Here is a 226076-nt window from a genome sequence, read left to right as displayed (position 1 = left end):
CCCCGTACTATCCGCAGCCCTTAACAATGACCGGGGCAAAGCCGCACGCGGGAGTTGGCACCGGGATTGCGTTGGAGTAGAAGCGCCCCACATCAGGATCGGGGCTAAGTCCACCTCCTGCTTCACCTTCTTGACGCCGGCCTGGCTCGGTTTGACCGAGTAGGCCAATTCGGAACCTGACGGTTTAATTCACCTCGGAAACCTTCCATGCCGATTACCGATCTGGTCGCACCCGAGGCGATTCTCCCGGCATTGAAGGTCAACAGCAAGAAGCAGGCGCTCCAGGAGCTCGCGGCCAAGGCCGCCGAGCTGACCGGCCAGAACGAGCGCGCGGTCTTCGAGGTGCTGCTGCAACGGGAAAAGCTCGGCACCACCGCGGTCGGTTACGGCGTCGCCATTCCCCACGGCAAGCTGCCCAAGCTGGAAAAGATTTTTGGTCTGTTTGCTCGTCTCGATCGCCCGATCGATTTCGAGGCGATGGACGGCCAGCCGGTCGATCTCGTGTTCTTGCTGCTGGCGCCGGAAGGCGCCGGCGCCGACCACCTCAAGGCCTTGGCGCGCATCGCCCGCCTGCTGCGCGACCAGGACATCGCCAAGAAGCTCCGCGCCTCGCGCGACGCCCAGGCGATCTATTCGGTGCTGGCGCTGCCGCCCGCGACCGCGGCCTGATCGTCATTGCTTCGCTACGCTCGCAATGCGACTTTGAGCGTGCATCTCCCCTCTCTCGCTCCGGACGCAGCGCAGCGCTTTTTCAGCGGCGCGCTGCTGAGCCGGGGCCTATGCCGCGTGTGGCACTGGGTCCCGGCTCTACGCTCCAACGTTTGCGCGTTGCAGCTTGTCCGGGACACCAGACTCGCTGTTGCCCTACGCTCGCAATGACGACGCGGAAACTTCATCTCTCAGAATAAAAACGGGCACGCCCTCGCACAAAGGCATGCCCGCTTGAAAGTCTATTCGTACGACGCGCGCGTGGTCAGTGCACGCTCACCGCTTGCAACTCGTTGCTCCAGGCGTTGGCGACCGCGTCTTCGCGGCTGTCGGTCAGCATGATCGGCGTCCCGTCGGCGGCGTGGAGCGGCACTGCCGCCCGCGACCGCGGCGCAAAGCGACCGTTTCCGCTATAGTTTAGAGATTGCTTCGAGCGTCACGGGCGGCCGCATGAGCGTCTCGTTGCCGTGACGGTAGAACTTGCGCGTCCACGGATCAAAGACCGGCACGCGTGCTTCGACGAATTCGTCGATATCGCGTGTAACAACGATCAGATCCTGTAGGGAGGCGATGGCCGCGATGAACAAGTCTGGCTGCCCGAACGTGTGGCGGCGCTTGCGGCCCTCGACGATCATCGTTTTCCACCGCACGACGACATCTTCGGTGATGGCAAGAGCCCTACCCGCGAACAGCGGTCGAAGCATGTTGTCCAGCCACGATTGAAGATCTGCGCGCCTGGCAGGGTCGGACAGTTGTTCGATACCATAGACGATTTCAGCGAACGTGATCTCCGTGACATAGAGGTCGTCGCCGCTTTGGCCGGCAACAAAATTTACAACATCGTGGTTAGGTTTAGGCCTGCGCAGCTCCGAGACCACATTGGTATCGAGCAGCCATCCCCTCAAAGCTCGACGTCCCGAACCTTGGACTTGATCGTCAGGCGTTCAAACTCCACGTCGCCCAACGGGGATTTGGCAAGGACTGTAACGATGTCGCGACCGCTCACGGGCCGCTGGAGGCGGTCGAACTCCTCTGCGGCGATAATAACCGCAGCGTCTTTCCCATGCAGAGTGACCCGCTGCGGTCCGATGCGTTGGGCCTCTCTGACAATCTGGCTCAGGTGAGTCTTCGCATCCTGAAGGCTCCATCGCCCGGACTGGGAGCCCTTCTTCGAAGAGGGACGCTTGGCCGTCATGTTGCTCTTTCTAGTCGGATCAACCAGAATTTAGAGTATCCGAATTCGACTGCAAAAGCAAAACGGGCACGCCTTCGTGCGAAGGCATGCCCGCTTGAAACTCCATTCGTGCGACGCGCGCGTGCTCAGTGCACGCTGACGGCTTGCAGCTCGTTGCTCCAAGCGTTGGCGACCGCGGCTTCGCGGCTGTCGGTCAGCATGATCGGCGTGCCGTCGGCGGCGTGGAGCGCGAAAAGCTTGAGGCCCGGCGCAATTGTCGGCGCTTCGGGAAACAGGCCCGGCACATCCTCGGAGCGGATCTGCTTCACATAGGCGATATGACCTTCGCCGAGGGTTGCCAGCGTCTCGGGTGAGACGTTCTTGGCTTCGTATTCGAACGCAACGTGACCTTCACTCATGGTCTCGACTCCTCTCTCGAAACTAAGCGGTCGAGTCCGCTACTCGTTCCATTATTCGTGCTCATTGATAGCGATTGTCTTAACGATCCTCTCCGGTTCTGGCCGGGCAAGATCGATCGCCAGCAATCCGTTCTTCAGATCCGCACCCAGCACCAGCATCCCCTCCGCCAGCACGAAGGTGCGCTGGAAGTGGCGCGCGGCGATGCCGCGATGAATATATTGCCGGGTCTTGTCGTCCTGCTGCCGCCCGCGGATCACGAGCTGGTTTTCCTCAATGGTTACATCGAGTTGGTCGCGGGTGAATCCGGCGACCGCCAGCGTGATGCGTAGGCGCTCGGGCTGGCCGTCCGATCGGTCGCACCTCTCGATATTGTAAGGAGGGTAACCGTCGGCGCCTTTGACGACGCGATCGAGCACGCGCTCAATCTCGTCGAAGCCCAGAAGGAACGGGCTGGAAAGCGTGGGAACACGAGACATAGTTTACAAAGTCCTCTCGAAGCGACTTTGGCATTTCAGGGCCCAGAACGGCGCCCCTTGGTCAGTAATATGGTCATATCCCCGTGTGGGTTCAAGGACGTAGCCGGGGGGGGGCTGTGGATGGCCATTCCGGCCGCCCCACCCACTCTACAGTCGCACAAATGCTTGCAGATCGTCATGGCCGGGCTTCTCCCGGCCATCCACGACCTTTCTCGCGGCCTTAAGACGTGGATGCCCGGGGCAAGCCCGGGCATGACGAATTGCGGGCGATTTATCCCAATGAAAACAGATCCCCGGCTACTGTGCATGGGGTTGTTTTCGCGTTTTTTGTCGAACCGGCCCTGGAACCTCAGGCCTCGATCCGCGTCCGCCCGTCGCCGCTGAACAGATGCAGCTTGTTACGTACCGCTGCGACGCGGATCTTCTCACCGATGGCCGGGGCCTCGGTTCCCGGGATGCGGACGATGACCTCACCCGGCGCCAACTCACCGGGATTGGCGGCGATGCGCTGCTCGTCCTGCTTGCGAGCGCCGTAGATGAAGGTCTCGGCGCCGACGCGCTCGATCGCTTCCACGGTGAGCGGCAATGCGACACCGCCGGCCGGGGTCTGGTCGGTGATCACAAAATCCTCCGGGCGGATGCCGAGGATGCCGGCGTCAGTCGTGCCGCCGCCGAGCTGCGATTTGATTTCATCGGCGCGTGTCGACATCAGATTCATCGGCGGCGCGCCGATGAAGGAGGCGACAAAGGTCGTTGCCGGCTTTTCGTAGATCGCGAGGGGATTGCCGACCTGCTCGACCTGGCCGCCGTTCATCACCACGAGAATGTCGGCGAGCGTCATCGCCTCAAGCTGGTCGTGCGTGACGTAGATCGATGTCGTGTTCAGCCGGCGCTGCAGTTTGCGGATCTCGACCCGCATCGCGATGCGCAGTTTTGCATCGAGATTGGAGAGCGGCTCGTCGAACAAAAATACCTTTGGCTGGCGCACGATGGCGCGGCCCATGGCGACGCGCTGGCGCTGGCCGCCGGAGAGCTGGCGCGGCTTGCGCTCCAGCATCGGCGTGAGCTCGAGCACGCGCGCGGCTTCGTCGACGCGGGTCTTGACCTCGGCCTCCGCCATGCCGCGGTTGCGCAGGCCGTAGGCCATGTTGTTGAAGACGCTCATATGCGGATAGAGCGCGTAGTTCTGGAACACCATCGCGATGTCGCGATCGGCGGGCTCGACCTGGTTGACGACACGGCCGCCGATGTCGATCTCGCCGCCGGAGACGGTCTCCAGGCCTGCGACCATGCGGAGCAGCGTCGACTTGCCGCAGCCGGAGGGGCCGACCAGCACGCAGAACTGTCCGTCGGCGACATCGACGTTGACGCCCTTGATGGCTTCGAAGCCGCCGGGATAGGTCTTGCGGACGTTGCGCAGGGTGACGTTAGCCATGAAAACTCACTTCCAAAAACCTACTTCTCGGTCTCGACCAGGCCGCGCACGAACAATTTCTGCATGGCGATGACCACGAACACCGGCGGCAGCATCGCCAGCACGGCGGTCGCCATCACGACCGGCCATTCGGTCAGCGCGTCGGTGGTGGTGATCATCTTGCGGATGCCGACCTGGATCGTCTGCATGTCGTCGCGGGTGGTGATGAGCAGCGGCCACAGATATTGATTCCAGCCGAGGATGAAGAGGATCACGAACAGCGCCGCCATGTTGGTGCGCGACAGCGGCAGCAGCGTATCCCAGAAGAAGCGCAAGGGACCGGCGCCGTCGATGCGCGAGGCTTCCAGCAGCTCATCCGGCACGGTCATGAAGAACTGCCGGAACAGCAGCGTCGCGGTGGCCGAGGCGATCAGCGGCAGCGACAAGCCGGCATAGCTGTCGAGCATGTGCAGATCGGCGACGATCTTGTAGGTCGGATAGATGCGGACCTCGACCGGCAGCATCAAGGTGATGAAGATGATCCAGAAGATCGGCATCCGGAACGGAAAGCGGAAATAGACGATCCCATAGGCCGAGATGATCGAGATCGCGATCTTGCCGACGGCGATCAACAGCGCCATCACCAGCGAGTTCAACATCATGTTGCCGACGGGCTCGCGGGTCGAGCCGCTCGTGCCGACGAAGATGGTCTGGTAGTAGACCTCGAAGAAATGACCGCCCGGCAACAGCGACATCTGTCCGTTGGCGATCAGCGCGTTGTCCTGGGTCGAGGCGACGATCGCGATGTAGACGGGAAACGCCACGATCGCGATCCCGATCCAGAGGATGAAGTGGGCGACGTAGCGTCGAAAGCCCTCGTCTTCGACCATCAGTAGGTCACCTTGCGTTCGACGAAGCGGAACTGGATTCCCGTCAGCACGATGACCATGACCATCAGGATCACCGATTGCGCCGCGGAGCTGCCGAGATTGCCGCCGAGCAGGCCGTCGGAATAGACCTTGTAGACCAGGGTCACCGTCGACGTGCCGGGCCCGCCGCGGGTCATGGTGTCGATAATGCCGAAGGTGTCGAAGAAGGCGTAGACGATGTTGACGACCAGCAGGAAAAAGATGGTCGGCGACAACAGCGGGAAGGTCACGGTCCAGAACCGCCGCATCGGGCGCGCACCGTCGATCGCGGCGGCCTCGAACACGCTTCTGGGGATGGCTTGCAGGCCGGCGAGGAAGAACAGGAAATTATAGGATATCTGCTTCCAGGCGGCGGCGAGGATGATCAGCGCAGCCGCCTGGTTGCCGTCGAGCAGCGGATTCCAGTCGATGCCGGCGGCGCGCAAGTAACGCGCGAGCACACCGAGCGAGGGATGCAGCATGAAGATCCAGAGCACGCCGACGACAGGCGGTGCGACCGCATAGGGCCAGATCAAGAGCGTGCGGTAGAGCATCGAGCCGCGCAGCGGCTTGTCGGCCATCACGGCGAGCAGCAGCGCGAAAGACAGCGACGAGACGGCGATCGCGAACGAGAAGAAGAAGGTCCGGACGATCGCTTCGAAATAGGCAGGGTCTTTGAACAGATCGATGTAATTATCGAACCAGACGAAGCTCGTTGAGAGACCGAAGGCGTCCTGGAGCAGGAACGATTGGATCACCGCCTGCAAGGCCGGCCAATAAAAGAAAATCAGGACGATCGCGAGCTGCGGCGCAACCAGCGCATAGGGCAATAGTCTGGATTGGAAAATGGCTTGCTTTTGCATGATGTCGGGTGAGCGGCAGGCCGGATCGCGGCCTGCCGCTCATCGCCTCACTTCACAGCGGTCTTTTCGAACTGACGCAGCATCGTGTTGCCGCGCTCGACAGCCGTATCCAGCGCCTGCTTGGCGGTCTTCTTGCCGGCCAGCGCCTGCTCGATCTCTTCCGACCAGACGTCGCGGAGCTGAACCATGTTGCCGAGGCGCAGACCGCGCGAATTGTCGGTCGGCTCCTTGTTGGTCAGCTCGATCAGCGGGGTCTCGAGATAGGGCTGATCCTTGTAGAAACCCTCTTCCTTCGCCTTGGCGTAGGCCGCCTTGGTGATCGGCAGATAGCCGGACGCCTTGTGGATATAGACCTGGCGATCGGTGTCCGAGAGGAAGGTCAGGAATTTCGCGACGCCCTTGTATTCGTCGGCCGACTTGCCGCCCATGACCCAGAGCGAGGCGCCGCCGATGATCGAGTTCTGCGGCGCGCCCTTGACGTCGGAATAATAGGGCATCGGCGCGGCGGTGAAGTTGAACTTGGCCTGCGCCTTGACGTTGCCGAAGAAGGCCGACGACGTCAGGTAGATCGCGCACTCGCCCGAGGTGAAGCGGCCTTCGCCGGTGTTGGTGCGGCCGGCATAATCGTAGGTCTTGTCCTTCTGGAGCTCGACCAGGTTTTCGAGGTGCTTGACCTGCAGCGGTCCGTTGAACTCCAGCTTGGTGTCGAAGCCGTCGAGACCGTTGGCCTTGCTGGCGAGCGGCACGTTGTGCCAGGCGGACAGCTGCTCGAGATTGACCCAGGTCACCCAGGAGCCCGAGAAGCCGCAGGTGGGGTGTCCGTTGGCGTGGAGCTTCTTGGCGGCCTCGAACGTTTCGGGCCAGGTCTTCGGGATCTCGACATTGGCCTTCTTGAGCTCGTCGAGGTTCACCCACATCACGGTCGACGACGAGTTGAAGGGGAAGGACAGCATCTCGCCCTTCGAGGTCGAGTAGTAGCCGGTGATCGCGGGCAGATAGGCCTTCGGGTCGAACTTCTCGCCGGTCTCGGCCATCAGCTTGTAGACCGGTTTGACGGCGCCGGTCGCGGCCATCATCGTCGCGGTGCCGACTTCGAACACCTGCATGATGTGCGGGGCGTTGCCGGCGCGGAACGCGGCGATGCCGGCATTCATCGTGTCGGCGTAATTGCCCTTGTAGGTCGGGATGACTTTGTAGTCGCTCTGCGCCGCGTTGAAGTCGTTGGCGAGCTTGACGATGACGTCGTTGTTGGCGCCGGTCATCGCGTGCCACCACTGGATCTCAGTCACGGCCATGGCCGGCGAGACGCCCATGCCGATCGTGACTGCAAATGCGGCAGCCGCTCCAAAGTGTCGAAGAGCCATCAAGTAAACCTCCCTTGGCCGTCAAAAAGATCGCTTGCGCTAGCAGCGCCATATGACGTTCACATGACTGTGTAAGCGGCCGAAACGAAAGCGGCAAGCGCTGGCAAAGGGAAGCCATCAAATAGGCGAACGCGAAGCGGGGCAGCCTCATCCGTTCGCGGTGCACACTCGCGCCCGCGCCGCAGTGCGGCATCGCGGATTGCGTGGGGCTGACGATCAGGCCGCGGGTTCGAAAACCTCTCCCGCTTGCGGGGAGAGGCATAGGCCGCCTTCGGCGGCCGTATCCTAAGAGACGCCGAGGCGAAGCCTCGGCGATGGCGTAGCGCCGGGTGAGGGTTCTATCCTCCTGGGGAGTCTCACTGCGGAGACACCCTCTCCCCACCCCTCTCCCGCAGGCGGGAGAGGGAGCGCACCGCCGTGAAGCTCTAGCGCTTGCGCTCGGGCCCGCAGACCGTGCCCTTCTCGACCATCGCGTCGATCTCAGCCTGGGAGTAGCCGAACTCGCCCAGCACCTCGGCAGAGTGCTGGCTGAATTTCGGCGGCAGGCGGCGCAGGCTCGGCTTGCTGCGATCGAGCCGGATCGGCGACGCCACGCCCTTGTACCAATCCTTCTCGATGACATCGCCGCGCGCGATGGTGTGCGGATTGGTCAGGGCCTGGTCGATCTTCTGCACGGGGCCTGCGGGCAGGCCCGCGGCGAGCAGGCGATCGCACAGCGGCTCGGCCTCGTGCTGGCTGAACACCGCGGCAAGCTCTGTCCGCAACGCGTCGCGGTTGGCGATGCGGTCCTTGTTGCGGGCAAAGCGCGGGTCGGTGCCGAGCTCGGGCTTGCCGATCTCTTTCGCAAGCTTGCGGAAGGTGCCGTCATTGCCGACGCCGATGAAGATGTTGTCGGTCTTGGTCGGGAAGATCGCATACGGCACGAGATTGGGGTGCTCGTTGCCGGTCAGCCCCGGCGGCTTGCCATGCATGAAATAATTCGCGGTGTGCGGATGCATAATGGCGAGGCCGGTCTCGTACAGCGTGGTCTCCAGGAACTGGCCCTGGCCGGAGCGCTGCCGCTCCGACAACGCCATCAAAATGCCGATCGCCGCATAGAGGCCGGTGGTGATGTCGACGAGCGGCACGCCGATCCGCATCGGCCCGCTCTCGGGCGAGCCGGTCGCCGCGATCATGCCGGTCATGGCCTGGATGATGGCGTCGTAGCCGGGATTGCCGCCACGCGGACCGTCGGCGCCGAAGCCGCAGATCCGGCAATGTACGAGGCGCGGGAATTTCTTGCTCAGCACGTCGTTGCCGATGCCCCACTTCTCCAGCGTGCCCGGCTTGAAATTCTCGATCAGGACGTCGGCGGTCTCCAGCATCTTGAGCAGCACGACACGGCCGCCCTCGGAGGCGAGGTCGAGACCGATCGAGCGCTTGTTGCGATTGATGCCGACGAAATAGGCCGCGTCTTCCTCGTGGAAGGGAGGACCCCAGTCGCGCACCTCGTCGCCGGCTGGCGGCTCGACCTTGATCACGTCGGCGCCATGGTCGGCGAGAATCTGCGTGCAATAGGGACCGCCGAGCACGCGCGTGAGATCGATGACGCGCAGTCCGCTCATTGCGCCTGTTGCAGCTCCAGAATCGGCGGCTTCAGTCATGCCTTCGCTTCCCCTGTGTCGATGTTGATCACAGGCCTAGCGAGGTTCGTTTGAGCCAGCAATGGCTTCCTGCGTAGAGCGTCATGCAGGCCGGTTGCCGCAATCCCGCGGCGTGGCAAATCAACGGAAGTGGCCGGCCCGAGGGGGATCTCGGACCAGCCAATCCGCATCTACGATCAGACGACCGTCAGGCGGACGTCGACATTGCCGCGGGTGGCGTTGGAATAGGGGCACACCTGGTGAGCCTTCTCGACCAGCGCCTCGGCTTCCGCGCGGGGAAGGCCCGGCAGCGAGACGGCGAGATCGATGTCGAGGCCGAACCCGCCGGCCGAGCGCGGGCCGATGCCGACGGTCGAGGTGACCGAGGCGTCAGCCGGGACCTTGGGGCCGCCCTGCGACGCCACGAACTTCATCGCGCCGATGAAGCAGGCGGCATAGCCGGCCGCAAACAGCTGTTCGGGATTGTTGCCGGCGCCGCCTCCGCCGCCGAGCTCCTTCGGCGTGGTGAGCTTGACGTCGAGCGCGCCGTCGAGGGTTGCGGCATGGCCGTCACGGCCGCCGGTGGCTTTTGCACTGGTCTTGTAGAGGACGTTCACGGACATTTTCGTCTCCTCGGGTTCTCGGTTGGGGTGCGCTTATATCGCAGACAATTAGATTGCGCGCAATTGAAATTCGCATGCCTCACATTTAATTGTTCGCAATTGAATAGGCGGCTGCCAGGGCCCAGAATGACAAGACGAATCTCACGGGATCGAACATGGCTCGAAAACAATCCGCGCTGGATCCGCAGCGGCTCGACAATCAAATCTGCTTTGCGGTCTATTCCGCCGCGCACGCCTTCAACCGCGTCTACAAGCCGCTGCTCGACCGGCTCGGCCTGACCTATCCGCAATATCTGGTGATGCTGGTGTTGTGGGAGCGCGACGACGTGCCGCTCAAGGACATCGGCGAAAAGCTGTTTCTGGATTCGGGCACGCTGACGCCGCTGCTCAAGCGGCTCGAGGCCGCCCATTTGGTCAGGCGCACGCGCTCGAGCGAGGACGAACGGCAGGTGCTGATCGCGCTGACGTCCCAGGGCCACGCGCTGAAAGAAAAGGCGCGCGCCGTGCCGCAGTCGATCCTGGCGGCGTCGGACTGCTCGGTGTCGGAGCTGGTGGCGATGAAGGACGAGATCGTCGCGCTGCGCGACCGGCTCAATGCGGTAATCGGGGAGTAGGGGAGTTCGCCAAAGCCCGCCTTCGCCCTGCGGGCTTCGGCGCACCAGCCTTCGCTTCGCGAAGGCTGGTGGAGCCAGGCGGGATCGAACCGCCGACCTCTTGCATGCCATGCAAGCGCTCTCCCAGCTGAGCTATGGCCCCGTAGTCCTTAAATGGGATGATCCTGTGGATCACTCCCGACCGGCGAGCCTGGTGACTCGCGCGGTGCACCCTTTTTCACAGATCAGGGCTGATCTCAAGTCTCTTCATCACCACCGACATCACCAATGATGTCCGTGACGTCCTCATCGCCCTCTTCTTCGTCGGCAATGAAGGTCGAATCATCGTCATCGTCGTCATCGAGGGTCTCGTCGACCTCGATGTCGTCCTCGGATTCGGGCACGACGGCCTTGACCTTGCCGGTGTTCTCCTCGGCGTCGGCCTCCTCGAGCGAGACCTCCTCGACCTCCGCCGGCTCCGGCGCGGCGTCGGCCACAGGTGCGTGCCGAGGTTCCGCGCCGCGGGTCGCGCGCGCGGGTGCCACAGGTGCAATCGGCACCACCTCGCCGGTATACGGCGAGATCACCGGATTCTTGTTGAGGTCGTAGAACTTCTTGCCCGTAGTTGGGCAAATGCGTTTGGTTCCGAGTTCGGACTTGGCCACGGCAGAGGAATCCTGGGAATGTCTGAAAAGCGGTGCTTCACTTGGCTAGTTGGCGGCCCGCTGTCAATAGCGCATTACGGGAGAAAGACATGCCCGTGACGACGGGGAGGCCATGTGGTACCTGCCCCGCGAGCCCCGCAGGGATGGCCGGGGAGCATCCAAGGACACGATCTTGACCCATTCCGACCAACCGAGGCCGCTCCAGTCTCGTGCCAGCGGCCCCCTGACCGGGAAAGTACGGGTGCCCGGGGACAAGTCGATCTCCCACCGCGCCCTCATCCTGGGCGCGCTTGCTGTCGGCGAGACCCGGATTTCGGGCCTGCTCGAGGGCGAGGACGTCCTCAACACCGCCAAATCCATGCAGGCGCTGGGCGCAACCGTGGAGCGCACCGGGGATTTCGCCTGGTCCGTGCGCGGTGTCGGGGTGGGCGGGTTTGCGGAGCCCAAGGCGCCGCTGGATTTCGGCAATTCCGGGACCGGGTGCCGGCTGGTCATGGGAGCCGTCGCCGGCTGTCCGATTTCGGCGGTGTTCGACGGCGATGCCTCGCTGCGTACCCGTCCGATGCGCCGGATCCTGGATCCGCTCGAAAAGATGGGTGCCAAGGTCGTTTCCGGCGGGGAGGGCGGCCGTCTGCCGCTGACCGTCCAGGGCGCGCGCGATCCGCTGCCGATCACCTACAAGACCCCGGTCGCCTCGGCCCAGATCAAATCGGCGGTGCTGCTGGCGGGCCTCGCCGCGCCGGGCAGCACGACGGTCATCGAGAGCGAGGCCAGCCGTGACCATACGGAATTGATGCTGAAGCATTTTGGCGCCGACATCATCTCGGCGGTCGAAGGTGCGCATGGCCGTCGCATCACGCTCGTCGGCCAACCGGAATTGCACGGGGCCACCGTCGTTGTGCCCGCCGATCCCTCTTCGGCGGCATTTCCGGTTGTCGCGGCCCTGATCGTCGAAGGTTCCGATGTCGTCCTGTCCGACGTCATGACCAATCCGCTGCGGACCGGCTTGTTCACGACACTCCGTGAAATGGGCGCTTCGATCGAGGAGCGCGAAGCCCGCGGCGATGCCGGCGAGCCGATGGCGCAGCTGCGCGTGCGCGCGTCAAAACTGCGCGGTGTCGAGGTGCCGCCGGAGCGCGCGCCCTCGATGATCGATGAATATCTGGTACTGGCGGTCGCGGCCGCCTTCGCCGAAGGCACGACCATCATGCGCGGCCTGCAGGAGCTGCGCGTCAAGGAATCCGACCGCTTAGAAGCCACCGCGGACATGCTGCGCGTCAACGGCGTGAAGGTCGAGGTCTCCGGCGACGATCTGATCGTCGAGGGCCGTGGCCATGTCCCCGGCGGCGGCCTCGTCGCCACCCACATGGACCATCGCATCGCGATGTCCGCCCTGGTCATGGGCTGTGCGTCCGACCAGCCCGTGACCGTCGACGACACCGCCTTCATCGCCACCAGCTTTCCGGACTTCATTCCGATGATGCGTTCGCTCGGGGCCGAGTTTTCATGATTATCGCCATCGATGGACCTGCGGCCTCGGGCAAGGGGACGCTCGGCAAGCGCCTCGCCCATCATTACGGCTACCGTCACCTCGATACCGGCGTGATCTATCGCGCGGTGGCCTACGCCTTGATGCAGTCCGGCCATGATCTCCGTGACGAAGCGGCGGCGGTGGCGGCGGCGCTGGAACTCGATCCCGAAAAGTTCGGCAATTCCGCCCTGAAGACGCAGAAGGTCGGCGAGGGTGCCTCGATCGTCTCGGCGATCCCCAGGGTTCGCGAGGCCCTGGTCAATTTCCAGCGGCAATTCGCCGCCGATCCGCCAGGGGCGGTGCTGGACGGCCGGGACATTGGAACCGTGATCTGTCCCCATGCCGACGTGAAGATTTTTGTCGTGGCCGATCCCAAGGTCCGAGCCCGCCGCCGCACCATGGAGGCCAAGGCGCGGGGCGAGGAGGCGGACGAGGCGGCCGTGCTCGCCGACATCATCCAGCGCGACGAACGGGACAAAAACCGCCCGATTGCGCCCCTGAAACCGGCCCCGGATGCTTACTTGCTAGATAACTCCCAACTGGATATAGAAGGCGGCGTCCGGGCCGCCATCGACATTATCGAGGCCGTCCGAGCGGGCCGTCCGCGGGGTTAAGCCGCGGCCGTCATTGGAGGAAGCGCCCGCTCCCGCTCTTTGAGGTCGATACCCTCGGTCCTTCGTTTTGGGACCGGTGCGATCAAGGCTCCGGACAAAGATTTCCACGTATCGAACGCGCGGGCCTCAGCCGGCCCGCTTCCGCTGTTCTGGTGCCAAGCCGGAGCAACGAGCGGTCGCTCGAAGGTTTTGTGGACCTTCCGACACTGCGCGCCCGATACGCCCATGAACCCAACGGCCGGCAAGACATCCGCAACTGGAGAACAAATGGCTTCGATTTCCGCTGATACCTATAGCCCCTCGCGCGATGATTTCGCCGCGATGCTCGACGAGTCCTTCGCAGGTGGCAACCTGCAGGAGAGCTCCGTCGTCAAGGGCAAGGTGGTTGCAATTGAAAAGGACATGGCCGTCATCGACGTCGGCCTGAAGACCGAGGGCCGCGTCGCCCTGCGCGAATTTTCCGGCCCCGGCCGCGAGAGCGAGATCAAGGTCGGCGACGAGGTGGAAGTATTCCTCGATCGCATCGAAAACGCCCTCGGCGAGGCCGTGCTGTCGCGCGACAAGGCGCGCCGCGAAGAGAGCTGGGGCAAGCTCGAGAAGGCGTTCCAGAACAACGAGAAGGTTACTGGCGTCATCTTCAACCAGGTCAAGGGCGGCTTCACCGTCGACCTCGACGGCGCCGTGGCCTTCCTGCCGCGCTCGCAGGTCGACATCCGTCCGATCCGCGACGTCGCGCCGCTGATGAACAACGCGCAGCCGTTCCAGATCCTCAAGATGGACCGCCGCCGCGGCAACATCGTCGTCTCCCGCCGCACGGTTCTGGAAGAGACCCGCGCCGAGCAGCGTCAGGAGCTGGTGCAGAACCTCGAAGAGGGTCAGGTCATCGACGGCGTGGTCAAGAACATCACCGATTACGGTGCGTTCGTTGACCTCGGCGGCATCGATGGCCTGCTGCACGTCACCGACATCGCGTGGCGCCGCGTCAACCACCCGACCGAGGTGCTCTCGATCGGCCAGACCGTGAAGGTCAAGATCATCAAGATCAACCACGAGACGCACCGCATCTCGCTGGGCATGAAGCAGCTGCTGGATGATCCGTGGCAGGGCATCGAAGCCAAGTACCCGCTGGGTGCGCGCTTCACCGGCCGTGTCACCAACATCACCGACTACGGCGCGTTCGTCGAGCTCGAGCCGGGCATCGAAGGTCTGATCCACGTCTCCGAGATGTCGTGGACCAAGAAGAACATGCACCCCGGCAAGATCGTGTCGACCTCGCAGGAAGTCGAAGTGCAGGTGCTGGAAGTCGATTCCGTCAAGCGCCGCATCTCGCTCGGCCTCAAGCAGACCATGCGCAACCCCTGGGAGGTCTTCGTCGAAGGTCATCCGACCGGTTCGGTGGTCGAGGGCGAGGTCAAGAACAAGACCGAGTTCGGTCTGTTCCTGGGCCTCGAGGGCGACGTCGACGGCATGGTCCATCTCTCCGACCTCGACTGGAAGCTTCCGGGCGAGCAGGTGATCGACAACTACAAGAAGGGCGACGTGGTGAAAGCCGTGGTGCTCGATGTGGACGTCGAGAAGGAGCGTATCTCGCTCGGCATCAAGCAGCTCGAAGGCGACCCCTTCGCCGAGCCGGGCGATGTCAAGAAGGGTGCGGTCGTGACCTGCGAAGTGCTCGAAGTGAAGGAGAGCGGCATCGAGGTGAAGATCGCCGGTACCGACTTCTCGACCTTCATCAAGCGCTCGGAGCTCGCGCGTGACCGCAACGACCAGCGCGCCGAACGCTTCGCTGTCGGCGAGAAGGTCGATGCCCGCGTGATCCAGTTCGACAAGAAGGCCCGCAAGGTCCAGGTGTCGATCAAGGCGCTCGAAGTCGCCGAAGAGAAGGAAGCCATCGCGCAGTACGGCTCCTCCGATTCGGGGGCGACGCTCGGCGACATCCTCGGCACCGCGCTCAAGAACCGCGGCGACAACAAGTAAGCGAAACACTCGTTTCGCAAGCATCAAAGCCCCGGCGCGAGCCGGGGCTTTTTTGTTGCTATCGTCGTCCCGGACAAGCGCAGCGAAGCGGAGCGCAGATCCGGGACCCATAACCACAGGATTGTGTTCGGCGAAGACTTGGAGTTACCACTTCACCAAACGACGACGCCCTTTGGTTATAGGTCCCGGCCTTCGCCGGGACGACACGTGCGTGCGTGGCGACCCCTTGCCTTACGCCGCGACAGGTCTTGTTTTCTTCTAATTGCGCCGCAATTGATGTATCCAGACAAGCCAATGGTCACATTGTGACGGCACAACGCGCTTGGCCTCTCACCTGGAGATATTCCGATGTCGCTCGATTCGGACATCATCGTCGATCGCCGCAGGATCCGCCGCAAGCTGACTTTCTGGCGCGTCATGGCCGCGCTGATCGCAATTGCTGCGATTGCGGGCTTTGCGCTGATCGCAACGCCCGGCGCGCGCGGCTCCTTCGTCTCCGCCAGCTCGATCGCCCGCGTGCAGATCGACGGCCTGATCCGCAGCGATTCCGAGCGTACGCAGGCGCTGGAGCGGCTCGAGAATTCGCAGGCGGCCGCCGTCATCATCCACATCAACTCGCCGGGCGGCACCACCGCCGGCTCCGAGCAGCTCTACGACTCGCTGACGCGCCTGAAGGCGAAGAAGCCGGTCGTCGTCGTGGTCGAGGGTCTTGCCGCTTCCGGCGGCTACATCACCGCGATCGCGAGCGATCACATCATCGCCCAGCAGAGTTCGCTGGTCGGCTCGATCGGCGTGCTGTTCCAGTTTCCCAACGTCACCGAGCTGTTGAAGACCGTCGGCGTCAAAGTCGAGGAGGTGAAGTCCTCGCCGCTGAAGGCTGCGCCCAACGGTTTTGAGCCGACCAGCCCCGAAGCGCGCGCCGCGCTCGATGCGCTGGTGAAGGATTCCTATGCCTGGTTCAAGGATCTGGTGAAGCAGCGCCGTGGCATGGATGACACGCAGCTCGAAAAAGTTGCCGATGGCCGCGTCTTCACCGGGCGCCAGGCGATCGACCTCAAGCTGATCGACCAGCTCGGCGACGAGAAGACGGCCGTGACCTGGCTCGAGGAGCAGAAGGGCGTCAAGAAGGGCCTCACCGTGCGCGATTACAAGCTCGAGCCCCGCTTTGGCGACCTGCCGTTCCTCAAGACCGCCGCCGCCGTCACGCTGGAAGCGCTTGGTTTAGGCTCGATTGCGCATCAGATCGGGCAAACCGGCGTCGCGCAGGCGGTCGATCGCTTCGGGATGGATGGAATGCTGGCGTTGTGGCAGCCGGCTGCGTCGAATTGACCGAAACTGACCGGAACCAAGCGAGTTTCGGAGTTTTTTCCCGTCTGGCGGGTGGCGGGGCAGCCCGCTTTTTCGGCATTTGTCACGCATTTTCACGACGCTCAACCTTCATTTAGCGTCTTGACAGATCAAGGCATTTTCACGGAAATGGTCATCCGCACGCTCCCGGGTCCTATCTCTCGATGATCAAATCCGAACTTGTTCAGCGTATCGCCGAGCACAACCCGCATCTTTACCAGCGGGATGTCGAGAACATTGTGAATGCGATTCTCGAGGAGATCGTAGCGGCACTCGCGCGCGGAGACCGCGTCGAGCTGCGCGGCTTCGGCGCTTTCTCGGTAAAGCACCGCCCCGCGCGCGCCGGTCGCAATCCGCGCACCGGCGCTCATGTCCCTGTCGATCAGAAGAGCGTTCCGTTCTTCAAGACCGGCAAGGAAATGCGTGAGCGGCTGAATCGCGACCATCCGGATCCTGGCGCGCCCGACTAAGGCCATCGTTCGGGCTTAACCGAGCGGCCGTGTGACGCGGCCGCAGGCTTGATTCAAGGCGAGCGAAGCGAGATGCGAAAGTTCCTGACCGCGCTGGTCGTGATTCCGCTAGGCCTGCTCCTGGTCATCTTTGCCGTCGCCAACCGTCATTTCGTCACGGTCTCCTTCGATCCCTTCATGGCGAACGATCCGTCGTTGTCGGTCACGTTGCCGCTGTTCCTGCTGCTGATCCTGGTGGCCGCGCTGGGTGTCGTGGCGGGCGGTTGCGCCGTGTGGTTCGGCCAACGGCGCTGGCGGCGCGCAGCGCGCCGGCATGAAGCGGACGTCCGTGCGGCGCGGGCCGAATTGGCCGATCTGCGGGCTTCTGTGGCCGCCTCGCGGCCCGATCCGCAGCGCCTCCCAGCCCCCTCCGGGGTAGGCCTTTACGGCCCCGTCGGGCGAGACAAGCAGCGCGCGACGTTGTAGAAGCGGCCGCAACCGAAAACCCTGTTTTCCGGCCGTGGAGTTGCGGCCATTACCTGCTTTGAGACCATGTCCCTGCTCGTCAAAATCTGCGGCCTGTCCACGCGCGAGACGCTCGACGTCGCGCTCGATGCCGGTGCTGACTTGGTGGGGTTCGTGTTCTTTCCGCCGTCGCCCCGGCATCTCTCGCTGGAGGCGGGGCGCGATCTCGGCCGCCAGGTGAAACGGCGTGCTTTGAAGGTCGCTCTCACGGTCGATGCCGATGACGCAACGCTCGATAACATCATGGATGCGCTGTCGCCCGACGTGTTTCAGCTCCACGGCAAGGAGAGCGTTGCGCGGCTGCGCGACATCAAGCAGAAGTTCGGCCGCCCGGTCATGAAGGCGCTGCCGGTCGAGATCGCCGCCGATCTCGCCGTGCTGCCCGGCTACGCCGTGGTCGCCGACCGTATCCTGTTCGATGCGAGGCCGCCGAAGGACGCCACACGGCCGGGCGGGCTCGGCGCGCCGTTCGATTGGCATCTGCTCGAAAACCTCGAGCTAAAAGTACCGTACATGGTTTCCGGCGGCCTGCATGCAGGGAACGTCGCCGAAGCCGTTCGCCTCACCCGCGCCGGCGGCGTCGACGTCTCCTCCGGGGTCGAGAGCGCCCCCGGCGTGAAGGATCCCGAGATGATCAAGGCCTTCATTCGCGCCGCGCGCGCAAGCCAAGATGCAAGTCAAGAGTTGAGCGTCCGATGAACATCGCCAAACCAAATTCCTATCGCAGCGGTCCCGACGAGCGCGGCCATTTCGGCATCTTTGGCGGACGCTTCGTCGCCGAAACGCTGATGCCGCTGATCCTCGATCTGGAAAAGGCGTACACCGCGGCCAAGGCCGACCCGGCCTTCCAGGCCGAGATGAACGGCTATCTCAAGCACTATGTCGGCCGGCCCTCGCCGCTCTATTTCGCAGAGCGCCTGACCGAGCACCTCGGCGGCGCCAAGATCTACCTCAAGCGCGAAGAGCTCAATCACACCGGTTCGCACAAGGTGAACAATGTGCTCGGCCAGATCATGCTGGCGCGCCGCATGGGCAAGAAGCGCATCATCGCCGAGACCGGCGCCGGCCAGCACGGTGTCGCCACCGCGACGCTGTGCGCGCGCTTCGGTCTCGAATGCGTGGTCTATATGGGCGCCGTCGACGTCGAGCGGCAGCAGCCCAACGTCATCCGCATGGAGATGCTGGGTGCAACGGTGGTCCCGGTGCAGTCGGGCACGCGCACGCTGAAGGATGCGATGAACGAGGCGCTGCGCGACTGGGTCACCAACGTGCACAACACCTTCTACTGCATCGGCACGGTGGCGGGCCCGCATCCCTATCCGACGCTGGTGCGCGACTTCCAGTCGATCATTGGAAACGAGACCAAGGCGCAGATGCAGGAAATCGAAGGCCGCTTGCCGGATTCGCTGGTCGCCTGCATCGGCGGCGGATCGAACGCGATGGGCCTGTTCCATCCGTTCCTCGATGATTCGACTGTTGAAATCTTCGGCGTTGAGGCCGCAGGCCACGGACTGACGCAACTGCACGCGGCGTCGATCGCGGGCGGACGTCCCGGCGTGCTCCATGGCAACCGTACCTATCTGTTGATGGACGCGGACGGCCAGATCCAGGACGCGCATTCGATCTCGGCCGGCCTCGATTATCCCGGCATCGGCCCCGAGCACTCCTGGCTGCACGAGATCGGCCGCGTGAACTATCTCTCCGCGACCGATGACGAGGCGCTCGCGGCGTTCCAGCTGTTGTCGCGCCTCGAAGGCATCATCCCCGCGCTCGAGCCTGCGCACGCCATCGCCAAGGTGATGGAGCTCGCGCCGAAACGGCCCAAGGATCACCTGATGGTCGTCAATCTCTCTGGCCGCGGCGACAAGGACGTCCCGCAGGTCGGCGACATCCTGAAGGGCAAGAGCAAGTGAGGCGGGGGTCGCTCTCTCCTTACCTCTCCCCGCCGGGGAGAGGTCGGCTGCGAAGCAGCCGGGTGAGGGGTCTTTCCGCTCACTCGAACCTTAGTGATGTCTCGATGAGCTCGAGGACACCTTCAAGATTTTCGTACACATCCGTGTTCGAGACGCGAAGGACCAGGAAACCGCAGGCCTCAAGCACTTTGGTCCTGGCTTCATCGCGCTCGATCTCGTCCGGGCTCGAATGCGTTACGCCGTCAACTTCAATGATGAGCTTTCCGTCGATCGTCACGAAGTCGACGACGTACCGGTCGATCGGGTGCTGGCGGCGAAACTTCCAACGGGCCAGCTGCCTGTTGCGCAACGCCTGCCAAAGTTTTGCTTCGGCGCTCGTCTGCGACTCGCGAAGCCTTCGCGCTCTTGATTTGAACCTCTCCATCCCCCTCACCCGGCTGCTTCGCAGCCGACCTCTCCCCGGAGGGGAGAGGTATAGCACGGCGACCGCAAAAACATGACCACGCGTATCGACACACGTTTTGCCGAGCTCGCGAAGCAGGGCCGCTCGGCCTTCGTCACCTTCGTGATGGCCGGCGATCCCGATCCGGCGACATCGCTCGAGATCATCAAGGCGCTGCCGAAGGCGGGCGCCGACGTGATCGAACTCGGCATGCCCTTCACCGATCCGATGGCCGACGGTCCGTCGATCCAGGCGGCCGGGCTCCGCGCGCTTAAGGTCGGCATGACGCTGAAGAAGACGCTTGAGCTCGTGCGCGGCTTCCGCAAGGACGACGACGCGACGCCGATCGTGCTGATGGGCTACTACAATCCGATCTACATCTACGGCGTCGACAAGTTCCTGGTCGATGCAAAGAGCGCCGGCGTCGACGGCCTCATCATCGTCGACCTGCCGCCGGAAGAGGACGACGAGCTCTGCCTGCCCGCGATGAAGGCGGGCCTCAACTTCATTCGCCTGGCGACGCCGACGACCGACGACAAGCGCCTGCCGGCCGTGCTCGCCAACACCTCGGGCTTCGTCTACTACGTCGCCATCACCGGCATCACCGGGGCTGCCGCCGCGGACGCCACGGCCGTGAGCGAGGCGGTGACCCGCATCAAGCGTCACACCAAACTGCCGGTTTGCGTCGGCTTCGGCATCCGCACGCCGGAGGCTGCCCGCGCCATCGCGTCCCATGCCAATGGCGCCGTAGTCGGCACCGCGCTGGTCGATGCCCTCAAGAACAGCCTCGATGCGGAAGGGCAGGCGACGAGCAAAACCGTTAACGCCGTTGCCGAGCTGACGGCGTCTCTGGCCCAGGGCGTCAAGGGGGCGCGCGCGGCGGCGGAATAGGCCATAATTCCGCTCTCAGGGCGGGCGACACGGCGGCTTGCCGGGGCAAGGTCCGGCGGCCATATATCCTTCAAGCGGCCCGTGAGCAGGATCGCTAATCGGAGCAAACCATGAACTGGCTTACCAATGTGGTCCGGCCGAAGATCCGCAACATGCTGCGGCGGGAGACGCCGGAGAATCTGTGGATCAAGTGCCCGGATTCCGGGCAGCTCGTGTTCTACAAGGACGTCGAGGCCAACCAGTTCGTCATCCCCGGCTCGAACTACCACATGCGCATGGGCGCGGTGGCGCGCTTGAAGTCGGTCTTCGACAACGAGACCTGGTTCGACGTCGCGGTGCCCGACGTCACGCCCGATCCGCTCAAGTTCCGCGACGAGAAGAAATACGTCGACCGCATCAAGGATGCGCGCGCGCGCACCAATCTGAACGACGCGGTCAAGGTCGGCTACGGCAAGCTCGAAGGCGCCGGCGTCGTCATCGCCGTGCAGGATTTCGATTTCATGGGCGGCTCGCTCGGCATGGCCGCGGGCGAAGCCCTCGTCCGCGGGCTCGAGCTCGCCGTCGAGAAGAAATCGCCGTTCATCGTGTTCGCCGCCTCAGGTGGTGCACGCATGCAGGAAGGCATCTTGTCCCTGATGCAGATGCCCCGCACGACGGTCGGCGTGCAAATGCTGCGCGAGGCCAAGCAGCCCTATATCGTCGTGCTGACCAACCCGACCACCGGCGGCGTCACCGCGTCCTATGCGATGCTCGGTGACGTGCAGATCGCCGAGCCCGGCGCGCTGATCGGCTTTGCCGGCGCGCGCGTGATCGAGCAGACCATCCGCGAAAAGCTGCCTGAAGGTTTCCAGCGCGCCGAGTACCTGAAAGAACACGGCATGGTCGACATGGTCGTGCATCGCCATGATTTGCGTCCGACGCTGGCGCGACTCTGCCGTCTGCTGACCAAAGCGCCGGCGCTGGAGACTGCGTCGAAATCGGCGCAGCCGGTGACGAGCCCGGCGCAGATCGTATCGGCTCCCGAAGTGGCGCCGGCCGCGCCACACGCGTGAACGCTTCCGCCGACAATGCAAAGCCGTCGCTCGGTGAACTGATCGGGCGGCTGTCGGCCCTGCATCAGAAGCGCATCGATCTCGGGCTTGAGCGGATGCACCGCCTGCTCGAACGGCTCGGCCATCCCGAGCGCAAGCTGCCGCCGGTGATCCACATCGCCGGCACCAATGGCAAGGGCTCGACGCTGGCCTATCTGCGCGCGACGCTGGAGGCCGCGGGCCTGCGCGTCCACGCCTACACCTCGCCCTATCTGGTCCGCATCAACGAATGTTTTCGGCTCGGCCGCGTCGGCGGCGGGGTGTTGGTCGGCGATGACGAGTTGCGCGCGGTCCTGGAAGAGGTCGAGCGCGTCAATGCTGGCGAGGCCGCGACCATTTTCGAGTTGAAGACCGCCGCAGCCTTCCATCTGTTCGCGCAGAATCCGGCCGATGCGGTGTTACTCGAGGTTGGCCTTGGCGGCCGGCTCGATTCGACCAACGTGGTCGAGACGCCGGCGGCCTGCGTGATCACGCCGGTCAGCATGGATCATATGGATTTCCTGGGCGACACCTTGACGTCGATCGCCGCCGAGAAGGCCACGATCATCAAGCGCGGCGTGCCCGCGATTTCCGCCGAGCAGACGCCGGAAGTGATGGCGGTGATCGAGGCGCAGGCCAAGCGCATGCGCGCGCCGTTGTTTGCGGCGGGTGAGAGCTGGCATGTGAATGTCGAGCATGGGCGACTGGTCTATTCCGACGATCGCGGCCTGATGGATCTCACGGCGCCGCGCCTGTTCGGCCGTCACCAGTTCGACAATGCGGGGCTCGCGATCGCAACGCTGCGGGCCATCGACGCTTTCAAGGTCAATCAAGCAGCATTCGAGGCCGGCATCGTCGGTGCCGAATGGCCGGCGCGGATGCAGCGCATCACCTCGGGCGAGCTGCTCGGCTGGGGGCCGCAGGGGTCGGAAATCTGGCTCGACGGCGGCCACAATGCCGAAGGCGGCCGTGTCGCGGCCGCTGCGCTTGGCGATCTCGAAGAGCGGGTGTCGCGGCCGCTGGTCGTGATCGCCGGCATGATGGCCAACAAGGACGCGCAAGCATTTCTCGCCAATTTCGCCGGCCTCACCCGTCACATCATCGCGGTGCCGATTCCGGACACCGAGAACGCGATGCCGGTCGACCGCCTCGCTGACGCCGTGCGCAGCCTCGGCATGCGCGTCGAGATCGCCCCCGGAATCGAGGCCGCGCTGCGCGCCTTGTCGTTGCTTGCTTATGAAGTGCCGCCGCGGATCCTGATCACCGGCTCGCTCTATCTCGCCGGCCATGTGCTTGGCATCAACGGCACGCCTCCTGCATAGGCCTCTCGTGTCCCGGACAAAGCGCGGCACGAAGTGACGCGGCGCAGAGCCGGGACCCAGTAGGCCACATGGGCCCCGGCTCTGCAGCGCACCGCTGAAGAAGCGCTGCACCGCGTCCGGAGCACGGGAGAGACTGACGATGCGTTTTGCCGCGATTGCCGACGTTCATGGAAACCATCTCGCGCTGGAAGCGGTGCTTGCCGATATCCGCGCGCAGGGCATTGCCGACATCGTCAATCTCGGTGACATGCTGAGTGGCCCGCTCGACGCGCGCCGCACCATCGAGATCCTGATGAGGCTCGATGCCGTGCACGTGCTCGGCAATCACGACCGCTATCTCCTCGACCGCCCCCCGGAGAAGATGGGCTCATGGGACCGTCCCGCGCATGCGCAGATCGATGCCGCGCAGCTCGACTGGCTGCGTGCGCAACCGATGACGCGGGTGTTTCGTGACGAGGTCTTTCTCTGCCACGCGACGCCCGATAACGACGAAGTCTATTGGCTCGACACGGTGCATCCTGACGGCACGGTTGCGATGTCCCCGCTCGACCGCATCGAGCAACTCGGGCAAGGCATCACGCAGTCGCTGATGCTCTGCGCCCATACCCATCTCGCCCGTGCCGTGCGCTTGCGTGACGGCCGGTTGATCGTCAATCCCGGCAGCGTCGGCAGCCCCGGCTATCGCGACAAGCATCCGTTTCCACATGTCGTCGAAGCCGGAACCCCCCACGCGCGCTATGCGATCATCGAGCTTGCCGAGGGCGCTTGGCAGGTGACGTTCCGCCAGATCGGTTATGACCACGAGGCGATGGCGGAGCTGGCGCGCCGCAATGGCCAGCCGGAGCTGGCGAACGCATTGGCGACGGGGTGGATCGGATAGGGGCGTCCCGGTTGCGCGGGAGTCCGGATCGGGTGTGCAAAACATGCGCGCTTATTTATAAGTGTAAATATTAAGGGGGAGAGCGTGCCATGGGCGAGGAAAACGTCTGGCGGAGCGAATACGCGATCGAGACATCTGCAACCGCGGAGACGATCTGGACCATTTTTCGTGACGTGCCAGGGTGGAAAACCTGGAACGCCGGCATTGAGCAGATCAATATTGATGGGCCGTTCGCGGCCGGCACCTGGTTCACAATGAAGCCTCCCGGCGAGGAGGCCCTGCGCTCGCAACTGATCGAGGTTCGCGAGAACGCGTGTTTTGTCGACGTAACGCGGGTCGGCGATCTCGTCATCGAGGTCGCCCATCGCATCGAGTCCCTTGGAGCTGCGCGCACGCGCATCGTTTATGCCGTCGACGCCCGAGGGCCGCAAGCGTCCGAGATCGGTCCAGCTGTTGCGTCAGATTTTCCCGAGGTCCTTGCAAGCCTCGCCAAACTCGCTGAGTCCGACAATAAATAAAACGGCCGGCGAAGCGCCGGCCGTTTCGAAAATCATGGTGTCGCGAAACGGATCAGACCGCGGACGTGATCCACTGCTGGAGCTTCGCCTTCGGCGCCGCGCCGACCTGGCGGGAGGCCATTTCGCCGCCCTTGAAGATCATCAGCGTCGGGATCGACATCACGCCATATTTCGATGCGGTCTTCGGGCTCTCGTCGACGTTGAGCTTGACGATCTTGACCTTGTCGCCCATCGCGCCGGCGATCTCATCGAGCGCGGGTGCGATCATGCGGCAGGGGCCGCACCACTCGGCCCAGAAATCGACGACCACCGGACCGTTCGCCTTGAGCACTTCGGCTTCGAAATCGGTATCGGAAACCTTGCCAACGGCCATTGGAGTACCTCACTCGGTTGAAAGAGAATCGGCGCGACGTGGAATCGCGCCCGGGATCATGCCGTCAACCTATGAACGGCCCCTTGCCGGGTCAAGGACGCTCACGTCGACATGAAGGGATGCCAGCGCCGCGTCCAGCGCGGGGGCTGAAATCTCCATATATTCAAGGACCTCGGTCCAGAGCAGGACGGCCCGGATCGGCGTCTGGGGATAAAGGCGGGCAAGCACCGCCCGGTACAGCGCGAGCTGCCTGACGTAAGCCGCAGGCGCGTCGGCGGCACTCTTGGGCGGGGTCTGGTTGGTCTTGAAATCGACGATCAGGACCTCGTTCGGCGTCACCACCAGCCGGTCGATCTGCCCCGACACCAGCGCCGGCGGCCCGCTTGGCCGCTCCAGCCGGCCGACGATGGCAACCTCCGCCCGGCTGCCGGCGGCAAAGACCGGCGCGAATCGGGGTTCGGCGATCAGCGCGAGCACCTTGTCGGCCAGTGCGGAGCGGTCGGCCTCCGTCCAGTCCGCGGCATTGCGCGCCATGAAGCCGAACGCGGCCTCGCGCCGGCGCTCAGTGGCGACGTCGGGCAAGGATTGCAGCAGCCGGTGCACCAGCGTGCCGCGCTGCAGCGCAAGCGCCCGCGACTGGACTGATTCGCCGGTCCGGACTGCACGGCCTTCCTCGGCGGCGGCTTGTCCGGAAGGGCGCACCGGATCCTCGTCGAGCATTTCGCGCGGCGCCGGCGTCCGCAGCCAGGCTGGCAGCGCGATCATCTGGTCCACCGAAGTTGCGGGCGTACCCTGCGCCGCGACATCCTCCGGCCGGGCGAAGCGGGTCACCTTGCCGAGCGGCGTCTCGGTTGTCTGCTTCTCCAGGCCCGAGCCGGTGAGCCCGGTGTCGATCAAGTCGTACCAGCTCAGCTTGCGGACTGTCCTCATGTTGCCCGGCAGGCAGCCGCCGACGATCAGCCGATCAGCAGCGCGCGTCATCGCGACGTAGAGCAGGCGGCGGTATTCGTCCTCGGTCTCTTCGAGCATGGCCTTGCGTGCCTCGACGACGGGCTTTGGATCGTCCGCCTTGCGGCCGGCCCAGACCACGACCTCGCCGCCATTGCCGTGCGGCACGTGGATCAACCGCAGCCGCTGCGAGTCCGAGGGAGATGATGTGGTGTCGACCATGAACACGACCGAGGCCTCCAGGCCCTTGGCGCCGTGCACCGTCATCACCCGGACCTCGTCGCGCGAGATCTCCATGTCGCGCTTCACCTCGGTATCGGCCGAGCGCAGCCAGGCCATGAAGCCTTGCAGCGAGGCCGGCGCCTTGCGCTCGTAGTTCAGCGCGAGCTCCAAAAATTCGTCGAGCGCATCATTGGCCTCGTGGCCGAGCCGGCGCAGGATGCGCGCACGTCCACCATCGCCGCCCAGCAGCCAGGCGTAAAAGGCGAACGGTGTCTCGTCGCGCGAGCGTATCTCACAAGCTTCCAGGCGCCGCAGCACTGCGGCAAATTTCTCGCTTGTGGCGGCATGCTCGCCGAGTGCGCGGCGCAGCGACCCCTTGCGGCCCCAGGCAAGCGCGAACAAATCGTCGTCGTCGAGCCCGAACAGCGGGCTCTTCAGCGCCACCGCGAGCGCGAGATTGTCCTGCGGCAGCAGCAGCGCATCGGCGAGGTTCATCAAATCGATGATCGCGATGTGCTCGGTGAGCTTCAGCCGGTCGGCGCCGGCGACCGGGATGTTGGCGTGCTTCAACGCCTGGATCACAGCATCGAACGCATTGCCGCGCCGGCGCACCAGGATCAGCATGTCGCCATAGCGCAGCGACCGGCGTTCGCCGTCATGCCCCGTCAGCGTGCCGCTCTCGACCAGCCGCTTGATCTCGGCCTGGATGCGGCGGGAAAGTTTGACTTCGGGGCTGGTGACGGCGACGCCGTCGAACGGCGCGCGCCAGCCCTCGATGTCCTGCCTGTCGTCGGCTTCGGCAAGGTCCCATAGCTCGATCACGCTCGGACCGGCATCGCCGAGCGCATTGTGCAGGGGATGGCCGATCTCGACCGAATGGATGCTCTTGTAGATCGCGGGCTCGCGAAACACGTGGTCGACCGAGTGCAGGATCGCAGCGCCCGAGCGGAACGAGTAGGTGAAGGCAACTGGATCGAACTTCAACCCCGCCGAAGTAAACCGGCGGTGCAGCTCGCGCCGTCGCGCGTCGAATTCCCGGGGCTCAGCGCCCTGGAACGAGAAGATCGACTGCTTCTCGTCGCCGACGGCGAAGATCGTGCGGTTCAGCCCCTCGCGCGCGCCCTCGCCAGCGGTGAATTCCGAGATGATGTGCGCGACGATATCCCATTGCCGCGGGCTGGTGTCCTGCGCCTCGTCGATCAGGACATGATCGACGCCGCGGTCGAGCTTGTAATGCACCCAGCCCGAGGAGACGCGATTGAGCATCGCCAGCGTCTTGTCGATGAGGTCGTCGTAGTCGAGCAGCCCGCGCTCCTGCTTCTCGCGCCGGTAGTTCGCGGCGGCAGCGGTCGCGATATGCAGGAGGGCCGCGGTGCGGTCGCGCACGGTGACGGCCCGGCGCTTTTCGATCAGTCCGCCAAGGCGCTCTGCTTCGTTCTCGAACAGGCGGGCGACGGACGGGTTGTGATCGCCAAACTTCTTGGTCAGCACCGCCTTGCGCGGCAGTTTTTCGTCGGTGAGGAAGACGCTGAGATAGGCATCGACTTGATCAGCGCCGGAAAACGCTTTCGCCGCGCGGAGGCGTTCCGCCTGGGTCTTGTCGGAGGCGGTGCCATCCTCCAGCGCGAAAGCGATGTCGTCCCAGCGCGATCGCGGCAGGAACGAACCATCGAGAATCTCGGTCTCGATATCCTCGATGCGGTCGTTCGCATCCACGTCCAGCACCGCTGCCATCTGCGCGGCAGCGGCTTCGGCGCTGCCGGCTTCATCGGTCCAGGCCATGAAATGATCGCGGCTGAGGCAAGCCTCGCGCACGACCTCCTTGAAGGTGACGTCGGCGGCGTTCGCCATCGCGGTCAGTAGCGCGCGGCCGGTGACGCTTTCGGGGTCACGCGCGGCCTCCAGCAGCACTTTTAGATTGGCGCGCTCCATCATGTCGGTCTGGTCGCGCTCGTCGATGACGGCGAAGCGCGCCGGCACGTTGGCCTCGAACGGAAACTGCTGGAGCAGGCGGGTGCACAGCGCGTGGATGGTCTGCACCTTCAAGCCGCCCGGCGTCTCCAGGGCACAAGCAAACAGTTTTCGCGCCGCGCGCCGAAGCTTCGTATTGGGGTGCGGGATGCCAACCGCGCGGATCGCCGCATCGAGCGCGGTATCGTCCAGCGTTACCCAATGGCCGAGCGTGATGAACACGCGCTCGGCCATGTTGGCGGCGGCGGCCTTGGTGAAGGTGATGCAGAGGATCTTTTCCGGCGGCACGCCCGACAGCAGCAGGCGAATCACCCGCTGCACCAGCACATGGGTCTTGCCCGAACCGGCATTGGCCGACACGAAAGCGGATGCGGTCGGATCCGAGGCGCGTGCCTGCCTGGCGCGCACCTCATCGGGAATGGGACGCGGTGCCTTCACCATTCTTCGATCCCCAGTCCACCGGCCGCCGACCATTCCTTGATCCGGGCAAGGTCGTCATAGCTGCCGTAGTGGTTGGTCCACATCGGCAGGTTCAGAGACGTGTAGGCCTGTTGCTCGTCGTCGAAGGCGCGGATCAATGCTTCGAGCTTGGCCCTGGCCTCGGCGGCTGCGGTGTCCGGCGGCTGCGGCTCGTCGCCTTGCTTGATCTTGAGCTCGAGGATGCGTTCCTCGCCCGGCGGATTGTTGCCGCTGAGCCGGACATAGACGAGCTGGCTCACCGAGGAGCCGGCGTCGATGTCGGGAAACCCGCCCTCGCGCAGGATCGCCGCCTCCAGCGTCAGCTGCGGCGACAGACCCATGCGGACCTGTTTGCCGGTCGGCGGCTGTCCGGTCTTGTAGTCGAGGATCGCGTAGCCACCACCCTGGCGCCGCTCGATGCGGTCGGCGCGCGCGGAGAGGCGGAAGCTGCGCTCAGGATCGAGCGGGATCGAGATCTCGCCACGGGTCTCCGCGGTGATCGCCTCGACTGCATCGCGGCGCGCGATCTCCCATTCGCCGAACCAGCGCGCGATACGCTGGAAGCGCGGCCACCACAGCGCCCGCGCCTCGGGGCGCTCCATCAGCGGCGCGAAATACTTCTCGCCGATCGCGCGCAGCACGCGTGCGGGATCGTCGGGCAGGCGCGTCGCGTAGCTTTCGGTGAACTCGCCGAGCGCATCGTGGATCGCCGAGCCGCGATCAGCAGCCGAGAGCGGCATGTCGACGGGATCGAGCGCATCGAGCCGCAGGATGTGCTTTGCGTAGATCGTATAGGGATCGCGCAGCCAGTCCTCGATCGCGGTCACCGACATCTTGAGCGGGCGCGTCGCACGGGGTGGCCGCGGCTCGGGCTGCTTGATCGGCTTGACCTCGTCTGGCTGGTCCAGCGCGCCCGCGAACTGAACGTATTTCTCGCCGGCGCGTATTGCCGCGGTCCAGTGATCATCGCCTGCGACGGCTTCGAGCCGGTGCAGGAAGCGCGAGGCCACCGCCGGTGCACCGCCGGCCTTGGCGGAATGGGTGAGGATCACCTCATCGGCGCCGAGCAGCTGCGCGAAGTCATGTGCGGAGAGGCCGATGCGGCGCTCCGGCAGATCGAGGCCGAGTTCGTGCCGCATCGGCCGGCTCAGCCAGGGGTCGATGCGCGGCGCCGGCGGCCAGACGCCCTCGATCAGGCCGCCGACGATGATGCGGTCGGCCTGCATCAGGCGCGATTCCAACGGGCCATAGATATGAAGCCGCGCGCCCGGCCTGTCGCGCCGTCGCACCGCGCGATCGCCGAACGCGGTCTGGAAGACGTCCGGATATTCGGGCAGCGGAACCATCAATCCGCTGGTCGTGCCGCCGCGCAGGAGATCATCGAAGGCGCTGGCGAGCGCGAGGCCTTCCCGGTCCTCGAAGGCCAGCGGGATGCCCTGCTCGTCGCGCGACAGCTCGATCAGGCTCTCGCGATGCCGATGCGCGAGCTCGGCGAAGTCGTAGGGTTTTGATGATGTCAGGCTCTCGATCGGCGCCAGCGCCGTCTGCAATGCCGCGATCAGTGCCTGGATGCGATCGAGGTCTTCCGCTTTGAGGTGCGCCCGCGGTTCGGCCGGGTGCAGCGCGGAGGCCTCATTGCGCCATAGCTTCGCCAATTCTTCGCGAAACCGGTTGAACTCGCGCAACAGGCCGGCCGTACCCGCGGGCGGACGCGTGCCGCGCAACACCGCAAGCTCCAGACCCTCGATCGCCGTCTTCCACGCGCCAGGCAGCCGGCCGAGCCGGCACAGCGGATGTTTCAGCATCGCCAGCAGCGTTGGCGGCTCCAATCCCTTTGTCGCCGCCTCCGCCGCGAGACGCGCGAAGATGCCGGCCGAAGTCTCCATCAGTACGTCGCCGCCGGAATCGTCGAAGGCGAGATCCCAGCGGGTGAGCGCGGCCATCACCCGCCGTGCCAGCGCGCGGTCGGGGGTCACCAGTGCGGCCGACTTGTCGAGATGCCGCGCCTCACGCATCGCGATCGCGATCGCGAGCGCTTCCATCTCGGGATTGGGTGCCTCGACCACCGCTAGGTCTTTCATGCCGGCGGCGATTTTTGCAGCGACGTCCGGCTGCTTCAGCCGGTCGTGCCAGACCTCCGTCTTGGCGGAGGGTCGCATCGACTCGGACGCCAGCAGATCGCGTCCGCCTTCCGCGGGCGGTTGGAGAATATCGACATCGCCGCGCTTGATGCCAAAACGCTGCAACAGCGCGTGCAGGGCATATTGCGGATGGTTCGATGCCGGATGCTCCGCGAATTTGCCGAGCGCATCGCGCACGCCGCCGATGGTCCGCCAGGCGTCCTCGTCAAGATCGGTGTCGAGCCCCGGCAGCACGACCGCGCCATGTGGGAGCGAAGCGACCGCGTGCAGGAATTTTGCGGTCGCCGGCATCGAGCCGGTCGAACCGGCCGCGATCACCGGCCCATGGGGATGCGTCGTCAGCCGTTTGGCTTCTGCGGCGATCAAAAGATCGCGGCGTGCTGCGGGCTCGATCCGGTTGATCTCGGCGAGATGTCCTGGCCAGGCGATGCGTGCGATCCGCAAGAATTGGAGTGAGTGCTGCCAGTATTGGTCGAGCTGGTCCGGCACGAGGCCATCGAGCGCGCTCCAGTCGACACCGCGCGTGACCATGTCGTCGATCAGGCGCGCAAGATCTGCGGCCAATGCAAGTGTCGAGGCCGGGCCGCCGACCACCAGCGGCGCCAGCACAGGGCCCTTGGCCCAGGCGGCGACGAGTTGTGCCAGCGTCAACCGCCGTTCGAGCTCGCCCAGTCGCGGCGGAATCTCAAGCGGGGCGGCGTTCGAAAACTGTTCGGCTTCGTCGGCGAAAGCGAGCTCGTCCTCATCGATGTCGCCGAGCGCGACGATGCGCGGCAGCACCACGGCGTCCGCCTTCATCTCGTCGAGAAAGATCTCACGGACGACGCGCATGGCACGCCGGGTCGGCAGGTACAGCGTAACGTCAGCGAGCCGTGCCGGCTCCTTCCGCGCCTCGAAGCCGTCGACCAGCCGGCCGTCGAGCAGGCTTGATACGACCGTGCGCTGGAACGGAACTGAGACTGGGACGCTGAAAACGCGCATGGGCTGCCTGATTCGGGGATCAGGCGCCAATATAGGGAGATGGACTCAAATGGACATGGGTGGAGGGGAGATCTTCCCCGCTGTTTGTGGCCTCGCGGGTCTCGCACCCCGGACGCAACGCGGCATGAAATGACGCGTTGCTGAGCCGGGGCCCATTCTTGTTCATCACGATTGGGGATTGTGGGTCCCGGCTCAGCAGCGCACGGCTACGCGCTGCACCGCGTCCGGGACACGAGAGCCGCTTAAGCCACGCTCTCCAGAAACGCCTCTTCCGCGGCGTGTACGGCGTCAGGCGTGCCGACATGCATCCAGACGCCGTCGAGGCGGAGGCCGAACAGGCGTTCCTCTTCGTTGGCGCGGTCGAACATCTTGGTCAGCGAGAACTCGCCTTTCGGCGCGTCGGCGAAGATCGACGGCGACATGATCGCCGCGCCCGCATAAACGAACGGGACGATCTCTTTTTCCTTGCGCTTGCGGAGCGCGCCGTCGGGCAGCATGCCGTAGTCACCGCGGCCGCCATAGCCGATGCTGGTGGCGGTCGGTGCCATCAGCAGCAGGATGTCCATGCGCGCAGGATCGAAGTTCTCCGCAAGCCGGGCCAGATTGGAGCGCACCCCGTCGATCCACAGCGTGTCGGAATTGATGTGGTAGAACGGCGCATCGCCGAGCAGCGGCAGCGCCTTGACCACGCCGCCGCCGGTGCCGAGCACCTGGTCGCGCTCGTCCGAGATGGTCACGCGCGGATGCTGGCGGGATGCGACGTGGTTGATGATCTGGTCCGGGAGGTAATGCACATTGACGACCGCCTCGGTGACGCCGGCCTGGCCGAGCTTGTCGAGCACGTGGTCGAGCAGCGGTTGGCCGGCCACCGGCACCAGTGGCTTGGGCATCTTATCCGTCAACGGACGCATGCGCAGGCCAAACCCTGCAGCGAGCACCATGGCTTTGGTCGGTTTGACGGACATCCTTCGCTTTCTCGACCTCTGAATTTCGTGTTCGCAGCAATCCTAGCACGGGACTCGGTCAACCGCACCGCACCTCAACCGCCTTAACCAGCCGGCGTGACGGTTGTGCGACGGGTGTTGCCGTCACGCTCCAACAGATGTGGAGCGTGCCTTTTTCTTCCTGTCGCCGGGTTTGAGAAAACTGACGCCGATCTGGTCGCCATTGACCCAGGCGAGCTCGCAGCGCCGGTACGCAAGTCCGGTCGACGACAGCAACAGAAAAAATTCCTTCAGGTGCAGGCCCTCGACCGAGCCGTCGATGGTCAGCTTGGCGCCGATCTCGGAGACATCTTCCATGGTGCATTCGCGCCGCCAGGTGCCGTCGATCCCCATCATCTGGGCCGAAATCCCGCGTTCGAAAACAACCCGGCTGTTGCCACGCTGGTCCGTCTTCACCGCCATCTGCCCTTGCTCCAGCCCCGTATTTGTCCGGCTGCCTGCGGTTGATGATACCGGTGCGATGGCTAACAGCCGGTAAATCGGTTCCGGATCAGGATCGGGGCGGCGGGACGTTGGCAAGATACCAATCGCGCAAGTGAGCCAGCGCCGGATGGGCCAGCGAGCGCTGGAGATAGGTCCAGATTCGCGGCTGGTGGCGCAGATAATGCGGCTTGCCGTCGCGGCGGTTGAGGCGGGCGAAGGTGCCGAGCAGGCGCGTGTTGCGCTGTGCCGACATGATCGCATAGAGCTCGGCGAAGCCGGCCGGATCGAAGCTCGCATCGCCGGCGCGCCGCGCCTTGATGTAGCGCGACAACAGCGCGAGTTCGATATTCTCGGGCACATCGATGCGGGCGTCCTGGAGCAGCGACACCACGTCATAGGATTGCGGTCCGAGCACGGTGTCCTGGAAGTCGATCACGCCGACCCGTTCGATGCCGCTGCGCTCCGCAAGCCAGATCAGATTCGGCGAGTGATAGTCGCGAATGATCCACGTCTTCGGCGCCGCCAGCGGCTTCTGCAACAGCTCACGCCACATCGCGAAGAATTCCGCGCGAGCCTCGTCGCTCAGCGGCGCGTCACGATCGGGCAGATACCATTCCGGCATCAGCCCGATTTCGATCAGCAGCGCCTCGGCGTCGAAGACCGGAATGGCGTAGGTCTGCCCATCGAGCGGCAGCGTTTCCGGCAACGTCTTGCCGTGCAGCGTGGCCAGCACGTCGGTCGCAACTTCGTAGCGCTCCGCGATCGGGCGCGGCGGATCACCCTCGATCACGCCTTCGCCGCCAAAGTCCTCCGAGATCAGAAAGCCGTGGTCGAGATCGGAATGGTGGATCGCGGGCGCGGAGATGCCCTGCGCGCGCAGGCCTTCGTCGATGGCGACGAAGGGTTTGACGTTATCGGCAAGATGCACTGCAGCGCTGTAGGGCTTTCCGTTGTAGATGGCCGCGCCATCCGGCCGCTGCGGAAAATTCATGAGGATGACGATACCGTCGTCGCGGATCAGCCGGGCATAGGAACGGGTCGAGGCGTCGCCGGCCATGCGCTTGCGTGCTGCGTCGATGTAGCCAGACGCATCGAGGAATTCCCGCAGCGCCTTCAGCCGGGCGACCTGGGCTGCGCCCTTGCCGTAACCGGTGATGTCGGCGGCGCGCGCGGTCGAGCCCAGCGCCGGGCGATGCGTCAGCGCGATGTCGATGCGGTCTTCGGGCATCGCGGACGGCGCGCGCTCCGGCCATTCGAGCAGCACCAGCGTGGCATCCGGCAGCGGCGACAGCCCGATCTCCTCGAGCTCGCTTTCGTCTTCCACCCGGTACAGATCGGCATGCATCACCGGAAACGGCGGCAGCTCATAGCCCTGCACCAGCGTGAAAGTCGGACTCGGCACCTCCAGCGCCTCGTCGCCGGCGAGATAGCGGATCATCGCGCGCGCGGCCGCGGTCTTGCCGGCACCGAGATCGCCGGTGAGCGTGATGACGTCGCCAGGTCCGACCAGCAGCGCGAGGTCGGCCATCAGTTGCGACGTGGCCGTCTCGTTGACAAGCGCAACGGAGAATGTTGTCGGCGCGGTCATTCGGCGGCGTCGCGATGCGCCGCCTGGTCGGTCGGGAAATCGCAGATCACGACCGTGCCCTTGCCGACGATCGAATCCACCTGCACCTTGCCGCCATGCAACTCGACGAAAGAGCGCACCAGCGACAGGCCGAGCCCGGCGCCGCGGTGACGCGAGCCCTGCGAGCGGCTTTCGAACCAGTTGAACACCTTGTCCTTCATGTCGGCGGGTATTCCAGGTCCGGAATCTGTCACAATGAAGACCACGCTGCGCTCGGTGCGGCGCGCGCTGATCCCGACCGTGGAATCCTGCGGTGAGAAGCCGACGGCGTTGGCAAGCAGGTTATAGAGCACCTGCACCACGCGCTTCTCGTCGCCGACGAAGCTGCCGACATCGGGCGCGATCTCGACCTTGAGACGGATGCGGTCGGTGGCGAGCCGGTCCTGGAGGCCCTCGGCGGCAAGTTCGATGGTCTTGCTGACGTCGACCGGACCGAGTTCCAGCTTCATGGCGCCGGCGTCGATGGTGGCGAGATCGAGGATGTTGTTGGTGAGCGCCAGCAGCGCGTTGGTCGACTTGGTGACGTAGTCGAGATACTCGGCCTGTTTCGGCGTCAGCGGACCGGTCGAGGGGTCGCTGAGGAAATGCGCGAAGCCGATGATCGTTGTCAGCGGGGAGCGCAGCTCGTAGGAGACGTGGTGGACGAAATCCACCTTCATCTGGTCGGCGGCCTCCAGCGCCTCGTTGCGCTCGCGCAGCGCGCGCTCGACGTTCTCGGTGTCGGTGATGTCCAGGAAGGTCAGCATGGTCGCGCCGTCGGGCAGCGGACGGATCATGCCGTCCAGCACGCTGCCGTCCTTGCGCTCCAGCTTCAGCGGCACATCGGCGCGGTTCTCGATCGAGGTGATGGCCTCGCGGATCTGCCGCCAGACCGTCTGTTCGTCGAACAGCTGCTGGCACCAGCCTTCGACGGTCTGGATATGCGGCTCCTCGCGCATGGCATCGTTCGAGAGCTTCCACATCCGGACGAAGGCCGGATTGAACAGCTGGGCCTTGCCGTTGCTGCCGAACACCGCGACGCCCTCGGCGAGGCTGTCCAGCGTCTCGCGCTGGACCCGGATCATGCCGTCGAAGCGGCGGGCGAGCTCGAGGCTCTCGGTGACGTCGTCGAACAGGTAGGTGACGCCGCCTTCCGGATTCGGCGTGGTGACGACGGAGAGTGCGCGGCCGTCGGGCAGATACCAGGTGTCTTTCGCGGCCTCGACCGCGCGATAGGCCTCGTGCAGTTTTACTTTCCAGGCGCGGAAGTCCGGCTGCTCCGGCAATTTGCGCGCGGCGCGGAGTTGGTCGAGCACGCTGGAATCGTCGGGATTGGCATCGAGGAAGGTGCGGTCGAGGTCCCACAGCCGCCGGTAGGAATCGTTGTAGAAGGCGAGCCGGCGATGGCCGTCGAACACGGCAACGCCGGAGGAGAGCTGGTCGAGCGTGCGCCGATGCGCCTCCGCCATCCGCACCAGCGCCGCGCTCAGCGCATCCGCTTCGCTGGCATCGATCGCAACGCCAACGCTGCCGCTGCCGACATTGACCGCGCGCACGTCGTAGATGCGCCGCTCGCCGCTGATCACGATCGGCAGCCGCTGGGTGAAGTCGGCGGCCTCCTTCAGGCCGCGCTCCATGGCGGTACGGTCGGCGCTGTCGAGCAGCTCGAGCTTGCGTTCCTGCGCATCAATGATGCTCATGGCCTCGGTTGCACGGACATAGGCCGGATTGGCGTAGGTCAGCGCGCCGTTCTCGCCCTTGGCCCAGATCGGCCATGGCGCCGCGGCGGCGAAGCCGCGCAACATCTCGGTCTCGTCGGAGAGCGCCTTGTGGCGCAGATTAGTCTCGGCCAGTTCGCGGCGCAGGCCAGAGAGTTCGCGAATCCTGACAATGGCCTGGCCGCCGATGGCGCGGCCGATCGCTTCCAGCGTATGGCCGTTGGCGGTGGTCAGCGTCAGTTGGAACCCGTCACCGCGTTCGCGCAGTGCGTCGACGGCGTGATCCATCTGGAGTGCGGGTTCCGGCGGCAGCCAGGTTCCGAATGCGAGCACTCGCTGCGGCGACGAACCGCGCTGCAGCACCATGGAGACGTCGCCCGAGATCTGCGCGCGATTGTCGCCCGCCGGCCAGGAGATCAGCACCTGCGGCTCGGCGAACAGCAGCGCGCCGAAGCGGTCGGCCTGGAGCTGGAGTTCCCCGATTCGCGCGCGCAGCCGGGCCTCGTTCTTGGCCGTGCGCACGCGCGTGCGCATCAACAGGATGGCGGCCATGACCGAAAAGCCGAGCAGCGCGAGCGCTGTGGCCAACACCGCGAGTTCCTGCCGGTTGAAGTCCAGCAATATCGAGAGTGTGTCGACGAGGTCGGCGGCCTGGGCCGGCGCAGCCGGCAGCAGCGCTGCGAGAGCGCTTCCTATCAGGCCGTTGCGCGCCAACGAAGTGCACGACAACAGCGTCCGACGCATCGACACGATCACGCCTGACATAGTTGCCCCAAGACCGCACGAATTTACGCGCGGCGACCCCCGCCGCGCGCGAATCAAAAGACAATACCCTCACCGTGACTCCAGCGGTAAGAGTCCAGATCGTGAACGCAAAGGCGGTCCCAAAAAAATGCAGGCCGCGCGGTTCCAACCCACGTCGTTGTTCGGGTGATTCGGCTGGAGCTGCCGCGCGTTAGCGGCCGGTCGAACCGAAGCCGCCGGCACCGCGATCGGTCGAGGATAATGTCGCTACGGGAACCAGTGCGGCCTGCACGACTGGGGCGATCACCATCTGCGCGATGCGTTCGCCGCGCTTGATCACGAAGGGCGTGGTGCCGTGATTGATCAGGATCACCTTGATCTCACCGCGATAGTCGGCGTCGATCGTGCCCGGCGAGTTCAGCACTGTGACGCCGTGCTTGGCGGCGAGTCCTGAGCGCGGCCGCACCTGCGCCTCGTGTCCGGCCGGCAATGCGATCGCAAGGCCCGTCGGCACCAGCGCATATTGCCCGGGGGTGAGCGTTACGGGTTCGCCATCGGGAACGGCGGCCATCAGGTCGAGGCCGGCGGCTTCGGTGGTTTGATAGGCCGGCAGCGGCAGGCCTTCGGCATGGCTCAAGCGTTGCAGTTCGACCGTGACTTTCGTGCTCAAGATGCGGGCTCCAGGGATTTGTCGGCCACGCTTTTCGCAATATGTGCGATCAGCTCGGTGGCGACCTGTTCCTTGGTCATCACGGGCCAGGAATCAACCGCGATCTCGCCGTTCTTCTCACTGTTCTTGCGGCTGATGAGATGCACGGTGTTGCGGTCGCCGCCCATCACGCCGGTTGCCGGCGAGACGTCGTTGGCGACGATCCAGTCGCAGCCCTTGCGCGCGAGTTTTGTCTTGGCGTTGTCGATGAGGTGCTCGGTCTCGGCCGCAAAACCGATCACCAGCGGCGGGCGCTGGTCGGTCAGCTTCGCGATCGTGGCGAGGATGTCCGGGTTCTCGACCAGCTGGAGCGGCGGCATGCCGGCCGAGGTCTTCTTCAGCTTCTGCTCGCCCTCATTGGCGACACGCCAGTCGGCGACGGCGGCGGCGAAGATGGCGATGTCGGCGGGAAGTGCTACCTGCACCTGCTCCAGCATCTGCCGCGCCGACTCCACATGCTTGACCGTGACGCCATCGGGGTCGTCGAGATCGACCGGGCCGCTCACCAGGATCACTTCGGCGCCCGCGGCCTGCGCGGCGGCGGCAATGGCAAAGCCCTGCTTGCCGGAGGAGCGGTTGGCGATGTAGCGGACCGGATCAATCGGCTCGTGTGTGGGACCTGCCGTGATCAGCACCCGCTTGCCGGCGAGCGGTCGCGGCACCGGCGGCCGCAGCAGGCGCTCGGCCGCGGTTGCGATTTCGACAGCCTCCGACATGCGGCCGATTCCGGCTTCGCCCGCTTCGGCCATCTCGCCGGAATTCGGTCCGATCAGCACCACGCCGTCGCGTTGAAGCTGGGCCACATTGCGTCGCGTGGCCGCGTTGTTCCACATCAGCGGGTTCATCGCCGGCGCCAGCAGGATTTTTCGGTTGGTGGCGAGCAGGATCGCGCTGGCGAGATCGTCGGCGTGGCCGTTCGCCATCTTCGCCAAGAGGTCGGCGGTCGCCGGCGCCACCACGATCAGGTCGCACTCGCGTGCCAGCCGGATATGGCCGGCGTCGAACTCGCTCTGGGGATCGAACAGGTCGGTGTAGACGCGCTCATGCGAGAGCGCGCTGACGGCCAGCGGCGTGACGAATTGCTGCGCTGCCTTGGTCAGCACGCAGCGGACCTCGATGCGGCGCTCCTTGAGCCGGCGGATCAAGTCGAGCGATTTATAGGCCGCGATCCCGCCGCCGATAATCAGGGTGACGCTGGCCTCGGGAAGGGCGCCGATGCGCTGGGGCGTGGGGGCGGTAGATGCCGCCGGCGGCACCGCAAACGGCGTCAGCGGCTCCTCGCGGCCCTCGATCAGCTCCCGCAGGATGACCCGGACCTCTTCCTCGACCGACCTGCGGTTCTTGGCCGAACGCAGTCGCAGATAGGTTTTGACGTTCTCGTCGAGCTTGCGGATGGTCAGGCTCGCCATGACGCCCTCCAACACAGGATGATAGCGATGCTATCAAATCTGTGATTGCAGTGCAATCACAGATTCCGAACGGCGATCAGGATTCCGATGAAGGTCATGGCGATGATCCAGAGCGCCACGGTGCGCCAGCGGCTCTTGCGGCCCTCGCTGCGGCCCATCGCAGCGATGCTCTCCGGCGACAGCCGGAGGCCCTCCCGCGTCATGGTCTCCAGCTGCTCGAGCACCGCGACCGAGCGCTGCGCAATGTCGGGCAGGCGCATCAGCACGCGCGCGAGGTCGCCGGTGCCGGACAGCGCGCCCTGCACCCGGCCGATCGGTCCGAGATTGCGCTCGATCCATTCGCGCACCACGGGGTCGGCGACCTTCCAGATGTCGAGCCTGGGATCGAAGGCGCGCGCCACGCCCTCGACCACGACCATGGTCTTTTGCAGCAGGATCAGCTCGGGACGCGTGGTCATGTCGAACAGGCCGGTGACTTCGAGCAGCAGCGTCAGCAGCCGCGCCATCGAGATTTCTTCGGCGGTGCGGTTGTGGATCGGCTCGCCGATGGCGCGGATGGCTTGCGCGAAATTCTCGACCGAATGATGCGCCGGCACATAGCCTGCCTCGAAATGCACCTCGGCGACGCGGCGATAGTCGCGGGTGATGAAGCCGAGCAGGATTTCCGCGAGGAAGCGCCGCTCCTTCATGCCGAGCCGGCCCATGATGCCGAAATCGACCGCGACGAGGCGGCCGGCGTCATCCAGGAACAGATTGCCCGGATGCATGTCGGCGTGGAAGAATCCGTCGCGCAATGCGTGCCGCAGAAAACTCTGGATCACCTTGCGGCCGAGATCGGGCAGGTCGACCTGCGCATCTTCCAGGCGCTTGTGATCGTTCAGCGCGATGCCGTCGATCCACTCCATGGTCAGCACGTTGTGCGTGGTGCGGTCCCAGTCGACGGTCGGCACGCGGAAATCGGGGTCGTCGCGCGTGTTCTCGGCCATCTCCGACAGCGCCGCGGCCTCGAGCCGCAGATCCATCTCCATCGCGACCGAGCGCGACATGGTGTTGATGACTTCGATCAGGCGCAGTCGCCGCGCCTCGGCTGAATAGGCCTCGGCCCTGTGTGCGACGAAGAAGAAATCGGAGAGGTCGCGCCGGAAGCGCGAGGCCACGTGCGGCCGCAGCACCTTGACCGCGACCGCCTTGTGGACGCCGTCGCGCAAAACCTCGCCGCGATGGACCTGTGCAATCGAGGCGGCCGCGACCGCCGGGCCGAAGCTTACGAACACATCTTTCAGCGGACGTTCCAGCGACGTCGCAATCGCGGCCTCAGCTTCTTCCTGCGGAAACGGCGGCAGGCGATCCTGGAGGCTTTCGAGGTCGCGCGCCATGATGAAGCCGACGACGTCCGGCCGTGTCGCCAGGAATTGTCCGAGCTTGAGATAGGCCGGGCCCATCCGCGTCAGTGCGCGCGATAGCCGTGGTCCCTGCTTGGGGCCGCGTCGCTCGATGAGGCGCGCGAGCTTCAGCGCGAGCTGCCCCGGCGGCGGGACGAGGGTCGGATCGACCGAGCCGAACACGCCCTCACGCGCGAACACGAACGCGGCGCGGATCAGGCGCGAAATGTGGGTGATGGCAGAGATCACAAACGCCAGCCCGAATGCAGTGCGACGATGCCGCCGGTGAGTGTCTGAAAGCTGACGCGGGCGAAGCCGGCATCGCGGATCATGTCGGCGAAGGCGTTGGGCTTTGGAAACTTGCGGATCGATTCGACCAGATATTGGTAGGACTCGGCGTCGCCGGTCACCATGCGGCCGAGCGGCGGGATCACCTTGAACGAGAACAGATCGTAGAGCTTGTCGAGGCCGGGCATCTCGACGGTGGAGAATTCCAGGCACAGGAAGCGGCTGCCGGGCTTCAGCACGCGATAGGCCTCGCGCAGCGCCAGGTCGATCTGCGGCACGTTGCGAATGCCGAAAGCGATCGTATATGCGTCGAAGCTGCGGTCGGCGAAGGCGAGCGCTTCGGCATTGCCCTCGACGAAATCGACCTGGGTATCGAGATGCCGTTTCGCGGCGCGCTCGCGGCCTACCGCCAGCATGTCGGAATTGATGTCGCAGACGGTGGCGTGGAAGCGGGGGCCCGCCGCCTTGGCAGCCCGGAACGAAATGTCGCCGGTGCCGCCGGCGACATCGAGCAGCGCGAACGGCCGGTCGCGTCTCGGCGGGTCGAGCGCGCTGATCATGATGTCCTTCCAGACCCGGTGCAGGCCACCGGACATCAGGTCGTTCATCAAATCATAGCGCGACGCCACGCTGCGAAACACATCGTTCACCAGCGTCTGCTTGTCCCCCAGGGGAACGTCCTTGAAGCCAAAATGCGTGGTTTCGCCCGGCCGATCCATTACTCTACTCCACGAGGCGGACCATAGCGCGCCCGCCGCAATGGCGCTATCACACCGCCCTCATAAGGTGAATGCCTGACCATGCCCGAATTGCCCGAAGTCGAGACCGTCCGCCGCGGCCTTCAGCCCGTCATGGAGGGTGCAAAAATCCTCACTGCGGAGGCTCGCAGGCCCGATCTGCGCTTTCCCTTTCAGCCGGATTTCGTGGCCCGGCTCCAGGGACAGATCGTCACGGGTCTCGGTCGCCGTGCAAAATATCTCATGGCCGATCTCGCCTCCGGCGACGTGCTGCTGATGCATCTGGGCATGTCGGGCTCGTTCCGTATCATCAAGCCGGACAACGACGAGGAGCCGGGTGAGTTTCATCATCCGCGGGCTAAGGACTCGACGCATGACCACGTGCTGTTTCGGATGTCCTCCGGCGCCGACATCGTCTTCAATGATCCGCGCCGCTTCGGTTACATGAAAGTGATCGCCCGCAGCGCGCTCGATGAGGAGCCGTTGTTGCGCGACCTCGGCCCCGAGCCGCTCGGCAACGAATTCGATGCCGCGATGCTCGCAAACTCATGCGAAGGCAAGACCACGAGCCTGAAGGCGGCGCTGCTCGACCAGCGCGTGGTGGCCGGGCTCGGCAATATCTATGTCTGCGAAGCCTTGCACCGCTCGCATCTGTCGCCGCGCCGGATTGCGGCGACGCTGTCGACCAAGGCCGGACAACGCAAGGGCGTTGCCGGGGGCGAGCCGACCGATCACGCGAAGCGACTGGTCGGCGCGATCCATACCGTGCTGAACGATGCCATCAAGGCCGGCGGATCGTCACTGCGCGACCATCGCCAGACCTCTGGCGAGCTCGGCTACTTCCAGCATTCCTTCAAGGTCTATGATCGCGAAGGCGAGACCTGCAAGACGCCCCGTTGCGGCGGCATCGTGAAGCGCTTCACCCAGAACGGCCGGTCGACCTTCTGGTGCCCGAAATGTCAGAAGTGAGCGCGAGTATCTGCGCCTGAAAAACGCGAAGCGAAGCAATCCGGCCGGGCTGGTGGCCGGATTGCTTCGTCGCTGAGGCTCTTCGACCGGATGGTGGCGAAGAGCCCGTCTGTCGTCTGAGCAATCGCCCCGCTCAGGACGCCAGGGTTGTGGTCTCGTTCGACACGAGCTCGGCTGTGACGTGCAACATGTCGTCGGCGGCCGAGATGACCTGGTCGATCAGCACATTGGCCGCCGAGATGTTGAGCCGGGTCTCGATCCACTGCCAGAGGCCGCGGACTTCCTCGGTCGATTTGCCGTTCGGTGCGAATTCGCTGACGGCGAGGCCGCTGGCAAGCGAGTCCTGGTGGTCGTTGCGCATCACGATCAGCGGACGCGCGAGCACCTCAGTGAGATCGAGCGCCGCTTCCTCGGCAAGCGTGTTGGCCGCATTGTCGATGCGCGGGCCGCGGATCGGCGCCTGGTTCAGCACGAAGCTGTAGGGTCGCTTCCAGGCGCGCGCGACGCTGAGGGTGGAGGCGGTGGCCTCGATGTCGGCGACGCTCGGGCGGGCCGGGATCAGGCAGAGGTCGGAATGACGGATCGCGGCGGTGGTGGCGGCGCTGAGGCCGGCTGCGGTGTCGACGATCGCGAGCTGGAGGCCGCTCTCGGCCAGCATCTTCAGCCGCGGCTCGATGTCGGCGGCATGATAGATCGGCTCGACGACGAGATCCTCGGTGGTGCGGCGGCGCTGCCAGTTGGACAGGGTGCCCTGCGGGTCGGTCTCGATCAGGCGGACGGTGAAGCCGGCCTGCTTGGCTGCCAGCGCGAGGCCGATGGCGAGCGTGCTCTTGCCGCTGCCACCCTTTTGGGTGGCCAGTACGATCGTGTGCATGGAAGATAGATCCTCTGGAGTGCTTGGGTCTGGATACGCCACGCGAACGTGCATCAATGGGGATGCTGAGCTCTTCTCGCTCAGGACGTGCCGGCCCGATCCAAAGGGGGATCGCGGATGTCCGAATCAGCAGTAACGATGATGGCAGAATCGGGAATGCCAGCTAATCCGTACCATTACTGGACCCGTAATCGTGCGTGTGATGTGCTCGCCGCCGTGAATAAAGAGGGACAAGCGGCATGAGCGGAAACTGGCGCGACCGGACGGCAACGACCTTTGACTGCCAGAAGATGCCGGCGGTCTCGAGCCGCGGCATGGTGGTCAGCAACCATCCGCTGGCCTCCAGCGCCGGCGCCGAGATGCTGGCGGCCGGCGGCAACGCCATCGATGCCGCGATCGCGACCTTGTTCACATTGACCGTGGTCGAGCCAATGATGGTCGGCATCATCGGCGGCGGCATGGCGCATATCCGACTCGCAGACGGCAGCAACCGCTTCATCGACGGCCAGAGCACGGTGCCCTCGGCGGTGCGCGACACCACCTACACGTCCAGGCCGGGCTCCGCGCACGACGTGTTCGACACCGTCGGCAATGAGAACCTCAACGGCGCGAAGGCGGTTGCGGTGCCAGGATCGCTAAAGGCGTGGTGCGAGACGCTGCGCCGGTTCGGCACCATGAGCCTCGCCGATGTCATGCAGCCCGCGATCAAGCATGCCGCGCGTGGCTATGCGGCGACGCCGTACCTGCACGAATGCATCAGCGAGAGCGCCGCTGAGATGCGCAAGGACAAGCCGATCGCGGCGATCTATCTGCCGAACGGCGAGCCGCTGAAAATCGGCGAGCGCGTGGTGCAGGCCGAATACGCCGAAACGCTCCGGTATATTGCGGATCACGGCGAAAAGGCGCTCTACGAGGGACCGCTCGGCGACATCCTTGTTGACTACATGGAGAAGACCGGCGGCTTCATCCGCCGCAACGATCTGACCAATTACAAGACCGTCGAGCGGCAGCCGATCCGCGCCGACTATCGCGGCTGGACCATCCTTGGCCCGCCGCCGCCCGCGGCCTCCGGCGTGCACATCGCGCAGATGCTGAACATCCTGGAAGGCTATGACATCGGTAGCCTCGGCTTCGGTACGCCCGAGACCATTCACTACCTCGCCGAAGTCCTGAAGATCGCCTTTGCCGATCGCGCCGCGGCCAGCGGCGATCCCGATTATGTCCGTGTGCCCGTGGAGCGGCTGACGTCGAAGGCTTACGCCGAGGAGCGCCGTCGCGCGATCGATCCGGCGCGTGCGCAGGCCTGGGGCGCCGGCGTGACGCAGCTCGAAAGCGCACACACCACGCACATGACGGCGGCGGACGCCTTCGGCAATGTGGTCGCGACCACGCAGACCATCAACAATCTGTTCGGCGCGAAGATCATGATCCCGGGTCTCGGCGCTATCGCCAACAACTACATGAACCTGTTCGATCCACGTCCCGGTCACGCGCTTTCGGTCGCGCCGGGCAAGCGCGTCACCACGTCGATGTCGCCGATGATGGCGCTGTTCGACGGCAAGCTGCGCTATGCACTCGGCCTGCCCGGCGGCAAGCGTATCTTTCCGAGCGCGATGCAGGCGCTGGTCAATCTGATCGACCACGGCATGAACTTGCAGGAGGCGGTCGAGGCGCCGCGCGTCTGGACCGAGGGCAACGCGCTCGAGGTCGAGCAAGCAGTGCCGGAGAGCGTGCGCGCAAAACTCGCGAGCCTGGGCCACAGGGTCCAGCCGGTTGCGACGGTCGCCGGCGGCATGAATGCGATCGCGTTCCATGACGACGGAAGTATGACCGGTGCCGCCTGCTGGCGCGCGGACGGCACGCCGGTCGGGATCTCCGGCGGCCTCGCGCGCAGCGGCGTACGCTTCAGGTTGAGCTAGGTCTCATGCCCCGGACACAGCGCAGCACGCAGTAATGCGCTGCCGAGCCGGGGCCCAGAGAGACATTTGCGCAGAATTTGCGGATGCATGGGTTCCGGCTCAGCGGCGCGGCATGGATGCCGCGCCTTGTCCGGGACACGAGAGGATAGTCGCCCGACCTACTTCCGCACGCAGATCACGCGCACGACGGCGGCCTTTGCATCCGTCGAACTGCCGTTCGCCGCGACACCGTTTGCCTTCAGGAAATCGCGGACCGTCTCCGCGGAGACCATCACGGCCTGAGATGCCGGCACCGCTGTCGCGGGCCCTGCAACCATCGCCGGCTTCAACAGTGCAACGCCGGCGAGTTTTCCGTCGCCGTCGATCGCCGGGCTGCCGGAAAATCCAACTGCCGGCGGTGGTGACAGGGCGGAATCGCCGCCACCGACGGACGCCAGCGCAGCCTTGAGGCTCGACACATTGGCCGCGCCACCCTGGCTCTGCGGATCGGCGATGCCGATCACATCGACATCCGTCTTCGCCGCGCCGCTCGCGATGTTGAGCGGCTTGAGGCCGCGCGCGCCATAGATGTGCAGCAGCGCGAGATCGTGCTCCTTGTCCTCGGCGAGGCGGTCGGCATTGCCGTAGCCGCCGATCGCGACGGCAAGGCAGCTGTCGGTGACGAGGCGGTCGGTGATGATCGCGCCATCGTCGCTGACGACGATGCCGGTGCCGTATTCGACGGTCTTGCGCGGCGCCGGTCCGGCTTGCGGTCCCGCCGGGAATGCATCGAACGCGCTCGACATCGCGATCACGACCGGCTCGACCGTGTTCTCGGTGGCCTGGTCGTAGAGGATCGTCATGATGCGAACCTCGTCTCCCTTGAAGGTGCCGCGCACGTAAAACTTCTTCAGGCCCTGGAGTCCCGACAGCACGAAGAAGTCGGGCTTCACCACGGTATAGTCGATCTTGCGTCCGGCCGGCTCCTTCTTCTCGGCTTCTGCGAGCTTTGCCGTGGTCGGGCTCGCCTCCTTGCGGCGGCTGAGCAGCACCTGCACCGTTCCGGTCGGTGAGGTCCATTTCGAGCCGTTGGCGTCGGTCACCTGCTGCGGCACCAGCTTGCCGGGGATGCCGAGCCGCGCGCTGCTGGTCGGCTCCATCACGATTTTCCAGCCGACGCTGTCCTGCTTCCGCCGCGCGGTCTCGGCGAGCGCGGCACGTTCCTGCGGATTGAGCACGCCGGTCGGCTTGCCGCCCTTGTTCTTCTGGTACTCCTTGATCGCGTCGACCATGCGTGCGCTGATGTCGCCGGTGATGGCACCGTTATATTCACCGACCCAGGCGAGGTCGGACTGGAGTGACAGCCGCTCGGCCTGCGCCATCGCGTCGGCGGTGTCGGATGGTGTCTGCAAGGCGGGCGGGCGGATCGGAACGGTCTGGACCACCTTCGGCCGGTTGCCGGGGGTCTGCGGCGTCGTCATCTGGGCGTTGGCGCCTGCGGCAGCCGCGAACATCAGTGTTGCCGCAAGCATCGATCTCATGACAAATCCAGCCAGCCCATTGAACGTGGTGCCACTGAAGCACATCTCGTTGGTCGCGAACAATCTCGGGGTGGTTCAGGCCTGCGAGAGCGGCCGGAAAGCAAGGTCCTCATCCTGAGGAGCGGCCATGAGGCCGCGTCTCGAAGGATGGACCCGGGTGACATCGGGGCCTTCATGGTTCGAGACGGCGCTTCGCGCCTCCTCACCATGAGGGGTGAGAAAACGAAGGACGACGATGCTGAGCCCGGACGAACTCGAACGCTATGCCCGCCATATCGTGCTGCGCGATGTCGGCGGACCGGGCCAGGCTGCGCTGAAAAGGGCGGCTGTGCTGGTGATCGGCGCCGGCGGCCTTGGCGCGCCCGCCTTGATGTATCTGGCGGCCGCCGGTGTCGGCACGCTCGGCGTGGTCGATGACGACGTTGTCTCGCTGTCAAATCTTCAGCGCCAGGTCATCCATACGACGCCCGACATCGGCCGGCACAAGGTCGAGAGTGCCGCCGAGCGGATCGCGGCGCTCAATCCGCATGTGCGTTTCGTCGGGCACGCGACCTGGCTCAACGCCGACAACGCGCTCTCGCTGATCGGCGACTACGACCTCGTGCTCGACGGCTCCGACAATTTCTCGACGCGCTATCTGGTCTCGGATGCCTGCTTCTTCGCCAAGAGGGCACTGATCACCGCGGCGCTCGGCACCTTTGACGGCTCGCTCACCACCATCCGCGCGCATGAAAAGAATGCCGACGGCGCGTTCAATCCGACCTATCGCTGCCTGTTTCCGGAGGCGCCTCCGCCCGGCACGGTGCCGGCCTGCGCCGAGGCCGGCGTCATGGGCGCGCTGGCGGGCGTGATGGGTTCGATGATGGCGCTGGAGGCGATCCGCGAGGTCGTCGGGTTCGGCGACGGCTTGGTCGGCCGCCTGCTGATGATCGATGCGCGCGCGATGCGTTTCGAGACGCTGCGTTACGCGCGCGATCCCGCCAACCCGCTCAATGGCGATGGGCCGGTCATGACTGACCTGAGCGCCCATCGCACCTGACTGTCGCCGTTACGCCGTAGCCGGCTTCTCGCTGTCGAGATGCGCCATCTGCTCGGCCGCGTAACGCGTGCCGGAGGCGATGTTGGGCGGGAAGGCTTTGGCCAGCGCTGCAAGCTGAGCCGGCGTCAGCGTCACCCTGGTCGCGCCCAGTGCTTCGGTGAGACGATTGCGGGTGCGGGCGCCGATCAGCGGCACGATCTCCTTGCCCTGCGCCGCCACCCAGGCGATTGCAACCTGTGCCGGCGTTGCGCCGATCTCGGCGGCGATCGCGCGCAGCTGCTCCGCCAGCGCCAGATTGGCATCAAGGTTTGCGCCCTGGAAGCGCGGGCTCATCAGCCGGTAGTCCTTGCCGGTCTTGTCGCTGTTCTTGCCGCTGTCCTTCGACCAATGGCCGCTGATCAGGCCGCGCGCCAGCACGCCATAGGCGGTGATCGCGATGCCGAGCTCACGGCAGGTCTTCAGAATGTCGCGTTCGATGCCACGCTCGATCAACGAATACTCGATCTGGAGATCGACGATCGGATGCACCGCATGCGCGCGGCGAATGGTGTCGGAGCCGACCTCGGACAGGCCGATATGCCTGATGTAGCCGGCCTTCACCATCTCGGCGATGCCGCCGATCGTCTCCTCGATGGGAACGTTGGGATCAAGCCGCGCCGGGCGATAGACGTCGATGTAGTCGGTGCCAAGTCGTTGCAGCGAATAGGCGAGAAAATTCTTCATGGCGGCCGGACGGCAGTCCATGCCGGTGAATTCGCCGGCAGGACCGCGCAGCGCGCCGAACTTGACGCTGATCTGCACCTTGTCGCGCGGGACGTCCTTCAGCGCCTCGCGGATCAACATTTCATTGTGGCCCATGTTGTAGAAGTCGCCGGTGTCGAGCAGCGTGATCCCGGCGTCGAGCGCGGCATGGATCGTGGCGATGCTCTCGCCGCGATCGCTGGGACCATAGGCATCCGACATGGCCATGCAGCCGAGACCTAGGCTTGGGACGGTGGGGCCGGTTGAACCGAGTTTACGCTGTTCCATGATGGCTCTCCTCGAAAAGGCGGCAGCCTGATCGTGCCGCGTGACGAGGCGGATATGCGTTCTCTCCATTGCGCCGATAAGGTGGACAATCCAGAATAGCTTGTTCATCATATCGAACAATGACCGATCCCGACCTGCGCGATCTCGATGCCTTCGTGGCGGTTGCCCGCACCCGCAATTTCCGGCGCGCAGCGGTTGAAATTCGCGTGTCAGTGTCGAGCCTTAGCCAGCGGTTACGGGATCTGGAGGAGCGCCTCGGCGTCCGTCTGATGAACCGCACCACCCGTAGCGTCGCCCTGACCGAGGCGGGCGAGTTGCTGCTGTCGCGCGTCGCGCCAGCCTTGCGGGACGTCGGCGACGCCCTGGATCAGGTCCGGGGCCTGCGCGAGGTCGCTTCGGGCCGCCTGCGCATCAATGCGCCGCCGCCGGCGGTCGACCTCGTGCTGGCGCCGATGGTCGGGCCGTTTCTCGAAACGCATCCGCAGGTCGACCTCGATATCGTGTCCGAAAGCGGGTTCGTCGACATCGTCAGCGCAGGCTTCGACGCCGGCGTGCGCTATGGCGAGCATCTCGCGCAGGACATGGTGGCGATCCCGCTGAGCGGTCCGCAGAACTATGTCGTCGTCGCTTCGCCGGCTTACCTCGCGCGCCGCGGCCGGCCCAACCATCCGAAGGATCTGCTCGACCATGATTGCATCCGAGCCCGCTACTCGAGCGGCGTCATGCATGATTGGGAGTTCGAGAAGGCTGGTCAGCTCATGAAGGTCGATCCGCCGGCAAAGCTGATCTCGACCAATATGGGACTAGCCATGCGCGCTGCACTCGACGGCGTCGGTATCTGGGCGACGCTCGATGGCTATGTCGGTGAGGCCGTGAAGTCCGGGGCGCTGGTGAGCCTGCTCCAGGATTGGTGCGAGCCGTTCCCTGGACCGTTCCTGTATTATCCGAGCCGGCGCCAGGTGCCGCCGGCGTTGCGCGCGTTTATTGATTTCGCGACGGACTGGCGCAAGCGCGAAACGCGCGAGAAATAGATCTCAGAGCATGCTCGGCAGCACGCGATCCGGCGGCTTGTGGGCGTCGAGGAAGGTGCGGATGTTGATGATCACCTTCTCGCCCATCTCGACCCGGCCCTCGATCGTGGCCGAGCCCATATGCGGCATCAGCGTCACCTTGCCGGCCTTGGCGAGCCGCACCAGCTTCGGGTTGACCGCCGGCTCGTGCTCGTAGACGTCGAGGCCGGCGCCGCCGATCTCGCCGCCTTCGATCAGCTTGATCAGCGTGTCTTCGTCGGTCACCTCGCCGCGCGCGGTGTTGACGATGTAGGCGTCTTTCCGGATCAGCTTCAATCGCCGCGCCGATAGCAGATGATAGGTCGCCGGCGTGTGCGGACAGTTCACCGAGATGATGTCCATCCGCGCCAGCATCTGGTCGAGGCTTTCCCAGTAGGTTGCGCCAAGCTCCTCGGCGATCTTCGGCGCCACGGGGCGTCGGTTGTGGTAGTGGATCTGCAAGCCGAAGGCGCGGGCGCGGCGCGCGACTGCCTGGCCGATGCGGCCCATGCCGATGATGCCCAGGCGCTTGCCGCCGATGCGGTGGCCGAGCATCCAGGTCGGCGACCAGCCGGCCCAGGGTTTCCCCTCGGTCAGCACAGAGGCGCCTTCGATCATCCGGCGCGGCACCGCCAGGATCAACGCCATGGTCATGTCGGCGGTATCTTCGGTCAAAACTTTTGGCGTGTTGGTGACGGTGATGCCGCGGGCATGCGCGGCCTCGACATCGATATTGTCGACGCCGTTGCCGAAATTCGCGATCAGGCGCAGCTTGCAGTCGGGCTGGTTGACGATGTCGGCCGTGATGTGGTCGGTGACGGTCGGAACCAGGATGTCGGCGGTGCGCGCGGCTTCCGCGATCTGCTCGGCCGACATCGGCGTGTCGTCGAGATTGATCCGCGCATCGAACAGCTCGCGCATGCGCGTCTCGATCGAGTCCGGCAGCTTGCGCGTCACGACGACGAGGGGCTTTTTCTTTACCGACATGTCCTGCCCTCATGAGGCATTGCAAGCCCGCCTCTGTCGCCAAAGGCCGGCCGTTGAGGCCTCATTAACCCGGTTGTTCGACACTGCCCTTGCCGTGTCGTCCCCGGCGTTTCCTTCAAGCTCTCCCGACATTTCCGGCCGGAAAATCGGGGCAAACTGGTTGTTCAAGCGTCCGTCCTCTCTAGCAGAAGGCCGGGCCAAGACAAGAACCACGGTCTGGCTTGCGGATCTGGCTTCGGGAACACCCGCGTGGGGCGGAAAGAGGGCGCGCGGCAGGGTTTTGGACGGCGGGGTGAGGATCCGGCTTGGCTGGGTTTTCGACAGGAGACGGGTTGATGGCGTTGGGGCGTTTTTGTTCGGTGATGGCGCTTGTTTGCGGCTGGTTGAGTGCCTCGGTCAGCCCCTCGCATTCGGCGAAAGACGCCACCCCGCAGGCCGCCAGCGGCCTCCCGGTGCCGCGCTATGTCAGCCTGAAGTCGGATCACGTGAACGTCCGTGCCGGCCCGACCAAGGACAATGATGTGGCCTGGGTCTACACCCGCTCAGGCCTGCCCGTCGAAATCACCGCGGAGTTCGAGAACTGGCGCCGGGTCCGCGATTCCGAGGGCGCCGAAGGCTGGGTCTATCACTCCTTGCTATCGGGCCGCCGCACTGCGGTGGTCACCATGAAACACAAGGACGACCTCGCGCCGATCTATGACCGCGCCGATCCCGACAGCGCGGTGGCCGCGAAGCTCCAGGCCGGCGTCGTCACGCAGGTGAAGAAGTGCACCACAAGCTGGTGCCACGTCACCGGCAACGGTTTTGACGGCTGGATCCAGCAGGAGCGCCTTTGGGGCGTCTATGCCGACGAGCAGGTGAACTGACCCGAAGAGTCATCCCGGGGCGATGCGTTAGCATCGAACCCGGGATCTCGAGATTCCGAGTCTGGTTCTAATGCACCTTCCCGGAATGACGCACAAACGAAAATGGCCGGGACAAGCCCGGCCATGACGATCAAATCAGCAGATCAGGATAGATCTCAGCGCTTCTTGCGCAGGCGCACGACCATGTCGATGCGCGCGATCTCGTAACCCTCGGGCACCTCCGGCATCTTGGACAGCGCCAGATGCGGATCCTCGATGTCGACCAGCTCGTGGCTGTTCTCGAGGTAGTAGTGGTGGTGCGTGGTGACGTTGGTGTCGAAATAGGTCTTGGTGCCATCGACGCTGACCTGACGCAGCAGGCCGGCATCGGTCAGCTGGTTCAGCGTGTTGTAGACGGTCGCGAGCGAGACCGGCACCTTGGCCAGCGTCGCTTCCTCATAGAGCATTTCAGCCGTGAGGTGGCGTGCACCCTTGCCGAACAGCAGCCAGCCGAGGGCCATGCGCTGGCGCGTCGGGCGGAGGCCGGCCGACTGGAGCATCTCGTTGACGTCGTGCCAGGGGCAGCCGGTCAGGGCCGGCTGTCGGCCAGACAGAAGGGCCGCCGCATGGGCGTTTTCGTCGTGATGGGGCGCGTTGTTTTCGCTCATTTCCAAAATTCGGGCACGCGTGAACTCTATCTCTCTGCAATATAAGGAGAGATAGATGCAGATGCAAGTTTCTCGCAACTAGAGTGGTTCTAATCAGGCGAGGAACTGGACTAGGGCCCGGTCATTTTACCTTCATGAGACCGCTTTGCCACCCGAAATGGCCTGTGTTAGAGAGCGCGCGGTTCCGCTTAACCGATTTTGGCGCAGCCGGGCATTGAGGCCCGGCTCGCCGTCCATCCGGCTCTCGGTATTTGCGCCTGACGACGGCAATTGGCGTTGCTTTCCGAACACAACGGGGCCCATTTTTGCCAGAAACGCCGCTCAATCGGGGTTAGAACAGAGGCTTCCGCATGCTGAACAGGCGCAACGGTTACGAATACGAAGATCTGCTGGCATGTGCCCGCGGCGAGATGTTCGGCCCGGGCAATGCACAATTGCCGCTGCCGCCGATGCTCATGTTCGACCGCATCGCGGAAATTTCCGAGACCGGCGGCGAATACGGCAAGGGAATCGTGCGCGCCGAGCTCGACGTGAAACCCGATCTCTGGTTTTTCGGCTGCCACTTCAAGAACGATCCGGTGATGCCCGGCTGCCTCGGCCTCGATGCGCTGTGGCAAATGGTCGGCTTTTATTTGGGCTGGAGCGGCGGTGAAGGTCGCGGCCGCGCCCTTGGCCTGAACGAGTTGAAGTTCAGCGGCCAGGTGCTGCCCGAGGCCCGCAAGGTTGTGTACAACGTCGATATCAAGCGCGTGATGCGCTCAAAGCTGGTGCTCGGGATCGCCGACGGATGGCTTTCGGTCGATGACCAGATTATCTATCGCGCGAAGGATCTGAAGGTCGGCCTGTTCAAGCAGGGCACGGACCTGGGCTGAGCGCATCACCAAGAAAGACAACGATTTAGGCGAGGCTGTCATGAGGCGGGTTGTGGTCACCGGGATGGGTATCGTCTCGTCCATCGGAAACAACACCCAGGAAGTGCTTGCGAGCCTCCACGAGGCGAAGTCGGGCATTTCGCGGGCGGAGAAATACGCCGAGCTCGGCTTCCGTTCGCAGGTGCAGGGTGCGCCGACGATTGATCCTGCGACGGTTGTCGATCGGCGTGCGATGCGCTTCCTCGGCCAGGGCGCGGGGTGGAATCACATTGCGATGGAGCAGGCGATCCAGGATTCCGGACTTGGACCTGACGAAGTCTCCAACATCCGCACCGGCATCATCATGGGCTCCGGCGGCCCGTCGGCCCGCACCATCGTCGAATCGGCCGACATCACCCGCACCAAGGGACCGAAGCGCGTCGGCCCGTTTGCAGTGCCGAAGGCGATGTCGTCCACGGCATCGGCGACGCTTGCGACCTGGTTCAAGATCAAGGGCGTGAACTATTCGATCTCCTCGGCCTGCGCGACGTCGAACCATTGCGTCGGCAACGCCTATGAGACGATCCAGATCGGCAAGCAGGACGTCATCTTCGCCGGCGGCTGCGAGGAATTGGACTGGTCGCTCTCGGTGCTGTTCGACGCCATGGGCGCGATGTCCTCGAAATACAACGACACGCCCGCCACCGCCTCGCGTCCCTACGACGTCAATCGCGACGGCTTCGTGATCGCCGGCGGTGCCGGCGTGCTGGTGCTGGAAGAGCTCGAGCATGCCAAGGCGCGCGGCGCGCGCATCTACGGCGAGATCGTCGGCTACGGCGCGACCTCGGACGGCTACGACATGGTCGCTCCGTCAGGTGAAGGCGCCGAGCGCTGCATGCGCATGGCCATGTCGACGGTGAAGACCAAGGTCGACTACATCAATCCGCACGCCACCTCGACGCCGGCCGGCGATCCGCCGGAGATCGACGCGCTCCGTCGGGTGTTCGGAAGTGGCGAGAAGTGTCCGCCGATCTCGGCGACCAAGGCGCTGACCGGCCACTCACTCGGTGCGACCGGCGTGCAGGAGGCGATCTACTCACTGCTGATGATGAACAACGGCTTCATCTGCGAGAGCGCGCACATCCAGGAGCTCGACCCCGTGTTCGCCGACATGCCGATCGTGCGCAAGCGCATCGACAACGTCAAAATCGGCACCGTGCTGTCGAACTCCTTCGGCTTCGGTGGCACCAACGCCACGCTGGTGTTCAGCCGGCTTGATGTGTGAGCCAGTAGGCTGTCATGCTCCGCGAAAGCGGAGCATCCAGTACGCTGCGGCTTCTCGGCCTACAATGATAGTCTCCGGAATACTGGATCGCCCACATGCGTGGGCGATGACCTCGGAATAATGGGAGCCATCAGGCAATGGAAGGTTTGATGAAAGGCAAGCGCGGTCTGATCATGGGCATCGCCAATGATCATTCGATCGCCTGGGGCATGGCGAAGACGCTGCATGCCCATGGCGCCGAGCTCGCCTTCACTTTCCAGGGCGATGCCCTCGGCAAGCGCGTCAAGCCTCTGGCGGAGTCTCTCGGCGTGGAACTGGTGCTGCCCTGCGACGTCGAGGATATCGCCAGCGTCGATGCCACATTCGCCGCCTTGCGCGAAAAATGGGGCCAGCTCGATTTCGTGATCCATGCGATCGGCTTCGCCGACAAGAACGAGTTGAAGGGCCGCTACGCCGACACCAGCCGCGAGAACTTTTCGCGCACCATGGTGATCTCCTGCTTCTCGTTCACGGAAGTGGCCAAGCGTGCTGCCGAGCTGATGACGGAGGGCGGCAGCATGATCACGCTGACCTTCGGCGCCTCGATGCGCGCGATGCCGAACTACAACGTGATGGGCGTGGCCAAGGCGGCGCTGGAAGCATCCGTGCGTTATCTCGCTGCGGACTTCGGACCGCGCGGCATCCGCGTCAACGCGATCTCCGCAGGCCCCGTCCGCACGCTCGCCGGCTCCGGCATCGGCGAGGCGCGCGCGATGTTCGCGTTCCAGCAGAAGCATTCGCCGCTCCGCCGCGGCGTCACGCTCGACGAGCTCGGCGGCTCGGCGCTGTATCTGCTGTCGGACCTCTCCGGCGGCGTGACCGGCGAAATCCACTATGTCGATTCCGGCTACAACATCGTTTTGATGCCTAAGCCGGACGATTTGAAGACGGCGGAATAGGGCTAAAACTAACCCGCCGCGATCTTCTCCGCGCGCTGGAACGCAGGCCGCGTCATGCAGCGCGTGAGATAGGCGTCGAAGGCAGGCCGCGACGGCACCATCTTGAACAGGCGCACCGCGAAATTCAGCCCCGAGCCGACCGTGATGTCGGCGGCGGAAAACTCCTCGCCGAGAATCCACGGCCCTTTCGCGAGCGCGGCCTCGAGCACGTCGAAGACTTGCGTCGCGCTGCCCCAGGCCGCGGTCGAGGTCGGCACTTCGATCTTGGTGAAGATCTGGATGATGGCCGGCTCGATGCAGCTCGGTGAGAAGAACAGCCATTGCAGATAGCGCGCGCGGCGCGGGTCGGTCACATCGGGCGCTAGCTTCGTCTCCGGATAGCGGTCGGCAATGTAGGCGCAGATCGCCGCGGCTTCACCGAGCGCCGCGTCGCCGTCGGCGAGCGCCGGCACCTTGCCCATCGGATTGACTTTGAGGAAATCCGGCGCCTTCTGCGCGCCGGTCGAAATGTCGGTCAGCACACGCTCATAGGGCAGGCCGGTTTCTTCCATCAGCCAGAGCGCGGAGAACGAGCGCGAGCGGGGCGACCAGTAGAGCTTGATCATGGCGCGGACCTTTCATTCGTGTGAGGCGAACAAGGCCCATTCATCGCGTGTCTGCTTCGAATCCGCAACGCACTAACTCTAGGCGGACGAGGCGTTCTGCGAGCGATATCTTGGTCTATATGAAATTCGATCAGCAAGTTATCGGTGACGCCGTCGATCAGTGTGCCGGTCGCTGCAACAAGGCTGGCAGCGTCTTGTCGAGGCTCTTCGTCAGCATCGTGCGCACGCCGTCGCGCAGCACCGGGTTGTTGACGGCGTCCGCCGGCTTCTCGGGAAACATCGCGCGATCCAACTGGGTCGACGGGCCGCCAAGCGGATAGTGCAGCAGGCGCTCCGTAAACGTGTCCTCGGTCATCAAGGCCGGTGCCTCCTTGATCAACGCTAAGGTAGAGCCGTCATAGACCCTGATGTACATCATGGCGAAGAGGTGTACGGGCCCGTTCAAAGGGTATTGCGAGATTCCAATGCCGTACTCCCGTTGGCTCCCGCCGTGACGATGTACCATGACGTATCGCTCACACCGGATTTTTGGCGCGAGAAACCGAACGAAGTTCTCGAGGTCGGACGCGATGCGATAAGAAGAGAATAGTCTCGGATTTTCACGACCTCCGGACTTGAGCTCCTCCCTAGTGAAGGGAATCCTCTTCACGGAACTGCCGGGTGCAGCGGCGCGAACGCGCGAAACGACAAGGTCGTCGAGCGCCCACGCCGCAACCGAGGTCCGCGAATATTTATCAGGGGAGGTGAAGGGTCCAAATTTCTCGACTATGAAGAGGTCGCCGGCGATCGGAATCACGCCGATCTGGCACGGGCTGCTCTCAACCGGTCCGCTTGGCGTGACGGTTGCCGGCTTCCTGACCGCGGGCTTGACGACTTCCGGTTTCGGCGCAGGTTGCACCTGCCCACCTGTCGGCGATAACAGCGCATACAATACCAATGCGGTAGCGAGCAAGTTCATCGTCGCGGGCGAACGCCCCTTATTGCGCGAAATAGGGCGGCAGAATCTTGTCCAGCCTCTGTGTCAGGAAATCACGGGCATTGTCGCGCAGGATTGTGTTGTTGGCGGCGTCAGCAGCTGCTGCCGGGAACATGGAATTGTCCACCTTGCGCAAAAGCTCGTTCGAGACGAAGTTGTCGGCCATATGCTTCATGACACCTTCGAACGTCACTGCGGGTCCCTTCATGACTTCGAAGGTCCGACCGTCGACCCATGTCACGCCGATATAGGCGAACACATACGAGTAGGCGATCACGCCCACACCCCGGTTGAAGATGCCGACGCCGCTGAGCGACTGATTGGTCCCGTCAAGCTGTCCTTCGCTGCGCATGACGACCAGATAGCGGTCGCAACCGGCATTGCCGGCGACCTGTCGGATCAGGTTCGATAGCTCTTCGCGCTGATTGCGGAACAGGCTCGCTTTCGGGTGGTAGTAGGAATCGAGCGCGCCCTTCGCGTAAGTGATCCGTCGCACCGGTGTGGCGCCTGCTGCGGCCCGCACCCGCGCAAAGACAAGATCGTCGAGGCCCCACGACACCGGCACTTCCGCATAATCGTTGCCGAACACGGTCAGGCCGATCTTCTGGACGACGAAGAGATCCTGGGTCCCCGCAATCACGCCAACGCTGCAAGGACCGGCAGTCGCCGGCTCTGCGAGCTTGGCTGGCGCCTTCGGCTTCGCGGCCTTCTTGGCCGCCGGTTTTGCCGGTGCCGCAGTTTGAGTGGGAGGCGCGGTGGTTGCGGGAGGGGTTTGCGCGGCCGCCGAAGTCAAAAAGGACAGTAGCGCGGTCAGCGAGACAGCAATTCGAACCATGGATTCCGGGAGATCAGAGGCAGGAGGACATCGGACGCGTCACACTAGGGTGGGACTGTGACAACCGCAAGCTGCGTCCGGCGATCATTGCCTATCCAGCGGGCCGCTGCCGCTTCCACCGGTAGTACTTCATCATGAACCCGTTGGACGGCTCGATCTCTTCCTTCTCGAACACAAAGCCTTCGCGCTCGTACCAGCGCCAGGCCTTTTCGTTCTCGCGCACGCAGCGCAGGTGCATCTCGTCCGGCATTTGCGTGCGCGTGAAGGCGAGCAATTGCCGGCCGAGCGATTGGCCCTGATAGGCGGGCGCGACGAAGAGCATGTCGAGATAGAGTTTTGGCAAATGCAGCGCCAGCATCGCGGCGATCGTGCCGTGATCGTCGGCGACGAACAGGCTCCAGCCGTTCTCGATCTCGCGGCGGATGCGCGCACGCAGATTTGCCAGCACGAAGTCGCTCGCCTCGGCAAGCCCGGTCGAGACCCAGCTCTCCATCCAGACACGGCCGATCTCGTCATATTCCTCAGCGCGGGCCGGGCGGATGATCGGGTGCGACATCCGGATCTCAAGCCCGTTGGCTGCGTGCGGCCTGCCGCGGGCGCGCCTTGCCGGCCGACAGGCACACCACCTCGGAGATTTGCAGGAGTTGCCGCGCCAGCGGACTGGTCTTGCGCCAGACCATGCCGATGGTGCGCGAGGGCTCCGGGTCGCGAAAGCGCGAAAGCGCGACCGAGGCCGATCGCGTCTCCACCGACACCGCCATCTCCGGAATCAAGGTGACGCCGATCCCGGCGCTGACCATCTGGACCAGCGTCGACAGCGAATTCGCATCCAGCATCTCGCGTGGCGGCGCCGACTGCATGTTGCAGAACGACAGCGCCTGATCGCGGAAGCAGTGCCCTTCCTCGAGCAGCAGCAGCCGCATCTCGCGCATCATCTCGCGCGAGGGCACCGGCGTGCCTTCATCGGAGCCGGGCCGCACCAGCAGGAATTTCTCGTCGAACAGTGCGACCTCGGTGAGCGACGGCTCTGACACCGGCAGCGCGACGATGGCGGTGTCGAGCCGGCCTTCCACCAGTTCCTTGATCAGCCGCGGCGTCATCGTCTCGCGCACACGGATGTCGAGCTCCGGATGCAGACGCGTGAGATTCTTGGTGATCTTGGGCAGCAGATAGGGCGCGATGGTCGGGATCATGCCGATGCGCAGGCGACCTGAAAAGCGGTCCTGCGAGGCGCGGGCGAAATCGCCGAGCTCATCGACCGAGCGCAAGATGTCGCGGACGCGCTGGGCGAGCTCCTCGCCAAATCGCGTCAGCGCGACCTGCCGGGCGCTGCGCTCGATCAGTAGGCCGCCGAGCGCCTCCTCCAGTTCCTTGATCTGCATCGACAGCGCCGGCTGCGAGATGGAACAGGCCACTGCCGCCCGGCCAAAATGGCCATGACGCGCCAGCGCGTCGAAATATCGCAGCTGGCGCATCGTCACGTTGATCATCAGAAAATCCTATCGCAGCGATCATTAAAGTCAACTTCCCCTGATCGAACACGAAGCTTAGAGTGCTTCTACCTGGTCAATGGCGCGAGTTCGACGCCACCAGAGGAGGTATTCATGGACGACACTTCGAAGTGCCCGTTTTCGGGTGGAAAACGCGTACCGGCGAACCGCGACTGGTGGCCGACCCAGCTCAGCATCGAGATGCTGCACAAGAATTCCGGCCTGTCCGATCCGATGGGCAAGGAGTTCGATTATGCCAAGGAGTTCAAGTCGCTCGACCTGAACGCGGTTATCAAGGACCTGACCGCTTTGATGACGGATTCGCAGGAGTGGTGGCCCGCGGACTTCGGTCATTACGGTGGCCTGATGATCCGCATGGCCTGGCACAGCGCAGGCACGTACCGCATCACCGACGGCCGGGGTGGCGCCGGCGCCGGTCAGCAGCGGTTCGCGCCGCTCAACAGCTGGCCGGACAACGCCAACCTCGACAAGGCGCGCCGGCTGCTCTGGCCGATCAAGCAGAAATATGGCCGCAAGATTTCCTGGGCCGATTTGATGGTGCTCGCCGGCAACGTCGCGCTGGAATCGATGGGCTTCAAGACCTTCGGTTTCGCGGGTGGTCGCGCCGATGTCTGGGAGCCGGAAGAGCTCTATTGGGGTCCCGAAGGCACGTGGCTGGGCGATGAGCGCTACAGCGGCGAACGCCAACTCGCCGAGCCGCTCGGCGCGGTGCAGATGGGCCTCATCTACGTCAACCCGGAAGGCCCGAACGGCAAGCCAGATCCGATCGCGGCTGCGAAGGATATCCGCGAGACCTTCTTCCGCATGGCGATGAACGATGAGGAAACCGTCGCGCTGATCGCCGGCGGCCACACCTTCGGCAAGACCCATGGCGCTGGCGATCCCTCGCTGGTCGGACCGGAGCCGGAAGCGGGCGCACTCGAGGATCAGGGTCTCGGCTGGAAGAGCAAGTACGCTTCGGGCCTGGCGGGCGATTCCATCACCAGCGGTATCGAGGTGACATGGACGACGACGCCGACGAAGTGGAGCAACAACTTCTTCGAGAACCTGTTCAAGTACGAATGGGAGCTGACGAAGAGTCCGGGCGGTGCGAACCAGTGGACGGCCAAGGGCGCCGAGGCGATCATTCCGGACGCGTTCGACAAGTCGAAGAAGCATCGGCCGACGATGCTGACCACCGACCTCTCGCTGCGCCTCGATCCGGCCTATGAGAAGATTTCGCGGCGCTTCCTCGAGCATCCCGATCAGTTCGCGGACGCGTTCGCCCGCGCCTGGTTCAAGCTCACTCATCGCGACATGGGTCCGATCGTACGCTACCTCGGCCCGCTGGTGCCGAAGGAGACGCTGATCTGGCAGGATCCGATCCCGGCCGTGAATCACGAGCTGGCCAGCGAGCAGGACATCGCTTCGCTGAAGACGAAGATCCTGGCCTCGGGCCTGTCGGTCTCGGAGCTGGTCTCCACGGCGTGGGCGTCGGCCTCGACGTTCCGCGGCTCGGACAAGCGCGGCGGCGCCAACGGCGCGCGCATCCGGCTTGCACCGCAGAAGGACTGGGAGGTGAATCAGCCGGCCCAGCTCTCGAAGGTTCTCGCCAAGCTCGAGACGATCCAGAAGGACTTCAACGCATCGGCCGGCGCGAAGAAGGTCTCGCTCGCCGACCTGATCGTTCTAGGCGGCACCGCCGCGGTCGAGAAGGCCGCGAAGGACGCCGGCGTCGACGTGAAGGTCGCCTTCACGCCGGGTCGCATGGATGCCTCGCAGGAGCAGACCGATACCGTTTCGTTTGCTCCGCTGGAGCCACGGGCGGATGGCTTCCGCAACTACGTCGGCAAAGGGCATCAGTTCTTGATGCCGGAAGAAGCCCTCGTCGATCGTGCGCAGTTGTTGAAGCTTTCGGGACCCGAGCTGACGGTCCTGGTCGGCGGCCTGCGTGTGCTCGGTGCCAATGCCGGTGGTTCGAAGAACGGCGTCCTTACCGCGAAGGCGGGAACGCTGACCAACGACTTCTTCGTCAACCTGCTCGACATGAGCACGCAGTGGACGCCGGCCGGCACTGACGGCACCTACGAGGCCCGCGACCGCAAGACCAACGCGGTCAAGTGGACCGGCACGCGCGTCGATCTGATCTTCGGCGCGCACTCGCAGCTCCGCGCCTTCGCCGAGGTCTATGCCTCGTCGGACGCCAAGGAGCAGTTCGTCAAGGACTTCGCCAAGGCCTGGACCAAGGTGATGAACCTCGACCGGTTCGACCTCGCGGCGTGAGTTGTGGCTACCTCTCCCGCTTGCGGGAGAAGGAGCGCAGCTCCTCCGGGGCGACGCAAACAAAAAGGGCGGCCGAGAAGCCGCCCTTCGTGTTTCTGGGAAGGTAGCGAGGCTTACTCGCCGGCCGCTTCGCGCGGCGCCGGAGCGTCGGTCTTTTGCTTGGCCTCGAGATCCTCGCCGGTCTCCTGGTCGACCGCCTTCATCGACAGCCGGGTCTTGCCGCGGTCGTCGAAGCCCAGCAGCTTGACCTTGACCTTGTCGCCTTCCTTGACGACGTCGGAGGTCTTCTGCACGCGCGCCGAAGCGAGCTGGCTGATGTGGACGAGGCCGTCCTTGGAGCCGAAGAAGTTCACGAACGCGCCGAACTCCATCACCTTGACGACGGTGCCTTCATAGATCTGGCCGACTTCCGGATCGGACGCGATCGACTTGATCCACTTGATCGCGGCCTTCATCGCCTCGCCGTCGCTGGAAGCGACCTTCACGGTGCCGTCGTCCTCGATGTTGACCTTGGCGCCGGTCTTCTCGACGATCTCGCGGATCACCTTGCCGCCGGTGCCGATCACTTCGCGGATCTTGTCGGTGGCGATCTTGAAGGTCTCGATGCGCGGCGCGTATTCGCCGAGCTCGGCGCGCGCGTTGGTGAGCGCCTTGGACATTTCGCCGAGGATGTGGATACGCCCATCCTTGGCCTGGCCGAGCGCGACCTTCATGATCTCCTCGGTGATGCCCTCGATCTTGATGTCCATCTGGAGCGAGGTGATGCCTTGCTCGGTGCCGGCGACCTTGAAGTCCATGTCGCCGAGATGGTCCTCGTCACCGAGGATGTCCGAGAGAACCGCGAAGCGCTTGTCTTCGAGGATCAGGCCCATCGCGATGCCCGCGGTCGGCCGCTTCAGCGGCACGCCGGCGTCCATCAGCGCGAGCGAGGCGCCGCAAACCGAAGCCATCGACGAGGAGCCGTTGGATTCGGTGATCTCCGAAACCACGCGGATCGTGTAGGGGAACTCGTGATGCGGCGGCAGCACCGGGTGGATCGCGCGCCAGGCAAGCTTGCCGTGGCCGATCTCGCGGCGCTTGGTGCCGCCGAGGCGGCCGGTCTCACCGACCGAGTAGGGAGGGAAGTTGTAGTGCAGCAGGAACGTCTCTTTGTACGTTCCAGACAGCGCGTCGATGTACTGCTCGTCCTCGCCGGTGCCGAGCGTGGTCACGACCATCGCCTGGGTCTCACCGCGGGTGAACAGCGCCGAGCCGTGGGCGCGGGGCAGCACGCCGACTTCGGCGATGATGTTACGCACGGTCTTGCTATCGCGGCCGTCGATGCGCTTGCCGGTGTCGAGGATGTTCCAGCGGACGATCTTGGCTTCCAGCTCCTTAAACACCGCGCCGATGCGCAGCTTGTCGTATTTCGCCTCCTGCCCTTCAGGGAAATAATGGGCGATCACCTTTTCCTTGACCTTGCCGACCGCGGCGTAGCGATCCTGCTTGACCGGAATGGCGTAGGCGGCGCGCAGCTCCTGCTCGACGATGCCGAGCATTTCCTTCTCGAGCGCGGAATTGTCGATAACAGTGACTTCGCGCGGCTCCTTGGCGGCCTTCTCGGCGAGCTCGATGATCGCTTTGATGACCGGCTGGAAGTGGCGGTGACCGAACATCACGGCGCCGAGCATGATGTCCTCGTTGAGTTCCTTGGCTTCCGATTCCACCATCAGCACGGCGTCGGCGGTGCCGGCGACGACGAGGTCGAGCTGGGTGTCGACCATCTCGTCGAGCGTCGGGTTGAGGATGAACTCGTCATTGGCGAAGCCGACGCGCGCGGCGCCGATCGGGCCCTTGAAGGGCGCGCCGGACAGGGTCAGCGCGGCGGACGAGGCCACCAGAGCGACGATATCGGGATCGTTCTCCATGTCGTGCGACAGCACGGTGACGATCACCTGGGTCTCGTTGCGCCAGCCGTCGACGAACAGCGGACGGATCGGACGGTCGATCAGGCGGGAGACCAGCGTCTCCTTCTCGGTCGGACGGCCCTCGCGCTTGAAATAGCCGCCGGGAATGCGGCCCGCAGCGTAGGTCTTTTCCTGGTAGTCGACGGTCAGCGGCAGGAAGTCGACGCCTTCACGCGGCGACTTCGCGGCGACGACGGTGGCGAGCACCACGGTCTCGCCATAGGTGGCGACGACGGCGCCGTCGGCCTGGCGTGCGATCTTGCCGGTTTCGAGCTTGAGAGGGCGTCCGCCCCAGTCGATCTCGACTGAATGCTTATTGAACATAGAGGTCTTCTTTCATGGGTTCTCGAAAGAAGGGACGGCTCGAAAAACAAAAACCATGTCAAGATTGCAGGACGTTGATCGGAGCGGGCGATCAGCGTCCTGCGATCCTGCCATGGTTTTCGGATTTCGGATGGCGTCCATCCTTTCGGGTCATACGGGCGCCTTGCCCGTTGCGCCCAGCCGCCGGATTGCTGCTGGACTGTCAGTCGGCACGAACGCGAACACCGAACCGCGGTCTTCGCTGATCATGCCCCGGATGCGAACCATCGTTGGCCCGCACCCGACGTGCGCGTGAGCCTCGATCAAAAACCTTAAAATAAGCGCTTTCGCTCGAAACCACGCGCAAAAACGCGCGCCATTGGCGCGCGCAAGAACTCTTAACGACGAATGTTGTGCTTCTCGAGCAGCGCCTTGTAGCGCGCCTCGTCCCTCTTCTTCAGATAGTCGAGGAGCGAGCGGCGGGTCGACACCAGCTTCAAGAGGCCGCGACGCGAATGGTTGTCCTTCACGTGGGTCTTGAAATGGCTCGTGAGGTTGTTGATGCGTTCCGAAAGGATCGCGACCTGAACCTCAGGCGAGCCGGTGTCGCCGGCTTTGTTGGCATTCGTCTTGATGACTTCCGCTTTGCGTTCTGCGGCAATCGACATCGTCAATTTCTCTCGTTGCGACCGGAGCTGGCAGTCAGGCCGGTCAGGTTGAACACACGCTTGGGGATGATTTCGCCATTGCCAACTTCAGCAAGCGCGAGAAGACGGCCTGCCACCGTGACATAGACTGTGCCGCTACTAGTGGGCGCATCCCGTCCGCGCAATAAAACGGCCTGGCCCCGATGGAGCCTTGCCGCATCAGCCCGAGTGACGGCCAGTGCCGGGATGTCGTCCAGCGCGGTCTCAACGGGCATAAGCGCGTCGGCGAGGCTGCCCTCGCCGGACGCGGCTCTATCGCACAAAGCCTCCAGCTGATCCAGCGGAATCATGTCGTTTTCGCCGAATGGGCCGACCAGGGTCCGCCGCAGCGCGCAGATATGGCCGTAAGTGCCGAGAATCCGGCCCATGTCGCGGGCCAGCGCGCGGACATAGGTGCCCTTGCCACACTCCGCCTCGAACGTGGATCTGTCGCTATCTGGTTGATCTATAAGGGATAAATGGTGAATCTGGACTGGACGGGGGGCCAGCTCCACGATCTCGCCGTCGCGGGCGAGGTCATAGGCCCGTTCGCCCTGGACCTTGATCGCCGAATAGCGCGGCGGAACCTGCTCGATCACACCGGTAAAGCGGGGCAGCAGGGCCTCGATCGCCTCCCGGGTCGGGCGCTGGTCGGAGGCTGCGGTGATCTGGCCCTCGATGTCGTCGGTGTCGCGTTCCTCGCCCCAGCACACGGTGAAGCGGTAGCGCTTGCGGCCGTCCATAACGAAGGGAACCGTCTTGGTGGCTTCACCGAGCGCGATCGGCAGGCCGCCGGAGGCGAGCGGATCGAGCGTGCCGGCATGACCGGCGCGCTTGGCGTTGAACAGGCGCTTGAGCACGGCAACCGCCTGCGTCGAGGTCATGCCGATCGGCTTGTCGAGCACGACCCAGCCATGGACGTCGCGCCGGTCGCGGCGCGGCTGCTGACCCTTCTGCTGTTTGCTGGCACGAGGATCGTTGTTGACGCGACGCGCCTCCTGCTGCGGCTGAGCGTTGCCGCCGACGTCTGCAAAATTATTTTTCTGCACGTCGTGCTGATCGGCTTCTTCGCCACCGATCATGCCGTGAGCCGGGTCCATCATCATTGTTCTTCTTCCCGATCCGAATCCGGATCCTGTTCCAGGTCCTTCTGCACCGCAGGTGTTCGCAAAAGCTTCTCGATCCGTTCCGCTTCGTCGAATCGCTCGTCGGCGCGGAAGCGAAGGTCAGGTGCAAATTTCAGGTTAACGCGCCGCGCGACTTCGCCGCGCAGGAATTTCTTGTTGCGATCGAGCGCAGCGATGACGAGCTCGGTGTCGCGGCCACCGAGCGGCATGACGTAGATTGTCGCGAGCTTCAGGTCGGGCGACATCCGCACCTCCGGCACGGTGATGATGTGGCCTTCGAGGTCCGCATCATGCACGCTGCCTTGCGCCAGAATCTCGGCTATCGCGTGGCGAACCTGCTCGCCAACGCGCAACTGACGTTGCGAGCCGCCGGGCGCGGAACTTTTCTTCTGGTGGTGGCGGGGCATTTCTGGAAATCACCTCGTCATGCCCGCGTTTGGGACACGAGCATTGTCATTTGTCCTGTTGAAACGAATGAGAGGCGGATGGCCGGAAAAATCCGGCCACCGCACTCTCGCAATTTCAGTTCAAAAAGATCCGGGCGCTTCGGTAAGATTTGGACTTACAGGGAGCGCTGGATCGTCTCCACGCGATAACACTCGATCACGTCGCCGGCACGCATGTCGTGATAGTTCTCGAAGGCCATGCCGCATTCCTGGCCGGACTGGACTTCCTTCACTTCGTCCTTGAAGCGCTTCAGTGTCGACAGCTTGCCTTCGTGCACGACGACGTTGTCGCGGATCAGGCGCACGTTGGCGCCGCGTTCCACGGTGCCGTCGGTGACGCGACAGCCGGCAACCTTGCCGACCTTGGAGATGTTGAAGATCTCCAGGATCGAGGCATTGCCGAGCATGGTTTCGCGCAAGGTCGGCGCGAGCAGGCCGCTCATCGCCTTCTTCACGTCGTCCACGAGGTCGTAGATGATGTTGTAGTAGCGGATCTCGATGCCGTTGCGCTTGGCGGCCGCGGCCGCCTCCTTGTTGGCACGAACCGAGAAGCCGATGATCGCGGCGTTGAAGCCTTCCGCGAGCGTCACATCGGATTCCGAGATGCCGCCGACGCCGGCATGCAGGATGCGGGCGGCGACTTCGTCGGTGCCGAGCTTCTCCAGCGAGCCGAGAATTGCTTCCAGCGAGCCCTGCACGTCGGCCTTGATGATCAGCGGGAATTCCTTGCGGCCCGCGGTCTTCAACTGCGACATCATCTGCTCGAGCGAGCCGCGCATGCCGGAGATCGAGGCCGCAGCGTTCTCGCGCTTCTGGTGCGCGCGGTAGCTGGTGACCTGGCGGGCGCGGGCTTCGTTCTCGACCACGGCGAGACGATCGCCGGCTTCCGGCGGACCGTTGAAGCCGAGTACCTCGACCGGCACCGACGGACCTGCCTCCGGCACCGTCTCGCCCTGATCCGAGATCAGCGCGCGGACGCGGCCCATCTCGGCACCGGCGACGATGATATCGCCGACACGAAGCGTGCCGCGCTGGACGAGCACGGTCGCGACGGGGCCGCGGCCGCGGTCGAGCTTGGCCTCGATCACGGTGCCCTCGGCCGGCCGCTCCGAATTGGTCTTCAGGTCGAGGATGTCGGCCTGGAGCGCGATCATCTCGAGCAGCTTGTCGAGATTGGTCTTGTTCTTGGCGGACACTTCGACGTCGACGACTTCGCCGCCGAACGACTCGACCTGCACCTCGTGCTGAAGCAGCTCGGTGCGGACGCGTTCGGGTTTGGCATCGGGCTTGTCGATCTTGTTGATGGCAACAATGATCGGCACGCGCGCCGCCTTGGCGTGGTTGATGGCTTCGACCGTCTGCGGCATGACGCCGTCATCGGCCGCAACCACCAGCACGACGATGTCGGTGACCTTGGCGCCGCGGGCGCGCATCGCGGTGAACGCGGCGTGGCCGGGCGTGTCGATGAAGGTGATCTTCTTGCCGCTTTCGGGCGACAACACCTGATAGGCGCCGATATGCTGGGTGATGCCGCCGGCTTCGCCGGAGACAACGTTGGCATGACGGAGCGCATCGAGCAGCGAAGTCTTGCCGTGGTCGACGTGACCCATCACGGTCACGACCGGCGAGCGCGGCTCGGTGTCGGTGGAATCCTCGGTGGCATCGAACAGGCCTTCTTCGACGTCGGACGCCGCCACGCGCTTGACGGTGTGGCCGAGTTCCTCGGCGATGAGCTGCGCGGTGTCGGCATCGATCACGTCGGTGATCTTGTGCATCGCGCCCTGCTTCATCAGCATGCGGATGACGTCGACCGCGCGCTCGGCCATGCGGTTGGCGAGTTCCTGGATGGTGATCGCTTCCGGAATGATCACCTCGCGGATCAGCTTTTCCTTCGGCTCATTCGAGACGTGGCCCTTCAGGCGCTGGGTGCGGCGGCGGAACGAGGCGATCGAGCGCTCGCGCACGTCGTCGGCATTGAGCGCGGTGACGAGCGTGAGGCGGCCGCGTTCCTTCTGCGGACCCGGCTTGTGGGTGGTCTTGGGCGCCGCCACGGGACGCATGGCCCCGCCGGGACCACGACGGATCTGGCGCGGACCATCTTCCTCGTCCGGTCCGGCTGCGACGCCGGGGGCGCGCGCGGCCGGTCCACCCGGACGCTGCGCAGTCGTCGTCGCAGGTCGCGCTGTGGTCGTCGCGGGTCGCCCTGTGGTGGTCGCAGGTCGCGCCGTCGTCGGCGCGGACCGCGGCGCGTTGGCCGCCGGTGTGGCTGTCGCCGCGCGGGCCGCAGATTGCGACTGCTCGCCCTCGCCAAAGCGCTTCTTGGCCTCGGTCTCGGCCTTCCGCTTGGCCTCCTCTTCGTGGCGATGACGTTCGTCCTCGGCCTTGCGGCGGGCTTCGGCGGCCTCGCGCTCGACACGCTCGGCGCTTTCGCGGACGGCGCGGCGCTGGGCTTCCTCTTCGGCGTGGCGGCGCTCCTCGACCTCACGCACCTTGGCGTCAGCGAGCGCGCTGGCGCGGGCGGAACGTTCGTCCTCGGTCAGGGTGCGAAGCACCACGCCGGAGCCGGCGTTACGTGGCGGCGCCGGGCGTGCAGGAGCAGGCGCCGGCGCGGCCGGCGCCGGCTTTGCAACAGCCGCGGGAGCCTGCGGCTCGGGGCTGCCGTCGATGCGACGCTTGCCGCGCTTCTCGACCACGACCTGCTTGCTACGGCCATGGCTGAAGCTCTGGCGCACAGTGCCCGTTTCGACGCGCGGCTTGAGCGATAGCGTCTTGCTCGGAACGCTCAGCTTCTTGTCGTCAGGGGTCTTGGTATCAACCATTCAGCAGTCCTAATCCTGATCTTGTTAACGTTGTGCGTTGCCGCACCGTTCTATCGGGTGATCGTTGTCTCTCAGAAATCCTGGCCGTGCTTTTCGGCAGTCTTGTCATCGTCCGCCAGCCGGTATCGGACCAGCATCTGGCTACGCGACAGGAATGTCTTGCTCGCCGGGCCCGCGAGCAGGGCAGCATGTATCACATTTGACCGGGTGAGTGCCAAATCCAATTCTGTCGATTTCAATGCGGTTACGACGGGAATCGGCGGCCTTGCGCCGCGATTTCCGTCATTTTGCCGCGCCAGCATGTCCAATTTGCGGATTCCGTCCGCGGCCCCGTCGCTGGCATGGATCAGGACCTCGACCGTGCCTTCCCGCAGGGCGCTCTCGACCTTGCCGAAACCGGCGACGATCTGCCTGGCCTTGGCAGCAATCCCAAGGGCTTCGGTCACGCTCCGAACCAGGAGTGCCTCGATGTCGGCGGGAAGCGTCGGAGGAATGCGCAAGTCGCGCCTGAAGGCTTTGGTAAATTGGTGACGACGGACGGCTTCCGCAACCACCTGTCGCGATGCCGTAACCCACATGCCCCGTCCGGGCAGCTTGCGCTTGAGATCGGGAACTATGTGCCCTTCCGGCGATACGACGAAGCGGATCAGCTCGTCGATCGGCCGGACCTCGCGGCTGACCACGCACATCCGCATGGTCGCGGACCTTTCGGTCCGCGGTCCATGATCGAGTTCGGGGTCAGTGCTGGCAAGCATCCGGGCGACATCCTCCTTAGCCCTTAAGCCGGCTGATCTTCGGCCGCCTCAGCCTCTTCGGCCGGCTTGGCCAAATCAGCCTCGGTGATCCAGCCCGCCTTGACGCGTGCCTGCATGATCATGGCTTCCGCATCGTCGCGGGAGACGCCGAGGCCTTCGAGCGCGCCGGCAAATTTGGTCTGCTCGCCGCCTTCCTTGCGCTCGGTCCAGCCGATTAGATCGTCGGTGGCGCAGCCGGCGAGGTCGTCGACCGACTTGATGTCGTTCTCGCCGAACTTCACCAGCATCTTCGAGGTCACGCCGGGCACGTCCTTGACGGCGTCCTCGACGCCGAGTTCCACGCGCTTGGCCTCGAGCTCGGCTTCCTGCTGATCGAGATATTCGCGGGCGCGATTCTGGAGCTCCTGCGCGGTCTCCTCGTCAAAACCCTCGATGCCGGCGAGTTCCTTGATGTCCACCATCGCGAGTTCCTCGACCGAGGTGAAGCCTTCGGACGCGAGCAACTGGCCGACCACCTCGTCGACATTGAGCGATTCCATGAAGACGCGGGTGGAGTTCTCGAAATCGGCCTGGCGGCGCTCCGATTCCTCCTGCTCGGTCAGGATGTCGATGTCCCAGCCGGTGAGCTGCGAGGCGAGGCGCACGTTCTGGCCGCGGCGGCCGATCGCCAGCGAGAGCTGGTTGTTGGTGTCGGGCACCACGACCTCGATGCGCTCGCGATCCTCGTCGATGACGACCTTGGAGACTTCGGCCGGCGCCAGCGCGTTGACCACGAAGGTCGCAATGTCGGGCGACCACGGAATGATGTCGATCTTCTCGCCCTGCAATTCGTTCACCACCGCCTGCACGCGCGAGCCGCGCATGCCGACGCAGGCACCGACCGGATCGACCGAGGAATCGCGGGAAATCACGCCGATTTTCGCGCGCGAGCCTGGATCGCGGGCGACCGCCTTGATTTCGACGATGCCGTCATAGATTTCCGGCACTTCCTGCGCGAACAGCTTGGCCATGAATTGCGGATGGGTGCGGGACAGGAAGATCTGCGGGCCGCGGGTCTCGCGGCGGACGTCGAAGATGTAGGCGCGGACGCGGTCGCCGTTGCGGAACACCTCGCGCGGCAGCATCTCGTCGCGGCGGATAATGGCTTCGCCACGGCCGAGATCGACGATCACGCTGCCATATTCGACGCGCTTGACGACGCCGTTGACGATGTCGCCGATGCGGTCCTTGAACTCCTGATATTGCCGGTCGCGCTCGGCCTCGCGCACCTTCTGCACGATCACCTGCTTGGCCGACTGCGCGGCGATGCGGCCATATTCCAGCGGCGGCAGGGTGTCGGCGATGGTGTCGCCGACCTGGGCGCCGGGATTGGCGCGCTGCGCGTCCGCCAGCGAGATCTGGTTGGAATGGTTTTCGACCTTGTCGACGACCAGCATGTGGCGCGACAGCCGGAGCTCGCCCTTCTTCGGGTCGATCTCGGCATGAACGTCAGTTTCGCTGCCGTAACGGGCACGCGCTGCCTTGGCGATGGCGTCCTCCATCGCGGCGATGACGATGCCGCGGTCGATCGATTTCTCGCGGGCAACGGCGTCGGCGATCTGGAGCAGTTCGAGTCGATTGGCGCTGACTGCCATGGCTAGTCTCCTTCGTCAGGCTCGATCTCGCCGCGCCGCGCACGGTCGGCGGCAAGGCGATGTTTCTTTGTATTGGTCGGTGCCGGCTTCTTTTTCGGCTTGGTGTTCTTGGTCGTTTTCTCGCTGATGCTGGCGTGCGGCGCAGCCGGTGGCTCCAGGCCGAGATTGCGGCGCATCTCGCGCGCCTGGGCCTTGCCGCGGCGCATGGATTCCGCGATCAGCTCGTCGGTCAGCACCAGCCGTGCTTCGCCAATGTCCTCCATCACCAGGAGAACCTTGGCATCGTCGCCGGGCTTGATGTCGTCGCGCGTCAGCCGGATGCAGTCGCCCTCGACGCCCACGAGCGTGCCGCGGAACCGCTTCCGTCCCTCATGGGCGACGGCCATGTCGACCTTGACGAGGTGGCCCGTGTATCGCTCGAAATCGGAGCGCCGCACCAGCGGACGATCGATCCCGGGCGAGGAAATTTCCAGCCGATAGGCGCGCTCGATGGGGTCGGCGACATCGAGTACGGGCGACAGCGCCCGCGAGATCGCCTCGCAATCCTCGATCTGCATCGAGCCGTCCGGACGCTCGGCCATGATCTGCACGGTGCAGCCGGCCTCGCCGGAAATGCGGATCCGCACCAGCCGGTAGCCCATTCCCTCGAGCACCGGACCTGCGACCGCAGACACCCGCGCGGCCACGCCCGGCTCGACCACAAGCCGCGGCTCGGCCAGCAACTCGGCATCAGTGGAACCAGTGTTCGGTTCGGTCATATCCAGGGTCGGGGCGCTCGATGGTTAAGGCTAGGTTTACGACTTCAGAGCCTGCTTCGGAACTCTTCGTCCCGACGGGCCGTCGGGGCGGGCATCTTTCGTCAAACCGCGTTCAGGTAATAAAAAAGAGCGGGTCCTTTCGGGCCCACTCTCACTACGCGGATCGTATGAGAAGATGAAGTTGGCGCTGATATAGCCCTTTCTACCCTCCCGGACAAGGCCCATCGCAGACGCGCGCGGGCTTTTTGCGTCCCGTTTGGCGCCCCCGGGAGCAACGCTTCCTTCATGAAGGGGGCCTAAATTCCCCGATTGCGGGGCGGCTTGAGCCTATGGCGCGCCCGCGGCGTGCCAGATTTGAGTTGCGTTTCCATGACCGTTGCCACGTCGCTCATTCCCGGACTGGACGATATCGTCAGACGCGGCGATCCCAAGCGCCGTGGCGAGATCGCGCGCGCCATCGCCCAGTTGTTCTTCCAGGACGCCGCAAAGCTTCGTCCCGATCTCGTCGAACTCTTCGACAATCTTCTGATCGACCTTGTCCCGCATGCCGAGCTTGCCTCGCGTACCGATCTCGCCGAGCGCTTCTCGCAACTGGACAATGCACCGCCTCGTCTGGTGGGCCAGCTCGCCCGCGAAAATGAAATCATGGTGGCGGGTCCCCTGCTGCGCCGCTCGCCCGTGCTCGATGAAGCCGCGCTCGTCGATATCGCGCGGCTGAAGGGCCAGGGTCATCTGTTGGCGATGACGGAGCGGCCGACATTGTCGGCGCAGATCACCGACGTGCTGGTCGAGCGCGGCGATCGCGACGTGGTGCGCCGCGCCGCCGGCAATGCCGGCGCGATGTTTTCGCCGGGCGGCTATTCGGAATTGATCAAGCGCGCGAGCCAGGACGGCGTGCTGACGCTCAAGATCGGCCAGCGCGAGGATCTCTCCGGCGAGCATCTCAAGGAGCTTCTCAACGGCACGCTCGACGTCATTCGCCGTCGACTCTCGAGCGTGGTCAAGCCCGACCGCCAGGTCGAGATCAAGCGCGCCATGGCCGCGATCGAGGAAGCCACGCTGCCGCCCGGCCCGCGGCGCGATTTCACGGCCGCGCAGCGCACGGTGCTCGGCCTGCATCGCGGGGGCCATCTCGGCGAGAGCGCGCTGCTCGGCTTCGCCAAGGCGCATAAATACGAGGAATCGATCGCCTCGCTCTCGGCGATGTCCGGCGTGAGACTCACGATCCTCGACCGCCTGATTGCGGGCGACCGCCACGATCCGATTTTGATCCTGGGCCGGTTGCTGAACCTGGGCTGGCCCACGGTGCGCGCACTGATCCTGATGTGGTACGGCCCGAATCGCACGCCGGCCGATGCCGATCTTGAGCAGGCGCGCGTGAACTTCACGCGCCTGATGCCGGCGACGGCAGAGCGCGTCGTGAATTTCTGGCGCAACCGGCGGTCGATCTAGCGCCTTCGAAACCGCAAGTAAGCCGCCTTGCGTCCCTCGCGCGCAGCCTTTCGCCCGTAGCGCGTCATGGTGTAGCCGGTCCAGGGCAGCCGGAAATCATCGGCGCATTCCGCAAGCCACTGAAAATCCTGTGCGCGCGCGAGATGCGACAGCGTCCAGGCGCAGTAATCGTCGATGTCGCAAACGAAGCGGAATTCGCCGCCGGCCTTGAGCACGCGCGCCATCGCCGCAATTGTTCTGTCCTGGACAAAGCGCCGCTTCCAGTGCCGCCGTTTCGGCCAGGGATCGGGATGGATCAGGTCGATCCGCGACAGCGAGGCCTTCGGCAGCCAGGCCAGCAGCTCGGCGGCATCCCCCGCGAACAGGCGGATATTGCCGATGTTGCCCGCCTCGATCTGCGCGAGGATTTTCGCCATGCCGTTGACATAGGGCTCGCAGCCGATGAAGCCGGTTGCGGGAAAACTCTGCGCCTCAGCCGCGAGATGCTCGCCGCCGCCGAATCCGATCTCGAGCCGCGCATCGTCGGCTGCGGGATCGAAGATCTCGCAGGCATTCGCCGGGGCCTTAGCCGCGATGTCGAGCGCAAGATGCGGCAGCAGATGATCGATCAGTTCGGCCTGGTGCTGCCTGAGCTTGTGGCCCTTGCGGCGTCCGAAGAAGGCGCGCTCGCTGTCCTCGCGCTCAGGATCTGATTTGCGCTCGCTCATCGCAGCGTTTGATACAGGCGGTAGAGCAGTCGCGCGCGCGGTTCGAGCGAAGAGACATAGAGCTGCTCATAATGGGTATGCGCGCCCTTGCCGTCGACACCGAGTCCGTCGAGCGTGCCGGTGTGCGGGGCCGTGAAGTTGCCATCCGAGCCACCGCCGGTGTGCGTGTCGATCAAGTCGAAGCCAATCTCCGTGGCGAGCGTCTTCGCATGCTCGTACAGCGAGGCGCCCGCATTGCCCTTCTCATAGGGCGGGCGATTGAGCTCGCCGGTGACCTTGACGGTGACGCCTTCGGTCTTCGATGTCAGCCCGAGGATCTTGCCGACGAACTCGTCTGCATCAGTGAAGCCCGGCACGCGCAGATCGACTTCGGCATAGGCTTCTTCCGGCGTCACGTTGGGGCGCGTGCCGCCGCGCACCACGCCGACATTGACGGTGACGCCGCGCTTCAAATCGTTCATCCCTTCCAGCGCGTGGATGACGTTGGCGAGCTCGCGGACGGCGCTGCGGCCGTCTTCGGGTCGCGAGCCGGCGTGCGCGGGCACGCCCTTGATGAACACCTGGAATCGACCGACGCCCTTGCGGCCGGTGACGATCTTGCCGCCGTCGCGCGCAGGTTCCGTCACTAGCACGTACTTGGCCTTGCGTCCTTCCTTCTCGATGAGCGCCCGCGAAGTGGGGCTGCCGATCTCCTCGTCGGAGGTGAACATATGGGTGATGCCGAGTGGCGAACGATCGGCCGTGACGCAAAGCTCGCGAAAGGCGTGATAGGCGATGTAGGCGCCGCCCTTCATGTCGTAGATGCCGGGACCGAACGCGCTGTCGCCTTCGACCTTGAACGGCAGGCGTGCGATGAATCCCAGGGGATGAACGGTATCGAGATGACTGAGCACCAGGATACCCGGCCGGTCCTGGCCCCAGGTCGAACGCACCACGAGATGATCGCCGCAACCATCGATGCCGGCGACACGTTCGAGCGTGACGGGCAGATCGCGATAATGCTCGGCAACCAGCGAGGTCAGCTTGTTGACCTGTTCAGGCACTTCCGTCGGCGTCTCGATCTCCACCCAGCGGCGGATGCCGTCGAGAATGGTTTGGGAATCGAACGAATTGGTGCTCGTCATGGACGCATCTCTGCCTTTGAACCGGATCATCGGAGAGGACGCGCTTAAAACACGCCCGCAAATGACGACATAGGCCAGATTTGGCGCAGTCTCAAATCGGAATGAAGTGGCGCGTCAGCGCTTGTCGGGCCCCTCGCGGGCGGCGATCTGCTCGACGAGATCGACGATCGAGCGGCGCAGCTTCGAATCGGTGATTCGGGTGAACGCCTTGGTCAGCGCGAGCCCTTCGGAGGTCGCAAGGAAGTCGGAGACATAGGAGGGCGAGGCGCCTTCCGCGAAGCCGTTGGGGCCGGCCACGCCGCTCGGACCGCCTTCGAACAGGAACGACACCGGCACCTGGAGGATTTCGGCGATCTGTTGAATACGGCTCGCGCCGACCCGGTTGGTGCCCTTCTCGTATTTCTGAATCTGCTGGAATGTCAGGCCCAAAGCTTCACCGAGCTTTTCCTGGCTCATGCCCAACATGATGCGGCGCATCCGCACGCGACTGCCGACATATTTGTCAACAGGGTTGGGCGCTTTCGACATTTCCTCAGCCCTCCAAACACCACCGTCGGCGCAATAGAAGTATTGCCTCAGGTGACAGCGACGTCAAAACTTCACTCTGATTGGGGAAACATTGCGGAGAAATTTAGCAATGCACCGCTGTCTTGTGCAGCCGGTGCAGAATGAGGAGCCCGCGTGCAGTCTGTCAACCATGGGACTACGGTTGTCAAAGGTTTCCGGCCGCTTCGGCACGACGGCGTGATCAGGGGTGCCGTTTGGCCACACGTCGCCGCACCGCCAGAATCACAGCCAGCGCGACGAGCATGGCTGCGGGGATATCGCCGATTCTCGCATAGATAGTGGGCGGGATTGCGGTGGGCAGGCTTGCATCCAAAATTCCTTCGATTCCGAGCCCGAGGCTGGCGACCGTTCGTCCCACCGGATCGATCACAGCAGAGACGCCGGTATTTGCGGAGCGGACCAGCGGCAGCCCGAGTTCGATGGCGCGCATCCGCGCCTGCTCCAGATGCTGGTACGGACCGGTCGAGATGCCGAACCAGCCGTCATTGGTGAGGTTCACGATCCAGCCCGGGCGCTCATCGCGCCCCCCAACCTCGCCGGGGAAGATTGCCTCGTAGCAGATCAGCGGCAGCGCAGGCGGCGCACCCGGCACCGGCAGCACGTGCCGCACCGTGCCGGGAATGAAGCCGCCGCGCACCCGCGTCAGTTGCTCGAAGCCGAGCGTCTCCATCGTGTCCTGGAACGGAAGATATTCTCCGAACGGCACCAGGTGCAGCTTGTCGTAGACTGCGAGCACGCTGCCGTCGTGGTCGATCAGGTAGATTGAATTGTAGGCGCGCGTGATCGGCTTGCCCGGCGGCAGGTCGGGGGCGCGCACCGATCCGGTGATCAGCACCGTTCCCTTTGGCAACAGCTCGGCGATCTCAGCCATCGCGTCGGCTTCGCGGGTCAGGAAGAACGGAAAGGCGGATTCCGGCCAGATCAGGATGGTGGCATCGCGCACGCCGGTCGATTGCGGTCCGGAGGCGCGGTCCGACAGCGCGAGATATTTCTTCATCACTTCCGCCTTGGCGGCGTAGTTGAACTTTGCGTCCTGCTGGAGGTTCGGCTGCATCAGGCGCAGCTTGGCGCCCGCGACCATCGTGGTCGGATGCAGCGACAGGCGGATGGCGCCGAAGATGCCCATCACGATCAGGAGCGCGATCGCCGCGGCCGGCACGCGCCATGGCATGCGGCGATTGGGCGTGCGGTCGATCAGCGCCGCAGGACTCGCGAAGATCGCGACCGTGAGGAATGTCATGCCCCACTGGCCGATCAGCGATGCCGTCTGCGCCAACGGCAGCGGCTCCGAGAGCGCATAGCCGAAGGCGTTCCAGGGAAAGCCGGTCAGCGCGTGGCCGCGGAGCCATTCGGCGACGGTGAGGCTTGCGGCGAGCGCGAGAATGCGCGTGGCATCCTTGGTCCAGAGCAAGCGGGCCAGCGCGAAACCGATTGCCGTGAAAATGGAGAGATAGGCCGGCAAGCCCAGCACGGCGAAGGGCGTCAGCCACGCGAACACATCCGCGTCGACAAAGAAGGCGTAGCCGATCCAGTAGAGACCGGGGACGAAATAGCCGAGCCCGAACCAGTAGCCGGTCAGCGCCGCGGCGGGGACGCCGCCAAGCCGCCCGGCGCCCGCGCCGTCGATCAGCCAGACCAGCACCGGGAAGGTGATGAACAGCACCGGCCAGGCATTGAACGGTGCCAGCGCCAGAACCGACAATGCGCCGGCCGCCATCGCAACGACGGCGCGTTTCCAGCCCCAGGTCAGGATGACGGCGAGCGCGATCTGGCGGAAGCGCTGGAACAGGCTCACTGCGGACCGGTCCCGTCGGCAGGCGGCGGAGTGGGCGTGTCGCCGGCCGGCGGCTGACCACCTTCCGGCGTGGCTTCGCGGCGGCGGCTCTCACGCTGGGTGCGTGGCGCTGGACGTTCCTTGCGCGTCGAGATTCGCAGCCGCTTGACGCGGCGCGGATCGGCATCGAGCACCTCGACTTCGTAATTGCCGGGGCCCGAGATCACCTCGCCGCGCACCGGCAGGCGGCCGACGAAGCTGACGAGATAGCCGCCCAGCGTCTCCACTTCCTCGCCGGCCTCTCCGGTAACGAAGTCTTCGCCGATCACCGAGCGGACGTCGTCGAGGCTGGCGCGGGCATCGGCGATGAAGGCATTGTCGGGCAGGCGTACGATCGAGGGCGGCTCGTCGCTGTCATGCTCGTCGTCGATCTCGCCGACGATCTGCTCGACGATGTCCTCGAGCGAAACCAGCCCGTCGCTGCCGCCATATTCGTCGACGACCAGCGCGAGGTGAATGCGGGTCGCCTGCATCTGCGCGAGCAGGTCGATCGCCCGCATCGACGGCGGAACGTAGAGCAGCTTGCGGATGATGCGCGCATCCTGGAGCGGCAGCGCGAGATCGACCGTGCGCAAGTCGAGCCCAGCCGGCAGCGGCTTCTTGCGTTTGGCCTTGGTTGCGTCCGGCACGCGGGCGCGCGCGGTCATGAAGGCGAGCAGGTCGCGGATGTGGACGATGCCGACGGGATCGTCGAGCGTCTCGTTGTAGACCACGAGGCGCGAATGGCCGGCGCTCTCGAAGCGGTCCATCAATTCGCCGAGCGGGATGTCGCGCTTCACTGCGATGATGTCGGCGCGATGCACCATGACGTCGGCGATGCGGCGCTCGTGCAGACCGAGGATGTTGCGCAGCATGGTGCGCTCGACGGTCGAGAAGCCGGTGTCGTCGGGCGTGGTGGCGTCGAGCACGACCTGGAGATCGTCGCGCACCGATCCTGCCTTCCAGCCGAACAGCGTGCGGATGGCACGCAGCAGCCAGCCGTCCGCGGTCGGGCGCAGCACCTCGCCGGGCGTCACCACGGCCGGCAGGTTGGGCGTGTTGCGCGGATTGTCGTGGGTCGGGTCGGAATCCGGCATCTCAATCCATCCGTCAGTGGTCGGCATAGGGGTCGGGGATGCCGAGATGCGCCAGGATCTGCGTTTCGAGCGCTTCCATCTCCTCCGCGTCGTCGTCGTTTTCGTGGTCGAAGCCGATCAAATGCAGGAAACCATGCACGGCAAGATGGCTCAGATGATGGTCAAACGGCTTCTGCTCGTCGTCCGCTTCGCGCCGCATGGTCTCATAGGCGATCGCGATGTCGCCGAGCATGCGCGGCGCATCGCCCGGCTTCCACTCGCCTTCCGGCTGGAGCGCGGGAAACGACAGCACATTGGTCGGCTTGTCGATGCCGCGCCAGTTGCTGTTGAGGGTGCGGATGCCGGCATCATCGGTCAGCATTACCGCCACTTCCGCCTCCGCCACGTCTTCGTCGACCGATTCGGCCGCCGCTGCGACCGCGCGCTGGATCACGGCTTCGGCGTCGGGCTCGCTCTGCCAGCAATCGGCGACGACGAGGACCTCGGTCATGGGAAGGTTGGGATGCGACATGGCTTTGTTCGGAACGAAGGGCGCTGTGTCCGCGCCTGCATGGTTCCGCTGTTGTCTCGTCAGGATCTGTTGCCGGCGGGTGGCCGCTGCGGCAGCCCTTCGTAGGCGGAGACGATCCGCGCCACGAGCTCGTGGCGGATCACGTCTTCGGCGGTGAACTGCACTTGCGCGATGCCTTCGACGCCGGCCAAGAGCCTGGTCGCTTCCGCCAGCCCCGAGGTCTGGCCGTTCGGCAGGTCGATCTGCGAGGGATCGCCGGTCACGATCATGCGGCTGTTTTCGCCGAGACGGGTCAGGAACATCTTCATCTGCATCGATGTCGTGTTCTGCGCCTCGTCCAGGATGATGGCGGCGTTGGTCAGCGTGCGGCCGCGCATGAAGGCGAGCGGCGCGATCTCGATTTCGCCGGTCTGGAGCGCGCGCTCGACGATGCGCGCGTCCATCAGGTCGTAGAGCGCGTCATAGATCGGGCGCAGATAGGGATCGACCTTCTCGCGGAGATCGCCGGGCAGGAAGCCGAGCCGCTCGCCGGCTTCCACCGCCGGACGCGACAGGATGATCTTGTCGACCTCCTTGCGCTCGAACAGTTGCGCGGCATGCGCGACCGCGAGCCAGGTCTTGCCGGTGCCGGCGGGGCCGATCCCGAACACCAGTTCGTGCCGCTTCAGCGCGCGGATATAGGAATCCTGCGCCGCGGTGCGCGCCCGCACCGGGCGCTTGCGCAGATTGATGCTGTCGAAGGTCGACTTGGCCGACTTGGCGTCGAACTCGAACAGCGAGCCCTGCGCGATCACGGCGCGGATCGCCCCTTCGACTTCGCCCTGGTCGACGTCCTGCCCCTGCACCGCCTGGGCATAGAGCGTCTCCAGCACGCGGCGCGCGGCATCGCAGCCGTCGCGCGTGCCGCCGATGGTGATGTGGTTGCCCTTGGAGTCGACGACGACGCCGAGCCGTCGCTCGATCTGCGCCAGGTTCTGGCCATAGGGGCCGACCAGCGCGGATGCAGCGCGGTTGTCGTCGAAGTCGATGACGACCTGGGTCTCGGGCGGAACTTGCATGTCGCGGTCAAATTTGCGGCTGGGAGCTAACGAGGACGAATCCGATGCGCTTTTTGGCAAGGGTTCAGGCTCCAGTGGCAATGGTTGATAAAACGGGCTCGCGTGCTGTGCGCGGCGCTACGAGCTCACCGAGGAAACTGTAGCGCTCGAGGCTGTCGATCCGGACCGGCAGGATTTGTCCGATGATGTCGGGCGAGGCCATCACATGCGCGGGCTGAAGGAAAGCGGTGCGGCCGACGATCTGGCCGTCCTTGCGCGCCGGACGTTCGAACAGCACGTCGACCGTTGCGCCAATCGCGGCCTTGTTGAAGGCCGATTGCTGGCTGTCGATCAGTTCCTGGAGCCGCTCCAATCGCTGGTCCATCTCGCGGGGGGACACCGTCTCCTGCATGTCCGCGGCCGGCGTTCCCGGCCGGGCGGAGTATTTGAACGAATATGCCGCAGCGTAGCCGATTTGCGTGACAAGTGCGAGCGTGGCGAGAAAATCTTGCTCGCTCTCGCCGGGGAAGCCGACGATAAAATCCGATGAAAAAGCAATGTCTTGGCGGGCAGCCCGGAAACGGTCGATGACACGCCGGTAATCATCGGCGGTATGTTTCCGGTTCATGGCGGCCAGGATCCGGTCCGAACCCGACTGTACCGGCAGATGCACGAACGGCATCAGCTCGCCGAGATCGCGATGGGCCGCGATCAGACCGTCATCGACGTCGCGGGGATGGCTGGTCGAATAGCGCAGTCGCGCGATGCCGGGAATCCACGCCAGATGTTCGAGCAATTTGCCGAGCCCCCAGCTTTGTCCGTCCGGCCCGTCGCCGTGATAGGCGTTGACGTTCTGCCCGATCAGCGTGAGCTCGCGCACGCCGTTGTCAGCCAGCCGCTTCACGTCGTCGACGATCTTTCCCACCGGCCGCGAGACTTCGGCGCCCCGCGTATAGGGCACGACGCAGAAGGTGCAGAACTTGTCGCAGCCTTCCTGCACCGTGACGAAAGCGGAAATGCCGCGCGCCCGGATCGCCTCGGGCTTTGGCTGGGCGAGGAAGCCGAACTTGTCCGCGGCCGGAAACTCGGTCTCGATCGCGCGGCCCTGGTTGCCGGCGCGCTTCAACAGCTCGGGCAGATGATGATAGCTCTGGGGGCCGACCACGACGTCGACCGCCGGCGCGCGGCGCACGATTTCTTCGCCTTCGGCCTGCGCCACGCAGCCCGCCACCGCGATCTGCATCACGCGTCCCCCGCGCGCGGCCTCGTCCTTGGCGACGCGCAGGCGGCCGAGCTCGGAATAGACTTTTTCGGAGGCCTTTTCGCGGATGTGGCAGGTGTTGAGGATGACGAGGTCGGCATCCTCGGCGTTCGCCGTCTCCACGAATCCTTCCGGGGCCAGCGTGTCCACCATGCGCTGGGCATCGTAGACGTTCATCTGGCAGCCATATGATTTGATGTGCAGCTTGCGCGGCGGCTTCATGGAACCCGGAATGGAGGCGGAGGACGGCCCTCAGATATAGGCTGGAGCGGCGAGAATCCAGCGAATGAGGCCATTTAGGCCGTCGTTCCCGGGCGCACGTCAGCGCGAAGAGCGGAATCTCGCGCCAAATCCTCTGGATTCCGGGTTCAAGCGCTCTGCACGTGCCCCGGAATGACCGCGAGGGGGCAAAATCAGCCCGCCAAGGCGTCGGTCTTGACCCGCCGGACCAGCTCCGGCAGCCGGCGCATGTCGGCAAAGAGCAGGTCGGCTCCGGCCTGGCGCAGGGTCTCGGCATAGCCGTCGCGGCAATGGCTGCCGCCGTGGAAACCGAACACGGTCATTCCGGCGGCCCGCGCGCCGGCAATTCCCGCCAGACTATCCTCGATCACGACACACCGCTCTGGTGGTACGCCCATTTCGTGGGCCGCGAACAGGAACAGGTCCGGCGCCGGCTTGCCGTTCTTCACCTGCGAGGCCGAGAAGATGTTCGGCGCAAGGCGCTCGTAGAGCCCGGTGCTTCCGAGGCTCACGCGCATGCGTTGATGCGAACCGCTGGAGGCCACGCAGACGGCTTGCGTGACGACATCGAGCACGTCGTGGATGCCGCGGATTTCCTCAAGGTCGGCTTCGAACGAGCGAAACAGCTCGTCCTGCAACTCGCCGTGATAGGCGTCAGGCAGCTTGCGGCCGAGCTCGGATTCGATTTCGAGATTGGCTTGCCGCGTCGAGCGCCCGAGAAAGCGCGCGAACACCTGCTCCGATGTGATCGGGTAGCCGTGCCGGCTCAGCACATCGGCATGCGCGCGACAGGAGATCTCCTCGCTGTCAACGAGCACGCCGTCGCAATCGAAGATGATGAGATCTACGGGCACTAGGACGTCGGCTTGTCGTCGTCAAGCGGGACGCAATAGAGCTCGAGCCGGTGATCGACCAGCTTGTAGCCGAGCTTGCGGGCGATCTCCGCCTGGAGCTTCTCGATCTCTTCCGAGGTGAACTCGATCACCTTGCCGTCGCGCAGATTGATGAGGTGGTCGTGATGGCTGTCGCGCATGGTCTCATAGCGCGCGCGGCCTTCGCGGAAATCGTGGCGTTCGATGATGCCGGCATCCTCGAACAGCTTGACGGTACGATAGACTGTCGAGATCGAGATCTTGTCGTCGACCGCGACGCAGCGCCGGTACAGTTCCTCGACGTCGGGATGATCGACCGCCTCTGCAAGTACGCGGGCAATGACACGGCGCTGCTCGGTCATGCGCATGCCGGTCGCGGCACAGCGCGCCTCGATGCCGGTCGCCTTGGATACGGAGGAAGGTTTAAGTCCAGTCATAGGGTGTCTGCCTGACGGGGCGCTTTCTGCCATCAAACTTACGACAAGTCACGTCGCATCAGAAGTGCGTTCAATTGTTCCCCGTTGGCCTGCTTATAGTAGCGTTCGCGGCGTCCGACCACCACGAATCCGCTCCTGTCGTAGAGCCGTCGCGCCGGCTGGTTGTTCTCTTCGACCTCCAGAAATATCGTTCGGACGCGGCGTCCCGCAAGGTGGCCGAGATGGGTCATCAGCAGCGTGCGGGAGAGGCCGCGGCCGCGGTGCGCCTGATCGACCGCAATCGAAAGGATCTCAGCTTCATCGGCGCCGATCCGCGACACCGCGAAGCCGATCGTCTTGCGGCCCAGGCGCAGTCGATGCACGAGCGTGTTGCGCTCGCTGAGCATGGTCTCGAACTCGCCTTCGCCCCAGCCGCGCGCGAAGGAAGCGCCGTGAAGCTGTGCCAGCCGCGCGGCGTCGCGCGCGGAAGCGGGCTCAACGGCGGCGGTGCCGCCGCGCCACCATTCCGAAAACCACCTCATCATGAGTTTGGCATCATGAAGTTACGGCTTGTGCTGCGAGCGGCTTCTGTACTGCCGGCTTTGCATCGGGCGCGCGCAGATAGAACGGTCGCGCCGGCGTGGCGTCGGGATCGGCGGCAGCGCCGAGCCATGCGACCCATGTAATGTCGGGCCCGGCCTGTGCGTCGACCGCAACCGGTTGGGGCACGTCCTTCGGCCAGCGCTCGGCAAGAATTTTTGCAGCATTGCCGACCAGGTGCGGGGCGCCGAACTCCGAGGCGGCGATCGCCTCATCGACGCTGGCGACTTTCGGCCGCACCAGCTGACTGCCGTCGCCGGCGACGATCTGGAAATAGACGTGATCGTGCCGCGCATCGATCGCCGAGATCACTGGCGCCGCTCTGCCCTGGCCGACGATGGCGGCGGCATAGGCCGACAATGTCGTCAGCCCGACGGCCGGCCTTTTGGCCGCGAGCGCAAGGCCGCGTGCCGCCGAAATGCCGACGCGCAGGCCGGTGAAGCTGCCGGGACCGACGGTGACCGCGATGCGGTCCAGCGCCATGAAGGCGAGATTGGCCGATTGCATGACGCGCGCGATCATCGGCATCAGCGCCTCGGCGTGGCCGCGCTTCATCAACAGCGATTCCTGCGCAAGGAGCTCGCCGGCGTCGGTGTCGAGAACGGCGGCCGCGCACGCCTCCAGCGCGGTATCGATGGCAAGGATCAGCATGGAACGATCGTAGCATCATCCGTCATGGAATGCTCGTCGTCATGGCCGGGCGCGTCCCGGCCATCCACGCCTTTGCCGCCCCCAGAACGTGGATGCCCGGCACATCTAGCGCGAAGACGCGCTTCGCGCTCTTAGCCGGGCATGACGGTGTGGGGCATCCGGCGCCCAGCCTACATCGGCCGGACTTCGACCACGTCGGGCACGAAATGCTTCAAGAGGTTCTGGATGCCGTGCTGGAGCGTCGCGGTCGATGACGGGCAGCCGGAGCAGGCGCCCTTCATGTTGAGATAGACGATGCCGTCCTTGAAGCCGCGGAAGGTGATATCGCCGCCGTCATTGGCGACGGCGGGCCGCACGCGGGTCTCGATCAAATCCTTGATCATGTCGACCGTCTCGGCATCGGCCTCGTCGAAGAACTCGTCCTCGTTATCGAGGTCGGCATCGCTCCCCGCCGCACCGTCGGCGAGCAGCGGCGCGCCGGACATGTAGTGCTCCATGATGGCGCCGAGGATCGCGGGCTTGAGCTGCTGCCATTCCCCGTTCGCCTTGGTCACGGTGATGAAGTCCGATCCATAGAACACGCCGGTGACGCCGGGCACGTCGAACAGCTTCTCGGCGAGCGGCGAGCGGGCCGCGGTTTCGCGGCTCGCAAACTCCATCGGGCTGCCGTCGACCACGACGCGGCCGGGAATGAATTTGAGCGTGGCGGGATTGGGAGTGGCTTCGGTCTGAATGAACATGGCTTTCTCCGGACGTCGCCGGTTCAAGGCCGGCGCGTAGGCTATCCAGTAGCAGATGGCGACGGCAAACGCACGGTCAAGGGGTGGCTGGAAATTCGGCTATAGCTTTCAGTGAGTTAGGGCGGTGCTCACCCTCCCCTGGAGGGGGAGGGTCGATCGCGCGCAGCGCGAGCGGGGTGGGGTGATCTCTCCACCCGGGCACTGTTCGAGGCGGAGGCACCGTCACCCCACCCCGCTTCGCATTTCGCTTCGCTCCATGCGAAGCGACCCTCCCCCTCCAGGGGAGGGTAAGAACGAGCTACGACAGCGAATCCACGCTTTGGTCGCTGAGCGCGCCGGACACGATCATGACCGGAACCGGGAACGTGCCCAGCGCATGCGCGAGCAGCGCCACGAGCGGCCCCGGCCCTTCCGCGCCGGGACTGGCGGCGAGCACGAGCATGGCGATGTCGGGATCCTCGTCGATCACCGCGAGCAGCTGTTCCATCGCAGCGCCTTCGCGGATGACGCGCTCCGGCGTGATCGCGGCGATGCCATTGGCGCGGCCGGCGGCGCGGTCGAGGGCGGCCTCCGCCGCTTCATGCGCCTCGGCGCGCATGATGTCGGCGACGCCCAGCCATTGCTGGTTCTGGTCCTCGATCTCGATGATGCGCAGCATCACCACGCCGCCGTCGGCGCGGATCGCCCAGCGGCTGGCGTAATAGACCGCGCGATCCCATTCGGCGGTGTCGTCAACGATGACAAGGCATTTGGGCTTGTGACCCGGCTCGAAGCACTGTCGCTTGCTGGTCATGCATGTCCCGGCGTGTGCATGGCCGGCATGCTGCCACACTCCCTCGATCTTTGGGAGAGGGGACGTCGGCCGGCGCCGTGGCGCAGGCCGATTTCACGAACGCAGTAATCAGCGCCGGCGGATGAAGCCGACGATATCCTTGGAGAGCTTCATGGTCTCGTCGGCGATCGCGCGGGCCCGGTCGGCACCGTCGTTCAGGATCGCTTCGATATGACCGGGGTCGGCGACGAGACGCTTCATCTCACCTGCGATCGGCGAGAGTTTGGTGACGCACAGCTCGACCAGCGCGTTCTTGAAGCTGGAAAACTGGCCGCCGCCGAATTCGCGCAGCACGTCGGCCTTGGAGCGGCTGGAGAGCGCGGCAAAGATGCCGACGAGATTGTCGGCCTCGGGACGCGCTTCCAGGCCCTTCTCTTCGCTCGGCAGCGGCTCCGGGTCGGTCTTCGCCTTGCGGACCTTCTGCGCGATGGTGTCGGCATCGTCGGTCAGGTTGATGCGCGAATTGTCCGACGCATCCGACTTCGACATCTTCTTGGTGCCGTCGCGCAAGGACATCACGCGCGTCGCCGGCCCCGTGATCAGCGGCTCCGGCAGCGGGAAGAACAGGCCGTCATTGGCGCCGTGGCTACGGATCGAGTCGCCGAAGTCGTTGTTGAACTTCTGCGCGATGTCGCGCGAGAGCTCGAGATGCTGCTTCTGGTCCTCGCCGACCGGAACGTGGGTGGCGCGGTAGAGCAGGATGTCGGCCGCCATCAGCACGGGATAGTCGAATAGCCCGACCGACGCATTCTCGCGGTCCTTGCCGGCCTTCTCCTTGAACTGGGTCATGCGGCCCAGCCAGCCCATGCGCGCCACGCAGTTGAAGATCCAGGCGAGCTCGGCATGGCCCGAGACCTGGCTCTGGTTGAATACGATGTGCTTCTTCGGATCGATGCCGCTCGCGATGAACGCAGCTGTCACCTCGCGGGTGTTGCGCGCGAGTTCGACCGGTCCGCCCCAGACGTCGACGCCCTGCGTGATCGCGTGCATGTCGACGACGCAATAGATGCAGTTATGGGTTTCCTGCATCTTCACGAAGTTGACGATTGCGCCGAGATAGTTGCCGAGGTGCAGATTGCCCGTCGGCTGGACGCCCGAAAAAACCCGTTCAACGAATGCCATGGCAGCTTTCCTGCAAGATACGGGGCGTCGTTTCCAACAGCGGCGCTGCTCCGTCAAGGGTAATTCGCTGGCCTCACGCGACGGGATCTGGCCGGGCGGGGCGCTTCAGGGCGTTAACGGCCTCGCGCAAGGAGGCGACCCCGAGGATTTGCAGGAGCGCGCCATAGACGGCGATCCCCGCCGCGATCTGCAAGCCCAGCGCGACGAATCTGATGAGGCCATGGGCCTCGGCGGGCGTCAGCCCCGCGGTCAGCCACAGCAGGCCGCCCATGACAGTCGCGGCGAGCACGATCCGCGGCAGCCGTTTGCGGGCGGCGGCGTCGACCGAGAAGCCGAACTCGGTGGTGCCCTTGCGGAGCAGCGAGAGCGCGCTGCTGCAGGCGCCAGCCGCGATGCTGGCGGCGATTCCGGTCGCGCCAAAGAAGTGGCCAAGCACGACAGCGAGGGCAATCGCGACCACGAACCCCTTGGCCGTTGCCAGCAGCGGCGTCATCGTGTCGTTGCGGGCGTAGAAGGCCGGCGACAGCGCCTTGATCAGGACGTGCGCCGGCAGGCCCAGCGCCAGCCACATCAGCGCGCGGGCGGTGGCTGCGCTGTCCTCCGCGCCGAAGGCGCCATGCTCGAACAAGAGCCGCACGATCGGGGCGGCCAGCACGATCAGGCCGAGCGTGGCCGGGAGCGCGAGCCCGGTCGCCAACTCCAGCGCGCGCGATTCCGCATGCGCCACCGCGTCACGGTCGCCGCTGCCGACAGCGCGCGTCAGCTCCGGCACCAGCACCGTGCCCATGGCGACGCCGACAATGCCGAGCGGCAGCTCGATCAGGCGGTTGGCAAAATAGAGCCAGGAGACGGCGGACGGCGTCGCGGAAGCGATGATGGCGCCGGCCACCATCAGCCATTGCGGGCCCGAGCTTGCGATCATGCCGGGAACAGCCTTGGCGAAAAAGCTGCGCATCTCTTTGTCGAAGTTTGCGCGCAACGGTGTCGCAAGGCGGGCACTTCGTTGCGACAGCAGCATCAGGAGTTGCAGCAGGCCGGCGATGCCGACCGTGGCCGCCAGCATCCATGCGGCGACGGTCGCATCGGCGTGCCCCAGCAGCAGAACCGCGATCGCGGCGATCAGGGCGATGTTGAACAGCAGCGGCGAAAATGCGGTCAGCGCAAATCGCCCTCGCGCGTTCAGCAATCCCATCAGCACCGTGACCGGGCCGGCAAAGGCGAGATAGGGCAGCATCAGCCGCGCGCTCTCGACGGCGAGATCGAGAGTGTGGCTACCGCGAAAGCCCGGCGCGATCACCGTGATGATCAGCGGCATTGCGAGCGCAATGACGATCGAGATCGCGATCAGGGTCACGCTGACCGTGCCGAGCACGCGTCCCGCGAACGCGGACGCGGCCTCCTCGCCATCACGCTCACGGACACGCAGCCAGGCCGGGATCAGCGCCGCATTGAGGGCCCCTTCGCTGAGCAGTCGCCGCACGACGTTGACGAGCTGGAAGGCGGCCAAAAACGCGTCCGCCACGGCGCCGGTGCCCAACAACGCGGCAATCATGGAATCGCGTGCAAAACCCAACAGCCGCGAGGCCAGTGTTCCCGTCGAGACTGTCAGGAAGGAGCGGATCATCGGGCGTACATACCATGGCGTTTTCGAACGAAGTGGCCCCGGTTCGCGTGAAGAAAACGCGTCAAAGGACAACCCTCGTTGCTTGCCCGCAAAGGCCCGGTCGTGATAGGCCGCGAGCTACATTTTCAGGCCGACAGGAAGCGGATTTTCCGCAACTCCGCAATCGGGCAACGGGATCAAAGTGAATGGCTGACGTGAAATATGACGTTCTCGGCATCGGCAACGCGCTGTTCGACGTGCTGGTCCGGACCGATGAAGCCTTTTTGGCCAGGCACGGCATGACCAAGGGCAGCATGTCCCTGATCGACGAGGCGCGGGCCGCGGCGATCTACCAGGACATGGGTCCAGCCACGGAAGTCTCGGGCGGCTCGGCCGCCAACACCATCGTCGGCATCGGCAGCCTGGGGGCGCGCGCGGCCTATGTCGGCAAGGTCAAGGACGACCAGATCGGCAAGCTCTATGTGCACGACATCCGCGCCGCCGGCGTGGCTTTCAACACGCCCGCCGCGAAGGACGGTCCTGCGACCGGCTGCTCGTACATCCTGGTGACGGCGGACGGCGAGCGCACCATGAACACCTATCTCGGCGCCGCGCAGGACCTGTCGCCCGCCGATATCGATCCGGCCGAGATCGCCAGCGCCGGCATCGTCTATCTCGAAGGCTATCTCTGGGACCCCAAGAACGCCAAGGATGCCTTCGTCAAAGCCGCCAAGATCGCCCATGACGCCAAGCGCAAGGTGGCGCTGACGCTGTCGGATTCCTTCTGCGTCGATCGCTATCGCGAGGAGTTTCTGGCGCTGATGCGCGACGGCACCGTCGACGTCGTCTTCGCCAACGAGTCCGAGCTGCATTCGCTCTATACGACTTCCGACTTCGACACCGCGCTGAAGCAGTTGCGCAACGACGTCGATCTCGGCGTGGTCACCCGCAGCGAGAAGGGCTGCATGGTGGTGACGCCGGAAGATGCCGTCGCCGCGCCTGCGTCCCCCATTGCCCAGCTGGTCGATACCACCGGCGCCGGCGACCTCTTTGCCGCCGGTTTCTTGTTCGGCCTGGCGCGCGAGCTGCCGTACAAGCAGTGCGGCCAGCTCGGTGCGCTCGCCGCTGCCGAAGTGATCCAGCACATCGGCGCCCGCCCGCAGGGGTCGCTGAAGGAGCTGGCCCGGCAACGCGGACTGACGGCGTAACGCTCGCAATGACGATGGGGATGCGCGCTCGCGCCTCACTCTCAGTCGTCATGCCCGGGCCTACCCCGGGCATCCACGTCCTTCCTGGTGCGCGGCTGCACGTGGATGGCCGGGACAAGCCCGGCCATGACGGATGGCGAGAGTTGTTTGCCTCTTACGCCGCCTTCTGCCCGCTCCCCGCATCGAGCCCGGCATAAACCCCGCGCTCGAAGCCCGCGAATGCTTCCAGGCACCTCCCATCCGCAAACGGCAGCACTTGCATCAGGATCACGCCGGTAACGTCGCGCGCAGGATCGATCCAGTAATAGGTGTTGGCGAGGCCCGCCCAGGCGAGGCTGCCCGCGCTGCGGCCCTCCGCCGTCTTGGCAGTGTTGATCATGAAGCTGAGGCCCCATTTCTTCACCTGATCCGGATAGAGATCGACATCGTTGGTGTACATCGGCGCAGCCGTGGTCAGCTTGGTCATGTTGAGATCGCCGATGTGGTTCTGCCCCATCGTCGCGACCGTCTCCGCTTTGAGCACCTGATTGCCGTTGCCGCGGCCCTTGTTCAGGATCATCTGGGTGAACTTGATGTAGTCGGCCGCGGTCGAATAGAGCCCGCCGCCACCCATGTGGAATTCCGGCTCCTGCTCGAGCTCGAACGGGATCGCGGCGAGCTGGCCGTCCTCGCCGCGTGCATGCATGCCGACCAGGCGCTTACGCATGTTGTCGGTGATCTTGAAGCCGGTGTCGCTCATGCCGAGCGGCGCGAACAGATTTTCGCGCAAATAGGCATCTAACCGTTTGCCGCTGACGGCTTCCACGGCCTTGCCGACGAAATCGATATTGGTGCCGTATTCCCAGCGCGTGCCGGGATCGGTCATGATCGGCGTCTTCAGCGCGGCGTTCTGGCAGGTGGTGATTGCGGGGATGCCGGACTTCTCGAGATGGATTGCGAGATCGCCGTTCCACATGTTGTAGGCGAAGCCGGCAGTGTGGGTCATGAGCTGACGTAGCGTGATCGGCCCCTGGGCCGCACGCAGCTTCGGCTCGCCTTTGGCGTCAAAGCCTTCGAGCACCTGCGGCTTGGCGAGATCGGGGAGCAGCGATCCGATCGGCGCATCCAGCGACAACTTGCCCTGCTCGATCAGTTGCATCGCGCCCGCGGCCGTCACCGCCTTCGTCATCGACGCGATCCAGAACACGCTGTCCGCGGTCATCGCATCGGGCTTGGACAAATCGCGCTTGCCGAACGCGCCCTGATACAGCACGTCGTTACCGCTGGCGGCGATGGCGACGACGCCGGGAATCTCCTTGGCCTCACTCTTCTGGCGCAGAATCTCATCGATCTGGGCTTGGCTTCGCATGCGCGTTTCCTCCGGTTTGATTGTTTTTGGAAGTGATCGATTGTCCTCCCGCAGGTCGCGGGCGGCAAGTATCTCAACCTCCGCACCGGTCGCGATGTCGTGACTTGACGGTCCATGCTCCACGCAGGACGACTGAACTGCAACACGTCGTCACAATCTGCGGTGGATGGCCGCACTTCGCGGTGACCCCGGATGGGCTCCGGCGATATGTTTCGAGAGTTTGGAGCACTTGAAGCATTTTGTGCGTTGCGGCGATCAGCTCTCGGCCCGATCGGCCGCTGACGCTAAGATTTGAAGCAAATTTGGCGGCCCAGAGCGGCCGCGAGGGAACCTTTGATGATTTCGACCTGGGGCGAATGGAAGCGCTACCCCCGTCCCGGACGGGGCGAAAATCTCGAAGCGCCGATTTCGCCGGGCATCTACGAGGTTCGGACCGCCGGCACCGGCGCGCTGTATTCGTTCGGTGCCGTCGACAATCTGGCGCAGGCCCTGGCGCTGCTGCCGGTCGGCTCGAAATCGTGGTTCGGCCGTCGCGATACTTCCGATGCGCCCGATCTCGAATACCGGACGTGCGCGACCTCCTCGAAGGCCGACGCCAAGGCCGCAGCCGAGCGCATGATCGGCCGGCGCGAGACCTATATGAGCGGCGCGGCGTAACCATTTTGCTCCGAGTTTAATTCCCGGCAGATGTGCGTTGCGGGACGGTGCATTGCGCGCCGCTTGTCCTTATATTCCGGGCCGATCCGATCGCCCGAAGGAGCAACGCCATGACCCCGACCGCCGCCGCACGCGCCCAACACGCCACCTCAACCCTGCGCGACCGGTTGAAGGATCCTTCGCTGCTGAAGGAAGCCTGTTATATCGACGGCGCCTGGGTCGGCACGCCGGTCTTTGCCGTGAACAATCCCGCGACCGGTGTCGAGATCGCAAAAGTCCCGCAGCTTGGCGCGGACGACACGACCAAAGCGGTTGAGGCTGCCCAGCGCGCGTTCCCGGCCTGGGCCAAGCACACCGCCAAGCAACGCTCCAACATTTTGCGTAAATGGTTCGAGCTGATTATCGCCAACCGCGAGGATCTCGCGCTGATCCTCACCTCCGAGCAGGGCAAGCCGCTCTCCGAGGCGCTCGGCGAGGTCGACATCGGCGGTGCCTATGTCGAGTTTTTCGCGGAAGAGGCGAGGCGCGTCTATGGCGAGACCATCCCGACGCAGCGGCCCGATGCGCGCCTGCTTGCAATCAAGCAGCCGATCGGCGTCTGCGGCGCCATCACGCCGTGGAATTTCCCGAACTCGATGATCACGCGAAAGGTTTCGCCCGCACTCGCGGCCGGCTGTACCGTGGTCCTGAAGCCCGCGAACGAAACACCGTTGTCCGCGCTGGCGCTTGCTGCGCTCGCCGAGAAGGCGGGCGTGCCCAAGGGCGTGTTCAATATCATCACCGGTGACGCGCCGCCGATCGGCAAGGTGCTGTGCGAGCATCCGGCGGTGCGCTTCGTCGGCTTCACCGGCTCGACCGCCGTCGGCAAGATTCTCTATCAGCAGGCCTCCGTCGGCGTGAAGCGGCTCGGCCTGGAGCTCGGCGGCAATGCGCCGTTCGTGGTGTTCGACGACGCCGATATCGATGCGGCGGTCGAAGGCGCGATCGTCTCGAAATACCGCAATATGGGCCAGACCTGCGTCTGCGCCAATCGCCTTTACGCCCAGGACAAGATCTACGACGAGTTCGTGCAGAAGCTGTCGAAGAAGGTCGCGGCGATGAAGATCGGCGACGGTACTGAGAGCGGCGTCACGCAGGGGCCCCTGATCAATTTGAAAGCGGTCGACAAAGTCGAGCGCCACATCGCGGACGCCGTGAAGCGCGGCGCCAAGGTTGTCACTGGCGGCAAGCGCAGCGAGCTCGGACGCTCGTTCTTCGAGCCGACCGTGCTGGCCGACGTCAAGCCGGACTCACTGGTGGCGCAGGAAGAAACCTTTGGCCCGCTCGCGCCAGTGATCCGCTTCAAGGACGAGGCCGACGTGGTTGCGATGTGCAACGCCTCGCCGTTCGGTCTCGCCTCCTACTTCTATTCCCGCGATCTCGGCCGCGTCTGGCGCGTCGCCGAAGCGCTTGAGTCCGGCATGGTCGGAGTCAACACCGGTCTGATCACCACCGAAGTCGCGCCCTTCGGCGGCGTCAAGGAGAGTGGCCTCGGCCGTGAAGGCTCTCGTCACGGCATGGAAGAATATGTCGAGATCAAGTACGTGATGATGGCGGGGGTGTAGGCCTCGCTTTGTATGCAAAACCCAGGATCCATCCGGGCTGCGCGTCTGTTACCGCCGCAGCACCGCGATCGTCCGGTTCGCAAACGTCAGCCGCTCCGCCATCACTGACACGAAATAGGTCAGCAGCTTGTGGCTGAGTGCGGGGTCCTCGGCCTTGATGGCGCCGAACTGGTGCGTGTTCAGCACATAGAGCACGCTGTCGACCTCAGCCTGGATGGTGGCGCTGCGCGGGGTCTGCGACACCAGGCCCATCTCGCCGATCGTGGTGTAGCGGCCGAGGCTGCGCACGCGTGTGGTGCGGTCGCCCTCGGCCGGGACCATGATGCCGACGCGGCCATCGAGGATGAAGTGCATGGAATCTGCGGGATCGCCGGCCTGCACGATGACCTCGCCCGCATCGACCTCGAGGCGCTGGCAGCGGCGGATCAGCTCGTCGGCGTCCTCCTCGCTGTCGAGAAGCCCTGTGAACCAGTCGCGCAAGCTGGCCGTTTCCTGCGCCAGCCCCTGATGCTGCGCGATGAGCTCGTTTTCGCACCACTCCAGCGCGTGGTCGAGCTCGGGAATGATGGTGACGCCGTCGCTGATGAAATCGCTGGAGCGCAGTACCTTCTCGGCCGCCGCCGACAGATGCACCAGGATCAGCCCGACGCCGAGATCACCCGCGCTGCGCTTGATCTGGGCAAAGCTGTAGGCGGCCGAGGAGTCGACGCCGGTGACGAGCTTGAAGTCGAACAGCAGATAGCGGCACTCCGGGCGTTCGTGCAGCAATTGCTTGACGTGCTGATAGAGCCGGTTGGCGGAGCCGAAGAACAGATAGCTCTGGAGGTTGAGGCCCTGGATCTTGCCGCCATGAGCCAGCAGCACCTCCTGGTCGTCGCGCGAGCGATCGAGCGACGAGCGATATTCGGAGCCGTCAAAGCTGTATTTGATCGATTCGACCCGCGCTGCACTGAACGCGAAGGTGGCGCAGCCGATGATGACGCCGATCAGGATGCCCGGCACGAAGCCCCAGACGACGATGATCGCGATGATGGCGAGCAGCGACAGATATTCGAGTTTTGAAAGCCGCTTGCGCGACTCGATGATCCATTTGTGGAGCTGGTCGGCGCCGAGATAGAGCAGGAGGCCGCCAAGCACAAATTTCGGGATGAACCCGAGCAGCTCGGGCGCAATGGCGAGCATCAGGAGTGACAGCGCCGCAACCGTGAGGCCTGACAGCCGTCCGCGGCCGCCGCTGCTGAAATTGAGGATCGATCGACTGACCGAGACGCAGCCGGCATATCCGCCGAGCGCGCCGGTCAGGATGTTGGCGGCACCCGTGACGTTCAGCTCGCGCTCCAGATTCGCCTCGCGATGCACGGCGACCTCGATGCCGGTGGTGTTGAAGAGCGTGCTGGAGGCTGTGACGAAGATGACGGCGACGAGGTTGCCGAGCAGGTCCGGCACGGCAAACCAGGGATAGCGAGCGAGATCGTCGGTGTGCCAAGGCAGCATGAAGGCCGCCGTCGGCGGCGGCTGGAAGGTCCAGCCCATGCTGCGCGCCTGATCGAGAGAGACGCCGGTGATCCAGAACGCCAGATGCGCCGTGAGTACGCCGCCGATCAGAATAATCGGAAGTCCAAACGGGCCGCGCGAGCGATGCCAGGTCAGGTACAGCACCAGCGCCATCGCGCACGCCGCGCCCAGCTCAGACAACGCGACTCCATCGGTGAGGCGAAGCAGCGTCGCAAGCTGCACCGGGTGATCGGTGGTCACCCGGATGGCGCCCATGACGATCAGAAGTCCGGTGGCGCCGAGGAAGCCGCCGACCACGGGATAGGGCACGTAGCGGATGGCGCGACCCATCCGCGTCAGCCCCAATCCGCATAGCGCGATCCCGGTCAGCACGGTCGACAGGCCGAGCGTGATCAGGACAGCCGGGAGCAGCGGCGCCGACAGATTGGCCGCCTCAACGCGCTCGACCAGCGATGCGGCCAGAATGCCGGTCACGGCGGCGGTCGAGCTGTCGGGGGCCGCGACCGCGAAGGGCAGGGAACTTCCAAACCCGATGACGGCCGCGAGCACGGCGGAGCTGACGAAGGTGGCGGTGATGCCGTAGGACAGGTAGGGCGACAGCGGCCCCGTGAAGATCAGCAGCGCGTAGGACAGTCCGAAAGTGATGGTCAGGACGCTGGCGGCGCCTCCCCCCAAAATATCATTCAGCGCACGCTTGAGGGATGGACTGACCCCGGTGACCGGATCGAAGCCAATTGCTGGATCTGTCACGCCGTGGCACTCGCTCATGAAAATTCCCGCCCGAGAGGTAGACGACTGCGAGCCTAGCGCAACAGGATTCTTGCAAGTATGAGATAGCCGACAGTTTTCGGGCATCCGGAGAGGATTGCGGTCTGTGCGTGTGAATGGCGGGTCATGCGGCGCGGGTGGATGGGGTGACGCAGCAGCATTGGCTGCACATTCGGTGTCGTCCCGGCGAAGGCCGGGACCTATAACCACAGGGAGACGTTTGGCGAAGACCAGAAGTTCGGTACTCCTACCATCCGCGATCGATAGATTTCGCGGTATGGGTCCCGGCCTTCGCCGGGACGACGATAACGTGCTAAATCTTCAGCTCCGTCCCCGTCACCCGCCGATACGCCTCCAGATAGCGCTTGCTGGTCGCCTCCACCACGCTGGCCGGCAGCGGCGGCGGCGGCGCGTCGCCGTTCCAGCGGCCGGCGTGGCGTTCGACGTCGAGATAGTCGCGCAGCGGCTGCTTGTCGAAGCTCGCCTGCGGCTGGCCCGGCTTGTAGGCATCGACCGCCCAGAAGCGCGAGGAATCCGGCGTCATCACCTCGTCGATCAGGATGATGCGGCCGTCCTTGTCGCGGCCGAACTCGAATTTGGTGTCGGCGATGATGATGCCCTGCTCGCGCGCGAGCTCCTCGCCGAGCGTGTAGAGGGCGCGCGTCATGCTCTCGAGCGTATAAGCCACTTCGTCGCCGACGACCTCGCGCATCCGCGCGATGGTGATGTTCTCGTCATGGCCGGTCTCGGCCTTGGTCGCCGGGCTGAAGATCGCCGGATCGAGCTTCTCGCTCTCGACCAGGCCCGCTTTCAGCTTCTCGCCCGCGAGCGTGCCGGAGCCAGCGTATTCCTTCCAGGCTGAGCCCGAGAGATAGCCGCGGATCACACATTCGATCGGAAACACGGTGGTGCGGCGGCACAGCATGGCGCGGCCGAGGATCTCGGCGCGGTGCGGTTTCAGCGCGGGCACGGCGGCAATGATCTCGTCGGTATCGGCGCTGATCATATGATGCGGCACCACGCCTTCAAGCTCGTTGAACCAGAACGCGCTGATCTGGGTCAGCACCGCGCCCTTCATCGGGATGGTCTCGCCCATCACCACGTCGAAGGCGCTGATGCGGTCGGTGGTGACGAGCAGCAGCCGGTCGTCGTCGACGGCGTAGATATCGCGCACCTTGCCGCGTCCGATCTTGGGGAGCGGTAGGTCGCTGGAGAGCATGGTGGTCATCGGCAAAGCTTTCGCAGACAGGGCCTTCGAGCGGGAAATCCGGCCACACCGGACGGCGCAGCCGGAAGCCGGGATAGCCTATTCCGGCAGCGGAATGAACTCATGTTCCTGCGGAACCGCCGCGAAGCGCCCGGTTTTCCAGTCCTGCTTGGCCTGCTCGATGCGCTCCTTGCTGGAGGAGACGAAATTCCACCAGATGTGGCGCGGTCCCTCCAGCGCATCGCCGCCGAGAAACATCATCCGCGTTGGCCTCACGGTCTTCACGGTGATGCGGTCGCCGGGCCGGAAGATCAGGAGCCGCGGCCCCTCATAGCGCTCGTTCGCGATCTCGACCTCGCCGTCGACGAGATAGATCGCGCGCTCCTCATGGTCGGGGTCGAGCGGCACGCTCGCGCCGGCGACGGCGTTGATTTCGGTATAGAACCAGGGCGACACCATCGACACCGGCGAGGCGATGCCGAACGACGAGCCCGCGATCACCCGCGCGGTGAAATCGCGCTCGGAGATCATCGGCAGGTCGCCCGCGGCGTAGTGCTGGAACGACGGTGCAATCTCTTCGGATCCGGCTGGCAGTGCGATCCAGCTTTGCAGGCCGAGCATCTGCTGGCCCGATGCGCGCTGCGCGTCCGGCGTGCGCTCGGAATGCGCGATGCCGCGCCCGGCGGTCATCAGGTTCATCGCGCCGGGCGCGATCTCCTGGACGTTGCCCTCGCTGTCGCGATGCATGATGGAGCCGTCAAAGAGATAGGTGACGGTGGCAAGCCCGATATGCGGATGCGGCCGCACGTCCATGCCCTTGCCGGACACGAACTGCACCGGACCGAAATGATCGAAGAAGATGAAGGGCCCGACCATCTGCCGCTTGCCATGCGGCAGCGCGCGCCGCACCGCGAACCCGTCGCCGAGGTCGCGCGTGCGCGGCACGATGACGAGATCAAGCGCATCGCAGGACATGGGATCGCCGAGCACGGGATCGTTGGAGGGTTGCCAGCTCATGGTGGACTCCTGTTTCTTGCTGGTATGATCGTAGCAGAACAATGTCGGGAACGGGAGGAGACGATGATTCCGCCGCTCAAGCCAGGTGCAAGGCTGTTGCAAGTGTCCGGCCCAAGAATCGAGACGGAACGCCTGATTCTGCGCCCATGGCGCGCAAGCGATATTGCGCCCAATTCCGTAATGCTGAGCGATCCGGGTACGGCCCGCTTCATCGCTGCCGATGGCAAACCGGTCACGACCGAGATTGCGGGCTGGCGTAACGCGGCCGTGATGTCCGGGCACTGGGCACTTCATGGCTTCGGCATGTTCGCGGTCGAAGAAAAGTCGAGCGGTGCCTATGTCGGGCGGGTCGGTCCGTGGTGTCCGCCGGGCTGGCCCGGCTTCGAGGTCGGCTGGGGCATTGCCGGGGAGTTTCGCGGGAAGGGCTATGCGGTCGAGGCGGCCCGTGCATCGATTGATTGGTCGTTCGACAGCTTTGAGGTCGACGACATCATGCACTGTATCGAAAGCGAGAATGCGCCATCGCAAGCCGTGGCCCGCAGCCTCGGGGCCCGGAAGGATCGCAAGATTGAGCTGTTCGGGAAGCCTGCCGACGCCTGGATCACGTCACGCGCCTCGTGGACCCGGCAAAATTGAATCGTTCTCAAATCTGACTTAGGTTCGCGGCGCAAGCGATCGGACCGACGGATGCTGCTGACCAATCTCGAACTCGCCTTTCGCGCTGCCAGCGTCGCGCTGCTGCTGGTGCTGGCGGCGTCACTGTTACAGGACTTTCGCAATGTGCTGGCAGCCCGGCTCGGCGCAGCCTTCGCGCTGGGCTCGGCCGCGCATGCTGTGAGCTATTCGTTGGATGTCACGTCGCGGATCCCGCTCTGGCATGCACCGCTGATCGCATTGTCGACCGGCAGCATGGTGGTGTTCTGGCTGTTCACACGCTCCCTGTTCGACGACGAGTTTCACCTCCGCTGGTGGCACGGATCGGTCTGGGCGCTGGTGGCGGCCTTCAGCTTCGTAGGCTGCGTCTGGATTGCACCCAGCGGCCATGTGCGGTTCTCGGTGACGGTGGTCAATCTGATCGTGCTCGGTTTCATCGCGCTTGCGATCGGGCAGACGATCGCCTCCTGGCCGGCCGACCTGGTCGAGCGCCGCCGCCGCGTTCGCGTCTTCATCGTCTGTGCAACCGCGCTCTATGGCGGGCTGAACGCGGTGCTCCAGATCGCCGTCGCCGGGCACCACGTCGGCGAGGTCGCCGAAACCATCAATGCCGGCGTGCTCGCCTGCACCGTCGCGGCGATCGTCTATGCCATGATGCGCGTTGACGGGGCGGATCTGTTTCCGGCCGCGGCGGAGCCCGCACCGCCGATTGTTTTCAGTCAGCCTGCGGCCGATGACGCCGCCGATCAAAAGCTCATCGACGCCTTGATGCGGCTGATAGCGGACGAGCGGATCTATCGCCAGGAGAACATCACCATCGGCGTGCTGGCGGGCCGGCTGAAAATTCCGGAATACCGGCTGCGCCGGTTGATCAACCAGCGGCTCGGCTATCGCAACTTCAATGTGTTTCTGAACAATCACCGGATCGAGGAGGCCAAGGCCGCGCTCGCCGATCCCACCCAGGCCGAGGTTCCCGTCATCACCATCGCGATGGACGCCGGCTTCCAGTCGCTCGGCCCGTTCAACCGCGCCTTCAAGGCGGTCACGGGCGTGACCCCGACGGAGTATCGGCGGCTCAAGGCCGATGCGGCCTAGATTATTAGCTCATTGAAATCACATCTGAATTTCAAATTCGGCTAGCCCCGGTCAGTTTCGACGAGGTCGTATTTCAAATCCGGCGAGCACGCTTCGCCCGCATCCGGCTCCTTCTCCGCCACTTGCCCCCAAGCCGGAGAAAGCCCGTGACCCGCCGCCGCAAGATCCTCCTCACGACCGCCATCGCCTTTGCCGGCCTCGCCCTCGGCGCGGCGCGGGCCCGCGACGTGCCGAAGGTTGCCACCGGCTTCATCGCCGACACACTCTGCTCGGAGACGTTCGTCTCCGGCCTCGATCCCATGCGTGACCTCGCCGAGACCACCGATGCGATGCCGGGCGCGGGTCTGTTGACCTGGGCGATGGATGTTCAGGTCGATCGCGCGCGCAAGGATGTCACCGTGACCCTGTTCGGCATCGGCCGCAGTCACGCCGTCTATCGCGAGGGGCTCGGCTGCACCCTCGAGCACGACGAGGGGATCGCCGACGTCGCGCTGCCGCCGGACGACAAGCAGCCCGCCTTGCTGCCCGCGATCGCCGGTCCGGGACTCGTGCTGCCGCAGAGCGAGGGGCTGTTAGCCGCGCTCGACCGCGCCTTCGCCGAGCCCGCCCAGTCGCCCTATCGCCGCACCCGCGCGATCGTCGTCATGAAGGCCGGCCGCATCATCGCGGAGCGCTATGCTGATGGTGTCGGGCTGGAGACACAGCTGCTCGGCTTCTCCATGACGAAGTCGGTGATGTCGGCTCTGACAGGCATTCTCGTGCGCCAGGGCAAGCTGAAGCTCGATGGGCCCGCGCCGGTTGCGGCCTGGCAAAATCCGGATGATCCGCGCCATGCCATCACCGTCGATCAGTTGCTGCGTCACACCGCCGGCATTGCGCTCGGTAGTTCGTTGCAGGCCTCGCTCGTCTCCGCGCTCGAGCCGGTCAATGCCATGAAATACGCTGAGGACGATATGGCCAGCTTTGCCGAGCGCGCGCCGCTTGCGACTGCACCGGGCACGGCGTGGAATTATCATGACGGCAACTTCCTCATTCTCGCGCTTCTGATCCGCAACGCCGCTGGCGGCAAGCCAGCGGATGCGCTTGCCTTCGCGCGCCGCGAATTGTTTGCGCCGCTCGGTATGAACAACGTCACGCTCCAGCTCGACGGAGCCGGCACGATCGAGGGCTCCGGCGAGATGCTCGCGTCCGCACGCGATTGGGCGCGCTTCGGCCAGCTCTATCTCAACGACGGCGTCGCCGGCGGCAAGCGCATCCTCCCCGAAGGCTGGGTGAATTACTCGGCCACGGCCACGCCGAAGGCCTGGGTCGGCATCGGTGCCGGCTTCTGGACCAACCAGGGTGACAGTTTTGGCGCGAATTTTCGCACCGGGCACGGCTGGCCGCGCGATGCCTTCTTCGCCAAGGGCACGATCGGGCAATATGTGATCGTGATTCCGTCCGAGCGGCTGGTGATTGTAAGGCTAGGCCGCTCGCCGAATTGGCCGCCGGAAGCGGATGGCGTGTTCGATCTCGTGCGGGATGTAGTCGCAGCGACGCGCGAGAAGGGGAAGCTGGCGGGGGTGGATTGAGCCGTCTCTTACCCTCCCCCTCCAGGGGAGGGTAAGCAGAGCGATGTGGCGAGAACCTACTGCCTCCCCAACTCCGTCGCCTTGGCCACGCGGTCAAACCGCTCCAGCGACATGATCGCATCGGCGAACTTATCGGCTCGCGCATTCAGCACCGGCCGTGCCAGCGTCAAGAACTTCTGCTGCATCGCCTGCGCATCGGGAAACGAGGTCGGCTCGCCGGAGGGATCGGCATAGAGCCGCTCGTGCACGCCGTCGTCGGTGGTGATGCTGACGCGGGCGCCGAACGGATGCGTGCGGCCGACTTCCAGCCGGTCGTCCTGCACCACGTCGAATTTGTCGGCGAGCGCGTCGATGGCGGCATCGCCAAGGCGGCCGTAATCGTCCCAGCCAAATGAGCCCTGGTCGAGCGCGAGCGCGCCGGTGAAGAACATCGAGAACTGGCCGCCGACGATCGAGGTGGGATGCCGCTTGGTCGCGGCATCGCCGGTCAGGGTGATGCCGTTGCGATGCAGGCCGATCTCGACGCGCTTGACCTGGTCGGGCGTCAGATTGTGCTCGCGCCGCATCGCGATCAGCGCGTCGATCGCGGCATGGGTATAGCGGCAGCTCGGATAGGGTTTGACGCCGATCTTCATGGTCTCATAGCTCGTGCCGAGCCCGGCCACCGCCTTGTCCGGATGCGCATCGTCGGTGTATCCGGCGAGCAGGCCGTGCTTGCCTTCGACCGATTCCGTCGCGCCGACGAAATCGTTGCGCGCCAGCGTCGCGGCGATCACGCCGTTCATCGCGGCGGCGCCGACCTGGTAGCGCTTGTTCCAGGCGCCGTTGACCAAGAATTGCAGCGAGCCCGCGGCCTGACTGCCGGCGACGCCGAAGGCGGCGATGATCTGCTGTTCAGAGAGCCCGAACAGTTTGCCGGCTGCGGCTGCCGCGCCATAGGTGCCGGCGGTCGCGGTCGGATGGAAGCCGCGCGCATAATGTGAGGTCGGATCGAGCGCGTTGCCCAGACGGCAGCACACCTCGTAGCCGGCGACGATCGCGGTCAGCACGTCCCGTCCGGAAGCGCCGACCATCTCGCCGACGGCGAAGGCGGCGGGCACCACCGGCGCGCTCGGATGCAGCGAGGAATCCGCGTGCGTGTCGTCGAAATCGAGGGAGTGGCCGAGCGCGCCGTTGAGGAGGGCCGCGACCGCGGGCGTCCAGGTCTTGGCATCGCCGAACACGGTGGACTCGCCCTTGGTGTCGAGTGCCAGCGCTTCCAGCATCTTCAGGAGCGACGGGGTCGATTCCGCCTCGCTGCGGGCCCGTATGGCGCTGCCGAGGAAATCCAGCGTCAGCACCTTGGCGCGATCCAGCACCTCCGCCGGAATATCCTGGAATTTCAGGTTGGCGACATAGGCGGCAAGCGTTGCGGTTTCGTGGGCCATCGTGTTTCCTCGTTTTGGCCGGCAAGTTAGGCGGGCTGATTTGGCCTTTCAAGCGGCGTTGCGGCCGCGGGCATCAGCTATGCTGCCGGCATGGACGGGATCGGCGACCGGGGCAATTGATGATGGCACTCGCAAGACAGCTGTTCGACCGGATCCTGTCGCGGCGGACGCAATTGGGGCTGGCGGTCCGGGTCACCGTGGCTGCGACCGCGGCCTATGCACTTGCCACCGCTCTGCACCTGTTATTGCCGCTCTGGGCCGTCCTCACCTCCATCATCGTGACCCAGATGAGCGTCGGGCGCTCGCTGAAGGCGACGCGCGACTACATGCTCGGCACGATAGGTGGCGCGATCTATGGTGGCGCCATCGCAATCCTGATCCCCTATTCCGGCGAACTGGGTCTTCTGGGTTTGCTGGTGCTGGCCGTGGCGCCGCTTGCTTTTGTCGCAGCGATCTATCCGAACCTGAGCTCTGCAACGGTGACGGCCGTGATCGTGCTCGTGCTTCCGAGCATGCATCATGCCGATCCCATGGCCTCGGCGATCGACCGCGTCAGCGAGGTCTCGGTCGGCGCCATCACCGGGCTGCTGGTCTCCTTCCTGGTGCTGCCATCGCGCGCGGTGCTGCAGATCCGTGCCAGCGCGGCCAAGCTGCTCGAGCTTATCGCGGCGGCCTTCACCGAATTGCTGGCGGGCCTCACGCGCGGCCGCGATAACGATGCGTTGCATCGGATCCAGGACGGCATCGGCACCGCAATGGTCGGCATGAATACCATCGGCGCCGAAGCCGAACGCGAGCGCGCCGCGCGGCTGTCAGGCGGGCCCGACACCGGTCCGCTTCTGCGGACGATCTTGCGGCTGCGCCACGACGTCGTGATGATCGGCCGCGCCACTGTGGTGCCGCTACCGATTGATGTGCAGGTTCGGCTCGCGGCACCGCTGGCGGAGGTCAGCGCCGCGATCGTGCGCTTCCTGAAGTCGGCGGCTGAAGCCATGCGCGAGGGCGCCGGCGCGCCGCCGATCCATCCCGTGCACGTCGCGCTCCAGCATTACGCCGAGGCGGTCGCGGCCGTGCGCCAGGACGGCTTGATCCGCGGCCATCCCGCCGATACTGCGGAACGCTTCTTCGCGCTGGGCTTCTCGCTGGAGCAGATGCACCAGAATCTCTGCGACCTCGATCGCGTCGTCGGCGAATGGTCGGAAGCCATGGCCGACAAGCCGGCGCGTAGCGGAGTGAGTTCGGACGTGTCCTCGTAAACGCTGGCTTCCGACAGCAATGCGGACGTCGCCCGGCTTCGCCGTGATCGGCGGCTTATGATCCTTGGCCGCCGTCGCACGCGTCACTCACGTCAGGGTCCGTTAAGTCATGCTGCTGACGCAATCTCTGTCTTAGTCGGTGAGAACCTAAAACACTGCGTGAGGACCGCTCTGGTTCCCACAACGGTTCCGTAGCCAGGGGTTGGCTCGAATCCGCAAAAGATTGGCGCAAGTTCATGAACGTTTCCGCGTTCGCTTGGCCATGTTTGCGGTATCGGGAACCGGACAATCGAAAAAAATCACAGGACTTATGATGATGTTCCGCTCGAGCGCCGCAATTTGCGGCGCCCTGCTTGCGCTTGCCGTTTCTGTTACCGTTGCTCGAAGTGAAACGCGTGGAGTTCACTCAAGTGTCGTCGTCGATGCCGCCTCTGGAGATGCGATCGTCGGCGCAGCATCCACGTACAATCCGTTCAAGCCCGGCAAGGAGGAGGGCGGTCCGAAGACAGCCTCCGGCGAGCGTTATGATCCCTCTGCCTGGGCGGCGGCCATCAAGACGAGTTTGCGCCGGAAATTTGGTGGGGTCCAATTTGGTGCGAGGCCGAAATATGCCCTCGTCGAGGCCGTAGGCAAGAAGGTCATCGTCAAGATAAATGACGTGGGGCCACTAAGGCCTGGCCGCATCATTGACCTCAACGAGCGAACGATGCGCCATTTCGATCCAAGCCTGGAGCTCGGAGTCATTGATGACGTAAGAGTTAGTCCGCTTGCAGGGGACAATTGGACCCCGGGACCGGTGGGCTGAACATTCCACGCGAAAAAGGTAGTGCACGTCTCGGACAGCGGGGCCCGCTTTGATGGCCTCCTCGCCAGGGATCCTCAGGGGCTATGCCACCCCTGGCGGCAAGGCGCCGATCGGCCAGTCCGCGTTGCCATGAATTCCGAAATGAAAAGAACCTGGCCGAATGTCTCCTCATGGCCCAAGGGCGGCATTCATACCTGACGAATTCGAGAATACACGCCCTAACGCCGCGCGAGCCCCTTGCCCTGCATGCGCCAGAGCAGGAGATCGATGCGATCCTGGCCGAAGAACGGCTCCTTCTCGAACACGAAGGTCGGCACGCCCCAATGGCCGGAGGCGGCGTGGTCCTTCTCGTTCTCGACAATGATCTCCTCGTAACGATCGGCGTCAGTGCGGATCGCCGCATCCATCGCGGATAGATCGAAGCCGGCTGTCTCGGCGGCGCGCGCGAGATGATCGCCCTCGTTCCATCCCGCGACCGAGCCGTCCCACATCACGCGCGCGATCGCGGCGACGAATGGCAGCGCGCGGCCCTCGCTTTGCGCCATGGCGCCGAGCCGGGTCAGGCGATGGATATAGGGTTGATCCGCCCCGACCTCCAGCGTCTTCATGTCCTGCACGATCGGATCGGGCCGCGGAAAGCGGAACGGAATGCCCTCGTGCTCGGCGACGCGGCGGGAGTCCAGCACGATGTAGCGCGCAAATTGCGGACTGGCCTTCTTGAAGAAGCCGGGCACGCGGACCGCGAGCGGATAGACCGGTCGCAAATTCACCGCGAGATCGTACTCTTCGACCAGTTTCAGCGTCCTCGGCAGCGCCAGATAGCTGTAGGGGCTGCGAAAGGAAAAGAACAGGTCGACGGACAGCGTCATCGCGCCGGCTCCACGATTCGCCCCATCATGCTGCGGGCTACGAGCTTGTGGAAGGGCGTGATAAGCGCGAGGTAGGTCCGGCCCAGCAGATTGTTGGTCCGCACCAGCGTGGTCAAGGTGACGTGGCGGAGCGTCGTGTCGCCGGCAACGTTGACCACGATGCGGAAGTCGAGATGAGAATCATCGAAGCCGGCGACCAGCCGCTCCGGCGTCTCGCTCAGCACCGGAAACAGGCCGATCAGGCCGCCGGGCGCCGGCGCGCCTTCGCCCGATGTCTTCAGCCCGAACGGTGTGACGAGGATGTTGCGCAGGCGTATCAGCGCATCGATCCAGCGCGGCCCGTGCAGCACCATCCTTGTGCAGGCCTCGCGCGCATTCACTGGGGTTGTGCCGATCTCAACGCGAAAGGCGTCGATGAACTGCGCGCCGGCCAGCACGGCGCCGGCATCGACATCGGGGGTGACTTCGCGAACGGGTTCGGTCATCCCGCGATCTTGCGCGTCAGCATCCCAAAGCGCAAGATCAGCAGGCCGGCATAGACGAACGATCCGATCGACAGTCCGATCCAGACGCCGACCGCGCCGAGATTGGCGTGGAAGGCGAGCCACCAGGCGATCGGGAAGCCGACGCACCAATAGCCGATCGCCGCGAACACCAATGTCATCTTTGTGTCATTGATGCCGCGCAGCGCGCCGCCCATGATGGTCTGCAGCGCATCGGCGATGAAGAAGGTTGCGCCGACCAAAAGCAGTGTTGCGGTCAGCGAGACGGTCGGAGCGCTGGCCTCGCTGTTGCCGAGGAACAGTCGTCCCAACTCATAGCGGCCGAGGATGATGGCAACCGTCAGCGCCGAGACGAACGCGATCCCGAGCACCGCTGCGACGAGGCCCGCGCGTCGGACGCCGGCCGGCTCGTTACGGCCAAACGCGTGACCGACCCGCACCGTCGCGGCCATGCCGATGCCGAGCGGCACCATGAACAAGACGGCCGTGACCTGGAGGGCGATCTGGTGCGCGGCCAGCGCGGTGGTCGAGATTAGCCCCATCAGCAGCGCGGCCGAAGAGAACAGGCCGTATTCCAGCAGGAGCGAGAACGAGATCGGAGCGCCGATCACGATGAGCTGACGCATCAAGGGCCAGTCGATCCGCCACAGATGGGCCAGCGGATGATAGTCGGCGAACGGCTTGCGCCACGCAGCGATTGCAAGCGCGGCGATGAAGGTGCCGAGATTGACGAGCGTCGTCGCCAGTCCCGCGCCGAACAGGCCGAGTTCCGGCAGGCCGAACAGGCCGTGGATCAGGGCATAGACCAGCGCGGCGTTGGCGGGGATCGCCGCAAGCGTGATCCACAGCGGCGACTGCGGCCGGTTCATCGCGCTCATCAGGCCGCGCAGCGCGACGAAGCCGAGCGCAGGCGCGATGCCCCATGCCAGCCCGTTCAGATAATGCTGGGCAAGGCTCGCGGACTGCGGCGCCTGCCCAAGCGCGATCAGGATGTGCTCGCCATAGAGCGGCGAGGCCATCATCGGCAGCGAGATCAGGAGCGCGACCCACAAGCCGACGCGCAACGCGTGGCGCATGCGCCTGACATCGCCGACGCCAAACGCCTGTGCGGCCAGCGGAGACACCGCGACGACGAGTCCGAGCCCGAAGGTGAAGCTGACGAAATAGACCGTGTGCGCAAGTGCCGCAGCCGCGACCGCGTCCTCGCCGAGCCGGCCGATCAGCGCGAGATCGGTCGTCATCATCGCCATCTGCCCGAGCTGCGTCAGCATCATCGGCACGGCCAGCCGCAACGTCTCGACGAACTCTCGCGCGAGATGGTTGGCGTGCGCGCCGGCTTGCGGCTGCGGAGGGTGTTCGACGCTGTCAAGCATGGCTATCCAGTAGCATCGCAGGGCGACGAAAACATGGCTCCCACTCTCGTGTCCCGGACGCGCGAAGCGCGAGCCGGGACCCAGGAGCCAAGTGCGCCGCTCTCGGCCGCCTGGCCCCGGCTCAGCAGCGCATCACTGGCGTGCTGCGCTGCGTCCGGAGCACGAGACCATTCTCAGTTTGAAGAGGGCGAACGTCAGCCCTTCCGCTCGGGCACGCGCCGGATCTTCGCGCCCAGCGCGTTGAGCCGTTCGTCGATGCGCTCGTAGCCGCGCTCGATCTGGTCGGCGTTGTTGATGGTGGACGTTCCCTCGGCGCAGACCGCTGCCAGCAGCATCGCCATGCCGGCGCGGATGTCGGGCGAGATCATCGATGCGCCGCGCAAGCGGCTCGGACCTGCGATGATGGCGCGATGAGGATCGCAGAGGACAATACGCGCGCCCATCGCGATCAGCTTGTCGACGAAGAACATCCGCGATTCGAACATCTTCTCGAACATCAGGATCACGCCCTCGCATTGCGTGGCGGTGACGATCGCGATCGACATCAGGTCGGCGGGGAAAGCCGGCCAGGGCTGGTCCTCCAGCTTCGGCACGTGGCCGCCGAAATCGTCCTGGATCTTCAGCGTCTGGTTCGAGGGCACGATCAGGTCGTCGCCCTCGACGCGGCAGACGATGCCGAGCCGCTCGAACCCCATGCGGATCGAGCGCAGATGCTCGACGCCGGCGCGCACGATGCGCAAGGGCGAACGCGTTACGGCGGCAAGCCCGATCAGCGAGCCGACCTCGATATGGTCGGGCTGGATCGAAAATGTCGCCGCGCCCAGCGTCGCCGGGCCATGGATCACCATGGTGTTGGTGCCGATGCCCTCGATTCTGGCGCCGAGCGCGACCAGGAAGTTGGCGAGGTCCTGCACATGCGGCTCGGAGGCCGCGTTGCGCAGGTAAGTGACGCCGTCGGCGGCCACCGCCGCGACCAGCGCGTTCTCGGTCGCGGTCACGCTCGGCTCGTCCAGGAACACGTCAGCGCCGGTGAGCTTTGACGCGCGGAATTCGAGCCGGTCCGTCGCCGTGACCTTGGCGCCCAACTGCTCCAGCGCCAGCATATGCGTGTCGAGCCGGCGCCGGCCGATGACGTCGCCGCCGGGCGGCGGCAGCATCACCTCGCCGCAGCGGGCGAGCAGGGGGCCCGCGAGCAGGATCGAGGCGCGGATGCGGACGCAGAGCTCGGGGTCGAGATCGGCGGCGCGGATGCTCTTGGCGTGGATGACCAGCGTATTGCGCGCGCTCCATTCGGCCGATGCGCCGACCGAGCGGATCAGATCGACCAGCGTCTCGGTGTCGCGGATCCGCGGCACGTTCTGAAGCGTCACCGGATGCTCGGTGAGCAGCGCGGCTGCGATGATCGGCAGCGCCGAATTCTTGTTGCCGGACGGCTCGATCGAGCCCGAGAGCCGGTGACCGCCCTCGACGATATATTGGATGGGCGCCACGGGGGGTCTCGCTGTTCTGTTGCGGTGGGGCGGGCTGGTTTGGAGGCGGAAACTACCGAGAATTGAGCGAGGTAGCAATTCTGCACTTGTCGCGGCTTGAGCTTGCTTCGCAACTCCGACGAAGGTGTGCTCCCTCTCCGCTTGCGGGGGAGGGCTGGGGTGGGGGTGTTTCCGCGATGGGATTGTCGAAATTTACGGAGAGTATCCCAGCGGGAAGAAAGCCCTCACCCGTCGCGCTCCGCGAGCGCGCCGACCTCTCCCGCAAGCGGTAGAGGTGCAGCGAGGTCGGCCTAGATATCGATCGTCGCGCTCAGCGAGTGTTCCTGGATGAAATCGCGGCGCGGCTCGACCACGTCGCCCATCAGCTTGGTGAAGATATCGTCGGCCTCATCGACCTCCTTGACCTTCACCTGGAGCAGCGAGCGCACATTGATATCCAGCGTCGTTTCCCAGAGCTGCTCCGGGTTCATCTCGCCCAGCCCTTTGTAACGCTGGAGCGTGACGCCCTTGCGGCCGGCGTCGGTGACGGCTTCGAACAGGTCGACCGGGCCGTAGACCATGTGCTCGACGTCCTTGCGCCGCAGCTTGCCGGGGCGGGCATAAACGTCCTGGAGCTTCACCGTGTATTCGTCGAGCTTGCGGGCTTCGACGGAGCCTAGGAACGCGTCGTCGATGACGGCGGCTTCCTTGACGCCGCGCACCGTGCGCTCGAACTGGAAGCCTTGACCTTCGACATATTGACCGACCCAGCCGCGCTCGACCTCCTCGGACTGATTGTCCAGGCGGCCGGCGATGTACTGTGCGGCGGCGGCGGCTTTCTCGGGATCGCCATAGATCGCCTTGTTCAGCACGCCAGTGATGGCGGCCTGCTCGATCACCTTGCGGTTATAGCGGCTGTGCAGGTTGCGCAGGACGCTGCGGACAGTCCGGGCATCGTCGACCAGCGAACGCAGGTCGCGGCCGGTGCGGTCGCCGCCGGCGCCGGGAATGAACACGCAGTCGTCGAGGCCCGTGTCGATCAGATAGTCTTCCAGCGCGCGCTCGTCCTTCAGATACTGCTCGGACTTGCCACGGCTGACCTTGTAGAGCGGCGGCTGGGCGATATAGAGATAGCCACCGTCGATGATGTCGCGCATCTGCCGGTAGAAGAAGGTGAGCAGCAGCGTGCGGATGTGGGCGCCGTCGACGTCGGCGTCCGTCATCACGATGATCTTGTGATAGCGCAGCTTCTCGATCGAGAATTCGTCGCTGATGCCGGTGCCGAGCGCGGTGATCAGCGTGCCGATCTGCTCGCTTCCCAGCATCTTGTCGGGGCGCACGCGCTCGACATTGAGGATCTTGCCGCGCAGCGGCAGCACCGCCTGGAATTCGCGGTTGCGGCCCTGCTTGGCGCTGCCGCCTGCCGAGTCACCCTCGACGATGAAGAGTTCGGACTTGGCCGGGTCCTTTTCCTGGCAGTCCGCGAGCTTGCCGGGCAGCGAGGAGACCGACAGCGGGCTCTTGCGCGTCAGCTCGCGCGCCTTTCGCGCGGCTTCGCGGGCAGCGGCGGCCTGAATCACCTTGCCGACGATCATCCTGGCTTCGCTCGGGTGTTCCTCGAACCAGGCCTGAAGCGCTTCGTTGAGCACGTTCTCGACCACGGGGCGCACTTCCGAGGACACCAGCTTGTCCTTGGTCTGCGACGAAAACTTCGGATCGGGCACTTTCACCGACAGCACGGCGGTGAGGCCCTCGCGGCAGTCGTCGCCGGTCAGCGCGATCTTTTCCCTCTTGGCGTTGGCCTCGGCATAGCCGTTGACCTGGCGCGTCAGCGCGCCGCGGAAGCCGGCGAGATGGGTGCCGCCGTCGCGCTGCGGGATGTTGTTGGTGAAGCACAGCACGTTCTCATGGTAGCTGTCGTTCCACCACAACGCGGCCTCGACGCCGATGCCGTTGCTCTCCGCGCGCACCATGATCGGCGCCGGCACGATCGCCTTCTTGTTGCGGTCGAGATATTTGACGAATTCCTCGACGCCGCCGGAATAGTGCATTTCCTCGCGCTTCTCGACCGCGTGGCGCATGTCGGAGAGGGCGATGTTGACGCCGGAGTTGAGGAAGGCGAGCTCGCGCAGCCGGTGCTCGAGCGTGGCGAAATCATACTCGATGTTCTTGAAGGTTTCCGTCGAGGCCTGGAACGTCACCTCGGTGCCGCGCCTGCCCGGCGCATCGCCGACCACCACGAGCGGTGCAACCGCATCGCCGTGGGCGAACTCGATGTAGTGCTCCTTGTTGTCGCGCCAGATGCGCAAGCCCAGCTTGCTCGACAGCGCGTTCACCACGGAGACGCCGACGCCGTGCAGGCCGCCGGACACCTTGTAGGAGTTCTGGTCGAATTTTCCGCCGGCGTGGAGCTGGGTCATGATGACCTCGGCCGCCGAAATGCCTTCGCCCTTGTGGATGTCGACGGGAATGCCGCGGCCGTCGTCGCGCACGGTGACGGAATTGTCGGCATTGAGCACGACATCGACGCGCGTGGCATGGCCCGCCAGCGCTTCGTCGATCGCGTTGTCGACGACCTCGTAGACCATGTGGTGCAGGCCCGAGCCGTCGTCGGTGTCGCCGATATACATGCCCGGACGCTTGCGGACCGCATCGAGACCCTTGAGCACGCGGATCGATTCCGCCCCGTAATCGCTTGGAGTTGAGGGCTCGTTTTCGGCAGGCGTCTGCCGAGCAGGTTCTGTCATGAGAGGCCTTCGAAATGTCGCCCGAATCAGCCGCGCAAAAGGCGCTGATTTGCAGGCTATTTGTGCCACGAAAGAGAGATTGCGCCTAGCGCAAAGTATCCTCCGGCAACCCTTTGATGAGATAGGGTTTTTGGGCCGATTTTCAAGGCGTTCGAAGGCCGTTTTTCAGGCGCGTGAAAAGCTCGATTCGACGGCTCATTTTGGGCTCACCGGAGGCCGCATTTTTCCGGATACGAAGGCGCCTGCCAAGCTCTAGCGCCGGGCTGACACCCGCCCGCTCTCGACGTCAAACACCTCGCCGCTGCTGCCGATTTCGGTGAAGGCGACGGGGTCCGCGCCAGTCAGCCACACCTGTGCGCCGAGCTTGCGCAGTTCCTCGAACAGCGCCGTGCGGCGGTTCGGATCGAGATGGGCGACGACTTCGTCGAGCAGCAGCAGCGGCACGATGCCGGTCATCTCGGCGACCAGCGTCGCATGCGCCAGCACGAGCCCGATCAGCAGCGCCTTCTGCTCGCCGGTCGAGGCGTCGCGCGCCGGCATGCTTTTCGGCGCGTAGATCACCTGGAGATCGGTGAGATGCGGGCCGTCGGTGGTGCGGCCGGCAATGGCGTCGCGCGGGCGGTTGTCGCGCAGGATCTGGCGGTAACGATCCTCGACCGCTGTGGCGGTCTTGGTGAGCAGCGCATTCTCCATCCAGCCGTCGAGCGCGATTTGCGCCGACGGAAACGCGGCGGCCTGCGCGCGGACATTGAGCATGCCCGTCAGCCGCGCCGCGGTCTGGCCGCGCGTTGCAGCGACTGCGACCGCAAGCTCGGCGGTCTCGCGCTCGATCGCGTCACACCAATGGTCGTCGTAATTGCGCACCTCGAGCAGGCGGTTGCGCGAGCGCAAGGAACGTTCGAGCGCCGAGATGCGGCTGGAATGGTCGCTGTCGATCGCGAGCACCAGGCGGTCGAAGAAGCGCCGCCGTTCCGACGCGCCTCCCATGAACAGCCCGTCCATCGCCGGCGTCAGCCACACCATGCGGATGTGGTCGCCGAACGCGGTCGCCGAATTGACCGGCTCGCGGTCGATGCGGCAGCGGCGGCTCACCGCAGTGTCCGTGCGCGGCGCGTCGATGCCGGTGCCGAGCGTCGCCAGCCCCAGCGCGCCCTCGACCTGCGCCGAGACCGCCCAGGAGCCGTCCCCCTGATTGTCGGCGACGTCTTCCAGCGTCGCCCGCCGCAAGCCGCGGCCCGGTGACAGAAACGAGATCGCCTCGATGCAATTGGTCTTGCCCGCCCCGTTCGGCCCGACCAGCGCCACCATGTCAGCCGCCGTCTCGAGCCCCGCCGCCCGATAATTGCGAAAATGCGTCAGCGTCAGGCGATGAATGCGAGAGGGGGTCATGTTACCGTTGTCATTGCCGGGCTTGACCCGGCAATCCATCGTCCGCGTCAGCGGACAATTTCATCATATAGGTCGCGCCACTCGGGATTGGTCTTCACGATCAGATCGATCTTCCACTCGCGTGACCAGTGCTTCATGTTCTTTTCGCGCTGGAGGGCAGCGGCGATCGTGTCGTATGCCTCAAAATAGACCAGGGTCTTCACCCCGTAGCGTTTGGTGAAACCGTCCGCCAGACTTTCGCGATGTTCGTAGACGCGTCGGATCAGATTGTTGGTGACGCCGATATAGAGCGTTCCACCGGGCTTACTGGCGAGGATGTACACCCAATAGGTCATGTTGTTTTGATGGATGGCCGGGTCAAGCCCGGCCATGATGAGAGGGGAGAAATAGCCCTCACACCCGCATCGGCATCAGCACGTAGAGCGCGCTCTTGTCGTCGCGGTCCTGCACCAGCGTCGGCGAGCCGGGGTCGGCGAGCTTGAGCGTTGCGACGTCGCCTTCGATCTGGGCGGCGATGTCGAGCAGATAACGCGAGTTGAACCCGATATCGAGGGCGTCGGAGGCGTATTCGACCTCGATCTCCTCGGTGGCGCTGCCGGAATCCGGATTGGTCACCGACAGCACCAGCTTGCCCGGCGACAGCGAGAGTTTGACCGCGCGGCCGCGCTCGCTGGAGATGGTCGAGACGCGGTCGACCGCGTTCTCAAAGTCCTTCTTGTCGACCACGAGCTCCTTGTCGTTGCCCTGAGGGATCACGCGGCCATAGTCGGGGAAGGTGCCATCGATCAGTTTCGAGGTCAGCACCACATTGCCGATGGTGAAGCGGATTTTGGCCTGCGACAGCTCAATCGTGACTTCGGCCTCATTGTCCTCGATCAGGCGCTGCACCTCACCCACGGTTTTCCGCGGCACGATCACGCCCGGCATGCCGTCGGCGCCCTTGGGCTGCACCAGGTCGAGTTGGGCGAGGCGGTGGCCGTCGGTGGCAACGCCGCGCAAGGTCGCAGCCTTGGGCGTCCCGGCGGCGTGCAGATAGATGCCGTTGAGATAATAGCGCGTCTCTTCCGTCGAGATCGCGAACTGGGTGCGGTCGATCAGCCGCTTGACGTCCTTGGCCGCGAGCGAGAACGAATGCGACATGTCGCCGGCGGCGAGATCCGGAAAATCATTCTCCGGCAGGGTTTGGAGCGTGAAGCGCGAGCGGCCGGCGCGGATCGCCAGCACGGCGCGGTCGCCGTCGGCTTCCAGCACGATCTGCGAGCCGTCCGGCAGCTTGCGCACGATGTCGTAGAACATGTGCGCCGGCACGGTGGTGGATCCAGCCGTCGCGGTTTCCGCAGCCAGCGTCTCCGTCACCTCGAGGTCGAGATCGGTCGCCTTCAGCGACAGCTTGGCGTTCTCGGCGCGGACCAGCACGTTGCCCAGGATCGGGATGGTGTTGCGGCGCTCGACCACGCGGTGGACGTGGCCCAGCGACTTCAGGAGTTGCGCGCGTTCGACCGTAACCTTCATTGCACTACTCGCCCGATCCCCAAGAAAACACAGCTTTGAAAACGCCAGGCGGCCGAAAGCGCGCCACGGCACCGAAGACCCCGAAAAGCCGGATCGTCCAGCAGATATGACCAAAGCCGTCAGGGTCGCGCAAGGTGACGCGGAAAGTCATCCGTTTCAAGGGATTGAGGGGCAGTTCCCCACGATTTACCGGCAAAAATGCAACCGCCGCCCTGGCGTGGCCGGGGCGGCGGGAGAGCGGGAATGGGGTCCAGGCGTCTATTCCTGAAGCTGGCGCTTCAGCGACTCGACTTCCTCGGACAGCGCGGTGTCCTTGGAGACCAGGGCCTCGATCTTGCGCACGGCGTGCAGCACCGTGGTGTGGTCGCGTCCACCGAACCGGCGGCCGATTTCCGGCAGCGAGCGCAAGGTCAGCGTCTTGGCGAGGTACATCGCCACCTGGCGCGGGCGGACCACGTTGGCGGTCCGGCGCGAGGACAGCAAGTCGGAGCGGCTGACATTATACTGCCGCGCCACCACGCGCTGGATGTCCTCGATCTTGATCCGCTTGGGCTCCTGCGGCCGGATCAGGTCGCGCACCTCGTGCTCCGCCATCTCCAGCGTCACCGGCCGGTTGTTGAGTTTCGAATGCGCCAGCAGACGGTTGATCGCGCCTTCGAGATCCCGCCCGTTATGGGTGATGGCGCGCGCCAGATAGGCCAGTACCTCCTCAGGCACCTCGAACGTCGCGTGATGGGCGCGGGCGGCTGCGACGCGCGACTTGAGAATGCCATGTCGCAGCTCTTCGCCGAGCGAGCCCATCTCGACCACGAGGCCGCCGGCAAGTCGCGAGCGGACGCGGTCATCGAGGCTTTCGAGATCGGACGGCGGACGGTCGGCCGCGATCACGACCTGGCGGCCGGCGTCGATCAGCGCGTTCAGCGTGTGACAGAACTCGGCCTGCGTCGACTTGCCTTGCAGGAACTGGAGATCGTCGATGACCAGCACGTCGATGCCGCGCAGCGCTTCCTTGAAGGCGAGCGCCGTCTGCGTCTTCAGCGCGGCGACGAAGCCGTACATGAATTTTTCCGCGGTCAGATACAGCACCTTGCGCTCGTTGCCGGAATTGCCGGCCCAGGTCACCGCCTGCAGGAGATGCGTCTTGCCGAGGCCAACGCCGGCATGGATGTAGAGCGGGTTGAACATCACGGGATCGCCGCGACGCCCCTCGGCGACCTGGCGCGCGGCCGCATGCGCCAGCGTGTTGGAGCGGCCGACGACGAAGCTCGCAAAGGTCAGGCGCGGATCGAGCGGCGAGCCGCCGAGCGCATCATGATTGGCGGAGACCGGCGCGGTCGCGGTCGAGCGCAGCTCCGGCGCGGGAGTGCGGCGCGCTTCGACCGTTACGGGCGCTTCCTTGGACTGCACCACAGGGCGCACCGCGGTGCGCACCGTGAGGTCGATGCGATGCACCTCCGGCATCTCGGCCTGCCAGCACGACAGCACGCGCTCGGCATAATGGGCCTGGATCCAGCTCTTCAGGAAGCGGGTCGGAACCGAGAGCCGCACGCTCTCTTCCTGCACGCCTTCCAAATCCATGCGCGCAAACCAGCTTGTATAGACGTCCTCGCCAACGCTCGAGCGCAGCCGACCCTTCACGCGTGACCAGCGATCCTGTTCCGGTGTTGTCATCATTTGAGAACTTTTCTTGAGAGATAAGGTTGCGTTTGTGAGCGCCATGCAGAGTTCCTGCCAGGACCTCTAGAACGGCGCGACCTCAAGCGAGTCCACCTTCAGGCATAGCTCAACCGTTCGGCGGAAATGCCGCGGGTCGGATCAGCGATGTCAGAGATGGAGGGTTCGCGAGGTCAGCGCGTACTCAGCGCTCCGTCGCACGCGGGAGGGTGAAGGTCCGACGGATCCAGAACGGCATCGTTAGAATGGGAAAATTGATTCAATACCGCGTTGAGTCCGTAAGACATGATACCTCCCCGTCCTGCCGTGATTGCTCACGGCAAGGTCCTGCGTGTCTTAAAGACAACCGCGTCAGAAGTCGCGGATGTCCTGCCCGTCTGTACTAGTCGTCCGCTCGGCTTCGCCATCAGGCGTGTCGGGGTAACCTCGCGACGTCTCTCATATGCGCCTGGCGCGAGCGAGATACGAAAGATCCCGCTTGGAGACATTCAGACAAAGAGCTACCGTTCCCACATTGCTATGGGTTTTGAACCGACAATCGCTTGTTGAAGCGCCGCCAACGTGCACACCGCCGCCGATTTGCACGCTCGCCCCGTTTCCAAAACCGCGCTGGTCTCAAGATCGTGGGCGCCGCGAACGACTTAAGGAATACACTAAGCGGAAAGACTCGCAACGAAATTGATTCACACTTGAGGCATCAAAAATCTTGATCTGCGTTAACGCCGCGGGCGAGTTGTTCACAGGCTTGAGACCAAGTTTTTGAATCAGCGCAGAGAATCGAGAGCGAACCGCGTTGTGTGACAATTCCCGAACGGCGACCAAAAATATTTTACAAAAGCGTCACGCGAGTGCCGCGTGACCTCATTTTCCAAATGCTTATGGATGCTATGTCGATAAGTGATTATCGAGACACCGCTTTTTGAGTCTCGTTTCACAGGGTAACTCCACGGCGAAACTTTGTCCCGGTGAAACTACGGTGTGCAGAACTCTCGCACCCGCGAATTCAACTTGAGCCCGCGCCGCAACGGGTTTTCGCAGCGCACTGAAGGTTTCCGCTGTTGCAAAAACACCGGCAGGTAAAATGACGGAGCGCGGCATCGCGAACGCGACACAAGTCTTCCAACCGAAGATTGGTCACCCGGCGACCGCAAGCGTGAATTGTGACAGCCAACAAAAAGCCCGGCGGGAAGCCGGGCTGATTGACGAGCGCAATGTCGATCCGATCAGTCGATCGGATGACTCGACCAGATCGCTTGCGATCTCACTTCGCGAGCTTGGCGATCTGCGCGGTGAGCCGCGAGACTTTGCGGCTGGCGTTGTTCTTGTGGACGATGTTGCGCTGCGCGGCACGCATCAGAGCGGGCTCGGCATTCGCCATCGCCTTCAAGGCAGCGGCGCGGTCGCCGGTCTTGATGGCTTCCTCGACGGTGCGGACGGCACCGCGCATCTGGGTGCGGCGCGACTTGTTGACGGCGGTGCGGCGGGCGATCTTGCGCGTCGCTTTCTTGGCGGAAGTGGTGTTGGCCATGGTCTCAAATGTCCTCTGCGGTAACCGGTCGCGTCTTGATCGGGTGGCGCCGGCAGCTTGACCGCGTAATCGACGCTCGGATTTAGGGTGTTCGGTTGCTAAGGCTGTTCCCGGAACATGAGCGACAGCCTTGCGGCCATCTCTGAGGCTCCAAAGAGCCTTTAAGCTCCGGAGCCTGCAACTGCTCAAAGAACAGCGGCGGCAGGATTGCGCCCGCCGCCAGTTGGCGCCCTTATAGAGGGGGTCTGCGGCACCGTCAACGCTTTCCAGACCCGGAAAACCGGCCTTGGGCAGTCTGAATGCGGGCCGTAACGCCCTGATGAGGTTGAATTTCTGCCGTCTCCCGGCTATTGGCTGGCGACGATTGCTCGGGTCGTCCGATCGGACGACCATATAAGGTGAGGCATGATCCGTGGCTTTTTCCGACTGATTGGGTTGTTGCTGCTGGCCGGCGGTTTCATCTTCATGGTCTATGACGGCGCCCGCTGGGTGGCCGACCAGACCCTGCGGTTCACCCGCTTCGGCCAGTTCTGGAACGACATCAATCAGGCCAGCCAACAGGCGTTCCGGACCTGGGTCGAGGCCAAGGCGCCCTGGCTCTGGACCTCGGTGATCCGCCTGGTGCTGGACCAGCCGGTCTTCGCCGTCCTCGGCATCTTGGGCATCCTGCTGATGATCCTGTTCCGGCCGCGGAAACCCCTGATCGGCTATTCCCGCGACTGAGCTCCGCACAGGACGCGGCGTAACGGGGCTGCCCCTCGCTGCGTAAATGCCTATATTCCCACTTGATCGCGAGCACGCCGCCTGAGCGCCTGGCTCAGGCGACCGACGGCTCGTTTCGGAGTCCGACCAATGCTGTTCATGCGCAAGACCACCGCATTGCCGAGCGCCACGGAAGCGCTGCCGGGCCGTGCGCAACCAATTCCGACCGCGACCACCCATTTCGTCAACGGCGCGAAGCTCGCGCCGCCTTATCCCGCAGGTCTCGAGCAGGCCGTGTTCGGGCTGGGCTGCTTCTGGGGCGCCGAGCGCAAGTTCTGGGAGCTCGGCGACGGCATTTACGCCACTGCTGTCGGCTATGCCGGCGGCCACACGCCGAATCCGACTTATGAGGAGACCTGTTCGGGACGTACCGGCCACACCGAAGTGGTGCTGGTCGTGTTCGATCCGAAGAAGATCCCCTACGAGAAGCTGTTGAAGGCGTTCTGGGAGAGCCACAACCCGACGCAGGGCATGCGCCAGGGAAACGACGTCGGCACGCAGTACCGAAGCGCGATCTACACTTATTCAGATGCGCAGAAGAAAGCGGCCGACGAATCGAAGGCGCTCTATCAGAAGGCGCTCGCCGCAAAAGGGCTCGGTGCCATCACCACCGAGATCGCACCCGCCGGCGCGTTCTATTTTGCCGAGGATTATCATCAGCAATATCTGGCCAAGAATCCCGCCGGCTATTGCGGCCTCGGCGGCACCGGCGTGTCCTGCCCGATCGGCGCGGGCGTGAGCGCGTAATTGTAAACGGCGAAGCGAGTGCCTGCGGCCCATCCTTCGAGACTCCCGCCTACGGCGGGCCCTCAGGATGAGGTCGCGTTTTGCGGCGAGATATCTGACCCTCATGGTGAGGAGCCCGCCAAAGCGGGCGTCTCGAACCATGCAGGCCGAACTCGTTCGGCTGCTTCCCGCCGTCCTATGCGATAGCCCCGCCCAGGGGAGGGTTGAGGCCCCCTCAACGCTTTATTAACCATACCGGGTGCATCACTGGAGCTGTCTCGTTCTCGGGGATGGCTCCGGTGCCGGTTGCACGCGCGTTTCGATGGTCGGTCCTGGCAGCGTCCGTCGCGCTGACCCTTGGCGGCTGCATGCAGACCGCCGGCCCCGTCGCGATGGTGCAGCCGCGCCCCGATCTCGACTCCATGGCCTATGGCCAGCCCTACAGCGCTCCTCAGCCGGTCGTCGTTGCCGGCAGTGGCGGCGCCGTCGCCGCGCTGCGCAATTCCTTTGCCTCGAGTCCCGCGCCCACGCCGGTCGCCTACGCCGCGCCGATGGGAGTGCCAGCGCCGGTCCGCTACGACGCCTCCTATCATCTCGATGCCGGCGACAAGCTGCGCGTCGTGATCTACGGCCAGGAAGGTCTCACCAACGGCTACGCCATCGATGCCGGCGGCTCCATCACCATGCCGCTGATCGGTGCGGTGCCGGCGCGCGGCCGGACCACGGCCGGGCTCGCCGGTGAGATCGCCGCGCGCCTGCGCAACGGCTACATCCGCGAGCCCTCGGTGGCCGTGGAGATCGAATCCTATCGCCCGTTCTTTATTCTCGGCGAAGTCGCGGCCCCCGGCCAATATCCTTACGTGCCCAACATGTCCGTCGAGAGCGCGGTCGCGATCGCCGGCGGCTTCTCGCCGCGCGCCAAGCGCGACGTGGTGACCGTCACCCACACCGAAGCCGGCGGCTCCATGCGCGCCGTCGTGCCGCTCGGCACGCCCGTCAGCCCCGGCGACACCGTGTTCGTCGGTGAGCGCTGGTTCTAAAGAATCTCTCCTCTCGTCATTCCGGGGCGCGACGCAGTCGCGAGCCCGGAATCCATTTCGCCTCTAACTCTGCGGCGCAATGGATTCTCTGATGCGCAATTGCGCATCACAGCCTGCGCCTGTCGGCGCATCCCGGAATGACGGCGGTGAGTGTGGCGAACTACTTCGTCAAATGCTTCGCGAAAAATTCCAGGCTGCGCGGCCAGGCGATGTCGGAGCTGGCCTTGTCGTAGCTCGGCCGCTCGTCGCAATGGAAGCCGTGCTGGGCGCCCGGATAGATGAAGATTTCGACGTCCGGCCGCTTCGCCTTGACGGTCTCGACGTCGGTCAGGGGAATGCCGGCATCCTTCTCGCCGAAATGCAGTTGCGTCGGCACCTTCGGTGTCTCGTCGGCGAAGCGCACGACTGCGCCGCCATAATAGCCGATCGCAGCCTTCAGGCCCGAGAGCCGCGTCGCCGCGACAAAGGCGACGCTGCCGCCGAGGCAAAAGCCGATGATGCCGACCGGGCCAACCTTCTTCACCGCATCGATCGCGGCCTGGGTGTCACGCAGCATCGCCGCCCAATCGGGGTTAGCGACGAACTTGCGCGCCTCCGCGATCTCATCGGGTGTGTAGCCCGACTGGAAGCCGGGCGAGGTCCGGTCGAAGATCGACGGCGCAATTGCGACATAGCCATCGCTTGCGAGGCGGTCGCAGACCGAGCGGATGTGATGGTTGACCCCAAAAATCTCCTGGATCACCACCACCGCGCCCTTCGGGCTGCCGCCGGGATCGGCGCGATAGGCGCCAAGCTGGAAATTGTCGGAAGCCGTCAGTTTGATGTCTTGTCCCACGCGGGTTGTCCTTTTTAGTTGGTCGTCGATCAAAATTCCGCTTCCGCTCCTCATCCTGAGGAGCGCGCTCTTGCGCGCGTCTCGGAGGATCGAGGCCCGTGACGCCTCAGCCGGGCGTTCATCCTTCGAGACGCTTGCTTTGCAAGCTCCTCAGGATGAGGGGGGCGGTAGGGGCCGCTCTCACTCCCACATCCAGTTCTCGCCGTAATCCTCCTTCCATCCTGCCAGCCGTCCGTGGCGGAATTGCAGGAACAGGCGGTGGCGGTAGGGGATCAATCCGCTGCCGCCGAGGTTGCGAAGAGCCAGGTAGATCTCGTTGCCCGGACGCCCGCGGACATATTGCAGGGGCTGCCCTAACGCCTGCGCGGTCTGCTGCGCGTCCATCCCGAAAGCGAGCGGCGTGTTGTTCGACAAGGTCGCGGCGAAGGGCCGGCGTGGCGGCATCGTGCCGAATTGCTCGGCCTGCACTGACGCTGCGATCGAGAGAAGCATTGCTCCTGCGCCAGCAGCCAACATTGCTCGCTTCATTGCCTTCATCCCCGTCTCACCGGCCTATCCCGGCAAGTTCTTCAGGAAAGGCACCACCGCGTCAACAAAAGCCTGCGGTTGATCGATGTTGACGGCGTGTCCGGCGGCGGGGATCACGAATTTTTGTGCGCCGGGGATTTTTGCGGCCATGTAGTCGGACGCCGCGAGGAACGGCGTGTCGTCGGCGCCGACCACGATCAGCGACGGCACCTTGATATCGGGCAACAGTTCGATCACGCGCGCATCGCGCTGGGTCAGCATGCCGCGCGCGGCCAGCGCCAGGCCCCTGGCGTTGCGATGGCTGGCGGTGGCACGCTCGCGGGTCGCCGCCTTCAGCATGTCGAGGCCTTCACGATCGAGCCTGTCGGCGGTGCCGAGCGCACGTGCGTTCCAGGCCTCGCGCGCGTCGTCCTTCTTGAAGCCGGGGCCGGTGTCGATGATGAGCAGCGCGCGGGCGCGCTCTGGATGCGCGCGATAGAAGGCGAGCGACATGTAGCCGCCGAGCGACAGCCCGCCGATGATGGCGCGCTCCGAGCCGACCGCATCGAGGATCGCCGCCATGTCGCCGACCGTGAGCGCTTCGCTATAGGCGTTGGCATCGTCGGGATAATCGGACTGGCCATGGCCGCGCATGTCCCACAGCACGAGCGTGTGGTCCTTCGCGAGCGCGTCGATCTGGCCATGCCACATCGCCGAGGTCGAGGAATAACCGTGGGTGAGCAGCAGTGGCGGACCCTCGCCGTGAACTTCGTAGTAGATCCCGACGCCGTCCCGATCGATCCTTGGCATTCCACCCACCCTTATTGTTCTGCTTCGCCTTCATCCTAACCCGCAGGGTTACTCGGAGGAAACCGTCGCGGTCGCGATGGCATGCATGCCTGACGTGACGTCTGCGGCATTCCGTTGCGTTCAGTGGCTGCACCGTTGTCGCAACGCACAACGAGCAGTCGCCGAGATAGTTTCGATCGATTCCAAATTGCATTTGCCTCTGCGCGCGAACGCGATCATTCTTGCTATCAAGGCTGGCGCCGGTCCGGTGGGCGTCCGCCACACAAGTGTTGCCGCCGTAAGCGGCTTCATGCACCGGCAGGGGAAGACGCCTATGCCAACGCTCACCATCAACGGGCGGAGTCTGTCCGTGGATGCGGCAAACGACACGCCGCTCCTTTGGGCCATCCGCGAGCAATTGCAGATGACCGGCACCAAGTTCGGCTGCGGTGCCGGCCTGTGCGGTGCCTGCACCGTGCACGTCAACGGCGAAGCCGTGCGCTCGTGCCAGACCATGGTCGGCGATGTCGCCGGCAAGAAGATCACAACCATCGAGGGCCTCTCCGCCAAGGGTGATCATCCCTTGCAGAAGGCGTGGATCGCCGAGCAGGTGCCGCAATGCGGCTACTGCCAGTCCGGGCAGATCATGCAGGCGGCCTCGCTGCTGGCGAAGAATGCCAATCCGACCAAGGAAGAGGTCGTTGCGCATATGGACGGCAATCTCTGCCGTTGCATGACCTATTCGCGGATCCAGAAGGCGATCATGCGCGCAGCCACCGAAATGCGCACCGCATCCGCCTCCGGCAACGAACGGAGGCCCACATGAATAAGCACATCAAGAGCGTTACACCCGAGATGACCGATCTCAGCCGCCGCTCGTTCCTCGTCGGCACCGCGGCGACCGGCCTCGTGCTCGGTTATGCCGGCGTGCCCGGCATCGATCAGGCGCTTGCCGCCGCTCCCGCCAATTTCGAGCCAAGCGTCTGGTATGCGATCGCACCGGACGGTCTCGTCACCGTGACCTGCGGCAAGGCCGATATGGGTCAGCACATCGCCTCCACCATGGCGCAGATCGTCTGCGAGGAGCTGGGCGCGAAATGGAGCGACATGCGCGTGTCGCTTGCCTCCAACGATCCAAAATTCAACGACCCCGTGCTAGGGGCGCAGATCACCGGCGGAAGCTGGTCGACCATGATGAATTTTGACGCGATGAGCCGGGCGGGTGCTGCCGGACGGATGGCGTTGACGGAGGGTGCGGCGGCCGCAATGGGCGTTCCGGCGTCCGAGCTCGTGGTGCGCGATTCCGTGATTGCGCATCCGAAGTCGAAGAAGCAGATGTCGTTCGCCGATGTCGTCAAGAGCGGCAAGGCGACGAAAACCTTCACGCCGGACGAGCTGAAGGCGATCAAGCTGAAGACGCCGGATCAATATAGCATGATCGGCGTGTCGGTGCCGCAGCTCGACATCCCCTCCAAGACCAACGGCACGGCCAAGTATGGCATCGACGTCATGATCCCGGGCATGGCCTATGGCGCGGTGGTCACGCCGCCGGTGCGCTTCGGCGCTACGGTGAAATCGGTCGATGACAGCGCCGCGAAGAAGGTGCCGGGCTTCATCAAGGCCGTCACGCTCGACGACAAGACGCAAACGACAACCGGCTGGGTCGTCGCGGTGGCCAACACCTATGCCAACGCCAAGAAGGCGGCCGAAGCGCTCAAGATCGCCTATGACGGCGGTCCGAACGCAAAGCTGTCGAGCCAGTCGCTGCTCGATGAGGCCAGGCGGCTTCAGAAGCTCGACGATTCTGGCCAGTTCTTCGTCAAGGACGGCGATCCCGCAGCCGCGCTTGGTTCGGCGGCGAAGGTGGTGGAGGCCGAGTACACCACCAGCATCAATATTCACGCGCCGATGGAGCCGATGAACGCCACCGCGGAGTTCAAGGGCGACATCCTGCACATCTATTCCGGCAACCAGTTCGCGACGCGCTCCGGCGCGATCGCGGCGGGTGCCGCCGGGATCGATCCGAAGTTCGTGGTGATGCACCAGATGTGGCTCGGCGGCGGCTTTGGCCGCAGGCTGGATGCCGACATGATGGTGCCGGCGGTGCAGGCGGCGAAGGCGATCGGCAAGCCGGTCAAGGTGATCTACACGCGCGAGAACGACATGACGATGGATTTCTCGCGTCCGCTCACTTACCAGAAAGTAAAGGCCGGCGTGGACGGCGACGGCAAGCTCGTCGCGCTCAGCCACGACGTGGTCTCGGCGTGGCCGACCCAGCGCTGGGGAATCCCCGATTTCCTGACGCCCTCGGTCGACAAGAAGGGTCCGCTTGATTCCTTCACGGTGAACGGTGCGGACTTCTTCTACACCGTGCCCAACCATCATGTGCGGGCGATCAAGAACGAGATGGCACACAACGCCACGCCGTCCGGCCAGCTTCGCTCGGTGGCGCCGGGCTGGACCTTCTGGGCCGTCGAAAGCATGATCGACGAGATCGCGGCTGCGACCAACCAGGACCCGGCGCAATTCCGCATCGCGCTGCTCGACGGCAAGGGCAAGAACGACGGCGGCGCGCAGCGGCTGCGCAACACGCTGCTCGCCGCGATGGGCCTCGCCGGTTACGGCACCAAGAAGCTGCCGAAAGGCGAGGGCATGGGCGTTGCCTGCGTGTCGTCGCAGGAGCGCGCGACCGCAAGCTGGACCGCCTGCGTCGCCCATGTTGCGGTGGCGCCGTCAGGCGAGGTGACCGTGAAGAAGCTCACGGTCGCAACCGACGTCGGCACCCAGGTGCATCCTGACAACATCCGCGCCCAGGTCGAGGGCGCGGCGCTGTGGGGCCTGTCGCTGGCGATGTACGAGAAGGCGACGCTGAAGGACGGTGGCATCGAACAGACCAATTTCGACAGCTACACGCCCTTGCGCATGAGCCAGGTGCCCGAGGTTGCGGTCGCCGTGATCGCCAATGGCGAAAAGGCCACGGGCGTCGGCGAACCCGCGGTGACGGTGATTGCGCCTGCCATCGGCAACGCCATCTTCAACGCCTCCGGCGCCCGCGTGCGGGCGCTGCCGATCACGGCCGAAGCCGTCAAGGGCGCGATGAAGGCGTAAGGCTGAGCAGGATTGCAAGGTAAGATGATCCGCCGGAGGGCAGCCTCCGGCGGATTTTTTTGTTGCAGAAAACCCAGTCTTTGCAACGGCCCGACTACTGTGCATGGGGTTGTTTTCGGCATTTTTGCCGGGATCCGGCCAGCCTCCGAAAAATCCCTAAAACTCTATCAACTCCCGCAGGGTTCCATTGAGCACGCCTCTTAAGGGCCGGAGAACCTGATCCGGCTTAGGCTGACGCCAAATCAGTCCCGTGCTTTTGGGGAAGCCATGAACGCCTCAGCGAAACCTGCCGCCAAACGCCAGCTTCTGCTGGCCTCGGATCGCAGCGACCAAAGCAGCGAGCTCGCCAGCATCTTGAAGGCGGTCGGCGACGTCGCGTCGGTCTCGACCCAGGAGATTCCCGAGCAGCCGTCGCGTGGTCTCTCCGGCCTCGTCGTCGACATCAACCTGCGCTCGCCCGAAAGCGTGCAGCGGGTGCGCAACAAGCTGCGCGGCGATGCCTATCGTTCGATGCCGCGGCTGTTCGTGCTCGCGGACTCACTTCATCACGGCACCATGCAGGCCTGGGCGCTGGGCGCCACCGACACCATCTCGCGGCCGCTTCAGCCCGACGCAATCCTCCAGCGCATCCGCGCGGCGTTTCCCGACACCGCGACCTATGACGCGACCGATCGCGGCAAGACGCTCAATCGCGGCGTCGAGGCGGCGCATGCGGTGCTGAAGAAGATGTTCGAGAAGCTGCCGCTCGGCGTGCCCCTGACCTTCGACGATGTGATCGCCGCCGAGAGCAAGATCCTGAAAGCGATCAAGCACTCTTCGCTGCGCGAGTGGCTTACCGCCGTCGGCTGCCACCATGTCGGCAGCTATCGTCACTGCCTGTTCGTCACCGGCTTTGCGGTCTCCTTCGCCCAGCATCTCGGCATGCGCGAGGACGATCAGCGCCGGCTGACCCGCGCTGCGCTCCTGCACGACGTCGGCAAGGCCTTCGTTCCGTCCGTGCTGCTCGACAAGCCCGGCAAGCTGACCGACGAGGAGTTGGACGAGGTCCGCCAGCATCCCCGTCGCGGCTATGACGCGCTCGCGGCCCAGGGCGGCTTCCCGCCGGAGATGCTGGACGTGGTGCTGCATCACCACGAATTCCTCGACGGCTCGGGCTATCCGAACGGGCTCTCGTCGAACCAGATCAGCGATATCGTCCGGCTCACCACCATCGTCGACATCTATGCCGCGCTGGTGGAGAAGCGCGCCTACCGCATGCCCTTCACCCACTCCCGCGCCTTCACGATGATGGAAGGCATGGGCGGCAAGCTCGATCAGCAGCTGTTGCAGGCGTTCCGGCCGGTGGCGCTGGGATCGTTCTGAGTAATTCGCCGCTACTGCTCTAGCGGCGCTCGCGCCACATCTCCAGTGTCGTCCCGATCTTCGCCGGGACGACGTTACGACCCCACCATCTTCCGCAACTCCGCCTTCGCCACCTTCTCCAGCGTCGAGCGCGGCATATCGTCGACGAACCTTATCTCGCGCGGCACCTTGAAGTCCGCGAGACCGGCGCAGCAGGCGGTCATCACGGCCTCGTGCAGATCGGGACGCGCACCAGCGACGCCGCCGTGCGGGATGATGAAGACGACCGGCACCTCGTCCAGCATCGGATGCTTCTTCGCCACCACGGCGGCCTCGCGCACGCCGGGGACCACGGCGATGACCTGCTCGATCTCGGAGGCCGCGACGTTCTCGCCGCCGACCTTCAGCATGTCCTTGGCGCGGTCGCCAAACTTGATGAAGCCGTTCTCCAGCAGCGTGACGCGGTCGCCGGTGATGAAAAAGCCGTGCTCGTCAAAGCTTTCGCGCGTCGCCTTTTCATTGTGGAGGTATTCGGCGAACAGCGACAGGCCGGGAATGCCCTTGATCGAGAGATTGCCGGTGTCGCCGACCTGGGTCGGCCGTCCATCGTCGTCGATGATGCGGATCTGATATTCGCCCGCGGCGCGGCCGATCGACATCGGGATGTTGGGCTGGTCGACTTCGCCGACGATGCCGTGGGTGATGGTCTCGGTCATGCCCCACCAGCCGATGATCTTGACGCCGAAGGCAGCGAAGGCCGGCGGCTCGTTGATTGCGGTGCCCCACAGGCGGAATTTGTGGTCGTTCGGGATCTCCTGCTCGAGCAGCGCCTTCATGCAGAACGGAATGGTCGAGGTCCAGGTCGAGCCGTGCTCGCACGCGACGCGCCAGAACCGGCTTGCCGAGAAGCGCGGCTGGATCACGCAAGTCGCGCCGACCCACAGTGCTGCAAGCATGGAGTAAGCCAGCGCATTGGTGTGGAACAGCGGCAGATAGGTCTGGTGCACGTCGCTGGCGTGCAAATCCTCGTGCGCGGCGTTGATCTTGGCGCCCCATAGCGCGTTGGCGTGGGTCCAGAGCACCGCCTTCGGGCGCGATGTCGTGCCGGAGGTATATTGCACGCTGCACGGCGCCAGCGGATCGGTCGCGCGCCTGGGACGGTCGGCGCTGTCGGCGAACAGCGACTCGAAGCTGTCACCGCGTGAGATGGCTTGCGCAGGTGCTGCGCCCGCATCGTGCGAAGTCACCGCCATCCAGCGCAAATTGCGGCAGTGCCTTGCGACGATCTCCGCATAGGCCGGCTGCGTGATGGCGGCGACCGCGCCGCAATGATCCGCGAAATATTCGATCTCGGCCGGCGCAGAGCGGGTGTTGGTGGTGACTGCAATTGCCCCGAGCTCGACACAGGCAAACCAGGCCAGCATCGCCTCGATGCAATTGTCGAGATGAATGAGCACATATTCGCCGGGCTTGATGCCGCGCTTGGCAAGCCCCGCCGCGAGCGCGCCGACCCGCTCGTGAAATTCGCCATAGCTCCAGCGCCGCGCCGGCGCGTCGAACGGCGCCCAGATCAGGAAGGGATGATCGCGGCGCGCCTCGGCCCGCATCCCGAGCAGCCAGGGCACGTCCAGCCCTTCAAACGGACCTACGATTCCGGCGGGCGCTTGTGAGTTCGGCATATGTCCTCCCGTGCAGCCTGCATCTTGATGGCGGCTGTCTTCAGATTATTGCGTCTTCCTGCCATCGGATGGCGCGGGGAGCAAATCGGAGGACACGGCATGCCGTGTGGTGCGTGCACTCTCCTCCGTCATGGCCGGGCTTGACGCGGCCATCCACGCCTTGAGGCACGGCAAGAACGCAGATGCCCGGGACAAGCCCGGGCATGACGACGGAGTGCGTGGTTGGCAGCGGCGCCCTTGCGGCCTCAATCTTCGTATGACGAAATCTCGATCAGGCTGCCATCCGGATCCCGGCAATAGACCGAGCGCAGCGTGCCGCGGGCGCCTTGCTTGGGAACCGGACCTTCCTCGATCGCGACGCCATGTGCCTTCAAATGCGCCACCACCTCGTCGGGTGTCGCCGCGGTGAGGAAGCACAGATCCTCGCTGCCGGCGGTCTGGTGGTCGGCGGTGAACCATTCCACCTTGTCGGCATCGCGCGGGCGGACGTTGATCTTCTGTTGACCAAATTGAAGCGACGTCCGCGGCGCTTTGCCGCCGCCGGGGTCGAACACCTTGACTTCCATGCCAAGGATTTTGCGGTACCACTCGGAGGTCACGGCGACGTCGGCGACGTTGATCACGAGATGATCGAGGCCCACGACCTTGATAGGCATGCCTTATCCTTTCGTCGCCATGTGCGGTGCGCACTTTCCGCGTGCGGCCCGCTTTGTTACAACGCCGCTGACGCCACTATCAAGACATCTGGCTTTCAAGAACAACACGTTGGGAGAACCCTTGAGATGATCACTCGCCGTTCCGCGCTGGGCCTGCTCGCCGCCAGTCCGCTTGCAGCAACCCCGCTGTCGAAGGCCTTTGCCGCGGATTATCCGTCCCGGCCGGTGAAGTTCGTGGTCGGCTATCCGCCGGGCGGTGCCACCGATATTTTGGCGCGGCTGATCGGCCAACGGCTGTCGGAGCGGCTCGGCCAGCAATTCGTGATCGAGAACAAGCCGGGCGCCGGCAACAATATCGGCACCGAATCCGTTATCAATGCCGAGCCCGACGGCTACACCGTGCTGCTGGTCAATCCGGCCAACTACATCAACGCCACGCTCTACGCCAACCTCAAGTTCAACTTCGTCCGCGACATCGCGCCGATCGCCTCGTTCCAGCGCGTGCCGAACGTGATGACCGTCAACAAGGACGTCCCGGCCAAGACCGTCGCCGAGTTCATCGACTACGTGAAGGCCAATCCCGGCAAGGTGAACATGGCTTCCTCCGGCAACGGCACCTCGGTGCATCTGTCCGGCGAGATGTTCATGGCGCTGACCGGCTGCAAGATGCAGCACGTGCCCTATCGAGGTGCTGCGCCCGCGATCACCGACATGCTTGGCGGTCAGGTCCAGGTGATCTTCGACAACATGCCCTCGATCATCCAGCACATCCGTTCAGGCAGCTTGCGTGCGCTCGGCGTCACCACCGCGCAGCGCTCGCCGCAACTGCCTGACGTGCCTGCGATCGGCGAGACTGTGAAAGACTACGAGGCGAGCGCGCTGTTCGGCATGGGCGCGCCGAAGAACATGCCAAGGGACATGATCGCCAAGCTCAACAATGAGATCAACACGCTCATGAAGGAGCCCGACATGACCAAGCGCTTGGTCGAGCTCGGCGGTGATCCGCTGGTGCAGGCGCCTGAGGCTTTCGGCGAGGAGATCAAGGCCGAGACCGAGAAGTGGAAGAAGGTCGTCGATTTCGCCGGGCTGAAGGTCGAGTAGCGATCTTGTGATGACCGGGATTGGAGCCCTGCCGTTCGGCAAGGCTTTTTTCTTGTGTGCCTTGTCTGGTTGACATGGAATAAAACGGCGCGGCGAAACCTAATACTGGATAGCGCCGTATCTCATGCCACAAACAAAGGAGTTGGGATCATGCGCAAGATGCAATTGGCGCTGCTGACGCTGGGTGCGACGGTCCTTGCCGGTTTCGTCAACGTCACGCCCGCCGCCGCCCGCGACTATCCCTGGTGCGCCCAGGGCGGCGAGTATGACTATCCCGGCGAATGTGCCTACAGCACCTATGAACAATGCCAGGCCAGCGTCTCCGGCCGGCTGCTGTACTGTGGTCCCAATCCGCTTGTCGCCTACGGTCAGGTGCAGCAGCCGCAACCGCATCCTCGGCGGAGGATCCGTCATCCCGTGCCGTATTGACGCTGATCGAGCCAGCCGTATCGACAGGCCTTCGTGTGCGGCCAGCGATAGCCGCATCGATTTCAATGAGGCTGCTCCGGAATAAACAGGCCTGCCGAAACCTGACTCTATGCGTGAGGCGTATCGCGCGCGGCAAGCATGGGAGGTCAGGTCATGCACACAACGCAACTGGCACTCGGCGTCATAGGCCTGGCGGTGCTCGCCGGCACGTGTCCGGCACGGGCGGACTATGATTATCCGTGGTGCATCACTGATTCCGAATATGGTTATCCCGGCGACTGCTCGTATCAAACCCGTCAGCAGTGCCTCCTGAGCGCGTCGGGCCGCAAGGGCTATTGCGGCGAAAATCCTCGCTTCATCCTGAGAGGCCCACCGCAACAGCCCGCGCCACGCGGGCGGCGTGTTTCACCGAACTAGTCGCGTCAAGTTCCCCCTTGACGCTTTCAGCTTTGCGCCTATACTAAACCTTATGGTTAAGTATCAAGACGAGACGCTCGACCGGACGTTTGCGGCGCTGTCCGACCCCACCCGCCGCGCGTTGCTTGCGCGGCTCGGCGAGCAGGACACCCTGTCGGTGAGCGAACTGGCCTCGCCGTTCTCTATCTCGCTGCCGGCGGTCATGAAGCATCTCGACGTGCTCTCGGATGCCGGCCTGATCGTGCGGGAGAAGAACGGGCGCACGGTCGCCTGCCGGCTCACTGCGCAGCCGATGGAGCAGGCGATGAACTGGCTCAATCGCTATGCGCAGTTCTGGTCCGATAATCTCGATCGTCTCGCCGCCTTTGTGGAGAAAGATCCATGGCCAACGCAGCCGTCAACGCCGAGCCTCGCAGCGCCGTATCCCCAATCGAACGTCCAAGCCTCACGCTCACGCGCCGGCTCCGCGCGCGGCCGGAAAAAGTCTACGCCGCCTGGACGCAAGCCGAGCAGCTAGCGCAATGGTTCGGCCCGCCGAACATGAAGCCGGCGACGCTGAACGCCGAGCTCGATGTCCGCACCGGCGGCCGCTACCGCCTCAGCTTCACGCGCGATGACGGCGAATATTTCGAGGCCGGCGGGATCTATCGCGAGGTCGTGCCGAACGAGCGGCTGGTTTTTACCTGGGCCTGGCACTCGACGCCGGAGCGCGAATCGCTGGTGACGATCACGTTGAAACCCGACAATGCCGGCACGCTGATGATCTTCCATCACGCGCAGTTCGTCGATGAGACCGCACGCGACAACCACCAGCGCGGCTGGAGTTCGTTCTTCGACAAGCTCGACGCTTTCATCGCCTGATCCCGTCAAAGGAGGAAACGATGCAACAACATCCGATCGTCTCGCGCGAGCAATGGATCGCAGCGCGCAAAGCCCATCTGGCGCAGGAGAAGCAGCTCTCCCAGGCGCGCGAACGCCTTGCCGAGGAGCGCCGTGCGCTGCCCTGGGTAAAGGTCGACAAGAATTACGTGTTCGACGGACCGAACGGCGAGGTTACGCTCGGCGATCTCTTCAAGGGACGCCCGCAGCTCGTGGTCCAGCACGTGATGTTCGCGCCGGACTGGGACGCGGCGTGCAAGAGCTGCTCGTTCTGGGCCGACGGTTTCGAGCGCATGGTGCCGCACCTCGCCGCGCGCGACACCACCATGGTCGCGGTGTCGCTGGCGCCGGTCGCGAAGCTCGAGGCCTTCAGGAAGCGGATGGGCTGGACCTTCGACTGGGTCTCGTCAGGCAGCAACGACTTCAACTTCGACTACGAAGTCTCGTTCACGCGGGAGCAGATCGACAAGGGCGTGCCGAAGTACAATTTCGGCACCACGCCGTTCTATGGCCCCGAGTTACCTGGCATCAGCGTGTTCTACCGCAACGAGGCCGGCGAGATTTTTCACACCTATTCCTGCTTCGCCCGCGGCCTGGACATGATGAACGCCGCCTATCAGTACCTCGACCTCACGCCGCTCGGCCGTCACGAGGACGGCTTGCCCTATCCGATGGACTGGGTGCGGCTACGCGATCAATACGAACCGGTGGCGACGAAGGCGTCGTGTTGCGACGGGTGAGGGGACCGGCACGCTTCGTCGCTTGCCTGCCGCGAACTCACACCATCACCGTCGCCCTTCGAGGCCCTCCGCGCGGCGCACTGCGCCGCACGGTTCGCGCCTCAGGATGACGGATTCAGTGGTACCGTCTTTACTACCGCTTCGCGTCGGCCTGCTCCGTCCCGTTGCACGAGATCAGCATCGTATAGGCCCGCGCGTTGCCGGCGATGTCGGTGGTCTTGAGCTCGCCCCTCGGCTCAGCGGTCTGATAGGGCACCACGGAATTGTCGAGGAAGTCGCGCAGTGCGCCGGTCTTGATCGCAAAGTTGATGTTTTCAGGGATGTTGCCGGTTGCTGCGGCGATCCGGAGCCCGTCCAGCTTTCCCGTGACCACGCCTACGATCTGCCCGGTCGTGTCGAACAAGGGGCCGCCGCTATTGCCGGGCTGAACCGCCGCGCTGATTTGCAGGAAGCGCGAGTCGTTTCGCAGACCGCTGAGCGAGCTCACGATGCCGGTCGTCACCGTGAAATCCGAGGTCAGCAGCCCGTGGAAGGGAAAGCCGATCGCCACGACGGAATCGCCGGAGCGGATCGAGCGGTCGCGGATCCGGGCAAAATCCCTGAATGTCGTCGTCGACGGCGCCTGCAACAAAGCGAGATCGTTGTTGGCATCGCTCGACACCACGCGCAACACCATCGCGGCCTCACCGGTGAGATTGCCCTTGATATCGCTGCAACCGTCGATCACATGGTTGTTGGTGACGATGTGCCCGTTGGCGCTGACCACGAAGCCGGTGCCGCTCTTGGACTTGGCGGGCTTGCTCGCCGGCGGTGACGCCCGCTTGTCCGCTGCGGCTGCCGGCTTCGCCGCGCCTTTGGTGAAATCACTGGCCTTGCCGAGCCCGTCGGCTTTCACTCTGGTGACGCAATTGGCCAATGCCGCGATCACGGGCCCGGTCGAGGTCAGGTCGAAATTCAGGACGGTACGGCCGCTCGTTGCGACCATCAGGCTTGCCTTCTGAAACGTTCGTACCACGTTCGCAGGCATGACGGAGGTGAGCATGTTCGGCTGATTGGCCGTGGCGAACAGCCTGGCCTGCTCCTGTCCGTCGAAGATGACGTCGATCGCGGCGTTCTCACCCTGTTTGAAGCGGTAGCTGGGACTTGCAAAGCTCAGCGTCCAAGAGCCGGCAGCGTTCTGGCCCACGATAAGAATGACGCCATTCGCGTAGGGCGTCGTAGCGGCGCAATGGGAGAAGGCACCTGTCTCGTCATTGCTGAAGGCGCCTCCGATCCAGTTGCCGACATTGACCGAGCCGAACGGCCCTGCGGAATTCGCCACTCCGGCGACACTCACCTGCAATAAAGCCGCAACGACAAATGACTTAAGCCACATACCTGCCCCCCGGAATACTTTTGGATGCATCTTATCTGCGGGAGCAGGGGCCGCGCAACCGGCAGTTGTTCATCCGGATCGGGCCTCCTTCGGGCGATTTCAGTCTTGCCATTACTTTGCGATGCGATATGCTTTGCGATACAAAGTGACTGGATAAGCTGGTCCGTAAGCTTGGGCGGAGCGAGGATTTGGCGTTGCCGATGCGCGATCTTGACAAGGCGCTGGCCGACATCGTGACGATCCGCAGCCAGATTGCGGCCGGCACCGCGTTCCGCGGCTACGGTCCGGCGACGATGGCTGCGACCGGCGCGGTCGCGCTTGTCACCGCGATCCTGCAATTCTGGCTGCTCGGGGATCCCACAAGCGAGCCGCTCAGCTTCTTTTTCGGCTGGTTCATGGCCGCCGCGCTCTCCGGCCTGATGATCTGGATCGAGATGCGCGCGCGCTCGCGCCGTCATCATTCCGGCCTTGCTGACGCCATGATCCATCAGGCGGTCGAACAGTTCCTCCCCGCCGGCGTCGCCGGCGTGCTGCTTGCGGTGGTGATGTGGAAATTCGCCGCCGACACGCTGTGGCTGCTGCCGGGGCTGTGGCAGATCCTGATATCGCTCGGCATTTTCGCGTCCGTCCGTTCGCTGCCGCGCAGCGTGGCGTTCACCGGGGCCTGGTACTTCATCTCGGGCTTTGCGGTGGTGGTGCTGGCGAGCGGGACTCACACGCTGTCGCCATGGACCATGGGGCTGCCCTTCGTGATCGGCCAGTCGGTGATGGCGGCCATTCTGTATTTCGCGTCCGGAGACCATGATGTCGAAGATTGACAGCGCGCCTTTTTCCTATGAAGGGCTCGACCGCGTGATCCACGAGAAGGCGAGGCTCGGGCTGCTGACCTCGCTGATGGCGCATCCCAAAGGGCTGGCATTCGCCGATCTCAAGCAGCTCTGCGGCCTCACCGACGGCAATCTCAGCCGGCACCTTGCCGTGCTCCAGGAGGCCGGCCTCGTCGAGGTGACCAAGGGCTACGAGGGCAACCGCCCGCACACCACCTGCCGCCTGACCAAGAGCGGCCGACGCCGTTTCCTCGATTATCTCGTCGTGCTCGAGCGTCTGGTGCGCGACGCCGCCAAGGCCGCCGGCCGCGAGGCGCCGCCGCTCGGACGCCTCGGCATCCTTTCGACCTGATCGCCCCCTTTTTGACTGGAGACTTTGCGATGCAAAGTGACGTCACGTCCCACAACGAGAAGCTTCACGTCGGCATCATCATGGACGGCAACGGCCGATGGGCAACGCGGCGCGGATTGTCGCGCCTGCGCGGCCACGAGGCCGGTGTCGAGGCGATCCGCCGCATCGTCGAGGTCGCGCCCAAGCAGGGCATCGGCACGCTGACGCTCTACGCGTTCTCGACCGACAATTGGCGCAGGCCCAAGGCCGAAGTCGCCGCGCTGATGACGCTGCTGCGCTTCTATCTCGCCAACGAGGTGCAGAGCCTGGTCAAGAACGGCGTGCGCCTCTCCGTGATCGGCCGCCGCGATCGCCTGCCGGATGGCATCGCCAATGCCATCGCGCGCGCCGAGGAGGCCACCGCGCATGGCGGCACGCTGCACCTGCGCATCGCCGTCGACTATTCCGCGCGTGACGCCATCCTCAATGCCGCGGCGAAGGCCGCCGCGTTGACCAACCTCACCCGCGAAGCGTTCTCGCAGCTCGTCACCGGCGAGCCAGGTTTGCGCGACGCCGATCTCATCATCCGCACCAGCGGCGAGAAGCGGCTGTCGGACTTCCTGTTGTGGGAAGGCGCCTATGCCGAGTTGCACTTCACCGAGCGGATGTGGCCTGAATTCGATGCGGCCGATCTCGCCGAGGCCTTGGCCTCCTTCCACGGTCGCGAGCGTCGCTTCGGCGGCTTGCAGGCGATCATGCCCGAGGAAGTGCCGTCACTCTCTCGTGTGTGACGCGCGGCACGGACAAGCGAGCTGTTCGCTTTCAGCCGCACCAACGAACGCTGAAATGCGCCTTGCGAAGGCGAGATTTGAGGATACCGGTCTCGGGGACTGGCAGTCGGTTCACCTGGCATAGCGCCTGTCGCCAGAATTGGGCTTGCCGAAAACTTGAGCAGGCCTGCGGCGCGCTCGAAAACCGCTGCATGTTGCAGCGGATCGTGCTCTAGTATCCCCTCGCGGCGGGAGCTTTCGCAAGATGCGCGCAGTTCTGGACTATTGCACCGGCGGAACGGAGCGGCAGGTCGCGGCCGGCACGCTCGTTGTCACCGAGGGCGGCACCACCGGCCATCTCTATGTGCTGATGCAAGGCAAGCTCGAGGTGCTCAAGGGCGAGATGGTGGTCGCCACCGTCACCGAACCCGGCGCGGTGCTCGGCGAGATGTCCGTGCTGCTGGGACAGCCGCACACCGCGACCGTGCGGGCCTGTTCGGATGCGGTGGTCTACGAGTTCGAGGATGCCGCCTCGTTCCTGAAGCAGGAGCCGGAGGTTGCACTGCTGATCGCGCGCCTGCTGGCGCAGCGGCTCAACGTCGCCAACACCTATCTCGCCGATCTCAAGCGGCAATATGCCGGCCACGGCACGCATCTGGCGATGGTCGGCGAAGTGCTCCAGAGCATGATCAACCTGCCGCCGCTTGAGGTCTCGCCAGGCTCGGATCGGCAATCTGATCCAAGGATGTAAGCCAGTCCGGCGCCTCCACGACGGGCATCGCGGGCCGCTTCAGCGGTGCGTTGAGATCGATCCATTGGGCCTCGCCCGCCGCAAGCCAGAACGCCTTGTTGGCATCGAGATCCAGCACGATGTGCGTCGGCGGCCGTCCCGGTTGCAGGCCGGCATTGAACACCCAGGTCTTGCCCAGCCGGTCGAACCACGAGCCGTCAGGGACGAACGGCGACTGATGCACATGGCCCGAGATCACCATCGACGGCTGATACTGCATGATCCACTGCACCAGCTCGACATCGCCGAAGAAGCGTTTGCCGCCCCAACTGGTTGGCGAATTTGCCGGTGGCGCATGATGCGCCCAGATCCAGCGCTGCGGCTGGTTGACGGACGCGTCGCGCAATTGGTCGGCGATGCGCTGCTTGACCAGTGGCCCATCCCACCACGGGCACACCGTGAACAGCGTGTCGCCGATGGTGAGGTTGTCGCCGTCGCAGGCAATGCCTGTTGCGCGTACCTCTGAAATCCAGCGCGAGATCTTCTCGCCCTCCGCATTGCGTTCGTCGAGGTCGTGATTGCCGGAGCAGAGGATGACCTTGGTCTGGGCGGCGAGCAGCGCGAGATACTTCTTCACCACCACGATCTGGGCGCGGAAATCCACCATGGAGCCGATGTCGAGCGCATCGCCGGCGAAGATCACCAGGTCGAATTGGGGCGCGGCGCTGACCAGCCAGTCGAACTGCGGCAGCGAATAGTGCAGGTCGGCCACGACCAGGCAGCGCATTGAAAATCCGTCGGTGGGAGATTGAAAATATCCGGGAATTCCAAATCGTTATGAAGCAAGAAGCAGACCAGCATGGCCGCAAAACCCATTGGCCGAACGGAAGCATGCTGCGGCGCCTTCGTGAGTGCAAGTGCCGGTGCGTCGCAGGGCTGGACCGGATCATCGAATTCTGATGTCGTGGCGCCCTCAACGCGGTGACCGCATGACCCCATTCAAGACCATTCGTGCCCGCGCCGAGAAGCGCAAGGGCGGGCCCAAGGCGCTGGACAGACTAATGCCGGCCAAGCCCGACTTGAAGCAGCTCGCGAAGCTCGGCGACGATCGCATCCTCGCCGAGATGACCAGGCGGGTGTTTTGTGCGGGCTTTGCCTGGAGCGTGATCGAGACGAAATGGGACGGATTTGAAGACGTCTTCCTGCACTTCGCGCCGGCCAAGCTCACCTTCCAACCCGAAGACTATTGGGAAGGCCTGCTGCGCGACACGCGCATCGTGCGCAACGGCGCCAAGATCATGTCGGTGCGCGAGAACGCCGCCTTCGTGCAGGAGATCGCAAAAGAACACGGCAGCTTCGGCAGGTTCCTGGCGAAATGGCCGCCGTCCGATGAGGTCGGCCTGCTCGATCGCCTCGCCAAGCGCGGCAGCCGCCTTGGCGGCAACACCGGGCAGATGCTGCTGCGCTTCGTCGGCTGGGACGGTTTTGTGACTTCCAGGGACGTCGTCGCCTGTCTGCGCGATGCCGGCCTCGACATCGCCGAAGAGGTCAAGTCGAAGGGTGATCTCGCCAGGGTGCAGGCGCAGTTCAACGCCTGGGCCGAGGAGACCGGCCTGCCCTACACGTATCTGTCACGCATCTGTGCGCTGTCGGTCGGCGAGGTCAGGAGCGAATAGCGGAAGCTGAGCCGCCATTCGGCGTCATGCGATCGGGAGGAAGACCTATGGCAGGCGAACTGGAAGGCAAAGTTGCGGTCGTGACCGGGGCCGCATCCGGCATCGGATTGGCCAGCACCGAAGCGATGCTGGCCGCAGGCGCGTGTGTGGTGATGGTCGACCGCGACGCCGCCGCACTGAAGGCGCTCCGCGACAAGCGCGGCGACGCGGCGATCCCGCTCGTCATCGACCTCCTCGACGCCCGGGAATGCGCCACTTTGCTGCCGAGAGTCCTGGAGAAGGCTGGCCAGCTCGACATCCTGCACGCCAATGCGGGCGCCTATGTCGGTGGCGATCTCGTCGATGCCGATCATGGCGCGATCGACCGGATGCTGAACCTGAACATCAATGTCGTGATGAAGAACGTGCGCGACGTGCTTCTCCACATGATCGAACGCCGGGCCGGCGACATCATCATCACGAGCTCGCTCGCGGCCCATTTCCCGACGCCGTGGGAGCCTGTCTATGCGTCGTCGAAATGGGCGATCAATTGCTTCGTCCAGACGGTGCGGCGCCAGGTGTTCAGGCACGGCATTCGCGTGGGATCCGTGTCGCCTGGCCCCGTCATCACCGCGCTGCTCGCAGATTGGCCTGCGGAGAAGCTGCAAGAGGCCAGGGACTCGGGAAGCCTGCTGGAGGCCGGCGACGTGGCGGAGGTCGTGATGTTCATGCTGACGCGGCCGCGCGGCATGACGATTCGCGACGTCGTCATGCTGCCCACCAATTTCGATCTCTAGAGCGCGCGCGGCGCGCCAAATAATGTGCAAGATGTGGCGATCTCGTGCCGCGAGCGCGGCAGACGCAACGCGCGATCACGAAATACATTTCGCAGGAACATTTGTGCGCAGCACCCGTTCGGGAATTTGAACCAGGCGAACACAGGCGCAGGGAACTGTCGCCTCGGCCTCATTCAATGAAACCGGACACGAACGGAGCCAGCTCATGAAGCTAACATCCGCGCAGGTGAAGCAGACCATCAACCAACTCGGCGCCCAGGTGCTCCCCGACGAGCATCCCGCCATGCCCCAGCTCAACAGCATGTTCGGCGAGCACACCTTTTTCGTCGACGAGAGTGGGCTCAAGGTCCTCGAGCCCACGCCGTCGCTCAGCGCGGAACGGCAGACCGGCGAGGTCGTCAGTCTCGCCGACTGGAGCGATTCGGATCTGACGCGCCTGATGGCGCACGAGCCCGAGCCGACCGGCGTGATCGTGGTGTTCGAGCAGATGAAGCACTGACCCCGGATCGCCCTCCTCGCCCGGATGTTGGAGCGTACAGCGGGGCCGGGCGCAAAGCCGTCGGGGAGGGTCTCGCGGGTACGGTGATCGAGCGCTTGAGATTGTTGTCACGAGCGCTCTTCTTCCCCGGCGGGCTCTCAACAAAGAGGTGATCTCAATAAACAACCCGCGCGTGGTCAGGGTTTTTGCTGGTGGTCCGGCCCCGGCTTCTGCGGTATAATCACCTCCCTGCAAAAGGGAGGTTCAAGTGCATCTCACCGTTCCAATGGCGGCGTCGCTCGCCATGCTTGTGGTTCTGTTCTTCTCGGTGCCAGCCCAAGCTCAAGCCGTCGCAACAGATCGATACTGCCTGCGAGGTCGCCACGCTGGCTTTCCCGGCAATTGCCAGTTCGCCACGCGCCAGCAATGCCTGGCCGCGGCCTCGGGCACCAACGCCTATTGCGGCATCAACCCGCGTTACGCCTCCTCGCGGCGGCGCTAGCCAGTTACGCGGCGCGATGGTGTCCCAGGCACGGATAATCCAACGGGTTAATCCGATAAAATCCTGAGATGCGAATGCGATTGTTCGGATTTGTCGATTGGCCGGCCAGTGATATCCCGGTCGTGGCTACCAGCGAACATGCGCCGGCCGCATAGAAAAGATCAATCGAAGAAAGGAACGCCCCGATGCGAAAGCTGTCGCTATTGGTCATTCTGCTCTCGCTTGTAGGCGTGCTCCCTTCCAGCGAATCCTTTGGACAGAGTGCGCTTCGCGGTGCGGTCATCGGCGGTGCCGTTGGCGGCCGTCGCGGCGCTGCCATAGGAGCCACGGCTGGAGCCATCGCTGGTGCCCACCGGCGACATCACCACTGGCATCGATATTATTGGAGGAACGGTAGCTGCTGGTACCGCTCAAGCAGCGGAAGATCGCACCGCGTGTCGCATCGGTACTGCCGTTAGGTGAGTGGGTAGACGAGCGCGTGGTGGGTCGCAAGGCTGAACCGCAGCAAAGATCGAGAACGGCAACTCAATAGGGGATCGCAATGTTCTTCGCTCAGGAAGGATTCACGTATCGAAATTTCCTGATGGATATGATTGCCATATTCACATTCGTCGTCTGGTTCTGGCTGCTCATCGTAATCTATGGCGATCTGTTCAGGCGCCACGACATTTCCGGATGGGGTAAAGCACTATGGGTGCTCGCGCTGGTTCTGACCTCCTACCTCGGCATCTTTGCGTATCTTATCACCCAAGGCAGAAGCATGGCCGAACGTAGCGCGGAGCAGGCTCAGCGTGCGCGCGAGGAATTACGGCACGTCGTCGGCTTTAGCGTCGCAGACGAGCTTGCCAAGCTCGATCAGCTCAAGAAGTCGGGATCCATAACCGATACCGAGTACGGGCGCCTTCGCGCGAAGTTGGTCTCTTAAACCGTCGGCGCGCGACGCCCGTTATTGTCTCCGTCGCGCGGGATCAATCGGTCAAGGACGATGCGATTTCAGCACGCGTCAGGCATGCATGCGTATTGCGGCAGCGTCGCGCGCGACATGTCATGCCGCTTCCACGAGGTTCCATCTTGATCTAGCAAGGATGCGCTGAATCGGCGTGGACTGAGGCGACACCTGCAGCGCTGTGCACACCGTGTCGGCATTGAGCCGCCCGCGACAATTGATGATCATTGGGTCTGGCGGCGGCAGTTGCCCTCTAATTCCCCTTGGGCCCGGGTGGTCCGATCGGGCCGGCCGGTCCTGGCGGACCCGCCGGTCCAGGAGGTCCGGGAAGACCGCAGTTCTGTATCACCACATCCCTCGTATCCGGTCCGGACGTGATCTTCACGATGCAAGTGGAGGGAAACTCTGGTCCAATCCACCGAAACCCTCCGGTCGAAGTACTCTCGACGTTCACGGTCTTGCCCGGACTGATCTTGATCTCCACGCTGGGCTCGCGAGGCCGTCTTACTCTTCCGACGATGACTAGCTCGCCCTGCGATATGGTGGCGGTGGTTATGAATATTTCCGCATGCGCGCTTTCAGTCCACGCAATGGCAGAGGCGGCTATGAGAGCTGCGACGGTGCCAAAGGGCTTTGCGAGCATGATGGGCCTCCCTGCTTGCGGGGGCGCTCGTATTGTGGCGCACCCGACACGATTCGAACGTGTGACCTTTGCCTTCGGAGGGCAACGCTCTATCCAGCTGAGCTACGGGTGCAGTGGGGCCTCATGTAGCCGATTGGCAGGGGGTGGGCAACCGGTCTTGCCGCGTCAACTAGGCCGATTTGTGCGGGATGAGGGCCGGAACCGGCGAGCTCTCCCGGCCGAGACCAGCGAATTCGGCCAGCATCCGCTCGGCGCAGATGACACGGTTGCGGCCGAGCCGTTTGGCCGCGTAGAGCGCCTGGTCGGCCGCACCTAGCAGCCGGTCGGGGCCGCCGTCGGTCTCGCCGGGGGTATGGCTTGCGACGCCGACACTGAGGGTGACGTGGTCGCCGGCCCCAATGGCGCCATGGGCGATTCGCAACGCCGTGACGGCGCAGCGGATCTCCTCGGCGATGGCGCAGGCATCGTCGCAGCTCATATCGGGCAGGATCAGCGCGAATTCCTCGCCGCCATAGCGGCTGGCAAGGTCGAGCGGACGCACGGCATGCCGGCTGACGACGTGAGCGACCGCGCGCAGGCACTCATCGCCGGTCTGGTGACCGTGTTGGTCGTTGAACAGCTTGAAATAATCGACGTCGACGAACAGCAGCGCCAGGGGCTTCTGCGTCCGCTGGGCGCGGGCCCATTCGGTCATCAGCATCTGGTCGAACGAGCGGCGGTTCGAGAGCCCGGTCAGTCCGTCCTTGGTGGCGAGCTCCTTCAGCGCCATCTCGGCGCGCTTCTGGTCGGTGAGGTCGCGCAGCGTTTCCACCACCGCGATCAAATTGCCGGCCTCGTCGTGGATGGGGCCCGCGTCGATCGCGAGATAGAGCTGGCTGCCGAGCTTCGGCATCACGCACCAGTTCTCCGCGCCGAAGCCGAGGCCGTTGTGGCCGCGTGCGGCATATTCCGAATAATACTCCGGCAGCTGCTCGGGGCGGTCGAGCGCGACGAGGTCGGCAAGGCAAGGGCGCTTGGTCTCGTAGAAGGCCTGCCAGTGCTTCGTGGTGCCGATTACCTCCGCGGCCGCGACGCCGGTGAGACGCTCGCAGGCTCTGTTCCAGATCACGACACGGCGCTTCGGATCGATCACGAAGGTCGGCACCACCAGATGCTGCATCAGCCGCACCGCGTAGGAATGTGCCACGTCGACGGTTTTGGCAGACTTCGCCATCTCAGGCCACCGCCGCCACGGGCACGCCGTCGCACGGGCCGAACAGCTTGCGCACCTCGGCCGCCGGCTTCGGTTTGCTGAACAGATAGCCCTGCATCTCCGTGCAGCCGAGCGCGCGCAGCATCTCGCGCTGGGCCTCGGTCTCTACGCCCTCGGCGACCGTGGTCATGTTGCTGGCGGAGGCGATGTTCACCACGGCCTGCACGATCACCGGCGCGCCGCCGGCGTCGGCGATGTCGGCGACGAAGCAACGGTCGATCTTGATCTTGTCGAACGGGAAGCGCTTCAGATAGCTCAACGACGAATAGCCGGTGCCGAAATCGTCAAGCGCGATGCGCACCCCGATCGAGCGGAGCTGGTGCAGGATCGAGAGCGCAGCCTCGTCGTCGCGGATCAGCACGGCCTCGGTGATCTCGAGCTCGAGCCGCCGCGGCTCGAGCCCGGAGACGGCGAGTGCGCCGGCGATCTTCAGCGCCAGCGTGTCGCATTTGAGCTGCACCGGCGAGACGTTGACCGCGAGCCGCACGTGGGAAGGCCAGGTCGCGGCCTCGTTGCAGGCCGTGCGCAGCACCCAGTCGCCAAGCTCGTTGATCAGGCCGGTATCTTCGGCGATCGGAATGAATTCGGCTGGCGAAATCATGCCCCGCTCGGGATGGCGCCAGCGCAGCAGCGCCTCGCAACCGGAAACCTCGCCCGAACGCAGATTGACCAACGGCTGGTAGTGGATCTCGAAGCCGCCATCCACCAGGGCCTGACGCAGGTCCTGCTCCATGGTGAGGCGGGCTTTTGCGCTCGCATCCATCGCCGGCACGAAGAAGCGGTAGGTGCGCCGCCCTTCCGCCTTCGCGCCGTACATCGCGAGGTCGGCATTCTTAATGAGCTGGTCGAGGTCGGTGCCGTCCTGCGGCGCCAGCGCGATGCCGATGCTGGCGTCGGTGGAGAGCTGATGGCCAAGGCAGTGATAGGGGCGGCGGATCGCTTCGTGGATCCGCGTCACGAAAGACAGCACGTCGGCGGACGAATCGATTTTAGTCTGGATGACGGCGAATTCGTCGCCGCCGAGCCGCGCGATCAGGTCGCCCGGCTTGAGGCAGGCGCGGATGCGGCCTGCAATCGCCTTCAACAGCTCGTCGCCGACATGGTGACCGAGCGAATCGTTGATGCCCTTGAATTCGTCGACGTCGATATAGAGCAGCGCGAAGTGCTCGCCGCTTGCGACCTTCTCCAGCTCGCGTTCGATCTGCTCGCGGAACAGCGCGCGGTTCGGCAGGTCGGTTAGCGCGTCGAAATGCGCCATATGCGCGATCTTCTCGTCGGCCTTTCGCTGTTCCGTGACGTCCTCGATGACGTTGATGATGTAGCGCGGCTCGCCGGCCTTGTCGCGGATGCCGATGCGTTTTGAGATCGTGTAGCGCTGGCCGTCGGTCCGGGTCTTCCAGGTTTGCTCCTTGAGCAACAGTCGATCGGGCGATTGCAGCAGGGCGTCATCATCGCGCGTGACGATGTCGGCGTCCGGTTTTGGCAGGATATCGTCGGCCGTCTTTCCGACGATCGTCTCGCCCGTCTCCCCGAACACGTTCTCGGCTATCCGGTTGACCAGCAGATAGTGCCGTGTTTGGGCATCCTTCACCGTGATCTGCGACGGGATATGGTCGATGATCTCGCGGAGGAAAGTGTAGTTGCGGTCGCGCTCCTGCTCCAGATTGCGCCGCTCGGTGATCTCCTCGATCGTGGCGACCCAGCCGCCCTGCGCGAGCGGGGTATTGATGACCTGGAAGGCGCGGCCGTTGGGCAGCTCATGAGTTCTTGTGGAGACCTTGCCTTCGGCGACGACCCGCATGACGTCGGCGCAAAACGCCTCGACGTCGCCATTGAACGCTCCGCGCTCCTTGCGGTGATGCATCGCCTCATGGATGTGGCAGCCGGGCTTGATGACGTCTGTCGACAAGCCGAACATGTCGGCATAACGGCGGTTACAGGTGACGATGTATCCAGCGGCGTCGTACAGAATCAGCCCTTGCGACATGTTGTTGAGGGCGGTGTCGAGCCGCTGCCGCTCTGCTTCGATCCGCTCCTGGGCCTCGCGGTTCTGCCGCTTGATCTGGCGAATGATCAGGAAGAGGATCAGCGCGATCACGGCCGCCGAAAGCGTTGCCGTGGTGACCATGAATCCGGTCTGCTGCCGCCAGTCCGCAAGCGCGGCCGACATGGTGTTGGTCGCGACGATGACCAGCGGGAAATGGGTTAGCGACGCGGCCGAGCCGAGCCGCTCCTCACCGTCGACCGGGCTCTTGACGCGAAGCGTGTGCTGGCCGCCACTGGCCAGCACTCTCTGCATCAGCGGCGCGCTCTTGTAGTTGGTCCCGACCATGGATTCGACGTGGGGGTATCGCGCCAGCATGATGCCTTCGCGATCGAACAGCGAGATGGCGGCGCCGTCGGCCAGCGCGACGGACGCGAAATAGCGTTGATAGCTGTCGGGATCGATCCGCCGGACCAAGGCGCCGACGAAAGTGCCGTCCGGCAGGCTCAGCCGGCGCGCGACGATCGTGGTCCACTTGCCGATCAGGAAGCTGCGCACGGATTCCAGCAGAACCGGCTCGGACATCGGACTTGATTTGAACGTCTGGAAATAGGCGCGCGAAGACACATTGATCTTAATCAGCGGCTGGAGCCGCGACCAATTGATCAATTCGCCGTCGGCATCGTAGATCGCGATGTCACCGAGATAGGAGACCGCGCTGACCTTGCTTCTCAGCATCCGGTTCGTCTCAGGCCCCGACATGCGCTCGCGGAACATCTGGGGCGAGGTGATCTCCGGCAGATGCATCTGCCCGATCAGGTCGGCGGCGACGACGTCGGAATCCTCGAACTGCTGGTCGAAATGCCGCGCAATCAGCTGGACGGTGTTTTCCAGCTCGCGCTCGCGGTTGGTCAGCGTCCGCTCGCGAAACTCACCGGCCGCCATCGCGGTGACGGCGAAGATGCCGGCGACCAGCAATGCGCCTGATAGTGTCAACCACAGCACGGGACCGCGCCGCATGACAGCGTCCCAGCCGCCTTTTGCGGCGAGCGACAGTCTGGCTGCCATCCCTGAAAATACGTCGCGCATTTCCTCCCCCTGGAGGAACAGAAATACACCGCACAAATGGCGTAAAGCTTAGGAAAGCCGGTTACCTGCGGCTTAATCCAGTTGCGCACTTATACGGATATCCAGCAACGCGGGAATCGTCGCGCGTCGCGCCAAAGTTGTGCGGCCTCGGTAACAACCGCTGCGCTGCACCATTAATCGCCGCTTAATGCGAGGCGCCCGCGCTCTTGTCGCCGCCGCCATTGCGCAGCCGTCCGACCACGCCGGTCGGGAAGAAGTAGACGCTGGCAATGAAGAGCAGTCCGAGCCACAGCAGCCATCGGTCGGGGTGCAACAGCCCTGGCAGCAGCGGCAGGCCAGCCTCCGATGCAGCCTTCGAGGCAGCGCCCATCAGCGACTGGAGATAGTTCTGGGCGAGGATGAAGATGGTCGCGCCAATGATCGCGCCGTAGATCGTGCCCATGCCGCCGATCACGACCATCAGCAGGATATCCAGCATGATCGAGAAACTGAGCGAGGTGTCGGGGCCGGCATAGCGCAGCCACAGCGCGTTCAGGATGCCGGCGCTGGCGGCAACCAGCGCGGCAAGGCAGTTGGCATAGGTGAGATGGAAAACGGTACGGAAGCCGAGCGCCTCGGCGCGAAAACGGTTTTCGCGGATCGCCTGCAGCACGCGCCCGAACGGCGAATTCACCACGCGCAACAACGCGAGGATCATCACGGCCGAGATGGCGAACACCAGATAGTAGGTCAGGATGCGGCCGTTGATCTCGAAGCCGAAGAGGTTCTTCGAGATCAGCACCGTGCCGGGACGAAGCAGTTCGGGCAGTTGAAAGCTGCGCCCGTCCTCGCCGCCAGTCAGCCAGGACAGTTGCGAGGCCAGCACCTGGAAGGCGGAGGCGACCGCGAGCGTGATCATGGCGAAGAAGATCGCGGCGACCCGCAGCGAGAACAGCCCGATCGCGAGCGCCAGCAATGCCGCGAGCGGCAGGCCGACGACGATGCCGGTTGCGACCGCGGCCCAATTGGGGCCCATCCCATATAGCGCGATCGCGACCGCGTAGCTGCCGATCCCGTAGAACATGGTGTGGGCGAACGACACCGAGCCGGTATAGCCGAGCAGCAGGTCGTAGGACGCGACCAGCGCGGCGAAGACGCAGATCTTGGCCGCGACATTCAGCGCCTTGGCACCAGGGAACAGGAACGGCGTCGTCGCCAGCGCCAGGATGATGACGACGAGAATGAGCGTGAGCACGCGGCTCTTCGGCGGATCGCCTGACAGGATCATCATCGGCTGGTCACCGCATAGAGGCCGCGCGGCCGCCACATCAGAACGGCGACCATCAGCAGGATGTTGGAGACGAGGGCGAGTTTCGGCACCAGAAAGCCGCCGTAATTGGCAACCATCGCCACGAGGATCGCCCCGATGAAGCAGCCGCCGATCGACCCGAGCCCGCCGATGATGACGACGATGAAAATCAAGATTGTGAGATCGTCGCTCATGGACGCGTGAACCTGCTCGCGATAGAGCGCCCACATCACGCCGCCGAGGCCGGCCAGCGCCGATCCCGTCATGAACACGCCGAGGAACAGGCGGCGGATACGATAGCCGAGCGCCTCGACCATCTCGCGGTTCTCGACGCCGGCGCGGATCAGGAGCCCAAGCTTGGTGCGGTTGAGCACGAGCTGGATCGCGATGAACACGACGAGGCCGATCAGCGTCGCCAGCACGCGGTATTTCGCGATCGCGACGTCACCGAGGATGAACGAGCCGCGCAGCGAGGTCGGTAGGGGCGTCGGGATGATCTGCGGTCCCCACAGCGCATAGAGCGTCTGCTCGGCAACGATCAGGCCGCCCGTCGTCATCAGGATCTGCTTCAGATGCTGGCCGTAGACCGGCAGGATCAGCACGCGCTCGACGATCAGGCCGAGCGCGCCGGACACCGCCATCGACAGCAGCGCCGCCGGCGCCAGCACAGCAAGGTTGATCCAGAGCGAATCCGCCTGCATCGAGGCCGCGAACGGCGCCAGCACCAGGGTCGCCACATAGGCGCCGACCGCGATGAAGGCACCATGGCCGAAATTCAGCACGTCCATCAGGCCGAACACCAGCGTCAGCCCGGACGCCATGATGAAGATCATCATGCCCATGGCGAGGCTCGCGGCGGTCAGAGTCAGCCAGGTGCTGGGCGAGCCAACCAGCGGGATCGTCACCAGCGCGAGCGCGATAGGCAGCAGGATCGGGGCGATGTCGCGCTTCGGTTTCGGCAGCGGATCGGTTGCAGCGAGTTCAGTCACTGATGCGCCTCCAGGCTCAGGCCCAGCAGCCGCTCCTGGAGCGGCACGTCGGAGGCCAGGGCTGCCATCGCGCCGCGATGCACGATGGTGCCGTTGTCCATGACCAGCACGTTGTCGCCGAGCTCGCGGGCGGCGAAGAAATTCTGTTCGACCAGCAGGATCGTCGCGCCCTTGCGCTTGAGCTCCTTCAGGCATTCGATCAGGGCCATGACGATCGCAGGTGCCAGCCCCTTGGTCGGCTCGTCGATCAGCAAGAGCTTGCGCGGCTCGACGATCGCACGCGCAATCGACAGCATCTGCTTCTGCCCACCCGAGAGACTGCCGGCGCGCGACAGCCAGAACCGGCGCAGCGCCGGGAAGAAACCAAAGATCCAGTCGAGCTGGGCGTCGTCGAGCGGCCCGTCGCGCGCCGCCAGCACGAGATTTTCCTTCACGGTGAGGTCGGAAAACACCGCCATGCTCTCGGGCACGTAGCCGACGCCGAGGCGCGCGATGTCGGGCGTGGTGCGGCTCTCGATGCGCGCGCCGGCGAGGCGGATCTCGCCGTGCGAAGCCTGCCAGAGGCCCATGATGGTACGCAGCGTCGTGGTCTTGCCGGCGCCATTGCGGCCGAGCAGCATCGTGGTCTGTCCTTGCGGGACCGCAAGATCGATGCCCTGGAGGATGTGGTAGCGGCCGATATGAGTGTGCACGCCGGAAAGCTTGAGAAGGTCGCTCATGCGGCATTCCCTGCAGCTGTCTTGGGAGCAACGCCAAGATAGGCTTCCTGCACGATCGGCGAGGCGATCACCTCGGCCGGCGGGCCATCCGCAACAAGTTGTCCGTTATGCAGCACGATGATGCGGTCGGCGAGCGAGCGCACCACGTCCATCTTGTGCTCGACCAGAAGGATGATCTTGCTCGTGTCCTGCTTGAGCTGCGCGATCAGGTTGAGGACGACGGGCACTTCGTCGATGCTCATGCCCGCGGTCGGTTCGTCGAACATGAACACTTTTGGCTCCAGCGCGATCATCAGCGCGACCTCGAGCTTGCGCTGATCGCCATGCGACAGCGCGGTCGCGGCGACGCCGCGGCGGCCACCGAGCGCGACCTGGTCGAGGATGGCGTCGGCGCGCGCGATCAGGTCGCGCCGCACCATCCAGGGGCGCAGCATGTCGTAATGCGTGCCATCAGCCGCCTGCACCGCGAGGCGGACGTTTTCTTCGACCGTGAGATTCGGGAAAAGGTTCGTCAGCTGGAAGGCGCGACCAAGACCTGCGCGGGTGCGCAGCGGCGCGGAGTGCTGGGTGATGTCGGTGCCGTCGAACAGGATGCTGCCGCCGGATGCGCGCAGCTGGCCCGAGATCAGGTTGAAATAGGTGGTCTTGCCGGCGCCATTCGGCCCGACGATGGCGGTGAGTTCGCCGGGGCGGAACGTACAGGTGACGTTGTTGACGGCGACATGACCGCCGAAGCGGATGGTGAGGTCGCGCGTTTCGAGAGTCAGCGTCATAGGCAGTCCGGCGAATGAGGGTTGGGACGTATCCACGATTATGCTGCGCTCCCTCCCGCGCTTGCGGGGGAGGGTTGGGGAGAGGGTGTTTCCACAATCAAGACTCCCCAAGAGGACAGAGCCCTCTCCCGGCCTCCCCCGCAAGCGGGGGAGGTGAAGCAAGAGAACTCAGCGCTTGTTGCGGACCGGAACGTCCATGTCCTCGATCTTCAGCTCGCGCACCGGCTCGAGCACGGCCCAGGCGACGTTCGGATCGACCTTGACCTTGAAGTGATACATGCTCTGGAGCGCCTGATGGTCTTCTTTCCGGAACACCATCTTGCCCTTCGGCGTGTCGAACTCCAGGCCCTCCATCGCGGTGATCAGCTTCTCGGTGTCGGTCGACTTCGCCTTGGTGACAGCGGCGACGACGGACATCGCAGCCGCGAAACCGCCCGCAGTGAAGAAGTCCGGCGGCGCGTTGAAGCGCTTCCGGTGCTCGGCGACCAACCAGTCGTTCACCGGGTTCTTCGGGATGTCATAGTAATAATAGGTCGCGCCTTCCATGCCGGGCAGGCCCTTATAGGCCGCCAGTGCCGGCAGGATGTTGCCGCCGGTCGAGAGCTCGATGCCGTAGCGCTTCGGATCCATGTCCTGGAGCTTTGCCAGCGGATTGCCGGCGCCGGCCCAGATCACCCAGATGACCTTGCGGCCCGGCTTGTCTTTCAGCGCATCAAACAGGCGCTGGCCGACCGCGGTGAAATCGGTGGTCGAGGTCGGGGCATATTCTTCCGCAGCTAACGTCGCACCGGTCTTGGAGAGCGCCTCCTTGAAGGCGGCGACGCCGTCGCGGCCGAAGGCGTAGTCCTGCGCCAGCGTTGCAACCGTGACGCCCTGCTTGCCGATCGCGACCGCGTTCGAGATCGCGTCCTGCGACGAATTGCGCGCGGTGCGGAAGATGTAGCGATTCCACTTCTCGCCGGTAATCTGGTCCGCGACCGCGGGTTCGACGATCAAAATCTTCTTGTTCTCCTCGGCGACGGGGAGAATGGCCAGCGCCGCGGCCGACGACGTCGTGCCGATCGCGATGTCGACCTTGTCGTCCTGATAGGCTTCTGCCAGTGCCGCCTTGGAGAGGTCGGGCTTGCCCTGGTCGTCCTTGGTGATGACGACGATCTTGCGGCCGTCGAGCGTCATGGTGCCCTTGGTGGCGTATTCAAAACCCAGTTGCAGGCCGGTCTCGGTCTGCTTGGCATAGGCTTCCAGCGGACCGGTCTTGCCGTAGATCAGCGCGACCTTGAGGTCGTCTGCGTGTGCGGCCGCGGCCGCGGCCAGCCCGAGAATGGTTGTTGTCAGAATGAGTGATCGACGCACGATGCCCTCCCTATTGAAATGCCTTGGCAATAGCGATTTGCACAGCCTGACGAACATTGCAATTCCACCTTCCGGCGGGTCTTGCGCGGCGCGCACATGACGATCGATTGACGAGATCGCAACGGATTGCGACGGCCGATCAGCCGGCTGGGCGCGCCGGCTGAGGGGAGCGCCTCTAGCGCCGATAGCCGCTGGCCCGCGAATAGCCCTGGCGGTTCTGCTGCATCGGGCGGCTGGCGACGCTGGCGCGGGACTCGCTGGAGGCGGGCGTGGCGAGCTTCAGCTCCTCCAGGAAAATCGGGCGGGCGAAATAATAGCCCTGGGCGTAGCGGATCTTGGTTGCGGCCTGGAGGTAGGCAAGCTCCTCGTAGGATTCGAGGCCCTCGGCGATCACGGTCATGCCGAGCGCTTCGCTCAAGGATTCGATCGCGCGCAAAATGCCCTGGTTGCGCGGGCGCTTATGGATGTCGGTGATGAAGGAACGGTCGATCTTGATCTCGTCGGCGGTGATGTCGGCGAGCGCCGAGAGCGACGAAAAGCCGGTGCCGAAATCGTCGATGGAAATGCCGACGCCGAGCTTGCGGAACATCGGCAGGATTTCCGACTGGAAGTGGCTCTTGGCGACGAAGGCGTCCTCGGTCACCTCGATCATGAAGCGTTTGGGAAAGCCGGTCTCCTCCAGCGCGCGCGCAAAATTGCGCATGAATTCGGGGTTGCCGGCCTGCTTGGCCGCGACGTTGATGCTGATGGTCGCTTCCGCGCCGAACGTCTCGTTGATCAGGTCGATCGATTTGACGATCTCGGCAAGCACGAGATGGGTGAGCTCGTCGATCAGCCCGAGCTCGACCGCGAGGTTGATGAACGAGCCGGGCGCCTGGATGACGCCTTCGTCGTCGCGCAGCCGCACCAGCGCCTCGATGCCCGTGACAGCCTGCGTCCTGATGTCGACCTTGGATTGGAACGCGCAGCAGAAGCGCTTGTCGAGAATGGCGAGCCGCAGTGACTGCTCGATCTTCATGCGCGCGAGCGCCTCGCGCTCCATGCCGGCATCGAAGAACGCCGCGGATCCCTTGCCGTTGTTCTTGATGCGGTACATCGCGATGTCGGCGTTCTGGCGCAGCATCTCGAAGCTGCGGCCATGATCCGGATAGAGGCTGACGCCGACCGAGGTGGAGGCAAAGACCTCCGAACCGTCGATGAAGAAGGGCGCGGTTAGTCGTTCCAGCGTCGACTGCATGAATTCGGCGACTTCGTCCTGGCTCTGGATCGGCGACAGCAGCAGCAGGAATTCGTCGCCGGAGATGCGCGACAGCATGTCGGACTCGCGCAAGTCGCGGCTGAGCCGTTTCGACAGCTCGACCAGCAGCGCATCACCGACCGCATGGCCGTAATAGTCGTTGATGTGCTTGAAATTGTCGACGTCGAGAAAGGCGAGCGCAAAACGCTCGCCGGCGCGGTCGCGCGTCAGCAGATTGTTGGCGCGATGCTCAATCACGCGCCGCGAAGGCAGCCCGGTCAGCTCGTCGAAATAGGCCGAGCGGAACAGCTGATCCTCGAAATTCTTCTGCTCGGTGATGTCAGCCGAGGTCGAGATCAGGAGGTCCTGGCCGGCGAGGCGGACCGGACGATGGGTGGTGAGCAGCACCTGGCGCGCGGGTGCGTCATGGAGCGCTTCCTCGGTGACGACGGCCTGGCCGGCGGTGAGCGCTCGCCGACAGGCGTCCCGCCGTTGCGCGAGATCGGGCGACGACCGGTGGCCGTCCATGCCGAGCTGGGTCGCCGCGGCATCATTAACCAGAAGAAGCTTGCCTTGCGCGTCCTGCACGGTCAGGCCGGCCGGCAGCAATTTAACGATTTCCTTGAGAAATCCGAGCTCGGCCTCGCTCGCGCTGGAATATTTACTGTCGTTCATAGAAGTCATGAATCTTGTTGTTTCAGCGGGCCTTTGCAATGGATGCGATCTTGCGCAGTTCCCTCTTAGGTTTGGTTAAGGGGTCCGAAGAAATACGAGGGTGGTTTGCGGGAAACTTGCGACGTTGCGACGCGCGCTGCCGATCGTCATTAACAGAAGGTCAACGGCGCTTACGAAAGCGCGAGCGAAGCGCGCGATCTGCTTTCGTTTGCAGCGAGGCTATTCGCCAGTTATTCGCTTTTGGGAATCCGGCATTGCATGATGCAATGCAGCCCGGTCTTCAGGTACGAGATTTCGGTCTTGCCGTCGAAGGCGGATAGCGCCGACTTCAGCAGTTGGGTCCCGAAGCCGGGTGCGGAAACCTGCTCGACGCTCGGGCCCTCCGTTTCATCCCAGGTAACGGTCAGACGGTCGTCGCTGACGGTCCATGACACCTGCAACAATCCGCGCGGTGCGGAGAATGCACCATATTTGCCAGCGTTGGTGGCGAGTTCGTGAAACATCAGTGACAGTGTCACAGCGAGCTTTGGTGGCAGGAACAGCCGGTCGCCGTTGAGGGTGAAGCGGACATGGCCGTAGGGGCCGAGCTCCGAGATCAGGAGGTCGCGGATGTCGCAACCCGCCTTGTCGATCCGCGAGATCAAATCGTCGGTCGCGGCCAGCGACCGCAGCCGCGGATCGATCCGGGCCCAGACCTGCGGCTGGTCGTGCAGCACCTGGTGCAGTACCGCGTGTACGGTCGACAGCTTGTTCTTCAGCCGGTGCTGGAGCTCGTCGACCAGCAGCTTGCGATAGTCCTCTTCCTCGATCAGGCGCCTGGAGATCCGGCGCTGCTCCGTCAGCATCGTGCGATAATGTTCGACGCCCCAGATGGTGAGCGCGGAAACGCCCCAATAGAGGGTCAGCAGGGCAAATCGCGCGCGGTCGGCAAAGGCGTCGCCGAAATTCACGATGACGCCGAGCACGCCGCCGACCAGCGCCGTCACGACGCCGATCCGAAGACCTCCGAACGCAGCCGCAAAGAACACGGCCGGGAAGTACGGCGTAAAGTAGACGTCAGGGCGCACATGCGCGAGACCCCAGCGGGCCAGGGTCGCGACCAGCACGCAGGCCACGGCAAAGGCGATGCTCAGGCCGAGCGATGGCGGCGCCACACCCTGCCAGCCTTTGCGGAATTCTTCGATCAGCTTCCCCATGCGCAGCCCGGTTGCGATATGCGCTCGATAATCGAGTGGCAGGTGAAGATGTTACGCATATCGTTCGTGCAAGCAAAGCTTGCCTTGTCCGGGGCTGGCGGGAATAGTGACTGTCGCGGCTCCGTCATCGATTGGCGTCCGCTATTTGGCATCAAATCGTTTGAAAACAGGAGCATGCCATGGGCAGGCTGGACGGCAAGGTTGCGGTGATCACGGGTGCCACGAGCGGGATCGGATTGCGTACCGCGGAAGTCTTCGTTGCCGAAGGTGCCAAAATTGTGATCGCGGGCCGGCGTATACCGGAAGGCGAGGCGCTGGCGAAGCAACTCGGCACGTCCTGCGTTTTCCGCCAGACGGATGTGACGGTCGAAGCGCAGATGCAGGCACTGATCGCGCTAGCAGTCGAAAGGTTCGGCCGGATCGATTGTCTCTTCAACAATGCCGGCGGCCCGGCGCAGACCGGCGGCATCGAAGGCCTCGAGGTCGAGCGCTTCGATACGGCGATGGCGACGCTGGTGCGCAGCGTCATGCTCGGCATGAAGCACACGGCGCCCTATATGAAGAAGCAGGGTTCCGGCAGCATCATCAACAATGGCAGCATCGCCGGCCGCCTTGCCGGCTTCTCCTCCTCGATGGTCTACGGCGCGGCCAAGGCGGCGGTGATCCATCTCACCAAATGCGTGGCGATGGAGCTCGGCGAATCCAATGTGCGCGTCAATTCGATCTCGCCCGGCGCAATCGCGACCGGCATTTTCGGCAAGGCCTTGGGGCTAACGACCGATGCCGCGGAGAAGACGCCGGCTGTGATGCGCGAGGTCTACAAGACCGCGCAGCCGATTCCGCGCGCAGGTCTTCCCGACGACATCGCGCATGCCGCGGTGTTTCTGGCGAGCGACGAATCGAGCTTCATCAACGGCCACGATCTCGTCATCGACGGTGCCATGACCGGCGGCCGCAACTGGAGCCAGCAGCAGCAGGGCTATGTGGCGCTGCGCAAGGCGTTCGATCAGGGCGCGGGATAGATCTCGTGCCCCGGACGCAGCGCAGCGCTTCTTCAGCGGTGCGCTGCAGAGCCGGGGCCCATCTTGCTAAGCTGAACGCGCTTCAAGATTCTGGATCCCGGCTCGCGCTTCGCGCGTCCGGGACACGAAGGCTCACGCCGCCTTCACCGTCACCCGCAGCCCATCCCGCGGCTTCGGGATTGGCCACATCTGCCAGTCCGGCTTGTAGCCGGGCTCCAGCGACACCTCGATGTTCTGCAGGAAGTGCCGCGCGAAGCACTTTGCCTGCGTGTAGGCGAAGTGCAGGCCGAGGCACATATGCGCGCCGCCGCCGAACGGCACCCAGGCGAAGCGGTGGCGATTGCGCTGCGCTTCTTCGGTGAATCGCAGCGGATCGAACCGGTCGGGCTCGGGCCAGACGTCCTTCATGTGGTGCGTATAGAGCGGGTTGACGCCAACCGCGGTGCCGGCGGGAATCGTAAATCCCTTGAAGCTGAAATCGCGCATGGCGCGGCGCGGCATCGACGGCACCGGCGGTTTGATCCGCAGCGCTTCCTTGAACGCCATCTCCGACAGCGGCATTTTCTCGAGATCGTCGAAGCTGGTCGGTGCGTCCGCGGCGAGCCCGAGCGCCAAAACCTCGTCGCGCAGCTTGCGTTGCCAATCCGGATTCGCGGCGAGCTCGCCGATGAAGGAGGTCAGCGACGAGGTCAGCGTGTCGTGCGCCGCCATCATCAGGAAGCTCATGTGGTCGATGATGTCCTGCTCGGACAGCAGCGCGCCATCCTCATGGGTGGCGCGGCAGAGCTGCGAGAACAGATCGTCGCCGCCGTGATTGCCGCGGCGTAATGGAATCTGCTCGCGGAAATAGGCGACGATGCGTTTGCGGCCCGCGACACCGCGCGCCATCTGCGTGCCGGGCAGAGGGCGGCGGATCGGGGCGACGGCGGCCGCGACCATGTCGACGAAGGCGCGGTTGATCTCGTCGACCTCCGGCCCGATGTCTGCGCCGAGAAAGGACGTCGCGGCAAGATCGAGCGTGAGCTGCTTCATCGCCGGATAGAGTTGCATCGCGCCGGGCTTGGCCTTCCACTGCGCCACCCGTGCCGAAATGCCGCGGTCGAGATCGCTGAGATAGGACTTCATCGGTCCTGACTTGAACGCGACCGAGAGCGCCTTGCGATGCAGCCGGTGCTCCTCAAAATCGAGCAGCATCAAGCCGCGCGGAAACAGCAGGCCGAGTACCTTGCTCCAGCCATGGGTCGAGGAAAACAGCTTCTGCTGATCGAACAGGACGAGCTCGTTGGCCTCCGGCCCGAGCAGCACGACATTGGTCTCGCCGAAAATGTGGGTGCGGTAGACCGGGCCGTATTTGGCGCCGCTCGCCTCGATGTGCCCCTTGGGGTCGGCCAGCACCTGAAAGGTCTTGCCGATGATCGGCCAGCCCTCGTCGCCGGGGATGTGCGTGAGCTCGTTGCGCTTCGGTGCGGTAAAGCTGAGCGCGGGCGAGGCCACATTCTGCATCGACATGACGATTGCTCCGGTTGGCGGACCGAACAGGAATCGCGCGACCGCAGCAATATTGCGGCCCGCGCCAGGCTGACGCGATCAGTATAGCACAGGCCGTGATCGCTTGCTTGTGATCGTGGTTACAAGCGTAACGACGACGGGCTTACCGCTTCGCTGCTTCCTTCTGCAGATCCGGCGCATTCACTGCCGGAATCGCGACGCGCCCGGGCCCGGTCACCTTCAGCGCTTCGGCGGCCTTGTCATTCTCCATGATCTTGGCCATCACGGCCTGGCCTGCGCGCTCGAAGATTGCGCGGTTCTCGATCACGAATTTTTGCGACTTGCGTAAGGAGTCGATGTAGCCGTTGATCTCCGGCACGACATAGCGGGCGACCAGATCCCAGCTCCGGCGCGTGTTCTCCGGATTGGCCCAGTCGTGCACGAAGCCGATGACGGCGCCGACGCCGCCCGACACCTTCATCACGTTCTTGATCATCTTGACGAGATCGTCGGGCGTGCCGATGACGGAGGCCGCGCCCTCGACGAAGGCGGTCTTGTCCACGGCCTCGTCGGGCGAAGAGAATGCGGTCAGGCCCGGGCGTTGCAGCGTGCCGACATTATATTCGTTGTGCCAGCGCATCAGGCCGGCGCCGGCCTCGCGGCGGGCCTGCTCGCGGGTCTCGGCGACGTGCCAGGTCAGCAGCACGCGCCAGTTCGCGCGATCGACCTTGGTGCCGTGCTTCTTCGCGGCGTCCTCGGCGAACTGCCATTGCTGTTGCAGCGACATCAGGCCCTGCGTCGTCATCGAGCCCAGCGAGATGATGCCGATGCCATATTTTCCGGCGAGCGTCATGCCGGAGGGCGAGATCTGCGACGCGACGACGAACGGCATCTCTTCCTGAAGCGGCAAGATCTGGAGCGCGGCGTCGTTCATGGTGAACCAGTCGCTCCTGGCGGTGACGCGCTCGCCGTTGAAGAGGCGGCGGATCACGCCGATCGCCTCGTCCTGGCGGTCGCGCTGTGTCATCGGATCGATGCCGAGCGTGTGCGCATCGGACGCCAGCGCGCCGGGGCCGGAGCCGAAGATGGCGCGGCCGCCGGTCATGTGGTCGAGCTGCACCATGCGCTGCGCGACGTTGTAGGGATGGTGATAGGGCAGCGACACGACGCCGGTGCCGAGCTTGATCCGTTTGGTGCGCTCGCCGGCCGCGGCCAGAAACATCTCGGGCGAGGCGATCATCTCCCAGCCGGACGAATGATGCTCGCCGCACCAGAACTCGTCATAGCCGAGCGCATCGAGCTGCTCGACCAGATCGAGGTCGCGCCGGAACTGGAGCATCGGATGCTCCCCGATCGGATGATGCGGGGCAAGGAAGGCTCCGAATTTCAGGCGCGCCATGACGTTCTCTCCGGCAGGTTTTTTGTTTGTTGGTGACGCGAGGCTACGTGCTGGCAATCGCGAAGGCAATCGCGCGATGTCCCGCGCAGCGGAATGCAGGCATGCGATGAAGCGCCTCTTCTCTCCCCGTTCTTACGGGGAGAGGCTTCCACAGCGTCATGCCCGGGACAAGCCCGGGCATGACGAGAAATGGGGTGAGGTGAAGATCGCGCTACCGCGTCATCCTGTTCCACGCGTCGAGGCCGGCGATCTTGTACGCTTCGGCCAGCGTCGGATAGTTGAAGGTGTTCTGGATGAAATAGTCGATTCCGCCTTTGAGGTTCAGCACGGCCTGGCCAATATGGATCAGCTCGGTGGCGCCTTCGCCGAGGATGTGTACGCCGAGCAGGCGGCGGGTCTTGGTGGAGAAGATCATCTTCATCATGCCGCTGTTCAGCCCCATGATGTGGCCGCGCGAGGTCTCGCGGAAACGTGCGATGCCGACCTCGTAGGGGATGCCGCGGGTGCGCACCTCTTCCTCGGTGAGGCCGGCGGTCGAGATCTCCGGCACGGAATAAATTCCGTAGGGAAAGAACTCCGGCGGCGCCATCGGCTCCATGCCGAGCGCATGGCAGGCCGCGACCCGGCCCTGCTCCATCGAGGTGGACGCAAGGCTCGGAAAGCCGATCACGTCACCGGCCGCGTAGATGTGCGGCGCGCTGGTCTGCAAGGTCACCGGATCAACCGAGATGCGGCCGCGATGATCGACAACAATACCGGCGGCTTCGAGATTCAGTCGATCGGTGGCGCCGACACGGCCCGCCGCGAACAGCAACATTTCTGTCGTGACGTGCCGTCCGTCGGACAAATGGGTGATGATGCTGCCCTGCGGCGTTTTTTCGATCGAGGTCACCTTCGAGCCGAGCCGCAGCGCGACATTGCGGTCGCGCAGTTCGTGCATGAACTCGTCGATCAATTCCTTGTCGATGAAATCGAGGAATGTCGGCCGCGGCTCGATCAGGGTGACGGGCACGTCGAGCGCGCTGAAGATGGTGGCATATTCGACGCCGATCACGCCGGCGCCGATCACGGCCAGGCTGCGCGGCAGTTTTGGCAGTTCGATGATCTCGTCGCTGTCGAGCACGCTGGTGCCGTCGAACGGCACATAGTCGGGGCGGAACGGCCGCGTGCCGCAGGCGATCAGGATGAAGGCTGATGACACCACCTTGGTCTCGCCGATCGGGCTCGTGATCTCGACCTCGTGCGGCGAGACGAGACGTGCTTCGCCATTGGCGGTCCGCACCAGATTGCGGCTGAACTGATGCTCGAGGACCTCGACCTCGTGGTCGAGCGTCTTCTGCAGCCGGGTCATCAAATCGCTCGCCGCGATGTCGTGCTTGACCCGGTAGGAGCGGCCGTAGAAGCCGCGCTCGCGCCAGCCGGACAGGTTCAGCACGGTCTCGCGCAGGGTCTTCGATGGAATGGTGCCGGTGTGGACGGAGACGCCGCCGACCCGCCGGCCCTTCTCCACCACCAGCACGGCCTTGCCGAGCTTGGCACATTGCACGGCGGCCCGGCGCCCCGATGGGCCCGAGCCGATCACCACCATGTCGTAATCGTACATCGGAAGACTTCCGAACCCCACAAGGCCAGCGGAAACCGACATGCAGCAATCGGGCCAAGGGAGCAATAAGGGAGCAACAAGGGAGCAAGAGGCGGCGAGTCCTACCTCGGAGGTAATCGCGCGGATGATGCCGATCTGAGATCATCGGGCGCAAATGAATTCGCGAAGGTGCGCCGATGCATCAAATCGTCACAAAGCAGATCGATTCGTCGCGCCGCTGGTGGGTGCTGGCCATTGTCGTGGCCGCCCAGTTCATGTTCGGCGTCGACGCCTTCGTGGTCAACGTCGCCATCCCCACCATCGCGGTCGATCTGCACGCCACGCCAGCGCAGATCGAATCCGTCATCGCGATCTACCTGATCGCCTATGCGACGCTGGTCGTCACCGGCGGCCGGCTCGGCGATATCCATGGCACCAAGAACGTGTTTCTCGCCGGCGTGCTTGGCTTCACCCTGACCTCGCTGTGGTGCGGGCTGGCGCAATCAGGCTTCGAGCTGATCATCGCGCGGCTGGCGCAGGGCGCCACCGCAGCAATGATGGTGCCGCAGGTGCTGGCGACGCTGCATCTCTTGTTCACAGATGACTCGCGCGGCCGCGCCTTCGGCATCTACGGCATCGTGCTCGGGCTCGCGGGCGCCGCCGGCTTCCTGCTCGGCGGGCTGCTGGTGACGATCGATCTTGCCGGCACCGGCTGGCGTTCGGTGTTCTTCGTCAACGTGCCCTGTGGCCTCGTCATCGCCGCTGCCGCGTGGCGCATCATGCCGTCGGTGCCGCGCCGGGCCGGGACAAGGCTCGACATCAAAGGCAGTCTCGTGCTGTTCGCGGGGCTGTTGTGCCTGATCGGGCCGCTGCTGTTCGGCCATGATGTCGGCTGGGCACCATGGCTGTGGGCCGTGATGGCGATCGGCGGCGTGATCCTCGCGGCATTCCCGAAGCTCGAGCACGCGGTTGCGCGTGCCGGCGGCATGCCGTTGATCGATCTGACGCTGCTGGCGGACGCGGCCTTCCTGCGCGGGCTCGGCGCCGCGTTCTTTTTCTTCGTCGCCAATCTGTCGTTCTATCTGGTCATGACGCTGTGCATGCAGCGAGGTCTGAAAATCCCGCCGCTCGCAGCCGGCATGGCCTTCATCCCGCTCGCACTCGCTTTCGTGGTGGCGTCGCGCCACAGCGGCGTGCGGGCGCGGCATCGCGGCACCAAGGTGTTGATCGAGGGCTGCGCGGTTCAGATCGCGGGCCTTATCGCGCTCGCGCTTGTTGCATTCTATGTCGACGCGCCGACACCGATCGAGCTCGCACTCACCATGATCATCTTCGGCTATGGCCAGGGGATGGTGATGGCGCCGCTGTCGGGCGCTGTGCTGTCGACGGTGAAGCCGGCCGCCGCCGGCTCCGCCTCGGGCATCTACGGCACCATCGCGCAGATCGGAAATGCGGCCGGAGTGGCCGCAATCGGTGCGGTGTTCTTCGCAGTTGAAGCGCTGCAATCGACGCGCGCAGGTTTCTTCGTCTCGCTCGTGCTGTTTGTGACGTTAATCGTGATCTGCGCCGTATTTCTGGCGTGGATGCGCCGCGCATCTGCACGAAGTTGAGGCATTGCGGTTAATACGTGCGGATTCCTGCGAGAATTCCCGCTTTTCGCGCCGATCGACAGCGCACGGTCTTTTCATTTTGCAGTGCAGCAACTATTTGGTTGGGTGAACGTTGAACGTCGCCTGCCAGGAGTTGCCGTGTCGCTTGCCAGAAATATCGATCTCTTGAGATATCTGCCCAAGGTGGATGGTCTGCGCCTTGGCGAGTTCGGCCGAAGCGCTGATGCGTCCAGCCCATTGGAAGAAGTCACGGGCTTCGGCGGCAATCCTGGCAATCTGCGCATGTTCGCGTTCGTGCCGGCGCAATTGCAGAAGCCGCGCGCGCTCGTCGTCGTGCTGCATGGTTGTGGCCAGACTGCGGCGGCCTACGACCTCGGCGCGGGATGGTCGACGCTCGCACGGCACTATGGCTTTGCGCTGTTGATGCCCGAGCAGCAGCGCGCCAACAACGGCAACACCTGCTTCAATTGGTTCAATCCGGAAGACACCGCGCGCGACAGCGGCGAGGCGCGTTCGATCCGCGAGATGATCGCGCACATGACTGAGGCGCACCGCATAGATCCCAAGCGCATCTTCATCACCGGTCTTTCCGCCGGTGGCGGCATGACGTCGGTGATGCTTGCGACCTATCCGGAAGTCTTCGCGGCCGGCGCGGTCATCGCCGGGCTTCCCTACGGCATCGCCTCGAACTTGCGCGAAGCGCTTGACGGCATGTTCCATTCACCGGCACGACCGGCGCGCGAGCTCGGCGATCTCGTGCGGAACGCCTCGAACCATCGCGGGCCCTGGCCGAAGATGTCGGTGTGGCACGGCAGCGCCGACCGCACCGTCAATCCCGGCAATGCCAACGAGATCGTCAAGCAGTGGCTCGACCTGCACGACCTGCCGGACGTACCGATGGCGGAGACCAATGTCGACGGCTATCCACGCCAGGCCTGGTGGAACAAGGATGGCGAGACGCTGGTCGAGTCCTTTGCCATCACCGACATGGCGCATGGCGCGCCGCTCGGCCTCGCCGACAATGATCAGCGCTACGGTGCGGAAGGTGCGTTCCTGATCGAAGCCGGCATTTCCTCGTCCTATCACATCGCAAAGTTCTTCGGGCTGACCGGCTGGATTCCGGGCGCGGTAAAAGCGAAGGCGGAGGCAAAGCCCGCCGTCGCGCCGACACCGAAGCTGTCGCCCGCGCCGCATCTCGCGCGCTCGATCCGCTCCGCGGTCGCCGAGGAGCCGACCGAGCCGAAGCCCGAGAAAGCCCGCGGCTTCGATCTCGGCGAGGTCATCACGCGCGCGCTGACGGCCGCGGGGTTGATGAAATAACTCTTCGTCGTCCCGGATCTGCGCTTACGCTTGTCCGGGACGACAGCTGAATTCGTGGCGACGCCGCAGCATCAACCCCGCCGAAGCTACGCCGTCTGATCGATCATCTCGATCGGCGTCACCGTCACCTCGCCGCCGGCGACTTTCCGCGTCATCTCCTGATAGTGCTTGAAGAAGTCGCGCGATTGCAGCGTTTTTTGCGCGGCATCATCCGCGACGCTGGCGAGGTGGAAATAGTGGCCGTCGTCGCGGTTCTTCAGGCAACGATAGCCGATCCGCCCTTTCAGCTCCGGATCGTTGTCGATCGCCTTGATGAAGCGGCCGATCTCCTGGTGCCAGGCCGCCGTCGTGCCGTTCTTGAATTCGTATCTGATCATGAAGTGCTTCATGTGACGCTCCCTGTTCGTCCTGTGCGCCATCATCTGCGGCTTGCGGGCGATCCTGCAAGTATGGACAAAATTGATAGTATGGACTTTTTCGCCGTCGGTCCTATCCTCGGCCGCAAGGCTCGGCTTGCGCATGGAGGAGACGACATGGCGAAGGCAAATGTGGTTCGCACCTGCCCGGTCGCGGCGTTTCAGAAAATGATCAGCGGCAAGTACAAGCTTCGCATCGTCTGGGACCTCAAGGACGGCCCGCGCCGCTATGGCGAGATCCGAAGCGGCCTGTTGCGCGGCACATTCGGCAGCGCCGAGATCACCCCGCGCGTGCTCAGCCGCGAATTGAAGGCGCTGACGCAAAGCGGCCTGATCGACCGCAAGGATTTTGGCGAGGTGCCGCCCAAGGTCGAGTATCGCCTGACCCGGAAGGGCAAGAGTTTTGTGCCGGTCGTCGCCGCGATCCGCGAATGGGGCGAGCGCAATCTCGATGAGACGGCGACGCTAGTGGACGCCGCCGAATAAACCTTACATCTCGCCGGTGATAAACGGATTGGTCATCCGCTCCTGGCCGATGCTCGAGCCCGCGCCGTGGCCGCAGATGAAGCCGACATCGTCGCCGAGCGGCAAGAGCTTGGTCTTGATCGAGTTGATCAGCGTCGCATGATTGCCGCCGGGCAGGTCGGTGCGGCCGACCGAACCAGCGAACAGCACGTCGCCGACATGGACAAAACGTAACTCCTTGTTGAAGAACACCACGCTGCCGGGCGAGTGGCCGGGGCAGTGAAAAATGTCGAACCGCAAGCCGCCGATCGACACGGTATCGCCTTCGTCGAGCCAGCGGTCGGGCGCAAAATTGCGTCCCCCCGTCATGCCGAAGCGCGCGCCGCTCTCGACCACGTTGTCGAGCAGGTACTTGTCCGCGAGATGCGGGCCCTCGATCGGCACGTTCAGTGCGTCGCGCAGCTCGGCTGCGCCGCCAACATGGTCGATATGGCCGTGAGTCAGCCAGATCTTCTCGACGGTGACGCCGGTCTGCTTGATCGCTTCGAGGATTTTCGGCACGTCCCCGCCGGGATCGATCACCACGGCCTTTTTGCCGGGCTCATCCCAGATGATGGTGCAGTTCTGCTCGAACAGCGTCACGGGAACGATGATTGCGCCAGCCTTGGCTTGCTGAGTTTCCTGGGCGTCGTTTTGCTCGCTCATGGCCTCACAATGCCGATTTTTGGCCTATGGCCAAGCAAAAGATTCGTGTCGGGGCCGGGGAACAGCCCGGCCTCCCGTCACACGGCCGTCCCAATTCGCCTGCTGATTTGAACCGGGACGTTCCTTCCGCGTTCTCTCGCGCGAGACGCAGATTTTGGGTGGGTTTTTCGGCATGGCACAGGGCGGCGAGAACTGGTGGCGCGACGGCATCTTCTATCAGATCTACCCGCGCTCCTTTCAGGACTCAGGCGGTGACGGCGTCGGCGATCTCGCCGGCATCCTCCAGCGGCTGCCCTATGTGAAATCGCTCGGCGTCGACGCGATCTGGCTGTCGCCGATCTTCCCCTCGCCGATGGCCGATTTCGGCTACGACATCTCGGACTATGCCGGCATCGAGCCCCTGTTCGGCACGATGGAAGACTTCGACGCGCTTATCGCGGCTGTCCATGACAACGGCCTGAAGCTGATCCTCGATCTCGTGCCGAACCACACCTCCGACCAGCATCCCTGGTTCGTCGAGAGCCGGTCCTCGCGGGACAACCCCAAACGCGACTGGTACATCTGGCGCGATCCCGGGCCCAATGGCAGTGCGCCGAACAACTGGCTGTCGGAGTTCGGCGGCAGCGCGTGGCAATTCGACGAGACGACGGGGCAATATTACTACCACGCCTTCCTTGCCCAGCAGCCGGATCTCAACTGGCGCAATCCGGCTGTTCGGGAGGCGATCTACGACGTGATGCGGTTCTGGCTCGAGAAAGGCGTCGACGGCTTTCGCGTCGACGTCATCTGGCACCTGATCAAGGACGCCGAATTCCGCGACAATCCGCCGAACCCGCATTACGTCGAGGGCCGGCCGCCCAACGAAGGAATCCTCACGCAATATTCCACCGACCAGCCGGAGGTGCATGACGTCATCGCCGAGATGCGCCGCGTCACCGATGCTTATCGCGCGCGCGTGCTGATCGGCGAGATCTATCTGCCGCTGCATCGGCTCATGGCTTACTACGGCAACGACCTCACCGGCGCACAGATGCCGTTCAACTTCGCGCTGCTCTCGACCTTCTGGAGCGCGCGCTCGATCGAGAAGATCATCGACGATTACGAGAAGGCGCTGCCGAAGGGCGCCTGGCCCAACTGGGTGCTGGGCAATCACGATCGCCCGCGCGTGGCGAGCCGAGTCGGGCCGGAGCAGGCTCGCGTTGCCGCGATGCTGCTGCTGACGCTGCGCGGCACGCCGACGCTGTATTACGGCGACGAGATCGGCATGCACCAGCTCGCGATTGCGCCGGAAGATGTGCGCGATCCCTTCGAGAAAAACGTCCCCGGCATCGGCGTCGGCCGCGACGGCTGCCGCACCCCGATGCAGTGGGATTCCTCGAACTTCGGCGGCTTCTCGGACGTCAGGCCGTGGCTGCCGCTGCCGGAGGATCACATCCATGAGAACGTCGTCAATCTCGAATCCGACACGCGCTCGATCCTCAGCCTGTACAAGCGGCTGATCGCGTTGCGGAAGGCCTGCCCGCCGCTGATCTCGGGCGACTATCATCCGATCGCGGCGCAGGGCGACCTCCTGATCTATCGCCGCGAGGCTGAGGACAGGGCGGTGATCGTCGCGCTCAATCTCGGCCCCGAGCCGATCGCCGTGACCACCAGCGCGATTCGCTTCGGCAGCGAGATCTTGCTGTCGACGCTGCTGGATCGCGAAGGTGAAAGGCTCGAAGGCGTGCTCGACTTGCGCGGCAATGAGGGCGTGATAGTCGTGCCGCCTTCCTAACCGTCGTCCCGGCGAAGGCCGGGACCCATACCGCGTGATCTCACGGTGACGCGCGGTGTGTGTACCGCGGACAGGCTTTCTCGCTACCAGTCTTCGCCAAACTATTCCCTGTGGGTATGGGTCCCGGCCTTCGCCGGGACGACAGCGGAGAATAGGGCCGCAGCTCGTCTCTATCGAAGGTGTGCGCGCTTCCTGGAATCGGCTAAACTCCCCCCCATGGACAACCCCGCCCGCACCATCGCCCTCGTGCCGCCGCCGGATCGTCGCCAGTCGGAGACTGCGCTGGCGGTCGCGCGTGGCACGGCGCGGCTGCTGCGCTCGCTCGGCTTTTCCTGCATCAGCGAATTGCCGCTGCCGTCAGGGCGGCGCGCCGATCTCGTGGCACTGAACGAACGCGGCGAGATCTGGATCGTCGAGATCAAGTCATCGGTCGAGGATCTGCGGGCCGATCAGAAATGGCACGAATATCGTGCCCATTGCGACCGGCTGTTCTTCGCCTTCACGCAGGATCTGCCTTGCGAGATTTTTCCGCAAGACACCGGCCTGATCATCGCCGATGCCTATGGCGCGCATCTGCATTGCGAGGCGCCCGAGCACAAGATCGCTGCTGCCACGCGCAAGCAGATGACCGTGCGTTTTGGGATGGCGGCAGCGCTGCGGATCAACCGGCTGGTCGATCCGCAGGGGCACGCGGAGTTTTGGGAATAGCGCCAAAGCGCTGTAATTCTTTCCCCGTCATCCTGAGGTGCGAGGCTTGCGATGCGATCGCATCGCAAGCGGAGCCTCGAGGATGAACGGCCGGGATGCAGCCGGGCCATCGTCCTTCGAGGCTCGCCTTGCTTTGCAAGGCGAGCACCTCAGGATGACGGCGAAACAGGAGTGGGTGCCGAGAATTACCTTGGCGCGCGCTTCGCCAAAATGCGCTGCAAGGTACGGCGGTGCATGTTGAGCCTCCGCGCGGTCTCCGAGACGTTGCGGTTGCACATCTCGTAGATGCGCTGGATGTGTTCCCAGCGCACGCGATCGGCCGACATCGGGTTCGCCGGCAGCTCGGACTTGTCCGCGCCGGTCGACAGCAGTGCGGCGACGACGTCGTCGGCATCCGCGGGCTTCGAGAGATAGTCGATCGCGCCCATCTTCACCGCGGTGACGGCGGTGGCGATGTTGCCATAGCCGGTCAGCACGATCGCGCGGGCCTCAGGGCGCTTCTTCTTCAGCGCCGAGACCACGTCGAGGCCGTTGCCGTCGCCGAGCCGCAAGTCGACGACTGCGAAAGCCGGTGCGGACTTGCCGATCTGTGCAAGACCATCCGAAACGGTGTCACACGATGTCACCGCAAAACCGCGCGTTTCCATGGCGCGCGACAAGCGCTCCAGAAACGGCTTGTCGTCCTCCACGATGAGAAGCGAGCGGTCGGCCTGTTCGTTCAGTTCGGCGATGGCGTTCAAGGTTTTGTCCTCTCTGCAGCACATCTGCATATGGCGTCGCAATCGGGCGGTGCCAAGGCCGCCAATAGTCGATCGGGCCTCACGTGCGACGCAAGGTCGCGGTCTATCCTATTGTTTCTTCGAAGGTCTCGATAGCCTCAAAACGCTCCCGCGGCCACGCGATCTGTACCACTGCACCGTGGTCCGGAAAGGTTCGATTGGTAAACGAGACCTTGGCGCCGGTGCGTTCCAGCAGGGTGCGTGCGATGAACACGCCAAGTCCGAGACCGCCGCCTTCATCCTGGGTGCGCCGCCGCGAGAGGTAAGGCTCGCCGATCCGGTTCAGGAGATCGGGCGGAATTCCCGGGCCGTCGTCGGAGATCACGATCTCGATGGTGTCGTTGTTCCACCACGCGTTCACCTCGACTGTGGTGTGGGCGAAATCGACGGCGTTCTCGACGATGTTGCCGACGCCGTAGAGGATCGCAGGATTGCGCGAGCCGACCGGCTCGGCCGCAGCAGCGATCGCGATCCGGACCTTGATGTCGATGCCGAAGTCGCGGTGTGGCGCCACCACCTCCTCGATCAGCTCGGACAGCTTCATGCGGTCGAACGGCGCGCCGCTGGACGAGAGCTGCGTGATCTTGCTCAGGATGTCGCGGCAGCGCTGTGTCTGCTCGCGCAGGGTTTTCAGATCGGCAGCGAAAACCGGGTCTTTCACCGTCTTTTCCAGTTCGCGCGAGATCAGGAAGATGGTCGCAAGCGGTGTGCCGAGCTCGTGCGCGGCCGCGGCGGCCAACCCGTCGAGCTGAGTCAAATGCTGCTCGCGCGTCAGCACCAGCTCGGTCGCGGCCAAAGCGTCGGCAAGCTTTCGCGCCTCCTCGGTGACCTGGAAGGAATAGAGGCTGGTGACGCCGATCGCGAGCACGATCGAGAGCCAGACGCCGACGAGATAGATCGGCGGCAGCACCACCGGATCGTCCGAGTCCCAAGGCAGCGGCAGGTGAAAGAAGAACAGGATCGAGGCGCAGGCAACCGCAAGCAGGCCGATCCCGAAGGTCAGCCGGGCCGGCAGCGCGGTGGCCGAGATCAGCACCGGGGCGAGAAACAGGAACGAGAACGGGTTCTGCAATCCGCCGGTGAAGAACAGCAGCCCGGCCAGTTCCACGATGTTCAGCGCCAGCAGCCCGGCCGCGTGGATCGGCTCGAGCCGCTGCATCGGGTTGGCCACGGTTTGCAGCGCCAGATTGAGCGCCGCCGACAGGCCGATGATGCTGACGCAGGGGACGATCGCGACGTCGAACTCCAGCCCCTGCGCCACGATGAAGATCGCGGCGAGCTGGCCCAGCACCGCGAGCCAGCGCAGCCGCAGGATCGTGTCCAGGCGGATGTGTCGCTGCGAGGGACGGAAGTCGGAAGCGGCAGTCTCGGTCATCTCAACCAATCTAGCGGTGCGTGCGTCTGATCACAAACACGCTGGCTCACAGTTTCAGTCTGGTCACAAGTCTCTTACATCAAGTCTTGCTACTTCAGGTCTTGCGCTCCACCGCGCAATGGCGGAAGAACGCCTCTAGCATGACTGAGAACGACAATGCTTCAAGTCGGCCGACTGTCGCGGATAGCGCTTCCTCTGCGGCAATAGAGGTCGATCGCCTCGTCAAGGTCTACAAGCAGATCCGCGCGGTCGACGGCATCTCCTTCTCGCTTCGTCGCGGCAGTATCACCGGGCTTCTGGGTGGCAACGGCGCCGGCAAGACCACCACGATCGCGATGATCATGGGGCTGGTGCTGCCAACCTCCGGCCGCGTGCGCGTGCTCGGGCACCGGATGCCGGAAGAGAGCGCGGCAGTGCTGGGACGAATGAACTTCGAGAGCCCCTATGTCGACATGCCGATGCGGCTCACAGTGCGGCAAAACCTCACCATCTTCGGCAAGCTCTATGCGGTGAAGCACCTCGCCGACCGCATCGCAACGCTGGCCGACGATCTCGACCTCACCGAATTTATCGACCGCGCCAACGGCAAGCTCTCCGCCGGGCAGAAGACCCGCGTCGCGCTGGCCAAAGCGCTGATCAACCAGCCGGAGCTGTTGCTGCTGGACGAGCCGACCGCCTCGCTCGACCCCGACACCGCCGATTGGGTGCGGGCGCATCTGGAGGCCTATCGCAAGGCGCACAACGCCACCATCCTGCTGGCGTCGCACAATATGCTCGAGGTCGAGCGGCTCTGCGACCGCGTCATCATCATGAAGCGCGGCCGCATCGAGGACGATGACACGCCCGACGCCATCATGGCCCGCTACAACCGCTCCACGCTGGAAGAGGTGTTCCTGGACGTCGCGCGCGGCCGGGTGAACGGTGTTCAGGAGGCCGGGCGATGAGCGACTTCGCCCTCCATCGCGGCCTGTCCTTGCAGCGCATCGGCGCGATGATCCTGCGCTATTGGTATCTGTTGATGTCGTCCTGGCCCCGGCTGCTCGAGCTGTTGTACTGGCCGGCGCTCCAGATCATCACCTGGGGCTTCCTCCAGCTCTACATCGCGCAGAATGCCAATTTCTTTGCGCGCGCCGGCGGCACGCTGATCGGCGCCGTCATCCTCTGGGACATCCTGTTCCGTGGCCAGCTCGGCTTCTCCATCTCGTTCCTGGAAGAGATGTGGGCGCGCAATCTCGGTAACCTCATGATGAGCCCGCTGAAGCCGATCGAGTTTCTGCTGTCGCTCACTGTGATGAGCCTGATCCGGCTCGCGATCGGCGTCATCCCGATGACGCTGCTCGCGCTGTTCCTGTTTCACTTCAATTTTTACAGCCTCGGCCTGCCGCTGATCGCGTTCTTCTGCAATCTGATCTTCACGAGCTGGTCGGTGGGCATCTTCGTCTCTGGCCTGGTGTTGCGAAACGGGCTGGGCGCAGAGAGCATCGTCTGGACCTTGATGTTCGCGATCATGCCGCTTGCCTGCATCTACTATCCGGTCAGCGTGCTGCCGGTCTGGCTGCAATATGTCGCCTGGGCGCTGCCACCGACTTACGTGTTCGAAGGGATGCGCGCGCTCCTGATCGAGCAAACCTTCCGGATCGATCTGATGCTGGAAGCATTAGCCATCAACGTCGTGCTGCTGGTTGCATCATTTGGGGCATTCCTTGCCCTTTTGCGCAGCGCCAGGGAGCACGGCTCGCTGCTGTCGAGCGGCGAATAGCTTCACTTTCCCGTGGATTCAGGCTGGTTTAACCGTCTCCGCTACGTAGATGTACGGAACCATGCATTGACGCAATATTACGCATTCGGCAGTATGCTGCGATGCGAAGAAGGATTTGATCATGCCTATTGGTGAGTTTGGCGGCGCACCGCCCCTGGCGAGTGAAGGCAGTCCGGTCCTGACCACGCCGATGTACTGGATGTACGAGATGGCGCAGGCCTCTCTCAATCCGGCGCGCGCCGTCACTGACGCAACCAAGCTGCTGTTTCAGAATCCCCTGAATCCGTGGGCGCGCACCGAGGTCGGCAAGTCGGTCGCTGCTGCCTGCGAATTGTTCGAGCGCACCACGCGCCGCTACGGCAAGCCGGAATGGGGTCTCAACGACACCGAGGTCAACGGCATCCGCGTCCCCGTCGAGGTGCGCCCGGTCTGGGAAAAGCCGTTCTGCAAGCTGCTCTACTTCGATCGCAAATTCACCCGTCCGCTACGCAGCCCGCAGCCCCGCGTGCTGATCGTCGCTCCGATGTCCGGACACTATGCGACGCTGCTCCGCGGCACGGTCGAGGCCTTCCTGCCGTCGCATGAGGTCTACATCACCGATTGGGCCGACGCCCGCATGGTGCCCTTGAGCGAGGGCCGCTTCGATCTCGACGACTACATCGACTACGTCATCGAGATGCTGCACGTGCTGGGCGGCAACACCCATGTGCTGGCGGTGTGCCAGCCCTCCGTGCCTGTCGTCGCCGCTGTCTCGATCATGGAAGCGCGGCGCGATCCCTTCGTACCGACCTCGATGACGCTGATGGGCGGCCCGATCGACACCCGCCGCAATCCGACCTCGGTCAATAACCTCGCCCAGGAGCGCGGCATCGACTGGTTCCGCAACAACGTCATCACCAAGGTGCCGTTCCCGCATCCGGGCATGATGCGCGACGTCTATCCGGGCTTCCTGCAGCTGAACGGCTTCATCAGCATGAATCTCGACCGGCACATGGACGCCCACAAGCGGCTGTTCGCCAATCTGGTGAAGGGCGACGGCGACCTCGTCGACAAGCACCGTGACTTCTATGACGAATATCTCGCGGTGATGGATCTCTCCGCCGAGTATTATCTGCAAACCGTCGACACCGTGTTCGTGAAGCACGCGCTGCCGAAGGGCGAGATGACCCATCGTGGAACTCGCGTCGATCCCTCGAAGGTCACGCGCGTCGCGTTGATGACGGTCGAAGGCGAGAACGACGACATCTCCGGCCTCGGTCAGACCGAAGCAACGCACACATTGTGCAACTCGATCCCCGATCATCGCCGCGTTCATTACGTCCAGAAGGGCGTCGGACATTACGGCGTGTTCAATGGCTCGCGTTTCAAGTCGGAAATCGTGCCGCGGATTCATGATTTCATGGTCTCGGCCGCGAATCCGAATGCAACGCAGGCTCTTGCAGCCGAATAGAGCGTTTTCGAGCGAAGTGGCGACCAGTTCGCGCAAAGAAAGCGCGTCAAAATAGGAATCCAGAGCCGTTCCGATTTCATCGGAACGGCTCTGGGCGCGTTTTCGGCTTTCCCGTCGAAAATTCGGGCCCTGCCGGAGCCTCCGGCACGGCCCGGTTCCCGCCAGATTCGCGGTATTTAGGTAGCTTTATAGGAGTGAGTCCCTCCTCACCCCTTGGGGGTGCCGCATGCGTCCAGCGGGGGCGAAAAAACGGGGTTCCAACCCCAGTCTGTAGGGTCTCCCGGACGTCAGACCCCTGTATATTGGGCAAATGATTTGTTTTTGCGCCGAGCGCTTTCCCTGGCGGCGGTTATGGCAGAATCCGGGCGAACTCCTGCTCCCCGGACTGACAGACATGGCCACTCGCGCGCTCCTCTATCGTCGGCCCCACGAACCAAAGACCCTCGTCATCACCCATGGATCGCAGTTTTTTGCGATCCGGCTGCGCCGGCACAGACGCGCGCGCCGCTACACGCTCCGAATTCATCCGAGTGATCGCGAAGCGATCCTCACCATGCCGCCGCGCGGCACGCTCGCCGAGGCAAAAGACTTCGCGCAGCGTCACGGCGCGTGGATCGCAGCTCGTCTCGGCCGTTTGCCGAAGGCCGCGCCGTTCCAGCCTGGCACAGTGATACCGCTCCGCGGCGTTGCCCATCGCATCGTTCATCGCACAGGCCAGCGCGGCACGGTGTGGACGGAGATGCGCGATAGCGGTGAACGCATTCTCTGCGTCGCCGGCGGCGTCGAGCATGCCGACCGCCGAGTCCACGACTTCCTCAAGCGCGAGGCGCGCAGCGATCTCCAGCGTTCGACCGAAGCCTATGCTGCCGAGCTCGGTGTCAGGGTCAAGCGGCTCTCGATCCGCGATCAGTCCAGCCGCTGGGGCTCCTGCACCTCGGCGGGCTCGCTGTCGTTCTCCTGGCGCCTGATCCTCGCGCCGCCCTTCGTGCTCGACTATCTCGCCGCCCACGAGGTCGCCCATCTCGTCGAGATGAACCACTCGGCGCGGTTCTGGCGCGTGTGCGGAAAGGCCTGTCCGTCGATGGAGCGCGCCAAGAAGTGGCTCGATACGTACGGCAACGATCTGCACCGCTACGGGGTCGAGGATTAAGCCCTCGCTGTTGCAGTTTTGGAAGCTGTCATCGCCCGCCTTGTGCGCACTTGCGCACTGGAGCGGGCGATCCAGTATTCTGAGGCGATTTCTGCGCGTCTCGCGCCACGACCACTGACCCGCGGTATCAATTCATCTCTCGGATCAAGTGCTGAAATCCGCGCTTGTCCCCGGCTGCGTGCGTGACGCGAGATAGGACGATTGCCGTTGCGCGGTGGCTTTTTGGCCCTCGGCCAGCATCAACTGAAACGCTGCGTCGAGTTGCTCGCGGCTATAAGTCACGGCACTGCTTTCATGCGGTGTCCATTGGGATTGCGTGATCGCGGTGGGAGCCTTTTCGACGGTGCCACCAAGCAGCTCGGCGTACGTGTCGGCTCGCCATTGCGCCAGGTCCGGTCCACTCAGACCGGGGGAATCCTGGAGATTGCCGATCTTGGCGGCCGCCTCGTTGGTCATCGTCGAGGACCCGCCATTGTACAGAGTGGCGACCACCTTGCCGTTAACTTTCACCTGAGCATAGGTGTTCTCAGGTGCATCGTCCGAGACGAACGATTGAGTTGCACTCGCGCCGTGGGTCGTCAGCCAGTTCGTTGCCATCAGGTCGCGCAGGACCGGATTATCCGCTGCCGATATTGGCTTGGCACCCTGCAGCGGCTTGAGTTGGGAGACGTCAATTCCGGGGCCGCTGGTCGCTGTGTCGGTGGCAGCCGACGCCTCTGATTGGACATCCGATGTCGATGTCGCATTTGAACTGGACGTTAATGCAGGGCGTAGATAAGCCGACGCCGCATTGTATAGGCCTGAGATCATGGAACGCTCCTTGGCACGAAACGCGCTTTTTCAGCACTCAACCTAAGAGAGCAAATCCCGGGCCGATGTCGGGGGCTTGAAGAGACTCGCGTTTTAGCTTTCAGGGATGCCCCGGCCCGGTAGATCTTGCCGTCTTGGGCAGGACTTGCCCCTCCGCGAGCCGCGGATCGCAAGCGCGCCGTATCGCGCGAGATGCTCCGAGCGCATCCCTTGCAGCCGCATTCGTTCCGCAAATCGCAAAATCCGGTGCTGCCGACGCGCCTTGCGCGACAGCGACCGAATGACCCGATGCGTCAATGACTTCGCAGAATCCACCCAGCATCACGCCGGGAGTCAGCGGCTACTGTGCATGGGGTTGTTTTCGACATTTTTGTTTTGAGGCCACCGGGACCTCAGGCCGAATCTATCGATTTCTGCCAAACAGCCGGTCCATCAACCAGCCATCGAGCCCTGCCGCCGCTTCCGGCCGCGCATTGGCGCGCGTCGGGGGCGGGCGATAGCCGCCATTGTTGGCCGGCGCTGAAGCTGCCGATGTCGGCGGCGACACCTGCGACGCGGCCTGTGCGAGGTTCGAGAGGCCCCAGCCACCTTGCGAGCTCGGCAGGTTCGCGACCTGCACGCCCTCGTGCGCCGTCTTCATGAAGCGGGACCAGACTTCGACCGGCAGGCCGCCGCCGGTTGCTTTCCTGGTCGGCGAGTTGTCGTCATTGCCGAGCCAGACGCCGGTGACGAGCTTGGCGGTGTAGCCGATGAACCAGGCGTCGCGGTAATCCTGGCTGGTGCCGGTCTTGCCGGCCGCCGGCCAGCCCGGGATCTCCGCCTTCTTGGCGGTGCCGGAGATCAAGGTCTCCCGCATCATCGTATTCATCATCGCCACATAGCGCGGCTCGATCACCTGGTTGTGCTCGTCCGCCTGGCGCATGTAGAGCAGCTTGCCGTCCATCGTCTTGATCCGCGTCACCACATGCGGCGCGACGGCAAAGCCGCCATTGGCGAACGGCGCATAGGCCCCGACCAGCTCGACGACCGAGACCTCGGAGGTGCCGAGCGCGATCGAGGCGTTGGGCTCGAGCTTTGAGGAGATGCCGAGCCGGTGCGCGGTGCGCACCACATTCTTGGGTCCGACCTCGAGGCCGAGGCGAATGGCCACCGTGTTGAGCGACATCGCGAGCGCCTGGGTCAGCGTCACCGCGCCGAAATATTCATGGGTGTAGTTCTCGGGCTTCCAGCCCTTGACCTCGATCGGCGCGTCCTGGCGCACGGTGTCAGGCGTCAGCCCCTGCTCGAGCGCGGTCAGATAGACGAACGGCTTGAACGAGGAGCCCGGCTGGCGCTTGGCAGTCACCGCGCGGTTATATTGGCTCTCGGCATAGTTCCGCCCGCCCACCATGGCCCGCACGGCGCCGTCCGGCGTCATCGCCACCAGCGCGCCCTGGCTGACATTGAACTTCACGCTCTTGGCCGCGAGCTCGTCGATGATGGCGGCTTCCGCCACGCTCTGAAGCTTTGGATCGATCGTGGTCTCGACCGTGATGCTCTGGTCGATCTGGCCGACGAGGTCGTCCAGCACCTCGCCGATCCAGTCGGCGACGTAGTTGACGGTACCGGCGCCGACCGGCTTCACATTGTAGGAGGGATGGCCGATCGAGGCCTGCGCCTGCGCGTCGGTGATGAACTTTGCATCCGCCATCGCCGCGAGCACGATTAGGGCGCGCTGCTCGGCACCTTCGGGGTTGCGGTTCGGCGCGAGCCGCGAGGGCGATTTGACGAGGCCGGCGAGCATCGCGGCTTCGGGAATCGTGACGTTCTTCGCCGACTTGCCGAAATAGCGTTGCGCCGCAGCTTCCACGCCATAGGCGCCCGAGCCGAAATAGACGCGGTTGAGATAGAGCTCCAGAATCTCGTTCTTGGAATGCTTGCGCTCCAGCCAGATCGCGAGCTCCGCCTCCTGGAGCTTGCGCTGCATGGTGCGCTCCTGGGTCAGGAACAGGTTTTTGGCGAGCTGCTGCGTCAGCGTCGAGCCGCCCTGCGACACGCCGCGATGGAGCACGTTCGTCACGGCTGCGCGCAGAATGCCGATGGGGTCGATGCCGAAATGCGAATAGAAGCGGCGATCCTCGATGGCGATGAACGCCTTCGGCAGATAGGGCGGCAGATCCTTCAGCGATACGTTAGCGCCGGCCATCTCGCCGCGTTGTGCCAGCATGCTGCCGTCCATGCCGACGATCTGGATCGTCGGCGGACGTTTGGGAATTTCCAGCGACTGGATCGGCGGCAGATGGGCGCCGACCCAGACCACGATTCCGATCACGGCAATCACGCCCCACAGGCTCAGCACCGCGCCCCAGTAGACCAGGCGGCCGAGGCCCGCGCTGATGCGCGACTTCGATCGGCGCTTGGCGCCGCTGCGGCCGGCTTGCGCCTTGCGCTCACGCGGCGGCTCGTCGCCGGGATCCTCGCTTTTGCGCTTGGCAGATGATTTTGCAGATTTTTTCGGCTTGTCGCCGGCGTTGGGAACGCGGTCCGCCGCGGTCAGGCGCAAATCGGCGAGCGCTGCGGGCAAGCCGAACAGCGGCTCTTTCCGCCCACCCTTTTTCTTTCCCCACGCCATACGCAAAACGCCCGGTCAGCCCGCCCCGCCGCACGCTAGCGGTGGCTGTTTAAGGCCCAGTTACGCAAAACTTAACGCGCGATTAGGAGGTGCGGCATTCGTCCGCCGCAGTTCCGCTAGCCTGGTGATGGAGCTAGGATTGTCGGCAGAAAAGAAGAGGGAACTCGCATGGGCCACATCGATCCGACCAAGGAAATCTTCGCGCAATTCCGGGAGAACGACCGCCCGGGCCCGATCCACATGCTCAATCTGGTACGGCTGCGCAAGGAGGCGGCCTATCCGGACGGCCGGAAAGCAAGCGGCGCGGAAGCCTACGCGGCCTATGGCCGCGAGAGCGGCCCGGTGTTCGAACGCCTCGGCGGCCGCATCGTCTGGCAAGGCAGGTTCGAGCTGATGCTGATCGGCCCCGAGGCCGAGCGCTGGGACCACTGCTTCATCGCCGAATACCCAAGCGTCGCCGCCTTCGTCGAGATGATCCGCGACCCCGTCTATCGCGAAGCGGTGAAGCATCGCCAGGCCGCTGTGGAGGATTCGCGGTTGATCCGGCACGCGGTGCTGCCGGTTGGGAAGAATTTTGGCGAGATACCGGAGTAGATGCCTATCGGCAATCTCTCTCCGTCATCCTGAGGTGCGAGCTCTGGCGAGCCTCGAAGGATGTGCGGCCCCCAATGCGTCTCCACGGTCACCAGCCGGGCCGTCGCCCTTCGAGGGCCGCTGAAGAAGCGGCCACCTTAGGGTGACGGTGATGGATTGGGCGCGTGGCCAATTTGCGCAGTGAAGCTAAAAAAATCGACGGCCGTAAGGCCGCCGATTGCAGTTCAGAGTACAAATAACGGCTAACCCGCCGGACCCGCATCCTCCATGATCGGGCCGAACAGCTCCCAGCGCTCGCCGTTGAACTTCATCATCTGCATCTGCTTGTTGACGCGATAATCGTTCGGCCCGGTGTTGATCTTGATACCGGGCAGCGCGAAGCTCGGAGTGAAGTCTTTGATGTTGGCCACCTGCTTCATGACGTTCTCGCGCGTCAGGTCGTCGCCGCACTGTTTCAGCACCTGGACCAGGAGCTCGGCCACCGAATAGGCGTAGGTGTTGACGGTGTTGAGCTTGTCGCCTTCGGGGAAATACTTGTCCATGAATGCGAAGAACGCCTTCACGCCCGGGTCGTCCTTCCACTGCGGATCGCCCGGCTCCTTGCCGTACTGCGTCGAGATGATGCCTTTGGAGATGTCGAGGCCGGCGGGCTTCAGCGTCGCCGAGATCGGGCTCGCATTGATGTCGACGATGTGCACCGGCGTCCAGCCGAGATCGGCGAGCTTCTTGATCGCCTGTGCCGCGAATTTTGGCGTCGAAGCATCAAAGAACACGTCGACGCCCATCGACTTCAACTTGACGACCTGCGAGTCCACCGTCGGATCGGTAACCTCGTAGGACAGCTCGCCGACGATCATGCTGGCGGCCTTGTCGCCGAGCCCGCTCTTGAGGCCCGCGAGATAGTCGCGGCCCATGTCGTCGTTCTGGTAGAGCACGCCGATCTTGGCATTGGGGTGATTGGCGAGAACGTATTTTGCGTAGATGCGTCCCTCGGACACGTAGTTCGGATTGTAGGCGATGGTCCAGGGATAGTTCTGCGGATCGTTGAAGCGCGCGGCACCGGTGGAGGCAAGGAGCTGCGGCACCTTCTTGCCGTTGAGATATTTTTGCACGGCGGCGTTGGCCGCGGTCCCGATGAGCTGGAAGGTGAAGAGCACCTCGTCGCCTTCGACCAGCTTGCGCACCTGCTCGACCGTCTTCGGCGGCGAGTAGGCGTCGTCATACTGGATCAAATTGATCTTGCGGCCGTTGATGCCGCCCTGATCGTTGATCATCTTGAAGTAGGCGGCCTGGGTCTTGCCGATATTGGCGTAGACGGAGTAGGCGCCGGAGAACGGCACAGTCTGGCCGATCTTGATCTCGGTGTCGCTCGCGCCGGTGTCGTATTTTTTCTGTGCGAGGGCTTGCGATGCCGAGAGGGCGAACGCGAGAACGGCCGTCGCGGCCAAATAGGGAATGCGATAGGTCATCGTGGGATCTTCCTCCTGGCGGAATTATCTGCCGATGGTCTATTTCCGCCGTTCAGGCGGCCGCCATCGCTGCCAGGAGTGTGGAGGAAGCCTTTGCGCCGCGCAAGGATCGCGATGGCGCACCAATACGACCTAAGCGAGATAAAGCACGGCCAGCGCCGCTGCCGCCGGCAGCGCCTGCACGATCAGGATGCGCGTGCTGACTGTTGCCGCACCGTAAACGCCGGCCACGATCACGCAGATCAGGAAGAATGCCTTGATCTGGAATGCGAAGGCCGGGTTGCCGTGCACGAGGCCCCAGACCAGGCCCGCGACCAGAAAACCGTTATAGAGCCCCTGATTGGCCGCCAGCACTTTTGTGATCTCGGCCTTCTCCGGCGTCTGATGAAAAACCTTCAAGCCCTGCGGCTTGTCCCAGAGAAACATCTCGAGGATCAGGAAGTAAGCGTGCAATGCGGCAACCAGCGCCACCAGGACATTGGCGATCAGGATCAAGTTGAGCTCCCCCAAAAGCGTCAGCTTTCGGGTGGACGGTAGCACGTCCGGTGTGGCACGTGCGATACGTGTTCCCGTGCAATGGTGTCGCAATGGCTAGTCGATCAACGCGCCTACCCGAAAGTTTTGGTCTCGATCGCCTGGTGACGCCGATCGGGATCGCGTTGCTCGTCATCGATGCCGAGGGCGCGCTGCGCGCGCTCGACTGGGAGGATTACGAGCACCGCATGCGCGAGCTGCTGCGCCTGCATTATGGCGCGGTGGCTCTGAGTGACCATCATGCGCCCGCAAGCATGCGGGCCGCGCTGTCGGGCTATTTCGACGGTGATCTCGCCCAGCTTTCAGCGATCGCATGGCGTATCGCCGGCACGTCGTTTCAGCAGAAGGTCTGGACCGCGCTTGCGCAGATCCCCGCCGGCACCACGATGAGCTACGGCGCGCTCGCCGCAAAGATCGACATGCCCAAGGCCATTCGCGCCGTCGGCCATGCCAACGGCTCCAACCCGATCAGCGTGGTGCTACCCTGTCACCGCCTGATCGGCGCAAATGGTTCGCTGGTGAAATACGGCGGCGGACTGGAGCGCAAGCGCTGGCTGCTGCGGCATGAGGGGGTGGAGATTTGATGGCGTCGCGCACTCCAATCTCTCCCCTCGTCATTCCGGGGCGCCGCGCAGCGGCGAGCTATGATGCGCAATTGCGCATCTGAGAATCCATCGTGCCGCCAGTAACGCAGATAAATGGATTCCGGGCTCGCGCTACGCGCGCCCCGGAATGACGGACTACGCCGCCGGCTGAACCGCCTTCTCGCCAGCCATCACATGGGTCAGCGCGCTCTTGATCGCGGCCTGGCGGGTCGGCGCGTTGATCTGCGCGCCGAGGAGGTCGGTGACGTAGAACACGTCGCGGGCGCGCTCGCCGAAGGTCGCGACATGGGCCGATGCGATGTTGAGGTTGAGTTTCGAAATCGCCGTGGTCAGCTCATAGAGCAGGCCGGGTCGGTCGAGGCCGGACACCTCGATCACGGTGTAGCGGTCGGACCACTGGTTGTTGATGGTCACTTCCGGCTCGATCACGAACGGCCGCGCCTTGCTGCGCACGGTGCGCCGCGCTACCACTTCCGGCAAGCGCAGCTTGCCTTCCAGCACGTCCTCAATCATCTCGCCGATCCGGGTGGCGCGCCGGCCCTCGTCCTCGTCGCGGTCGTATTCCCTCGAGATCGAGATCGTGTCGAGCGCGCGGCCGTCGGTCGTGGTGTAGATCTGCGCATCGACGATGTTGGCGCCGGCCGACGCACAGGCACCAGCGATGATCGAGAGCAACCACGGATGGTCGGCGGCAAAGATCGTCAACTCGGTGACGCCGCGCACCTCATCAAAGCCGACATTGATTGCGAGCTTGTGGCCGGCCTGCTCGCTGGAACGGACGAAACGGGCGTGCCGGATCTTTCGCGGCAGCTCGACCTTGAGCCAGTAGGCCGGATAGTGCCGGCCGATATAGGCGTCGAGCTCGTCGCTCGGCCATTCGGCGAAGGCCATGCGGAATTCGGCGTGCGCGGCCACGAGGCGCTTTCCCCGGTCGACTTCCGAGAAGCCGCCGGTCAGCACCGGCTCTGTCTCATAATAGAGAGAGCGCAAAAGCTGCGCCTTCCAGCCGTTCCAGACGCCGGGACCGACGCCGCGGATGTCGGCAGTGGTGAGGATCGTCAGCAGCTTCATCTGCTCGACCGACTGCACCACGGCAGCGAAATTCTCGATGGTCTTGCGGTCGGAGAGGTCGCGCGACTGCGCGACCGTGGACATCGTCAGATGCTCCTCGATCAGCCAGGCCACGAGTTCGGTGTCGGCCGGACTGAAGCCGAGCCGCGGGCAGAGCCGGCGCGCCACCTTGGCGCCGGCGATCGAGTGATCCTCCGGCCGGCCCTTGGCGATGTCGTGCAGCAGCGTCACGATGTAGATCACGGAGCGATGCTCGGGCCGGATCTTGCGCATCAGGTCGCTGGCCAGCGTGAACTCCTCGAGGCCGCCACGCTCGATGTCCTGCAAGAATCCGACGCAGCGGATCAGATGCTCGTCGACGGTGTAGTGATGATACATGTTGAACTGCATCATCGAGACAATCTTGCCGAAGGCGCGGATGAAGTGGCCGAGAACGCCGGTCTCGTTCATCCTGCGCAGCACGATCTCCGCGTTGTCGGAGGTCAGGATCTCCATGAACAGCCGGTTGGCCTCGGGATTCTCGCGCAAGCTCGCATTGATCAGGCCGAGCGAGCGCGTCACGTCGCGCATCGCATCCGGATGGAAGGCGAGGTTGTTCTTCTGCGCCAGGCGGAAGATGCGGATCAGATTGACCGGATCGTGCTTGAAGACGTCGGGCGCGGCGACATTGATGCGGTTGTTGTCGACGATGAAGTCGTCGCTGTCGGGCACGCGCCGCTTCACGGGGGTGGGGCGCAGCCGCGCCATCATCCGGCTCAAGACCGGTGCGGGCTTGGCCTGCTGGTCCTCGAGCTTGGCGCAGAGGATGGCAGTGAGGTTGCCGACTTCCTTGGCAACCAGGAAGTAGTGCTTCATGAAGCGCTCGACGTCCTGCATGCCGGGATGCGAGGTGTAGCCGAGCCGGACCGCGATCTCGCGCTGGAGGTCGAACGACAGGCGCTCTTCGGCGCGGCCAGAGTAGAAATGCAGATTGCAGCGCACCGACCAGAGGAAATCGGCGCAGCGGCGGAAGGTGCGATACTCCTGCGCGTCGAACACGCCGCGCTCGACCAGTTCGTCGGTGTCGCGCACGCGGTAGACGTATTTGGCGATCCAGAACAGCGTGTGCAGGTCGCGCAAGGCGCCCTTGCCGTCCTTGACGTTGGGTTCGACGAGATAGCGCGACTGGCCGCCGCGGCGATGCCGCTCCTCGCGCTCGGCGAGCTTCGCGGTGACGAATTCGGACGCGGTGCCTTGCACCACTTCCTTGTCGAAGCGCGCGACCAGTTCGTCATAGAGCGGCTGGTCGCCGGTGAGGAAGCGCGTCTCCAGGATCGCGGTGCGGATGGTCATGTCGCCGCGCGCCTGGCGGATCGATTCATCGACCGAGCGCGTGGCGTGGCCGACCTTCAGTCCCATGTCCCAGAGGCAGTAGAGGATCGCTTCCGCGACCTGCTCGCCCCAGGCGGTCTGCTTGTAGGGCAGGATGAAGAGCAGATCGATGTCGGACTCGGGTGCCATCAGACCGCGGCCATAGCCGCCGGTCGCGACCACTGCCATGCGCTCCGCACCGCTCGGGATCGGCGAGCGGTAGAGATGGCGGGTGGCTGCCGAGTACAGGATGCGGATGATCTCGTCCTGCACGTGGCACAGCCGCTCGGCGCAGCGCCGGCCGTGACGGTCCTTCAGCAGGATCGCTTGCGCCGCGTCGCGCGCGGCCATCAGTTCGGCCTTCAGCAGTTGTGCCACGGCCGTGCGGAACGCGTCCTCGCGGCCCTGATGCTTTTCGGCAAGCGCATCGACCGCGGCGGTGATCCGCGCGGTATCGAAGCGATCATCCACCTCGGGCCTGTGCTCAGTCGCGACGCTGTCCATGTCTCACCGGATATAAGAGGTGACAGGCGCTGTCACGAGACATTAATGGAACGCGAAAGAGACGAGCCGGCGGACCCGGTCGGAAGGTCGCGGACCGGCTTCCCGAAGCGCGCGTAACATTTTGAATATAATATGCTTTTTCGCGCGCAGCATGTCGCTCATGGCAGCCTCCAGCAATCGCAGGCTGACATGGAACTGATCGCCTTCTATACCGCACGTCAGCTAGGGAATTTGGGGAGAGAACAAGATGGATGCCGCAGAACTGCGCCAGATGCAGGCCCCGATCAAGGAGCGTTACAAGACCGATCCCAGGACCGCGATGATCACGCTGAAGGCCAAGGGCTCGACCGACAGCGAAGGCATTGCCTGCAAGGTCGAGACCGGCCGCGCCATCGCAATGGCTGGCCTGCATCCTGCCACCGGCGGCTCCGGCCTCGAGCTCTGCTCCGGCGACATGCTGCTTGAGGCGCTCGTCGCCTGCGCCGGCGTCACGCTGAAATCGGTCGCGACCGCGATCGAGGTGCCCTTGAAGACCGGCAACGTCTATGCCGAGGGCGATCTCGACTTCCGCGGTACGCTCGGTGTCGACAAGGAGACGCCGGTCGGCTTCGCCGAGATCCGCCTGCGCTTCGAGGTCGACACCGATGCAGCCCAGGACAAGCTCGATCTGCTGCTGAAACTCACCGAGCGCTATTGCGTGGTTTACCAGACCATCAAGAACGGCCCGAAGGTCTCGGTGTCGATGCAGCGGATGTGATGTCTAGCCTCCCCTGGAGGGGAGGGTCGATCGCGCGTAGCGCGAGCGGGGTGGGGTGATCTCTCCACTCGGGCACTGCATCTGTGGAGAGACTGTCACCCCACCCCGTCTCACATTTCGCTTCGCTCAATATGAGCCGACCCTCCCCCTCCAGGGGAGGGTAAGAAGAAAAAAATGTTCCTCGACCTCCACTTCATCCTCTTCCTCCTCCTGCGCATGGCAATCGCGGCGGCGTTCGTCGTGACGGCGTCTGTTATCACCGAGCGCTCGGGACCGGTGATCGGCGCGCTGATCGCGACCCTGCCGGTCTCGGCCGGTCCGTCCTACGTCTTCCTCGCTATCGATCATGACGCGGCTTTCATCGCGCAAGGTGCGCTGTCGAGCCTTCCGGTCAATGCGGCGACGATCTTCATGTGCCTCACCTATGTCGTGCTGGCGCAGCGGCGCAGCCTTCTGGTGAGTTGCGGAAGCGCGTTCGCGGTCTGGATCGCCATCGCCTCGATCATCCGCATGTTTGACTGGACCTTGACGGCCGGACTTGCCGCCAATCTGATCGCGTTCGGCATCTGCATCCCGCTGCTCGCCCAATATCGCCACGTAAAGATGCCGCTGGTGACGCGCCGCTGGTACGACATTCCGATGCGGGCTGCGCTGGTCGCAACCCTTGTCGCCATCGTCGTCTCGACCTCGGGCTGGGTCGGCCCCCGCATCAGCGGCATCATCGCGCTGTATCCGGTCGTGTTCTCCAGCATGATGGTGATCCTGCATCCCCGCATCGGTGGACCGCCGACCGCCGCCGTGCTTGCGAATTCCGCCTGGGGCCTGCTCGGTTTCGGGATGGCAATCGCGGTGGTGCATGTCGGTGCCGCCAATTTCGGCTCGGCGATCGGCCTCAGCCTCGCACTCGCGACCTGCGTTGTCTGGAATTTGACGCTGTGGTGGAACGGGCGAAGGAAGCGGATGGTGGCGGCATAGGTGTGCCGTAGGGTGGGCAAAGGCGCACTTCGCGCGCCGTGCCCACCATCTCACCGCGATCTCGGATATTGCAAGGTGGGCACGCTTCGCTTTGCCCACCCTACGGCACCGTTACTGCTTCGGCAGCTTGGCCTTCAACGCATAGAGCGCATCCAGCGCCTCGCGTGGTGACATCTCGTCCGGGTGCAGCGCCTTCACCGTCTCCATCAGCAACTCGGCCTCGCTCGGCGGCGCGGCTTCTGCCGCCGCACGCGACGGCACCGCGAACAGCGGCAGATCGTCGGCGAGGGCGCGGGCGGTTTGGCCGCGGTCCTGGGCCTCTAACTTCGCCAGCACGGACTTGGCGCGTGTGATCACGGCCGGTGGCAGGCCGGCGAGTTTCGCCACCTGGATGCCGTAGGAGCGGTCGGCCGAGCCCGGCAGCACCTCGTGCAGGAACACGACATTGCCCTGCCACTCCTTCACCCGCACGGTGGCGTTGAACATGCGCGGCAGTTTGGCCGAGAGCGCGGTCAGCTCGTGGTAATGCGTCGCGAACAGCGTGCGGCAGCGGTTGCTCTCGTGCAGATGCTCGATCGCGGCCCAGGCGATCGAGAGGCCGTCGAAGGTCGCGGTCCCGCGCCCGATCTCGTCGAGGATGACGAGTGCGCGCTCGCCGGCCTGGTTGAGGATCGCCGCGGTTTCGACCATCTCGACCATGAAGGTGGACCGGCCGCGCGCGAGATCGTCGGCGGCGCCGACGCGCGAGAACAGGCGATCGATGATGCCGATCCGCGCGCGCGAGGCCGGTACGAAACTTCCGATTTGAGCAAGAAGTGCAATCAGCGCATTCTGGCGCAGGAAGGTCGATTTACCAGCCATGTTCGGACCGGTGAGCAGCCAGAGCTGGCCGGACTTTTGCGCAGGTCCTGGCGAAAGGTCACAGGCATTGGCGATGAACGGCTCGCCATTGCGCTTCAAGGCCTGCTCGACCACGGGATGGCGGCCGGCCTCAATCGCGAAGCCGAGGGAGTCGTCGACCTCGGGCCGCACATAATTGTCGTCGACCGCGAGCTTGGCCAGCGAGGTCGCTACGTCAAGCAGCGCAAAGGCATGGGCGGCGGCGCGCAAATCGTCGCTGACCGCCAGGGCCTTCGCGGAAAGCCGCTCGAAGATCTCGAGCTCGAGCCCGAGGGCGCGGTCGCCCGCGTTCGCGATCTTCGCCTCGATCTCCCCCAACTCGGAGGTGGTGAACCGTACCTGGCCCGCCAGCGTCTGGCGATGGATGAAGGTCGCGTTCAGCGGTGGCGACATCAGCTTGTCGCCGTGCTGCGCGGTGACTTCGACGAAATAGCCGAGCACATTGTTGTGCCGGATCTTGAGGCCCTTGACCGAGGTCGTGTCGGCGTAGCGCGCCTGCATCGAGGCTACCACCAGGCGCGAGGCGTCGCGCAAATTGCGCGCTTCGTCGAGCGCGGGCTCATAGCCCTCGCGCACGAAGCCGCCGTCACGCTTGATCAGGGGCAGCTGCTCGGCAAGCGCGGTGGCGAATTCGGCGGCCAGTTCTCGCGACGGTCGTTGCAGCGCCGCCATCACGGCCGCGATTTCGTGCGGCGGCTGCTCGAGCTCGGCAAGCCGCGCCAATGCCTGGTCCGCGGCGATGATGCCATCACGCAGGCCGGCGAGATCGCGCGGCCCGCCGCGGCCGACCGACAGGCGCGCCAGCGCGCGGGACATATCGGGGGCGCCGCGCAAGATGCTGCGGATGTCCTCGCGTGCGGCTGAATCCGCGACGAAGCTGCTGACCGCGTCGAGCCGCCGCGCGATGCCTGCCGTATCGGTCAGCGGTGCGGCGAGCCGTTGTGCCAGCAGGCGCGATCCCGCCGAGGTCACCGTGCAGTCGATCGCATCGAGCAGGGAGCCTCGGCGTTCGCCAGCGAGCGTCCGCGTCAGTTCGAGATTGGCGCGCGTGGCCGGATCGATCGCCATGGTGGCGCCCGAGGCCTCGCGCGCGGGCGGCGGCAACGGCGGATGCTTGCCGACCTGGGTGCGGTCGACATAGGTGACGGCGGCGGCAGCGGCGGTGGCCTCCAACCGCGTCAGCTGCGCCAGTCCGTCCATGGTCGCGACCGCAAAATAGTCGCACAGGCGTTTTTCAGCGGTGGCGCCGTCGAAGACGTCGCGGGTCAGCGGCGTCACCGCGGGCAGTTCGCGCAAGGTCGGCCCGAGCTCGCTGTCGTTATAGAGCGCGTCTGCGACGATCGCCTCGTTCGGGTTGATGCGCGCCAGCGTCGCGGCAAGTTCACCGCCGGAGCATTCCGTCACCGTGAACTCTGCAGTCGAAATGTCGATCCAGGCGAGGCCAAAGCGGTCGCCGCCAGCCGACGAGCGCGCCCGCGCGATCGCCAGCAGATAATTGTTGGCGCGCGCGTCGAGCAGCGTGTCCTCGGTCAGCGTGCCCGGCGTGACCAGCCGCACCACGCCGCGGCGCACCACGCTCTTGTTGCCGCGCGCCTTGGCGGCGGCGGGATCCTCGGTCTGCTCGCACACCGCGACCCGGTGGCCGGCGGTGATCAGGCGATGCAGGTAATCCTCGGAGCGCTCGACCGGCACGCCGCACATCGGGATATCCGCGCCCTGATGCTTGCCGCGCTTGGTCAAGACGATGCCAAGCGTCTTCGAGGCGATCTCGGCGTCCTCGAAGAACAGCTCGTAAAAGTCACCCATCCGGTAGAACAGCAGCAGGCCCTGATGCGCCGCCTTGATTTCAAGGTACTGTTCCATCATCGGCGTGACGCGCGCGATGGCCTCCGCTGGCGGTGCGGGTACTTCGTCGGGGGGCGGGACAGGTATCGGCTGTTGCATTGTCATGGGCGGCGCAACCTACAAAATTTCGCCCTCTGCTCCTATCGCTTTGGCCGGAGAGCGGAGGTTTTCCACGTTGTCCGCACCGCGGCATGCGTTGACGGCCTGCACGCCCCTCGGAACACGCGCGAAACCGTCAATTGACCTGCCGCGGGCGCCCTCCTAAAACTCCGCCGACATTGAAGAATTTTGGCCGGACCGCGGCATTCAGGGAGAACAGTGATGCGTGACGTCTTTATCTGCGATGCCGTGCGGACCCCGATCGGCCGTTTTGGCGGCTCGCTCGCAAAAGTGCGTGCCGACGATCTGGCCGCAGCTCCCATCAAGGCGCTGATGGCAAAGCACCCCAATCTCGATTGGTCGCAGGTCGATGAGGTCTTCTTCGGCTGCGCCAACCAGGCCGGCGAGGACAACCGCAACGTCGCGCGCATGGCGCTGCTGCTGGCAGGCTTGCCGGATTCGGTTCCCGGCCAGACCCTGAACCGGCTCTGCGCTTCCGGCCTCGACGCGGTCGGCGCCGCCGGCCGCGCCATTCGCGCCGGCGAGATCGAGCTCGCCATTGCCGGCGGCGTCGAATCCATGACCCGCGCGCCGTTCGTGATGGGCAAGGCGCAGGAGGCCTTCTCGCGCTCCGCCGAGATTTTCGACACCACCATCGGCTGGCGCTTCATCAATCCGCTGCTGAAGGCGCAGTATGGCGTCGATGCCATGCCGGAGACCGGCGAGAACGTCGCCGAGGAATTCCAGGTCTCGCGCGCCGACCAGGACGCTTTCGCCATCCGCTCGCAGCAGCGCGCGGGTGCTGCGATCGCGGCCGGCTATTTCGCCGAAGAAATCACGCCGATCACCATTCCGGGCGGAAAGGCCGGTCCGATCACCGTTGACAAGGACGAGCATCCGCGTCCCGAGACCACGCTCGAAGCCCTCGCAAAACTGAAGCCGATCGTGCGTAATCCCGGCACGGTGACCGCCGGCAACGCCTCCGGCGTCAATGACGGCGCCGCCGCGATGATCCTCGCATCCGAAGCTGCCGTGAAGAAGCATGGCCTGACGCCCCGCGCCCGCATCCTTGGCCTCGCCTCGGCCGGCGTGCCGCCGCGCATCATGGGCATTGGACCTGTGCCCGCGACCCGCAAGCTGATGGCGCGGCTCGGCAAGAAAATCAGCGATTTCGACCTGATCGAGCTCAACGAGGCCTTCGCTTCGCAGGGCATTGCCTGCATGCGCCAGCTCGGCGTTGCCGACGATGCCGATTTCGTCAATCCGCATGGCGGCGCCATTGCGCTCGGCCATCCCCTCGGCATGAGCGGCGCCCGCCTCGCCCTCACAGCCGTGCACGGCATGGAGAAGCGCGGCGGCAAGCTCGCGCTCGCCACCATGTGCGTCGGCGTCGGCCAGGGTGTCGCGGTTGCGATCGAGAAGCTGAACTGACGGTGCCTCCTCTCCCTCTCCCCGCTCTTGCGGGGAGAGGTAAAGAAAGGAGGCCTCAAACCCGCTTCCCTAGATTAGTTATATTCTATAATGATCGGCGGAAGCGTTGACCGGCTGGACCGAAATGGCCGGGGAGGAGTTCGCCAATGACATTCATCTATCCCGTCGACAGCAACAAGGCGCATCCGTTGCCGTTGTCGCCCGAATACAAGAGCTCGATCAAGCGTGCGCCGAACAAGCCCTTGATCCCGATGCGCCACACGCTGTCGGAGCTGACCGGCCCGGTCTACGGCCACGAGACCGTGCGCGACGGCGACAGCGACCTCACCACCCAGCACAAAGGCGAGCCGCTCGGCGAGCGCATCATCGTCCACGGCCATGTCCGCGACGAGGACGGCCGTGGCGTGCCGAACTCGCTGGTCGAGATCTGGCAGGCCAATGCCTGCGGCCGTTACGTCCATGTCCGCGACCAGCATCCGGCGCCGCTCGATCCGAATTTTACCGGCGCGGGCCGCACCGTGAGCGATACCTCCGGCTACTATCGCTTCGTCACGATCAAGCCGGGCGCTTATCCCTGGGGCAATCACCACAACGCCTGGCGGCCGGCGCATATCCATCTCTCGGTGTTCGGCCATTCCTTCGTCACACGTCTGGTGACGCAGATGTATTTCCCGGGCGATCCGTTGTTCCCGTTCGATCCGATCTTCAACTCGGTGCCGGACGAGAAGGCGCGGATGCGGATGGTCTCGTCGTTCGATCTCGAGAACACCAAGCCGGAATGGGCGCTGTGCTACCGCTTTGACATCGTGCTGCGCGGCAAGAACGCCACCCCCATGGAGACCAAGTAACGTGCAGGACAACGTGAAGGACAACGGGATCACACCATCGCAGACCGTCGGTCCGTTCTTCAAATACGGCCTGACGCCGAACGGCGAGTACGCCTGGAATGATGCGTTCACCAATTCGACACTGACGCCCGACGTCTCCGGCGATCGCGTCCGCATCGAGGGCCGTGTGTTCGACGGTGACGGCGTCGCCGTGCCTGATGTCATGCTCGAGATATGGCAGGCGGACGCGCAGGGCCGTTTCGCCGATCCGCAGGACAAGCGCGCGCTGCCAAACGCCAGCTTCCGCGGCTTCGCGCGCTGCGGCACTGACAAGGACGGCCATTATTCCTTCGACACGATCAAGCCGGGCGCGGTGCCCGATCCCGACGGCAAGCCGCAGGCGCCACATATTGTGCTGGCGGTATTCGGCCGCGGCATGTTGCGGCACCTCTACACCCGCATCTATTTCAGCGACGAAGCCGGCAACGCCGCCGATCCCGTGCTGGCACTGGTGCCGGCCGACCGCCGCTCCACGCTGATCGCTGTGCGCGAGGCCGGCAAGGCGGTCTACCGCCTCGACCTGCGCTTGCAGGGCGGCGAGGAGACGGTGTTCTTCGACGTGTGAGCTCACGATCGCGCGCCCGTCTGTGGCGCGCGATCGTGGCTCAACACACTCGATGTCGTCCCGGCGAAGGCCGGGACCCATAACCACAGGGAGTCGTTTAGCGCGAGACTCGTGGTTACGAGTCTTCGTCAAACTCCTCCCTGTGGTTATGGGTCCCGGATCGGCGCTCCGCTTCGCGCGCTTGTCCGGGACGAGATTGAAGATGTGGCGCTTGCTTGTGTGATCGTGCAGAATGCACGCGGCAATCGGGGCGCGCTGCATGACACCTCCACAACTGCCGGCGGTCACTGAGCCCGCAAATCTCACGGCTGCGTTGCGCAAGGCTGGCGTGCTGGACCGCGGCGCGGTCCGTGAAGTGAAGGTGTTGCATGAGCGTGACACCATCCTGTCGCACATCACCCGGCTCGGGCTGCGCTATGTCGGGGAGTCCGCCGGCGCGCCGCAATCTCTGATCCTCAAGACGCCGCATGCGGCTTTCGCCAAACCGCTGGCGAACGCCGGCCGCCACGAGGTGGCCTACTACACCCAGCTCGCACCCAAAATGCCGGCGCAGCTGGTGCCGCGCTGCTTCGACGGGAATTTCGACGAGGAGAGCCTCGCCTGGCATCTCCTGCTCGAGGACCTTACCGACAGCCATGAGATCGCGACCGCCTGGCCGCTACCGCCGTCGCGCGATCAGGCGATGGCGATGGTCACCGCGCTCGCGCGCCTGCATGCGGCCTGGTGGGATCATGCGAGCCTTGGTGAAGCCGTTGGCACCTGGGCGAGCACTCAGGACAGCGCGACACACATGGAGACCTTCGCCGGCCATTACGACCGCTTCGCCGATCTGCTCGGCGACCGCCTCAGCGAAGAGCGCCGCACCCTCTATCGTCGCTTGATCGATCAGTCGGACCGGCTGTCCCAGCGCTATCATTCGCGGCGTCACGTCAGCATCACCCATGGCGACGCCCATATCTGGAATTTCCTGCTGCCGCGTGCGGGCGTCACGGATACCGTGCGCATCTTCGATTTCGACCTGTGGAGTATCAACGTGCCGACCGGCGACCTCGCCTACATGATGGCGATGCAATGGTATCCGGAGCGCCGGCAGGCGCTCGAGCGAGCGATGCTCAACCGCTACCATGAGACGCTGATCGCGCAGGGCGTCAGCGGCTACACGCGCGGTGCGCTCGACCAGGACTATCGCTGGTCGGTACTCTGGCACATCACCAAGCCGGTCTGGCAATGGAGCATCAACATCCCGCCGGTGATCTGGTGGAATAATCTGGAGCGCGTGATGCTCGCGGTCGAGGACCTCGGCTGCGAGGAGTTTTTGGGGTGATTGTGTCCCGGGCGCGGTGCAGCGCGTAGCGATGCGCCGCAGAACCGGGACCCATCGTCCCGCGGGGTGGGCCCCGGCTCTGCAGCGCACCGCTGAACCAGCGCTGCGCTGCGTCCGGGGCACGAGACCGATTACTCACTCCATCACCGCATGTTCCGGCCCCGTCGTCTGCTTGCGCAGCATGGCCTTGGTCGAGCCGATCATTAGCGCCAGCGGGATGGTGCAGAGAATGAAGAACATCACCAGCTGATAGTCGCGCGCGAAGGCGATGATCTGTGCCTGGAGGCCAACGATCCTGTCGGCCATGGCGCGGCCGGCGTCGGTCGAGAGGTTGATCATGCCGCTCACGTCCGGCATCTGGAGTGCGTGGTTGAACGGGTTGATGTGCTCGGACAGGATCGCGTAGGTCTTGCGCGTGCCCTGGGTCAGTTGGGCGATGACAATGGAGATGCCGACCGAGCTCGCGACGTTGCGGAAGAGCGTCAGCATCGAGGTGCCATCGGTGCGCAGATGGTTCGGCAGCGTCAGGAACGCGACCGTCGAAAGCGGAACGAAGACGAGGCCGAAGCCAAAGCCCTGGATCACGCTGACGACCACGATTTCCGGCACCTGGGTCTGGTCTGTCCAGCCGGTCATCTGGAACAGCGATGCCGCCGTTAGCGTCAGGCCGGAGATGATCAGTGTGCGCGCCTCGATGAAGCGCATGATGCGGCCGACCATCATCATCGCGAAGAAGGTGCCGAAGCCGCGACTGGCGAGCAGTCCGCCGGCGGTCATGATGGGATAGCCGATGACGTTTTGCAGGTAAGGCGACGCCAGCGCCATGGTCGAATACAGCACGAGCCCCATCACCGTCATGAAGATGATGCCGGTGAGGAAGTTGCGGTCTTTGAACAGCGCGAACTGGATGAACGGCCGCGAGGTCGTGAAGGAGTGCGCGAAGAAATAGTAAAAGGCGACGGCGGAGACGGCAAATTCAGTCAGGATCTCGGCGGATTCGAACCAGTCGAGCTGTTCGCCGCGGTCGAGCGCGAGCTGGAGCGCGCCGATCCCGATCGCCAGCGCCGCGAAGCCGAACCAGTCGAACTTGAGGCTGGTATCCTGCTTGGTCTCGTCCATGAAGATGCTCAGCCCAAGCACGGTGATCGCGCCGAACGGCAGATTGACGAAAAACACCCAATGCCAGGAATAGGTCTCGGTCAGCCAGGCACCGAGCGAGGGACCCATGATCGGGCCCATCATCACGCCCATGCCCCAGATCGACATCGCCTTGGCACGTTCCTGGAGCGTGTAATAGTCGAGCATGACCGACTGCGACAGCGGCACCAGCGCTGCGCCGAACACGCCTTGCAGCAGGCGGAACAGCACCATCTGGTTGATGTCCTGCGCGAGACCGCACAGCACGGAGGCGAAGGTGAAGCCGGCGGCGCAGATGATGAAGATGCGCTTGCGGCCGAAACGGTTGGAGATCCAGCCCACCGGCGCCGTCATGATCGCGGCGGCGACGATGTAGGAGGTCAGCACCCAGTTGATCTGGTCCTGCGAGGCCGACAGCGTGCCCTGCATATAGGGCAGGGCGACGTTGGCGATCGTGGTATCCAGCGCCTGCATGATGGTCGCGGTCATGGCGCAGATCGTCACCATGTTCCGGCGCAGGCCGGGGACCATCAGGCTGGCATTGGGGCCGGACATCGGATCAGTCCTTGTCTCAATCTTTGTCTTGGTTCGCCGTCGCCGACAATCCGAACAGGCCGGCGAGCGAGCGCTGGTGGCCGGTGTCGATGGTGGCATAGACGCTCATGCCGGCCTTCAGCCTCTTCACGTATTTGTCGGTCTCGTCGAAATAGATCCGGATCGGCACGCGCTGCACCACCTTGACGAAGTTGCCGGTGGCGTTCTGCGGCGGCAGGATCGCGAATTGCGCGCCGGTGCCGGGCGAGAGCGAACCGATCTTGCCCTTAAAGAGGTGGTTCGGGAACGCGTCGACCTCGAGCGTGACCGGCTGGCCTTCGGTGACGTAGGTGAGGTCGCTCTCCTTCGGATTGGCGTCGACCCAGGGATGGGCGACGTCGATGATGGAGAACACCGGCGTGCCGGCGGCGACAAAGCGGCCGAGCTGGATCTGCTCGACCTGGGTCGCCACGCCACCCATCGGCGCGCGCAGCACAGTGTGGTCGAGATTGCGCTCGGCGTTGTCGAGCTTGGACTTGGCCTGCGCGTAGGGCGGGAATTTCTCCAGCGGCAGGTCGGTGTCGCCGAGCAGTTGCGTCTTGGCCGTCGAGATCTGCTGCTTGACGTATTGCGCGATCGAGCCTGACGTGACCAGCGCGTTCGACGCGTTGTCGAGGTCGAGCTGCGAACCATAGCTGTTCTTGACCAGCGCCTGCTTGCGCTCGACGTCGCGCTGCTTCAGGTCGACGCCCTGCTGCGCGAGATTGAGCATGTCGCCATAGATCTTGATGTTGGCGCGGAGATTGTCATAGGTCGACTGCGCCTGCATGACCTGCGCCTTGGCCTCGTCCACCGCGAGGCGGAACGGCACGGGATCGATCTCGAACAGCTCATCGCCCTGCTTGACGAACTGGCCCTCTTTCACGACGACTTTCTCGATCTTGCCGGAGATGTCGGGTGTCACCAGCACCTTCTGAGCGCCGACATAGGCGTCGTCGGTGCCGACATAGCGACCGCCGTTCAGATAAAATGTGAAGCCTGCGAGCGCGACGACGATCGGGAGCACGACCATGAGCAGGAAGCGGCGATAGCGCCGCAGGCCGGCCACCAATCGGCGGCGCGGGTCGGTGCCGGCCTTCTTGGTGGGCTTGCCGCTGTCGATCTTCTGCTCGGGCTGGAATTTGAGAACCTGATCAGCCATAGCGCTGCTCCTTACGCGCCTGCTCCGCTCCGCTTGTCTGGATCGCGTTACGCACGTTTTCTTTGATTGTTTCGAGTTGGGTGAGAAGACGGTGGGCGTCCGCCGGGCTGATGCCGTCGAGCGCATTGGCCGTGAGTTCCGATTTCAGGCCGCTCATTTTACCGAGCAGTGCACGGCCGGCCTTCCTGAGATAGAGGCGGTTGACGCGGCGGTCCGAGGCGTCGCTGCGGCGCTCGATCCAGTCATTGTCGCAGAGTTTGTCGATCAGGCGCGTCAGCGTGATCGGCTGCATCTCCAGCAGTTCGGCGAGTTCCGACTGCTTCATGCCCTCGCTGCGCTCGACCTTGGACAGCACCGCCCATTGCGCGCGGGTGATGCCGAAGCGCGATGCCTCCTTGTCGGCATAGACGCGCAGCAGGCGATAGAGCTCGCCGAGCGTGAACAGGAAGTTCTGGTCGACCGACCCGCGGGTCATAAGCTTTGTCTCCAATGAGCTTGAATATAATAAGCAAGCTTATGATTATTTCATGGCGGGATAACGCGTTGCTGTCCCGCAGCAAAAGCATGGCTGGCAGCCAGTTGCCGGTCGCGCTTTGGGTTCCCCGGCCGAAATGCTAGAAGGCGGGCCACATGACCCTCGCAAAGTCGGCATTTCCCGCGCCCGACCATGATCACGGCCGCTGCACCGCGGACGCGCTGTTGCATGCCGAGGCGGTTTGCGAGCAGCGCGCCCAGAAATTTACGCCGATTCGCCGCCAGGTGCTCCAGGCGCTGTTGTCGAGCCACCGCCCGCTCGGGGCCTATGAGGTGATCGACGAACTGGCCAAGTCGATGCCGCGGCCGGCGCCGATCACGGTCTATCGTGCTCTCGATTTTTTGATGACGAACGGCCTGGTGCACCGCATCGAGAGCCGCAACGCCTATCTCGCCTGCGCCGCCCATGACCATGACGCGACCTCCGCGGTGGCGTTCCTGATCTGTGAGCGCTGCGGCCTGGTCGGCGAGATTCCTTCAGGGTCCTTCGCGAAAGACCTCAACGCCGCCGCGCGCAGCTCCGGCTTTGCACCAAAACTGTCCGTGGTCGAGATCACGGGCATCTGCACCCATTGTCAGAAGATTTCTTAAATCAACAACGGCGTAAAGCCGGCGCTCAGGAAGAAATGTCCTCACCTCAAGTCGTACCGTCCGCCGGCCGCCCTCTCAGTGCCGGCGCCATCGCCCTGATGCTCATGCTGTGCCTGACCTGGGCCTTCAACCAGATCGCAGTGAAGCTGGTGCTGCCGGATATCCCGCCGATGCTTCAGGCGATGATCCGCTCCATGGCTGCGCTGCCGGTGCTGTTCATCATCGGTACTCTGCGCGGGGTCAAATTCTTCGAACGTGACGGCACCTGGAAGCCGGGCCTCATTGCAGGATTGATGTTCGGCATCGAATTCGTGCTGATCTTCCAGGGCCTGCGCCTCACCTCCGCGTCGCGCGCTGTGGTGTTTCTCTACACCGCGCCGTTTTTCGTCGCGCTCGGCTCCTACCAGGTGCTCGGCGAGCGGCTTGGCGGCACGCAATGGCTGGGGCTCGCGGTGAGCTTTGCCGGCGTCGCGCTCGCAATCGGCGTGCCGCAGGCCAATGTGGATTCGCACGTCCTGCTCGGGGACCTCATGATCGTCGCCGGCGCCTCGCTGTGGGCCGCGACCACGCTGGTCGCCAAGGGTACGCGGCTGCGCTTCGCTGCACCCGAAAAGGCGTTGGGCTATCAGGTCGCGACCTCGATCCCGATCCTGGGCATCGCTGCCTGGCTGTTCGGGGAGACCATCACCCACACACCGTCGCCGCTGTCGCTTGGCCTGATGGCCTTCCAGGCGATCTGGGTGGTTGGAACCACGTTCACGCTTTGGTTCGCACTGGTGAAGACCTATTCGGCCAGCAAATTGTCCGCTTTTACCTTCATCACCCCTTTGTTTGGCGTGGTGGGTAGCTATTTCATCATGCACGACAGCCTGAGCCTGGCTTTCGGGGCCGCCGCCCTCCTTGTAATTGCTGGGCTTTTTCTGGTTAACCGTCCCAGCCAAACGGCTGTGGCGCCGCGTGATGCATTGCTGAACGTCACCAAAACCTGATATTTGGACCTCATGAACAAGCTCGAAAACACCATCGATTCCGACGTCGCGGGCCCCGCGCCCCGGCATCAGACCACCCAGGTCAAGGTCGGCGACGTCGCCGTTGGTGGCGGTGCGCCGATCGTGGTGCAGTCGATGACCAACACCGACACCGCCGATATCGACGGCACCATCGCCCAGGTCGCAGCGCTCGCGCGCGCCGGCTCCGAAATGGTCCGCATCACCGTGGATCGCGAGGAAGCGGCCGCCGCCGTCCCGCATATCCGTGACGGCCTGCTCAAACGCGGCATCACCACGCCCTTGATCGGCGACTTCCACTATATCGGCCACAAGCTGCTCGCGGCCTATCCCGCCTGCGCCGAGGCGCTGGCCAAGTACCGCATCAATCCCGGCAATGTCGGTTTCAAGGACAAGCGCGACACCCAGTTCGCCGACATCATCGAGATCGCCAACAAGAACAACAAGCCGGTGCGCATCGGCGCCAATTGGGGCTCGCTCGACCAGGAGCTGCTGACCAAGCTGATGGACGAGAATGCCGCATCGGCTAATCCGCGCGACGTGCGCGCGGTGACGCGCGAGGCCATGGTGCAGTCGGCACTGCTCTCGGCCGCGCGCGCTGAAGAGCTCGGTATGCCGAAGGACCGCATCATCCTATCGGCCAAGGTCTCGGCCGTGCAGGATTTGATCGCGGTCTACCAGGATCTCGCGTCTCGCTCAGACTACGCCATCCATCTCGGCCTCACCGAAGCCGGCATGGGTACCAAGGGCATTGTCGCTTCCTCCGCCGCGCTCGGCATCCTGCTTCAGCAGGGCATCGGCGACACCATCCGCATCTCGCTGACGCCGGAGCCCGGCGGCGACCGCACCCGCGAGGTGCAGGTCGGCCAGGAACTCTTGCAGACCATGGGCTTCCGCACCTTCGTGCCGCTGGTCGCGGCGTGCCCCGGCTGCGGCCGCACCACCTCGACCACGTTCCAGGAGCTGGCCCGCTCGATCCAGGATTTCATCCGCGACGAGATGCCGGGCTGGAAGACGAGATATCCCGGCGTGGAAGAGCTCAACGTCGCGGTGATGGGCTGCATCGTCAACGGCCCCGGCGAATCCAAGCACGCCAATATCGGCATCTCGCTGCCGGGCACCGGCGAAGCCCCGGCCGCGCCGGTCTTTGTCGACGGCAAGAAGTTCCGCACCCTGCGTGGCCCGACCATCTCCGCCGACTTCAAGGCGCTGGTGATCGACTACATCGACCAGCGCTATGGCGCCAAGGTGCCGGTATCAGCGGCGGAGTGAGTTAGCTCCGCGCGCGCACCTGCTCCGCTGTCGTCCCGGCGAGGGCCGGGCCCATAGCCACGGGACTTTGTGGTTACAGTCGGCGGTCACTCCGAGTCTTCGCCAAACCCAACCCTGTGGTTATGGGTCCCGGATCTGCGCTTGCGCTCGTCCGGGACGACGAGTTGAGTTTGCGGCGCAGATTGCGCTTCTGCCGCCAAGAGCTACGATGTCTCCAATCAAACGATCGGGAGACACGCCATGAGCTCGCTCGCCGGCAAGCAGGGTCCGCGCTATCGCCACACGGCCGAGGACGGCGCACCGTACGAAACCATCGCCGTCGAAAAGCTCACGCCGATCATCGGCGCGGAAATATCCGGCGTCGACATCGGCAAGCTCGTGTCCGACGACGCCCGCTCCAACCGGCAGATGGACGAGGTCCATCGCGCGCTCGCCGAAAACCTCGTGATCTTCTTTCGCGACCAGCACATCACGCCAAAAGAGCATCTCGCCTTCGGCCGCAAGTTCGGCGAGCTGCATTTTCATCCCGCCGCGCCGCACGAGGACGAAGACCCGGCGCTGATGAAGATCTACGCCGATGCGAACTCGCCGCGTGCCAATGGCGAGGGCTGGCATTCCGACGTGTCCTGCGATCTCGAGCCGCCGATGGGTTCGATCCTCTACATCAAGCAGTGCCCGCCGCGCGGCGGCGACACGCTGTTTGCCAACATGTACGCCGCCTATGAGGCGTTGTCCGATCGCATGAAGGCCTATCTCGACGGACTGACCGCGTTGCATGACGGCGAGCCGATCTATCGCGGGCTCTATGCCAATTACGGCGTCGCCGACCGCCCGTCCTATCCCAACGCCGAGCATCCGGTGGTGCGCACGCATCCGGTCACCGGCAAGAAGGCGCTCTACGTCAACCGCGGCTTCACCCGCCACATCAACGGCGTCCCCCGCGACGAGAGCGATGCGATGCTGGCCTATCTCTATCAGCACGCCGAAAACCCGCTGTTCCAGTGCCGCTTCCGCTGGACCGAGAACGCCATCGCGTTCTGGGACAACCGCTGCACCCAGCACCGCGCGATGTGGGATTACTGGCCGCACACCCGCTCGGGCACGCGGGTGACGGTGAAGGGCGAGCGGCCGGTTTAGTTGCTCTCGTGCCCCGGACGCAGCGCAGCGCTTCTTCAGCGGTGCGCTGCTGAGCCGGGGCCTATTCTCGCGGCAAACTGGGTCCCGGCTCTGCGTCGCGTCATTTCATGCCGCGCCGCGTCCGGGACACGCGAGCTGTTCTTGCGTTGACGTCTTCGTGCTGCCGCGCCAATCTTCCCAAAACAAATCGGGAGGATCAGCCATGCTCCGCGCCGAGGACAACAAGTTCCTGACCGAATCGGGCCCGGGAACGGGAATGGGCGCGTTGTTGCGCCGCTTCTGGATCCCCGTCCTGCTTTCCGAAGAACTCCCCGAGCCCGACGGTGAGCCGAAGAAGATCACTGTCCTCGGCGAAGAGCTGCTCGCCTTCCGCGATTCCCGCGGCGTCGTCGGTGTCATCGACCAATACTGCCCGCATCGCGGCGCCAATCTCTGGCTTGGGCGCGTTGAGGAATGCGGCATCCGCTGCGTCTATCACGGCTGGAAGTTCGATACCGACGGTGCTTGCGTCGATATGCCGACCTCTTATCCCGATCTCAACGCCAAGGATCTCATCCGCATCAAGTCCTATCCGGCGCGCGAATGGGGCGAGATGATCTGGGCCTATATGGGCCCGGCTGACGCGATGCCCGGACTGCCCGACCTCGAAATGGCGCTGCTGCCGGCCTCGCACCGCTACGTCAGCAAGAAATGGCAGGACTGCAACTGGGTGCAGGCGCTGGAGGGCTCGATCGACACCGCGCATTTCACCTTCGCTCATCTGTCCTTCGACAAGGAAGAGAACGAGATTTTGGACATCAAGAAGCATTTCGTGAATCCGATCGCGCGGATGTCGAGCGACCACATGCGCTGGATCGCCGAGGACCCGCGCCCGGTGATCAAGATCGCCGCGCACGAGGCGGGACTGACGATTGCCGGCGGACGGCTCTCTGGCAGCGACAACATCTACTGGCGCATCGCGCAGTTCCTGATGCCGTTCCACGCCTACGCGCCGAGCGCGATGCCGGGCGAGAACATCTTTGGCCAGACCTTCGTGCCGGTGACCGACACCAATTGCTGGATCTACACCTATGCCTGGAATCCGGAGCGGCCGCTGACGCAAGGAGAGCGCGACGCCTACGACCGCGGCAACGGCGTGATCGCGGCGGTCGACGACCATTACGTGCCGCTGCGCCACAAGGGCAACGACTACCTGATCGACCGCAAGCTCCAGAAGACCAGCAGCTACACCGGCATCAAGGGCGTCTCCGAGCAGGATGCCGCCGTGCAGGACAGCCAGGGTCCGATCGCCGACCGGACCCGCGAGCATCTTGGCCCGACCGATCTCGGCATCATGCATTTCCGGAAAGTTGTGATGGATCTGGCGCGCGCGCTTCAGCAGGGCGAGCCGCCGCCACAGGCCACGCATCAGGACCGCTACGCCGTGCGCTCCGGCGCCTGTGTCACAAGCAAGGCGAAGGACCTGCCCGCGGTGATGCTGGAACGTTTTGGCGACGTGTCGGGCTTTGTTGGCCGGCCGCGGATCGCGGCAGCGGAGTAGGGCTTGTCGCTGGCGCGGGGCATCGTCGTGAGCATTGTGGTGTCGCTCGTCGCATCATCGCTCGCGTCGGTCGGCTCGGGGCGCGCCGCACCGGTCCGCAAGGTCGCGAAAGTGCGGCCAAAGCCGCCCGCCCCGGAGAAGTGCGAGCCGCGCAAATTCCGGATCATCCTCGATGTCGGTCACACCTCCGAATCGCAGGGCGCGACGAGCGCGCGCAACGATCCGGAGTTTGGCTTCAACCTGCACCTGGCGCGGCTCATCGGAGAGAGATTGAAGTCGGCTGGTTTTCTAGCGACCCGTGTGCTCGTGACCGAGGGCAAGGCCAAAGCGAGCCTGCTAAAGCGCGTCGGCGCCGCCAATGCTGCCCATGCCGATTTTTTCCTCTCGATCCACCACGATTCCGTGCCGGACAAGATGCTCGAGGAATGGGAATTCGAGGGCGCCAGGAGCTACTTCAGCGACCGTTTTGGCGGCCATTCGCTGTTCGTGTCGGAGCGCAATCCGCGCTTCGGCGCAAGCCTCGCCTTCGCCCGGCTGCTGGGCAAGGAGCTGAAAGACCGCGGCCTGCAATACGCCACCCAGTACACCCTGCCGCTGATGGGCCGCTACCGGCACCAATTGCTCGACAAGGATGTCGGCGTCTACCGCTATGACGGACTCGTCGTGCTGTCGCGGGCCAACAGCGCTGCGGTCCTGCTCGAGGCGGGCTCCATCATCAACCGCGACGAGGAGATGGCGATGAACTCGCCGGAGCGGCAGGAGCTGATTGCAACGGCTGTTGCGATGGCGATGGGGGATTTTTGCGAGAGGCGGTAGATTGCTCCGGCGCTTCGAGGCACTGGTGTCGGCGACCCTCACCACCGTCGTCCCGGCGAAGGCCGGGACCCATAACCCCAGGGAGAGGTTGTGGTGCATAGCTTAAAACCACGAGACTTCGTCAAACTACGCCCTGGGGCTATGGGTCCCGGATCGGCGCTCCGCTTCGCTGCGCTTGTCCGGGATGACGGGGAGAGTTTGTGCGGGAAGTTACAACGGCACTCCCCGATACTCCCGGTTCGCCAAACTCGCCTCCTCCAGATCCAGATCGCGTTCGATCCGGCGCCGCGTCTCGTCGGTGATCTGGCCGTCGCGCAGCAGGTCGTGGATGAACTTGCGCTCGGCGACGATCAGCTCGCGGGTCAGGGCGGTACCGGCGGCGGAGACGTCGTGGTGAGTGGGATCGAGCGAATCCGGAAGCTGGTTGACGCGGATTTCATGGCGCGCGCGCAACAGATGCACCACCTCCTCGGATACTTCCTTCTCCTCGGTCAGCGTGTCGAGCGAACGCAGCGCGGCGTCGAGCGCCTGGCGCCGTGCGGCGATCTCGGCCTCGTGTTCGGCGATGTGTTCGTTGCGGCCTGCCTCCGCCACGCCAAGCCAGCGCACCACCGGCGGCAGCGTGAGGCCGATGCCGACCAGGGTGATGAAGATGACGCCGAAGGCGACGAACAGGATCAGGTCGCGAAACGGAAAGGCCTCGCCACTCGGCAGCGTGAACGGCAATGCCAGCGCTGCCGCAAGCGACACCGCGCCGCGTACGCCGGTGAAGGCGAGCGTGAACGCCCATTGCCAGGGAGGCGACGGATCGCGCCTACGCAGCGACTTGCTGAGGATTCGTGGCAGGTAGATCGCGGGATAGAGCCAAGCGAAGCGCGCGATGACGATGACCACCATCACGATGGCGGTCGCGATCATGATGTCGTCCAGCGGAAAGGCCTTCGACTTCTCGTAGAGCGCCCGCATCTGGAAGCCGGTGAGCAGGAACAGCAGGCCCTCGATCAGGTAGATCACGAGGTCCCAGAAGAAGATGCCTTGCAGCCGCGTCGACGAGGAGATCCACAGCGGGCCGTTCCAGCTCACATAGAGACCGCAGGCCACCGTCGCGATCACGCCGGAGCCGCCGACATGCTCGGGCAGCCAGTAGGAGACGTAAGGCGTGATCAGCGACAGCGTGAGCTCGACCTGCGGATCGTGAGCCCATTGGCGGGCGCGCAAGGAGAGCCAGCCGATGCCGATGCCGAAGGCGATTTCGCCGGCGACGATCAGGGAAAATTCGCCGGCCGCAATCGGCAGCGAAAAATGGCCGACCATGATCGCAGCGAGCGCGAAGCGGTAGAGGATCAGCGCAGTGGCGTCGTTGGCGAGCCCTTCGCCCTCGAGCACGACCAGGATCCGGCGCGGCAGGTTCAGCCGGCGCGCGATCGCGAGCGGCGCCACCACGTCGGGCGGCGCGACGATGGCCCCTAGCAGGAAGCCGATGGTCCAGGGCAGGCCGATCAGATAGTGCGTTGCGGCCGCGACCATCGCCGCGGTGAAGATCACCGCGCCGACCGCGAGCAGCACGATCGGGCGCAGATTGTTCCTGAACTCGCGCCAACTCATGGCGACGCTCGCCGAGTAGATCAGCGGCGGCAGCACCATCAGCAGCACCAGTTCTGGAGGCAATTCCACCGGCGGCATGCCCGGTACGAAGGCGAGGCCGACGCCGGCCAGCATCAGCAGGATCGCCGGGGCAACATTGAAGCGGCGTGCGGCAAGCGCCGTGCCCGCGAGCACCGCGAGCAGGATAAGAAAGGTCTGAAATTTCGCTTCGATCATGGCCTGTCTTCACCCGGAAGCAGCCACAACGTCAATGCGGCGGCCTCACACCAGCCGCTCGGTCACCATGCGTCCGATGCGCGCGAATACGGCCTCGATCTGCGCGGCGCTCGGCGTGCCGCCCTGGGTGTAGGCCGCGATCAGGATCGGCGTGTCGGGCTTCGGCCAGGCCACCGCGATATCGCCGGATGCATCCTTGCCGTTGTTGCCGGTCTTGTCGCCGATCTTCCAGCCTGTGGGCAGACCGCCACGCAGCCGGTTCGCGCCGGTCTTGCAGCTCACCATCCAGTCGATGAGCTGAGTGCGCGATGCCGGCGACAATGCCTCGCCCAGAACCAGGCGGCGTAGATTGTTCGCCATTGCCGCCGGTGTCGTGGTGTCATGGGGATCGCCGGGCGGGGAGCGGTTCAGCTCGGGCTCATTGTGATCGAGCCGCGAGGTGGTGTCTCCGATCGCACGCCAGAACGCGGTGAGCACGGCGGGCCCGCCGATCCGGGCCAGCAGCAAATTGGCGCAGGTGTTGTCGCTGAGCTCGACGATCGCCTTGCACATCTCAGTGACCGACATCGCGCCGGCCGCAAGATTCTGCTTCGCGGCCGGTGCATAGCTGAGCAGGTCGCCCTCGCCGTAAGGGATCATGGCCGCAAGCTGCTCCTCGCCGCGATCGACCCGCGCCAGCACGCAGGCTGCCAGCGAGGCCTTGAACGTCGAGCACATGACGAAGCGCTCGCCAGCGCGCCATCTGATCTTGGCGCCGGTAGCGAGATTCTCCGCGTAGACTCCGATCCGCCCGCCACTCTCGCGTTCGTAGGATTCGAGTTCCGGCGGCGCGTCCGCGGCGAGCGCGGGAGAAGCGGCCATCCAGCACAGCGAGGCGAGCAGGGAGCGACGGTCGAGCAACATGGGGAATTTCCTTTCTTCGCCTCTCCCCGCTTGCGGGGAGAGGCCGGAATGCGCGCGCAGCGCGGATTCCGGGTGAGGGGGACTCTCCGCGAGTCCGTCTCTTACCGTGATTGCGGAAGCAGCCCCTCACCCCAACTCTCTCAGCGCGAGCGTAGCTCGTCGCGACCCCGTAAGAACGGGGAGAGGGAGTTTAACAGTGAGCCCCCTCACTCCTTCAGATCGTACCGATACGATTTCGACACGATCTGCCAGCCGTCGGCCATCCTCATCGCCACCAGATAGTCGGTGAAATAGCGCGGGGGCAGTTGGCATTTGACCTTGATGAAGGCGGTCTTGTCATCGGAACGATCGATGGTGACGATGAAATCCTCGCGCGGCTTGCCTTCGGCCTTGGCCGAGGCGCGCTTGCGCACGCGGTCGAGCCAGTCGGGCACGGTCAGCACCTGCAATTCGCCCTTCTCGACCCAGCGCAGGTCTGCGGAGGGATGGAAGATGGCGCCGAGCTTTTCGGCGTCGCCCTCGTAAAGCCCGTCAAAATAGCATTGCACAACGGCTTCGACGCTCGAACGATTTTGGCTCATGGGTCGTCCTTTTGGATGATGGCGCGGGCGGAACTTAGTCGTAGACATCAAATTGCGCTATGGGTCTCTGCGCCATCGCGCGAGGGCTCCCGTCATGACCGGATCAGAAAACTCGAATGCTCACATCCTTGCCGGCGAATGCTACTGCCGCGCCGTCCGCTACGAGGTGGCGGACGCGTTTTCCTACGCGCTGAACTGCCACTGCTCGAACTGCCGCCGCACCACCGGCTCCGCCTTCAAGCCGTTCGCCGGGGTCGAGCACAGCAAGCTCCGGATCGTCAGGGGCGAGGACCAGCGGCTCATTTTTGGCGACGACACCACCCATGACGCGCACTGCGCCCGCTGCGGCTCGCTGCTCTATTCCCGGGTGCGCGAAGGGAAATGGGTCCATGTCGCCATGGGAACCCTGGTCGATGCCCCCTCCATCCGGCCGAGCGCCCATATTTTCGTGGGCTCCAAGGCGCCCTGGCACGAGATCACGGACAATCTGCCGCAGTATCGGGGGCACATTGGGGATGGCTAGGGGAACTCGGTTCGCGCTTTGCCAGCGAACCGCCAACGCTCTGGCGCGACTAACAAAAGGGTTCCTCGGCATATGGCCGGTGCTGTCTTCGTGACCTCCATCACAAGCTCGGGCGGCGGATCTTGCTAAGGCAATCCCAGAGGGTGTGAACTGCCCCGAACTCTTGGAAGTCGTGTCATGTGGAATTTGCTCAGACTTTGCCCGCTTCTCCTTGCCTTCGCGCTGCTGCTCGGTGCCGAGCCCGCGTTCGCCGGAAAGCGCGTGGCGCTGGTGCTCGCCAATTCCGCCTATCAGAACGCACCGCAGCTCACGAATCCCGTCAACGACGGCGCGGTGATGGCGAAGACGCTGACGGACGCGGGTTTCGACGTCGTCGATTCCCGCCGCGACCTGTCGGCGCTGGACACACGGCGGGTGCTGCGTGAATTCGCCGACGCGACGCGCGATGCGGATATCGCCGTCGTCTATTACGCCGGCCACGGCATCGAGGTCGAAGGCTCGAACTATCTGATCCCGGTCGACGCCAAGCTCGAGCGCGACACCGACGTTTATGACGAAGCGCTGTCGCTCGACCGCATCCTGGTTGCGGTCGAACCGGCAAAGCAGCTTCGGCTGGTGATCCTCGACGCCTGCCGCGACAATCCGTTCGGCAAGACCATGAAGCGCACGGTCGCCTCGCGCGGCATCGGCCGCGGACTTGCCCAGGTCGAGCCGACCAGCCCCAACACGCTGATCGCCTATTCGGCCAAAGCCGGCTTCACGGCGCAGGACGGCGACGGCGCCAACAGCCCGTTCACCGTCGCACTGTCGAAGCACCTGACTACGCCGGGCCTCGACGTCCGTCGCGCCTTCGGCTTCGTGCGCGACGACGTGCTCAAGTCGACCGGCAACAAGCAGGAGCCGTTCGTCTATGGCTCGCTCGGCGGCGAGGACGTGCCGCTGGTGCCGGTCAAGGCAACGCCCGCGACCGCAGCAGCACCGGCGCCGAATCCGCAGGCCGACATGCGCCGCGACTATGAGCTCGCGCTCCAGGTCGGCAACAAGCCGGCGTGGGAAGCCTTTCTGGCCCAGCATCCCGACGGCTTCTATGCGAGCCTTGCCAAGTTGCAGCTCGACAAGATCCAGGCCGAGCAGGTTCACGCGGCGGCGATCGAGAAGGCGAAGCAGGCCGAGGCTGAACGCGATCGTCTCGCCGCTGTCGGCGCGCAAAAGGATGCGCAGGCCAGGGCCGACGCCAATGCGAAAGCAGCCGAGCAGGCGCAGCTTGCCGCGCAGAAGGCCAAGGAGCAGGCGCAGCAGCAGGCCGCCGCCGCCGAGCAGCAGCGCGTCAACCTCGCCGCAGCGGCACCGAGCGCCGCACCGGCAACCACGGCGAGCCCTGCCGGCACCAATGTCGCCTCGCTGACGCCGGCAACCGCGCCGGCCGATCTCGGCCGGTCGGTGCAGACCGAGCTCGGCCGCGTCGGCTGCTTCTCCGGGCAGGCCGATGGCAACTGGAACACGTCCTCGCAGCGGTCGCTGTCGCAGTTCAACCGCTATGCCGGCACCAAGCTCGACGTGAAGGTGGCGAGCTCCGATGCGCTCGACGCCGTCAAGGCCAAGCCATCGCGCGTTTGCCCGCTGGTCTGCGAGCACGGTTTCAAGGCCGACGGCGACAAGTGCACCAAGATCGTCTGCGGCGACGGCTATGCGCTGAACGACGACAATGAATGCGAGAAGAAGCGTGCCGCAAAGCCTGCACCGTCGAAGCCCGCGACCTCGCGGCGCGACGACAGCGGCGACCGTCCGGCCCGGCAGCGTCCGCAGATGGGCGCGGCGGGCGGTTATGGTGCTGGCATGGGCGGAATCGGCGCTGCGGCTGGTGTCGCGGCCGGCGCCGGCCGTGCCGCGGGTGGTGGGCAGGTTTTCTGCAATGGCGGCGGCTGCCGTCCGGTCAACCGCGGCTGCCATCTCGAATATCGCGGCGGCGGCGGTCCCGGCAACGACGCAAACGCCGAGGTGTGTAACTGAGGCGAGTTAGTGCCACATGATCGTCCCGGCGAAGGCCGGACCCATCACCACAGGCAGCAATTTGGCGAAGACTAGCTGTCAAACGGTTTCGCCGGTACTCGCACCGCCGTCATGCGATAGATCACGCGGTATGGGTCCCGGCCTTCGCCGGGACGACTGCTACGTCGCAATCGCGCTCGCCGCGATGTTCACCGTCAGCGCCAGCAATGCCGTGTTGTAGATGAAGGACACGATGCCGTGCGCCGTCGCCGTGCGGCGGATGGTCTTGTCGGTGATGCCGACGTCGGAGACCTGCGCGGTCATGCCGATGACGAATGAGAAATAGACGAAGTCCCAATAGTCGGCGTGGTCTTCCTTGTCGCCGCTCGGGAATTGCAGGCCGCCCGGCGGGTGGCGGTAATAATCATGGGCGTAATGCAGCGCGAAGGTCGTGTGCACGGTGGCCCATGACAGCGCGATGGTGGCGATCGCGATTGTCAGCTCCGCGGCGCCACGATGAGCGCCGAGTTCGGAGACGATTGCCGCGATGCTCGCAAACGCGCCGATCGCCGTCACCAGCAGGATCACGAATCGGCCATCGTCCTGCATGGCCGCGGCGCGGCGGATGTGCTGGTGATCGTTGTTCAGCATCATGCCATAGACCAGCACGAGATAGACTGCGATCAGCGCGTCCCAGCCGAACAGCAGTCGCGTCACCAGCCGGTGTGAGCCCGGCACCAGCAGGCAGACCAGGATGCCGGCAGCGAGCGAGATGAACGTCCGCGGCCGCGCGTAGAGTACGCGCATCGGCCGCGACATCTTGCGGAAGCGGACGAGGACGGGATCGTCTTTGTCGATGCCCGTCATCGCAACCGTCAGTTCTTCCGTTCGGCGACGAAGCGCGCGGCGGCTTGCAGCACGGCAGCGCGCTCACCGAAGATCGACACCGCGCCATCGGCGCGCGCCAGCAGGTCGCGCACGCGCTGCTTGGCGCCTGCGATGCCGAGCTGGGTGACGAAGGTGGTCTTGCCGAGCGCAGCGTCCTGGCCCGACGGCTTGCCGAGCGCCGCAGCATCGCCCTCGACGTCGAGCAGATCGTCGGCGATCTGGAAGGCTTCGCCGAGTGCGCGACCGTAGTCGTCGAGCGCCTGATATTCCTTTTGCGTCGCCTGGCCCAGAATCGCGCCGGCGATGCAGCCATAGCGCAGAAGCGCGCCTGTCTTCATCTGCTGGAGACGCGCCACGTCCACCGGCTCGCGATCGCCAAAACGGCCTTCGCCGGCGAGATCGAGCATCTGGCCGCCGACCATGCCGCCGATGCCGGCGCAACGCGCCAGCGCGCGTGTCAGCAGCAGCCGCACATTAGCGTCGCGATGGACTTCGTCGCGGGTGATGATGTCGAAGGCGAGCGTCAGCAGGCCGTCGCCGGCGAGGATCGCGGTCGCATCATCGGTCTTCTTGTGCAGGGTGGGGCGACCGCGGCGCAGGTCCGAATTGTCCATCGCCGGCAGATCGTCATGGATCAGCGAGTAGCAGTGGATGCATTCGAGCGCCGCGCCCGCGAGCAGTGCCGCTTCGCGCGGGACGCCGAACACGGCCGCGCTCTCGACCACCAGGAACGGCCGCAAGCGCTTGCCGCCGTTCAGGCTCGAATAGCGCATTGCGTCCATCAGTCGCTTGGGGCGGGCGATTTCATCGGGCAGGATGTCGTCCGCCAGGAGGCGCCCGAGCAGGGCTTCGGTGTCATCAGCGGTCTTGTCCAGACGTTTGGCGAAATCGGACGGGGACGTGCCGGTCATCAAGAAGGGCTCCAGAACTAAAATTCGGCGGGACAATCCTTTATGAGCTCGCCCCAGTCAATCGTTTGGAAGGCCTAAAAAGTGCTGGAAAAGGCCCGAATTATCACAGACTTAATGACCGGGCCCGTGGCCGCGTTTCATTTTGCGCCGGAAAGGTCGATTTGCGCATCGTCAAAATCCTGCTGGTGATGCTGGCGGTCGCAGCTCTGGCGCCGTATGTGATCGCGCCGTTCTACCGCACCGGTCACCCCGTTTCGACGCTGATGGCCTGGCGAAGCTTGCGCGGTGCGCCGATGCAGCGGGAATGGATCGATCTCGCGGCCATGTCGCCCTATTTGCCGCGATCGGTGGTGGCGGCCGAGGACGCCCATTTCTGCAAGCATCACGGCATCGACTGGGGCGCGCTGCGCGAGGCGATCGACGACGCCAAGGAGGACGGCGCGCCGTTCCGCGGCGCCTCCACCATCACCCAGCAGGTCGCCAAAAACCTGTTCCTCTGGCAGGGGCGGGACTTCATCCGCAAGGCGCTGGAATTCCCGCTGGCGCTGTGGATCGATTTCGTGCTGCCCAAGCAGCGGATTCTTGAGATTTACCTCAACATCGCCGAACTCGGCCCCCAGGGCCAGTTTGGCGGGGAGGCCGGCAGCACCTATGCCTTTGGCAAATCGGCCGCGAACCTCTCCCCTCGGGAGGCCGCGCTCCTGGCCTCGATCTTGCCGAATCCGGTCAAACGGAGCGCCAGGGCTCCCGGGCCGGGTGTCCGGCGGCTGGCCGGGACCTATGTGGCAAGGGCGCAGGCCAGCTCTTTATTGACCTGCTGGCGGGAAAATCGCGGATTTTGAGCCCTTTCCGATCGTTTTTTCCGGTCCCGAACCCTAGCTTTGCGGCCAGCCTTCCTCTATAAGCGCGGCCTTGATCGGCATTCCGCTCGCCCCGTTTGGGTGCTGAGCCGTCCCGTGACGATGCCCGGACAACACCAATTCCTAGAGGATATTGAAATGGCCGTTCCGAGAAGAAAAACCTCGCCGTCGCGCCGCGGCATGCGCCGCTCGGCAGACGCCATCAAGAAGCCGACCTATGTCGAGGACAAGGACTCCGGCGAACTCCGCCGTCCGCACCATCTCGACCTCAAGACCGGCATGTACAAGGGCCGTCAGGTCCTGAAGAAGAAAGAGTCCTGAGGCAGGACTCTTTCTTCGGGCAGCACGGCGTGACTTCGACGTGATCTGCCTGATTTCGGCCAATCCATGAGATATGACGGTGACGGCGGCGGAGCGAGTGCTTCGCCGTCGCATTGTCCTGCCCGGACATCTTGATCGAGAAGGCACTTTGCCGATGGTCGGTTTCCCGCTGCTTCTGATTCCGCTCGCGGTCTACAACATCATCGCCTTCCTGATGCCCAGCGTGTCCTTCTCGGACGTGCTGTTCAAGGTGCCGATGATCACCGGCGAGACCTGGCCGGTGACGCTTGCCGACCTGCTGATCGCACTCGGTGTGGTGCTGTTGCTGCTCGAAGTGGTCAAGGGCGCGCGGCCCGGCGCGAAATTCCTGATGGATCATTTGCTGTCGTTGATCCTGTTCGGTGCGGCCGCCGCCGAATTCGTGATGTGGCCCAAATTCGGCAACTCGACCTATTTCCTGCTGGTGCTGCTCGCGATGGCCGATTTCCTCGGCGGTATCGCCCAGCGCACCCGCCGCCGCATTGCCTATGTCGCAGCCGAGACCGTAGCAGTGCCGCGCAAGGCGAAGCGACAGGTCGAAGCGCCGGCACAAGCGACGATGTTCGAGCCGAAGCTCAATCCCGCGCCCGCGCCGCAGCCTGAGCCACCCGCGCCCACAGCTCAATCGGTTGCCGAATCCGTGCTGATGGATCACCCCGCGCCGAAGCCTGTGCAGGGTATCGCGCCGTCGCCGGAAATTCCCTCGCCGCACTTGCAGCCGGGCAACGGCACGCCGTCTTCACCCGAAGAGCCGCGCTGATCGGCGTTACGCGACCTGCCGGGTGCGTGAGGTGACGCTGGGAAGCGGCCGTTTGCCGCCATAGGCCACCTGCGCGTCTTCGGAAGAACCGCGGCGCAGCCGGCTTGCCTGCGGCAGGTGCTCGGCGTTGGCGATCAGCTGGGTGACAAAGCTCGGATCTGGCCGCGGCAGGGGGATCACTTTGTGGACCCATTCCAGCGTCGGGGCCAGCAGCACCACTGCGGTGCTCGTCTCCCGCTCCGCCTCTTCCGATCGATCGGTCCTCGCCATCGTAACACCGTCAGTCAAGTCAACTGTAGCGTTTCGGGACGAAACGCGCTGTACCTGATGATGGTCTCGCAAGGCTTATGCCGGCCGGGCCAAATTTGTTCCGGGTCGCTTCGGCGCATGGTTTCCAAATTGTTTATGAACTTTGCCTAGGGTCGGGGACGAATCTGGCCGTATTCTGTGCCGGCTCAGGACTCCACGCTGTCCCGAAACGAGGCGATTTTGACCCCCGCATTGCCGCAAGCCTCCGAAATCCTGGCCGCCCTCGGCCAGGCCGTCTTCGTCTGGGATATTGCCAGCGACACCATCGTCTGGGGCGAGCAGGCCGGCGCGATCTTCCCCGGCATCCCCGCTGACCGGCTTGCGACCGGTGCCGAGTTCGCCAAGCTGATCGAGCCCGCGCAGTCGCTGCGGACCGCTGCGCTGGCGCAGACCTCCGCCGTGCACGGCGCCGACGGCACGCCCTACCGGGTCGAATATGGCGTCCGCATGAGCGCCTCCGACCCCGTGGTCTGGGTCGAGGAGACCGGCCGCTGGTTTGCCGGCGCCGACGGACGCCCGGTGCGTGCGATCGGCTCCATCCGCATCAACAATGAGCGCCATGCCCGCGACGAGGAGCTGACTAGGCTCGCCCGGCTCGATCCCCTGACCGGCGAGCTCAACCGCTCCCATCTGATCGCGGCGCTCGCCGAGGCGATCGAGGAGACGACCCGCTTCCGCTCGACCGCGGCGTTCATGCTGGTCGGCATCGACCACCTCGCCCGCGTCAACGACGCCTTCGGCTTCGACGTTGCAGATGCCGTGATCCTCGACGTCGCCAAGCGCATCCGCACGCGGCTGCGCGGCGGCGATGTGCTCGGACGCTTCTCCGGCAACAAGTTCGGCCTGATCCTGAAGAACTGCACCGTCGACGACATGAACGTCGCCGCCGAGCGCTTCCTCGCCGGCATTCGCGATGAGGTGGTGCCGACCAAATCCGGCCCGGTCTCGGTCACCGTCTCGATCGGCGCCGTCAGCCTGCCGCGCTATGCCCGCAACACTGACGAGGCGGTCAATCGCGCGCATGAGACGCTCGATGTAGCCAAACGCCGGCGCGCCGGCTCGTTCGCCGCATGGCGCCCCGATGCCGCCCGCGACGCGCAGCGCCGCGTCAACATTCGCGTCACCGACGAGATCGTCACCGCGCTGAACGAGCGCCGCATCAAGCTCGCCTATGAGCCGGTGGTGTCGGCTGCCTCGCGCGAGGGCGCGTTCCACGAATGCCTGGTGCGGATGGACCAGGGCGGCGGCCAGGTGCTGCTCGCGCCCGACATCGTGCCGGTGGCCGAACGGCTCGGCCTCATCCGCCTGGTCGATCATCGCGTGCTCGAGCTCGTGGTGGCCGAGCTCGCGGCCGCGCCCGACATCCGCCTCAGCCTCAACATCTCGCCGGACACGACGATGGATCCGGACTGGTGGGCCGGAATCGAATCGCTGATGCGCGCCCATCCCGGTGTCGCCGAGCGATTGATCGTGGAGATCACCGAAACTGTCGCGATCCAGGACATCGACGATGTCCGCGGTTTCGTCACGCGGCTGAAGAATTTCGGCAGCCGCATCGCCATCGACGATTTCGGCGCGGGCTACACCTCGTTCCGAAACCTGCGCAAGCTCGGCGTGGATATCGTCAAGATCGACGGCGCCTTCGTGCAGAACATCACCCGCTCGGCCGACGACCGCGCTTTCGTACAGACCCTGATCGACCTCGCCCGCCGTCTCGACATCAAGACGGTCGCCGAATGGGTCCAGGATGAGGAAGCGGCCGGCATGCTGCGCGACTGGGGCTGCGACTACATCCAGGGCCGCCTGATCGGGCTTGCGTCCGTCGACCGCCCGTGGAGCGCGCCGCCGGACAGCGCACTGCCCGCCGCGGGGTAAGGGCCTCTACGATCTGCGGCTGCGCCACGCAGATATTCGGCACCGCGACCTTCTGAAACAGATGCGGGCTCGCGACGGCGGACGCGGGATAGACCGCAATCTTCGCGCGGAATTCAGGATGCGTGAAGGCCGCGCGGGGCGCGCAATCTCGGTGCCAATCGCCAGAACGTGCAGCGGATCGTCAACGACCTCGAGCGGGATGGCCTCGTCGTGTTCGAGACCAACCCGCACCACCGCCGGGCGCAGCTTGTGGTGCTCACCGACAAGGGCAGGCAGGTCTACGATGCTGCCGGCCGCTTGCAGGTCCCGTGGGTCAATGGCCTGTCGGATGGATTGTCGGTCAAGGAGATCGAGATCGCCCACCGCGTGATTGGCGCCCTGCGCGATAAGCTCGAAGGAACCGGCGAGGGCTGATCACGCCACGCGCCGAACCGCGTTCAGCCGCTCGATAACCCGCTCCACCTCCGCCGCAGGGCAGGGTCTGCCGAAATAATAGCCCTGGACCGCGGTGCAGCCGCACTCGCGCACGAAGTCGAGCTGCTCCACCGTCTCGACGCCCTCCGCCGTGGTCTCGACGCCGAGCACCGAGCCGAGGCTGGCGATGGTTCGGACGATGGCGACGCTCTCGGGGCTTTCGCCGAGCGTGCCGACGAAGGAGCGGTCGATCTTGATGCGGTCGAACGGAAACTTGCGCAAATAGCTCAGCGAGGAATAGCCGACGCCGAAATCGTCGAGGCTCACGTGTACGCCGAGCGAACGGAGCTGATGCAGGATCTCGATCGTCGCCTCGCTGTCGTCGAGCAGTGCGGTCTCGGTGACCTCAAGCTCGAGCCGCTGCGGCGGCAGGCCGGCTTCGGCGAGCGCACTCGTGACCATCGCCACCAGCCCGCGGGACTGGAACTGCACCGGCGACAGATTGACCGCGATCGTAAGCTCCGGCCAGGACGCTGCCGTTGCGCAAGCCGAACGCAGCACCCATTCGCCGATCGGAACGATCAGGCCGGTCTCCTCGGCGATCGGAATGAACTCGGCCGGCGAGACCAGGCCGCGCGAGGGATGTTTCCAGCGCAGAAGCGCTTCGAAACCGGTGAGCTCGGATGTGTCGAGTTGGACCTGCGGCTGGAACACCAGATGGAATTCCCGATTCTCCAGCGCGCCGCGCAGATCGTGCTCCAGCGCGTGCCGGCTGCGCGCCTGCTCCTCCATCTCGGGCTCGAACAGCTGATAGGCGCCGCGTCCCCTGGCTTTGGCCTGGTAGAGCGCGAGGTCGGCGCATTTCATCAGTTCGTCCGCATCGAGCCCGTGATCGGGCGCGACCGCGATGCCGATGGAGACGCCGATGTGGATCGACTGGCTTTCCAGCGGCGGTGGCCGGCCGATGATCTCGACCAGGCGGCGCGCGAGCCGCTCCGCCGATTGGGGTTGCGGACCGCGCTGGAGTACGGCGAACTCGTCACCGCCGAGACGGGCGACGGTGTCGTGCTCGCCGACATTCTCCTTCAGCCGTGCCGCGACCCAGCGCAGCAGCCGGTCGCCGGCGGCGTGGCCGAGCCGGTCGTTGACGGTCTTGAAATTGTCGAGGTCGAAGCACAGCACGGCCATGGCGCCGCCGGCAATCGCGACCTGGTTCAGTCCCTCGCTCATCTTCTCGCGGAACAGCGTGCGATTGGGCAGGTCGGTGAGCGAATCGTGCTGCGCCATGTGCGCGACGCGGGCCTGGGCCTTGTGGCGCTCGGTGACGTCCTCATAGGTGACGACCCAGCCGCCATGCTCCATCCGCTTGTGATTGAGCTTGATGATGCGGCCGTCGCTCAAATGGCGGTGCAGGGTGTGCTCGCCCTCGCGCAGCCGTTCGACATAGTCGGCATAGAGCCTGGCCGCCGTCGTGTTCGGATGGATGCCGAGATCGCAGCTATGCTCCATGATCTCGCGCATCGAGACGCCGGGCTTCACGATATCGGGCGACAGGCCGTACATTTCGATATAGCGGCGGTTGCAGACGATCACGTGCAGGCTCGAATCGAGCATGCACAGGCCCTGGCTCATGTTGTTCAGCGCAGCGTCGAAGCGGCGATACTGCTCGCTCAGCTCCTCGACCGCGCGCTCGCGCTCGGTGATGTCCTCGTAAGTGGCGACGAAGCCGTCCTCCAGCAGCGCGCAGTAGCGGACCGAGATCACGGTGTTGTTCGACATGCTCCGCCGCATCGGAGAGGAGTCGCGGCGAGCGATCTGGGCGCGGGCGGCTTCGAGGATCTGTTGCGGGCTGTATTCTGACGCGAAAGCGCCGTTGGCCATCGACCGCTCGATCAGTTCGGCGAGATGCGTGCCGGGCCTGGTCTCCTCCGGCGACAGCAGGTAGATCTTGCGGTAGGTGCTGTTGCAGACACGCAAGCGCATGTCGCTGTCGTAGAAGGCGAGGCCGTGCGCCATGTTTTCGAGCGCGGCGTCCAGCATGAAATTCTGCTGCTTCAGCGTCTCCTCATATTGCAGCCGCTCGGTGACGTCCTCATGCACCGTCACCCAGCCGCCGTCGGGCATGAACCGGGACACGGCCTGTATCTTCCGTCCGTCAAAACGTGTGACGAGAACGGTTTTCGGACTCCTGGTGCGGACGTCGTTCATCCGGACGTCGCGGAACTCGTCCCCCGACATGTCGGCTCGGTTGCCGCGCGAAAGCCAGTGGTCGATCGCCGCGCTGTGCGTGACGCCCGGCTTCACGATTTCGGGGTCGAGGTCGTAGAGATCCAGGAAACGTTCGTTGCAGACGACGACGCGGCTGTCTGCGTCATACATGATGAGACCGTGGGACATGTTGGCGAGCGCGTGCTGGCTGCGCTCGGTCTGGAGGCGTAGCTCCGCCTCGAGCCGGGCGAGGCGGCTGACATCGTCGCAGACCGTCATCCAGCCGCCGTCGGGAAGCGGCTTCAGCTCGAGCGACATCACGAGGCCGCTCGCGAGCGTCTGTTCGGTGCGGAACGGCTGGCCAGCTGCGATCCGCGCCATGCGCGCGGCGTAGAGCGCGTCGACCTCTCCTGCCGGGATGTTGCCTAGCGCTACGCTGTGGGCGAGCACGTCGCGGTAGCTCGTGCCGACCCGCACGATGTCGGCCGACATGTTGAACAGCGTGAGGTAGCGCTGATTGACCAGTACGATCCGGTTACCGGCATCGTAGACGCAGACGCCCTGCTCCATGTGGTCGAGCGCAAGCTGGCTCAGCGCGACCAGGGCTTGCGGACCCTGCTCGCGGCGTGCACCAAGCTCGTTGTCGTCGGTCGACGTCATGGGATCGGCAGGTCTCGGCGCGCAATACACTAAACGCAACGTAATTCGGATGCCGAGGGTAGCGAAGAGGCGGGAAAATTCCCTTAAGCGCCGTAGTTTACGGAGGGTGACCGGCGATGCGGAGAGGCGTGTATCGAGGATGTCCGCAAGTCAGGGTTGGCAGAGAGCGCGCGACAAGTCTCGGCGTCGTCCCGGCGAAGGCCGGGACCCATAACCACAGGGAGAAGTTTGGCGAAGGCTCGTGGTCATTAAGTTCTGCCGCGGTACAAATGCCTGCGCTTACCGATAGATCACGCGGTATGGGTCCCGGCCTTCGCCGGGACGACGGCAAATGCGCGACGCGCACGTCCCGCCCTACGGCCCGTACAGCACGAGCTCCGTATCCGTGAGATCGGCCAGCCGCGGGCGGTGCGGGCCCTTGAAATATTTGCGGCCGCGGCGCTCGGTATAAATACCGACAAGGCCGGGGATTGGCTCGTTGGAATCGACGATCACCGAGATCTTGCCGAGCCGCAGCAGCAGCCGGCCGATGCGGCCGGCGCAGGCGGCGTACTCGGCGGCGCTGCGGCAGTAGATCAGCTGCATCGCCGGTGGTGCGATGAAACCGCGGCGAATGCGGACCGGTTGCAGGATGAAGGGGAAGGTGCCCTTCGGCGTGCGGCAGACCAGGCTCAGGCAGTTGTAGCGTGCATGGCGCGTCAGGAGCTCGGTCTCGGCTTCGGAGAGGCCCTCGATCCGCTTCGTATGCTGCGAGATGACCTCGATCTTGCTCCAGCGTGGCGCGCGCGACAGCGCCGGCACCGAGAAGAACAGGCCGCGGCAATAAGCGCGAAAACCCTGCGTCTCGATGATCGGCCAGGTCCACACTGCCGGGCTGATGTTGAGATAGGTCACATCCTTGTGCCGCTGCGCGATCTTGGTCAGCAGCGGGGCGTAGTTGCGGTAGGCCGGCTCGACATACCAGCTCGACAGGTTGCAGTGGACGGCGGTCTCTTCACCATCTTTCCGCGTCGTGTAGATCAGCAGCAGCACGCCGACCGGCGTGCCGCCATCATCGAGCATGTAGCCGAAGCGCGGATAGCCTTCCGGCACCGGTCGGAAGGCCTGCCGGCGCAGGCCCTGGATCCAGTAATTGCGCGAGCGGCCGACGAAGCCGCGCGTCAGCAAGTCCGCGATGGCTTCGACATCGGACTCGGTAATCTCGCGGCATCGGACCTTGGTGTGGATCACGCTCGTCTTACCCGTGGAAATGGTCGGCCTCTTAGCTTAGCGCCAGCCTTGGCCATGGGCATCGGCAGGAGCTAGCGGCTGCATGCCCAGAAGCTCCCGCACCTTGGCGGGCCAGGCGGCGAGGTCAGTGCCATGGGTGTGGAACATGGCGACAGCGAGCCGGTCCATGCCGAAGGCGACGCAGCCGGTGTGCGCCGGTTCGCCATTGGCGTCCTGGATGCCCCAGGTCGTGCCGAAATGCTCGCGGTGATAGTTGAAGCTCATGCAGGCGGTCGGCTGCTCTTCCGAGCGCAGCGGGATCAGGAGCTCAAACTTGAGCTGCTGCTGCTTCTGGCTCACCGCCTTCATCTGGCCGACACGGCCAAAGAAGGGATCGCTGGCGTAGTCGACGCGGAAGGTCAGGCCGAGATCGGTCGCGATCGCCTGCGCGCGCATCATCCAGCGCTCGCGGAAATCGGCGACGTCGTCGGGAGTGCCGATGCAGACATATTCGCGCATCCGGAACGATTGCAGCCGGTCCAGATGCTTTGAAGGCTCGCGGCGGAAGCAGTCGGCGGCGACGTCGAAGCGCAGGCCGCCCTTCGGCAACTGCCCACGGCTCGCGGCGATCGGATAGACGGGGTAGCAGGCGGCTGGCGACAGCACGAGATCGGCCGGCGACAGCGAGGTGGTCCAGTCGCCGCCGGCATCGAAGCGGCTCACCGCGGCGTTGATCTCGCGTTCGGTGCCGTGCAGGCCGCAGACGCAGCCGAGCAGGTTTGGAAAGCTCTTGAGGTAGCCGGATTTTTCCAGCTGGGCACGACTCATCACCGGCGGGAAACGCATCACCTCGGTGCCGGCTTCGCGGTGGCGCGTGATCAGCGCGGCGAGCCGCTCGACGATTCCTTCATAGAGCGCGGTGCGGGCGTAGACGCCGTCCGAGCCCATCGGATGGAACAGCGCGTCGGTGAGGTGATCGAGCGGATCGGCGGCCTGCGGCGCGGTGTCGGGCGAGTTGGGAAGAACAGCAATGTTCATTGTTCGACTTCCTGCTATCTGAAAACTATTCTTCTTGGTTGAAGGCACGTCAGTCGCGAAAGGCTTGTAAGTCCCCAAGACTTGTCAGTCCCGAAGGCTTGCCGGAATGCTGCTCATCAACGTCGCGGTCGCCGCGTTGGCGAGAATGCGGTCATTGTTGATCATGATTGGCGACGACAGCACGTCGCGCAGGTGACGCCCCATGGTGAACTCGCCGTCATTGCGGTAGCCCGAGAGACCGGTCGTGCGCATCGCATGCATTACGGTCTCGACCGCGAGCTCGGAGGCCTGCACCTTCAACAGCGTAATCGAGGACTGGAAGTCGAGCGAGCCGAGCGCACGCTCATCATGCTCGGCGCGGGCAAACACATCGAGATTGGCCGATATCAGCGCGCGCAGCTTTGCCAGCGACATCTTTGCAGCAGTGAAATGCGCGGCCGCCGGCGGCATCTGCCCGCCGGAGGCACGGGCTGCCTTGCGGATGAAGGCCTGCGCGCGCGTGACGGCAGCAGCGGCGATGCCGGCCCAGGCCGAGGACCAGCACAGATGCGCGAATGGCGTCATGGTCTGGGCGTGGATCTTGTCGTAGGATTCCGGGAAGACGCGATCGGCCGGGCAATCGACCTTCAGCTCGAAACCGGTCGAGCAGGTGCCGCGCATGCCGAGCGTCTCCCAGCCCAGCGTCCGCTTCAGCGAATAATCGTCCTTGGCGAGCGCCAGCAGCACCTGGTCGGAGGCGGCGGCATCGGTCGCGCGGCGCGCGATGGTGACGAGGCCGTCAGCCTCGGCGCCGTAGGAGATCACGGTCGCGTCGCGAATGAGCGAGACGGTGTCGCCGGCGTTGTCGACGGCGGCCGCGCTGGCGCGGATGTTGCCGCCATTCTGTCCTTCGGTGGTGGAGGAGGCGAGCAGCCACTGGTCGCGGGCGACCCGGCGCATCATGGTTTCCATCCAGGGAATGCCGTGGCCGTGGCGGATCACGCAGGCGACCTTGGTCGAATGCATCGCGTAGACCATCGCCGCGGAAGCGCAGGCGCGTCCGAGCGTGTAACAGACGTCGGTGACATCGTAGATCGAGGCGCCAAAGCCGCCGAACTCGACCGGGATCATGACGCCGAGCAGCTTTTGCTCGCGCGCAGCGTCAAAAGCCTTGTGGGGGAAGCGGGCATCGCGGTCGACGCCCTCGGCGTCGGCTGCGGCCACGGTGGCGGTGCGGGCTGCGCGCTCGATCAAGGAGGGGCCCTGTTCGAGGAGGCTCATCTGCGCTTCGTCGACAGTGAGGACTGCTTCACGCACGTTCATGCTCGTCCGCCTCCGGTTCGCCGTTCCAGATCTGCCCAGGCATCGGCTTTGATGCTGTTTACGATCATCCGACCCTATTTACGTTTGAAGGGAGGCTAGGGATTTGACTCAAATTAGTCGATTAAATTCAGGGTAAACGCCTGCCAATTCCAAATGGACAGTTAAGGAGCGGTTGTTCCGACTCGCAGATTTTGATAGTCCTATTAGCGATTTGGAAGAGCCGCTGATTTTAATCAACGTGAGTCATCGTTTGCTAAGGCGGAAGAGGCTATGGTGGCGCCAATTGCAGCAATGGCAAGGCTTACAGCCTGTTCAAAAGGCTTACAGCCTGTTCAAGAACAACACGGGAAGCATCAAATGCAGGCCTTCGACACCGACGTCCGCAATCGCATCATCAAGCTGGTGAAGGGCATCCTCGAACAGAATGCGCTGTCCGCTGATGTCGCGCCAAAGACCAAGCTCGTCGACGTCGGCCTGACCTCGATGGACATGGTCAATCTGATGCTCGGCGTCGAGGCCGAGTTCGACTTCACCATTCCGCAGTCCGAGATCACGCCGGAGAATTTCCAATCCGTCGAGACGCTGGAGCGGATGGTGATGACCCAGCTGCAGCCGGCGACCGCGGCGTAATCAAAGGCACCACTCTCTCCCCGTGTCGTCCCGGCGAAGGCCGGGACCCATAATCCCAGGGAGCAGTTTGGCGAAGATCAGCGGTTCGGTACTACGACCATCCGCGATCGATAGATTCCGCAGTATGGGTCCCGGCCTTCGCCGGGACGACACCGCGTGTGCGGCAAAAACTGTGCTCCTCACAGCGCCGCCATCCCCTCCCACCCCCGTTTCAAAACCGCCGCAAAACTGGCATAGCTTAACCATGTCGCATGTGGCGAACGGGTGGAGCAGGCATGACGCAGGCGGTATTGGGCATCATCGGCGGCTCCGGCATCTACGATCTGCCGGGTCTCGAGGGCGCGCGCGAAGAAGTGATCAAGAGCCCCTGGGGCGAGCCGTCGGCGCCCCTGCGGCGTGGCAGCATTGCGGGCCTGCCGATCGTGTTCCTGCCGCGCCATGACAAGGGCCACAGGTTGTCACCGTCCGACATCAACTACCGCGCCAATGTCGACGTTTTGAAACGCGCCGGCGTCACCGACCTGATCTCGCTCTCGGCCTGCGGTTCCTTCAAGGAGGAGATGCCGCCGGGGACTTTCGTCCTCGTCGATCAGTTCGTCGACCGTACCCACAAGCGCGAGAGCTCGTTCTTCGGCAGGGGGTGCGTCGCGCATGTGTCGATGGCTCATCCGGTGTCGCCGCGGCTGCGCATCCATCTTGCGGCAGCGGCTGAAGCCGAGGGTATCGCGATTGCGCGCGGCGGTACCTATGTCTGCATGGAAGGGCCGCAATTCTCCACCTATGCGGAGAGCATGACCTACAAGACGCTTGGTTACTCCGTGATCGGCATGACCAACATGCCCGAAGCCAAGCTCGCTCGCGAGGCGGAGATCTGCTACGCCACCGTCGCGATGGTGACGGATTTCGACTGCTGGCATTCCGATCACGATGTCGTCACCGTCCAGGACATCATCCGCGTGCTGACGTCAAACGCCGACAAGGCGAAAGCGCTGGTGGCGCGGCTGGCCAAGGATTTTCCGCGGGAGCATGAGCCGTGCCCGATCGGTTCGGACCGCGCGCTCGACACCGCGCTGATCACGGCGCCCGAGGCGCGCGATCCGGAGCTCTTGAAGAAGCTCGACGCTGTGGCGGGTCGTATCCTGCGCGCCTGAGACGAGAGGCAAACGCGATGAAGGTCGACGGCAAGCATTTTCGCAGCATCTGGCGCGAGCGCGACGGCTGGTCGGTCGGCGCGATCGACCAGCGCAGGCTGCCGCATGAGTTCGTCATCGCAAGGCTGACCTCGTGCGACGACGCGGCCACCGCGATCCGCGACATGCTGGTGCGCGGTGCGCCGCTGATCGGTGCGACTGCGGCGTACGGCATGGCGCTCGCCATGCGTGAGGATGCTTCCGATGCCGGGCTCAAGCGCGCCTATGAGACGCTTATCGTGGCGCGGCCGACCGCGATCAATCTGAAATGGGCGCTGGACGAGATGCAGGCGTCGCTCGCGCCGATCGATCCGGTGGAACGGGCCGAAGCCGCCTACGCGCGCGCCGACGAGATCGTCGAGCAGGACGTCGAGATCAACCGTGGCATCGCCGGCAACGGCCTGGCGCTGATCGAGGCGATCGTAGCAAAGAAGAAGCCGGGCGAGGTCGTCAACGTGCTGACCCATTGCAACGCCGGCTGGCTCGCCACCGTCGACTGGGGCACCGCAACGGCCCCGATCTATCTCGCGCATGAGCGCGGCATCAAGATCCATGTCTGGGTCGACGAGACGCGGCCGCGCAACCAGGGTGCATCGCTCACGGCGTGGGAGCTCGGCCATCACGGCGTGCCGCACACCGTGATCCCCGACAATACCGGCGGGCATTTGATGCAGCACGGCATGGTCGATCTCGCCATCGTCGGCACCGACCGCGTCGCGGCCAATGGTGACGTCTGCAACAAGATCGGCACCTATTTGAAAGCGCTCGCCGCGCACGACAACAACGTGCCGTTCTACGTCGCGCTGCCATCGCCGACGATCGACTTCGCGGTCAATGACGGCATCAGGGACATTCCGATCGAGCAGCGCAGCGGCGTGGAGGTTACCGACATGACTGGCCGCACCGCCGATGGCCGGCTGGAAACCGTCCGCATCGTGCCCGAGGGGTCGCCCGTCGCGAACTACGCGTTCGACGTGACCCCGGCGCGTCTCGTCACCGGCCTCATTACCGAGCGCGGCGTGCTGAAGCCAGACCGTGCTGCGCTCGCCGCCGCCTTCCCCGAGCGGATCGCCGCTGCAAAGTAGGGCGTTTGGCGAAGGACGTCGCCCCAATCTCGTCATTGCGAGCGCAGCGATGCAATCCAGAGTCTTTCCGCAGAGACAGCCTGGATTGCTTCGCTACGCTCGCAATGACGGAGAATGATGCGTTAGGCCAGCTTCAGCCCCGTCGCCGCCTCGAGCTCGGCGATCGCTTGCGCGCCGCTAGCGACCTTGATCGTGGTCATGCCCATCTCGCGCGCGGGCTTTAAATTGACGCCGAGATCGTCGAGATAGACGCAACCCTTCGGATCGACCTTCAGCGTCTCGACCATCATGCGGTAGATGCGCGGGTCGGGCTTGCGCAGGCCGATCTTGGCGGATTCGATGACATGGTCGAAAAGCACCATCACCTCGGCGATGTAGAGTGAGCGTCCGGTCATGCTGCCGATCGCGTTGGCGGGCAGATTGTTGGTGATGCAGCCGGTCTTGAATTGCGCCTTGATGCGCTTCAAGGCCTCGACCATCTCGGGACGCAGATCGCCCTGAAGCAGCGGCAGCACGTCGCGTCCGCGCACCTCTGCGCCGAGCGCGAGCGACTCCGCGGCGAACAATTTGTCGAACGTATCGATGTCGACTTCGGCGCGCTCGAACTTCGCCCAGGCGTTTTCAAGGTGATTGGCAGCGTTCGTTCGCCGGATGATGTCGATGGGCAGGCCGCGCTCGGTCTCGAATCGAGTAAAAGCCTCGAACGGTGAGCTCGTCAGCACGCCGCCAAAATCAAAGATCACAGCTTCGATCGCCACTATCCTGCCCTCGTCAATTCCTTTCCAAGAGGGCTAGCATGCGCTATCGGCAAGGGCCAGTCCGAAGCAATTCTCCGTCCTCACCGATGCTGACGCCAAAGTGTGTTCCCATGAAAAAGCTTGCAACTGTCATCGCAGCGGCGCTGCTGCTTGCCACGCCCGCTTATGCCATCGTCGGCGGCGGTACACCACAAGCCGATGGTGTCGCGCGCGCTGTCGTCACCATCGTCGGCTCGCGCGGCAATTTCTGCACCGGCAGCCTGATTGCCCCGAAGATCGTGTTAACGGTCGCGCACTGCGTGCAGCCCGGCGCCGACTACAAGATCGTCGATCGTGGTGCCGATGGTCAGCCGCAATTGCTGAGCGTCCGCGCTGTGGCGATCCATCCCAACTTCAACATGCAGGCCATGCAGGCGCATCGCGCCACGGCGGACGTGGCGCTGTTGCAACTCGATATTCCACTCAAGGGAAAATCGACCGTGCCGGTCGGCGCGCCGAATATTCCAATTCAGGTCGGCAGTCGCTTCACCATCGCCGGCATTGGCGTGACCGTGCGTGGTGATGGCAAGAGCGGGGGCGCCACGCGCGTTGCCGCGCTCGTCGCCACGGGCCAGCCCGGCATGCTTCAAATTCGCCTCGTCGATCCCGTAACCAACGGTGTTCGCGACGGAATCGGGGCCTGCACGGGCGATTCCGGCGGTCCGGTATTCGAGGACCGGCCGAACGGCGCCGTGCTCGTCGGCGTCATCAGCTGGTCGACCGGACCGAACGGCGCTGCCGGCTGCGGCGGATTGACTGGGGTCACGCCGCTCACGCTCTATCGCGACTGGATCTTGCAGACTGCGCGGAGCTGGGGTGCGGCGCTGTGATTTGACCGCGACTTGATCTATGTCATTTTGAAGTGGAGCGCGATGGGCAACCATGCCCGTCGCGGAGGAAACGCGCCGTCCGATCAAGGGCGGCCTGAAAAAGACAAGGCAAGAAGCAACAATGAATGTCGCTGTTCGCAGTCACGCCACGACCAAGCAGGTTTCAGAGCATTTCGACGTGCTGATCGTCGGCGCCGGCATCTCCGGCATCGGCAGCGCTTATCACATCACAAAACAGCTTCCAGGTGCGAGCTTCGTCATCCTGGAAACGCAGGCGAGCTTCGGCGGCACCTGGACCACGCATCGCTATCCCGGCATTCGTTCGGACAGCGACCTCCATACCTTCGGCTATAGTTTCAAGCCCTGGGTCGGACCGCCCATCGCGACCGCCGAGGAAATCCTGGCCTACATGAACGAGGTGATCGACGACAACGATATCGCTGGGCATATCCGCTACAAGCACAAGATCAATTCCGCGAGCTGGTCGAGCGAGAACAATCTCTGGACCATCGAGGCGGTGACGACGGATACCGGCGAGGCAAAAACCTTCACCGCCAATTTCCTCTGGATGTGCCAGGGCTATTATCGCCATTCGGAAGGCTACACGCCGGAATGGAAAGGCATGGACCGCTTCAAGGGCCGCATCGTCCATCCGCAGACCTGGCCGGATGACATCGACCTCGCGGGCAAGAAGGTCGTCGTGATCGGTTCGGGGGCAACCGCAGCGACGCTGGTGCCGAACATTGCGGACACATGCGCGCATGTCACGATGCTGCAGCGTTCGCCGACCTATTTCCGCCTCGGCCGCAACGCTATCGAGATCGCCGAGGAGCTGCGCCGGCTTCAGGTCGACGAGGCCTGGATCCACGAGATCGTCCGCCGAAAAATCCTGTTCGAGCAGGATGCGTTTACGAAGCTTTGCCTGAGCAAGCCCGAGCAGGTGAGGAAGGAGCTGATCGGCCAGATCAGCGCGGTGCTCGGTCCGGACTACGACGTCGACACGCATTTCACGCCGACCTACCGGCCGTGGCGGCAGCGCATCGCCTTCGTGCCGGATGCCGATCTGTTCAAGGGCATTGCCAGCGGCAAGGCCTCCGTCGTCACCGACGAGATCGAAAGCTTCGTCGAAAACGGCATTCAGCTCAAGTCCGGCAAGCTGCTCGAAGCCGACGTCATCGTCACCGCGACCGGCTTCAATCTCGCCGCGCTCGGCGACATCGCCTTCGAGATCGACGGCAAGCCGCTCGCCTTCGGCGACACCGTCACCTACCGTGGCATGATGTTCACGGGCGTGCCAAACATGGTCTGGGTG

Annotated in this window: 208 protein-coding genes, 2 tRNA genes and 4 pseudogenes (1 of these 214 only partly in view); 94 read left to right on the top strand and 120 right to left on the bottom strand. The window is 64.4% G+C overall.

Going from position 1 to position 226076, the window contains the following annotated elements; translation table 11 throughout:
• The first annotated feature begins 207 nt into the window (after positions 1 to 207).
• On the top strand, positions 208 to 669 hold the full coding sequence (ptsN, locus tag ABIB73_RS13350) for a PTS IIA-like nitrogen regulatory protein PtsN (RefSeq protein ID WP_063681444.1): 462 nt from the start codon (positions 208 to 210) through the stop codon (positions 667 to 669).
• Positions 670 to 973: 304 nt separating this feature from the next.
• Here the strand turns inward: ptsN and ABIB73_RS13345 are convergent.
• The 11 genes and pseudogenes from ABIB73_RS13345 to ABIB73_RS13295 form a co-directional block, all read right to left on the bottom strand.
• Positions 974 to 1075: pseudogene (locus ABIB73_RS13345) on the bottom strand (DUF1150 family protein); the annotation flags it as partial.
• Positions 1076 to 1118: 43 nt separating this feature from the next.
• Positions 1119 to 1613 (bottom strand): type II toxin-antitoxin system VapC family toxin, encoded by a 495-nt coding sequence (locus ABIB73_RS13340; protein WP_354224736.1) that lies wholly within the window; start codon positions 1611 to 1613, stop codon positions 1119 to 1121.
• Positions 1610 to 1903 carry a type II toxin-antitoxin system Phd/YefM family antitoxin gene (locus ABIB73_RS13335; protein WP_354224734.1) on the bottom strand — a complete coding sequence of 98 codons (294 nt, stop codon included), beginning with the start codon at positions 1901 to 1903 and terminating at the stop codon, positions 1610 to 1612. The genes ABIB73_RS13340 and ABIB73_RS13335 overlap by 4 nt, the downstream gene beginning before the upstream one ends.
• A gap of 125 nt (positions 1904 to 2028) precedes the next feature.
• Positions 2029 to 2301 (bottom strand): BQ00720 family protein, encoded by a 273-nt coding sequence (locus ABIB73_RS13330; protein ID WP_354224732.1) that lies wholly within the window; start codon positions 2299 to 2301, stop codon positions 2029 to 2031.
• A 51-nt stretch (positions 2302 to 2352) separates the two neighbouring features.
• A complete protein-coding gene (locus ABIB73_RS13325) occupies positions 2353 to 2778 on the bottom strand; it encodes an Hsp20 family protein (protein ID WP_045004840.1) in 426 nt (141 codons plus the stop codon).
• A gap of 349 nt (positions 2779 to 3127) precedes the next feature.
• Positions 3128 to 4213, bottom strand: a complete 1086-nt coding sequence (locus ABIB73_RS13320) for a sn-glycerol-3-phosphate import ATP-binding protein UgpC (protein ID WP_354224730.1) — start codon at positions 4211 to 4213, stop codon at positions 3128 to 3130.
• A gap of 20 nt (positions 4214 to 4233) precedes the next feature.
• Positions 4234 to 5082, bottom strand: a complete 849-nt coding sequence (gene ugpE, locus ABIB73_RS13315) for a sn-glycerol-3-phosphate ABC transporter permease UgpE (RefSeq protein ID WP_354224728.1) — start codon at positions 5080 to 5082, stop codon at positions 4234 to 4236.
• Entirely contained in the window at positions 5082 to 5963 is an 882-nt protein-coding gene (gene ugpA, locus ABIB73_RS13310; RefSeq protein ID WP_354224726.1) for a sn-glycerol-3-phosphate ABC transporter permease UgpA, read from the bottom strand. Before ugpA ends, ugpE begins: the two co-directional genes overlap by 1 nt.
• Positions 5964 to 6010: 47 nt before the next feature.
• Entirely contained in the window at positions 6011 to 7327 is a 1317-nt protein-coding gene (ugpB, locus tag ABIB73_RS13305) for a sn-glycerol-3-phosphate ABC transporter substrate-binding protein UgpB (RefSeq protein ID WP_354224724.1), read from the bottom strand.
• A gap of 425 nt (positions 7328 to 7752) precedes the next feature.
• Complete coding sequence (locus ABIB73_RS13300) at positions 7753 to 8970, bottom strand: CaiB/BaiF CoA transferase family protein (RefSeq protein ID WP_354224722.1); 1218 nt, start codon at positions 8968 to 8970, stop codon at positions 7753 to 7755.
• 176 nt (positions 8971 to 9146) lie between these two features.
• On the bottom strand, positions 9147 to 9572 hold the full coding sequence (locus ABIB73_RS13295; protein WP_354224721.1) for an organic hydroperoxide resistance protein: 426 nt from the start codon (positions 9570 to 9572) through the stop codon (positions 9147 to 9149).
• Positions 9573 to 9727: 155 nt separating this feature from the next.
• Here ABIB73_RS13295 and ABIB73_RS13290 point away from each other — a divergent pair, with 155 nt between their 5' ends.
• Complete coding sequence (locus tag ABIB73_RS13290; protein ID WP_354224719.1) at positions 9728 to 10186, top strand: MarR family winged helix-turn-helix transcriptional regulator; 459 nt, start codon at positions 9728 to 9730, stop codon at positions 10184 to 10186.
• Positions 10187 to 10252: 66 nt separating this feature from the next.
• On the opposite strand, the gene ABIB73_RS13285 is transcribed toward ABIB73_RS13290, so the two are convergent.
• Positions 10253 to 10328: transfer RNA gene (locus ABIB73_RS13285), tRNA-Ala, on the bottom strand.
• Positions 10329 to 10422: 94 nt separating this feature from the next.
• Positions 10423 to 10830 (bottom strand): TIGR02300 family protein, encoded by a 408-nt coding sequence (locus tag ABIB73_RS13280; RefSeq protein WP_354224717.1) that lies wholly within the window; start codon positions 10828 to 10830, stop codon positions 10423 to 10425.
• Positions 10831 to 10942: 112 nt separating this feature from the next.
• On the opposite strand from ABIB73_RS13280, the gene aroA reads away from it, so the two are divergent.
• The 8 genes from aroA (at position 10943) to trpB (ending at position 19186) form a co-directional block, all read left to right on the top strand.
• Positions 10943 to 12340, top strand: a complete 1398-nt coding sequence (gene aroA / locus ABIB73_RS13275; RefSeq protein WP_502918428.1) for a 3-phosphoshikimate 1-carboxyvinyltransferase — start codon at positions 10943 to 10945, stop codon at positions 12338 to 12340.
• On the top strand, positions 12337 to 12975 hold the full coding sequence (cmk, locus tag ABIB73_RS13270; RefSeq protein ID WP_354224713.1) for a (d)CMP kinase: 639 nt from the start codon (positions 12337 to 12339) through the stop codon (positions 12973 to 12975). Before aroA ends, cmk begins: the two co-directional genes overlap by 4 nt.
• A gap of 267 nt (positions 12976 to 13242) precedes the next feature.
• Positions 13243 to 14952: a 30S ribosomal protein S1 gene (rpsA, locus tag ABIB73_RS13265; RefSeq protein ID WP_354224711.1), complete on the top strand. Its 1710-nt coding sequence runs from the start codon at positions 13243 to 13245 to the stop codon at positions 14950 to 14952.
• 348 nt (positions 14953 to 15300) lie between these two features.
• Positions 15301 to 16281 carry a signal peptide peptidase SppA gene (sppA, locus tag ABIB73_RS13260; protein ID WP_354224709.1) on the top strand — a complete coding sequence of 327 codons (981 nt, stop codon included), beginning with the start codon at positions 15301 to 15303 and terminating at the stop codon, positions 16279 to 16281.
• Between the two features lie 182 nt (positions 16282 to 16463).
• Entirely contained in the window at positions 16464 to 16769 is a 306-nt protein-coding gene (locus ABIB73_RS13255) for an integration host factor subunit beta (protein WP_007598410.1), read from the top strand.
• A gap of 72 nt (positions 16770 to 16841) precedes the next feature.
• Positions 16842 to 17234 carry a lipopolysaccharide assembly protein LapA domain-containing protein gene (locus ABIB73_RS13250; protein ID WP_354224707.1) on the top strand — a complete coding sequence of 131 codons (393 nt, stop codon included), beginning with the start codon at positions 16842 to 16844 and terminating at the stop codon, positions 17232 to 17234.
• A 66-nt stretch (positions 17235 to 17300) separates the two neighbouring features.
• Positions 17301 to 17972: a phosphoribosylanthranilate isomerase gene (locus tag ABIB73_RS13245; protein WP_354224705.1), complete on the top strand. Its 672-nt coding sequence runs from the start codon at positions 17301 to 17303 to the stop codon at positions 17970 to 17972.
• Positions 17969 to 19186 carry a tryptophan synthase subunit beta gene (gene trpB / locus ABIB73_RS13240; protein WP_354224703.1) on the top strand — a complete coding sequence of 406 codons (1218 nt, stop codon included), beginning with the start codon at positions 17969 to 17971 and terminating at the stop codon, positions 19184 to 19186. The genes ABIB73_RS13245 and trpB overlap by 4 nt, the downstream gene beginning before the upstream one ends.
• 79 nt (positions 19187 to 19265) lie before the next feature.
• On the opposite strand, the gene ABIB73_RS13235 is transcribed toward trpB, so the two are convergent.
• On the bottom strand, positions 19266 to 19610 hold the full coding sequence (locus ABIB73_RS13235; protein ID WP_354224701.1) for an endonuclease domain-containing protein: 345 nt from the start codon (positions 19608 to 19610) through the stop codon (positions 19266 to 19268).
• 72 nt (positions 19611 to 19682) lie between these two features.
• Between ABIB73_RS13235 and trpA the strand changes: the two genes are divergently transcribed.
• The 5 genes from trpA to ABIB73_RS13210 all read left to right on the top strand — a co-directional run bounded on the left by trpA (position 19683) and on the right by ABIB73_RS13210 (position 24309).
• On the top strand, positions 19683 to 20519 hold the full coding sequence (trpA, locus tag ABIB73_RS13230) for a tryptophan synthase subunit alpha (RefSeq protein ID WP_354224699.1): 837 nt from the start codon (positions 19683 to 19685) through the stop codon (positions 20517 to 20519).
• Between the two features lie 110 nt (positions 20520 to 20629).
• A complete protein-coding gene (accD, locus tag ABIB73_RS13225) occupies positions 20630 to 21571 on the top strand; it encodes an acetyl-CoA carboxylase, carboxyltransferase subunit beta (RefSeq protein WP_354224698.1) in 942 nt (313 codons plus the stop codon).
• Entirely contained in the window at positions 21568 to 22911 is a 1344-nt protein-coding gene (locus ABIB73_RS13220; protein ID WP_354224696.1) for a bifunctional folylpolyglutamate synthase/dihydrofolate synthase, read from the top strand. Before accD ends, ABIB73_RS13220 begins: the two co-directional genes overlap by 4 nt.
• A gap of 139 nt (positions 22912 to 23050) precedes the next feature.
• Positions 23051 to 23791 (top strand): metallophosphoesterase family protein, encoded by a 741-nt coding sequence (locus tag ABIB73_RS13215; protein ID WP_354224694.1) that lies wholly within the window; start codon positions 23051 to 23053, stop codon positions 23789 to 23791.
• A gap of 89 nt (positions 23792 to 23880) precedes the next feature.
• Complete coding sequence (locus ABIB73_RS13210; RefSeq protein ID WP_354224692.1) at positions 23881 to 24309, top strand: SRPBCC family protein; 429 nt, start codon at positions 23881 to 23883, stop codon at positions 24307 to 24309.
• A gap of 52 nt (positions 24310 to 24361) precedes the next feature.
• Here the strand turns inward: ABIB73_RS13210 and trxA are convergent, their stop codons facing one another.
• The 11 genes from trxA to ubiE form a co-directional block, all read right to left on the bottom strand.
• Positions 24362 to 24682 (bottom strand): thioredoxin, encoded by a 321-nt coding sequence (trxA, locus tag ABIB73_RS13205; protein ID WP_007598398.1) that lies wholly within the window; start codon positions 24680 to 24682, stop codon positions 24362 to 24364.
• Positions 24683 to 24751: 69 nt separating this feature from the next.
• Complete coding sequence (gene addA / locus ABIB73_RS13200) at positions 24752 to 28264, bottom strand: double-strand break repair helicase AddA (RefSeq protein ID WP_354224690.1); 3513 nt, start codon at positions 28262 to 28264, stop codon at positions 24752 to 24754.
• Positions 28258 to 31404 (bottom strand): double-strand break repair protein AddB, encoded by a 3147-nt coding sequence (addB, locus tag ABIB73_RS13195; RefSeq protein ID WP_354224688.1) that lies wholly within the window; start codon positions 31402 to 31404, stop codon positions 28258 to 28260. The genes addA and addB overlap by 7 nt, the downstream gene beginning before the upstream one ends.
• A 242-nt stretch (positions 31405 to 31646) precedes the next feature.
• On the bottom strand, positions 31647 to 32369 hold the full coding sequence (locus tag ABIB73_RS13190) for a nucleotidyltransferase family protein (protein ID WP_354224686.1): 723 nt from the start codon (positions 32367 to 32369) through the stop codon (positions 31647 to 31649).
• 123 nt (positions 32370 to 32492) lie between these two features.
• The gene (locus ABIB73_RS13185; RefSeq protein ID WP_354224972.1) at positions 32493 to 32810 is read right to left on the bottom strand and encodes a PilZ domain-containing protein; all 318 of its coding nucleotides are present in this window, start codon (positions 32808 to 32810) and stop codon (positions 32493 to 32495) included.
• An 88-nt stretch (positions 32811 to 32898) separates the two neighbouring features.
• Positions 32899 to 34419, bottom strand: a complete 1521-nt coding sequence (gene tsaE / locus ABIB73_RS13180) for a tRNA (adenosine(37)-N6)-threonylcarbamoyltransferase complex ATPase subunit type 1 TsaE (protein ID WP_354224684.1) — start codon at positions 34417 to 34419, stop codon at positions 32899 to 32901.
• Entirely contained in the window at positions 34416 to 36920 is a 2505-nt protein-coding gene (locus tag ABIB73_RS13175; RefSeq protein WP_354224682.1) for a PAS domain-containing sensor histidine kinase, read from the bottom strand. Before ABIB73_RS13175 ends, tsaE begins: the two co-directional genes overlap by 4 nt.
• 190 nt (positions 36921 to 37110) lie before the next feature.
• Positions 37111 to 37569, bottom strand: a complete 459-nt coding sequence (dut, locus tag ABIB73_RS13170; RefSeq protein WP_354224681.1) for a dUTP diphosphatase — start codon at positions 37567 to 37569, stop codon at positions 37111 to 37113.
• Positions 37566 to 39017, bottom strand: a complete 1452-nt coding sequence (coaBC, locus tag ABIB73_RS13165) for a bifunctional phosphopantothenoylcysteine decarboxylase/phosphopantothenate--cysteine ligase CoaBC (protein ID WP_354224679.1) — start codon at positions 39015 to 39017, stop codon at positions 37566 to 37568. Before coaBC ends, dut begins: the two co-directional genes overlap by 4 nt.
• 56 nt (positions 39018 to 39073) lie before the next feature.
• Complete coding sequence (gene ubiB, locus ABIB73_RS13160) at positions 39074 to 40648, bottom strand: 2-polyprenylphenol 6-hydroxylase (RefSeq protein WP_354224677.1); 1575 nt, start codon at positions 40646 to 40648, stop codon at positions 39074 to 39076.
• Positions 40645 to 41406 carry a bifunctional demethylmenaquinone methyltransferase/2-methoxy-6-polyprenyl-1,4-benzoquinol methylase UbiE gene (gene ubiE, locus ABIB73_RS13155; protein ID WP_354224675.1) on the bottom strand — a complete coding sequence of 254 codons (762 nt, stop codon included), beginning with the start codon at positions 41404 to 41406 and terminating at the stop codon, positions 40645 to 40647. The genes ubiB and ubiE overlap by 4 nt, the downstream gene beginning before the upstream one ends.
• 81 nt (positions 41407 to 41487) lie before the next feature.
• Between ubiE and mutM the strand changes: the two genes are divergently transcribed.
• On the top strand, positions 41488 to 42393 hold the full coding sequence (gene mutM / locus ABIB73_RS13150; protein WP_354224673.1) for a bifunctional DNA-formamidopyrimidine glycosylase/DNA-(apurinic or apyrimidinic site) lyase: 906 nt from the start codon (positions 41488 to 41490) through the stop codon (positions 42391 to 42393).
• A gap of 133 nt (positions 42394 to 42526) precedes the next feature.
• Here mutM and ABIB73_RS13145 read toward each other — a convergent pair whose 3' ends face one another.
• Positions 42527 to 43267: a nucleotide-binding protein gene (locus ABIB73_RS13145; RefSeq protein WP_354224670.1), complete on the bottom strand. Its 741-nt coding sequence runs from the start codon at positions 43265 to 43267 to the stop codon at positions 42527 to 42529.
• Positions 43268 to 43506: 239 nt separating this feature from the next.
• Between ABIB73_RS13145 and ggt the strand changes: the two genes are divergently transcribed.
• Positions 43507 to 45186: a gamma-glutamyltransferase gene (gene ggt, locus ABIB73_RS13140; RefSeq protein ID WP_354224669.1), complete on the top strand. Its 1680-nt coding sequence runs from the start codon at positions 43507 to 43509 to the stop codon at positions 45184 to 45186.
• 158 nt (positions 45187 to 45344) lie between these two features.
• Here the strand turns inward: ggt and ABIB73_RS13135 are convergent, their stop codons facing one another.
• On the bottom strand, positions 45345 to 46706 hold the full coding sequence (locus tag ABIB73_RS13135) for a serine protease (RefSeq protein ID WP_354224667.1): 1362 nt from the start codon (positions 46704 to 46706) through the stop codon (positions 45345 to 45347).
• A gap of 235 nt (positions 46707 to 46941) precedes the next feature.
• On the opposite strand from ABIB73_RS13135, the gene ABIB73_RS13130 reads away from it, so the two are divergent.
• Positions 46942 to 47745, top strand: a complete 804-nt coding sequence (locus ABIB73_RS13130; protein ID WP_354224665.1) for a HesA/MoeB/ThiF family protein — start codon at positions 46942 to 46944, stop codon at positions 47743 to 47745.
• 9 nt (positions 47746 to 47754) lie between these two features.
• Here the strand turns inward: ABIB73_RS13130 and ABIB73_RS13125 are convergent, their stop codons facing one another.
• Positions 47755 to 48774: an aldo/keto reductase gene (locus ABIB73_RS13125; RefSeq protein ID WP_354224663.1), complete on the bottom strand. Its 1020-nt coding sequence runs from the start codon at positions 48772 to 48774 to the stop codon at positions 47755 to 47757.
• Positions 48775 to 48893: 119 nt separating this feature from the next.
• On the opposite strand from ABIB73_RS13125, the gene ABIB73_RS13120 reads away from it, so the two are divergent.
• Positions 48894 to 49805 (top strand): LysR family transcriptional regulator, encoded by a 912-nt coding sequence (locus tag ABIB73_RS13120; RefSeq protein WP_354224662.1) that lies wholly within the window; start codon positions 48894 to 48896, stop codon positions 49803 to 49805.
• Positions 49806 to 49808: 3 nt separating this feature from the next.
• Here the strand turns inward: ABIB73_RS13120 and ABIB73_RS13115 are convergent, their stop codons facing one another.
• On the bottom strand, positions 49809 to 50810 hold the full coding sequence (locus ABIB73_RS13115; protein ID WP_354224660.1) for a 2-hydroxyacid dehydrogenase: 1002 nt from the start codon (positions 50808 to 50810) through the stop codon (positions 49809 to 49811).
• A gap of 335 nt (positions 50811 to 51145) precedes the next feature.
• On the opposite strand from ABIB73_RS13115, the gene ABIB73_RS13110 reads away from it, so the two are divergent.
• Complete coding sequence (locus ABIB73_RS13110; RefSeq protein ID WP_354224658.1) at positions 51146 to 51676, top strand: SH3 domain-containing protein; 531 nt, start codon at positions 51146 to 51148, stop codon at positions 51674 to 51676.
• A 155-nt stretch (positions 51677 to 51831) separates the two neighbouring features.
• On the opposite strand, the gene irrA is transcribed toward ABIB73_RS13110, so the two are convergent.
• On the bottom strand, positions 51832 to 52323 hold the full coding sequence (irrA, locus tag ABIB73_RS13105; RefSeq protein ID WP_354224656.1) for an iron response transcriptional regulator IrrA: 492 nt from the start codon (positions 52321 to 52323) through the stop codon (positions 51832 to 51834).
• A gap of 350 nt (positions 52324 to 52673) precedes the next feature.
• Between irrA and fabA the strand changes: the two genes are divergently transcribed.
• The 3 genes from fabA (at position 52674) to fabI (ending at position 55397) form a co-directional block, all read left to right on the top strand.
• A complete protein-coding gene (fabA, locus tag ABIB73_RS13100; RefSeq protein ID WP_354224654.1) occupies positions 52674 to 53195 on the top strand; it encodes a bifunctional 3-hydroxydecanoyl-ACP dehydratase/trans-2-decenoyl-ACP isomerase in 522 nt (173 codons plus the stop codon).
• 40 nt (positions 53196 to 53235) lie between these two features.
• Positions 53236 to 54459 carry a beta-ketoacyl-ACP synthase I gene (gene fabB, locus ABIB73_RS13095; RefSeq protein ID WP_354224652.1) on the top strand — a complete coding sequence of 408 codons (1224 nt, stop codon included), beginning with the start codon at positions 53236 to 53238 and terminating at the stop codon, positions 54457 to 54459.
• A 137-nt stretch (positions 54460 to 54596) separates the two neighbouring features.
• The gene (fabI, locus tag ABIB73_RS13090) at positions 54597 to 55397 is read left to right on the top strand and encodes an enoyl-ACP reductase FabI (protein WP_354224650.1); all 801 of its coding nucleotides are present in this window, start codon (positions 54597 to 54599) and stop codon (positions 55395 to 55397) included.
• 8 nt (positions 55398 to 55405) lie between these two features.
• On the opposite strand, the gene ABIB73_RS13085 is transcribed toward fabI, so the two are convergent.
• The 5 genes from ABIB73_RS13085 to ABIB73_RS13065 form a co-directional block, all read right to left on the bottom strand.
• Positions 55406 to 56002 (bottom strand): glutathione S-transferase family protein, encoded by a 597-nt coding sequence (locus ABIB73_RS13085; RefSeq protein ID WP_354224648.1) that lies wholly within the window; start codon positions 56000 to 56002, stop codon positions 55406 to 55408.
• Positions 56003 to 56159: 157 nt separating this feature from the next.
• On the bottom strand, positions 56160 to 56960 hold the full coding sequence (locus ABIB73_RS13080) for a hypothetical protein (protein ID WP_354224646.1): 801 nt from the start codon (positions 56958 to 56960) through the stop codon (positions 56160 to 56162).
• Between the two features lie 19 nt (positions 56961 to 56979).
• The gene (locus ABIB73_RS13075) at positions 56980 to 57813 is read right to left on the bottom strand and encodes a hypothetical protein (RefSeq protein WP_354224644.1); all 834 of its coding nucleotides are present in this window, start codon (positions 57811 to 57813) and stop codon (positions 56980 to 56982) included.
• Between the two features lie 91 nt (positions 57814 to 57904).
• Complete coding sequence (locus tag ABIB73_RS13070) at positions 57905 to 58369, bottom strand: GNAT family N-acetyltransferase (RefSeq protein ID WP_354224643.1); 465 nt, start codon at positions 58367 to 58369, stop codon at positions 57905 to 57907.
• A 7-nt stretch (positions 58370 to 58376) separates the two neighbouring features.
• Positions 58377 to 59303 carry a hydrogen peroxide-inducible genes activator gene (locus tag ABIB73_RS13065; protein ID WP_354224641.1) on the bottom strand — a complete coding sequence of 309 codons (927 nt, stop codon included), beginning with the start codon at positions 59301 to 59303 and terminating at the stop codon, positions 58377 to 58379.
• Between the two features lie 114 nt (positions 59304 to 59417).
• On the opposite strand from ABIB73_RS13065, the gene katG reads away from it, so the two are divergent.
• A complete protein-coding gene (katG, locus tag ABIB73_RS13060; RefSeq protein WP_354224639.1) occupies positions 59418 to 61586 on the top strand; it encodes a catalase/peroxidase HPI in 2169 nt (722 codons plus the stop codon).
• 113 nt (positions 61587 to 61699) lie between these two features.
• Here katG and pnp read toward each other — a convergent pair whose 3' ends face one another.
• The 4 genes from pnp to rbfA form a co-directional block, all read right to left on the bottom strand.
• Complete coding sequence (gene pnp, locus ABIB73_RS13055) at positions 61700 to 63856, bottom strand: polyribonucleotide nucleotidyltransferase (protein ID WP_354224637.1); 2157 nt, start codon at positions 63854 to 63856, stop codon at positions 61700 to 61702.
• A gap of 377 nt (positions 63857 to 64233) precedes the next feature.
• Positions 64234 to 64503 carry a 30S ribosomal protein S15 gene (rpsO, locus tag ABIB73_RS13050; RefSeq protein WP_247331566.1) on the bottom strand — a complete coding sequence of 90 codons (270 nt, stop codon included), beginning with the start codon at positions 64501 to 64503 and terminating at the stop codon, positions 64234 to 64236.
• A 2-nt stretch (positions 64504 to 64505) separates the two neighbouring features.
• Entirely contained in the window at positions 64506 to 65627 is a 1122-nt protein-coding gene (truB, locus tag ABIB73_RS13045) for a tRNA pseudouridine(55) synthase TruB (protein ID WP_354224635.1), read from the bottom strand.
• On the bottom strand, positions 65624 to 66001 hold the full coding sequence (gene rbfA, locus ABIB73_RS13040; protein ID WP_354224971.1) for a 30S ribosome-binding factor RbfA: 378 nt from the start codon (positions 65999 to 66001) through the stop codon (positions 65624 to 65626). Before rbfA ends, truB begins: the two co-directional genes overlap by 4 nt.
• On the opposite strand from rbfA, the gene ABIB73_RS13035 reads away from it, so the two are divergent.
• A complete protein-coding gene (locus tag ABIB73_RS13035) occupies positions 65918 to 66244 on the top strand; it encodes a hypothetical protein (protein ID WP_354224984.1) in 327 nt (108 codons plus the stop codon). The two genes, rbfA and ABIB73_RS13035, sit on opposite strands and share 84 nt — an antisense overlap.
• Here ABIB73_RS13035 and infB read toward each other — a convergent pair.
• From infB to rimP, 4 genes are all read right to left on the bottom strand, one after another.
• Positions 66211 to 68913, bottom strand: coding sequence for a translation initiation factor IF-2 (gene infB, locus ABIB73_RS13030; protein ID WP_354224633.1), 2703 nt, complete (start codon positions 68911 to 68913; stop codon positions 66211 to 66213). The genes ABIB73_RS13035 and infB overlap by 34 nt on opposite strands.
• A gap of 71 nt (positions 68914 to 68984) precedes the next feature.
• Positions 68985 to 69668 carry an RNA-binding protein gene (locus ABIB73_RS13025; RefSeq protein WP_354224631.1) on the bottom strand — a complete coding sequence of 228 codons (684 nt, stop codon included), beginning with the start codon at positions 69666 to 69668 and terminating at the stop codon, positions 68985 to 68987.
• 23 nt (positions 69669 to 69691) lie between these two features.
• Positions 69692 to 71302: a transcription termination factor NusA gene (gene nusA / locus ABIB73_RS13020; protein WP_354224629.1), complete on the bottom strand. Its 1611-nt coding sequence runs from the start codon at positions 71300 to 71302 to the stop codon at positions 69692 to 69694.
• 2 nt (positions 71303 to 71304) lie between these two features.
• On the bottom strand, positions 71305 to 72060 hold the full coding sequence (gene rimP, locus ABIB73_RS13015; RefSeq protein WP_354224627.1) for a ribosome maturation factor RimP: 756 nt from the start codon (positions 72058 to 72060) through the stop codon (positions 71305 to 71307).
• A gap of 369 nt (positions 72061 to 72429) precedes the next feature.
• Here rimP and ABIB73_RS13010 point away from each other — a divergent pair, with 369 nt between their 5' ends.
• Complete coding sequence (locus ABIB73_RS13010; protein WP_354224626.1) at positions 72430 to 73512, top strand: DUF2336 domain-containing protein; 1083 nt, start codon at positions 72430 to 72432, stop codon at positions 73510 to 73512.
• Here ABIB73_RS13010 and ABIB73_RS13005 read toward each other — a convergent pair.
• The 16 genes from ABIB73_RS13005 to murJ form a co-directional block, all read right to left on the bottom strand.
• Positions 73509 to 74219: a tRNA (guanine(46)-N(7))-methyltransferase TrmB gene (locus tag ABIB73_RS13005; RefSeq protein WP_354224624.1), complete on the bottom strand. Its 711-nt coding sequence runs from the start codon at positions 74217 to 74219 to the stop codon at positions 73509 to 73511. The genes ABIB73_RS13010 and ABIB73_RS13005 overlap by 4 nt on opposite strands.
• Positions 74216 to 75373, bottom strand: coding sequence for a M20 family metallopeptidase (locus ABIB73_RS13000; protein ID WP_354224622.1), 1158 nt, complete (start codon positions 75371 to 75373; stop codon positions 74216 to 74218). The genes ABIB73_RS13005 and ABIB73_RS13000 overlap by 4 nt, the downstream gene beginning before the upstream one ends.
• Positions 75374 to 75457: 84 nt before the next feature.
• Positions 75458 to 75871 (bottom strand): helix-turn-helix domain-containing protein, encoded by a 414-nt coding sequence (locus ABIB73_RS12995; RefSeq protein WP_194478651.1) that lies wholly within the window; start codon positions 75869 to 75871, stop codon positions 75458 to 75460.
• Between the two features lie 220 nt (positions 75872 to 76091).
• Complete coding sequence (lnt, locus tag ABIB73_RS12990; protein ID WP_354224620.1) at positions 76092 to 77705, bottom strand: apolipoprotein N-acyltransferase; 1614 nt, start codon at positions 77703 to 77705, stop codon at positions 76092 to 76094.
• On the bottom strand, positions 77702 to 78820 hold the full coding sequence (locus tag ABIB73_RS12985) for a hemolysin family protein (RefSeq protein ID WP_354224618.1): 1119 nt from the start codon (positions 78818 to 78820) through the stop codon (positions 77702 to 77704). The genes lnt and ABIB73_RS12985 overlap by 4 nt, the downstream gene beginning before the upstream one ends.
• A gap of 13 nt (positions 78821 to 78833) precedes the next feature.
• Complete coding sequence (gene ybeY / locus ABIB73_RS12980) at positions 78834 to 79331, bottom strand: rRNA maturation RNase YbeY (protein WP_354224616.1); 498 nt, start codon at positions 79329 to 79331, stop codon at positions 78834 to 78836.
• Positions 79332 to 79390: 59 nt separating this feature from the next.
• Positions 79391 to 80389, bottom strand: coding sequence for a PhoH family protein (locus ABIB73_RS12975; protein ID WP_354224614.1), 999 nt, complete (start codon positions 80387 to 80389; stop codon positions 79391 to 79393).
• 64 nt (positions 80390 to 80453) lie between these two features.
• Positions 80454 to 81851: a tRNA (N6-isopentenyl adenosine(37)-C2)-methylthiotransferase MiaB gene (miaB, locus tag ABIB73_RS12970; protein WP_354224612.1), complete on the bottom strand. Its 1398-nt coding sequence runs from the start codon at positions 81849 to 81851 to the stop codon at positions 80454 to 80456.
• A 191-nt stretch (positions 81852 to 82042) separates the two neighbouring features.
• Positions 82043 to 82723 carry an HAD family hydrolase gene (locus tag ABIB73_RS12965; RefSeq protein ID WP_354224610.1) on the bottom strand — a complete coding sequence of 227 codons (681 nt, stop codon included), beginning with the start codon at positions 82721 to 82723 and terminating at the stop codon, positions 82043 to 82045.
• Positions 82723 to 83178 carry a Fur family transcriptional regulator gene (locus ABIB73_RS12960; protein WP_354224609.1) on the bottom strand — a complete coding sequence of 152 codons (456 nt, stop codon included), beginning with the start codon at positions 83176 to 83178 and terminating at the stop codon, positions 82723 to 82725. The genes ABIB73_RS12965 and ABIB73_RS12960 overlap by 1 nt, the downstream gene beginning before the upstream one ends.
• A 38-nt stretch (positions 83179 to 83216) precedes the next feature.
• Positions 83217 to 83702 carry a ribosomal protein S18-alanine N-acetyltransferase gene (gene rimI, locus ABIB73_RS12955; RefSeq protein WP_354224607.1) on the bottom strand — a complete coding sequence of 162 codons (486 nt, stop codon included), beginning with the start codon at positions 83700 to 83702 and terminating at the stop codon, positions 83217 to 83219.
• 10 nt (positions 83703 to 83712) lie between these two features.
• Positions 83713 to 84408 carry a tRNA (adenosine(37)-N6)-threonylcarbamoyltransferase complex dimerization subunit type 1 TsaB gene (tsaB, locus tag ABIB73_RS12950; protein WP_354224605.1) on the bottom strand — a complete coding sequence of 232 codons (696 nt, stop codon included), beginning with the start codon at positions 84406 to 84408 and terminating at the stop codon, positions 83713 to 83715.
• Positions 84409 to 84578: 170 nt separating this feature from the next.
• The gene (locus ABIB73_RS12945) at positions 84579 to 85148 is read right to left on the bottom strand and encodes a NifU family protein (RefSeq protein WP_354224603.1); all 570 of its coding nucleotides are present in this window, start codon (positions 85146 to 85148) and stop codon (positions 84579 to 84581) included.
• A 298-nt stretch (positions 85149 to 85446) separates the two neighbouring features.
• Complete coding sequence (locus ABIB73_RS12940) at positions 85447 to 85941, bottom strand: universal stress protein (protein ID WP_354224601.1); 495 nt, start codon at positions 85939 to 85941, stop codon at positions 85447 to 85449.
• Positions 85942 to 86049: 108 nt separating this feature from the next.
• Positions 86050 to 87102 (bottom strand): tryptophan--tRNA ligase, encoded by a 1053-nt coding sequence (gene trpS, locus ABIB73_RS12935; RefSeq protein WP_354224599.1) that lies wholly within the window; start codon positions 87100 to 87102, stop codon positions 86050 to 86052.
• A gap of 73 nt (positions 87103 to 87175) precedes the next feature.
• The gene (gene murJ, locus ABIB73_RS12930; RefSeq protein WP_354224597.1) at positions 87176 to 88726 is read right to left on the bottom strand and encodes a murein biosynthesis integral membrane protein MurJ; all 1551 of its coding nucleotides are present in this window, start codon (positions 88724 to 88726) and stop codon (positions 87176 to 87178) included.
• A 185-nt stretch (positions 88727 to 88911) separates the two neighbouring features.
• Here murJ and ABIB73_RS12925 point away from each other — a divergent pair, with 185 nt between their 5' ends.
• Entirely contained in the window at positions 88912 to 89913 is a 1002-nt protein-coding gene (locus ABIB73_RS12925; RefSeq protein ID WP_354224595.1) for an adenosine kinase, read from the top strand.
• Positions 89914 to 90067: 154 nt separating this feature from the next.
• On the opposite strand, the gene ABIB73_RS12920 is transcribed toward ABIB73_RS12925, so the two are convergent.
• A complete protein-coding gene (locus tag ABIB73_RS12920; RefSeq protein WP_354224593.1) occupies positions 90068 to 91261 on the bottom strand; it encodes a serine hydrolase domain-containing protein in 1194 nt (397 codons plus the stop codon).
• Between the two features lie 336 nt (positions 91262 to 91597).
• On the opposite strand from ABIB73_RS12920, the gene ABIB73_RS12915 reads away from it, so the two are divergent.
• Both ABIB73_RS12915 and ABIB73_RS12910 read left to right on the top strand, forming a co-directional pair.
• Positions 91598 to 91918 (top strand): hypothetical protein, encoded by a 321-nt coding sequence (locus tag ABIB73_RS12915; protein WP_354224591.1) that lies wholly within the window; start codon positions 91598 to 91600, stop codon positions 91916 to 91918.
• 110 nt (positions 91919 to 92028) lie between these two features.
• Complete coding sequence (locus ABIB73_RS12910; protein ID WP_354224590.1) at positions 92029 to 93522, top strand: NAD-dependent succinate-semialdehyde dehydrogenase; 1494 nt, start codon at positions 92029 to 92031, stop codon at positions 93520 to 93522.
• A gap of 48 nt (positions 93523 to 93570) precedes the next feature.
• Here the strand turns inward: ABIB73_RS12910 and ABIB73_RS12905 are convergent, their stop codons facing one another.
• The 3 genes from ABIB73_RS12905 to ABIB73_RS12895 form a co-directional block, all read right to left on the bottom strand.
• Entirely contained in the window at positions 93571 to 95787 is a 2217-nt protein-coding gene (locus tag ABIB73_RS12905; protein ID WP_354224588.1) for an SLC26A/SulP transporter family protein, read from the bottom strand.
• A 331-nt stretch (positions 95788 to 96118) separates the two neighbouring features.
• Entirely contained in the window at positions 96119 to 97033 is a 915-nt protein-coding gene (locus ABIB73_RS12900) for a phosphoribosylaminoimidazolesuccinocarboxamide synthase (protein ID WP_354224586.1), read from the bottom strand.
• Between the two features lie 78 nt (positions 97034 to 97111).
• Positions 97112 to 98029, bottom strand: a complete 918-nt coding sequence (locus ABIB73_RS12895; protein ID WP_354224584.1) for a pirin family protein — start codon at positions 98027 to 98029, stop codon at positions 97112 to 97114.
• A gap of 63 nt (positions 98030 to 98092) precedes the next feature.
• On the opposite strand from ABIB73_RS12895, the gene ABIB73_RS12890 reads away from it, so the two are divergent.
• The 3 genes from ABIB73_RS12890 to ABIB73_RS12880 all read left to right on the top strand — a co-directional run bounded on the left by ABIB73_RS12890 (position 98093) and on the right by ABIB73_RS12880 (position 101349).
• Positions 98093 to 98665, top strand: coding sequence for a GNAT family N-acetyltransferase (locus ABIB73_RS12890; RefSeq protein WP_354224582.1), 573 nt, complete (start codon positions 98093 to 98095; stop codon positions 98663 to 98665).
• 51 nt (positions 98666 to 98716) lie between these two features.
• Complete coding sequence (locus ABIB73_RS12885) at positions 98717 to 99778, top strand: AraC family transcriptional regulator (RefSeq protein ID WP_354224580.1); 1062 nt, start codon at positions 98717 to 98719, stop codon at positions 99776 to 99778.
• Positions 99779 to 99924: 146 nt separating this feature from the next.
• Positions 99925 to 101349 carry a serine hydrolase domain-containing protein gene (locus ABIB73_RS12880; protein WP_354224578.1) on the top strand — a complete coding sequence of 475 codons (1425 nt, stop codon included), beginning with the start codon at positions 99925 to 99927 and terminating at the stop codon, positions 101347 to 101349.
• 56 nt (positions 101350 to 101405) lie between these two features.
• Here ABIB73_RS12880 and ABIB73_RS12875 read toward each other — a convergent pair whose 3' ends face one another.
• Positions 101406 to 102776, bottom strand: a complete 1371-nt coding sequence (locus ABIB73_RS12875; protein WP_354224576.1) for an MmgE/PrpD family protein — start codon at positions 102774 to 102776, stop codon at positions 101406 to 101408.
• Between the two features lie 122 nt (positions 102777 to 102898).
• On the opposite strand from ABIB73_RS12875, the gene ABIB73_RS12870 reads away from it, so the two are divergent.
• Together ABIB73_RS12870 and ABIB73_RS12865 are read left to right on the top strand one after the other, a co-directional pair.
• Positions 102899 to 104032 carry an FUSC family protein gene (locus ABIB73_RS12870; protein WP_354224574.1) on the top strand — a complete coding sequence of 378 codons (1134 nt, stop codon included), beginning with the start codon at positions 102899 to 102901 and terminating at the stop codon, positions 104030 to 104032.
• A gap of 310 nt (positions 104033 to 104342) precedes the next feature.
• Positions 104343 to 104837 carry a septal ring lytic transglycosylase RlpA family protein gene (locus ABIB73_RS12865; protein ID WP_354224970.1) on the top strand — a complete coding sequence of 165 codons (495 nt, stop codon included), beginning with the start codon at positions 104343 to 104345 and terminating at the stop codon, positions 104835 to 104837.
• Positions 104838 to 105055: 218 nt separating this feature from the next.
• Here ABIB73_RS12865 and ABIB73_RS12860 read toward each other — a convergent pair whose 3' ends face one another.
• The 10 genes from ABIB73_RS12860 to rpsT all read right to left on the bottom strand — a co-directional run bounded on the left by ABIB73_RS12860 (position 105056) and on the right by rpsT (position 117901).
• Positions 105056 to 105706, bottom strand: a complete 651-nt coding sequence (locus ABIB73_RS12860; RefSeq protein ID WP_354224572.1) for a 2-hydroxychromene-2-carboxylate isomerase — start codon at positions 105704 to 105706, stop codon at positions 105056 to 105058.
• Positions 105703 to 106191, bottom strand: coding sequence for a DUF2867 domain-containing protein (locus ABIB73_RS12855; protein ID WP_354224571.1), 489 nt, complete (start codon positions 106189 to 106191; stop codon positions 105703 to 105705). The genes ABIB73_RS12860 and ABIB73_RS12855 overlap by 4 nt, the downstream gene beginning before the upstream one ends.
• On the bottom strand, positions 106188 to 107582 hold the full coding sequence (locus tag ABIB73_RS12850; protein WP_354224569.1) for an MATE family efflux transporter: 1395 nt from the start codon (positions 107580 to 107582) through the stop codon (positions 106188 to 106190). Before ABIB73_RS12850 ends, ABIB73_RS12855 begins: the two co-directional genes overlap by 4 nt.
• Positions 107583 to 107776: 194 nt before the next feature.
• Positions 107777 to 109072 carry a UDP-N-acetylglucosamine 1-carboxyvinyltransferase gene (gene murA / locus ABIB73_RS12845; RefSeq protein WP_354224567.1) on the bottom strand — a complete coding sequence of 432 codons (1296 nt, stop codon included), beginning with the start codon at positions 109070 to 109072 and terminating at the stop codon, positions 107777 to 107779.
• 290 nt (positions 109073 to 109362) lie between these two features.
• The gene (gene gyrB / locus ABIB73_RS12840; RefSeq protein ID WP_354224565.1) at positions 109363 to 111798 is read right to left on the bottom strand and encodes a DNA topoisomerase (ATP-hydrolyzing) subunit B; all 2436 of its coding nucleotides are present in this window, start codon (positions 111796 to 111798) and stop codon (positions 109363 to 109365) included.
• Between the two features lie 252 nt (positions 111799 to 112050).
• Positions 112051 to 113187, bottom strand: coding sequence for a DNA replication/repair protein RecF (gene recF, locus ABIB73_RS12835; RefSeq protein ID WP_354224563.1), 1137 nt, complete (start codon positions 113185 to 113187; stop codon positions 112051 to 112053).
• Between the two features lie 47 nt (positions 113188 to 113234).
• A complete protein-coding gene (locus ABIB73_RS12830) occupies positions 113235 to 113522 on the bottom strand; it encodes a GIY-YIG nuclease family protein (RefSeq protein WP_354224969.1) in 288 nt (95 codons plus the stop codon).
• 58 nt (positions 113523 to 113580) lie between these two features.
• A complete protein-coding gene (gene dnaN / locus ABIB73_RS12825; protein ID WP_354224561.1) occupies positions 113581 to 114699 on the bottom strand; it encodes a DNA polymerase III subunit beta in 1119 nt (372 codons plus the stop codon).
• Between the two features lie 258 nt (positions 114700 to 114957).
• A complete protein-coding gene (gene dnaA / locus ABIB73_RS12820; protein ID WP_354224968.1) occupies positions 114958 to 116370 on the bottom strand; it encodes a chromosomal replication initiator protein DnaA in 1413 nt (470 codons plus the stop codon).
• Positions 116371 to 117634: 1264 nt separating this feature from the next.
• Positions 117635 to 117901: a 30S ribosomal protein S20 gene (gene rpsT / locus ABIB73_RS12815; RefSeq protein WP_354224559.1), complete on the bottom strand. Its 267-nt coding sequence runs from the start codon at positions 117899 to 117901 to the stop codon at positions 117635 to 117637.
• A 405-nt stretch (positions 117902 to 118306) separates the two neighbouring features.
• Here rpsT and ABIB73_RS12810 point away from each other — a divergent pair, with 405 nt between their 5' ends.
• From ABIB73_RS12810 to ABIB73_RS12800, 3 genes are all read left to right on the top strand, one after another.
• Positions 118307 to 118624: a hypothetical protein gene (locus ABIB73_RS12810; RefSeq protein ID WP_354224558.1), complete on the top strand. Its 318-nt coding sequence runs from the start codon at positions 118307 to 118309 to the stop codon at positions 118622 to 118624.
• A 129-nt stretch (positions 118625 to 118753) separates the two neighbouring features.
• Positions 118754 to 119410, top strand: coding sequence for a peptide-methionine (S)-S-oxide reductase MsrA (msrA, locus tag ABIB73_RS12805; RefSeq protein ID WP_354224557.1), 657 nt, complete (start codon positions 118754 to 118756; stop codon positions 119408 to 119410).
• A gap of 278 nt (positions 119411 to 119688) precedes the next feature.
• Positions 119689 to 120429 (top strand): polysaccharide biosynthesis/export family protein, encoded by a 741-nt coding sequence (locus ABIB73_RS12800; protein ID WP_354224555.1) that lies wholly within the window; start codon positions 119689 to 119691, stop codon positions 120427 to 120429.
• Between the two features lie 160 nt (positions 120430 to 120589).
• Here the strand turns inward: ABIB73_RS12800 and ABIB73_RS12795 are convergent, their stop codons facing one another.
• The 3 genes from ABIB73_RS12795 to ABIB73_RS12785 form a co-directional block, all read right to left on the bottom strand.
• The gene (locus tag ABIB73_RS12795) at positions 120590 to 121264 is read right to left on the bottom strand and encodes a dienelactone hydrolase family protein (RefSeq protein WP_354224553.1); all 675 of its coding nucleotides are present in this window, start codon (positions 121262 to 121264) and stop codon (positions 120590 to 120592) included.
• A gap of 180 nt (positions 121265 to 121444) precedes the next feature.
• Positions 121445 to 121792: a hypothetical protein gene (locus ABIB73_RS12790; RefSeq protein ID WP_354224551.1), complete on the bottom strand. Its 348-nt coding sequence runs from the start codon at positions 121790 to 121792 to the stop codon at positions 121445 to 121447.
• 24 nt (positions 121793 to 121816) lie between these two features.
• Positions 121817 to 122581 carry an alpha/beta fold hydrolase gene (locus ABIB73_RS12785; protein ID WP_354224549.1) on the bottom strand — a complete coding sequence of 255 codons (765 nt, stop codon included), beginning with the start codon at positions 122579 to 122581 and terminating at the stop codon, positions 121817 to 121819.
• A gap of 313 nt (positions 122582 to 122894) precedes the next feature.
• Here ABIB73_RS12785 and ABIB73_RS12780 point away from each other — a divergent pair, with 313 nt between their 5' ends.
• From ABIB73_RS12780 to ABIB73_RS12770, 3 genes are all read left to right on the top strand, one after another.
• Positions 122895 to 123386 carry a (2Fe-2S)-binding protein gene (locus ABIB73_RS12780; protein ID WP_038965172.1) on the top strand — a complete coding sequence of 164 codons (492 nt, stop codon included), beginning with the start codon at positions 122895 to 122897 and terminating at the stop codon, positions 123384 to 123386.
• Entirely contained in the window at positions 123383 to 125668 is a 2286-nt protein-coding gene (locus tag ABIB73_RS12775; RefSeq protein WP_354224547.1) for a xanthine dehydrogenase family protein molybdopterin-binding subunit, read from the top strand. The genes ABIB73_RS12780 and ABIB73_RS12775 overlap by 4 nt, the downstream gene beginning before the upstream one ends.
• Before the next feature lie 267 nt (positions 125669 to 125935).
• Positions 125936 to 127030, top strand: a complete 1095-nt coding sequence (locus ABIB73_RS12770) for an HD-GYP domain-containing protein (RefSeq protein WP_354224545.1) — start codon at positions 125936 to 125938, stop codon at positions 127028 to 127030.
• Between the two features lie 74 nt (positions 127031 to 127104).
• Here the strand turns inward: ABIB73_RS12770 and ABIB73_RS12765 are convergent, their stop codons facing one another.
• Positions 127105 to 128688 carry an AMP-binding protein gene (locus ABIB73_RS12765; RefSeq protein ID WP_354224543.1) on the bottom strand — a complete coding sequence of 528 codons (1584 nt, stop codon included), beginning with the start codon at positions 128686 to 128688 and terminating at the stop codon, positions 127105 to 127107.
• Between the two features lie 245 nt (positions 128689 to 128933).
• Entirely contained in the window at positions 128934 to 129344 is a 411-nt protein-coding gene (locus tag ABIB73_RS12760; protein ID WP_354224541.1) for a VOC family protein, read from the bottom strand.
• A 126-nt stretch (positions 129345 to 129470) separates the two neighbouring features.
• On the opposite strand from ABIB73_RS12760, the gene ABIB73_RS12755 reads away from it, so the two are divergent.
• The 6 genes from ABIB73_RS12755 to ABIB73_RS12730 all read left to right on the top strand — a co-directional run bounded on the left by ABIB73_RS12755 (position 129471) and on the right by ABIB73_RS12730 (position 132910).
• Entirely contained in the window at positions 129471 to 130445 is a 975-nt protein-coding gene (locus ABIB73_RS12755) for a Bug family tripartite tricarboxylate transporter substrate binding protein (RefSeq protein WP_354224540.1), read from the top strand.
• 150 nt (positions 130446 to 130595) lie between these two features.
• On the top strand, positions 130596 to 130874 hold the full coding sequence (locus ABIB73_RS12750; RefSeq protein WP_354224538.1) for a DUF3551 domain-containing protein: 279 nt from the start codon (positions 130596 to 130598) through the stop codon (positions 130872 to 130874).
• 138 nt (positions 130875 to 131012) lie between these two features.
• Positions 131013 to 131291, top strand: a complete 279-nt coding sequence (locus ABIB73_RS12745) for a DUF3551 domain-containing protein (RefSeq protein ID WP_354224536.1) — start codon at positions 131013 to 131015, stop codon at positions 131289 to 131291.
• A gap of 52 nt (positions 131292 to 131343) precedes the next feature.
• A complete protein-coding gene (locus tag ABIB73_RS12740; protein WP_354224534.1) occupies positions 131344 to 131808 on the top strand; it encodes an ArsR/SmtB family transcription factor in 465 nt (154 codons plus the stop codon).
• The gene (locus ABIB73_RS12735) at positions 131721 to 132152 is read left to right on the top strand and encodes an SRPBCC family protein (RefSeq protein ID WP_354224967.1); all 432 of its coding nucleotides are present in this window, start codon (positions 131721 to 131723) and stop codon (positions 132150 to 132152) included. Before ABIB73_RS12740 ends, ABIB73_RS12735 begins: the two co-directional genes overlap by 88 nt.
• A gap of 20 nt (positions 132153 to 132172) precedes the next feature.
• Positions 132173 to 132910 carry a DUF899 domain-containing protein gene (locus ABIB73_RS12730; RefSeq protein ID WP_354224532.1) on the top strand — a complete coding sequence of 246 codons (738 nt, stop codon included), beginning with the start codon at positions 132173 to 132175 and terminating at the stop codon, positions 132908 to 132910.
• Between the two features lie 133 nt (positions 132911 to 133043).
• Here ABIB73_RS12730 and ABIB73_RS12725 read toward each other — a convergent pair whose 3' ends face one another.
• On the bottom strand, positions 133044 to 134285 hold the full coding sequence (locus ABIB73_RS12725; RefSeq protein WP_354224530.1) for a S1C family serine protease: 1242 nt from the start codon (positions 134283 to 134285) through the stop codon (positions 133044 to 133046).
• A gap of 200 nt (positions 134286 to 134485) precedes the next feature.
• On the opposite strand from ABIB73_RS12725, the gene ABIB73_RS12720 reads away from it, so the two are divergent.
• The 5 genes and pseudogenes from ABIB73_RS12720 to ABIB73_RS12705 all read left to right on the top strand — a co-directional run bounded on the left by ABIB73_RS12720 (position 134486) and on the right by ABIB73_RS12705 (position 136964).
• Entirely contained in the window at positions 134486 to 135103 is a 618-nt protein-coding gene (locus tag ABIB73_RS12720) for a hypothetical protein (protein WP_354224528.1), read from the top strand.
• A complete protein-coding gene (locus ABIB73_RS12715; RefSeq protein ID WP_354224526.1) occupies positions 135090 to 135464 on the top strand; it encodes a transcriptional regulator in 375 nt (124 codons plus the stop codon). Before ABIB73_RS12720 ends, ABIB73_RS12715 begins: the two co-directional genes overlap by 14 nt.
• A gap of 29 nt (positions 135465 to 135493) precedes the next feature.
• Positions 135494 to 136234 (top strand): di-trans,poly-cis-decaprenylcistransferase, encoded by a 741-nt coding sequence (locus ABIB73_RS12710; RefSeq protein WP_354224525.1) that lies wholly within the window; start codon positions 135494 to 135496, stop codon positions 136232 to 136234.
• A gap of 37 nt (positions 136235 to 136271) precedes the next feature.
• A pseudogene (locus tag ABIB73_RS37600) lies at positions 136272 to 136358 on the top strand (GNAT family N-acetyltransferase); the annotation flags it as partial.
• 120 nt (positions 136359 to 136478) lie between these two features.
• Positions 136479 to 136964 (top strand): Crp/Fnr family transcriptional regulator, encoded by a 486-nt coding sequence (locus tag ABIB73_RS12705; protein ID WP_354224523.1) that lies wholly within the window; start codon positions 136479 to 136481, stop codon positions 136962 to 136964.
• Here the strand turns inward: ABIB73_RS12705 and ABIB73_RS12700 are convergent.
• Positions 136903 to 137730, bottom strand: coding sequence for a metallophosphoesterase family protein (locus ABIB73_RS12700; RefSeq protein ID WP_354224521.1), 828 nt, complete (start codon positions 137728 to 137730; stop codon positions 136903 to 136905). The genes ABIB73_RS12705 and ABIB73_RS12700 overlap by 62 nt on opposite strands.
• Positions 137731 to 137932: 202 nt before the next feature.
• On the opposite strand from ABIB73_RS12700, the gene ABIB73_RS12695 reads away from it, so the two are divergent.
• From ABIB73_RS12695 to ABIB73_RS12680, 4 genes are all read left to right on the top strand, one after another.
• Positions 137933 to 138619, top strand: coding sequence for a DNA-3-methyladenine glycosylase I (locus ABIB73_RS12695; RefSeq protein ID WP_354224519.1), 687 nt, complete (start codon positions 137933 to 137935; stop codon positions 138617 to 138619).
• Positions 138620 to 138666: 47 nt separating this feature from the next.
• On the top strand, positions 138667 to 139395 hold the full coding sequence (locus ABIB73_RS12690) for an SDR family oxidoreductase (RefSeq protein WP_354224517.1): 729 nt from the start codon (positions 138667 to 138669) through the stop codon (positions 139393 to 139395).
• Positions 139396 to 139600: 205 nt separating this feature from the next.
• Positions 139601 to 139894 (top strand): hypothetical protein, encoded by a 294-nt coding sequence (locus tag ABIB73_RS12685; RefSeq protein ID WP_354224515.1) that lies wholly within the window; start codon positions 139601 to 139603, stop codon positions 139892 to 139894.
• A 265-nt stretch (positions 139895 to 140159) separates the two neighbouring features.
• Positions 140160 to 140375, top strand: a complete 216-nt coding sequence (locus ABIB73_RS12680) for a DUF3551 domain-containing protein (RefSeq protein WP_354224966.1) — start codon at positions 140160 to 140162, stop codon at positions 140373 to 140375.
• A gap of 4 nt (positions 140376 to 140379) precedes the next feature.
• Here ABIB73_RS12680 and ABIB73_RS12675 read toward each other — a convergent pair whose 3' ends face one another.
• Complete coding sequence (locus ABIB73_RS12675; protein ID WP_354224513.1) at positions 140380 to 140586, bottom strand: hypothetical protein; 207 nt, start codon at positions 140584 to 140586, stop codon at positions 140380 to 140382.
• Here ABIB73_RS12675 and ABIB73_RS37595 point away from each other — a divergent pair.
• The 3 genes from ABIB73_RS37595 (at position 140561) to ABIB73_RS12665 (ending at position 141469) form a co-directional block, all read left to right on the top strand.
• The gene (locus tag ABIB73_RS37595) at positions 140561 to 140833 is read left to right on the top strand and encodes a glycine zipper domain-containing protein (RefSeq protein WP_502918427.1); all 273 of its coding nucleotides are present in this window, start codon (positions 140561 to 140563) and stop codon (positions 140831 to 140833) included. The two genes, ABIB73_RS12675 and ABIB73_RS37595, sit on opposite strands and share 26 nt — an antisense overlap.
• An 83-nt stretch (positions 140834 to 140916) precedes the next feature.
• On the top strand, positions 140917 to 141300 hold the full coding sequence (locus ABIB73_RS12670) for an SHOCT domain-containing protein (RefSeq protein WP_354224511.1): 384 nt from the start codon (positions 140917 to 140919) through the stop codon (positions 141298 to 141300).
• Positions 141260 to 141469: a DUF3551 domain-containing protein gene (locus ABIB73_RS12665; RefSeq protein ID WP_354224965.1), complete on the top strand. Its 210-nt coding sequence runs from the start codon at positions 141260 to 141262 to the stop codon at positions 141467 to 141469. Before ABIB73_RS12670 ends, ABIB73_RS12665 begins: the two co-directional genes overlap by 41 nt.
• Positions 141470 to 141999: 530 nt before the next feature.
• On the opposite strand, the gene ABIB73_RS12660 is transcribed toward ABIB73_RS12665, so the two are convergent.
• From ABIB73_RS12660 to ABIB73_RS12615, 10 genes are all read right to left on the bottom strand, one after another.
• A tRNA-Arg gene (locus ABIB73_RS12660) sits at positions 142000 to 142076 on the bottom strand.
• A 57-nt stretch (positions 142077 to 142133) separates the two neighbouring features.
• Positions 142134 to 143177 carry a sensor domain-containing diguanylate cyclase gene (locus tag ABIB73_RS12655; RefSeq protein WP_354224509.1) on the bottom strand — a complete coding sequence of 348 codons (1044 nt, stop codon included), beginning with the start codon at positions 143175 to 143177 and terminating at the stop codon, positions 142134 to 142136.
• Between the two features lies 1 nt (position 143178).
• Positions 143179 to 146289, bottom strand: coding sequence for a bifunctional diguanylate cyclase/phosphodiesterase (locus ABIB73_RS12650; protein ID WP_354224507.1), 3111 nt, complete (start codon positions 146287 to 146289; stop codon positions 143179 to 143181).
• Positions 146290 to 146473: 184 nt separating this feature from the next.
• The gene (locus tag ABIB73_RS12645) at positions 146474 to 147559 is read right to left on the bottom strand and encodes a branched-chain amino acid ABC transporter permease (RefSeq protein WP_354224505.1); all 1086 of its coding nucleotides are present in this window, start codon (positions 147557 to 147559) and stop codon (positions 146474 to 146476) included.
• Positions 147556 to 148566, bottom strand: a complete 1011-nt coding sequence (locus tag ABIB73_RS12640) for a branched-chain amino acid ABC transporter permease (protein ID WP_354224503.1) — start codon at positions 148564 to 148566, stop codon at positions 147556 to 147558. Before ABIB73_RS12640 ends, ABIB73_RS12645 begins: the two co-directional genes overlap by 4 nt.
• Positions 148563 to 149285, bottom strand: coding sequence for a branched-chain amino acid ABC transporter ATP-binding protein (locus tag ABIB73_RS12635; RefSeq protein ID WP_354224501.1), 723 nt, complete (start codon positions 149283 to 149285; stop codon positions 148563 to 148565). Before ABIB73_RS12635 ends, ABIB73_RS12640 begins: the two co-directional genes overlap by 4 nt.
• Entirely contained in the window at positions 149282 to 150058 is a 777-nt protein-coding gene (locus tag ABIB73_RS12630) for an ABC transporter ATP-binding protein (protein ID WP_354224499.1), read from the bottom strand. The genes ABIB73_RS12635 and ABIB73_RS12630 overlap by 4 nt, the downstream gene beginning before the upstream one ends.
• Before the next feature lie 168 nt (positions 150059 to 150226).
• Complete coding sequence (locus ABIB73_RS12625) at positions 150227 to 151411, bottom strand: substrate-binding domain-containing protein (RefSeq protein WP_354224497.1); 1185 nt, start codon at positions 151409 to 151411, stop codon at positions 150227 to 150229.
• 175 nt (positions 151412 to 151586) lie between these two features.
• On the bottom strand, positions 151587 to 153323 hold the full coding sequence (locus ABIB73_RS12620) for a putative bifunctional diguanylate cyclase/phosphodiesterase (RefSeq protein WP_354224495.1): 1737 nt from the start codon (positions 153321 to 153323) through the stop codon (positions 151587 to 151589).
• 230 nt (positions 153324 to 153553) lie between these two features.
• Positions 153554 to 154519, bottom strand: a complete 966-nt coding sequence (locus ABIB73_RS12615) for a sensor histidine kinase (protein WP_354224493.1) — start codon at positions 154517 to 154519, stop codon at positions 153554 to 153556.
• Positions 154520 to 154698: 179 nt separating this feature from the next.
• On the opposite strand from ABIB73_RS12615, the gene ABIB73_RS12610 reads away from it, so the two are divergent.
• Entirely contained in the window at positions 154699 to 155541 is an 843-nt protein-coding gene (locus ABIB73_RS12610) for an SDR family NAD(P)-dependent oxidoreductase (RefSeq protein ID WP_354224492.1), read from the top strand.
• A 132-nt stretch (positions 155542 to 155673) separates the two neighbouring features.
• Here ABIB73_RS12610 and ABIB73_RS12605 read toward each other — a convergent pair whose 3' ends face one another.
• The 3 genes from ABIB73_RS12605 to sthA form a co-directional block, all read right to left on the bottom strand.
• Positions 155674 to 157050 carry a cytochrome P450 gene (locus tag ABIB73_RS12605; protein ID WP_354224490.1) on the bottom strand — a complete coding sequence of 459 codons (1377 nt, stop codon included), beginning with the start codon at positions 157048 to 157050 and terminating at the stop codon, positions 155674 to 155676.
• 142 nt (positions 157051 to 157192) lie between these two features.
• Positions 157193 to 158428 carry an LLM class flavin-dependent oxidoreductase gene (locus ABIB73_RS12600; protein WP_354224488.1) on the bottom strand — a complete coding sequence of 412 codons (1236 nt, stop codon included), beginning with the start codon at positions 158426 to 158428 and terminating at the stop codon, positions 157193 to 157195.
• Positions 158429 to 158639: 211 nt separating this feature from the next.
• Positions 158640 to 160031 carry a Si-specific NAD(P)(+) transhydrogenase gene (gene sthA, locus ABIB73_RS12595; RefSeq protein WP_354224487.1) on the bottom strand — a complete coding sequence of 464 codons (1392 nt, stop codon included), beginning with the start codon at positions 160029 to 160031 and terminating at the stop codon, positions 158640 to 158642.
• A gap of 176 nt (positions 160032 to 160207) precedes the next feature.
• Between sthA and ABIB73_RS12590 the strand changes: the two genes are divergently transcribed.
• Together ABIB73_RS12590 and ABIB73_RS12585 are read left to right on the top strand one after the other, a co-directional pair.
• A complete protein-coding gene (locus ABIB73_RS12590; RefSeq protein ID WP_354224485.1) occupies positions 160208 to 161620 on the top strand; it encodes an MFS transporter in 1413 nt (470 codons plus the stop codon).
• Positions 161621 to 161758: 138 nt separating this feature from the next.
• A complete protein-coding gene (locus ABIB73_RS12585) occupies positions 161759 to 162940 on the top strand; it encodes an extracellular catalytic domain type 1 short-chain-length polyhydroxyalkanoate depolymerase (protein WP_354224483.1) in 1182 nt (393 codons plus the stop codon).
• Positions 162941 to 163026: 86 nt separating this feature from the next.
• Here ABIB73_RS12585 and ABIB73_RS12580 read toward each other — a convergent pair whose 3' ends face one another.
• Positions 163027 to 163329 (bottom strand): hypothetical protein, encoded by a 303-nt coding sequence (locus ABIB73_RS12580; protein WP_354224481.1) that lies wholly within the window; start codon positions 163327 to 163329, stop codon positions 163027 to 163029.
• A gap of 144 nt (positions 163330 to 163473) precedes the next feature.
• Between ABIB73_RS12580 and ABIB73_RS12575 the strand changes: the two genes are divergently transcribed.
• On the top strand, positions 163474 to 163842 hold the full coding sequence (locus ABIB73_RS12575; RefSeq protein WP_354224479.1) for a winged helix-turn-helix transcriptional regulator: 369 nt from the start codon (positions 163474 to 163476) through the stop codon (positions 163840 to 163842).
• 3 nt (positions 163843 to 163845) lie between these two features.
• Here the strand turns inward: ABIB73_RS12575 and ABIB73_RS12570 are convergent, their stop codons facing one another.
• The gene (locus ABIB73_RS12570; RefSeq protein ID WP_354224477.1) at positions 163846 to 164526 is read right to left on the bottom strand and encodes an MBL fold metallo-hydrolase; all 681 of its coding nucleotides are present in this window, start codon (positions 164524 to 164526) and stop codon (positions 163846 to 163848) included.
• A 172-nt stretch (positions 164527 to 164698) separates the two neighbouring features.
• Here ABIB73_RS12570 and ABIB73_RS12565 point away from each other — a divergent pair, with 172 nt between their 5' ends.
• Both ABIB73_RS12565 and ABIB73_RS12560 read left to right on the top strand, forming a co-directional pair.
• Entirely contained in the window at positions 164699 to 166300 is a 1602-nt protein-coding gene (locus tag ABIB73_RS12565; protein WP_354224475.1) for an alpha-amylase family glycosyl hydrolase, read from the top strand.
• 216 nt (positions 166301 to 166516) lie between these two features.
• The gene (locus tag ABIB73_RS12560) at positions 166517 to 167008 is read left to right on the top strand and encodes an MmcB family DNA repair protein (protein ID WP_354224473.1); all 492 of its coding nucleotides are present in this window, start codon (positions 166517 to 166519) and stop codon (positions 167006 to 167008) included.
• A gap of 185 nt (positions 167009 to 167193) precedes the next feature.
• Here the strand turns inward: ABIB73_RS12560 and ABIB73_RS12555 are convergent, their stop codons facing one another.
• Both ABIB73_RS12555 and ABIB73_RS12550 read right to left on the bottom strand, forming a co-directional pair.
• Positions 167194 to 167748 (bottom strand): ActR/PrrA/RegA family redox response regulator transcription factor, encoded by a 555-nt coding sequence (locus ABIB73_RS12555; protein ID WP_354224471.1) that lies wholly within the window; start codon positions 167746 to 167748, stop codon positions 167194 to 167196.
• A gap of 103 nt (positions 167749 to 167851) precedes the next feature.
• Positions 167852 to 169162, bottom strand: coding sequence for an ActS/PrrB/RegB family redox-sensitive histidine kinase (locus tag ABIB73_RS12550; RefSeq protein WP_354224470.1), 1311 nt, complete (start codon positions 169160 to 169162; stop codon positions 167852 to 167854).
• A 140-nt stretch (positions 169163 to 169302) separates the two neighbouring features.
• Here ABIB73_RS12550 and ABIB73_RS12545 point away from each other — a divergent pair, with 140 nt between their 5' ends.
• The 4 genes from ABIB73_RS12545 to ABIB73_RS12530 all read left to right on the top strand — a co-directional run bounded on the left by ABIB73_RS12545 (position 169303) and on the right by ABIB73_RS12530 (position 173521).
• A complete protein-coding gene (locus tag ABIB73_RS12545) occupies positions 169303 to 170106 on the top strand; it encodes an ABC transporter ATP-binding protein (RefSeq protein ID WP_354224468.1) in 804 nt (267 codons plus the stop codon).
• Complete coding sequence (locus ABIB73_RS12540) at positions 170103 to 170921, top strand: ABC transporter permease (RefSeq protein ID WP_354224466.1); 819 nt, start codon at positions 170103 to 170105, stop codon at positions 170919 to 170921. Before ABIB73_RS12545 ends, ABIB73_RS12540 begins: the two co-directional genes overlap by 4 nt.
• A gap of 121 nt (positions 170922 to 171042) precedes the next feature.
• Positions 171043 to 172371, top strand: coding sequence for a polyhydroxyalkanoate depolymerase (locus ABIB73_RS12535; RefSeq protein WP_354224464.1), 1329 nt, complete (start codon positions 171043 to 171045; stop codon positions 172369 to 172371).
• 310 nt (positions 172372 to 172681) lie between these two features.
• The gene (locus ABIB73_RS12530) at positions 172682 to 173521 is read left to right on the top strand and encodes a M48 family metallopeptidase (protein ID WP_354224462.1); all 840 of its coding nucleotides are present in this window, start codon (positions 172682 to 172684) and stop codon (positions 173519 to 173521) included.
• A 144-nt stretch (positions 173522 to 173665) separates the two neighbouring features.
• Here ABIB73_RS12530 and ABIB73_RS12525 read toward each other — a convergent pair whose 3' ends face one another.
• Positions 173666 to 174331 (bottom strand): hypothetical protein, encoded by a 666-nt coding sequence (locus tag ABIB73_RS12525; RefSeq protein WP_354224460.1) that lies wholly within the window; start codon positions 174329 to 174331, stop codon positions 173666 to 173668.
• Between the two features lie 403 nt (positions 174332 to 174734).
• Positions 174735 to 176942, bottom strand: coding sequence for a transglycosylase domain-containing protein (locus ABIB73_RS12520; protein WP_354224458.1), 2208 nt, complete (start codon positions 176940 to 176942; stop codon positions 174735 to 174737).
• 168 nt (positions 176943 to 177110) lie between these two features.
• Between ABIB73_RS12520 and ABIB73_RS12515 the strand changes: the two genes are divergently transcribed.
• Positions 177111 to 177536: a DUF1330 domain-containing protein gene (locus tag ABIB73_RS12515; RefSeq protein WP_354224456.1), complete on the top strand. Its 426-nt coding sequence runs from the start codon at positions 177111 to 177113 to the stop codon at positions 177534 to 177536.
• 242 nt (positions 177537 to 177778) lie between these two features.
• On the opposite strand, the gene ABIB73_RS12510 is transcribed toward ABIB73_RS12515, so the two are convergent.
• A complete protein-coding gene (locus tag ABIB73_RS12510; protein WP_354224454.1) occupies positions 177779 to 179005 on the bottom strand; it encodes an ABC transporter substrate-binding protein in 1227 nt (408 codons plus the stop codon).
• 132 nt (positions 179006 to 179137) lie between these two features.
• A complete protein-coding gene (locus ABIB73_RS12505; protein WP_354224964.1) occupies positions 179138 to 179494 on the bottom strand; it encodes a DUF1304 domain-containing protein in 357 nt (118 codons plus the stop codon).
• A gap of 98 nt (positions 179495 to 179592) precedes the next feature.
• On the opposite strand from ABIB73_RS12505, the gene ABIB73_RS12500 reads away from it, so the two are divergent.
• Positions 179593 to 180123, top strand: a complete 531-nt coding sequence (locus tag ABIB73_RS12500; protein ID WP_354224452.1) for a methylated-DNA--[protein]-cysteine S-methyltransferase — start codon at positions 179593 to 179595, stop codon at positions 180121 to 180123.
• 156 nt (positions 180124 to 180279) lie between these two features.
• On the opposite strand, the gene ABIB73_RS12495 is transcribed toward ABIB73_RS12500, so the two are convergent.
• Positions 180280 to 183069: a [protein-PII] uridylyltransferase gene (locus ABIB73_RS12495; RefSeq protein WP_354224450.1), complete on the bottom strand. Its 2790-nt coding sequence runs from the start codon at positions 183067 to 183069 to the stop codon at positions 180280 to 180282.
• Between the two features lie 247 nt (positions 183070 to 183316).
• Between ABIB73_RS12495 and ABIB73_RS12490 the strand changes: the two genes are divergently transcribed.
• Together ABIB73_RS12490 and ABIB73_RS12485 are read left to right on the top strand one after the other, a co-directional pair.
• Positions 183317 to 183826 (top strand): OsmC family protein, encoded by a 510-nt coding sequence (locus ABIB73_RS12490; protein WP_354224448.1) that lies wholly within the window; start codon positions 183317 to 183319, stop codon positions 183824 to 183826.
• Positions 183827 to 184000: 174 nt separating this feature from the next.
• The gene (locus ABIB73_RS12485) at positions 184001 to 184801 is read left to right on the top strand and encodes a hypothetical protein (RefSeq protein ID WP_354224446.1); all 801 of its coding nucleotides are present in this window, start codon (positions 184001 to 184003) and stop codon (positions 184799 to 184801) included.
• Between the two features lie 111 nt (positions 184802 to 184912).
• On the opposite strand, the gene mutS is transcribed toward ABIB73_RS12485, so the two are convergent.
• Positions 184913 to 187651: a DNA mismatch repair protein MutS gene (gene mutS, locus ABIB73_RS12480; protein ID WP_354224444.1), complete on the bottom strand. Its 2739-nt coding sequence runs from the start codon at positions 187649 to 187651 to the stop codon at positions 184913 to 184915.
• A 216-nt stretch (positions 187652 to 187867) separates the two neighbouring features.
• Here mutS and pcaF point away from each other — a divergent pair, with 216 nt between their 5' ends.
• The 4 genes from pcaF (at position 187868) to ABIB73_RS12460 (ending at position 191852) form a co-directional block, all read left to right on the top strand.
• Positions 187868 to 189076: a 3-oxoadipyl-CoA thiolase gene (pcaF, locus tag ABIB73_RS12475; protein ID WP_354224442.1), complete on the top strand. Its 1209-nt coding sequence runs from the start codon at positions 187868 to 187870 to the stop codon at positions 189074 to 189076.
• A gap of 146 nt (positions 189077 to 189222) precedes the next feature.
• Positions 189223 to 189924 (top strand): protocatechuate 3,4-dioxygenase subunit beta, encoded by a 702-nt coding sequence (gene pcaH / locus ABIB73_RS12470; RefSeq protein ID WP_354224440.1) that lies wholly within the window; start codon positions 189223 to 189225, stop codon positions 189922 to 189924.
• 1 nt (position 189925) lies between these two features.
• On the top strand, positions 189926 to 190528 hold the full coding sequence (pcaG, locus tag ABIB73_RS12465) for a protocatechuate 3,4-dioxygenase subunit alpha (RefSeq protein WP_354224438.1): 603 nt from the start codon (positions 189926 to 189928) through the stop codon (positions 190526 to 190528).
• A 259-nt stretch (positions 190529 to 190787) separates the two neighbouring features.
• On the top strand, positions 190788 to 191852 hold the full coding sequence (locus ABIB73_RS12460) for a phosphotransferase (protein WP_354224436.1): 1065 nt from the start codon (positions 190788 to 190790) through the stop codon (positions 191850 to 191852).
• A gap of 135 nt (positions 191853 to 191987) precedes the next feature.
• On the opposite strand, the gene ABIB73_RS12455 is transcribed toward ABIB73_RS12460, so the two are convergent.
• From ABIB73_RS12455 to ABIB73_RS12445, 3 genes are read right to left on the bottom strand one after another with little or no spacing between them, the layout of a single operon-like run.
• Positions 191988 to 193544, bottom strand: a complete 1557-nt coding sequence (locus ABIB73_RS12455) for an MDR family MFS transporter (protein ID WP_354224434.1) — start codon at positions 193542 to 193544, stop codon at positions 191988 to 191990.
• Positions 193545 to 193560: 16 nt separating this feature from the next.
• The gene (locus ABIB73_RS12450) at positions 193561 to 194724 is read right to left on the bottom strand and encodes an HlyD family secretion protein (protein WP_354224432.1); all 1164 of its coding nucleotides are present in this window, start codon (positions 194722 to 194724) and stop codon (positions 193561 to 193563) included.
• Positions 194717 to 195199 (bottom strand): MarR family winged helix-turn-helix transcriptional regulator, encoded by a 483-nt coding sequence (locus ABIB73_RS12445; protein WP_354224430.1) that lies wholly within the window; start codon positions 195197 to 195199, stop codon positions 194717 to 194719. The genes ABIB73_RS12450 and ABIB73_RS12445 overlap by 8 nt, the downstream gene beginning before the upstream one ends.
• 155 nt (positions 195200 to 195354) lie before the next feature.
• On the opposite strand from ABIB73_RS12445, the gene ABIB73_RS12440 reads away from it, so the two are divergent.
• The 6 genes from ABIB73_RS12440 (at position 195355) to ABIB73_RS12415 (ending at position 201621) form a co-directional block, all read left to right on the top strand.
• A complete protein-coding gene (locus ABIB73_RS12440) occupies positions 195355 to 195849 on the top strand; it encodes a Fur family transcriptional regulator (protein ID WP_354224428.1) in 495 nt (164 codons plus the stop codon).
• A 35-nt stretch (positions 195850 to 195884) separates the two neighbouring features.
• Positions 195885 to 196838, top strand: coding sequence for a DMT family transporter (locus ABIB73_RS12435; protein WP_354224426.1), 954 nt, complete (start codon positions 195885 to 195887; stop codon positions 196836 to 196838).
• A gap of 12 nt (positions 196839 to 196850) precedes the next feature.
• Positions 196851 to 198128: a flavodoxin-dependent (E)-4-hydroxy-3-methylbut-2-enyl-diphosphate synthase gene (gene ispG / locus ABIB73_RS12430; protein ID WP_354224424.1), complete on the top strand. Its 1278-nt coding sequence runs from the start codon at positions 196851 to 196853 to the stop codon at positions 198126 to 198128.
• Positions 198129 to 198368: 240 nt separating this feature from the next.
• Positions 198369 to 199265 (top strand): TauD/TfdA dioxygenase family protein, encoded by an 897-nt coding sequence (locus ABIB73_RS12425; RefSeq protein WP_354224422.1) that lies wholly within the window; start codon positions 198369 to 198371, stop codon positions 199263 to 199265.
• A 202-nt stretch (positions 199266 to 199467) separates the two neighbouring features.
• Positions 199468 to 200805: a Rieske 2Fe-2S domain-containing protein gene (locus ABIB73_RS12420; protein ID WP_354224420.1), complete on the top strand. Its 1338-nt coding sequence runs from the start codon at positions 199468 to 199470 to the stop codon at positions 200803 to 200805.
• A 3-nt stretch (positions 200806 to 200808) separates the two neighbouring features.
• Positions 200809 to 201621: an N-acetylmuramoyl-L-alanine amidase gene (locus tag ABIB73_RS12415; protein WP_354224418.1), complete on the top strand. Its 813-nt coding sequence runs from the start codon at positions 200809 to 200811 to the stop codon at positions 201619 to 201621.
• Positions 201622 to 201831: 210 nt separating this feature from the next.
• Here ABIB73_RS12415 and ABIB73_RS12410 read toward each other — a convergent pair whose 3' ends face one another.
• The 3 genes from ABIB73_RS12410 to ABIB73_RS12400 all read right to left on the bottom strand — a co-directional run bounded on the left by ABIB73_RS12410 (position 201832) and on the right by ABIB73_RS12400 (position 204926).
• Positions 201832 to 203442 (bottom strand): Na+/H+ antiporter, encoded by a 1611-nt coding sequence (locus ABIB73_RS12410; RefSeq protein WP_354224416.1) that lies wholly within the window; start codon positions 203440 to 203442, stop codon positions 201832 to 201834.
• A 45-nt stretch (positions 203443 to 203487) separates the two neighbouring features.
• On the bottom strand, positions 203488 to 204345 hold the full coding sequence (bla, locus tag ABIB73_RS12405) for a class A beta-lactamase (RefSeq protein ID WP_354224414.1): 858 nt from the start codon (positions 204343 to 204345) through the stop codon (positions 203488 to 203490).
• 206 nt (positions 204346 to 204551) lie between these two features.
• Positions 204552 to 204926 (bottom strand): nuclear transport factor 2 family protein, encoded by a 375-nt coding sequence (locus ABIB73_RS12400; RefSeq protein WP_354224412.1) that lies wholly within the window; start codon positions 204924 to 204926, stop codon positions 204552 to 204554.
• A gap of 94 nt (positions 204927 to 205020) precedes the next feature.
• On the opposite strand from ABIB73_RS12400, the gene ABIB73_RS12395 reads away from it, so the two are divergent.
• Positions 205021 to 205449, top strand: coding sequence for a GFA family protein (locus tag ABIB73_RS12395; RefSeq protein WP_354224410.1), 429 nt, complete (start codon positions 205021 to 205023; stop codon positions 205447 to 205449).
• A gap of 177 nt (positions 205450 to 205626) precedes the next feature.
• Positions 205627 to 207459, top strand: coding sequence for a caspase family protein (locus ABIB73_RS12390; RefSeq protein WP_354224408.1), 1833 nt, complete (start codon positions 205627 to 205629; stop codon positions 207457 to 207459).
• 159 nt (positions 207460 to 207618) lie between these two features.
• Here ABIB73_RS12390 and ABIB73_RS12385 read toward each other — a convergent pair whose 3' ends face one another.
• Entirely contained in the window at positions 207619 to 208305 is a 687-nt protein-coding gene (locus tag ABIB73_RS12385; RefSeq protein ID WP_354224406.1) for a DUF1345 domain-containing protein, read from the bottom strand.
• 8 nt (positions 208306 to 208313) lie between these two features.
• Complete coding sequence (locus tag ABIB73_RS12380) at positions 208314 to 209237, bottom strand: polyprenyl synthetase family protein (RefSeq protein ID WP_354224404.1); 924 nt, start codon at positions 209235 to 209237, stop codon at positions 208314 to 208316.
• A gap of 161 nt (positions 209238 to 209398) precedes the next feature.
• Between ABIB73_RS12380 and mtgA the strand changes: the two genes are divergently transcribed.
• The 3 genes from mtgA to ABIB73_RS12365 all read left to right on the top strand — a co-directional run bounded on the left by mtgA (position 209399) and on the right by ABIB73_RS12365 (position 211217).
• Positions 209399 to 210079 (top strand): monofunctional biosynthetic peptidoglycan transglycosylase, encoded by a 681-nt coding sequence (gene mtgA / locus ABIB73_RS12375; RefSeq protein WP_354224402.1) that lies wholly within the window; start codon positions 209399 to 209401, stop codon positions 210077 to 210079.
• A 156-nt stretch (positions 210080 to 210235) separates the two neighbouring features.
• Positions 210236 to 210418: a 50S ribosomal protein L32 gene (gene rpmF, locus ABIB73_RS12370; RefSeq protein ID WP_007598106.1), complete on the top strand. Its 183-nt coding sequence runs from the start codon at positions 210236 to 210238 to the stop codon at positions 210416 to 210418.
• Between the two features lie 154 nt (positions 210419 to 210572).
• A complete protein-coding gene (locus ABIB73_RS12365) occupies positions 210573 to 211217 on the top strand; it encodes a hypothetical protein (RefSeq protein WP_354224400.1) in 645 nt (214 codons plus the stop codon).
• Positions 211218 to 211223: 6 nt separating this feature from the next.
• On the opposite strand, the gene ABIB73_RS12360 is transcribed toward ABIB73_RS12365, so the two are convergent.
• On the bottom strand, positions 211224 to 211487 hold the full coding sequence (locus ABIB73_RS12360) for a hypothetical protein (protein WP_354224399.1): 264 nt from the start codon (positions 211485 to 211487) through the stop codon (positions 211224 to 211226).
• A 219-nt stretch (positions 211488 to 211706) separates the two neighbouring features.
• On the opposite strand from ABIB73_RS12360, the gene ABIB73_RS12355 reads away from it, so the two are divergent.
• Positions 211707 to 213401 carry an EAL domain-containing protein gene (locus ABIB73_RS12355; protein ID WP_354224398.1) on the top strand — a complete coding sequence of 565 codons (1695 nt, stop codon included), beginning with the start codon at positions 211707 to 211709 and terminating at the stop codon, positions 213399 to 213401.
• A gap of 22 nt (positions 213402 to 213423) precedes the next feature.
• Here the strand turns inward: ABIB73_RS12355 and ABIB73_RS12350 are convergent.
• Positions 213424 to 213540, bottom strand: a pseudogene (locus ABIB73_RS12350) (antibiotic biosynthesis monooxygenase); the annotation flags it as partial.
• Here ABIB73_RS12350 and ABIB73_RS12345 point away from each other — a divergent pair.
• Positions 213540 to 213815, top strand: a pseudogene (locus tag ABIB73_RS12345) (MarR family winged helix-turn-helix transcriptional regulator); the annotation flags it as partial. The pseudogenes ABIB73_RS12350 and ABIB73_RS12345 overlap by 1 nt on opposite strands.
• On the opposite strand, the gene ABIB73_RS12340 reads toward ABIB73_RS12345, so the two are convergent.
• The 4 genes from ABIB73_RS12340 to ABIB73_RS12325 all read right to left on the bottom strand — a co-directional run bounded on the left by ABIB73_RS12340 (position 213816) and on the right by ABIB73_RS12325 (position 220232).
• Positions 213816 to 216683, bottom strand: coding sequence for a PAS-domain containing protein (locus ABIB73_RS12340; protein ID WP_354224396.1), 2868 nt, complete (start codon positions 216681 to 216683; stop codon positions 213816 to 213818).
• Positions 216684 to 217037: 354 nt separating this feature from the next.
• A complete protein-coding gene (locus tag ABIB73_RS12335; protein WP_354224394.1) occupies positions 217038 to 217913 on the bottom strand; it encodes a GNAT family N-acetyltransferase in 876 nt (291 codons plus the stop codon).
• A 36-nt stretch (positions 217914 to 217949) separates the two neighbouring features.
• Positions 217950 to 218930, bottom strand: coding sequence for an amino acid--[acyl-carrier-protein] ligase (locus tag ABIB73_RS12330; protein ID WP_354224392.1), 981 nt, complete (start codon positions 218928 to 218930; stop codon positions 217950 to 217952).
• 84 nt (positions 218931 to 219014) lie between these two features.
• Positions 219015 to 220232, bottom strand: coding sequence for an acyl-CoA dehydrogenase family protein (locus ABIB73_RS12325; RefSeq protein WP_354224390.1), 1218 nt, complete (start codon positions 220230 to 220232; stop codon positions 219015 to 219017).
• A 357-nt stretch (positions 220233 to 220589) separates the two neighbouring features.
• On the opposite strand from ABIB73_RS12325, the gene ABIB73_RS12320 reads away from it, so the two are divergent.
• The 3 genes from ABIB73_RS12320 to mtnA all read left to right on the top strand — a co-directional run bounded on the left by ABIB73_RS12320 (position 220590) and on the right by mtnA (position 223137).
• Positions 220590 to 220862, top strand: a complete 273-nt coding sequence (locus tag ABIB73_RS12320) for a phosphopantetheine-binding protein (RefSeq protein WP_354224388.1) — start codon at positions 220590 to 220592, stop codon at positions 220860 to 220862.
• A 275-nt stretch (positions 220863 to 221137) separates the two neighbouring features.
• Positions 221138 to 222013 carry an S-methyl-5'-thioadenosine phosphorylase gene (locus tag ABIB73_RS12315; RefSeq protein ID WP_354224386.1) on the top strand — a complete coding sequence of 292 codons (876 nt, stop codon included), beginning with the start codon at positions 221138 to 221140 and terminating at the stop codon, positions 222011 to 222013.
• Positions 222014 to 222030: 17 nt separating this feature from the next.
• Positions 222031 to 223137, top strand: coding sequence for an S-methyl-5-thioribose-1-phosphate isomerase (gene mtnA, locus ABIB73_RS12310; protein ID WP_354224384.1), 1107 nt, complete (start codon positions 222031 to 222033; stop codon positions 223135 to 223137).
• A 122-nt stretch (positions 223138 to 223259) separates the two neighbouring features.
• Here mtnA and ABIB73_RS12305 read toward each other — a convergent pair whose 3' ends face one another.
• On the bottom strand, positions 223260 to 223895 hold the full coding sequence (locus ABIB73_RS12305; protein ID WP_354224382.1) for an HAD-IA family hydrolase: 636 nt from the start codon (positions 223893 to 223895) through the stop codon (positions 223260 to 223262).
• Between the two features lie 110 nt (positions 223896 to 224005).
• Between ABIB73_RS12305 and ABIB73_RS12300 the strand changes: the two genes are divergently transcribed.
• Both ABIB73_RS12300 and ABIB73_RS12295 read left to right on the top strand, forming a co-directional pair.
• Positions 224006 to 224764 carry a S1 family peptidase gene (locus ABIB73_RS12300; protein ID WP_354224381.1) on the top strand — a complete coding sequence of 253 codons (759 nt, stop codon included), beginning with the start codon at positions 224006 to 224008 and terminating at the stop codon, positions 224762 to 224764.
• Positions 224765 to 224885: 121 nt separating this feature from the next.
• Positions 224886 to 226076, top strand: the 5' portion of a protein-coding gene (locus ABIB73_RS12295; protein WP_354224379.1) for a flavin-containing monooxygenase. The gene runs 312 nt beyond the window's last position; only the first 1191 of its 1503 coding nucleotides appear in the window; the start codon lies at positions 224886 to 224888; its stop codon lies off the right edge, out of view.

Source organism: Bradyrhizobium sp. F1.4.3, assembly GCF_040548375.1.
Classification (GTDB): domain Bacteria; phylum Pseudomonadota; class Alphaproteobacteria; order Rhizobiales; family Xanthobacteraceae; genus Bradyrhizobium.
The sequence above is the reverse complement of the archived record's forward strand: the minus strand, read 5'-3'. Positions and strand labels throughout refer to the sequence as shown.

Excerpts from the sequence above, each read along its gene's own strand:
- ABIB73_RS12920 (WP_354224593.1), bottom strand. The coding sequence starts at position 91,261 with ATGCGAAGCCAAGCCCAGATCGATGAGATTCTGCGCCAGAAGAGTGAG.
- ABIB73_RS12315 (WP_354224386.1), top strand. The coding sequence starts at position 221,138 with ATGACGCAGGCGGTATTGGGCATCATCGGCGGCTCCGGCATCTACGAT.
- sthA (WP_354224487.1), bottom strand. The coding sequence starts at position 160,031 with ATGTACGATTACGACATGGTGGTGATCGGCTCGGGCCCATCGGGGCGC.
- trpA (WP_354224699.1), top strand. The coding sequence starts at position 19,683 with ATGACCACGCGTATCGACACACGTTTTGCCGAGCTCGCGAAGCAGGGC.
- miaB (WP_354224612.1), bottom strand. The coding sequence starts at position 81,851 with ATGAAGCCGCCGCGCAAGCTGCACATCAAATCATATGGCTGCCAGATG.
- ABIB73_RS12460 (WP_354224436.1), top strand. The coding sequence starts at position 190,788 with ATGACACCTCCACAACTGCCGGCGGTCACTGAGCCCGCAAATCTCACG.
- ABIB73_RS12855 (WP_354224571.1), bottom strand. The coding sequence starts at position 106,191 with ATGACCGAACCCGTTCGCGAAGTCACCCCCGATGTCGATGCCGGCGCC.
- tsaE (WP_354224684.1), bottom strand. The coding sequence starts at position 34,419 with ATGACCGCGCCGACAACATTCTCCGTTGCGCTTGTCAACGAGACGGCC.
- ABIB73_RS13135 (WP_354224667.1), bottom strand. The coding sequence starts at position 46,706 with ATGAGATCGATGCTTGCGGCAACACTGATGTTCGCGGCTGCCGCAGGC.
- ABIB73_RS12440 (WP_354224428.1), top strand. The coding sequence starts at position 195,355 with ATGACCCTCGCAAAGTCGGCATTTCCCGCGCCCGACCATGATCACGGC.
- msrA (WP_354224557.1), top strand. The coding sequence starts at position 118,754 with ATGCTGTTCATGCGCAAGACCACCGCATTGCCGAGCGCCACGGAAGCG.
- ABIB73_RS12545 (WP_354224468.1), top strand. The coding sequence starts at position 169,303 with ATGACTGAGAACGACAATGCTTCAAGTCGGCCGACTGTCGCGGATAGC.
- ybeY (WP_354224616.1), bottom strand. The coding sequence starts at position 79,331 with ATGTCGCATCCCAACCTTCCCATGACCGAGGTCCTCGTCGTCGCCGAT.
- ABIB73_RS13245 (WP_354224705.1), top strand. The coding sequence starts at position 17,301 with ATGTCCCTGCTCGTCAAAATCTGCGGCCTGTCCACGCGCGAGACGCTC.
- ABIB73_RS12420 (WP_354224420.1), top strand. The coding sequence starts at position 199,468 with ATGCTCCGCGCCGAGGACAACAAGTTCCTGACCGAATCGGGCCCGGGA.
- ABIB73_RS13295 (WP_354224721.1), bottom strand. The coding sequence starts at position 9,572 with ATGTCCGTGAACGTCCTCTACAAGACCAGTGCAAAAGCCACCGGCGGC.
- ABIB73_RS12450 (WP_354224432.1), bottom strand. The coding sequence starts at position 194,724 with ATGGCTGATCAGGTTCTCAAATTCCAGCCCGAGCAGAAGATCGACAGC.
- trxA (WP_007598398.1), bottom strand. The coding sequence starts at position 24,682 with ATGGCCGTTGGCAAGGTTTCCGATACCGATTTCGAAGCCGAAGTGCTC.
- ABIB73_RS13000 (WP_354224622.1), bottom strand. The coding sequence starts at position 75,373 with ATGATCCGGTTCAAAGGCAGAGATGCGTCCATGACGAGCACCAATTCG.
- katG (WP_354224639.1), top strand. The coding sequence starts at position 59,418 with ATGGACGACACTTCGAAGTGCCCGTTTTCGGGTGGAAAACGCGTACCG.
- ABIB73_RS13290 (WP_354224719.1), top strand. The coding sequence starts at position 9,728 with ATGGCTCGAAAACAATCCGCGCTGGATCCGCAGCGGCTCGACAATCAA.
- ABIB73_RS12710 (WP_354224525.1), top strand. The coding sequence starts at position 135,494 with ATGCAAAGTGACGTCACGTCCCACAACGAGAAGCTTCACGTCGGCATC.
- ABIB73_RS13010 (WP_354224626.1), top strand. The coding sequence starts at position 72,430 with ATGACCGTTGCCACGTCGCTCATTCCCGGACTGGACGATATCGTCAGA.
- ABIB73_RS12730 (WP_354224532.1), top strand. The coding sequence starts at position 132,173 with ATGCAACAACATCCGATCGTCTCGCGCGAGCAATGGATCGCAGCGCGC.
- ABIB73_RS12875 (WP_354224576.1), bottom strand. The coding sequence starts at position 102,776 with ATGGCCCACGAAACCGCAACGCTTGCCGCCTATGTCGCCAACCTGAAA.
- ABIB73_RS12985 (WP_354224618.1), bottom strand. The coding sequence starts at position 78,820 with ATGCCGGATTCCGACCCGACCCACGACAATCCGCGCAACACGCCCAAC.
- ABIB73_RS13025 (WP_354224631.1), bottom strand. The coding sequence starts at position 69,668 with ATGCTTGCCAGCACTGACCCCGAACTCGATCATGGACCGCGGACCGAA.
- ABIB73_RS12680 (WP_354224966.1), top strand. The coding sequence starts at position 140,160 with ATGGCGGCGTCGCTCGCCATGCTTGTGGTTCTGTTCTTCTCGGTGCCA.
- rimI (WP_354224607.1), bottom strand. The coding sequence starts at position 83,702 with ATGATGAGGTGGTTTTCGGAATGGTGGCGCGGCGGCACCGCCGCCGTT.
- mutS (WP_354224444.1), bottom strand. The coding sequence starts at position 187,651 with ATGACAATGCAACAGCCGATACCTGTCCCGCCCCCCGACGAAGTACCC.
- ABIB73_RS12435 (WP_354224426.1), top strand. The coding sequence starts at position 195,885 with ATGTCCTCACCTCAAGTCGTACCGTCCGCCGGCCGCCCTCTCAGTGCC.
- ABIB73_RS12770 (WP_354224545.1), top strand. The coding sequence starts at position 125,936 with ATGAACGCCTCAGCGAAACCTGCCGCCAAACGCCAGCTTCTGCTGGCC.
- coaBC (WP_354224679.1), bottom strand. The coding sequence starts at position 39,017 with ATGGCGAGCCTGACCATCCGCAAGCTCGACGAGAACGTCAAAACCTAT.
- gyrB (WP_354224565.1), bottom strand. The coding sequence starts at position 111,798 with ATGACAGAACCTGCTCGGCAGACGCCTGCCGAAAACGAGCCCTCAACT.
- ABIB73_RS12605 (WP_354224490.1), bottom strand. The coding sequence starts at position 157,050 with ATGTCGATGCAGAATGTGGCCTCGCCCGCGCTCAGCTTTACCGCACCG.
- ABIB73_RS12390 (WP_354224408.1), top strand. The coding sequence starts at position 205,627 with ATGTGGAATTTGCTCAGACTTTGCCCGCTTCTCCTTGCCTTCGCGCTG.
- ABIB73_RS13215 (WP_354224694.1), top strand. The coding sequence starts at position 23,051 with ATGCGTTTTGCCGCGATTGCCGACGTTCATGGAAACCATCTCGCGCTG.
- bla (WP_354224414.1), bottom strand. The coding sequence starts at position 204,345 with ATGTTGCTCGACCGTCGCTCCCTGCTCGCCTCGCTGTGCTGGATGGCC.
- trpB (WP_354224703.1), top strand. The coding sequence starts at position 17,969 with ATGAACATCGCCAAACCAAATTCCTATCGCAGCGGTCCCGACGAGCGC.
- ABIB73_RS12455 (WP_354224434.1), bottom strand. The coding sequence starts at position 193,544 with ATGTCCGGCCCCAATGCCAGCCTGATGGTCCCCGGCCTGCGCCGGAAC.
- ggt (WP_354224669.1), top strand. The coding sequence starts at position 43,507 with ATGAGCGGAAACTGGCGCGACCGGACGGCAACGACCTTTGACTGCCAG.
- cmk (WP_354224713.1), top strand. The coding sequence starts at position 12,337 with ATGATTATCGCCATCGATGGACCTGCGGCCTCGGGCAAGGGGACGCTC.
- ABIB73_RS12725 (WP_354224530.1), bottom strand. The coding sequence starts at position 134,285 with ATGTGGCTTAAGTCATTTGTCGTTGCGGCTTTATTGCAGGTGAGTGTC.
- rpsO (WP_247331566.1), bottom strand. The coding sequence starts at position 64,503 with ATGTCGATTGCCGCAGAACGCAAAGCGGAAGTCATCAAGACGAATGCC.
- pcaF (WP_354224442.1), top strand. The coding sequence starts at position 187,868 with ATGCGTGACGTCTTTATCTGCGATGCCGTGCGGACCCCGATCGGCCGT.
- addB (WP_354224688.1), bottom strand. The coding sequence starts at position 31,404 with ATGCGCGTTTTCAGCGTCCCAGTCTCAGTTCCGTTCCAGCGCACGGTC.
- accD (WP_354224698.1), top strand. The coding sequence starts at position 20,630 with ATGAACTGGCTTACCAATGTGGTCCGGCCGAAGATCCGCAACATGCTG.
- ABIB73_RS12940 (WP_354224601.1), bottom strand. The coding sequence starts at position 85,941 with ATGACCAGCAAGCGACAGTGCTTCGAGCCGGGTCACAAGCCCAAATGC.
- ABIB73_RS12775 (WP_354224547.1), top strand. The coding sequence starts at position 123,383 with ATGAATAAGCACATCAAGAGCGTTACACCCGAGATGACCGATCTCAGC.
- rpmF (WP_007598106.1), top strand. The coding sequence starts at position 210,236 with ATGGCCGTTCCGAGAAGAAAAACCTCGCCGTCGCGCCGCGGCATGCGC.
- ABIB73_RS13110 (WP_354224658.1), top strand. The coding sequence starts at position 51,146 with ATGGCGTTGGGGCGTTTTTGTTCGGTGATGGCGCTTGTTTGCGGCTGG.
- ABIB73_RS12590 (WP_354224485.1), top strand. The coding sequence starts at position 160,208 with ATGCATCAAATCGTCACAAAGCAGATCGATTCGTCGCGCCGCTGGTGG.
- ABIB73_RS12960 (WP_354224609.1), bottom strand. The coding sequence starts at position 83,178 with ATGACTGGACTTAAACCTTCCTCCGTATCCAAGGCGACCGGCATCGAG.
- rpsT (WP_354224559.1), bottom strand. The coding sequence starts at position 117,901 with ATGGCCAACACCACTTCCGCCAAGAAAGCGACGCGCAAGATCGCCCGC.
- ABIB73_RS13080 (WP_354224646.1), bottom strand. The coding sequence starts at position 56,960 with ATGAACTTGCTCGCTACCGCATTGGTATTGTATGCGCTGTTATCGCCG.
- ABIB73_RS12570 (WP_354224477.1), bottom strand. The coding sequence starts at position 164,526 with ATGAGCGAGCAAAACGACGCCCAGGAAACTCAGCAAGCCAAGGCTGGC.
- ABIB73_RS12425 (WP_354224422.1), top strand. The coding sequence starts at position 198,369 with ATGAGCTCGCTCGCCGGCAAGCAGGGTCCGCGCTATCGCCACACGGCC.
- mutM (WP_354224673.1), top strand. The coding sequence starts at position 41,488 with ATGCCCGAATTGCCCGAAGTCGAGACCGTCCGCCGCGGCCTTCAGCCC.
- ABIB73_RS12325 (WP_354224390.1), bottom strand. The coding sequence starts at position 220,232 with ATGAACGTGCGTGAAGCAGTCCTCACTGTCGACGAAGCGCAGATGAGC.
- ABIB73_RS12720 (WP_354224528.1), top strand. The coding sequence starts at position 134,486 with ATGCGCGATCTTGACAAGGCGCTGGCCGACATCGTGACGATCCGCAGC.
- ABIB73_RS12500 (WP_354224452.1), top strand. The coding sequence starts at position 179,593 with ATGGCTAGTCGATCAACGCGCCTACCCGAAAGTTTTGGTCTCGATCGC.
- ABIB73_RS12635 (WP_354224501.1), bottom strand. The coding sequence starts at position 149,285 with ATGAGCGACCTTCTCAAGCTTTCCGGCGTGCACACTCATATCGGCCGC.
- ABIB73_RS13335 (WP_354224734.1), bottom strand. The coding sequence starts at position 1,903 with ATGACGGCCAAGCGTCCCTCTTCGAAGAAGGGCTCCCAGTCCGGGCGA.
- ABIB73_RS13070 (WP_354224643.1), bottom strand. The coding sequence starts at position 58,369 with ATGTCGCACCCGATCATCCGCCCGGCCCGCGCTGAGGAATATGACGAG.
- addA (WP_354224690.1), bottom strand. The coding sequence starts at position 28,264 with ATGGTGAAGGCACCGCGTCCCATTCCCGATGAGGTGCGCGCCAGGCAG.
- ABIB73_RS12685 (WP_354224515.1), top strand. The coding sequence starts at position 139,601 with ATGAAGCTAACATCCGCGCAGGTGAAGCAGACCATCAACCAACTCGGC.
- pcaH (WP_354224440.1), top strand. The coding sequence starts at position 189,223 with ATGACATTCATCTATCCCGTCGACAGCAACAAGGCGCATCCGTTGCCG.
- ABIB73_RS13005 (WP_354224624.1), bottom strand. The coding sequence starts at position 74,219 with ATGAGCGAGCGCAAATCAGATCCTGAGCGCGAGGACAGCGAGCGCGCC.
- ABIB73_RS13190 (WP_354224686.1), bottom strand. The coding sequence starts at position 32,369 with ATGTCCGTCAAACCGACCAAAGCCATGGTGCTCGCTGCAGGGTTTGGC.
- truB (WP_354224635.1), bottom strand. The coding sequence starts at position 65,627 with ATGATGATGGACCCGGCTCACGGCATGATCGGTGGCGAAGAAGCCGAT.
- ABIB73_RS12705 (WP_354224523.1), top strand. The coding sequence starts at position 136,479 with ATGCGCGCAGTTCTGGACTATTGCACCGGCGGAACGGAGCGGCAGGTC.
- mtnA (WP_354224384.1), top strand. The coding sequence starts at position 222,031 with ATGAAGGTCGACGGCAAGCATTTTCGCAGCATCTGGCGCGAGCGCGAC.
- ABIB73_RS12620 (WP_354224495.1), bottom strand. The coding sequence starts at position 153,323 with ATGAACGACAGTAAATATTCCAGCGCGAGCGAGGCCGAGCTCGGATTT.
- ABIB73_RS12925 (WP_354224595.1), top strand. The coding sequence starts at position 88,912 with ATGGCTGACGTGAAATATGACGTTCTCGGCATCGGCAACGCGCTGTTC.
- ABIB73_RS13145 (WP_354224670.1), bottom strand. The coding sequence starts at position 43,267 with ATGCACACGATCGTACTGGCCACCCAAAAGGGTGGCAGCGGCAAGAGC.
- ABIB73_RS13235 (WP_354224701.1), bottom strand. The coding sequence starts at position 19,610 with ATGGAGAGGTTCAAATCAAGAGCGCGAAGGCTTCGCGAGTCGCAGACG.
- ABIB73_RS13320 (WP_354224730.1), bottom strand. The coding sequence starts at position 4,213 with ATGGCTAACGTCACCCTGCGCAACGTCCGCAAGACCTATCCCGGCGGC.
- ABIB73_RS12670 (WP_354224511.1), top strand. The coding sequence starts at position 140,917 with ATGTTCTTCGCTCAGGAAGGATTCACGTATCGAAATTTCCTGATGGAT.
- ABIB73_RS12760 (WP_354224541.1), bottom strand. The coding sequence starts at position 129,344 with ATGCCTATCAAGGTCGTGGGCCTCGATCATCTCGTGATCAACGTCGCC.
- ABIB73_RS12395 (WP_354224410.1), top strand. The coding sequence starts at position 205,021 with ATGACCGGATCAGAAAACTCGAATGCTCACATCCTTGCCGGCGAATGC.
- ABIB73_RS12380 (WP_354224404.1), bottom strand. The coding sequence starts at position 209,237 with ATGACCGGCACGTCCCCGTCCGATTTCGCCAAACGTCTGGACAAGACC.
- murJ (WP_354224597.1), bottom strand. The coding sequence starts at position 88,726 with ATGATCCGCTCCTTCCTGACAGTCTCGACGGGAACACTGGCCTCGCGG.
- ispG (WP_354224424.1), top strand. The coding sequence starts at position 196,851 with ATGAACAAGCTCGAAAACACCATCGATTCCGACGTCGCGGGCCCCGCG.
- dnaN (WP_354224561.1), bottom strand. The coding sequence starts at position 114,699 with ATGAAGGTTACGGTCGAACGCGCGCAACTCCTGAAGTCGCTGGGCCAC.
- ABIB73_RS13125 (WP_354224663.1), bottom strand. The coding sequence starts at position 48,774 with ATGGAACAGCGTAAACTCGGTTCAACCGGCCCCACCGTCCCAAGCCTA.
- ugpB (WP_354224724.1), bottom strand. The coding sequence starts at position 7,327 with ATGGCTCTTCGACACTTTGGAGCGGCTGCCGCATTTGCAGTCACGATC.
- ABIB73_RS12360 (WP_354224399.1), bottom strand. The coding sequence starts at position 211,487 with ATGGCGAGGACCGATCGATCGGAAGAGGCGGAGCGGGAGACGAGCACC.
- ABIB73_RS12300 (WP_354224381.1), top strand. The coding sequence starts at position 224,006 with ATGAAAAAGCTTGCAACTGTCATCGCAGCGGCGCTGCTGCTTGCCACG.
- ABIB73_RS12550 (WP_354224470.1), bottom strand. The coding sequence starts at position 169,162 with ATGACCGAGACTGCCGCTTCCGACTTCCGTCCCTCGCAGCGACACATC.
- ABIB73_RS13325 (WP_045004840.1), bottom strand. The coding sequence starts at position 2,778 with ATGTCTCGTGTTCCCACGCTTTCCAGCCCGTTCCTTCTGGGCTTCGAC.
- ABIB73_RS13075 (WP_354224644.1), bottom strand. The coding sequence starts at position 57,813 with ATGGTTCGAATTGCTGTCTCGCTGACCGCGCTACTGTCCTTTTTGACT.
- ABIB73_RS12900 (WP_354224586.1), bottom strand. The coding sequence starts at position 97,033 with ATGACCACCATGCTCTCCAGCGACCTACCGCTCCCCAAGATCGGACGC.
- trpS (WP_354224599.1), bottom strand. The coding sequence starts at position 87,102 with ATGGCATTCGTTGAACGGGTTTTTTCGGGCGTCCAGCCGACGGGCAAT.
- ABIB73_RS12485 (WP_354224446.1), top strand. The coding sequence starts at position 184,001 with ATGTTCCTCGACCTCCACTTCATCCTCTTCCTCCTCCTGCGCATGGCA.
- ABIB73_RS12630 (WP_354224499.1), bottom strand. The coding sequence starts at position 150,058 with ATGACGCTGACTCTCGAAACGCGCGACCTCACCATCCGCTTCGGCGGT.
- ABIB73_RS12785 (WP_354224549.1), bottom strand. The coding sequence starts at position 122,581 with ATGCCAAGGATCGATCGGGACGGCGTCGGGATCTACTACGAAGTTCAC.
- ABIB73_RS12535 (WP_354224464.1), top strand. The coding sequence starts at position 171,043 with ATGCCTATTGGTGAGTTTGGCGGCGCACCGCCCCTGGCGAGTGAAGGC.
- ABIB73_RS12600 (WP_354224488.1), bottom strand. The coding sequence starts at position 158,428 with ATGGCGCGCCTGAAATTCGGAGCCTTCCTTGCCCCGCATCATCCGATC.
- ABIB73_RS13085 (WP_354224648.1), bottom strand. The coding sequence starts at position 56,002 with ATGATCAAGCTCTACTGGTCGCCCCGCTCGCGCTCGTTCTCCGCGCTC.
- ABIB73_RS12330 (WP_354224392.1), bottom strand. The coding sequence starts at position 218,930 with ATGAACATTGCTGTTCTTCCCAACTCGCCCGACACCGCGCCGCAGGCC.
- ABIB73_RS13210 (WP_354224692.1), top strand. The coding sequence starts at position 23,881 with ATGGGCGAGGAAAACGTCTGGCGGAGCGAATACGCGATCGAGACATCT.
- ABIB73_RS12580 (WP_354224481.1), bottom strand. The coding sequence starts at position 163,329 with ATGAAGCACTTCATGATCAGATACGAATTCAAGAACGGCACGACGGCG.
- fabI (WP_354224650.1), top strand. The coding sequence starts at position 54,597 with ATGGAAGGTTTGATGAAAGGCAAGCGCGGTCTGATCATGGGCATCGCC.
- ABIB73_RS13255 (WP_007598410.1), top strand. The coding sequence starts at position 16,464 with ATGATCAAATCCGAACTTGTTCAGCGTATCGCCGAGCACAACCCGCAT.
- ABIB73_RS12675 (WP_354224513.1), bottom strand. The coding sequence starts at position 140,586 with ATGACCAATAGCGACAGCTTTCGCATCGGGGCGTTCCTTTCTTCGATT.
- ABIB73_RS12810 (WP_354224558.1), top strand. The coding sequence starts at position 118,307 with ATGATCCGTGGCTTTTTCCGACTGATTGGGTTGTTGCTGCTGGCCGGC.
- ABIB73_RS12910 (WP_354224590.1), top strand. The coding sequence starts at position 92,029 with ATGACCCCGACCGCCGCCGCACGCGCCCAACACGCCACCTCAACCCTG.
- recF (WP_354224563.1), bottom strand. The coding sequence starts at position 113,187 with ATGACCCCCTCTCGCATTCATCGCCTGACGCTGACGCATTTTCGCAAT.
- ABIB73_RS12975 (WP_354224614.1), bottom strand. The coding sequence starts at position 80,389 with ATGCAAGTTCCGCCCGAGACCCAGGTCGTCATCGACTTCGACGACAAC.
- ABIB73_RS12860 (WP_354224572.1), bottom strand. The coding sequence starts at position 105,706 with ATGACGCTGTCCGTCGACCTGTTCTTTTCCTTTCGCAGCCCCTACAGC.
- ABIB73_RS12870 (WP_354224574.1), top strand. The coding sequence starts at position 102,899 with ATGGCACTCGCAAGACAGCTGTTCGACCGGATCCTGTCGCGGCGGACG.
- ABIB73_RS12715 (WP_354224526.1), top strand. The coding sequence starts at position 135,090 with ATGTCGAAGATTGACAGCGCGCCTTTTTCCTATGAAGGGCTCGACCGC.
- ABIB73_RS13330 (WP_354224732.1), bottom strand. The coding sequence starts at position 2,301 with ATGAGTGAAGGTCACGTTGCGTTCGAATACGAAGCCAAGAACGTCTCA.
- ABIB73_RS13185 (WP_354224972.1), bottom strand. The coding sequence starts at position 32,810 with ATGGCGGTGAAGACGGACCAGCGTGGCAACAGCCGGGTTGTTTTCGAA.
- ABIB73_RS12690 (WP_354224517.1), top strand. The coding sequence starts at position 138,667 with ATGGCAGGCGAACTGGAAGGCAAAGTTGCGGTCGTGACCGGGGCCGCA.
- ABIB73_RS12340 (WP_354224396.1), bottom strand. The coding sequence starts at position 216,683 with ATGACGTCGACCGACGACAACGAGCTTGGTGCACGCCGCGAGCAGGGT.
- ABIB73_RS12695 (WP_354224519.1), top strand. The coding sequence starts at position 137,933 with ATGACCCCATTCAAGACCATTCGTGCCCGCGCCGAGAAGCGCAAGGGC.
- ABIB73_RS12745 (WP_354224536.1), top strand. The coding sequence starts at position 131,013 with ATGGGAGGTCAGGTCATGCACACAACGCAACTGGCACTCGGCGTCATA.
- ABIB73_RS12565 (WP_354224475.1), top strand. The coding sequence starts at position 164,699 with ATGGCACAGGGCGGCGAGAACTGGTGGCGCGACGGCATCTTCTATCAG.
- ABIB73_RS12575 (WP_354224479.1), top strand. The coding sequence starts at position 163,474 with ATGGCGAAGGCAAATGTGGTTCGCACCTGCCCGGTCGCGGCGTTTCAG.
- ABIB73_RS12560 (WP_354224473.1), top strand. The coding sequence starts at position 166,517 with ATGGACAACCCCGCCCGCACCATCGCCCTCGTGCCGCCGCCGGATCGT.
- ABIB73_RS12515 (WP_354224456.1), top strand. The coding sequence starts at position 177,111 with ATGGGCCACATCGATCCGACCAAGGAAATCTTCGCGCAATTCCGGGAG.
- sppA (WP_354224709.1), top strand. The coding sequence starts at position 15,301 with ATGTCGCTCGATTCGGACATCATCGTCGATCGCCGCAGGATCCGCCGC.
- ABIB73_RS12895 (WP_354224584.1), bottom strand. The coding sequence starts at position 98,029 with ATGAGCTGGCAACCCTCCAACGATCCCGTGCTCGGCGATCCCATGTCC.
- ABIB73_RS12490 (WP_354224448.1), top strand. The coding sequence starts at position 183,317 with ATGGATGCCGCAGAACTGCGCCAGATGCAGGCCCCGATCAAGGAGCGT.
- ABIB73_RS12850 (WP_354224569.1), bottom strand. The coding sequence starts at position 107,582 with ATGCTTGACAGCGTCGAACACCCTCCGCAGCCGCAAGCCGGCGCGCAC.
- ABIB73_RS12365 (WP_354224400.1), top strand. The coding sequence starts at position 210,573 with ATGGTCGGTTTCCCGCTGCTTCTGATTCCGCTCGCGGTCTACAACATC.
- ABIB73_RS12755 (WP_354224540.1), top strand. The coding sequence starts at position 129,471 with ATGATCACTCGCCGTTCCGCGCTGGGCCTGCTCGCCGCCAGTCCGCTT.
- ABIB73_RS12645 (WP_354224505.1), bottom strand. The coding sequence starts at position 147,559 with ATGATGATCCTGTCAGGCGATCCGCCGAAGAGCCGCGTGCTCACGCTC.
- fabB (WP_354224652.1), top strand. The coding sequence starts at position 53,236 with ATGAGGCGGGTTGTGGTCACCGGGATGGGTATCGTCTCGTCCATCGGA.
- ABIB73_RS12610 (WP_354224492.1), top strand. The coding sequence starts at position 154,699 with ATGGGCAGGCTGGACGGCAAGGTTGCGGTGATCACGGGTGCCACGAGC.
- pnp (WP_354224637.1), bottom strand. The coding sequence starts at position 63,856 with ATGTTCAATAAGCATTCAGTCGAGATCGACTGGGGCGGACGCCCTCTC.
- ABIB73_RS12750 (WP_354224538.1), top strand. The coding sequence starts at position 130,596 with ATGCGCAAGATGCAATTGGCGCTGCTGACGCTGGGTGCGACGGTCCTT.
- ABIB73_RS12520 (WP_354224458.1), bottom strand. The coding sequence starts at position 176,942 with ATGGCGTGGGGAAAGAAAAAGGGTGGGCGGAAAGAGCCGCTGTTCGGC.
- nusA (WP_354224629.1), bottom strand. The coding sequence starts at position 71,302 with ATGGCAGTCAGCGCCAATCGACTCGAACTGCTCCAGATCGCCGACGCC.
- ABIB73_RS12700 (WP_354224521.1), bottom strand. The coding sequence starts at position 137,730 with ATGCGCTGCCTGGTCGTGGCCGACCTGCACTATTCGCTGCCGCAGTTC.
- ABIB73_RS12865 (WP_354224970.1), top strand. The coding sequence starts at position 104,343 with ATGATGATGTTCCGCTCGAGCGCCGCAATTTGCGGCGCCCTGCTTGCG.
- ABIB73_RS12740 (WP_354224534.1), top strand. The coding sequence starts at position 131,344 with ATGGTTAAGTATCAAGACGAGACGCTCGACCGGACGTTTGCGGCGCTG.
- ABIB73_RS12400 (WP_354224412.1), bottom strand. The coding sequence starts at position 204,926 with ATGAGCCAAAATCGTTCGAGCGTCGAAGCCGTTGTGCAATGCTATTTT.
- infB (WP_354224633.1), bottom strand. The coding sequence starts at position 68,913 with ATGGTTGATACCAAGACCCCTGACGACAAGAAGCTGAGCGTTCCGAGC.
- ABIB73_RS13175 (WP_354224682.1), bottom strand. The coding sequence starts at position 36,920 with ATGTCAGGCGTGATCGTGTCGATGCGTCGGACGCTGTTGTCGTGCACT.
- ABIB73_RS13130 (WP_354224665.1), top strand. The coding sequence starts at position 46,942 with ATGCTGAGCCCGGACGAACTCGAACGCTATGCCCGCCATATCGTGCTG.
- ABIB73_RS13120 (WP_354224662.1), top strand. The coding sequence starts at position 48,894 with ATGACCGATCCCGACCTGCGCGATCTCGATGCCTTCGTGGCGGTTGCC.
- ABIB73_RS12510 (WP_354224454.1), bottom strand. The coding sequence starts at position 179,005 with ATGACCTATCGCATTCCCTATTTGGCCGCGACGGCCGTTCTCGCGTTC.
- ABIB73_RS12615 (WP_354224493.1), bottom strand. The coding sequence starts at position 154,519 with ATGGGGAAGCTGATCGAAGAATTCCGCAAAGGCTGGCAGGGTGTGGCG.
- ABIB73_RS13115 (WP_354224660.1), bottom strand. The coding sequence starts at position 50,810 with ATGTCGGTAAAGAAAAAGCCCCTCGTCGTCGTGACGCGCAAGCTGCCG.
- ubiE (WP_354224675.1), bottom strand. The coding sequence starts at position 41,406 with ATGGATCGGCCGGGCGAAACCACGCATTTTGGCTTCAAGGACGTTCCC.
- rpsA (WP_354224711.1), top strand. The coding sequence starts at position 13,243 with ATGGCTTCGATTTCCGCTGATACCTATAGCCCCTCGCGCGATGATTTC.
- ABIB73_RS12525 (WP_354224460.1), bottom strand. The coding sequence starts at position 174,331 with ATGATCTCAGGCCTATACAATGCGGCGTCGGCTTATCTACGCCCTGCA.
- aroA (WP_502918428.1), top strand. The coding sequence starts at position 10,943 with ATGTGGTACCTGCCCCGCGAGCCCCGCAGGGATGGCCGGGGAGCATCC.
- ABIB73_RS12945 (WP_354224603.1), bottom strand. The coding sequence starts at position 85,148 with ATGTTCATTCAGACCGAAGCCACTCCCAATCCCGCCACGCTCAAATTC.
- ABIB73_RS12495 (WP_354224450.1), bottom strand. The coding sequence starts at position 183,069 with ATGGACAGCGTCGCGACTGAGCACAGGCCCGAGGTGGATGATCGCTTC.
- ABIB73_RS12890 (WP_354224582.1), top strand. The coding sequence starts at position 98,093 with ATGATTCCGCCGCTCAAGCCAGGTGCAAGGCTGTTGCAAGTGTCCGGC.
- ABIB73_RS12915 (WP_354224591.1), top strand. The coding sequence starts at position 91,598 with ATGATTTCGACCTGGGGCGAATGGAAGCGCTACCCCCGTCCCGGACGG.
- ABIB73_RS12650 (WP_354224507.1), bottom strand. The coding sequence starts at position 146,289 with ATGCGCGACGTATTTTCAGGGATGGCAGCCAGACTGTCGCTCGCCGCA.
- ABIB73_RS13065 (WP_354224641.1), bottom strand. The coding sequence starts at position 59,303 with ATGATCAACGTGACGATGCGCCAGCTGCGATATTTCGACGCGCTGGCG.
- ABIB73_RS12780 (WP_038965172.1), top strand. The coding sequence starts at position 122,895 with ATGCCAACGCTCACCATCAACGGGCGGAGTCTGTCCGTGGATGCGGCA.
- ugpA (WP_354224726.1), bottom strand. The coding sequence starts at position 5,963 with ATGCAAAAGCAAGCCATTTTCCAATCCAGACTATTGCCCTATGCGCTG.
- tsaB (WP_354224605.1), bottom strand. The coding sequence starts at position 84,408 with ATGCTGATCCTTGCCATCGATACCGCGCTGGAGGCGTGCGCGGCCGCC.
- ugpE (WP_354224728.1), bottom strand. The coding sequence starts at position 5,082 with ATGGTCGAAGACGAGGGCTTTCGACGCTACGTCGCCCACTTCATCCTC.
- dnaA (WP_354224968.1), bottom strand. The coding sequence starts at position 116,370 with ATGACAACACCGGAACAGGATCGCTGGTCACGCGTGAAGGGTCGGCTG.
- ABIB73_RS37595 (WP_502918427.1), top strand. The coding sequence starts at position 140,561 with ATGCGAAAGCTGTCGCTATTGGTCATTCTGCTCTCGCTTGTAGGCGTG.
- ABIB73_RS12445 (WP_354224430.1), bottom strand. The coding sequence starts at position 195,199 with ATGACCCGCGGGTCGGTCGACCAGAACTTCCTGTTCACGCTCGGCGAG.
- rimP (WP_354224627.1), bottom strand. The coding sequence starts at position 72,060 with ATGACCGAACCGAACACTGGTTCCACTGATGCCGAGTTGCTGGCCGAG.
- ABIB73_RS12830 (WP_354224969.1), bottom strand. The coding sequence starts at position 113,522 with ATGACCTATTGGGTGTACATCCTCGCCAGTAAGCCCGGTGGAACGCTC.
- ABIB73_RS12530 (WP_354224462.1), top strand. The coding sequence starts at position 172,682 with ATGATTTGTTTTTGCGCCGAGCGCTTTCCCTGGCGGCGGTTATGGCAG.
- ABIB73_RS12385 (WP_354224406.1), bottom strand. The coding sequence starts at position 208,305 with ATGACGGGCATCGACAAAGACGATCCCGTCCTCGTCCGCTTCCGCAAG.
- ABIB73_RS12320 (WP_354224388.1), top strand. The coding sequence starts at position 220,590 with ATGCAGGCCTTCGACACCGACGTCCGCAATCGCATCATCAAGCTGGTG.
- ABIB73_RS12410 (WP_354224416.1), bottom strand. The coding sequence starts at position 203,442 with ATGATCGAAGCGAAATTTCAGACCTTTCTTATCCTGCTCGCGGTGCTC.
- ABIB73_RS12790 (WP_354224551.1), bottom strand. The coding sequence starts at position 121,792 with ATGAAGCGAGCAATGTTGGCTGCTGGCGCAGGAGCAATGCTTCTCTCG.
- ABIB73_RS13300 (WP_354224722.1), bottom strand. The coding sequence starts at position 8,970 with ATGACTGAAGCCGCCGATTCTGGAGCTGCAACAGGCGCAATGAGCGGA.
- ABIB73_RS12995 (WP_194478651.1), bottom strand. The coding sequence starts at position 75,871 with ATGTCGAAAGCGCCCAACCCTGTTGACAAATATGTCGGCAGTCGCGTG.
- irrA (WP_354224656.1), bottom strand. The coding sequence starts at position 52,323 with ATGAGCGAAAACAACGCGCCCCATCACGACGAAAACGCCCATGCGGCG.
- ABIB73_RS12765 (WP_354224543.1), bottom strand. The coding sequence starts at position 128,688 with ATGCCGAACTCACAAGCGCCCGCCGGAATCGTAGGTCCGTTTGAAGGG.
- fabA (WP_354224654.1), top strand. The coding sequence starts at position 52,674 with ATGCTGAACAGGCGCAACGGTTACGAATACGAAGATCTGCTGGCATGT.
- ABIB73_RS12885 (WP_354224580.1), top strand. The coding sequence starts at position 98,717 with ATGCTGCTGACCAATCTCGAACTCGCCTTTCGCGCTGCCAGCGTCGCG.
- ABIB73_RS12655 (WP_354224509.1), bottom strand. The coding sequence starts at position 143,177 with ATGGCGAAGTCTGCCAAAACCGTCGACGTGGCACATTCCTACGCGGTG.
- ptsN (WP_063681444.1), top strand. The coding sequence starts at position 208 with ATGCCGATTACCGATCTGGTCGCACCCGAGGCGATTCTCCCGGCATTG.
- ABIB73_RS13250 (WP_354224707.1), top strand. The coding sequence starts at position 16,842 with ATGCGAAAGTTCCTGACCGCGCTGGTCGTGATTCCGCTAGGCCTGCTC.
- ABIB73_RS12540 (WP_354224466.1), top strand. The coding sequence starts at position 170,103 with ATGAGCGACTTCGCCCTCCATCGCGGCCTGTCCTTGCAGCGCATCGGC.